This window comes from Fibrobacter sp. UWT3, from assembly GCF_900230125.1.
Lineage (GTDB): Bacteria > Fibrobacterota > Fibrobacteria > Fibrobacterales > Fibrobacteraceae > Fibrobacter.
Window position 1 is genome coordinate 413,015 of record NZ_OCSS01000002.1, and the last position, 230,686, is coordinate 643,700.

185 protein-coding genes, 1 tRNA gene and 1 pseudogene (1 of these 187 only partly in view) are annotated in these 230,686 nt (G+C 53.8%); 120 read left to right on the top strand and 67 right to left on the bottom strand.

What is annotated here, in order from left to right; genetic code table 11:
* The first annotated feature begins 97 nt into the window (after window positions 1-97).
* Both CRO08_RS09505 and CRO08_RS09510 read left to right on the top strand, forming a co-directional pair.
* A complete protein-coding gene (locus tag CRO08_RS09505; RefSeq protein WP_072811681.1) occupies window positions 98-694 on the top strand; it encodes a hypothetical protein in 597 nt (198 codons plus the stop codon).
* Between the two features lie 2 nt (window positions 695-696).
* On the top strand, window positions 697-1,512 hold the full coding sequence (locus CRO08_RS09510) for a BspA family leucine-rich repeat surface protein (RefSeq protein WP_072811683.1): 816 nt from the start codon (window positions 697-699) through the stop codon (window positions 1,510-1,512).
* A 27-nt stretch (window positions 1,513-1,539) separates the two neighbouring features.
* Here CRO08_RS09510 and CRO08_RS09515 read toward each other — a convergent pair whose 3' ends face one another.
* Together CRO08_RS09515 and sbcD are read right to left on the bottom strand one after the other, a co-directional pair.
* Window positions 1,540-4,656 carry an AAA family ATPase gene (locus tag CRO08_RS09515; protein WP_097036000.1) on the bottom strand — a complete coding sequence of 1,039 codons (3,117 nt, stop codon included), beginning with the start codon at window positions 4,654-4,656 and terminating at the stop codon, window positions 1,540-1,542.
* A 3-nt stretch (window positions 4,657-4,659) separates the two neighbouring features.
* Window positions 4,660-5,934: an exonuclease subunit SbcD gene (gene sbcD, locus CRO08_RS09520; protein ID WP_072811868.1), complete on the bottom strand. Its 1,275-nt coding sequence runs from the start codon at window positions 5,932-5,934 to the stop codon at window positions 4,660-4,662.
* 194 nt (window positions 5,935-6,128) lie between these two features.
* Between sbcD and CRO08_RS09525 the strand changes: the two genes are divergently transcribed.
* Entirely contained in the window at window positions 6,129-7,595 is a 1,467-nt protein-coding gene (locus tag CRO08_RS09525) for a glycoside hydrolase (RefSeq protein WP_255252309.1), read from the top strand.
* A gap of 27 nt (window positions 7,596-7,622) precedes the next feature.
* On the opposite strand, the gene CRO08_RS09530 is transcribed toward CRO08_RS09525, so the two are convergent.
* The gene (locus CRO08_RS09530; RefSeq protein WP_097034567.1) at window positions 7,623-8,894 is read right to left on the bottom strand and encodes an IS256 family transposase; all 1,272 of its coding nucleotides are present in this window, start codon (window positions 8,892-8,894) and stop codon (window positions 7,623-7,625) included.
* 832 nt (window positions 8,895-9,726) lie between these two features.
* On the opposite strand from CRO08_RS09530, the gene CRO08_RS09540 reads away from it, so the two are divergent.
* Both CRO08_RS09540 and CRO08_RS09545 read left to right on the top strand, forming a co-directional pair.
* Window positions 9,727-11,328, top strand: coding sequence for a hypothetical protein (locus CRO08_RS09540; RefSeq protein ID WP_097036002.1), 1,602 nt, complete (start codon window positions 9,727-9,729; stop codon window positions 11,326-11,328).
* Window positions 11,329-11,467: 139 nt separating this feature from the next.
* Window positions 11,468-12,787 carry a caspase family protein gene (locus CRO08_RS09545; protein ID WP_097036003.1) on the top strand — a complete coding sequence of 440 codons (1,320 nt, stop codon included), beginning with the start codon at window positions 11,468-11,470 and terminating at the stop codon, window positions 12,785-12,787.
* A gap of 529 nt (window positions 12,788-13,316) precedes the next feature.
* Here the strand turns inward: CRO08_RS09545 and CRO08_RS09550 are convergent.
* The gene (locus CRO08_RS09550) at window positions 13,317-13,610 is read right to left on the bottom strand and encodes a hypothetical protein (RefSeq protein WP_097036004.1); all 294 of its coding nucleotides are present in this window, start codon (window positions 13,608-13,610) and stop codon (window positions 13,317-13,319) included.
* A gap of 445 nt (window positions 13,611-14,055) precedes the next feature.
* On the opposite strand from CRO08_RS09550, the gene CRO08_RS17620 reads away from it, so the two are divergent.
* The 3 genes from CRO08_RS17620 to CRO08_RS09565 all read left to right on the top strand — a co-directional run bounded on the left by CRO08_RS17620 (window position 14,056) and on the right by CRO08_RS09565 (window position 16,671).
* The gene (locus CRO08_RS17620) at window positions 14,056-14,265 is read left to right on the top strand and encodes a P-loop NTPase fold protein (protein ID WP_097036005.1); all 210 of its coding nucleotides are present in this window, start codon (window positions 14,056-14,058) and stop codon (window positions 14,263-14,265) included.
* A 213-nt stretch (window positions 14,266-14,478) separates the two neighbouring features.
* Window positions 14,479-15,357 carry a hypothetical protein gene (locus CRO08_RS09560; protein WP_176495115.1) on the top strand — a complete coding sequence of 293 codons (879 nt, stop codon included), beginning with the start codon at window positions 14,479-14,481 and terminating at the stop codon, window positions 15,355-15,357.
* 27 nt (window positions 15,358-15,384) lie between these two features.
* Window positions 15,385-16,671 (top strand): hypothetical protein, encoded by a 1,287-nt coding sequence (locus tag CRO08_RS09565; RefSeq protein ID WP_097036007.1) that lies wholly within the window; start codon window positions 15,385-15,387, stop codon window positions 16,669-16,671.
* Window positions 16,672-16,697: 26 nt separating this feature from the next.
* Here CRO08_RS09565 and CRO08_RS09570 read toward each other — a convergent pair whose 3' ends face one another.
* From CRO08_RS09570 to CRO08_RS09595, 6 genes are all read right to left on the bottom strand, one after another.
* Entirely contained in the window at window positions 16,698-17,462 is a 765-nt protein-coding gene (locus CRO08_RS09570) for a hypothetical protein (protein WP_097036008.1), read from the bottom strand.
* Window positions 17,459-18,589, bottom strand: a complete 1,131-nt coding sequence (locus tag CRO08_RS09575) for an ATP/GTP-binding protein (protein WP_097036009.1) — start codon at window positions 18,587-18,589, stop codon at window positions 17,459-17,461. The genes CRO08_RS09570 and CRO08_RS09575 overlap by 4 nt, the downstream gene beginning before the upstream one ends.
* Before the next feature lie 127 nt (window positions 18,590-18,716).
* Window positions 18,717-19,580, bottom strand: a complete 864-nt coding sequence (locus tag CRO08_RS09580; protein WP_097036010.1) for a TIGR02391 family protein — start codon at window positions 19,578-19,580, stop codon at window positions 18,717-18,719.
* Window positions 19,581-19,623: 43 nt separating this feature from the next.
* Entirely contained in the window at window positions 19,624-20,739 is a 1,116-nt protein-coding gene (locus tag CRO08_RS09585; RefSeq protein WP_097036011.1) for a HigA family addiction module antitoxin, read from the bottom strand.
* 161 nt (window positions 20,740-20,900) lie between these two features.
* A complete protein-coding gene (locus tag CRO08_RS09590; protein WP_176495067.1) occupies window positions 20,901-21,749 on the bottom strand; it encodes an IS3 family transposase in 849 nt (282 codons plus the stop codon).
* Window positions 21,750-21,766: 17 nt separating this feature from the next.
* Window positions 21,767-22,096: a transposase gene (locus CRO08_RS09595; RefSeq protein ID WP_097034692.1), complete on the bottom strand. Its 330-nt coding sequence runs from the start codon at window positions 22,094-22,096 to the stop codon at window positions 21,767-21,769.
* 732 nt (window positions 22,097-22,828) lie between these two features.
* On the opposite strand from CRO08_RS09595, the gene CRO08_RS09600 reads away from it, so the two are divergent.
* The 7 genes from CRO08_RS09600 (at window position 22,829) to CRO08_RS09630 (ending at window position 30,992) form a co-directional block, all read left to right on the top strand.
* Window positions 22,829-23,041 (top strand): nucleotidyltransferase domain-containing protein, encoded by a 213-nt coding sequence (locus tag CRO08_RS09600; RefSeq protein WP_097036012.1) that lies wholly within the window; start codon window positions 22,829-22,831, stop codon window positions 23,039-23,041.
* Between the two features lie 183 nt (window positions 23,042-23,224).
* Entirely contained in the window at window positions 23,225-23,434 is a 210-nt protein-coding gene (locus tag CRO08_RS09605; RefSeq protein ID WP_072807588.1) for a hypothetical protein, read from the top strand.
* 141 nt (window positions 23,435-23,575) lie between these two features.
* Window positions 23,576-26,539: a preprotein translocase subunit SecA gene (gene secA / locus CRO08_RS09610; RefSeq protein ID WP_097036013.1), complete on the top strand. Its 2,964-nt coding sequence runs from the start codon at window positions 23,576-23,578 to the stop codon at window positions 26,537-26,539.
* A gap of 4 nt (window positions 26,540-26,543) precedes the next feature.
* The gene (tmk, locus tag CRO08_RS09615) at window positions 26,544-27,173 is read left to right on the top strand and encodes a dTMP kinase (protein ID WP_097036014.1); all 630 of its coding nucleotides are present in this window, start codon (window positions 26,544-26,546) and stop codon (window positions 27,171-27,173) included.
* A gap of 57 nt (window positions 27,174-27,230) precedes the next feature.
* The gene (locus CRO08_RS09620; protein ID WP_097036015.1) at window positions 27,231-28,397 is read left to right on the top strand and encodes a ribose-phosphate pyrophosphokinase; all 1,167 of its coding nucleotides are present in this window, start codon (window positions 27,231-27,233) and stop codon (window positions 28,395-28,397) included.
* A 48-nt stretch (window positions 28,398-28,445) separates the two neighbouring features.
* Entirely contained in the window at window positions 28,446-30,008 is a 1,563-nt protein-coding gene (locus CRO08_RS09625) for a phosphomannomutase (protein ID WP_097036016.1), read from the top strand.
* Between the two features lie 36 nt (window positions 30,009-30,044).
* Window positions 30,045-30,992, top strand: coding sequence for a PorV/PorQ family protein (locus CRO08_RS09630; RefSeq protein ID WP_097036017.1), 948 nt, complete (start codon window positions 30,045-30,047; stop codon window positions 30,990-30,992).
* Window positions 30,993-31,007: 15 nt separating this feature from the next.
* Here the strand turns inward: CRO08_RS09630 and CRO08_RS09635 are convergent, their stop codons facing one another.
* Window positions 31,008-31,961 carry a sigma 54-interacting transcriptional regulator gene (locus CRO08_RS09635; RefSeq protein ID WP_097036018.1) on the bottom strand — a complete coding sequence of 318 codons (954 nt, stop codon included), beginning with the start codon at window positions 31,959-31,961 and terminating at the stop codon, window positions 31,008-31,010.
* 263 nt (window positions 31,962-32,224) lie between these two features.
* Between CRO08_RS09635 and CRO08_RS09640 the strand changes: the two genes are divergently transcribed.
* The 3 genes from CRO08_RS09640 (at window position 32,225) to CRO08_RS09645 (ending at window position 34,714) form a co-directional block, all read left to right on the top strand.
* On the top strand, window positions 32,225-33,547 hold the full coding sequence (locus CRO08_RS09640) for an aspartate kinase (protein ID WP_097036019.1): 1,323 nt from the start codon (window positions 32,225-32,227) through the stop codon (window positions 33,545-33,547).
* Between the two features lie 115 nt (window positions 33,548-33,662).
* Window positions 33,663-33,914, top strand: a complete 252-nt coding sequence (locus CRO08_RS16560) for a hypothetical protein (protein WP_101956418.1) — start codon at window positions 33,663-33,665, stop codon at window positions 33,912-33,914.
* 8 nt (window positions 33,915-33,922) lie between these two features.
* On the top strand, window positions 33,923-34,714 hold the full coding sequence (locus tag CRO08_RS09645) for a hypothetical protein (RefSeq protein ID WP_097036020.1): 792 nt from the start codon (window positions 33,923-33,925) through the stop codon (window positions 34,712-34,714).
* A 1-nt stretch (window position 34,715) separates the two neighbouring features.
* Here CRO08_RS09645 and CRO08_RS09650 read toward each other — a convergent pair whose 3' ends face one another.
* The 3 genes from CRO08_RS09650 to CRO08_RS09660 form a co-directional block, all read right to left on the bottom strand.
* Window positions 34,716-35,618 carry a glycoside hydrolase family 11 protein gene (locus CRO08_RS09650; protein WP_097036021.1) on the bottom strand — a complete coding sequence of 301 codons (903 nt, stop codon included), beginning with the start codon at window positions 35,616-35,618 and terminating at the stop codon, window positions 34,716-34,718.
* Between the two features lie 36 nt (window positions 35,619-35,654).
* Entirely contained in the window at window positions 35,655-36,842 is a 1,188-nt protein-coding gene (locus CRO08_RS09655) for a DUF4434 domain-containing protein (RefSeq protein ID WP_097036022.1), read from the bottom strand.
* A gap of 68 nt (window positions 36,843-36,910) precedes the next feature.
* The gene (locus CRO08_RS09660) at window positions 36,911-38,659 is read right to left on the bottom strand and encodes a 1-deoxy-D-xylulose-5-phosphate synthase (RefSeq protein ID WP_097036023.1); all 1,749 of its coding nucleotides are present in this window, start codon (window positions 38,657-38,659) and stop codon (window positions 36,911-36,913) included.
* 143 nt (window positions 38,660-38,802) lie between these two features.
* Here CRO08_RS09660 and CRO08_RS09665 point away from each other — a divergent pair, with 143 nt between their 5' ends.
* Both CRO08_RS09665 and CRO08_RS09670 read left to right on the top strand, forming a co-directional pair.
* Window positions 38,803-39,738, top strand: coding sequence for a hypothetical protein (locus CRO08_RS09665; RefSeq protein ID WP_097036024.1), 936 nt, complete (start codon window positions 38,803-38,805; stop codon window positions 39,736-39,738).
* A gap of 1 nt (window position 39,739) precedes the next feature.
* Window positions 39,740-40,339 (top strand): fibrobacter succinogenes major paralogous domain-containing protein, encoded by a 600-nt coding sequence (locus tag CRO08_RS09670; RefSeq protein WP_097036025.1) that lies wholly within the window; start codon window positions 39,740-39,742, stop codon window positions 40,337-40,339.
* Here the strand turns inward: CRO08_RS09670 and CRO08_RS09675 are convergent, their stop codons facing one another.
* The 3 genes from CRO08_RS09675 to dnaN form a co-directional block, all read right to left on the bottom strand.
* Entirely contained in the window at window positions 40,340-41,137 is a 798-nt protein-coding gene (locus CRO08_RS09675) for a hypothetical protein (protein ID WP_141398313.1), read from the bottom strand.
* 88 nt (window positions 41,138-41,225) lie between these two features.
* Window positions 41,226-42,596, bottom strand: coding sequence for an anaerobic C4-dicarboxylate transporter (locus CRO08_RS09680; RefSeq protein ID WP_097036027.1), 1,371 nt, complete (start codon window positions 42,594-42,596; stop codon window positions 41,226-41,228).
* A 152-nt stretch (window positions 42,597-42,748) separates the two neighbouring features.
* A complete protein-coding gene (dnaN, locus tag CRO08_RS09685; protein WP_097036028.1) occupies window positions 42,749-43,870 on the bottom strand; it encodes a DNA polymerase III subunit beta in 1,122 nt (373 codons plus the stop codon).
* Window positions 43,871-44,092: 222 nt separating this feature from the next.
* Between dnaN and CRO08_RS09690 the strand changes: the two genes are divergently transcribed.
* The 4 genes from CRO08_RS09690 (at window position 44,093) to CRO08_RS17360 (ending at window position 49,540) form a co-directional block, all read left to right on the top strand.
* Window positions 44,093-44,359: a hypothetical protein gene (locus CRO08_RS09690; protein ID WP_073116393.1), complete on the top strand. Its 267-nt coding sequence runs from the start codon at window positions 44,093-44,095 to the stop codon at window positions 44,357-44,359.
* A 3-nt stretch (window positions 44,360-44,362) separates the two neighbouring features.
* On the top strand, window positions 44,363-45,193 hold the full coding sequence (locus CRO08_RS09695; RefSeq protein WP_097036029.1) for a M23 family metallopeptidase: 831 nt from the start codon (window positions 44,363-44,365) through the stop codon (window positions 45,191-45,193).
* A 13-nt stretch (window positions 45,194-45,206) separates the two neighbouring features.
* Window positions 45,207-46,199, top strand: a complete 993-nt coding sequence (locus tag CRO08_RS09700) for a haloacid dehalogenase-like hydrolase (protein WP_097036030.1) — start codon at window positions 45,207-45,209, stop codon at window positions 46,197-46,199.
* 263 nt (window positions 46,200-46,462) lie between these two features.
* Window positions 46,463-49,540: an Rne/Rng family ribonuclease gene (locus CRO08_RS17360; RefSeq protein ID WP_255252310.1), complete on the top strand. Its 3,078-nt coding sequence runs from the start codon at window positions 46,463-46,465 to the stop codon at window positions 49,538-49,540.
* A gap of 102 nt (window positions 49,541-49,642) precedes the next feature.
* On the opposite strand, the gene CRO08_RS09710 is transcribed toward CRO08_RS17360, so the two are convergent.
* The 3 genes from CRO08_RS09710 to CRO08_RS17365 all read right to left on the bottom strand — a co-directional run bounded on the left by CRO08_RS09710 (window position 49,643) and on the right by CRO08_RS17365 (window position 57,317).
* Window positions 49,643-53,422: a fibro-slime domain-containing protein gene (locus tag CRO08_RS09710; protein ID WP_141398314.1), complete on the bottom strand. Its 3,780-nt coding sequence runs from the start codon at window positions 53,420-53,422 to the stop codon at window positions 49,643-49,645.
* A 194-nt stretch (window positions 53,423-53,616) separates the two neighbouring features.
* Window positions 53,617-56,799 (bottom strand): fibro-slime domain-containing protein, encoded by a 3,183-nt coding sequence (locus CRO08_RS09715; RefSeq protein ID WP_255252311.1) that lies wholly within the window; start codon window positions 56,797-56,799, stop codon window positions 53,617-53,619.
* Between the two features lie 14 nt (window positions 56,800-56,813).
* Window positions 56,814-57,317, bottom strand: a complete 504-nt coding sequence (locus CRO08_RS17365; protein WP_255252312.1) for a hypothetical protein — start codon at window positions 57,315-57,317, stop codon at window positions 56,814-56,816.
* A 256-nt stretch (window positions 57,318-57,573) separates the two neighbouring features.
* Here CRO08_RS17365 and pta point away from each other — a divergent pair, with 256 nt between their 5' ends.
* Window positions 57,574-58,962, top strand: a complete 1,389-nt coding sequence (gene pta / locus CRO08_RS09720) for a phosphate acetyltransferase (RefSeq protein ID WP_097036032.1) — start codon at window positions 57,574-57,576, stop codon at window positions 58,960-58,962.
* Window positions 58,963-59,104: 142 nt separating this feature from the next.
* On the opposite strand, the gene CRO08_RS09725 is transcribed toward pta, so the two are convergent.
* Genes CRO08_RS09725 through CRO08_RS09745 form a run of 6 tightly spaced genes read right to left on the bottom strand, consistent with a single transcriptional unit; the run spans window position 59,105 to window position 64,969 of the window.
* Complete coding sequence (locus tag CRO08_RS09725) at window positions 59,105-59,866, bottom strand: lipopolysaccharide assembly protein LapB (RefSeq protein WP_097036033.1); 762 nt, start codon at window positions 59,864-59,866, stop codon at window positions 59,105-59,107.
* Window positions 59,867-60,010 (bottom strand): hypothetical protein, encoded by a 144-nt coding sequence (locus CRO08_RS17020; protein ID WP_175547237.1) that lies wholly within the window; start codon window positions 60,008-60,010, stop codon window positions 59,867-59,869.
* Between the two features lie 34 nt (window positions 60,011-60,044).
* Window positions 60,045-61,382: an ATP-dependent 6-phosphofructokinase gene (locus tag CRO08_RS09730; protein WP_097036034.1), complete on the bottom strand. Its 1,338-nt coding sequence runs from the start codon at window positions 61,380-61,382 to the stop codon at window positions 60,045-60,047.
* 39 nt (window positions 61,383-61,421) lie between these two features.
* The gene (locus CRO08_RS09735) at window positions 61,422-63,299 is read right to left on the bottom strand and encodes a cell wall metabolism sensor histidine kinase WalK (protein ID WP_097036035.1); all 1,878 of its coding nucleotides are present in this window, start codon (window positions 63,297-63,299) and stop codon (window positions 61,422-61,424) included.
* Complete coding sequence (locus tag CRO08_RS09740; RefSeq protein ID WP_072807612.1) at window positions 63,281-64,009, bottom strand: response regulator transcription factor; 729 nt, start codon at window positions 64,007-64,009, stop codon at window positions 63,281-63,283. Before CRO08_RS09740 ends, CRO08_RS09735 begins: the two co-directional genes overlap by 19 nt.
* A 36-nt stretch (window positions 64,010-64,045) precedes the next feature.
* On the bottom strand, window positions 64,046-64,969 hold the full coding sequence (locus CRO08_RS09745; RefSeq protein WP_097036036.1) for a hypothetical protein: 924 nt from the start codon (window positions 64,967-64,969) through the stop codon (window positions 64,046-64,048).
* Between the two features lie 249 nt (window positions 64,970-65,218).
* Between CRO08_RS09745 and CRO08_RS09750 the strand changes: the two genes are divergently transcribed.
* On the top strand, window positions 65,219-66,190 hold the full coding sequence (locus CRO08_RS09750) for a DUF6175 family protein (RefSeq protein ID WP_097036037.1): 972 nt from the start codon (window positions 65,219-65,221) through the stop codon (window positions 66,188-66,190).
* Between the two features lies 1 nt (window position 66,191).
* Window positions 66,192-67,391, top strand: a complete 1,200-nt coding sequence (locus tag CRO08_RS09755; protein ID WP_097036038.1) for a hypothetical protein — start codon at window positions 66,192-66,194, stop codon at window positions 67,389-67,391.
* Window positions 67,392-67,667: 276 nt separating this feature from the next.
* Here the strand turns inward: CRO08_RS09755 and CRO08_RS09760 are convergent, their stop codons facing one another.
* Window positions 67,668-68,114 (bottom strand): PEGA domain-containing protein, encoded by a 447-nt coding sequence (locus CRO08_RS09760; RefSeq protein ID WP_255252313.1) that lies wholly within the window; start codon window positions 68,112-68,114, stop codon window positions 67,668-67,670.
* Window positions 68,115-68,327: 213 nt separating this feature from the next.
* Between CRO08_RS09760 and CRO08_RS09765 the strand changes: the two genes are divergently transcribed.
* A complete protein-coding gene (locus CRO08_RS09765; RefSeq protein WP_097036039.1) occupies window positions 68,328-70,043 on the top strand; it encodes an ABC-ATPase domain-containing protein in 1,716 nt (571 codons plus the stop codon).
* A gap of 57 nt (window positions 70,044-70,100) precedes the next feature.
* Here CRO08_RS09765 and CRO08_RS09770 read toward each other — a convergent pair whose 3' ends face one another.
* The gene (locus CRO08_RS09770; protein ID WP_097036040.1) at window positions 70,101-71,621 is read right to left on the bottom strand and encodes an esterase; all 1,521 of its coding nucleotides are present in this window, start codon (window positions 71,619-71,621) and stop codon (window positions 70,101-70,103) included.
* Window positions 71,622-71,829: 208 nt separating this feature from the next.
* Here CRO08_RS09770 and CRO08_RS09775 point away from each other — a divergent pair, with 208 nt between their 5' ends.
* Both CRO08_RS09775 and CRO08_RS09780 read left to right on the top strand, forming a co-directional pair.
* Entirely contained in the window at window positions 71,830-76,233 is a 4,404-nt protein-coding gene (locus tag CRO08_RS09775; protein WP_097036041.1) for a cadherin repeat domain-containing protein, read from the top strand.
* A gap of 62 nt (window positions 76,234-76,295) precedes the next feature.
* Window positions 76,296-78,101 carry an AAA family ATPase gene (locus tag CRO08_RS09780; RefSeq protein ID WP_097036042.1) on the top strand — a complete coding sequence of 602 codons (1,806 nt, stop codon included), beginning with the start codon at window positions 76,296-76,298 and terminating at the stop codon, window positions 78,099-78,101.
* Window positions 78,102-78,103: 2 nt separating this feature from the next.
* Here CRO08_RS09780 and rsmA read toward each other — a convergent pair whose 3' ends face one another.
* Window positions 78,104-78,886 carry a 16S rRNA (adenine(1518)-N(6)/adenine(1519)-N(6))-dimethyltransferase RsmA gene (gene rsmA / locus CRO08_RS09785; protein WP_072807955.1) on the bottom strand — a complete coding sequence of 261 codons (783 nt, stop codon included), beginning with the start codon at window positions 78,884-78,886 and terminating at the stop codon, window positions 78,104-78,106.
* A 38-nt stretch (window positions 78,887-78,924) separates the two neighbouring features.
* Here rsmA and CRO08_RS09790 point away from each other — a divergent pair, with 38 nt between their 5' ends.
* From CRO08_RS09790 to CRO08_RS09800, 3 genes are all read left to right on the top strand, one after another.
* Entirely contained in the window at window positions 78,925-79,524 is a 600-nt protein-coding gene (locus tag CRO08_RS09790; protein WP_369684801.1) for a DNA-deoxyinosine glycosylase, read from the top strand.
* A 77-nt stretch (window positions 79,525-79,601) separates the two neighbouring features.
* Window positions 79,602-80,966, top strand: a complete 1,365-nt coding sequence (gene nhaA / locus CRO08_RS09795) for a Na+/H+ antiporter NhaA (protein ID WP_097036044.1) — start codon at window positions 79,602-79,604, stop codon at window positions 80,964-80,966.
* A 69-nt stretch (window positions 80,967-81,035) separates the two neighbouring features.
* Window positions 81,036-81,371, top strand: a complete 336-nt coding sequence (locus CRO08_RS09800; protein WP_097036045.1) for a GIY-YIG nuclease family protein — start codon at window positions 81,036-81,038, stop codon at window positions 81,369-81,371.
* 115 nt (window positions 81,372-81,486) lie between these two features.
* Here the strand turns inward: CRO08_RS09800 and CRO08_RS09805 are convergent, their stop codons facing one another.
* From CRO08_RS09805 to CRO08_RS09820, 4 genes are all read right to left on the bottom strand, one after another.
* Window positions 81,487-82,944 (bottom strand): hypothetical protein, encoded by a 1,458-nt coding sequence (locus tag CRO08_RS09805; protein WP_141398315.1) that lies wholly within the window; start codon window positions 82,942-82,944, stop codon window positions 81,487-81,489.
* A gap of 117 nt (window positions 82,945-83,061) precedes the next feature.
* The gene (locus tag CRO08_RS09810; protein ID WP_097036047.1) at window positions 83,062-83,838 is read right to left on the bottom strand and encodes a sulfite exporter TauE/SafE family protein; all 777 of its coding nucleotides are present in this window, start codon (window positions 83,836-83,838) and stop codon (window positions 83,062-83,064) included.
* Window positions 83,835-85,124, bottom strand: a complete 1,290-nt coding sequence (locus tag CRO08_RS09815; RefSeq protein ID WP_141398316.1) for a hypothetical protein — start codon at window positions 85,122-85,124, stop codon at window positions 83,835-83,837. Before CRO08_RS09815 ends, CRO08_RS09810 begins: the two co-directional genes overlap by 4 nt.
* A gap of 56 nt (window positions 85,125-85,180) precedes the next feature.
* A complete protein-coding gene (locus CRO08_RS09820) occupies window positions 85,181-88,543 on the bottom strand; it encodes a transglycosylase domain-containing protein (RefSeq protein WP_176495116.1) in 3,363 nt (1,120 codons plus the stop codon).
* 163 nt (window positions 88,544-88,706) lie between these two features.
* On the opposite strand from CRO08_RS09820, the gene CRO08_RS09825 reads away from it, so the two are divergent.
* Together CRO08_RS09825 and CRO08_RS09830 are read left to right on the top strand one after the other, a co-directional pair.
* Window positions 88,707-88,795: transfer RNA gene (locus CRO08_RS09825), tRNA-Ser, on the top strand.
* Between the two features lie 137 nt (window positions 88,796-88,932).
* Window positions 88,933-89,292, top strand: a complete 360-nt coding sequence (locus tag CRO08_RS09830; protein WP_072807625.1) for a hypothetical protein — start codon at window positions 88,933-88,935, stop codon at window positions 89,290-89,292.
* Here the strand turns inward: CRO08_RS09830 and CRO08_RS09835 are convergent, their stop codons facing one another.
* A complete protein-coding gene (locus tag CRO08_RS09835; protein ID WP_097036049.1) occupies window positions 89,293-89,715 on the bottom strand; it encodes a (deoxy)nucleoside triphosphate pyrophosphohydrolase in 423 nt (140 codons plus the stop codon).
* A 170-nt stretch (window positions 89,716-89,885) separates the two neighbouring features.
* Between CRO08_RS09835 and CRO08_RS09840 the strand changes: the two genes are divergently transcribed.
* Window positions 89,886-90,431 carry a glutathione peroxidase gene (locus CRO08_RS09840; protein WP_097036050.1) on the top strand — a complete coding sequence of 182 codons (546 nt, stop codon included), beginning with the start codon at window positions 89,886-89,888 and terminating at the stop codon, window positions 90,429-90,431.
* Window positions 90,432-90,439: 8 nt separating this feature from the next.
* The gene (locus tag CRO08_RS09845) at window positions 90,440-90,871 is read left to right on the top strand and encodes a MarR family winged helix-turn-helix transcriptional regulator (protein WP_097036051.1); all 432 of its coding nucleotides are present in this window, start codon (window positions 90,440-90,442) and stop codon (window positions 90,869-90,871) included.
* A 6-nt stretch (window positions 90,872-90,877) separates the two neighbouring features.
* On the opposite strand, the gene CRO08_RS09850 is transcribed toward CRO08_RS09845, so the two are convergent.
* A complete protein-coding gene (locus CRO08_RS09850) occupies window positions 90,878-92,224 on the bottom strand; it encodes an ATP-binding protein (protein ID WP_097036052.1) in 1,347 nt (448 codons plus the stop codon).
* A gap of 362 nt (window positions 92,225-92,586) precedes the next feature.
* Here CRO08_RS09850 and CRO08_RS09855 point away from each other — a divergent pair, with 362 nt between their 5' ends.
* The 13 genes and pseudogenes from CRO08_RS09855 to CRO08_RS17160 all read left to right on the top strand — a co-directional run.
* Window positions 92,587-92,907 carry a hypothetical protein gene (locus CRO08_RS09855; RefSeq protein ID WP_097036053.1) on the top strand — a complete coding sequence of 107 codons (321 nt, stop codon included), beginning with the start codon at window positions 92,587-92,589 and terminating at the stop codon, window positions 92,905-92,907.
* Between the two features lie 751 nt (window positions 92,908-93,658).
* Window positions 93,659-93,988: a transposase gene (locus tag CRO08_RS09860; RefSeq protein ID WP_097034692.1), complete on the top strand. Its 330-nt coding sequence runs from the start codon at window positions 93,659-93,661 to the stop codon at window positions 93,986-93,988.
* A gap of 17 nt (window positions 93,989-94,005) precedes the next feature.
* Window positions 94,006-94,854, top strand: a complete 849-nt coding sequence (locus CRO08_RS09865; RefSeq protein ID WP_176495117.1) for an IS3 family transposase — start codon at window positions 94,006-94,008, stop codon at window positions 94,852-94,854.
* A 72-nt stretch (window positions 94,855-94,926) separates the two neighbouring features.
* Complete coding sequence (locus CRO08_RS09870; protein WP_097036055.1) at window positions 94,927-96,000, top strand: hypothetical protein; 1,074 nt, start codon at window positions 94,927-94,929, stop codon at window positions 95,998-96,000.
* Window positions 95,997-97,448, top strand: coding sequence for an ATP-binding protein (locus CRO08_RS09875; protein WP_097036056.1), 1,452 nt, complete (start codon window positions 95,997-95,999; stop codon window positions 97,446-97,448). Before CRO08_RS09870 ends, CRO08_RS09875 begins: the two co-directional genes overlap by 4 nt.
* Entirely contained in the window at window positions 97,445-100,309 is a 2,865-nt protein-coding gene (locus CRO08_RS09880) for a Z1 domain-containing protein (RefSeq protein ID WP_097036057.1), read from the top strand. Before CRO08_RS09875 ends, CRO08_RS09880 begins: the two co-directional genes overlap by 4 nt.
* Entirely contained in the window at window positions 100,302-101,243 is a 942-nt protein-coding gene (locus tag CRO08_RS09885; RefSeq protein ID WP_176495118.1) for a PD-(D/E)XK motif protein, read from the top strand. The genes CRO08_RS09880 and CRO08_RS09885 overlap by 8 nt, the downstream gene beginning before the upstream one ends.
* Complete coding sequence (locus tag CRO08_RS09890; RefSeq protein WP_097036059.1) at window positions 101,236-103,323, top strand: AIPR family protein; 2,088 nt, start codon at window positions 101,236-101,238, stop codon at window positions 103,321-103,323. The genes CRO08_RS09885 and CRO08_RS09890 overlap by 8 nt, the downstream gene beginning before the upstream one ends.
* A 22-nt stretch (window positions 103,324-103,345) precedes the next feature.
* Window positions 103,346-104,374, top strand: coding sequence for a DNA cytosine methyltransferase (locus tag CRO08_RS09895; protein WP_176495119.1), 1,029 nt, complete (start codon window positions 103,346-103,348; stop codon window positions 104,372-104,374).
* Window positions 104,371-104,796: a hypothetical protein gene (locus CRO08_RS09900; RefSeq protein WP_097036061.1), complete on the top strand. Its 426-nt coding sequence runs from the start codon at window positions 104,371-104,373 to the stop codon at window positions 104,794-104,796. The genes CRO08_RS09895 and CRO08_RS09900 overlap by 4 nt, the downstream gene beginning before the upstream one ends.
* Before the next feature lie 13 nt (window positions 104,797-104,809).
* Window positions 104,810-105,211: a TIR domain-containing protein gene (locus CRO08_RS09905; protein WP_097036062.1), complete on the top strand. Its 402-nt coding sequence runs from the start codon at window positions 104,810-104,812 to the stop codon at window positions 105,209-105,211.
* A 262-nt stretch (window positions 105,212-105,473) separates the two neighbouring features.
* On the top strand, window positions 105,474-105,806 hold the full coding sequence (locus CRO08_RS09910; RefSeq protein ID WP_073114134.1) for a type II toxin-antitoxin system RelB/DinJ family antitoxin: 333 nt from the start codon (window positions 105,474-105,476) through the stop codon (window positions 105,804-105,806).
* Window positions 105,807-106,052: 246 nt separating this feature from the next.
* A pseudogene (locus CRO08_RS17160) lies at window positions 106,053-106,292 on the top strand (ORF6N domain-containing protein); the annotation flags it as partial.
* A 20-nt stretch (window positions 106,293-106,312) separates the two neighbouring features.
* Here the strand turns inward: CRO08_RS17160 and CRO08_RS09920 are convergent.
* Window positions 106,313-107,704: an IS3 family transposase gene (locus CRO08_RS09920; RefSeq protein ID WP_097035733.1), complete on the bottom strand. Its 1,392-nt coding sequence runs from the start codon at window positions 107,702-107,704 to the stop codon at window positions 106,313-106,315.
* A 118-nt stretch (window positions 107,705-107,822) separates the two neighbouring features.
* On the opposite strand from CRO08_RS09920, the gene CRO08_RS09925 reads away from it, so the two are divergent.
* From CRO08_RS09925 to CRO08_RS09985, 13 genes are all read left to right on the top strand, one after another.
* Window positions 107,823-108,212 (top strand): hypothetical protein, encoded by a 390-nt coding sequence (locus CRO08_RS09925; protein WP_097036063.1) that lies wholly within the window; start codon window positions 107,823-107,825, stop codon window positions 108,210-108,212.
* Window positions 108,209-108,541 carry a hypothetical protein gene (locus CRO08_RS09930; protein ID WP_097036064.1) on the top strand — a complete coding sequence of 111 codons (333 nt, stop codon included), beginning with the start codon at window positions 108,209-108,211 and terminating at the stop codon, window positions 108,539-108,541. Before CRO08_RS09925 ends, CRO08_RS09930 begins: the two co-directional genes overlap by 4 nt.
* Before the next feature lie 96 nt (window positions 108,542-108,637).
* On the top strand, window positions 108,638-108,973 hold the full coding sequence (locus CRO08_RS09935; protein WP_097036065.1) for a hypothetical protein: 336 nt from the start codon (window positions 108,638-108,640) through the stop codon (window positions 108,971-108,973).
* Between the two features lie 67 nt (window positions 108,974-109,040).
* Complete coding sequence (locus tag CRO08_RS09940) at window positions 109,041-110,708, top strand: thiamine pyrophosphate-dependent enzyme (RefSeq protein ID WP_097036066.1); 1,668 nt, start codon at window positions 109,041-109,043, stop codon at window positions 110,706-110,708.
* A gap of 12 nt (window positions 110,709-110,720) precedes the next feature.
* A complete protein-coding gene (locus CRO08_RS09945; RefSeq protein WP_097036067.1) occupies window positions 110,721-111,194 on the top strand; it encodes a 2-oxoacid:acceptor oxidoreductase family protein in 474 nt (157 codons plus the stop codon).
* A gap of 126 nt (window positions 111,195-111,320) precedes the next feature.
* A complete protein-coding gene (gene lptC / locus CRO08_RS09950; protein ID WP_097036068.1) occupies window positions 111,321-112,301 on the top strand; it encodes an LPS export ABC transporter periplasmic protein LptC in 981 nt (326 codons plus the stop codon).
* Window positions 112,298-113,689 (top strand): hypothetical protein, encoded by a 1,392-nt coding sequence (locus CRO08_RS09955; protein ID WP_141398318.1) that lies wholly within the window; start codon window positions 112,298-112,300, stop codon window positions 113,687-113,689. Before lptC ends, CRO08_RS09955 begins: the two co-directional genes overlap by 4 nt.
* The gene (lptB, locus tag CRO08_RS09960) at window positions 113,686-114,423 is read left to right on the top strand and encodes an LPS export ABC transporter ATP-binding protein (protein ID WP_072807647.1); all 738 of its coding nucleotides are present in this window, start codon (window positions 113,686-113,688) and stop codon (window positions 114,421-114,423) included. The genes CRO08_RS09955 and lptB overlap by 4 nt, the downstream gene beginning before the upstream one ends.
* Window positions 114,424-114,431: 8 nt before the next feature.
* A complete protein-coding gene (gene rpoN, locus CRO08_RS09965; protein ID WP_097036070.1) occupies window positions 114,432-116,117 on the top strand; it encodes an RNA polymerase factor sigma-54 in 1,686 nt (561 codons plus the stop codon).
* A gap of 176 nt (window positions 116,118-116,293) precedes the next feature.
* Window positions 116,294-116,611 (top strand): ribosome-associated translation inhibitor RaiA, encoded by a 318-nt coding sequence (raiA, locus tag CRO08_RS09970; protein WP_072807649.1) that lies wholly within the window; start codon window positions 116,294-116,296, stop codon window positions 116,609-116,611.
* 3 nt (window positions 116,612-116,614) lie between these two features.
* Window positions 116,615-117,646 carry an HPr(Ser) kinase/phosphatase gene (hprK, locus tag CRO08_RS09975; RefSeq protein WP_097036071.1) on the top strand — a complete coding sequence of 344 codons (1,032 nt, stop codon included), beginning with the start codon at window positions 116,615-116,617 and terminating at the stop codon, window positions 117,644-117,646.
* Window positions 117,647-117,672: 26 nt separating this feature from the next.
* Window positions 117,673-118,590: an MlaD family protein gene (locus CRO08_RS09980; RefSeq protein ID WP_176495120.1), complete on the top strand. Its 918-nt coding sequence runs from the start codon at window positions 117,673-117,675 to the stop codon at window positions 118,588-118,590.
* Between the two features lie 80 nt (window positions 118,591-118,670).
* The gene (locus tag CRO08_RS09985; RefSeq protein WP_072807652.1) at window positions 118,671-119,144 is read left to right on the top strand and encodes a TraR/DksA C4-type zinc finger protein; all 474 of its coding nucleotides are present in this window, start codon (window positions 118,671-118,673) and stop codon (window positions 119,142-119,144) included.
* Between the two features lie 379 nt (window positions 119,145-119,523).
* Here CRO08_RS09985 and CRO08_RS09990 read toward each other — a convergent pair whose 3' ends face one another.
* A complete protein-coding gene (locus tag CRO08_RS09990) occupies window positions 119,524-120,669 on the bottom strand; it encodes a serine hydrolase (protein ID WP_097036073.1) in 1,146 nt (381 codons plus the stop codon).
* Window positions 120,670-120,803: 134 nt separating this feature from the next.
* On the opposite strand from CRO08_RS09990, the gene CRO08_RS09995 reads away from it, so the two are divergent.
* From CRO08_RS09995 to CRO08_RS10020, 6 genes are read left to right on the top strand one after another with little or no spacing between them, the layout of a single operon-like run.
* Window positions 120,804-121,232 (top strand): hypothetical protein, encoded by a 429-nt coding sequence (locus CRO08_RS09995; protein WP_097036074.1) that lies wholly within the window; start codon window positions 120,804-120,806, stop codon window positions 121,230-121,232.
* 20 nt (window positions 121,233-121,252) lie between these two features.
* Window positions 121,253-121,792: an NUDIX domain-containing protein gene (locus tag CRO08_RS10000; protein ID WP_097036075.1), complete on the top strand. Its 540-nt coding sequence runs from the start codon at window positions 121,253-121,255 to the stop codon at window positions 121,790-121,792.
* Entirely contained in the window at window positions 121,789-122,661 is an 873-nt protein-coding gene (locus CRO08_RS10005) for a patatin family protein (protein WP_255252314.1), read from the top strand. The genes CRO08_RS10000 and CRO08_RS10005 overlap by 4 nt, the downstream gene beginning before the upstream one ends.
* 55 nt (window positions 122,662-122,716) lie before the next feature.
* The gene (locus tag CRO08_RS10010; RefSeq protein ID WP_097036076.1) at window positions 122,717-122,956 is read left to right on the top strand and encodes a DUF1653 domain-containing protein; all 240 of its coding nucleotides are present in this window, start codon (window positions 122,717-122,719) and stop codon (window positions 122,954-122,956) included.
* Window positions 122,957-122,983: 27 nt separating this feature from the next.
* The gene (locus CRO08_RS10015; RefSeq protein ID WP_141398319.1) at window positions 122,984-123,451 is read left to right on the top strand and encodes a hypothetical protein; all 468 of its coding nucleotides are present in this window, start codon (window positions 122,984-122,986) and stop codon (window positions 123,449-123,451) included.
* A gap of 13 nt (window positions 123,452-123,464) precedes the next feature.
* The gene (locus CRO08_RS10020; RefSeq protein ID WP_097036078.1) at window positions 123,465-124,295 is read left to right on the top strand and encodes an FISUMP domain-containing protein; all 831 of its coding nucleotides are present in this window, start codon (window positions 123,465-123,467) and stop codon (window positions 124,293-124,295) included.
* A gap of 18 nt (window positions 124,296-124,313) precedes the next feature.
* Here the strand turns inward: CRO08_RS10020 and CRO08_RS10025 are convergent, their stop codons facing one another.
* Entirely contained in the window at window positions 124,314-125,228 is a 915-nt protein-coding gene (locus tag CRO08_RS10025) for a DMT family transporter (RefSeq protein ID WP_097036079.1), read from the bottom strand.
* Window positions 125,229-125,469: 241 nt separating this feature from the next.
* Between CRO08_RS10025 and CRO08_RS10030 the strand changes: the two genes are divergently transcribed.
* Window positions 125,470-126,747, top strand: a complete 1,278-nt coding sequence (locus tag CRO08_RS10030) for an O-acetylhomoserine aminocarboxypropyltransferase/cysteine synthase family protein (RefSeq protein ID WP_072807659.1) — start codon at window positions 125,470-125,472, stop codon at window positions 126,745-126,747.
* A 20-nt stretch (window positions 126,748-126,767) separates the two neighbouring features.
* Here CRO08_RS10030 and CRO08_RS10035 read toward each other — a convergent pair whose 3' ends face one another.
* Window positions 126,768-128,639, bottom strand: coding sequence for an LTA synthase family protein (locus tag CRO08_RS10035; protein ID WP_097036080.1), 1,872 nt, complete (start codon window positions 128,637-128,639; stop codon window positions 126,768-126,770).
* Window positions 128,640-128,715: 76 nt separating this feature from the next.
* Window positions 128,716-129,651 carry a hypothetical protein gene (locus tag CRO08_RS10040; protein ID WP_097036081.1) on the bottom strand — a complete coding sequence of 312 codons (936 nt, stop codon included), beginning with the start codon at window positions 129,649-129,651 and terminating at the stop codon, window positions 128,716-128,718.
* A 30-nt stretch (window positions 129,652-129,681) separates the two neighbouring features.
* Here CRO08_RS10040 and CRO08_RS10045 point away from each other — a divergent pair, with 30 nt between their 5' ends.
* Window positions 129,682-130,065, top strand: a complete 384-nt coding sequence (locus CRO08_RS10045; RefSeq protein ID WP_097036082.1) for a co-chaperone GroES family protein — start codon at window positions 129,682-129,684, stop codon at window positions 130,063-130,065.
* A gap of 27 nt (window positions 130,066-130,092) precedes the next feature.
* On the opposite strand, the gene CRO08_RS10050 is transcribed toward CRO08_RS10045, so the two are convergent.
* The 3 genes from CRO08_RS10050 to aroC all read right to left on the bottom strand — a co-directional run bounded on the left by CRO08_RS10050 (window position 130,093) and on the right by aroC (window position 133,669).
* Window positions 130,093-131,565 carry a hypothetical protein gene (locus CRO08_RS10050; protein WP_097036083.1) on the bottom strand — a complete coding sequence of 491 codons (1,473 nt, stop codon included), beginning with the start codon at window positions 131,563-131,565 and terminating at the stop codon, window positions 130,093-130,095.
* A gap of 97 nt (window positions 131,566-131,662) precedes the next feature.
* A complete protein-coding gene (locus CRO08_RS10055; protein WP_097036084.1) occupies window positions 131,663-132,562 on the bottom strand; it encodes a tetraacyldisaccharide 4'-kinase in 900 nt (299 codons plus the stop codon).
* 24 nt (window positions 132,563-132,586) lie between these two features.
* A complete protein-coding gene (aroC, locus tag CRO08_RS10060) occupies window positions 132,587-133,669 on the bottom strand; it encodes a chorismate synthase (RefSeq protein WP_097036085.1) in 1,083 nt (360 codons plus the stop codon).
* A gap of 106 nt (window positions 133,670-133,775) precedes the next feature.
* Between aroC and CRO08_RS10065 the strand changes: the two genes are divergently transcribed.
* The gene (locus CRO08_RS10065) at window positions 133,776-134,357 is read left to right on the top strand and encodes a hypothetical protein (protein WP_097036086.1); all 582 of its coding nucleotides are present in this window, start codon (window positions 133,776-133,778) and stop codon (window positions 134,355-134,357) included.
* Window positions 134,358-134,464: 107 nt separating this feature from the next.
* Here the strand turns inward: CRO08_RS10065 and CRO08_RS10070 are convergent, their stop codons facing one another.
* Genes CRO08_RS10070 through CRO08_RS10080 form a run of 3 tightly spaced genes read right to left on the bottom strand, consistent with a single transcriptional unit; the run spans window position 134,465 to window position 136,977 of the window.
* Window positions 134,465-134,866, bottom strand: a complete 402-nt coding sequence (locus tag CRO08_RS10070) for a Fur family transcriptional regulator (protein ID WP_097036087.1) — start codon at window positions 134,864-134,866, stop codon at window positions 134,465-134,467.
* A 21-nt stretch (window positions 134,867-134,887) separates the two neighbouring features.
* Window positions 134,888-135,544, bottom strand: a complete 657-nt coding sequence (locus CRO08_RS10075) for a TrkA family potassium uptake protein (protein ID WP_072807667.1) — start codon at window positions 135,542-135,544, stop codon at window positions 134,888-134,890.
* A 29-nt stretch (window positions 135,545-135,573) separates the two neighbouring features.
* On the bottom strand, window positions 135,574-136,977 hold the full coding sequence (locus CRO08_RS10080) for a TrkH family potassium uptake protein (protein ID WP_097036088.1): 1,404 nt from the start codon (window positions 136,975-136,977) through the stop codon (window positions 135,574-135,576).
* A 38-nt stretch (window positions 136,978-137,015) separates the two neighbouring features.
* On the opposite strand from CRO08_RS10080, the gene CRO08_RS10085 reads away from it, so the two are divergent.
* Window positions 137,016-137,927, top strand: a complete 912-nt coding sequence (locus CRO08_RS10085; RefSeq protein WP_097036089.1) for a hypothetical protein — start codon at window positions 137,016-137,018, stop codon at window positions 137,925-137,927.
* Here CRO08_RS10085 and CRO08_RS10090 read toward each other — a convergent pair.
* Window positions 137,899-139,068 carry an acyltransferase gene (locus tag CRO08_RS10090; RefSeq protein WP_097036090.1) on the bottom strand — a complete coding sequence of 390 codons (1,170 nt, stop codon included), beginning with the start codon at window positions 139,066-139,068 and terminating at the stop codon, window positions 137,899-137,901. The genes CRO08_RS10085 and CRO08_RS10090 overlap by 29 nt on opposite strands.
* A gap of 54 nt (window positions 139,069-139,122) precedes the next feature.
* Here CRO08_RS10090 and CRO08_RS10095 point away from each other — a divergent pair, with 54 nt between their 5' ends.
* Window positions 139,123-139,893 (top strand): DNA alkylation repair protein, encoded by a 771-nt coding sequence (locus CRO08_RS10095; protein WP_097036091.1) that lies wholly within the window; start codon window positions 139,123-139,125, stop codon window positions 139,891-139,893.
* 69 nt (window positions 139,894-139,962) lie between these two features.
* Here the strand turns inward: CRO08_RS10095 and CRO08_RS10100 are convergent, their stop codons facing one another.
* The gene (locus CRO08_RS10100; protein ID WP_176495121.1) at window positions 139,963-140,853 is read right to left on the bottom strand and encodes a patatin-like phospholipase family protein; all 891 of its coding nucleotides are present in this window, start codon (window positions 140,851-140,853) and stop codon (window positions 139,963-139,965) included.
* 190 nt (window positions 140,854-141,043) lie between these two features.
* Between CRO08_RS10100 and CRO08_RS10105 the strand changes: the two genes are divergently transcribed.
* The gene (locus CRO08_RS10105) at window positions 141,044-142,759 is read left to right on the top strand and encodes an MATE family efflux transporter (RefSeq protein WP_097036093.1); all 1,716 of its coding nucleotides are present in this window, start codon (window positions 141,044-141,046) and stop codon (window positions 142,757-142,759) included.
* Here the strand turns inward: CRO08_RS10105 and CRO08_RS10110 are convergent.
* Window positions 142,756-143,088 carry a multidrug efflux SMR transporter gene (locus CRO08_RS10110; protein ID WP_097036094.1) on the bottom strand — a complete coding sequence of 111 codons (333 nt, stop codon included), beginning with the start codon at window positions 143,086-143,088 and terminating at the stop codon, window positions 142,756-142,758. The two genes, CRO08_RS10105 and CRO08_RS10110, sit on opposite strands and share 4 nt — an antisense overlap.
* Window positions 143,089-143,380: 292 nt before the next feature.
* On the opposite strand from CRO08_RS10110, the gene CRO08_RS10115 reads away from it, so the two are divergent.
* Window positions 143,381-143,722 (top strand): TfoX/Sxy family protein, encoded by a 342-nt coding sequence (locus CRO08_RS10115; protein ID WP_097036095.1) that lies wholly within the window; start codon window positions 143,381-143,383, stop codon window positions 143,720-143,722.
* 236 nt (window positions 143,723-143,958) lie between these two features.
* Window positions 143,959-144,636, top strand: coding sequence for a hypothetical protein (locus CRO08_RS10120; RefSeq protein ID WP_141398320.1), 678 nt, complete (start codon window positions 143,959-143,961; stop codon window positions 144,634-144,636).
* Between the two features lie 39 nt (window positions 144,637-144,675).
* On the opposite strand, the gene CRO08_RS10125 is transcribed toward CRO08_RS10120, so the two are convergent.
* On the bottom strand, window positions 144,676-145,308 hold the full coding sequence (locus CRO08_RS10125) for a hypothetical protein (RefSeq protein ID WP_097036097.1): 633 nt from the start codon (window positions 145,306-145,308) through the stop codon (window positions 144,676-144,678).
* A 95-nt stretch (window positions 145,309-145,403) separates the two neighbouring features.
* Between CRO08_RS10125 and CRO08_RS10130 the strand changes: the two genes are divergently transcribed.
* Both CRO08_RS10130 and CRO08_RS10135 read left to right on the top strand, forming a co-directional pair.
* A complete protein-coding gene (locus CRO08_RS10130; protein WP_097036098.1) occupies window positions 145,404-146,387 on the top strand; it encodes a MoxR family ATPase in 984 nt (327 codons plus the stop codon).
* A 94-nt stretch (window positions 146,388-146,481) separates the two neighbouring features.
* Window positions 146,482-149,238, top strand: coding sequence for a TIGR02171 family protein (locus CRO08_RS10135; protein WP_097036099.1), 2,757 nt, complete (start codon window positions 146,482-146,484; stop codon window positions 149,236-149,238).
* Here CRO08_RS10135 and CRO08_RS10140 read toward each other — a convergent pair.
* Genes CRO08_RS10140 through CRO08_RS10155 form a run of 4 tightly spaced genes read right to left on the bottom strand, consistent with a single transcriptional unit; the run spans window position 149,225 to window position 152,158 of the window.
* Window positions 149,225-149,614: an RDD family protein gene (locus CRO08_RS10140; protein WP_097036100.1), complete on the bottom strand. Its 390-nt coding sequence runs from the start codon at window positions 149,612-149,614 to the stop codon at window positions 149,225-149,227. The genes CRO08_RS10135 and CRO08_RS10140 overlap by 14 nt on opposite strands.
* Before the next feature lie 39 nt (window positions 149,615-149,653).
* Entirely contained in the window at window positions 149,654-150,940 is a 1,287-nt protein-coding gene (locus CRO08_RS10145; protein WP_141398321.1) for a hypothetical protein, read from the bottom strand.
* Window positions 150,941-150,958: 18 nt separating this feature from the next.
* The gene (locus CRO08_RS10150; RefSeq protein ID WP_141398322.1) at window positions 150,959-151,411 is read right to left on the bottom strand and encodes a hypothetical protein; all 453 of its coding nucleotides are present in this window, start codon (window positions 151,409-151,411) and stop codon (window positions 150,959-150,961) included.
* Window positions 151,412-151,438: 27 nt separating this feature from the next.
* Window positions 151,439-152,158 carry a hypothetical protein gene (locus CRO08_RS10155; protein ID WP_141398323.1) on the bottom strand — a complete coding sequence of 240 codons (720 nt, stop codon included), beginning with the start codon at window positions 152,156-152,158 and terminating at the stop codon, window positions 151,439-151,441.
* A 564-nt stretch (window positions 152,159-152,722) separates the two neighbouring features.
* On the opposite strand from CRO08_RS10155, the gene CRO08_RS16565 reads away from it, so the two are divergent.
* On the top strand, window positions 152,723-152,866 hold the full coding sequence (locus tag CRO08_RS16565) for a hypothetical protein (protein WP_255252315.1): 144 nt from the start codon (window positions 152,723-152,725) through the stop codon (window positions 152,864-152,866).
* A gap of 108 nt (window positions 152,867-152,974) precedes the next feature.
* On the opposite strand, the gene CRO08_RS10160 is transcribed toward CRO08_RS16565, so the two are convergent.
* The 4 genes from CRO08_RS10160 to CRO08_RS10175 form a co-directional block, all read right to left on the bottom strand.
* Window positions 152,975-154,618 carry an SGNH/GDSL hydrolase family protein gene (locus tag CRO08_RS10160; RefSeq protein WP_255252316.1) on the bottom strand — a complete coding sequence of 548 codons (1,644 nt, stop codon included), beginning with the start codon at window positions 154,616-154,618 and terminating at the stop codon, window positions 152,975-152,977.
* A 93-nt stretch (window positions 154,619-154,711) separates the two neighbouring features.
* Window positions 154,712-156,598 (bottom strand): GDSL-type esterase/lipase family protein, encoded by a 1,887-nt coding sequence (locus CRO08_RS10165; protein WP_097036104.1) that lies wholly within the window; start codon window positions 156,596-156,598, stop codon window positions 154,712-154,714.
* A 9-nt stretch (window positions 156,599-156,607) separates the two neighbouring features.
* A complete protein-coding gene (locus tag CRO08_RS10170) occupies window positions 156,608-158,332 on the bottom strand; it encodes a GDSL-type esterase/lipase family protein (RefSeq protein WP_255252317.1) in 1,725 nt (574 codons plus the stop codon).
* A gap of 194 nt (window positions 158,333-158,526) precedes the next feature.
* A complete protein-coding gene (locus CRO08_RS10175; protein ID WP_097036106.1) occupies window positions 158,527-161,118 on the bottom strand; it encodes a carbohydrate-binding protein in 2,592 nt (863 codons plus the stop codon).
* 299 nt (window positions 161,119-161,417) lie between these two features.
* On the opposite strand from CRO08_RS10175, the gene CRO08_RS10180 reads away from it, so the two are divergent.
* From CRO08_RS10180 to CRO08_RS10200, 5 genes are all read left to right on the top strand, one after another.
* The gene (locus tag CRO08_RS10180) at window positions 161,418-162,275 is read left to right on the top strand and encodes a TIGR02147 family protein (RefSeq protein WP_097036107.1); all 858 of its coding nucleotides are present in this window, start codon (window positions 161,418-161,420) and stop codon (window positions 162,273-162,275) included.
* Window positions 162,276-162,289: 14 nt separating this feature from the next.
* Window positions 162,290-163,639: a LamG-like jellyroll fold domain-containing protein gene (locus CRO08_RS10185; protein WP_097036108.1), complete on the top strand. Its 1,350-nt coding sequence runs from the start codon at window positions 162,290-162,292 to the stop codon at window positions 163,637-163,639.
* A gap of 187 nt (window positions 163,640-163,826) precedes the next feature.
* Complete coding sequence (locus CRO08_RS10190; RefSeq protein ID WP_255252318.1) at window positions 163,827-165,926, top strand: family 43 glycosylhydrolase; 2,100 nt, start codon at window positions 163,827-163,829, stop codon at window positions 165,924-165,926.
* A gap of 21 nt (window positions 165,927-165,947) precedes the next feature.
* Window positions 165,948-167,531 (top strand): glycoside hydrolase family 43 protein, encoded by a 1,584-nt coding sequence (locus tag CRO08_RS10195; protein WP_097036110.1) that lies wholly within the window; start codon window positions 165,948-165,950, stop codon window positions 167,529-167,531.
* A gap of 83 nt (window positions 167,532-167,614) precedes the next feature.
* On the top strand, window positions 167,615-169,225 hold the full coding sequence (locus CRO08_RS10200; protein ID WP_255252319.1) for a family 43 glycosylhydrolase: 1,611 nt from the start codon (window positions 167,615-167,617) through the stop codon (window positions 169,223-169,225).
* A gap of 282 nt (window positions 169,226-169,507) precedes the next feature.
* On the opposite strand, the gene CRO08_RS10205 is transcribed toward CRO08_RS10200, so the two are convergent.
* The 4 genes from CRO08_RS10205 to CRO08_RS10225 all read right to left on the bottom strand — a co-directional run bounded on the left by CRO08_RS10205 (window position 169,508) and on the right by CRO08_RS10225 (window position 174,858).
* Window positions 169,508-170,878, bottom strand: a complete 1,371-nt coding sequence (locus CRO08_RS10205) for an LlaJI family restriction endonuclease (protein ID WP_088657727.1) — start codon at window positions 170,876-170,878, stop codon at window positions 169,508-169,510.
* A 6-nt stretch (window positions 170,879-170,884) separates the two neighbouring features.
* The gene (locus tag CRO08_RS10210) at window positions 170,885-172,339 is read right to left on the bottom strand and encodes an AAA family ATPase (RefSeq protein ID WP_176495122.1); all 1,455 of its coding nucleotides are present in this window, start codon (window positions 172,337-172,339) and stop codon (window positions 170,885-170,887) included.
* Window positions 172,336-173,343, bottom strand: coding sequence for a DNA cytosine methyltransferase (locus CRO08_RS10215; protein ID WP_088657726.1), 1,008 nt, complete (start codon window positions 173,341-173,343; stop codon window positions 172,336-172,338). The genes CRO08_RS10210 and CRO08_RS10215 overlap by 4 nt, the downstream gene beginning before the upstream one ends.
* A gap of 699 nt (window positions 173,344-174,042) precedes the next feature.
* Entirely contained in the window at window positions 174,043-174,858 is an 816-nt protein-coding gene (locus CRO08_RS10225; protein ID WP_088657724.1) for an Rpn family recombination-promoting nuclease/putative transposase, read from the bottom strand.
* Between the two features lie 359 nt (window positions 174,859-175,217).
* Here CRO08_RS10225 and CRO08_RS10230 point away from each other — a divergent pair, with 359 nt between their 5' ends.
* The 17 genes from CRO08_RS10230 to CRO08_RS10315 all read left to right on the top strand — a co-directional run bounded on the left by CRO08_RS10230 (window position 175,218) and on the right by CRO08_RS10315 (window position 202,268).
* Window positions 175,218-177,047 carry a glycosyl hydrolase 53 family protein gene (locus tag CRO08_RS10230; protein WP_097036114.1) on the top strand — a complete coding sequence of 610 codons (1,830 nt, stop codon included), beginning with the start codon at window positions 175,218-175,220 and terminating at the stop codon, window positions 177,045-177,047.
* Between the two features lie 16 nt (window positions 177,048-177,063).
* On the top strand, window positions 177,064-178,722 hold the full coding sequence (locus CRO08_RS10235; protein ID WP_255252320.1) for a right-handed parallel beta-helix repeat-containing protein: 1,659 nt from the start codon (window positions 177,064-177,066) through the stop codon (window positions 178,720-178,722).
* Between the two features lie 12 nt (window positions 178,723-178,734).
* On the top strand, window positions 178,735-180,978 hold the full coding sequence (locus CRO08_RS10240; protein WP_176495123.1) for a family 43 glycosylhydrolase: 2,244 nt from the start codon (window positions 178,735-178,737) through the stop codon (window positions 180,976-180,978).
* 97 nt (window positions 180,979-181,075) lie between these two features.
* A complete protein-coding gene (locus tag CRO08_RS10245; RefSeq protein ID WP_097036330.1) occupies window positions 181,076-182,851 on the top strand; it encodes an Ig-like domain-containing protein in 1,776 nt (591 codons plus the stop codon).
* Window positions 182,852-183,073: 222 nt separating this feature from the next.
* A complete protein-coding gene (locus CRO08_RS10255) occupies window positions 183,074-184,378 on the top strand; it encodes an adenylosuccinate synthase (RefSeq protein ID WP_073114188.1) in 1,305 nt (434 codons plus the stop codon).
* A gap of 21 nt (window positions 184,379-184,399) precedes the next feature.
* Entirely contained in the window at window positions 184,400-185,113 is a 714-nt protein-coding gene (locus CRO08_RS10260) for a Crp/Fnr family transcriptional regulator (protein WP_255252321.1), read from the top strand.
* A gap of 52 nt (window positions 185,114-185,165) precedes the next feature.
* On the top strand, window positions 185,166-185,939 hold the full coding sequence (locus CRO08_RS10265) for a PASTA domain-containing protein (protein ID WP_097036116.1): 774 nt from the start codon (window positions 185,166-185,168) through the stop codon (window positions 185,937-185,939).
* 3 nt (window positions 185,940-185,942) lie between these two features.
* Entirely contained in the window at window positions 185,943-187,895 is a 1,953-nt protein-coding gene (locus CRO08_RS10270; protein WP_097036117.1) for a hypothetical protein, read from the top strand.
* Window positions 187,896-187,906: 11 nt separating this feature from the next.
* Window positions 187,907-188,755 carry a hypothetical protein gene (locus CRO08_RS10275; protein WP_141398324.1) on the top strand — a complete coding sequence of 283 codons (849 nt, stop codon included), beginning with the start codon at window positions 187,907-187,909 and terminating at the stop codon, window positions 188,753-188,755.
* A gap of 33 nt (window positions 188,756-188,788) precedes the next feature.
* The gene (locus tag CRO08_RS10280; protein ID WP_097036119.1) at window positions 188,789-192,244 is read left to right on the top strand and encodes a hypothetical protein; all 3,456 of its coding nucleotides are present in this window, start codon (window positions 188,789-188,791) and stop codon (window positions 192,242-192,244) included.
* Window positions 192,241-193,152 carry a formylglycine-generating enzyme family protein gene (locus CRO08_RS10285; RefSeq protein WP_097036120.1) on the top strand — a complete coding sequence of 304 codons (912 nt, stop codon included), beginning with the start codon at window positions 192,241-192,243 and terminating at the stop codon, window positions 193,150-193,152. The genes CRO08_RS10280 and CRO08_RS10285 overlap by 4 nt, the downstream gene beginning before the upstream one ends.
* A 19-nt stretch (window positions 193,153-193,171) precedes the next feature.
* Window positions 193,172-193,618 (top strand): copper resistance protein NlpE N-terminal domain-containing protein, encoded by a 447-nt coding sequence (locus CRO08_RS10290; RefSeq protein WP_072807740.1) that lies wholly within the window; start codon window positions 193,172-193,174, stop codon window positions 193,616-193,618.
* Window positions 193,615-194,385 (top strand): LytTR family DNA-binding domain-containing protein, encoded by a 771-nt coding sequence (locus CRO08_RS10295; protein WP_097036121.1) that lies wholly within the window; start codon window positions 193,615-193,617, stop codon window positions 194,383-194,385. The genes CRO08_RS10290 and CRO08_RS10295 overlap by 4 nt, the downstream gene beginning before the upstream one ends.
* A gap of 6 nt (window positions 194,386-194,391) precedes the next feature.
* A complete protein-coding gene (gene lepB, locus CRO08_RS10300; RefSeq protein WP_097036122.1) occupies window positions 194,392-195,783 on the top strand; it encodes a signal peptidase I in 1,392 nt (463 codons plus the stop codon).
* Between the two features lie 10 nt (window positions 195,784-195,793).
* Window positions 195,794-197,578 (top strand): Ig-like domain-containing domain, encoded by a 1,785-nt coding sequence (locus CRO08_RS10305; protein ID WP_097036123.1) that lies wholly within the window; start codon window positions 195,794-195,796, stop codon window positions 197,576-197,578.
* 15 nt (window positions 197,579-197,593) lie between these two features.
* On the top strand, window positions 197,594-200,314 hold the full coding sequence (locus CRO08_RS10310) for a helicase C-terminal domain-containing protein (RefSeq protein WP_255252322.1): 2,721 nt from the start codon (window positions 197,594-197,596) through the stop codon (window positions 200,312-200,314).
* A 70-nt stretch (window positions 200,315-200,384) separates the two neighbouring features.
* Complete coding sequence (locus CRO08_RS10315; protein ID WP_255252323.1) at window positions 200,385-202,268, top strand: hypothetical protein; 1,884 nt, start codon at window positions 200,385-200,387, stop codon at window positions 202,266-202,268.
* Between the two features lie 212 nt (window positions 202,269-202,480).
* Here CRO08_RS10315 and CRO08_RS10320 read toward each other — a convergent pair whose 3' ends face one another.
* Window positions 202,481-203,086: a cytochrome c gene (locus tag CRO08_RS10320; protein WP_097036124.1), complete on the bottom strand. Its 606-nt coding sequence runs from the start codon at window positions 203,084-203,086 to the stop codon at window positions 202,481-202,483.
* 109 nt (window positions 203,087-203,195) lie between these two features.
* Between CRO08_RS10320 and CRO08_RS10325 the strand changes: the two genes are divergently transcribed.
* From CRO08_RS10325 to CRO08_RS10375, 11 genes are all read left to right on the top strand, one after another.
* The gene (locus CRO08_RS10325) at window positions 203,196-204,260 is read left to right on the top strand and encodes an SGNH/GDSL hydrolase family protein (RefSeq protein ID WP_097036125.1); all 1,065 of its coding nucleotides are present in this window, start codon (window positions 203,196-203,198) and stop codon (window positions 204,258-204,260) included.
* Between the two features lie 66 nt (window positions 204,261-204,326).
* Window positions 204,327-205,658, top strand: a complete 1,332-nt coding sequence (locus tag CRO08_RS10330) for a GGDEF domain-containing protein (protein ID WP_097036126.1) — start codon at window positions 204,327-204,329, stop codon at window positions 205,656-205,658.
* A 3-nt stretch (window positions 205,659-205,661) separates the two neighbouring features.
* Window positions 205,662-206,039 (top strand): hypothetical protein, encoded by a 378-nt coding sequence (locus tag CRO08_RS10335; RefSeq protein WP_097036127.1) that lies wholly within the window; start codon window positions 205,662-205,664, stop codon window positions 206,037-206,039.
* A gap of 102 nt (window positions 206,040-206,141) precedes the next feature.
* On the top strand, window positions 206,142-206,978 hold the full coding sequence (locus CRO08_RS10340) for a TIGR02147 family protein (protein ID WP_097036128.1): 837 nt from the start codon (window positions 206,142-206,144) through the stop codon (window positions 206,976-206,978).
* Entirely contained in the window at window positions 206,975-208,621 is a 1,647-nt protein-coding gene (locus tag CRO08_RS10345) for a carboxypeptidase-like regulatory domain-containing protein (RefSeq protein ID WP_097036129.1), read from the top strand. The genes CRO08_RS10340 and CRO08_RS10345 overlap by 4 nt, the downstream gene beginning before the upstream one ends.
* 166 nt (window positions 208,622-208,787) lie before the next feature.
* Window positions 208,788-209,726: a hypothetical protein gene (locus CRO08_RS10350; protein WP_097036130.1), complete on the top strand. Its 939-nt coding sequence runs from the start codon at window positions 208,788-208,790 to the stop codon at window positions 209,724-209,726.
* A 117-nt stretch (window positions 209,727-209,843) separates the two neighbouring features.
* Window positions 209,844-210,731 (top strand): polyprenyl synthetase family protein, encoded by an 888-nt coding sequence (locus tag CRO08_RS10355; protein ID WP_073114200.1) that lies wholly within the window; start codon window positions 209,844-209,846, stop codon window positions 210,729-210,731.
* The gene (gene dxs, locus CRO08_RS10360; protein WP_097036131.1) at window positions 210,731-212,599 is read left to right on the top strand and encodes a 1-deoxy-D-xylulose-5-phosphate synthase; all 1,869 of its coding nucleotides are present in this window, start codon (window positions 210,731-210,733) and stop codon (window positions 212,597-212,599) included. The genes CRO08_RS10355 and dxs overlap by 1 nt, the downstream gene beginning before the upstream one ends.
* Window positions 212,596-213,864, top strand: a complete 1,269-nt coding sequence (locus CRO08_RS10365) for an RNA methyltransferase (protein ID WP_097036132.1) — start codon at window positions 212,596-212,598, stop codon at window positions 213,862-213,864. Before dxs ends, CRO08_RS10365 begins: the two co-directional genes overlap by 4 nt.
* Window positions 213,864-214,760 carry an orotidine-5'-phosphate decarboxylase gene (gene pyrF, locus CRO08_RS10370; RefSeq protein ID WP_072807754.1) on the top strand — a complete coding sequence of 299 codons (897 nt, stop codon included), beginning with the start codon at window positions 213,864-213,866 and terminating at the stop codon, window positions 214,758-214,760. The genes CRO08_RS10365 and pyrF overlap by 1 nt, the downstream gene beginning before the upstream one ends.
* Before the next feature lie 86 nt (window positions 214,761-214,846).
* Window positions 214,847-215,722 carry a hypothetical protein gene (locus CRO08_RS10375; RefSeq protein WP_097036133.1) on the top strand — a complete coding sequence of 292 codons (876 nt, stop codon included), beginning with the start codon at window positions 214,847-214,849 and terminating at the stop codon, window positions 215,720-215,722.
* 3 nt (window positions 215,723-215,725) lie between these two features.
* Here the strand turns inward: CRO08_RS10375 and CRO08_RS10380 are convergent, their stop codons facing one another.
* The 3 genes from CRO08_RS10380 to CRO08_RS10390 all read right to left on the bottom strand — a co-directional run bounded on the left by CRO08_RS10380 (window position 215,726) and on the right by CRO08_RS10390 (window position 220,496).
* Window positions 215,726-218,569, bottom strand: a complete 2,844-nt coding sequence (locus CRO08_RS10380) for a T9SS type A sorting domain-containing protein (protein WP_097036134.1) — start codon at window positions 218,567-218,569, stop codon at window positions 215,726-215,728.
* A gap of 155 nt (window positions 218,570-218,724) precedes the next feature.
* Window positions 218,725-219,495, bottom strand: a complete 771-nt coding sequence (locus CRO08_RS10385) for a hypothetical protein (protein WP_141398325.1) — start codon at window positions 219,493-219,495, stop codon at window positions 218,725-218,727.
* The gene (locus CRO08_RS10390; RefSeq protein ID WP_097036136.1) at window positions 219,489-220,496 is read right to left on the bottom strand and encodes an MlaD family protein; all 1,008 of its coding nucleotides are present in this window, start codon (window positions 220,494-220,496) and stop codon (window positions 219,489-219,491) included. Before CRO08_RS10390 ends, CRO08_RS10385 begins: the two co-directional genes overlap by 7 nt.
* 81 nt (window positions 220,497-220,577) lie before the next feature.
* Here CRO08_RS10390 and CRO08_RS10395 point away from each other — a divergent pair, with 81 nt between their 5' ends.
* The 7 genes from CRO08_RS10395 (at window position 220,578) to CRO08_RS10425 (ending at window position 229,806) form a co-directional block, all read left to right on the top strand.
* Window positions 220,578-221,843: a M18 family aminopeptidase gene (locus CRO08_RS10395; RefSeq protein WP_097036137.1), complete on the top strand. Its 1,266-nt coding sequence runs from the start codon at window positions 220,578-220,580 to the stop codon at window positions 221,841-221,843.
* A 38-nt stretch (window positions 221,844-221,881) separates the two neighbouring features.
* Window positions 221,882-223,675: an NPCBM/NEW2 domain-containing protein gene (locus CRO08_RS10400; RefSeq protein ID WP_255252324.1), complete on the top strand. Its 1,794-nt coding sequence runs from the start codon at window positions 221,882-221,884 to the stop codon at window positions 223,673-223,675.
* A 1-nt stretch (window position 223,676) separates the two neighbouring features.
* Window positions 223,677-225,215, top strand: coding sequence for a glycosyltransferase family 39 protein (locus CRO08_RS10405; RefSeq protein ID WP_097036138.1), 1,539 nt, complete (start codon window positions 223,677-223,679; stop codon window positions 225,213-225,215).
* Between the two features lie 15 nt (window positions 225,216-225,230).
* Window positions 225,231-227,009: a PA14 domain-containing protein gene (locus tag CRO08_RS10410; protein ID WP_097036139.1), complete on the top strand. Its 1,779-nt coding sequence runs from the start codon at window positions 225,231-225,233 to the stop codon at window positions 227,007-227,009.
* 120 nt (window positions 227,010-227,129) lie between these two features.
* Window positions 227,130-227,855: a tetratricopeptide repeat protein gene (locus tag CRO08_RS10415; protein WP_255252325.1), complete on the top strand. Its 726-nt coding sequence runs from the start codon at window positions 227,130-227,132 to the stop codon at window positions 227,853-227,855.
* Entirely contained in the window at window positions 227,855-228,625 is a 771-nt protein-coding gene (locus tag CRO08_RS17025) for a hypothetical protein (protein ID WP_176495124.1), read from the top strand. Before CRO08_RS10415 ends, CRO08_RS17025 begins: the two co-directional genes overlap by 1 nt.
* A gap of 68 nt (window positions 228,626-228,693) precedes the next feature.
* Window positions 228,694-229,806: a hypothetical protein gene (locus CRO08_RS10425; RefSeq protein WP_176495125.1), complete on the top strand. Its 1,113-nt coding sequence runs from the start codon at window positions 228,694-228,696 to the stop codon at window positions 229,804-229,806.
* A gap of 1 nt (window position 229,807) precedes the next feature.
* On the opposite strand, the gene CRO08_RS10430 is transcribed toward CRO08_RS10425, so the two are convergent.
* Window positions 229,808-230,686, bottom strand: partial view of a YgiQ family radical SAM protein gene (locus tag CRO08_RS10430; protein ID WP_097036141.1) — the 3' end only. It continues 1,365 nt past the right edge of the window; only the last 879 of its 2,244 coding nucleotides appear in the window; the start codon falls outside the window, past its right edge — the gene reads right to left on this strand; the stop codon is at window positions 229,808-229,810.

A 230,686-nucleotide genomic window follows, 5' to 3' on the forward strand; every position in this document is an offset into this window, starting at 1 on the left:
TCTCTACTTTTTTATTCAAATATTTTTCACTTCAGTCAGCATTTGTCGCATACGGTGTGTATATTATAACCGTAAAAATGCAACAAGGAGCGACGTTATGCATAGCGATGGAATATTCTTCTGGTCTGAGGATGTGCAGGCCACGTGTTCCGAATGCGGGAAGGAATCAACGTTCAACGTGGATTTCGAGGACGCTTCGGGGGATGAACGCCTGAACTTCTTCAAAATTCGCACTTCGATTGCGGCAGAGGAAACCTGCCCGCATTGCGGGAACATCATTCAGTTCGACATCAGGTACTGGCAGCGGGAATTCTACGGCAAAAAGCCTGACGGCAGGCAGTTCTGCCGCGGCATTACCTTGTGGAAGACGGACTATACCGCGGGGGGATCCACAGACGCTCCGTTCAGGGAGTTTGAGGCGACGGCGGTAGACCACCTGGAAGAACTGCGGTTGAACTTCGCGGATGCCTTTGAACTCATCGACAACTTGCGCAAGGTCACCCAGGACGACGGCTTCGTTTCTGTCAGGAATGCCCTGAAGGAGAAGGAGGCGGTTTACGCGAAGATGCGCAAGGCGACAAAGGCCGATAAGGCCGCTCGCGACCAGTTCGAAATCGAGGCCATTGATTCGGTAATCCCCGAACTCAAGCGGCTCATTGACGCACACGAAGACGTTTTGAAAAAGTGTAGGTGATTATGGAAGACTACTATGTTGCGACAAGCAAAGAAGACCTGATGGAACTTCGGGATTTGCTGAAGAGGCTTATTAGAGAAGAGAAAACGAAGCCGAAATCAAGAAGCCAGGACCTGTTTGGAAGTTTTGATGATAACGAGTTCGAACTTTATGATGTTCAGAGAGACTTGAGAAAATATATTGATACCGTTGTAGCGAAGGACCGTCAACACCTTGAGCAGTTGATTGCGGAGACTATCGAGAAAGAAGGCCCCGAATGCGATCTGAATTTCATAGATGTGTCTAACATAACGGACATGAGTGGACTGTTTATGGATTCCGAATTTAGCGGGGATATCTGCCTATGGGATGTCTCGCATGTAACGAATATGAACAGTATGTTCCGCAATTCCAAGTTCATTAGCGGTATATACAAGTGGGATGTCTCTAATGTGGAAGACATGGGCGAAATGTTTGCGGAATCGCCATTTGATGGCTACATTGGCGCTTGGAAACCAACTAAAGTAAAGAACATGCGGCGGATGTTCTATAAGTCCTCATTTAACGGAGGTGTTTATGGCTGGCATGTTAATAATGTGGAGAATATGGAAGAGATGTTCGCCGAGTCGCGCTTTTTTGGTGACGTCAGCCATTGGGAAGTTTCTGACGAGTGCAACATAAATGGCATTTTTAGCGGCACGCGGCTAGAAGCGGTGTGGAATACGGATTCCGAGCAAAACGAGTTTATCCGGAACCTAGCTGAAAAGGTGAAAAAATGGCTGGACAAGGTCTATCGGGAACGGGCCGAGCGGTTCATACAAGAATGCCCGCTTTTATAAGCGGGCATCTTTGTTGTGTGAGGTGTGCTATGCAACTCGCGTGACGCCGGGGCCGGTTATCGTGCTGTGGCCCTTCTGGCTGGTACTGCGTTCCAGCATGATTTTCTGGCTGATGCTGTTCACCACCGATTCCACGTGGGTGATGATTCCGAGCATCTTTCCTTCGCGCTGCTGGCAGCGGAGGCAGTTCATGACGTCTTCTAGGGTCGCGTCGTCCAGGGTGCCGAAACCCTCGTCCATGAAGAGCGATTCCACGCGCACGTTGCGGCTTGCGAAGTCGGCAATCCCGAGGGCGAGCGAGAGGCTCACCAGGAACTTTTCGCCTCCGGAGAGGTTCGAGATACGGCGGTCGTTGCCGAATTCAGAATCGGCCACCTTGAAACCGAGGTTCCCTTCGGCGACAAGCCTGAAGCGGTCCTTGACAATCGCCAGGTGCTTGTTGGCAAGCTTCAGGAGCGACTTGAAGGTAAGCCCCTGCACGAAGGTGGCGAAGTCGCTGCCGTCCATTACACCGAACCATTCGCCCATCGCCTCCCAGCGAGAAAGTTCCGCCTTCTTCGCGTCGAGATCCTTCTGCAGAATCTGCAACTGGGCGACGTTTTCTGTATAGGCTTTCACGCGGGCGCGTGCCGCACCCGATGAGCCTTGCAGTTCGCCGAGTTCCTTTTCGACGGCGGCCTTCCCATCGGTAAGGGCCTGCAGGGGCGTCTCGTCGGAGCGTTCCGCCTTCAGTTTTTCGAGGGCCTCGGTTGCCGCCTGCTTCTTGCCGGTTGCGGTAGCGATGGCGCCGTCGATACGCTTCTTTTCGTTCTGCAACTTCGTGAATTCGGCTTCTTGCAGCAATGCGGCCTGGAAGGCGGCTTCGTCGGCGAAACCCTTCGCGGCGATTGCGTTCACGAATTTTTCGCTTGCGGTCTTGATATCGCCCGCGGTCTTTTCGAGGGAACCCTTGAGCGCCGTGATTTGCGTATTGAGTTCATTGTGCCTGTTTTCGATATTGCGGAACGCCTTGTCGGCAGCGTCGTACTTGTTGGCGGCTGCGGTCTTGCTGGCAGTCGCTTCCTTCGCGACGGCTTCCACGTCCTTGTCGCCGAACTTCTCGCTGCGGGAACTGCGGAGTTCATCCAGCTTGCGGGAGACATCATTGAGGTTTGCGGTTTCCTTTTCGAGATGGTCCTGTTCATGCTGGACCTTCTTGCCGTACAGTTCCACGTTGTTGCGGGCGATGGCAAGATCATTCGAAAGTTTATCAAACTTGGTCTTGTTTGCGGTGAACTGCTGCAGGCGCAATTTCAGGTCGGCAAGGGTGCTGTCCGCGTTTGCAAGGTCAAATTCAGCCCAGGGCTTCCAGAGTTCCGCCACCTTTTCGCTCGCCTCGTTTTTCTGGCTGTTCAGCGATTCGATGTTTTCGCTTGCCGCATTCCCGGCGGTCAACGCGCGGCTCTTGGCATTTTCGTACTGCCCGAGTTTCGCATCTGCGTCCTGCAACTTCGTGTTCAGTTCGCGAATCTTTTCGGCGGTGCTTGTCACGCTGGATTCATCGGCGACCGTTCCGTTCGAGTGTCCGCAGGCGGGATGTTCCGTAGAGCCGCAGACCGGGCACGCCTTGCCCTCTTCCAGGTGGTTCTGGATGACGTTGGCGAGCGCGAGCACGTCGTTCCGGAAAAGTTCGTTCTGCTGCTCGAGAAGTTCCTGCTTGAGCGCGTTTGCGTCATTGAGATCTTCTTCTGCCTTTTTCAAGTCATCTGCGAACGCCTTTTTCGCCTTCTCTTCGTCGGCGATTTTCTTGTCGAACCCGCGGATGCTTGCGACAAGCGTTTCGCTCTGCGGGATAATTCCTGCAAGTTCCGCGTCCTTCGCGTTCGCTTCCTGGGTCTGTGCGAGGGATTCGACCTGCGGTTCGAGCGACTTGATGGTATCCTGTGCCTTTTTCAGTTCCGCTTCTGCCTCGGAGAGAGACTGTGCGGCGGTGGCCTTGCGGTTTTCGGCTTCGGCCTTCACGCTTGTCGCGTTTTTCAAGTCCTGGTCGAGCTTGCGGATTTCGTTCCAGAGCGCTTCGTTTTCGGCGATAAACTGCTCGGTGGCCGTCTTCTCCTTTTCGGCGATGGCCTTGTTATCGCCCGCGGATTTTAGGTCGCTTGCCACCTGCGGGAGCTGCTTCTGGAAATTTTCGAGTTTCGCCTTGTCGTCTGCCTCGTGCTTGCGGAATCCCTGCAGTTCCGTATGCAGCGTCGCGCATTCGCGGGCCTTCTCGGCATCTGCGAGCCGCTTCTCGTTGCCGGCGAATTCGCTCTTGTCCTTGTTCGCTTTTGCAAGTTCGGTTTCTGCGCTTTCCAGGCTGCGGGTGCTTTCGTTCATCGAGTTGCGCCAGGCGATACGGGCTTCGAGATTCTTCTTCTTGTCCGTGAGGGCCTTTTCCTTGTTCGCGACTTCTGCAAGCAGGGCTTTGTCCTTCTCGATGTCCTCGGCCTTGGGCATGGTGTTGTTCAACGCATCGAATGCCGCCTGCGAAGTCTCCTTTGCCGCTTTCGCCTCGCGCCTGTGGTCACCCACCTTCTTTCCGATGCGGCGGTACTTTTCGGTGCCGTTCAGTTTTTCGAGGATGTCGGCGCGTTCCTTCTCTTCGCTGGTGAGGAACTTGCTGAATTCGCCCTGCGCGAGCATGATGGAACGGCAGAACTGCGAGTAGTCCAGCTGGATGATTTCGGCATTCGCCCTGGCCAGTTCGCTGTTCCTGCCGGTATTGCCCGCAAAGATCGGGTCTTGCGGATTCTCGATGCGCCAGATTTTGCCCTGCGCGTTTTGCAGGTTGCCATCGGCCTTGTCGCGGGCGCGGCGCTGGTTCCATTCCGATACATAGGTGCCCTTGCGGCAGCGGTACGTGACGCGGGCGAAACAGGTGCCCTTGTCCGATGTCATGACGGCGTTACCGTCGTTGCCGTTGTAGATTACTCCCTGGCGCGGGGTGGCGCCGTAGAGGGCGAGCGTGATGGCGTCAAGAATGCTCGTCTTGCCCATGCCCGTCTTTCCGCTGATGACGAAAAGGCTATGGTCCAGTTCGCTGTAGGAGGGGTCGGTAAAGTCGATGCACCACTTGCCGGCGAGACTGTTGATATTTTCGAATTCGACTTTCAGAATCTTCATGTATTAGGCCTCCTCGCTGCCGGTTTCGTTGTTGACTTCTTCGACTACCTGCCTGAAAAGCGGGAGGTAATCATCGAGGGTCTTCTGGATGCATTCGTCCATTTCGGGCGCACCCATCCTGCTCATTACGAGACGCTTGAAAACTTCCTCGTCGGTAAGGACGTCTACCGATTCGAGCGTATCGTCCGAGAAGGCGTCCGCCGCAAGGGTGTCGGCGCGTTTCACCTTCTTGCTCACGACCTCGAACGGGGCGCCTTCCAGCACGGATTCGAGCGCCTCGTTGATGCTCACGCCCGGAGCGTAGTCGTACACGACTTCCACCTTCAGGGGCTTTTCTGCGGGCGCATTTTTCAGCTGGTTCAGCTGCATGACGATATCCGCGACAGAGCCCGATACGCGCAGGAACTTGAAGTATTGCGGGGTCTCGATTTTCTGCACGTTGGGCGCTTCGCCCTTCTGCAGGTCGATTGCCAGGATATGGTGCGGGATGCTTGCCTCGTCAAACCCGAGCACGAACGGCGAGCCCGAGTACCGCACCTTCGGGTTGCGCGCCACCATGGTGGTGTAGTGGATATGCCCGAGGGCCACGTAGTCGAGGCCTTCCGGGAAAACGGAGACGGGGATAGTCCCGAGGTTACCGACGATATCGCGCATGCCGTGTTCCTTCGCGTCCCTGCCCTCGTCGTTTTCGGGGCGGCCTTCCAGCCTGGAGGCGTACAGGTGGCCCGTTGCCACGATGGGGATGTCGCGGCCGGCGCGCAATTTTTCGGCGGCCTCGTAAACGGCGCTGTAGAGCCCGCTGTATGTACTCTGGGCGAAATCCACCGCGTCTTCGGGCTTGAAACGGCGCAGTTCCGTTTCGCGTACATACGGGACTGCGGCGCTGATGCCCACGACGTTCCCGCTGGCATCCGTCAGTTCCTTCACGAGTTCTTCTACGGGGCGTTCCCCGAGGGAACCCACCATCTGGATATTGAGGGCTTCGAGCAGGTCGCGCGGGGCGTCGAGCAGTGCGCCCGAGTCGTGGTTCCCGCCGATGAGGACGATGTTCTTGCAGTTTGTTTCGAGCAGGGAGGCGAGGAACCGGAAATATTGCCTGCGCGCCTCGATGGGCGGGTTGGTGGTATCGAAGATGTCGCCTGCGATTACGAGGCACTGCGCCCCGAGTTCCACGATGCGTTCCCTGAGCCAGGCGAGGAACTGCTCGGTTTCTTTTTGGCGGTCGATGTCGTGCATCGAGTTGCCCAAATGCCAGTCGGCGGTGTGTATGAACTTCATGTTCTTCCTTTCCGGCACGGAGCCGGAGTTCTTTATCGCTTCAAATATAGTATCGCCAGAATGGCATAAAATGTCAAATAGGACTTGAAAAAAAATTTCCCCCGAAAAAGTCCACATTTGACAATCCCCAGTTGTTAGGGTATATTTATAATCAGGCCATGTAAAATAACATGGCGCAAGAAAGGGATTGGTTTATGAAAAAAAGGAATTTTGGAGTATCCGGTGCGGCTCTGGCGATGGCGGCGTTTGTCGCGGGCCTCGCGGGTATCGTTTCTCCCGCACATGCACAAACTAAGGTCGTTGTCGACCCTGGCAAAAAATACCAGGTTTTCGAGGGCTGGGGCACGAGTCTCTGCTGGTGGGCCGTAAAGGCGGGCGCCTGGAGCGAGGCTAACCGCAGCAAGCTTTTGGGTGCGATTGCCGACCCCGATACGGGCTTGGGCTATACGATTTTCCGCTACAATATCGGTGGCGGCGACCAGCCGGGCCATAATCACCTCACGAAGGGCGACGGCGGCGCGAACGTTCCTGGCTACAAGCCTACCGAAAAGGGAAGCTACGACTGGACGGCGGACCCTTACCAGCGCACGATTGCGATTGAACTTTCCAAGCGCGTGAAAAGCCCGATATTCGAGGCGTTCAGCAATTCGCCCCCGTGGTGGATGACCAAGAGCGGCTGCGTCTCGGGCTCTAGCGACGGCAGCGACAACCTCAAGGAAGACTATTTCGACGACTTCGCGGACTACCTCTCCGAAGTGGCGCTGCACTTCAAGAAGGAATGGGGAATCACGTTCCGCACGGTGGAACCGTTCAACGAGCCGAGTGCCGGCTGGTGGAAGGCGAACGGCGGTCAGGAAGGTTGCGGCTTCAAGAACAACCAGACGAAGATGATTGTGGAACTCGGCAAGGCGCTTCAGAAGAAGGGCCTGTTCCCCGAGACTTCGGTGAGTGCTGCCGACGAGACGAACATCGGCGATGCCCTGAACCAGTTCAACAAGTACAGCGGCGAAGCGCTTTCTTACATGTTCCAGGTGAACACGCACAGCTATTCCGGCGGCGATAACCGCGCCAAACTTTTCAATGCGGCGTTCGCGAAAGACAAGAAGGTGTGGCAGTCCGAGACGGGCCCGCTTCACAAGAGCGGCGACGAGAACATTGCGCTCTGGATGGCGGGCGTGATTCTTGCAGACCTGCGCGACATGAAGGCGAGCGCCTGGGTGGATTGGCAGATTGGCGACCCGGCCGAGAACTGGCGTAGCCTCGCGCTGAACCACAGCAAGCAGACTTTCAGCCCGAATGCACGTTACTACATGCACGCCGCATTCAGCCGTTACATTCGTCCGGGTTCGCGCATTATCGATAGCGACAACGGCAACACGCTCGCGGCGCTCTCGCCCGAGGGAGCGCTGGTGCTTATCGTGCGCAATAGCGGTTCTAGCGACGTGAAGTACAGCTTCGACCTGGGCGAGTTCGTGAAGATTGGCACGAGCGCGAAGGTGGTGCGATTTGAATTGCCGGGCAGCCTCACCAAGCAATCCGATATCGTGGTTTCGGGCAAGGCGCTTTCGATGACCGCGAAGTCCAACACGATTACCACGATGGTGATCGAAGGCGCCGAAGGTGGCGCATGCAAGCCGGGAATTTGTCCCTTTTTTAGTTGAAAATCCAGGTCTCCAACTGGTGTAAATCTAGGCTATTAGCGCTTCATTGTCAAGTAATTTCATGCTCTTTTCCCGAAGTTTTTCGACAAGTTCGGGGATTTCCGCATAGCCGTCCAACCGTCTCCAGTTCTTTTCGCGGTGGAGGACCTCAGCGGCCATCCAGCGTTTGAACATTCCAATGTCCCTGTAGCGCTTCACGTTCTTCTCGATGGCGTCGAGACCGTTGAAGGTGGACTCGATTATGTTGGTCGTTATGAGCGACTTGCGCAGGAGCGCGGGGATGCCCAGCCGGTGGACCGTAAGCAGCCTCTCGCCGCCCTCGGAAAGCGATTTGGCGGCACTCGTGTTTATGCCTTCGAGCCACTCGTGGACCTTGAGAAGTTCCCTTCTCGCGTCCTCGTAGCCCACCATCCCGATGGCGTTGTTGTAGCGCCTGTCGAACTCGGCCCGGTACATCTCGGGCAGATGGGACTCGACGTTGCGCCTCTTGTGGATCACGCAGCGCTGGTGCTTGAGGTCCTTGCCGAAGCGGTCCTTGAGGGCGCGGTTGAGGCCCGTCCCGCCGTCGGTCACGAAGATGATGTCGGGGTGCAGGGCGAGGCCCCTGCTCTCCATGTCGGAAAGGAACGAACGGCACATTTCGGTGTTTTCCGAACTGCCCTGCCAGAGGCCAAGCACGCGCTTGTAGCCTTCCGCGTCAACGCCTATGGCGGCCATCACGACCTCGCCGCAGCGATGCATTGCGTCCATGAAGACGGCAACCGCCTCGAAGTCCTCCAGCCTGCGCTCGTTCAGTTCCTTCAGTTTCCTTGTGCATGCGGCAACGACCTTGCGCGACACCGACGACTTGCTTACGCCGAACGCCTCCCCGGCAGTCGAGAACACATCCTCGTAACGCCTCCCGGACAGGCCTGAGAGGCATGCGTGCAGCAGGTGCTCGGAGAACGCGTCGGGGTCTTTCAGACGGGCGTAGATACGCGATTTGACCTCGCCGTTTTCGTCCCTGAGCCTGGGTACGCGCACCTTCGCCTTGCCACCCGCGATGTACACGGAACCACCCTGGCTGGACCACTTCTTGAAGCCCTTCCTGGGGTGGTATGCTGCACCGCCGAGCTGTTCCCTTTCGGCCAGGAGTATCGCCTCCACGAGCCTTGCGCCCATCTCCCTCGACAGCGCGTCAAGGCAGCTTTTCCCCTGTTCGGCAAGGTCGGCCAGAACCACCCCGACACTGGTCGAAATGTCGATTTCTTCGCGGCGGACGATTGACAGTTTGGGGGTTCTTTTTGTACTTTTCATCATGGTGGTTATCCTCTTGCTTGGTGTTTTTTTGCTGAACCAAATTTACAAGTTGGAGACCACCTTTTTCTTTTTGGTTGCAGAAATTTCAACTAACTTTGGGGCATCTTCCCTGGAATTATTTTTGTAAGTGATATTGTCATTTATGTATATTCTATCCTTCAATTTGAAAGATTTAGTGAGTGGGAGAAATTTTTTCTCTTTTATGGATTGATATTTGTTCTTCTATATGACTGGTTCCTATGGGGAAATAAAAAATTTTCTTGGTTGCAAATAATCAAATTCACGCTAGCATCTCTAAGCTCAAATTACCTTGCTGTTGAAATACAATCGTTCTTTTTGCTGAGTTTGGACCTATTTCACTCAAGTATTTTTCGAAAAGGGAAAAAAGGAGATAAAATTGCTACGAGCATTGTGATGTTTTTGTTCAGCTTCTTTGTTTTATTTCGTTTTTATTCGAGAGGACTGACCAACAGCCTGATTTTGATAAGTGAAAACATTCTTTTTCTGTTTCCGTTACTTGTCATGCGCGCCTGCAATGAAAAGTCGTTCTTTAAAGGAATTCCAACTAGTAAATGGCAATTATTCTGCCAAAACAAATATGAAATTCCAATATCGTTGATATCTTGGTGGATTCCATTTTGCTTAGCGTATCTACTTTTATTTAATTTACCTTTTCTTTGTAAAGCTTTACTTTGGATAACCACACTTTTCTGTTTTGCTTATGATTTTTCAAAAATAAAAAAAGAAAATGAAACCACAGTTCTTAACTACATTTTAGAAAAAGTATATAAATTCGGGATGATAATCCTGTTACTACATACAAAGGAGTATTATGGATAATTTCATTTTTCTTATTACTTTTTTTTCTCCGCTTTTCATCTTTAATTTCACATCATTGTTTATTTTAGCTCAAGAAAATTTTCACAAATTTAATTCGATTAAATTATTGAGAATGGTTCTCTCGCCATTGGTGATACTATTCTGCATTATTGTTCCTGCAGGAATCATTTTGTTGACAATTACAAATGTAATACCTGAAACGGGTAAAAATTTTTATTCAGCTTGCGGTATCGTCTATGGAATAGCAACATCTATTTATCTACTGCAACGCTTAAAAAAAATGTTGGACCCTATATACGCCGCAAAAAGAATCATTTCAGAAATTAAAGAGAATGATTTCTTTTCTTACAAAAAAAGCTTGATTCCAAAGGGGCAAAGTAATTTTGATGATCTATTAAGATTGTGTTGCGGCGTTGTTGAGAGAAATGATGAGTTTGAATCAGCAATTGTTTTTGAATTCATATTTGATTGGTTTTACCAGCATATTGACCAGATAAAGCCCTGTTCTAAAGTTTATTGGGATCAAAAAAGTGATAAATTCAATGGATTTTTCTTAAGTATTTGCGAAAAAATAAATCAAAAAGATAATTCGGTCATAAAAATCAATTATGTTAATGCGATATACAAGAGTTTTTTAACGAATATAGATTATCATGATTTTGACAAAAATCTCTTTCAATTAAATTCTTTAAAGATATTAGCAGGTGTATTGATTGAAAGAGGACTCAGTCAAGATAACGCCGTCGCAACCAACATATTTCACGCTATAATAGACCCTTCTAAAAATATTCTCAATAAGATTCAAGTTTCTCCCTATGAAGGATTTTATGTTGAAAAATCCGATGATTATAAAGGATTTAAGGAAACCATTTTAGATAGCGTCTTATACCTTTACGATACAGCTATAAAATATGAAAATATTGATTTCATAAGTCACACCTTTATTGCTTGGCGCTTATTTAATTATCGTGATGATTCTAATAAATTTATTACTTGGAATAGCAATTACCTTCAATGCTATTTTGATATTTCGTCAATTTACCAAAAGGTTTTCAAACTCAAAAATTATGACAAAAAGAGTGTTCAATTTGTGTTGCAAGAATATCGACACTTGCTTTATTCTATGAAGTATCAAGATGCTAGCAGAACCGTAATAAAGCATTTATTCAATGCTTGTATGAAAGATTTAGCGAGAATATTCATCGATTTAATTGAGAACACAAATGTCTTAAAATCTGATGATTTTATTCTTTATTATGATGTGTTTTTGGAAAAAGATATTTTTGACGATTATCAAGCGGAAACATACCTAAATCATTTCTCTATTCTATTAGAAAAAATCTTTGCTAAACCCAAAGAAAGCGGTTGTGAATATGACCGAACTACCTACGAATTGTGGGGGCGAATAGAACAGATTTTAGAGATATTGAATAATTCGAATAAACCTTATACTACTTTTTGGAAAGAATTTTATGATAATCTTCGGGAAAAATATCCGAACTCCTATAAAGATTATCAAAGTCACGCCAAAGCCTTTAACGAAGGTATAAAACAATTCAAAAAAGCAATGTCTGAGGAAATATTTAAACCTTAAAGCGGAGTTATTTTGGAAATAGTCGTACAATAAATTCTTTATACAAACTTCACGCCAACCTAAAATTCGTTTTTGATTCCTTCCCTTTTTTTAATATAATTTAGAGTAAATTTGTAAATAATCATAAGGAACTTCTTAAATGATAAGAAAAGCAATTCTCGTATATCCCAAAGACAATGGATTCCTAAGCCCGCTAAAAGGCCCTAAAAACGACATCAATAATTGGAAGGAATATCTAAATTCCCCATTAGGAGGATTCTGGAGTGATTCGGAAATAGAAATATTAAACATATCAAATTCTGCAGAATTGCATCATTATTTAGCTGAAGAAATTAAAGAAGAATGTGAATATATATTTTTCGCCTTTTCAGGTCATGGTGGATTTGATACAACTATAGATGATACAATGTCTCCTAAGGGAGATTTTATCTATTGTAGTTCATATTCAGCGATGTATTTAAGTGAAATAAAGAAATTGTTAGAAGATGTTACGAAAAAAGCATTGATATTTGTTGATTGTTGTCGATCGGAAGTAACAAATGCTCCCCAATATAATGATTACTCAACTATACAAGGGTATGCACAATTCACGCCTTATCAACAGCAACAGAAAAAACTAGCACTTTCAGAATCGGTTCAACGAAAGCAAATTCCTTTAAAAGAGTTAAAAATTTTTTTAGAAGGATCTTTGCATAAGGGGCTTTTACTTGAATCGAAGAAAATTAATCCTGCAGATGCCAAGAAAAAATGGTGGAACAATATGCCTCATGCGAATGGGATGAGCATTATCCATTCTTGTTCGCGAGGTGAATTTGCTTATGAATGTGAAATAGAGGGTAAGGTAGTTGGTCTTTTTTCTTATCTATACATCAACACATCAAGTGGGCTTGTGATTAGAGATTTGTTAACTTTTGACGATGCTTTCGAAGTGTCCAAGAACAAACCTAATGATTTTTTGCAATCAAGTAGTCGCCCAGAAAGACAAAATCCTCAAAGTTACAATAATGGCCTAAATATTCCATTTGCTGTTTATCCTCAAAAAATGGAAACTTTTTTAGAATATATAGATGAAGTATATTTCAAAAAATTGGAAAGAAAAATTTATGCATATGACAACACAAAGGCATTATTTGAAAACTTTGAAATGATTCCGGGAACAAATCAGTCATATGTTATTCATAAAATGGATACACTATCTAATACGATAAAACATGCTCATGTTTATGCAAAACCCAAAGGTAAGGGCGGCCAACTTTATTCTATTCGCATAGATGGTAAAGGACATGATGGTTCATCAGGATATAAAATGCCTAGGAAGCATCAAGAACATTTTAGAAAATTAGGTTTTACAATACCAGAAAAGGGAATTTTAGAATGTAGATTGCATGAACTGGATATTGAGAATTATTCGCTAGAAATAATGGTAAATGACTCTTGTCTTGAGGCTCTTTTTGGATAGCCTGCGCAGCCAAAACATTTGTCTTTAGTGTGGGGCCAAAAATCATGGAAAAAACTGTTTGCCAAATAAGAAATGCTTCAGCAATCCATTACTTTTTTTACGATAAGGTCTCTTTCCGTGCAATTTTTTGGCATCTATGCTTAAGCGAACTCAGTTTATTTCAGTAGTTCCGCGAGGATTCTTGCCTGAACATTAGAATTCATTTCGATGTTCATTGTGCCATCGCGCATAAAATGGTATTTATCTTGGAGTTGACCAAGCCATAGCCAGTCATTTTGTCATGTTGCGTGGAATTTCCAGGCGACGTCTCTTGCGAAGCCAAGATCATCGGTTTCACAATGTTGCAATACCGTAAAATATGTTTTGCCTCTTTAATAAATTTAAGTATAGTTTTCTGTTAATGGACCGAGCCCTATTCTACAATTTCGTGGTATCACAATCGGCCCACTACCCAGCTATATAGTTCATAAAATTATGTGTATTTAAGGGGGGGATGAAAAAGCCCTGCTACAGCAGGGCTTTGGAAAAACTAGTCTTTATCTTTTCGGCTTCGAATGACCTTCCATTCGTCAATAGTTCCGCCGAATATTCGCCGAGGTTCTAATCCGGCTAATTTGAGGTCTTCCCATATTTCATCCACTTTTGTCGTCCCTGCTTCTGAATCAGGAATGAGGCCAATGTAAGTTGATTCTGGTAGCCGAATTCCTTTATTGGGAGATAATTTAGAGAAACCATGAATTGCGAGAATATCCTCTCTTTCGTCTGTTGTTGAGGACTCAGAATCGGAATCTATTGAAATGACCATCCATACATTATTTGTCATAAATACTCCTTTTTTATTTGGAACCTTGTAAAAAAATGTCTTTTTCTTGATGAAAAATCAACAGGATTTTTTTGCGTGAGGCAAATCACATTAAAGGCGCGTTATGTTGTTTTAAATACGGAATGAATACACTCTGAATACGTTTCGAATACTCGTCGGCATCAAATGCGAGGAAGAGCATGAATTGCGTTGGCGGAAAACGAAGTGCTGAATAAATAGATCTTTTTTGTCTGGCTATCTTTTCTACTTGATTTTACAAGGCTCTTTGCTTATATTACAAATGTGGCTCGCGAATCTACATGATGGTTGGCGAAGGTGCGAAAAAATGTATTCCCAATAGAGTTCTATAACGAAAAATTTTTATTGGTTGCTTTTGGAAAAATGCAAAAAATGGAAAAGGTAGATAAATGAAGAAAACAGAAAAAAAGATTCGTTGGAAAAAAGAATGGTTCGTTATATTGAAGACGAAGAGATTAATCTTCAGAATAAGGACTATCTAAATACGAAAGTATATGCGGATTCGCTGAAAAAGACGATAGATTCACTGTCTGGTGATAAATCATACACAGTGGGATTGTTTGGTGGATGGGGAACGGGAAAATCCTCTGTAAGCTTCCCCATAATTGTCAGCTACCCATTTTTAGGACTGGTTTAAAGTATACAAAATCATCCATCATTTTTTAGTGAATTTGGCAAATCCATCCAAACGCCATCTCAAAATTTATCTTTCTCTCCAAAGGATTACATCCATCCAAGATTTTTTCTAGGAAATCTTTTTTTGCTAGGGATAATACCCGTTTATCAATTTATTATCAGAACCGAGAATTTATTCTTGTATGGAAAAAAATATGATAATTTATTTTCTTTTATGAAAAAATTTTCGAAAACAAACTATATTTATATGACATTAGAAAAGGGAATTATTATGTCTCAAAGCGAAATAGATTATTTTGAAAAAGGTCTATATGAACCAATAAAGGGTTTGAGTCGTCCTGAAGATGCGGAAAAAATTTTATCGGATAAAAGAAGTTATCGATCTTTTTGTCCACACTGTGGAGATATGTCTGTATGGGTTCCTAAAGGGAGGAGGGATTTTGAATCTCCTTTTGTACAAATGGATCCTTCTTCTAGAATGAAAAATTATTTTGGTGGATATATAAATTTTGGAAAAGCGTTTGAATGTTCTTTATGTCATCATGAACTAGTATTTTATTTTAAATATGAAGATAATAAAATACTTAAAGTTGGCTCATATCCTTCATATAAAGACATTGTTCGCGGTAAATTGATGAAAGAAATTGCAATTCCAAGTAGCAAAATTCCTAGAGAACTGTCAACAGCTTTAGGCCTAAGGGCGCAGGGTGTGTTGATTGGTGCGTATGCATATTTACGTCGTATTTATGAAACTTTAATTGAAAAAGCTGCTCAGGAAGCAATAAAAAATAATGAATTTACATATGAGGATTATAAAAAAGAACATTTAGTCGAACGAATAAAAAAGCTTAAAAAGCATCTTCCGGAATGCATGCAAAACAATCCCATTGCATATGGTATATTAAGTAAAGGCATTCATGAATTATCTGAAGAGGATTGCGAATCAGCCTTTGATCTTCTATATGAATTGATAAAGAATATACTTGAAGAAACAGAGCGTAAGCGTGTAAAAGAAATACGAGAAAAAGCACTTAGCGCCGGATTGCAAAAATGTGCACAGAGGTTTAATTCTTCAATCAATCAAACAACATAGCTATAAGGATGTATTAAGGGAGATAGTATGTTAATAGGAAAATTTGACACCGAATTGATAAAAAATAGCTCTATACGTGATTACTTTGAAGAAGTTCTTGCAAACTACATGAGTGGACATAATCGTTCTGCAATAGTTCTTCTTTATTCTACCGTTATTACTGATGTTATGCAAAAATTAAAGGAATTATCCGAAGATTTTGGCGATGCTAAAGCTACTGCAATTTTAACGAAAGTTCACACCAAACAGGCAACCAACCCATCCGACCCCTCATGGGAAAACGATGTAATCGAAGATATATTAAAACAAGGTGTTGTAACCACAGCTGTTGCTGGTAAAATAGATTATTTGCAAAAACAACGTCACTTATGTGCTCATCCTGTTTTAAACGTTGATTATGAACTCGAAAAACCTTCTAATGAAACCGTTATAGATTTCATTTCGTATATGTATGAAAATCTTTTGACAAGACCGGCGCCATTTTTAGGAAATGTGGTGGATAAAATGACGGATGCCTTGGCAAAATATAATACAAGTTTTAGTAGCAATTCAAGAGCTGTTGAACAAGAAATTATCGATTCTTATCTAAAAAGATGTGAAAAAAAAGATTTTGAAAGAATTTACAAGGCTTATTGGAAATTTGTTTTTCAAGATAGTTCTAATCAAACATTAATCGATTATAAGGAACTAAACTACTTTACAATAAGAGTTTTAACAAAAAATTCTCATCATTTTTGTATTGATGTTTTCAGAAATGGGCATATTTTCAGCACAACATCAACTTCTGACGAAACGATGTTTAGATTAACATCTTTTTTTGAAGAATTCTACGATTTATATCAGTATATACCGGGCACATGGAAAGGTATTGTTGACGCTTTTCTTGACAGGAGCCCAAATAGTCGTTTGTTGTGCTGGTATAAAACATCTCCAGTGGAGCATATAGAGTATTTAATGTCAAATCCTTTTATCTCATATTCAAGTTTGATTACAAAGGAGTCGTATGATAAATTCTATTTATTTTATAATCAAATGGGTTTATCTTCAAAGACATATGAATTCTTTATAAAACATTTAAGTAAAGCGGCATCCTTTGAGTCTGCATATGCAATCTTTTGTAAGGCGGTAATGCCTCATTTGTCTTCTTTTGGACAACTCCAGTATACTCTTTTGTTAGATGTAATGAACGACAATGATCAAGTTTATCATAAATCAAATTATAATAGAGACAATATGATAAATAGCGTTTGTTCAGAGTATGAGAGGAAATTTGGACAAAAGCTTATACTAACTTCGTATGCAAATTTACAATAAGTTATTTCGAGGGAAAAAAGTTTTGTCTAATTAAACAATCTTATTACCCGCTCCACTCCCAAATATTCCAGCAAGAAGAACGGGAATGCACTTAGAGTTGCGACAACGCCTTCATTCTTTATCAAAACTTGTTGGTGCTGTAAAATGGTTGGCTGCTGCATTTGTTCGAGCGATAAGGTCCTAGTTGGCAATTTCATTAGCCACTTGGCTTTTTCGTAATTTGCCTTGCTAATAATTAGCCAGTTTTCGCGACAGTTGGCTCTACAGATGGTCTTTGTGTCGCGATTCAAATCATCTGCGAAATGTTTGAACCCGTCATTGACACATTTGTCGATACTAAATAATTTACGGTCATCAGACATCAGCCCATTCTCAACGTCGCAAATGTTGATGGCTTCGGCCATCGGATAACTCAAGAACAACTTGCCATTTTCAGTTTCGTTGTCAAAGAATTGAATAAGTTCGTTCAACTGTTCGCATGACTTTTCAATCGGTTGTTTATGGATATCCAGGTCAAAGAACAGGTATACCTGCGAGATGTCTTCACGATTCGTATTTTGCAAGGTGTCATCATCGGTATAAAGTTCTTTCAGAACCTCGATTACATCTGAGAAGCCGTCATCTTCTTTGAGTTTGTGGTATAATCCGTAAATGTGCGACGAGTAGACGTATTCTACCAAGTCCTTTGACAGGTCGGCTAATTCCTCGGGAAACGCTCTTTGCAAACGGGCAAGAGTGTTTTCTTCGGGCTTTTCGCCTTCCAATACAACGAGGACTTTGGCGGAACTCAATCGAAAGCTCCCGCGCGGAACATCTTTGGAATGTTCAAGGCTTGGCGCAGTTCCTTTTCAGTCCTGGACGAAAGCGGTCCCATTACATAAGAATCCGAATTCTTGTATTCCGGCAACATCTTGAACGCACAGTCTGGGCGAATCAAATCGTTTGTCAGCAAAGTAGAATCATGCGTAGTCAACAGAACCTGGCTTTGGACGTCCCGCAACATTTCCACGACTTTCGCAGCAGTTTTCTCGTGATAGAAAGCGTTGAATTCATCAAGGTAAACAAAGCTGGGCGTGGTCGATGCATTCCCTTGCATTTGCATGTACCAGAAAAAGAAGAATACGAGTGCTTGAGTTCCTGTAGAAGCATTCTCCCAGAAATCTATAATGTGGTTACCGCCAAAATCGAAGAACAACTTTTCCTGCCCATATATTTTTAGGCTTTTCAACTTGCAGTCAACATCAACAGAATTAAGAAAATCTTCAAGTTCCTTGAGTTTTCCTTTCCGTATAATTTCAACATCAACTTGCGTGCTGCCGACTGAAAAACCCTGGTAATAGTTTTGCCGAAGGTGCGAGAACATGAGCATTCGATCAACAAAGTCAAAGAATTCCTTGACGACCTTGTTTGTCGGATTGTCCGCAAGAACTGCATTCGCCCGGATAAAGCGCATGGCAGAAATCTTTATGTCAAGTTTGTTTCCATTAAGGGTTTCAGCCCCTTGTAAATCCGTATGAAAATCATTCCAACTGCGAGATACAACCTGGACATCATCTATAAAGAATTTTTCTTCCAAAATATCTTCATAAGAAGGCTTGCTATATTCGTATCGAACACGGGATGAACCAAAAACGAGCTCATATACAAATTCGGCATTATTCTCTAAATGCATTGCATTTGTATAGGACATGTACAACATTGGATTTCGCTGCTTGTCCGTCAAATTTTGCACTATATCAAAAATCGCCTTACCAAGATTAGATTTTCCAATGCTGTTCGGGCCATAAATCAAACCTGTCTTGACGATTCCGTCTTTGACGCAGGCCTCGGAATAAGCGTATTGCTTGGTTTGAGACAGGTCAATCGTGAACTTTTTCTCGAAGTTCTTAAAATTTTTTACGGAGAATTTCGCTAGCATTCGTAAAACCTACCTTAAATCGCTATAAATATACCTAAATATTTAAATAAAAACAATACTTGCCGTAAAATTTTTACGTTGCAATGACTAATCTGCCGATTTTCCCCCAAAAAAGGCATTTTTCTACTCAAGCCCCTTGTTTCTCGGCCCTCTTATTGAGAAATTTGGTAATCTTGAACAAGTAGTTCAATAAAATAAGCTCAAACAAGGCGTCTTCGTTATTCACATATTCATTATGAGCTCTTTCGTTGCGGAAGCCTTCGAAGCATGCTTTGAATAAGTCGTAGCGAGCCTTGCAAATTCCATTTGATGGATTATCATGCCAAATATTATTGTTTGCCTTTTCTGGGCTAAGGAACATTTCAAAAATTCTTGTCCCAAAGCTGTTCGTTTTGAACTTTTCTTGTAGATGTTGTTCCAGGCGTTTGTAGCCGTTTGACAGAGTCTCATCAGGATTTAACTTAAACTTTTCTAATAGGTCTGAAATTGCGGGATCAATAATTGAATACGGAATAATTTCTTTAAATAAGTTGAAAATCCCTTTTACATCGTCGTATTTAAACGGCAAGGCGTCTAAATAATCATAACATGCGGTTGGTTCTTTTGATCTATATTGATCTAGCCCTTGAATATCTGCTTGGGTGACTTGACCGTAATTGACTTTTTTGAGCCAATCTTCGTTTACGTTGAACTCTCGTATTTGGATATTGAAGAACTGCGCTAAACGAAATACTTTAGCAAGACCCTTTGGCCCCTCTCCAGGATATCCTGACGTAAAACCACTGCGAATAAAAGCGAGTCTATCGCTTTCGCCAAAAGTTAGCATAAGCGCGTGATAGTGATTACATGACAAAATGGACATTAAAGTGATAGAATCATTGCTGTTTAAATATCGTATAAAAGCGTCGATGCATGATTGCGTTGTTTGTGGCGAACCGGCATATTCAAAGTATGGTGCATTTTGCCCTATGGGATCGTTGTTAAAGAACATGTGTGTCCCTTTTCAAAAAAAGGTCAAATTCGAGGATTAATTTTTATCCCACCTTACACATTGCAGGTATTCTTTCCACGACTTTTTCTCTGTACTTGGTGAACTGACGCCATTCTATAAGTTTGTTATGCTGCAGAATGCCAAGCGCGACTGGTACAGAGATGCCAACATTTTCACTAAGTTCATTTAAACGTGCTGCGGTTAAATATTTCCCATACTTTTCGCCGTAACAGAGCACATCGTCTGTGCGTAGCATTTCATTTGCATTTGTGTCAGCTTCTTTTTCCCGTTGGCTTTTCGCATCAGAATCAAGGTTGTCGAGGACTGGCTTGCTTAAAATGTCATAATGCAAAAGAACATGACTTATTTCGTGAGCCAAGACAAACCAAAAATTGTCAACTCTGTCGTACCGCCCTGTATAAACTATAACAGGGTTCTCTCTTACAATAAATGTCGCACCATCAAGGTATGTTTTGCTCAAATGGCTTTGTACAAAGAATGCGACACCGCATTCCTTCAGCTTTTTAATGATTTCAATTTCACCATTTTCTTTTGCTGTATATTGATAAAACTTTTTTGATAAAGTGTCTAGCTTTTCTTTGTTATAAGGTTTTAGTTTGGTGAATTTTTTTGCGTGTAATTTTGCATATTCATACCAGGTTCTACAATACCATTGGCTGTATTGATAATCGTATTTTGTTTGGCGTGCTGCAAATTTCATTCCTTGGTTATATTCTTCTTCGGGAATGCGCTCTACGCCAAAAAGTCGAAAACATTCTTTCTTTATGCCTTCTTCCGTAGAAACATCATTGGCGAACCAACCCTTTTTCTTAATTTCGGTAACGGGCATATACTTGCGCAAGGTCGCTTTCAGTCCTGTTAAACGTTCTTTTTCCAAGTTGGAATCTTGACGTTTGCGCAGTTGATACTTTGCATCGAGATTCAACCACATTTCCGCCGATGTGGAAAATGCCTTCCCTAAAAGAACTGCCGTTTCAGGGGTTATGCCTTGCTTGTTATTGATAATCTGGTTGATTGTTTTTTCGGTTAGTCCCGTAATATCGGAGAGATCGCTCTGCTGCCATCCAAGTTCTTCCATAGCGTCGCGGATAATGTCACCGGGACCCGGGTTGAAAAAAGGTTTCAGTTCTTCGGCCATTTTCTTAGTCTCCGTAATGTTTTGAAAGTTCCACAAGATTTACTACATCAACGCTAACTGGATTTGTAGTTTTTTTAATAGTGGGTTCATGAACAACCATATTCATTACCGGTTAAGTTAAATATATCCTTTTTTCTTGTTAAGTGGTATACCCTTGTGGTCTAGGCAGCCTGTTTTGACAGCCTATATTCAACCGGAGTCATGTATCCCAGCGAACTATGGAGCCGTTTCCGGTTGTAGAACAGCTCGATATACCTGAAAGCGGCCTCCCGCACGTCTTCGATGTCCTTGAAGTCACGCCTGTAGGCCATCTCCTTCTTGAAGCTTGCGAAGAAGCTTTCCATGCAGGCGTTGTCGTAGGGGCAGCCCGGTGCGCTCATCGAGGGCGTTATCCCGTTCTCCGAGAGCATCGTGCGGTAACCCATGCTACTGTACTGCACGCCGCGGTCGGAATGGAAGATTAGTCCGTCGTGATGGCCGCGTTGCATGATGGCATTGGACAACGCGCGCTTGACAAGTTCCGTGTCGATGTTCTTGCTCACGGCATAACCCACCGCCTCCTTGTTGCATAGGTCAAGTACCACGGCAAGGTACACCCAGCCAAGCGTAGTCTTGACGTAGGTGATGTCGCCGGCCCAGACGGCGTTCAGACTGTCGGGATCGAACTTCCGCTGCACCAGGTTCTCGCTGTACATGGAGTCACATTTGCCCTTGCGGTAGGGTTTCCATTTCTTGAGCGTGACCGGATAGAGACCGTTCTCGCGCATGATGCGGCGCAGTTTCCACACCTTTACCTCGTCACCCTTGTCATGGAGTGCCGCCTGCATCTTCGGGCAACCGTACACGCGGTGGTTTTCTTCGAAGGTGTCGCGGACCTTCTGGACAAGCCGTTCTTCGCGGGCCTTCTTCTCGGCACGTTTTTCCTGCTGGCGCGACCACTGGTAGTAGGAACACTGCGGTATTCCTAGGGCTCTGCACATCTTCCTGACTGAGTATTTCTTGCGGTTCACGTGTATCGCCTCGCATTTCAGTCGTGTGGTCGCATAAAGATGTGCAGGGATTTTTTTAGGATCTCTACCGTCTCCTTCTCGTCCGCAAGCTCCTTTTCACGCTTCTTCAGGAGTTTTTCCAGTTCCCTGTTCTTGGCGGCGAGTTCCTCGACGGACACCTTGCGGATTCGCCGTTCCTCGCGGTAGCTCGGCAGGTTGTGTTCCTTGCGGTACTCGTTTACCCACCGACCGACTGTATTGGGCCCGATTCCGAGTTCCTTGGCTATTTGGTTTGCTGACTTTTCGCCTTTCAGGACCAGCTTGATGACCTGTTCCCTTGTCTCGGAGCTATAGTTGATTTTTGCCATTGTTTTACCTTTTGGGGGTTGCGCAATGAATATAGTAGCTTATGCTACCCTCTTATTAAACTCCTGCATGGTCCAAAAGTCAGAATTTATGGAATCCTATAGATAGTGTGATTGGTTCCGAAGATACTCCTTATGGATATTTAACTTATGAAAATGTTCCACATAACCGATATTCTCTTGCGTCAAATGGGGAACATCTCTTTGTGGCAGGAGATTCGCCATCTGTACCATATGTTTATATGGGTGACTATGGCCCCCCTATGGAAGTGAATATAAAGGTTGGCGAGAGATTTATGGCAATTTTTGTGCCAATATGATTTGCCTAGCTCATGGATCGTCTTATGGTATGGTTACTGTAGGGGATACTCTATATGTGGCAAACAAGGAGGCTCTTTTGAAATTCCCTCTAAAAGATTTAGACGAAACTATTTCGGACCAAGAATCATATCCGTCGGTTAAGTAAAAAATGTTTAATAAGGCTTTGTCAAGCAAAGGATGGAAAACAATTGTGAAAATGATAATTGTAAATGCTATAATTTTTTTTGTGTTGAAACCAAATTGTTGATACAATTCCGAGTACTTTTTTTACACCGGATCCTATTGAATTGTTCGAAAAAGCGACAACATGTGAAGAACAGATTGCTAATCTAAGATATTTCTATGAATTGTGTAAGGATTGGAACGAGCAACACATGTGATATATTAAATATTGGACCGATAAGGGCCATCAAAATGGCTAAAAATGCTTTACTGCATTACAACCGGGAACGGAGCGATATTGACTTGGCTGTTTTCGGTGGCGGCGTGGATCGCTTCGAAGAGTTGCTTGAAGAGCAGGCGGATACGCTTCTGTCGTTTGATGTTGTGAACCTGAACGAGGTCGTTTCGGACAAGTTGAAGGCTGCCATTGCTCGAGAGGGGAGGCTGCTGTATGCAAAAGTTTGAGAACTTCGTTAACTGCTTTTAGGCCTCCCTACGTACAAATTTCTTTACTTTGTGCGTGCTGTAAGCATTTTGAAAGAAACGAATAGGGTTTTTGTCGCAATGCCCTAGCGAGATGTATCTATATTTGGCCCCGGTTTTGGATGTTTGTCTGTTGTTGATTGGAGACAAAGGAAAGGGGTTGAAATGACCTTGTTTGGAGATAGTGAACTCTTGGTTCTTGTAATCAAGTTCGTGTGCGTTGTGGGTGTTTCGGTCGTGCTGTTCGCATACGCCTGCTGGAGGCTCTACCGCCATGAGGCACACTTCGTGCCGGTGCGCAAGAAGGAAAAGTGGGAAATCGCGTTCGAGAACTGGCTTCGCGAACACGGGAACCACGAACTCAACAGGTTCTAGCGCCTGAACCCTCAAAAACGTTTGTTTTGGGCCACCTGCCGCGTACGGGGGCTTTTTGTGTGGGCGTTTTTTCCTAAATTTGCAGACGTAAAATTTAATCGGTGGCCGCGGGTACGCTTTCGGCCGTTATAAAGGAACGTTATGAGCATAGTAGATACTGTCCTCCACAAGGTTTTCGGAACTCCGCACGAACGCAAGGTGAAGCAGCTCCGCCCTGTAATCGAGAAGATTCATGCGGCAAGGCTTGCCCTCGAGGCCCTGGACGATGCGGCCCTTGCCGCGAAGAGCGCGGAATTCCGCGAGAAACTCAAGAACGGCGGCACTCTCGAGGATATCAAGGTCGATGCCTTTGCGGTGTGCCAGGAAGCCTGTGACCGCAGGCTCGGTATCTTCAACATCTTCAAGCCGGAATATGGCTTCGACTTCAGCCGCCTCGGCCCCGAACTGCAGGATGCGGTGAACGACGCGAAGGCGGAACTCGACAGCGGGAAGAACGAATGGGAAGTCTACCTGCCTGCCGCCCTCTACGCGAAGGTGCGCGAGCTCTACCCTGAATCGGTAAAGCCGTTCCGCATGATGCCCTTCGACGTGCAGATGATCGGTGGCCTCGTGCTCCACGAGGGCGCGATTGCCGAAATGGCGACGGGTGAAGGTAAGACCCTCGCTGCCGCCCTCCCGGTGTACCTGAACGGCCTCGGCGGCCACGGTGTGCATGTGGTGACGGTGAACGACTACCTCGCAGGCCGTGACGCGAAGCAGATGGGCCTCGTGTACAAGTTCCTCGGGCTTACGGTGGGCCTTATCGTGAACGGGCTCGACCCGGAAACGCGCCGCACGAGTTACAACAGCGACGTGACCTACGGTACCAACAACGAGTTCGGCTTCGACTACCTGCGCGACAACATGGCGGTCGACCCCTCGCAGCTGGTGCAGCGCGAGCTCAACTTCTGCATCGTGGACGAAGTGGACTCCATCTTGATTGACGAGGCGCGTACCCCGCTTATCATCAGCGGCCCTGCCGAGGATGCGACCGACAAGTACTCGAAGGCGAACGAGATTGCCCAGAAGCTCGTGAAGAACAAGGATTTCGGCGTGGACGAGAAGGACAAGTACATCATGCTCACCGAGAAGGGCGTGAACCACGTGGAAAGCCTCCTCCAGATTACGAACCTCTACGGCGAGCACGCCGACTGGGTGCACTACATTGACCAGGCACTCCGCGCATGGCACCTGTACGAGAAGGACGTGGACTACATCGTGCGCGATGGCGAAATCGTCATCGTGGACGAGAACACGGGCCGCCTCATGGAAGGCCGCCGTTACAGCAACGGCATGCACCAGGCCATCGAGGCGAAGGAAGGCGTGCAGATCCGTCGCGAGAACCAGACGCTTGCGACCATCACGTTCCAGAACTACTTCCGCATGTACAAGAAGCTCTCGGGCATGACGGGTACCGCCGAAACCGAAGCTACGGAATTCATCAAGATTTACAACATGAACACGTGGGTGATTCCCACGAACAAGCCCTGCATCCGCCAGGACCTGCAGGACATGGTGTACAAGAGCGAGGACGCGAAGTGGCGCGCCATCGTGGCAGAGATCAAGGAACGCCACGGCAAGGGCCAGCCGCTCCTCGTGGGTACGGCGTCCATCGAAAAGTCCGAGCACCTGCACGGCCTTTTGGAGAAGGAAGGCATTCCGCACGAAGTGCTGAACGCGAAGAACCATGGACGCGAAGCGGAAATCATCCAGTATGCCGGCCACAAGGACAAGGTGACGATTGCGACCAACATGGCTGGCCGCGGTACCGACATCGCGCTTGGTCCGGGAGTCACGGAACTGGGTGGCCTGCATGTGCTTGGCACGGAACGCCACGAGTCCCGCCGTATCGACAACCAGTTGCGCGGCCGTTCGGGCCGTCAGGGTGACCCGGGTTCGAGCCAGTACTTCTTGAGCCTCGATGACAACCTGATGCGCATCTTCGGTGGCGACAGCGTGAAGAACCTGATGACCCGCTTTGGCGTGGGCGAGGACGAGGTGATTACCCACCCGATCGTGAGCCGCTCCATCCGTGGTGCACAGCGCCGCGTGGAAGGCCAGAGCTTCGATATCCGTAAGCACTTGCTCGACTACGATAACGTGATGAACGAGCAGCGCAAGGTGATTTACGGGCTCCGCCGCCGTATTCTGAACGGCGAGGACATCAGCCAGGAAATCATGGACCGCATCGAGGACGCGTGCGATATCAAGGTTTCTAACTACATCGTGGCGAAGAGTTACCCCGAGGACTGGAACCTCGAGGGGCTGCATACCGACCTGCAGCGCACGCTCGGCATGGAATACCACCTCACGCTCGACGAGGCGATGCACAAGACTCCGGAACAGGTGCTCGACGAGATTATCGGGCTCTGCAAGGCGCGCTACGAGAAGCTCGGCAAGATTATCCCGGAAGCCGACTTCCACAACATCGAGCGCCGCTTCCTGCTCATGACGATTGACCAGGTGTGGAAGGAACATTTGTATGCGATGGACCAGCTGAAGGATGCCATCCGCTTCCACGGTTACGCGCAGAAGGACCCGCTGATGGTCTACAAGAACGAGGGCTTCAAGCTGTTCGAGGGCTGCCTCGAGAAGATTGCGACCCTCACGGCGCTGCGCATCTTGAACATCCGCATTACGCTCCCGAACGGCATGACCGTGTCGCCGGACCAGCTGCAGCTCAAGAGCCAGGAACAGATTGATGCCGAGAAGAAGGCCGCCGAAGCCGCGCAGGCACAGGGCGGCTCGCCAACCGATAAGGCTGCTGAGCCTGCCGAAGCGGAGCAGCTGAGTGCAGAAGGCGCGAAGGCCGCGGGTCTCGCCGGCCAGGCCGCTACTTCCGAAAGCAACGCCATCTCGGAAGAACAGCAGGGCGCCCAGCCGATGCCGCAGTCCGCCTTGCCGGGCACGCGCCCGACGGTGCGCCGTACCTACACGAACCCCGCCGTGCTCGCCGCCGCAAGGAAGCGCGCCCAGCAGCAGGGCCCGAAGCTCGGGCGTAACGACCCGTGCTGGTGCGGTTCTGGCCTCAAGTACAAGAAGTGCCACGGCAAGGACGTGGAGTAATACGGTGCAGACCGCGAAGCGTTTCTTTAGTCTGGAAGGCATCGACGGGTCGGGAAAGACGACCCAGATTGACATGCTTATCGCCGCCCTCACGAAGGAAGGCTATTCCGTCGTGAAGTTGCGCGAACCTGGCGGCGCGAAGATTTCGGAACGTATCCGCGAGATACTGCTCGACCCTGCGTTCAAGGGCGTGATGGGCGACAAGACCGAACTCCTCCTGTACAACGCCGCCCGCGCGCAGGTGATTCACGAGATTATCCAGCCGGCACTCGATGCGGGCAAGGTCGTGATTGCCGACCGCTTTGCGTGGAGCACGTATGCCTACCAGGGATACGCCCGCGGGCTCGGTGCAGGCATGGTGCAGCAGCTTACGGAACTGACCTGCGGGGGGTGCTTCCCGGAACTTACGGTAGTGCTCGATATCGACGTGCAGCGCGGCCGCGCACGCACCGCGAAGCGGGGCGAGGCACCCGATCGCCTCGAGCAGGAGAAGGCCGACTTTTTCGAACGGGTGCGCCAGGGCTACCTGGCCGCGGCTCGCGAATACCCGGACTGTGTTGCCGCAATCGATGCGGACCGCACTCCCGACGAAGTCTTTGCGGATTTGTTCGCGCTTGTGAAGGCGAGGCTCTGATTAAAAAACTATATTTGCGCTACCCAAAAGGTTCAACTTTAACATCAAGGCGCATTTATGTCAGATCGTTTTATCGTGACCGGCAACTTCACCGATGACCCGTTCGCCATCGACATGGCCCAGTACATCGGCCTCCGTGAAGACATCTCCGACGTGGTCTCCCTGAAGACCTTCGCCAACTCCGAATTCTGCCCCCGCTACGGGCTCGACGTGGACGATATGGAACATATCGGCCGTCGCCTCGAGGGCAAGATCGTGTTGATTTGCTCGGTCTCGAACCACGAACGCAGCCGTAACGACTACGCCATGCGCAACTGCATTCTGGCCCGCGCCGCGAAGGACAACGGTGCCGAGCAGGTGGTGCTCGTGGAACCCGACCTGTTCTACAGCGCACAGGACCGCGGCCCGCACCGCATTGGCCCTCTCGAGAAGGACCGCCCGGACATCGATTTGAAGAAGTTCGACGGCCAGGCCTTCACGAGCCTCCTCTACGCCGAACTTTTGAAGAAGTCCGGTGTGGATGCCGTGGTGACGGTGCACAACCACAGCGTCAAGGTGCAGAACCTCTTCAGCGAAATTTTCGAAGGTCATTTCCACAACCTCATCCCGACCGACGTCTACGCACACTACATCAAGAACAGCAACTTCGTGCAGACGGGCAAGGACGGCAACAACCTGGTGATCGTCTCCCCGGACAAGGGCGCACGCCCGTTCATGAACGCCGTCTACGAGGCGCTTGACCTGCCGGAATGCAAGCGCGTGGTGATGGACAAGGTCCGTACCGGCGAACGTGAAATCAGCATGACCTTCAACCCGGAACTCTCCGACATCAGCATCGAGGAAATCCAGGGCAAGGACGTGATCGTGTTCGACGACATGGTGCGTACGGGTACGACCATCGTGCAGTGCTGCGAGCACATCAAGAAGGGCAACCCGAACCGCGTGTGCTTCGGCGTGACGCACTTCCACACGAGCCCCGAGGCCCGCGAGAAGCTCAACAGCCCGGCCATCGACGAAATCCTCACGACCTCCACCCTCCCGGACATCATGAACCGCGACTGCCAGGGCCGCCTGCGCAAGAAGCTCACCGTGATGAAGCTCGGCAAGTGGATTGCCCGCCACGTGATGCAGATGTACGGACTCGACGACGGACGCTTCGAGAAGGACTTCTACAAGATCGACATGAGCTCGAAGAACCCGCGTTGGCCGCCCGTATTTTTCTAGTTTGTTCGCGTCCCGCTAGGCGGGGCGCTTTTTTAAATTGAGGTTTCCATGACCGTTTCGATGCAAGATGTGATGAAACAGTCCGGCGTGGCGTTCGGTACGAGCGGTGCGCGCGGCCTGGTAACTGCCATGACCGACCGCGTGTGCTACGTGTACGCGCGTTCGTTTATCAAGTACTGCGAACAGAGCTACAAGTGCGAGCATACGATTGCGATTGCGGGCGACTTGCGCCCGAGTACGGAACGCATTCTGAAGGCGCTCGTGAAGGCGGGCGAGGACAGCGCGTGGAAGGTCGTGTACTGCGGCCGCATCCCGAGTCCGGCGATTGCGCTGTACGGCATCGACAAGGCGCTCCCGACCATCATGGTCACGGGCAGCCACATCCCCGCAGACCGTAACGGCATCAAGTTCAACCACCCGCAGGGCGAGATTTCCAAGAAGGACGAGCAGGGAATCGTTTCGCAGTCTGTCGACTTTGATGAGGCGATTTTTGATGCAAGCGGCATGCTGAAGAATGCCCCGGAACTCCCCGCCGTGGAGATGAAAGCGGAAGAGAACTACCTGAAGCGCTACCCCGCGTTCTTTGGCAGCAGGGCTCTCTCGGGCCTCACCATCGGCGTGTACCAGCATTCCGCCGTGGGCCGCGACATCGTGGTGAAGGTGCTCGAAAGCCTGGGTGCCACCGTGAAGCCCTTTGCAAGGAGCGAGACGTTTATCCCGGTCGATACGGAAGCTATCCGCAAGGAAGACGAAGACCTTGCCCGCGACTTCGCGCATAAGGACTTTGTGGATGCGATTTTCAGTACGGACGGTGACTCCGACCGCCCGCTTTTGGCAGACGATACCGGCATGTGGCTGCGTGGCGACGTGCTGGGCATCCTCGCTGCCCAGGCGCTTGGCGTCAAGCGCATTGCAACTCCGGTGAGTTGCAACACGTCGCTCGAGAAGTCCGGCTCCTTCGAGAAGATTTGCCGCACCCGCATCGGGAGCCCGTACGTGATTGCCGGCATGGAAAGCCTTGTGGACGCCGCGGACAAGGGCGCGTCCGTCGCCGGTTACGAGGCGAATGGCGGGTTCTTGCTGCAGACCGACCTCACGCGTGAATTTGTCGATACCGATGGCCGCGGCGGCGAGACGCGTGCAACCCGCACGCTGCCCGCACTCCCGACCCGCGATGCGCTCCTCCCGATGATTGCCGTGATGGTGCGCGTGCGCGAGGAACGCATGTGCGTCGTCGACCTGCTCAAGCGCCTCCCCAAGCGCTTCACGCTCAGCGACCGCCTCAAGGAATTCCCGACTGCGACCTCGAAGGCCAAACTTGCCGAAATCCGCGAGCAGAAACTCGGCGAAAAGCTTTTCGGCGCGCTGACCGCGAAGCCGAGCCGCTTCAAGCCCAAGGACGGTTCCGCCCCGGCGCAGTTCCAGGGCAAGATTGTCGCAATCGACGAGACCGATGGCTACCGCATGGAATTCGATTCCGGCGACATTGTGCACCTTCGCCCGAGCGGCAACGCTCCCGAGTTCCGCTGCTACGTGGAAACCGAGGACAAGGTGCGCTCCGCCGAGCTTCTCGAAGCCTGCATGAAAATCATGGAAGGCTGGCGCGGTTAAGACCTGCGCAACTATTTTTTGTATCTTATAACTTGTATGTTGAAGAAACTGCTGATTATCCTCCTGCTCCCGTGCGTGGCCGCCTTTGCGGCCAGCGGTCGCTACTGGAATACCGGGCTTGGCGGGGTGACCATGCAGTTCCTTTCGATGCAGGTATCGCCCCGCAGCGCCGCCCTCTCGGGTGCTGGCGTCGCCGATGCAAGCCGCATCTCCGAAGTGACGCGCAACCCTCTGGCACTCACGGGTCTGCGCGAATCCGAATTCGGGCTTAACCAGATAATTTTCGGTGATGCGGGTGCAGACAACTTTGTCTCTGTTTATTACGGGTTGCCGCTTTTTGAATCGTTCGCCCTCTCCTTCGGGCTCGAGTACCTCGGGTACGATGACCTGGAGGGCCGCGACGAGGAAGGCATGCTTACCGGGGATTACGGTGCGTATGCGTGGGCATTGCAGGCTGGCGCCGGCAATTACGGCAAGGCCTTTGGCTGGTCGCTTTCTGCACGTTTTGCCTACCAGGCGATTGACGACGAGTCGACCCTCGCCATTCTGGGCGATGCGGGTGTTGTTTACCGCATGCTCAAGTACCTCTCGTTCGGTGCCACCATCACGAACTTCGGCTACGTGACTGACAGCGAGTACAGCGGCGAGCACGAGGCCGCCCCGATGGCACTGCAGGCGGGCATTACGGGCATCGTTCCCGTGAGTAGCCTCCTCGGGCTCGAGAGCCTCTGGGAAGTTCACGTTTCTGCCGACGCCTACCGCCGCGCCGACATGGACGACCCCGAATGGCGCTTCGGCATGGAAGTCGCCTACCAGGAATTCCTGCTGCTCCGTGCGGGTTATGCGGCACGCCCGCATACCGAGGACGGCTTCAGCGCGGGCCTCGGGTTCACCTTCGGGCGAATCGTCTTTGACTACGGCTACTCGCCGCGCCCCGCGCTTGGCGATGGCAACCACTATCTCGGCCTGGGCGTAAGGTTCTAGCCCTTATTCTAGCCCTTATTCTAGCGCCTCCGCCATGCTCCCCGCGTGCTTGCGCACCTGGTAGCAGAGGCTCCCCCTGCTTATTCCTAGCTTGCTCGATGCCATGCTCTTGTTCCATTCGCACGAGTCGAGCACGTTCTTGATGACTTCCCACTTGGGGGCGGCCGCGCGCCGCTTGGCCCAGAGTGCGTTTTGCTCGCCCTTCTGCCTTGATTCTTCCTCGTGTACCGATGCCATCGCGAATTCCTCGCACAGGAGTTCCTCGAGCCTTACCCCGTGCGATTCCAGCAGGGCGTAGCGCTGCAGCACGTTTTTCAGCTGCCTCACGTTGCCGGGCCACTTGAACTGCCTGAGGGCGGTAATCTCGCCAATGGTGAGCCTTGTCTTGGGGACCTCGAAATGCGTGCGTCTCGCATGCTCGCATATCCTGTACCACAGGTCGCGTGCGAGCTCCTCGAAGTCGTCGCGCGAGCGCAGGGGAGGGATGACTATCGGGAATACGTTCAGCCTGAAGAACAGGTCTTCGCGGAAACGCTTTTCGAGCACCTCCTTCTTGAGGTTCCTGTTTGTAGCGCAGATGAGCCGGAAGTCGACGTGGATGCAGTGCGAGCCGCCTACGGGCAGTACCGTGCGTTCCTGCAGAATGCGCAGTAGCTTGCTCTGGGCGTCGAGCGGGAGTTCGCCTATCTCGTCGAGGAACAGCGTGCCCCCGTGTGCCGACCGCACGATACCCTTCTGGTCGGCGTATGCCCCGGTGTAGGCGCCCTTCACGGAGCCCTCGAGCGTGCTTTCGATGAGGTTCTGCGCGAGCGCCCCGCAGTTCAGCGCGATAAACGGGCCGTTCCTCCGCGGGCTCTGCTCGTGTATGTAGCGTGCCGCGACTTCCTTGCCTGCGCCCGATTCCCCCTGGATGAGCACGGGTACGGAGGAGTTCGCCGCGATTTTCATGAGTTCCTTAGGTTGTTTCATGGTGGTCTCCTAACCATAAAACGATTTCGCGGGGATTTTGAGCCAAGCCCTCCCTGTTTTTTTACATTCGCGTATCAATTTTTACAAAACCTTGCCGTGACGCTCGCCTTTTGCTACATTTGCCCCCGCGCGGCGGTAAAATGCCGTCGCAGACATAGACAAATAAACCAAGTGGCTGGCCAGATGGGTAGGCTTGGGCACGACGGTCGCGAGGAAAGTGACTGCGCTCGAAGCCGAGAGGTTTGGTGGCCCGAAAGGAAAAAATGAGTCAAAGAATCGTATGCAAGTTCGGCGGCAGCTCTGTCGCCGATGCAGGCCAGTTCAAGAAGATCAAGGCCATCGTTGAATCCGACAAGAACCGCAAGGTCATCGTCGTTTCCGCCCCCGGTAAGAGGAATCCCAAAGAGACGAAGCTTACCGACCTCCTCTACAGCACCTACGACCTCGCCTCCAAGGGCCTCGACTTCTCGACCCCGTGGAACCTGATCCGTCAGCGCTATGACGAAATCTGCAAGGACCTGGGTCTCGAAGACAAGCTGACCGAAGACCTCGACAGCCTCGAGGACAAGCTCAAGAACGAACCCGAATCCGTGAGCACGGACTTCCTGGTGAGCCGTGGCGAATTCCTGTGCGCACGCCTCATGGCCAAGTACCTGGGCGCAAACTTCGTGGATACCTTCCCGCTGATTACCTTCGACGACAAGTACCGCATTGTCCCGAAGACCTACGAAGACATCGCGAAGACGCTTTCCGACGAGAACCAGCTTTACGTGCTGCCGGGCTTCTACGGTGCAAACCTCCGTGGCGAAGTCAAGACCTTCAGCCGTGGCGGCTCCGACATCACGGGCGCTATCCTTGCTAACGGCATCGATGCCGCCAAGTACGAGAACTGGACCGACGTCTCGGGCATGCTCATGGCAGACCCGCGCATCGTCGAAAATCCGCTGCCCATCGAATACGTGAGCTACCGCGAAATCCGCGAACTCGCCTACTCCGGCGCCAGCGTGCTCCACGACGAATCTATCGCCCCGTGCCGCGCGAAGAAGATTCCTATCAACATCCGCAACACGAACCGCCCGCAGGATCCGGGTACCATCATCGGCCCCACTCCGGAAGAAGCGAAGCTCCCGATTACGGGTGTCGCCGGCCGCAAGGGATTCTCGATGATCTACATCGAAAAGTCCATGATGAACAAGGAAGTCGGTTTCGGCCGCCGCGTGCTCGCCGTGCTCGAAAGCGAAGGCCTCTCCTACGAACTGTGCCCGAGCGCCATCGACTCCATGAGCATCGTGGTGGACTCCAAGGCCCTCGACGCCGTGCAGGACGTGGTTCTCGAAGACATCACGCAGCAGATGCGCCCCGACCGTATCAAGGTGTTCCCGGGCATCTCGCTCATCGCGACTGTCGGTCACGGCATGACGAACAAGATCGGTGTGGCCGCGAAGCTGTTTACCGCTCTCGCCGAGAACAAGGTGAACGTCCGCATCATCGACCAGGGTTCTTCGCAGATCAACATCATCACCGGTGTTGACGAAGCCGATACCGAGAAGGCCATCAAGGCCATCTACGGCGCATTCGTGAAGTAACACCTCCGGTGTCATCCTGAGTGGCGAAGCCACGAAGGATCTCAAACCCGAATATAAACTGCGACCCGGAATTATCCGGGCCGTTTTTATATATATTACATCCAGAGGTAATCTTATGTCACATTGTCGTTTTTGCGGTTCATCCAGTCACGGGAGCGGCTGCTCCTACAGCCCCACCGGCAAGCATGTCCATATTGCGGACTCTTCGAGTTGCATCTACTGTGGCTCGTCCAGTTACGGTTCGTGCAGTTACAGTCCCACCGGCAGGCACAAGCACGGTCATGGTAACGACAAGTGTGCCTATTGCGGCTCGACTAGTTATGGCTCCGGCTGTAGTTATAGCCCGACAGGGAAACACGAGCATTAGGACTTGTGATGAACCTTGCCTTGCTTAGAGTCTTCGGCATCCTGATTGCCGTGCACGAGTTAAACAGACTCGTGAGGCTCTTGTTGCAGGTTACTATGGTGGGGTTTGAAGAGGGCGAGTCCTTTACGGATATTGCTCCGATGATTCTCGCAAGTGTCGCCATTATTCTCGTGGGGATAATCGTGTTCGCAAAAAAGAGCGCGAGACTCCTGAGGGTCTTTTCCGCAATCATGATAATAGTGAATATTGTTGGCGCTATAAATTTTGCGCGTGTGTATTTGGGCCTTCAATATTCGCCGGGTGTCGGGTTCCTGCTGCAAAGGCTGGCCGACCACTTTATAAACATGTTTATGGTAGTCTATTTCGTTTCGTTGTTTATGGGGAACATGAAGACTCCAGAAGGGAGCCGTGTGAACTTGAGCCTGCTCCGGTTCTGCGCCGTAGTTTTTTTGGTAGACGGGTTTGGCTTTTTGGTGCATATCGGGTACGACCATTCCGTGCCTGTCGTAATCATGACTGCGGCTTCGATTGCGGCGGGCATTGTTGCCCTTGCCAAGAATAACACGCTGGTCCTGAAGGCCTTTGCGGTATGTTCAATTCTCTGGCTCCTGTGTACTCACATTGAATTTGTCCGTACAAACATGTTTGGCGCGTATCACGTTGCCAATGCTGTCGTGGGCATAGTTTTCAGTGCGCACCTTGTGGTGTGCATTGCCACGTTCTTTATAGATGTAGAAGAAAGCAAGTTCTACCTCCAGAAACTGAAGGCGCTTTTCTTCAAGTGGAAGAATCTTGCCTGATTTACCGCTTCTTCACGGTCCTGACGGCAGGGCTTATTTTCTTTTCGCCGGTGCCGAGGTAGCGGCCCTGCATGTCAAACACGCGTGCGTCGCCCTTTAGGAGCGTAAGGCTTGCACGCCTTGAAATAGCCGTCGTTTCTTCGGGGTTGTCTGGCGTTGTGCCGGCACTGTCCGCCGTTTCGGTGATGTTGAAGTAGTCAATTTGAAAATAGTTGATGGAACTCTGCCCCTTATACCCTTCCACAAGCGCCATGACATCGGTTATCTTGCCCACCTTCAGGCCGAGCTCTTCCCACTTCTTGAAGTGGGCGGTAATGTCGACGTGCCCGCTATCGCGCTTGGTGCGTCGGATGCTGAAATACTGCTTGAACGAGGAGTCGCCCTGGACGCCCATGTGACTGTTGGCGGTGTTCTGCCAGATGTCGTAGGTGTCGCCATCGACGGTGAATTCGCCGAGCCTGGTTCCGAAAGTGGATGTGTCGGCTGTATCTTTGATTATCCAGTAGTCTATGATATAGAATTCGGTTTTCGGCTCGGTGGTATTGCCTTGGATGCCAACCAGAAAATAGGGGGTGCCGAAGCCGCCGCCTTTTGTGCGAAACTTGTAGTCCGCAGAAAAATTGCCATGCTGGTCGAAGGTCTTTGGCTCGTCGAACTTGGGACCAAAGCGCACGATAGCGTCCGCGACCTTGGAGTAAACTAAGTAGCCGCCATCATCGTAGCACTCCAAATAAGCATTGTAGCCATCGCGCCAGACTTCGTAACTGTAGTTTGTACCGTCTATCGTGCCGGAGGCGTAGTTTTCGCCCTCCGCGGGCCATGCGTTAGGACACCTTTCCGCATAGATAGTCGTAGCCAAGCCCATGGTGAGGGCGATTCCTAAACCCACTAGATTCTTCTTCATGTTGTTAATATAAGTTTTTTTTTGGCCCGGTGGGCGTTAATTCTGCTTAACCTTCGCGCCGTTCGCCTTGAAATACTGTGAATTCTCGTTCAGGGAACGGCTGTTCTGTAAACGCCCGTTCAGGAACAATTCGCGTTTTTGCGTTTTTTCGTTGCGGGCATTGAAGTCGCGGCGGTTTTCGCGGGGTGTTTCGAAGATGCGGGTCGGTGGCTCCGCGCTGGATTCGAGTTTCCACTTCTCGAAGGAATCGAGGCCCGCGTTCCCGAGCACGGCCAAGTCATAGCCGATGACCTTCAAAGCCCCCGCGGCGTATGCGGTATCGAGTTGAGCCGAGATTCTTGCGCTGTCGGCAAGCGCGTGCGAGTCGTCGGTGCGGAACAGTTCCATGTCCACCCAGAATTCAATCCCGTATTGATTGCAGGCCTGTGCCACCGCGCGTTCGTAGTTGCCCACGGTCGCGGTTTCGGCATGAACTTTGCCCGCATCGCTTGCGCCTACGCCGTCCTGTACGGCGATTACGTCGGGCTTGAATCCTGTGGCAAAAAGTTTCTCGAAAAACGATTGCAACTTTTCGGGCGTTTCCAGATTCTGGTTGTAGAATGGGGCCGCCATCACCTTCCAGCCCCTAGCCTGTGCGGCTTCGGTGACCGGCTTCAAGAAGTGTTCCGTGAGCATTTCCGGAGTCGCGTCATCGCGCAGGCCGTCCCAGTAGTAGCGCGCAATCTCTTGCGGGATGTACACGCCCGCGACTACGGTCTCGCTCCCGTACAGCGCGTAAATTTCTTCAAGCACTTTCAGGTTGCGTGCAGACAAAGTATCAAGCTGCTCGGCGGTCGGTGGCGTGTACCAGTTGTCGCCATTGTAGTAGAGCCCGAGCCAGACCCTGGTCCCGGTGGCCTTCGCCGCCTCGATGCTTTTGGGGAAAAGTTCATTGTTCTTGTACTGCGTGTTCTGCAGAAAGTCCAGTTGCGAGGGGTAGTACAAGTGCGTCGCCTCGACCGCGGCGTACTGCAACACGACTTCGTCCATCCCGAGCGCGTGCAGGCGCTGGTGCATGTGCGTGATGGAATCTTGCGGGTAGTAGGCTGTGGACCAGCCCGCGTCGAAAATACCCGCGAACCCCGCCGCATGAACTGCGCCGGCAAACGGCCCCGCTACAAGCGAAAACGCTCCGCACAAGAGCGCGGGAAGCATGAGTCGGAATATGTGCTGCGAGATGGACATACCCGAAATATATACTTATTTCGGGCGAAAGGCACGATTCTCGTATCGGTGACGTTATTTCGGTGACGTTATTTGAGCGCTGCCTTCACGTCTTCCACAATCTGCTTGGGCGTGAGGCGGTTCCTTTCCATGAGTTCGCCGTAAGGCACCTTATCGTAGAATTCCTTCTTGAGCCCTTTCACGAGCACCTTCATGTCGCGGGTGCCGTAGAAGCGGGCGATTTTTTCGCCGAAGCCTCCGTCGACCACGCCGTTTTCGAGCGTCACGACAACCTGGTGGTCAGCGCATAGTCCTTCGAGCACATCGCTGTCGATACCTGTCGCAAAACGCGGGTTGACAATCGTTGCGTCGATTCCCGACTTCGCAAGTTCTGCTGCGGTTTCTTCAGCGAGCGCGTAGTAGCTGCCGAGGCCGATCAGGGCCACCTTGCTTCCGCGCTTGTCAACCTTGAATGTGTTGAGCTTGGAGTAATCAGTGTCGAATTTTACGCTGCGGTGCGCAACCCCGTTCGGGATGCGGATGGCCATCGGGTGTTCTGTTTGGTCGATTGCGTAATCCATCATGGCTATTGCCTCTTCCACGCAGGTGGGGCAGAGGTACACCAGGTTCGGGATGTTGCTCATCATCGGGATGTCGAAAATGCAGAGGTGCGTAGTGTCGTTCATGCCGTCCGCACCCGACATGGTCACGAGAATCGTCGCCGGATTGTTGTTCGCGCACAAATCCTGCGAAAGCTGGTCGTAGGTGCGCTGGATGAACGTGCCGTGTGTGCTGTAGATAGGCTTTGCGCCGCCCTTCGCGAGTCCGGATGCGAGTGCGACGGCGTGCTCTTCGGCGATGCCCACGTCAATGAACTGCTTGCCCGCTTCCTTGCGGCGGTCGGCAAAGAACCCGATGCCCGCAGGCACGGCAGAATGGATTACGACGACTTTCGGGTCCGCCTTGATTTTCTTCATCAAGTAGTCGCCGAGGATTGCGCCGTAAGATTCGCCGCTACCCCAGTTCACGACGCCGGTGGGAATGTCAAACGGTGCGGCCCAGTGGAAACCTTCCTTCGCGTTTTCGGCGAAGCTGTAGCCCTTGCCCTTGAGCGTGTGGATGTGCACAACCACGGGCTTTGTGGAATCCTTCACCTGCTTGAATGCTGCGATGAGCGATTCGATATCGTTACCCTGTTCTACATACAGGTAGTCAAAGCCGAGGCTCTTGAAGTAATTGTTTTCGCTCTTGCCCTGCGTAGCGCGGAGTTCCGCGAGGCTCCCGTAAAGCCCGCCGTGATTTTCGGCGATGGACATCTCGTTGTCGTTCACCACCACGATAAAGTTCGTCGCGTATTCGCCCGCATTGTCGAGACCTTCAAACGCCTCGCCTCCGCTCAGGGAACCGTCACCGATTACCGCAATCACGTTGCCCTTCTCGCCCTTGATGTCGCGGGCGGTTGCAAGCCCGAGCGCAAGGCTTACGGAAGTCGAGGTGTGGCCAATCATGAACTGGTCGTGTTCGCTTTCGCAGGGTTCGGTGTAGCCGGTGACGCTCCAGTACTTTTCCGGATTCAGGAACGCTTCGGCGCGGCCAGTGAGAATCTTGTGGGTGTAACTCTGGTGGCTTACATCGTAGACAATCTTGTCCTTGGGCGATTCAAAAACGTAATGCAGCGCGATGGTCGGCTCCACGAATCCGAGGTTCGGCGCCAAGTGTCCGCCGCATTTTGAAATCTTGTTCAAAAGTGCCGTGCGGATTTCGGCCGCGAGCACCTTGAGGCTTTCCGCGTCCATCTTCTTCACATCTGCAGGGGATGCAATCTTTTCTATCAGCATAGGGTACCGCCTATAAAATATTTCAACTAAAATATACAACTTGCTGTGCGTTTTATAAGCCTCAAAAACGCATTTTCTGGTTCGCGCAGGAAACAGGCTCCATCCACATTGACGCGATTTGCAAAAAGAAGTATTTTCAGGGCATGAAGTTGCGCCTTCTTCTCGTACCCTTCTTTGCGATGCTCCTGCTGTGCTGTGCCGGCAGCGAGCCCGCTACGGTCAAGAAAGGAGAAACTACGCAGCCGCCCCCGAAGGGCCCGCCAGATTCCGTGTTGGTTATTGCAAGTTTCGAGAACCTGTTGCACGTCATCCCGAATTATTCAAGGCCCCAGTCGTCAGATAAGGACAGGTTTATCCGCGAAGCGGTCACGACCATGTGCAAGGGCGGTGACTTTATCGAGTATTCCATGGAGGGTAGCGGGTTTGGCAAGACGGAATTCTCCGTAAGGCTAGAGCGTATTGCGCGCGATTCGACGTGGTTTGTGCAGCGCACGATAGGCTACTGGAAGGATTACATGAAAATGGGTGCAGACCCCTACAATCATGCCATGCGGTGGCAAAAGATGGTGGTGGATTCCGTTGCGGATACGGCGATGTTCCTGAAAATGATTGACAAGATGGAATCGTTCATGCCCGAGACGACGAAGGTGGAAAAACCCGATTACGTTCTGGTGGATTCGAATATAGAACACCTGTTCTATAAGAAGGATGGAAGATGCAGGAGCGAGAGTGTCATGGGCGGCTACTTCTTTGATTCTCCGAGGATGTACGCACTTTTTAAGGAAATGGCAAAGTGGACCCGTGACGACTACTTTACGATCGAGTTTGTGCCGGATAGCAACCTGGTGCGTTCGAACGTAAAACTGCCCGAGCCCGTAGAATGTGAGGTGCTTTACTCTCCGGAGCCCGGCAGGTATGAACGTGTTGAAGGACTTGATAAGCCGATTCAGTTGAAGCCCGGCGAGCAGAGAACACCATTCGATTTTTCGAAACTGATAAAGGGCAGCATGATGCTGTGTGGCGAGGATGCCGGTATGATCAGGAATATCTGGCAACTGGATGAATTCGTGAAGGAGTAGCATGCGTCGCTTTTTATTCCTGCTTTGCATTCTCGTGTCGGCGCTGTTTATTGCCTGCTCCGAGTCGTTTACCGACCCGCGCGACGGCCGGAGTTATGACATTGTGAAAATCGGGGAACGGACCTGGTTTGCGGAGAACCTGAATTTCGTGACCGAGGGGAGCGTGTGCCCCGAGGGCGATACCCGCAACTGCGATAAGTATGGGCGGCTATACACTTGGGACGATGCGCGAGTGGCTTGCCCCGAAGGCTGGCAGCTCCCGGACAGCGCGGACTTTGCATTGCTTATTACGGAGGCGGGCGGCGCGGATTTTGCGAGCGGCATGGCAGTCGCGGGAGAAAAACTCAAGTCCACCAGCGGGTGGTTCAAGAAGGGGAACGGTACCGACGCGCTTGGCTTTAACGCGCTCCCCGCGGGCTATCGCGGTGAAAAATACGACGGCATCGGCGGCTACGCCTACTTCTGGAGCGCGACAGTTACGCCCGACGATCTCGCATATTACCTCTTCCTTGATTTCAGCAGCAAGGCGGCAAGCATGAATGCCTTCCCCAAGGGCGACTATCGCTCGGTACGCTGCGTCAAGGCCGCACCATCTTTATAATTATAGATAGAAGCTTACGCCGCCGGTATAGCCGCCGGTGGCTCCCCCGTCGGTATCTATGTCGGTGAATATTCCCCCTGCGGAGATTTCTATCAGGTCGGTGAGCCTGTAGCCTACGGTGAAGTAGTGGCTTGTGATAGTGGGGACGCTCAGGGCCTTGCCGTTGATTTCGGGATTGGGCGTATAGAAGCTCACGCTGTAGTTGACAAAGAACTTGTCGATGTAGAAGCCGGCATATGCGCCTGCAAAGAAACTGGTGTAGATTTGTGAATCATTTTCACGGATCGTTTTGTAGTTGTCGTCGTCAGAGACAACTTCGCCGGAATATTGCAGGTCGCTAAATTGGTTGTAAATACCGAGGAATGCCCCGAACTCGATGTGCGAAAAGTTGCACCCGAGCAAGATGTGGTTGATGAACCCGTCTTTGTAGCCCGCGCCTAGACCGAACACAGAATAATTAGCCTTGTATAGGAATTCGAATTTTCCGGCGAAATCGAGACCTCCCATCTTGTAGGCTGCGTCGCTGGATTCGAGATCGTCTCCATCGAAGAGTTCTTCTAGGCTTTTATTCCAGTGTATGTCTTCGGAGATGTTCACTTTTTCTTCATAGTTGTAATTGACCTTCCCGGTGAAACGCCAGACGCTGGAGTTCTGCTTCTGGTTCGTGTTTGCACCATGGACTTCCGGCGCCTCGGATACGGTCATACGGAACTTGTGGAGCTGCGTGGTAACGCAACCCGTGGTAAGCAGGGCTGTCAATGCGTAAATGACTAGTGCTGTTGTTCGTGCGAATTTCATGCGCATAAGGTAAGAAATTGCCCCTGCACGGTCAATAATGCAGGCTAATCTTTACGATAGGCGGCAAATTGCACGGATAAAGCGGGCTCTAGTAGAACAGCTTCACGAGCAGTGTACCCACGATGGTCGAGACGATGACGCTCACGAGGCCAGGCCGCATAAAGCTATGGTTCAGCAGGTACTTGCCGATGACGGTTGTGCCCGAGCGGTCGAAGTTCACGGTCGCAATGTCCGAGGGGTAGTTCGGGATAAAGAAATACCCGTACACGCTCGGTAACACGCCCAGGAGCACAGGGCCTTCGATGCCGAGGCTATAGGCGAGCGGGAGCATGGCGACCACCACCGCGCCCTGCGAGTTGATGAGCACGCTCACCGCGAAGAACGCGAACGCGATGGCCCACGGGTAATGCTGCACGATGTCCTTGAGGCCGCCCTGCATCACGTCCATGTAGTTCGCGAAGTAGGTATCGGCGAGCCAGGCGATTCCGTAAATGGCGACGACGGCGACCATGCCGCTCTGCCACACGGCGCCCGCCACGGCCTTCTTGGGACTCGCCTTGCAGCAGATAATCATGAACGCCGCGGCCGTTATCATCACAATTTGGATGATGATGTTCATGGCGAGCGGCTTCATTTGCGCCACGCCGTCAATTACTTTACCTGTAGGGAACTTGGGGCGAATGTCGTGGCCCGCAATCTGCATAATGGAGAAGAATACGATGACGGCGAGAGCACCGAGGAAAATGAACACGGCGCGCTTCGCTTCCTTGGAGACTTCCTTGTCGAGCACGGAAGCGGTATTCCCGTACATGTATTCCTTCATCTGCGGGTCCTTGAGGCGCGCCTGGAATGCCGGGTCCTTGTCGAGGTCGAGCCCGCGCTTGTATGAGACGGCTGCCGCGGCCATGAGGCCGCAAAGGCACGCGGGAATCGTAATCGCGATGACCTGCAGGTTGTTGATGTTGAACCCGTTCGCGTTCGAGATAATCACGAACGATGCGACCGCTGCTGCAATCGGCGAGCAGGTAATGCCGACCTGCGATGCAATCGAGGCCACGCCGCAGGGGCGTTCCGGGCGGATTCCCTTCTTGAGCGAGATGTCGCAGATAATCGGCATGAGGGTGTAAACCACGTGGCCGGTACCCACGAGAACCGTGAGGAAGAACGTGCAGAGCGGGGCGAGAATCGTGATGTGGTTCGGGTGCTTGCGCAGGAGCCTCTCCGCAATCTGGATTAGCCAATCCATGCCGCCCGATGCCTGCAATATGCCCGCGCAGGTCACCGCCGCGATAATGATGTAGATAACGTCGGTAGGCGGCTTGCCCGGCTGTAGGCCGAAGCCGAGTACGAGGATGGCAAGGCCGATGCCCGAAATAGCGCCGAGAGCAAGGCTCCCGTAACGGGAACCCACGTAGAGGGCGAGGAGCACAATCAAGAGCTGGATAATCATCAATGTCATGGTTTTAAAATAATCTTTTTTCCCGGAAAAGGGTTTGGCTTTTTGATAATTCTCCGTAAAATTACGCCGGCAGTGTTGCCGCCGGTGAAAAAAAGACCCCGCCGGGCGGAGTCTTTTAATTTGTTTGTAACGCGTAGCTCAAAGCGCGATTATTAGTCGTCGTTCAGGTGCGTCGGCATCAGGAGGAAGCTGAACCCGAGATTGTCGCCTACCGGTTCAATGATGCAGGCGCCGATGGGGTTGTTCATCTTCATGATGGTCTCTTCGCTCTTGCACATGCTGAAGATTTCGGAGAGGTAGCGGCCATCGAACCCGATGCTGAAGTTGCCTTCGCCGTTGTGCGTCACTGCGAGTGCTTCGCGGGAATCGCCACCGACATCCGGGTCGCTTGCGCTGAGTTCCATGTTGTTGTCGTCGATCTGCAGGCGCACCTTGTGGGTACGCACGTTCGCCATGGCAATCACGCTGCGCATCTTGTTCTGGAATTCAACCGTGTTCATCTGCACGGTGCGTTCGAAGTTCTGCGGAATCACCGCACGGTAGTTGGGGTACGGTCCTTCGAAGAGCTTCGAGATAACCTGGGTGGAACCGGTGTTGAAGAGGATGTGCGTTGCAGACGTACGGACCTCGACTGTGGCATCGGGCTTCACCATGTGGAGGATAAGCTGGAGGGCCTTCTTCGGGATGATGGCGCCGTTCGTGAGGTTCGCGCCTTCCTGTTCGATGGAGGCACGGCCCAGACGGTGACCGTCGGTCGCAATCATGGAAATCACGCCGTCCTTGGCTTCAAGATAGACGCCGTTCAGGTTGAGGCGGATAGTGTCGGTCGAGCAGGCGAAGGTCGTCTTTTCGGCGAGGAAAGCGAGTTCGCTTGCGGCAAAGTTGAGGGATTCGCCTTCGGAGACTTCGGGGAACGGCGGGAAGTCGCTTGCGTCGATACCGCTGATGGAGGCCTTGCCCTTCGCGCTCCACTGGATGGTGGCGAGGTAATCCTGCACGTCGAAGGTGACATTCGTGATGCTCGGGTCGACGAGGCTCTTCACGAGGTCAAGCAGCTTGCGCGCGTTGATGACCACGGAACCGTCGCGTTCACCCTGGACTTCGACCTTGACCCTGATACCGAGGTTCAGGTCGGTCGCGCTCACTTCGAGGAAGTTGCCTTCCAGGCGCAGAGCGAAGTTGTTGAGAATCTGGATGGTGGACTTGTTGGGGACTGCGTTGATGGCTGCCTGCAGTACATCCAGGAAAGCGTTCTTTTCGATCACGAACTTCATTGTTTAGGCACCTCTCTGAATAAGCATCGTACCCACGAAGAATACGACCGCAATAATTCCGATAATTACGATAACCCCTTTATTCAGGGCGTTCTTTTTGTTTGGCGTAAAATTTTTGACGTTTTGCTTAGCGCGTCTGCGTTCGCTTCGGCTCATGTTATGTCTCCATTGTTTTTTACAATGAAAAACTACTATTTTTTAAGGCCGAGCGAGGTAAGATTTATGAACGGAACGGCTCTAAACAAGATAAAAAGCAAGGCGCTGGGGGTTGCCGGCACCGCACTGAGCAGGGTTGAACTGGCAACGGAAGAAGGTAGGCTCAAAACCAAGTTCCAGTCCCTCGGTCAAAAGCTCTACAAGGCGGTCCAGGGCGACCTTCTTTCTACCATCAAGGACGACCCGTCGGTGGTGGAACTCATCGGCGATATTGAGGAGACCAAGCGCCGTATCGAAGACCTCGAGGCAAAGATTGCCGGAGGGGGCCGCTAGCCCGTGCGCAAGCTCGAAGTCCATGTGTTTACGGAACGGACGTCCGGCAGCAAGAACTTCCGGTTGTCGTTCTGGCGCATACTCCTTGTGCCGGTGGCCATACTGCTCGCGGCAGTCGGGTTTATCCTGTTCTCCCCGACGCAGATTATAGACAACTTAACAACAGACGATATCGTTTCGGTTTACCGCCAGAACAAGGCCATCAAGGAAGAAATCAAGGGTATCCGCGAGACGGTGGACGAATCTATCCTCAAGGCGGAGGAAACGAAACTCCTGCGCGACAGCACCATGAAACTGAGCGGGCTCGGGTTTACGCTGGACGATGCCCTTGGCGAGGAATCGGTGCCGTTCTCTTCCAGGAAGAGCCTGCGCGAGATCGAGGGCAGTTTCAAGAGGCTATTGAAGGGCATCGAGGCCGATTCGGCGCTGGCGGCGCGCTTCCCCGTGATTCACCCGCTCAAGAACGGGCATGCGATAAGGAACCGGTTCGAGATGATCCGCGACCCGTTTACCGAGATTGAACTGCCGCACCGCGGAATCGACTACGTGGCCGACGTGGGTGACACGGTGTACGCGACAGGCGCGGGCGTGGTGATGGAGGTGCGTTCGCATCGCGGGTTCGGGCTTTCGATGAAGATTAGCCACCTGCCGAGAGTCCGCACGTTCTACGCGCACCTGGGGCATGCCCTGGTACACGAGGGCGACGTGGTGCGCCGTGGCGACCCGATTGCGACCGTCAACGAGAGCGGGCGAGAATCCGGCGTGGGCCTGCATTATGAGATTCGCGTGGATGGCGTGCCCGTAAATCCGGAAGACTACTTTATTACTAAATAGCGGAGGTGCCGCCATGAAACAGGCGCCGTTTGAACAGAATATCATCGCGATGGTGTGGGACTGCGACAAGACCCTCATCAGTTCGTACATGCAGGAACCTCTGTTTCGCCACTTCGGCGTGGACGGTAAAACGTTCTGGGCCGAGGTGAATGCGCTCAAGGAACGTTACGGCGCGCAGGGCATTTCGGTGAATTCCGATACAAGCTACCTGAACCATATCCTTACCTACGTGAAGGCGGGGCTCTTCAAGGGGCTTTCGAACAAGCTGTTGCGCGAGTTCGGCAAGGAACTCGTGTTTTACCCGGGCCTCCCGCAGTTCTTTGGCGAAATCAAGAAACTTGTCGAGGAAGACCCGAAGTACAAGGCGTTCGATATCCGGCTGGAACATTACGTTGTTAGTACCGGGTTTGCGGAGACGATTCGCGGGAGTTCCATCGCGCCCTACGTGGAGGGCATTTTTGGTTGCGAGTTTATCGAGAACCCGTTGCAGCCCGGTTTTCTGGATGCAGCGGGGGACCTGAAATCGGGTGCGTCTGCCGCGGAACTCGGCCTGGTTCCGGACCGCGAGATTTCGCAGGTCGCCAGCGCGCTCGACAACACGAGCAAGACCCGCTACCTTTTCGAGATAAACAAGGGGAGCAACAAGTATCCCGATTCCATCGACGTGAATTCCACGATTGCCCGCGAGAGCAGGCGCGTGCCCTTCGAGAACATGGTCTACATTGCGGACGGCCCGAGTGACGTGCCCGCGTTCAGCATATTGAACTACAACGGCGGTTCTACCTTTGCGGTGTACCCGAAGGGCGACGTGAAGGCCTTCCGCCAGGTGGAGGCTCTCCGGCATGCCCAACGCGTGCAGATGTTCGGCGAGGCGGACTACGTGACGGGTAGCCAGTCGTGGCTGTGGCTGACCGAGAAGGCCCGTGCCATCGCCGACCAGATTGTGGAAAGGAAGCAGGCCGCCATCCGCAACAGCGCCGGCGCGCCGCCCGCTCACTTGACGTGAGCCGGCGTTTTTACGAGATCCGTTCGCGCCGAATTCATATAAGGCCCCTCCGGTCAGCGCTCACTTTCGCCTACGCGACCGATTGATATCGGTCGCTCTGGCTCACGTGCTCACTTGACTTAAATATCATTTAAATATCTTTTATTATATTTATGTTACCTTTTACGGCGTTCCGGACCCGGATTGCCGTTTTGGGCGTTTTTCTATAAAGTTTTACCATACTTTTAGGATTGTTAATGACGTATAAGTGCAAACGTGGAATTTTGATTAGTAAGACCCCTTACGAGACGCGCTATGCCATCATGGAAGATGGCGAACTGGCGGAACTCGTGGTCGAGGGGAGCTCTTCGAATCAGGTCCAGGGTAATATTTATAAGGGTGTCGTACAGAAGGTCGTTCCTGCGGCCGGGCTTGCCTATGTAGATGTAGGGCTCGGCCAGGACGGTGTCTTGCGGCAAGAGGATGTCTTTGACGCGAAGGCCGCGCTCGAACGCAGGTTCGATGACGACGATTCGGATGCCTACGGGCAGTCCGCCATAACCGATGTGCTCCACGAGGGTGACGAGATTATGGTGCAGGTCTCGAAGGAAGCCGCGGGCGGCAAGGGCGTGGGGCTCACCATGCGCGTGACGTTCGCGGGTAGCCTGTTGGTCTGCATGCCGGGCACGAACTTCATTGGCGTGTCGAAGCGTGAACGTGACATTGCCCGTCGCCGCGAGGTGAAGGGGATGATCAACCGCCTCAAGGCCGGCGACGTGGGTTACATCGTGCGTACCTCGGGCATGGAAGCGACGGAGGAAGCCCTCCAGCAGCAGATGCAGGAACTCGAGGCCCTCTGGAACCGCACCAAGGAAAACTATGCGGGTGCCACCGTCGGTACCTGCGTGTACGAGCAGTCCAATTCCGCGGGCCGCGCTATCGGCGAATACTTCAACGGCAACACCGACTACGTGTACGTGGACAACCGCGACGAGTACTTCTCGCTGCGTGACTACCTGCGCAGCGCCGCTCCCGAGATGCTCGACAAGGTGAAACTCTGGAGCTCTAGCGAGAGCCTCTTTGAATATTTCAAGATTGAGAACGATTACGCCCGTTCCCTGCAGCGCCAGGTACCGCTCCCGCGTGGCGGAAACCTCGTGATCGAGCAGACCGAGGCGCTCATGTCCATCGACGTGAACACGGGACCCAAGGTGCACGGCAAGGACCAGGGCAAGATTATCCTCGAAACAAACATCGACGCCTGCCGCGAGATCGCGAAGCAGCTTAGACTCAGGGATGTGGACGGCTTTGTCATTGTGGACTTCATCGACATGGAGACTGACAACGACCGCGAGATTATCTACCAGGAATTCGTGAAGGCCGCCCGTCGCGACAAGGCAATCGTGAAGCCTTCCCCGATTACTCAGTTCGGGCTCATGGAAATCCGCCGTGAACGTGTGCGCGAAGATTCTTACAAGAGCAAGTTCTGCCCGGTGTGCCGTGGCGGTGGCCGCATTGCCACGCTCGAGTCGGCCCTCGGGACAATCGACCGCTGGATGGCGCGTGCCCACTCGAAGGGCGGCCTCAAGCAGGTGACGCTCGTGCTCAGCGCCCCGATGGTGGAGGTGCTGGTGCGTGACCGCGCCCGCATGCTGCACTACCTGGAATACAAGCACGACATGAAGGTCGAACTCATCGAGGACGACCGCGCCCACGTGAACCAGTTCTGGATGTTCAACGACCAGAAGGAAGACATCACCGAGCTCTACGACTTCGTGGAGTCCGATGCGCCCGCGAAGCCTACGCGCCCCAAGCGCGGCAACGTGCGCGGTCGCAACAAGGTGAAGCGCGAAATCCTCATCAGCAAGACTCCCTACGAGAAGCGTATTGCCATCATGGAAGACGGCGAGCTTGCCGAACTCGTGGTGGAAAGCGTTTCCTCGACCCGCGTGCTCGGGAATATATACAAGGGCGTGGTGCAGAAGGTATTGCCCGCGCTCAAGGCCGCGTTTATCGATATCGGCATGGAGAAGGCCGGGTTCCTGCACCAGGACGATGCCATGGACCGTAGCGAACTCCTGCGCCGCGAATACGGTGACGACGATGACGAAGATGGCCCGTCCAAGGAAATCTCCATCGACGAGATTCTGAAGGAAGGCCAGGAAATCATGGTGCAGGTGGTGAAGGAACCCATCAGCACGAAGGGCGCACGCCTCACGACTCACCTGAGCTTTGCGGGGCGTTTCCTCGTGTGCATGCCGGGGACCAACTTCATCGGCGTTTCGAAGCGTGAACGCGACCCGGCCAAACGCCGCGAGTTCAAGAAGGTGGTGCGCCGCCTCAAGGCCCGCGACGTGGGCTACATCGTGCGTACCAACGGCCTCAACGAATCCGAATTCGAAATCCAGAAGCAGATGCGCGAGCTCGAGAGCAAGTGGGAACAGACCAAGTTCAACTTCGCGAACCAGCCCGCCGAAACCTGCATCTACGAGGAATCCGATTCCATCGAGCAGACCGTGCGCGAATACTTCGGCGAGAACACCGACTACGTGTATATCGACAACCGCGAGGAATACCTCGCGCTGCGCGACTACCTCAAGGTGCTTTCTCCGGACAAGCTCGACAAGGTGAAGCTCTGGGACAAGAACGAGAGCCTTTTCGAACACTTCAAGATAGAGAACGACTACGCGCGTTCCCTGCAGCGTCGCATTCCGCTCTACAACGGGGCGAACCTCGTGATCGAGCAGACGGAAGCGCTCGTTTCCATCGACGTGAACCTCGGGCGTGCCCGCGGCAAGGACAGGAACAAGCTCGCCCTCGAGACGAACTTGGACGCCTGCCGCGAAATCGCGAAGCAGTTGCGCATGCGCGATGTGGGCGGCCTCATCATCATCAAGTTCATCGAGATGGGCGCGGATTCCGACCGCGATGCCGTGTACCAGGAATTCCGCAAGGCTATCCGCCGCGACAAGGCGCCGATTAGCCCTGCGCAGATTAGCCAGTTCGGCATCATGGAAGTTACCCGCAAGCGCGTGCGCGTGAACCTCATGACCGAGAAGACGGAAATCTGCCCGGTATGCCGTGGCGGTGGCCGCATCGCGACGCTCGAATCTACGATGGGCGAAATCGACCGCTGGATGGCACGTGCCCGCAACAAGGGCAAACTCCGCGAAATCAACCTGGTGGTAAGCACCATGATGGTCGACGCGCTGTGTGCAGATTCCCTGCGCCTCTACCGTTACCTGGAAGCGAAGCACGGGCTCAAGATAAACCTCGTCGAGGATACCTGCGCCCACGTGAACCAGTTCTGGATGCTCGACCGCAGCAACGAGGACATCACCGAACTCTACGGAACGGTATAGCGTAACGCGCCCGGCTTGCCGGGCACGCTCGTTTATCGAAGTTCGTTTATAACAAGAAACCCGCGGATTTTTCCGCGGGTTTCTTGTTGCAGAAAGAGAGAGCTAGTTCTTTTTCTTCTGGTCGTTTCCGTTCAGGACGTCGCCCAGGTTGATGGCGTTCTTGCCACCGCGACGCACGCCCCACAGCAGGTCGCGCGTGATGTTCGAGGCGGTCCTGCGGCCAACCATCACCTTCACGTGCAGGCGGGCGATATAGGCGCCCGTACCCACGAGGCGTCCGTCGTCGGCGCGCATGTTCCACGCGAGGAACAGGTTGCCCGGGTTGGCAAGGCAGCCCGCGTCACCGTAGACTTCCTTGTCGGAGCAGAGGATGGTTCCCGAACTGCCGCCCACGTAGTTGCCCAGGTGCGTGTAGTAGTGCGTCTCGTACTTGAGCTTCACGTCGTCGGGCTTTGCGAGCGAGAGCGTGCCGTCGCGGAACTGCTCGATGTTGCTTGCGGTAATCGTGCCGTTCTTGATGGCGTCAATCACTTCTTCGCTCACGCCGGCCTTCTTGAGTTCCTTCTCGGAGATGTTGCCGTCGACGATATCCTGGAACAGTGCCCCGACGTCCATGTCGGCCGCGGTCTTGATGTTCATGATGGAATCACGGCTCGCCTCGATACCGCGCTGCACGTATTCCTCGAACAGGTCGAGGTCTTCGTCACTCAGTTTGCTCTTGTAGTTGTCGGCGGTAATCGTGCCTTCGGTAAACCCGTTGACGGCCTCTTCGCTGAACCCGCCTACCGCGCTTGCCGTGATGCCTGCGATAAGCTGGGCCACGGATTCCTCTTCGGTAATCTCGAGCACGGTGTACGTGGTGTCGTCTTCGCCGCTGTTGAGCAGCGTGGATATAAGCGCGTCGAGGCTCGCGATGTCTTCGGCGGTCTGCGTCTGGATGAGTTCAGCCACGTCGAAGCCAATCAGGTGACCCTGCACTCCCTTCTCGTCAGAGACCTGCTTCGCGTCGGCATCCTTGTTGGTGATGAGGATGGGCTGCGTCGTTGTCGGGTCCTGCACAATCGGGTTGTCGGGCGAGAGCGGCAGCACGTCGGCGCCGGTAATCTGCATGTCCTGCTGGCCCGTGATGCGTACCATCGGCGTGTACTTGTGCGGCTTGTTGCTGCTCATGTCTTCGCCGAGGTTTACCGTGGAGCCTCCCTGCGGTACAAAGCCTATGGAGTCGCCCACGGAGGGTATCACAGCGTCGTAGGTGCTTACGCTGAACAGCAGAACCATCTTGCTCTGCGAAGAAGAGTTGCTTGCGCCTATGGGCTTTTCCGGATCGACGACGGCACCGGCGCGTACGCAGTGGTACCGGAACATGTCCTTGAAGTGTTCCATCGATTGGCTGGTAATCGCCTCGCTGAAGGTGAGTTCCAGTTCGTGCCCTTGCTTGGTGATGCTCTTTACCGCCTGCGTCACGATCGGGTTTACCTTGTCCGTAAGCGGGTCGGCCGCAATGTGGAAGTGGTAGCCCTTGTTGTTCTCGGTGTAGGTAAACCAGGTGTCGATGCTGCCCGTGTAAACGTCTTCCTTGCCGCCGGTGAATATCAGGCTGCTGAAACCGCACGGCTTGTAGGGCTCGCAGGCGCCTTCGGTTGCAATCGCGAGTTCAGTCTTGTTCCCGTGGATGTGGAAGTTCGCTTCCGTCTGCACCGGGAATCCTTCGCCGAACGCGAACTTCAGGGAGTCTAGGTGGTTCTTGCCGCCCAGTTCCTTGTTGAACGTGATGTGCAGGCTGTCGCCGCGTCCGTCGCCGTTACGGTCGTAGATTTCGGCGCTGGAGATTCTCGGGATGGGCGGTTCCTGGAACACGAGGTTCGTCCATACTGCGGCAGAGGCCGCGGCTCCCTTCGCCTGTAGCGTCGCGCCCGATACGGGAGCGTTCGCGATAACGTAGAAGGTCGCCTTGCCCGTGGAGTCGAGCACCACCTTGTTTATGGGCTTGCCAGTCTCGTCGACGGTCTTCAGGTTCAGGTCAGAGGAATTGAGGTTCACGTTCTGGTTATAGAGCGTGACCGTCGCCCAGTCCTCGAGGAACATCACCTGTACCTTGTACATCTCGTACGCCCACTTGCCAATCTGGAGCGTGTCGCCCGAGACCTGTGCGCCGAGCGGCTTCCATTCTTCTGTCGCGTAGACGAGCGTCGGGATCTTGTACGGCGGGATGGTAATCCACACGCCGGTCTTCTGCGTCGGGTCGGTCTTCAGGGTGATTTCCAGGTAGTAGTGGCCCGGAGCAAGCCCGTTGTTCTCGACAATCCTTGCGGAGTCGATGCTGAACTTCGCCCAGCTCTCGTCGATGTTGATGCCTTCGAACCACATGCCTACGGAGTCAAGCAATACGCCCGCTTCGCCGAGGTTGCCGCCGGTGAGGCGGAAGTTCGAGGGACCTTCGGTGGTATCGACCTGGCCGCCTTCGTTCGCGTCAAAGTCGCAGCTGAGCGCGTCGCCCTTGGTAATCTGCCAGATGTCGTAGTTCTTGGGGTTCCATGCCTTGCCCATCGCGGCCGCGTTGAGCGAGTCGTTTGTGAGGAATATGCTTGCATCGGTGTGCAGGTCCATGGACGTGCGCATCATGAAGTTGGAGGAACTGGTGTGGCGTTCCACGTAGAAGATGTGGAAGGGGTATTCCTTGCCTTCGACAAGGCCGAGCGTATCGAGGTCCACGGAACCGACGACTTCGCTGTGCTGCCCGCCGAGGTCCACCACCAGGCGGTTGTTGATGAACACCCACACGTCGTCATCGCCCTTGAATTCGAACTTCTGGCCGCGCACGTATTCGAACTTGGCCTGGAACTTCATCGTGAAGCCGAAGTTGTGCTTCTTGTTCCCTGACTTGCTGTTCAGCTGGTCAAAGAAGATGTTCTTTACGGTCTTGGCGTCGTCGAGGTATTCGAGGTCATCGAGCAGGAAGAAGCCACCTTCCGGGCTGCTGCCGTTCTTCTGGCCGTACCAGTAACCTTCCTTGTCAAGTTCAAGGTCGACGTCGCGGCATGCGGAGTTGGTATATTGCTTGCCGCTTGCATCCTGGCCGATTACGATGGGCAGGAACCAGTAGTCGAGGTGGTCGCTAAGCAGGCAGTCTTCCGGGAAGGTCGGCGAGCGTACGGGGACTCCGTTCGGGCCGAGCGTCTCGCTCACCATGCCAGACATATAGCTGGTGCCCTTGCTGTCCTTCGCGTTGTTCTTGTAGTTGTTGTAAGATCCGCTGCAGCCGCCGCTACCGAAGTCGTTGCTGATCAGGTAGAGGGTGTTGCCGAAGTACTGGTCCTTGGCGCCGTTTGCGTAGGGCTTGTTCGAGGAAGCGGAGCATTCGATGCCGTCACAGCCATCGCCGTGCAGCCAGTCGAACATCATCACCTGGATGGTGCGGACCGGGCACTGCCCGAGCACGCCCGGGTACTGCGCAAACATTTCGGGTGCGTCGTTCTTGAAGCTCTGAATCCAGAGCGTATCGCTCAGGGCGGCGATGCTGTCGAGCACGATTTCGCCGCCTACGGGGATGCCGCCCGCGGCGACTTCCTCGTTGCCCTCGGCGCCCACGTAGGTGTTGCCGATGGTCTGCTTGAACCTTACGGTGAAGTTTGTCGCGGGTACGTTCTTGACCTTCGTCTCGAACCAGCCGCAGTAGTTCTTCACCGCCGACATGATGGTTTCGGTGCCGTTGTAGATGAACACGGCATTGGTATTCGTCCAGTTCGGCATGAACCGGATGATTTTAGTTGAACTTGTGGTGGCGACCGGCTGGTCGGGTTCGCCGCCGGGCGCACTCTGTGATGCAGCGCACACTGCCAAGACTAGGGTCAACAGCAGTACATGAGTAATTGACTTACACACAATCTCGCTCCTTTAACATCCCTGTATAAAACGCGATAACTCTTCTATATAAATATGCCTTATTGTAAGCAAAAAAGCAACTATATAATTATTTACAACACAAGAACATACGCGAAAAGGGGCGTTTTTCGCGTATTGAATGTTAAAGGAATTTTACAATAGGGTATAAAGGTTCCGAAAAACCCTTTGATGCCCTACTTTTTCTTTTTCTCGTTCAGGATGTCGCCGAGGTTGATACCGTTCGTACTTCCGCGGCGCACACCCCACATCAGGTCGCGCGTGATGTTCGATACTGTCCTGTGGCCCACCATCACCTTCACGTGCAGGCGGGCGATGTAGGCGCCCGTACCCACGAGGCGCCCGTCGTCGGCGCGCATGTTCCACGCGAGGAACAGGTTGCCCGGGTTGGCAAGGCAGCCCGCGTCGCCGTAGACTTCCTTGTCGGAGCAGAGAATGGTTCCGGAAGAACCGCCTACGTAGATGCCGAGGTGCGTGTAGTAGTGCGTCTCGTACTTGAGCTTCACATCGTCGGGTTTCGCGAGAGAGAGCGTGCCGTCGCGGAACTGGTCGATGTTGCTTGCGGTAATCGTGCCGTTCTTGATTGCCTCGATGACCTCTTCGCTCACGCCGTTCTTCTTGAGTTCCTTCGCGGAGATGTTCCCGTCGATGATATCCTGGAAGAGCGCGCCCACGTCCATGTCGGCGGCGGTCTTGATGTTCACGATGGTATCGCGGCTCGCCTCGATACCGCGCTGCACGTATTCCTCGAACAGTTCGAGGTCTTCGTCACTCAGTTTCTTCTTGTAGTTGTTCGCGGTGATGCTCGAGTCCATGAACCCGGTGATGGCCTCGTCGGTGAACCCGCTGATGGCGCTCGCCTTGATGGCCTCGATGAGCTGCGCGATGGATTCCTCCTCGGTAATCTCGAGCACGGTGTACGTGGTGTCGTCTTCGCCGCCGTTCAGGAGCGTGGAGATGAGCGCATCGAGGCTCGCGATGTCTTCGGCGGTCTGCGTCGAGATGAGCTCGGCGACGTCGAAGCCTATCAGGTGGCCCTGCACGCCGAGGGAATCGGACACGTGCTTCGCGTCGGCATCCTTGTTGGTGATGAGCTTCGGCTGCGTGGTGTTCTCTTCGTCCTGCACAATCTCGTTATTCGGGTCGAGCGGCAGCACGTCGGTGCCGGTAATCTGCATGTCCTGCTGGCCCGAGATGCGCACCATCGGCGTGTACCTGTGGGGCTTGTTGCCGCTCATGTCCTCGGCGAGGCTCGTGGTGGAACCTCCCTGCGGTACAAAGCCTACGGAGTCGCCCACGGAGGGGATTACCGCATCGTAGGTGCTCATGGTGAACAGCAGGGTCATGGAACTGTTCGAAGAACCGTTGTCTGCGCCTACGGGCTTTTCGGGGTCGACCTTCTCGCCGCCGCGCACGCACGAATAGCGGAACATGTCCTTGAAGTACTGCTTCGTGTCTTCGGTAATCGCCTCGCTGAAGGTGAGGGTGAGCTCGTGCCCGCTCTTGGTGATGCTCTTTACCGCCTGGGTAACAATCGGGTTTACTTTATCCGTAAGCGAGTCCGCCGCAATGTGGAAGTGGTACCCCTTGTTGTTCTCGGTGTAGGTGAACCAGGTGTCGATGCTGCCCGTGTACAGGTCTTCCTTGCCGCCGGTGAATATCAGGCTGCTGAAACCGCAGAGCTTGTAGGGCTCGCAGGTGCCGCTCGAGACAATCGTAAGTTCGGTGTTGTTGCCGGAAACCTTCCAGTTTTCCTTTGTCTGTACCGGGAAACCTTCGCCGAACGCGAACTTCAGGGAATCGAGGGTGTTCTTGCCGCCCAGTTCCTTGTTGAACTTTATGTGCAGGCTGTCGCCGCGCCCGTCGCCGTTACGGTCGTAGAATTCCGCGCTGGAGATTCTCGGGATGGGCGGTTCCTGGAACACGAGGTCGGTCCAGACGGCAGCGGAAGATGCGGCGCCCTTCGCCTGCAGCATCGCTCCCGTAACGGGCGCGTTCGCGATAACGTAGAACGTGGCGCGGCCCGTGGAGTCGAGCACCACCTTGCTGATTGCCTTGCCGGTCTCGTCGACCGTCTTCATGTTCGGGTCGCTAGAGGAGAGGTTTATGTTCTGGTTGTAGATGGATACCTGCGCCCAGTCTTCCTCGAACATCACCTGCACCTTGTACATCTCGTACGCCCACTGGCCAATCTGGAGCGTGTCGCCCGAGACCTGCGACGTGAGCGACTTCCACTGCTCGGTAGCGAACACCAGCGTGGGCACCTTGTACGGCGGGATGGTAATCCACACGCCGGTCTTCTGTTCGGGGTTGTTCTTGAGCGAGACCTCGAGGTAGTAGTGGCCCGGGGCAAGCCCGTTGTTCTCTACGATGCGTGCGGAGTCGATGCTGAACTGGTACCAGTTGTCCTCGATGGTGATGCCTTCGAACCATGTTCCTGCGGTATCGAGCATTACGCCCGCTTCGCCGAGGTTGCCGCCGGTGAGCCTGTAGTTGGACGGGCCTTCTACCGTGTCGACGTCTGCAAGTTCGTTCGCGGAGAAGTCACAGCTGAGGGCGTCCTTCTTCACAATCTGCCACACGTCGTAGTTCTTGATGGCGGGCGTGGAGCGCAGGTCGGTGAGGAATATGCTCGCCTCGGTGCGCAGGTCTATGGAGGTGCGCATCATGAAGTTCGACTGCGTCTGCTTGCGTTCGGCGTAGAAGATATGGAACGGGTAGGTTTCGCCCTCGGTAAGCCCGAGCGTGTCGAGGTCCACCGCGCCCGATGCCTTCGTGTGCTGCCCGCCGATATCGACCACCAGGCGGTTGTTGATGAACACCCACACGTCGTCGTCGCCGTTGAACTCGAAGTACTGTCCGGGCACGTATTCGAACTTCGCCTGGATCTTCATGGTGAAGCCGAAGTTGTGGTAGCCCTTGTTGCCGCTTAGGGAGTCGTAGTTCACGTTCTCGACAGTGCCTTCCTCGTCGAGCCAGCGGAAGTCGTCGAGGAAGAACAGCCCGCCTTCGGGGCTGCCGTCGTCACGCTGGCCGAGCCAGAATCCGTCGTCGGTCAGTTCGAGTTCCAGGTCGCGGCAGGTGGCGTTCGTGTACTTCTTGCCGCTCGCGTCGGTGTTGATGACATCGGGCAAGAACCAGTAGTCGAGATGTGTCGCGTTCGTGCAGCTGGAGGGGAGTTCCTGTACGCGCACGGGTACGCCGTTGCTGCCGAGTACGGGTTCGACCATCCCCTTGGTGAGCGTGCAGCCGTCTGCGCCGAAGTCCTCGTTGGTGCCTTCGCCGCGCCTTGGGACCCCGCGCGCCTCGTAGCCGTTGCGTCCGCCCCTTTCGGAACCGTCGTACCAGTCGAACATCATTACCGAGAGTGTCTTTACCGGGCAGTCGCCCAGGCGGTTCGGGTATGCGGAAAACTGGTCCGGGGGCCGGAGGGGTTGCCGATAATCCACAGCGTGTCGTTGAGTGCCGCGATGCTGTCGAGGTTGATGGGTTCGCCTACGGGGTTGAGCCCGCGTGCTACGTGCTCGGGGCCTTCCGCGGTCACGTAGGTGTTGCCGATGGTCTGCTTGAACATGACCTCGAAGCCGGTGGCGGGTGCGTTCTTGACCCTGGCTTCGAACCAGCCGCAGTAGTTCTTGACCGCGGTCATGGTGGTTTCGGTGCCCTTGTAGTTCAAGATGGCGTTGGTGTTCGTCCAGTTCGGCATGAACCGGATAACGACGTTAGAACCGCCTGCAGCTTCTCCGCCGGCAGGTTCCTGTTCTGTAGGTGTTTCCCTGTTGTTGTCTCTGCCGTTCCCGTTCCCGGGCTGTGACATAGCGCACATCGAGGCGATGAGTGTCAACAACATGACACGGGTGATAGCCTTATACCACACAATAAACGCTCCTTAATAAACATCCCAATCAGTGGGGCGATACTATAAATATCGCTTATTTTGGGTAAAAATGCAACAGGAGGCAGGGTTTCAATTTAAAATAAGCGTGCAAAAAACGTGCATAAATCATACTTGTTGTGTAAATAAAAGTTTACCGCAAGGCAAAGGGTGCCGTTTTTGGGTCTGGCTCCGGTTTTTCCCGCGGTTAAAACCTACTTTTTATACGTTCAACAAACAGTTTTTTTGGAGATAATTTATGAACCGTGTATATCTGGTTGCTTCTGCCAACATGGAAGCGAAGGTCAAGGAAGTCGTCGACGGCGTTGCCGCTGCCGGCCTCAAGTCTGTATGCTACAAGCCGTGCGTGAACGGTGCCGAGGCTGCTGCCGAACTCAAGGCGCACAACTCCGCCGTGCTCATGGAAAAGATTGCCGCTGACTTCCTCAAGCAGGATTTCGATTCCGTGGATGCCGTCGTGGTGGAAGGTGCTACGGGTATGAGTGAAGCCGTTGCCCAGAAGTTCAACGACACCCTCGCGACCGCGCTCGATGCGAAGATCTATTCCGATAGCGAAGATGCCGACCTGTTCTGCTCGTGCCGCCTGCTGCATTGCCCCAAGTGCCTCGCGAAGGACCTCGCCGCAGAACCTGCCGAACGCAAGACGAGCCAGGCGATGTTCCGTGCGGGCCTGCTCCTCAAGGCATCCAAGGCGAAGAAGCGCATTGTGCTCCCCGAAGGTTGCGAACCGCGTACCGTGCAGGCAGCGAAGCTCGTAATCGACCGTGGTATCGCGGTTCCCGTGCTCGTGGGCAAGAAGGAAGAAATCCTGAAGGTCGCGAAGGAACAGGGCGTGCAGCTCCCGGCTGACATCGAAATTATCGAACCCAGTGCTGAACTCGCCGAAAAGTACGTTCCGACGCTCGTGGAACTCCGCAAGTCGAAGGGCATGACCGAAGACCAGGCCCGTGCGGCTCTTGCGGATAACGTAATGCTCGGCACCATGATGCTCAAGATGGGCGAAGTCGACGGCCTCGTTTCCGGTGCCATCCACTCTACCGCAGATACACTGCGCCCTGCCCTGCAGGTGATCAAGTGCGCCCCGGGCGTGAAGTCCGTGAGCTCCGTGTTCTTCATGTGCATGCCTGGCAAGACTTACATCTACGGCGACTGCGCCATCAACCTGAACCCGACCGCCGAGGAACTTGCAGGGATTGCCATGCAGTGCGACGACACCGCTAAGGCCTTTGGCCTTCCCAGCCGTGTCGCGATGCTCAGCTACAGCACCATGAACAGCGGCAAGGGCCCCGATGCAGACCTCGTGCGCGAAGCGACCAAGATTGTGAAGGAAGCCCGTCCCGAGATGCTCGTGGATGGCCCGCTGCAGTACGATGCCGCGACCGTGCCGAGCGTTGGCTCCCTCAAGGCCCCGGGCAGCACCGTCGCCGGCAAGGCGACCGTGTTCGTGTTCCCGAGCCTCTCTGCGGGTAACATTGGCTACAAGGCCGTGCAGCGTAGCGCGCAGGGCACCATCGCCATCGGCCCCATGCTCCAGGGTCTCGCGAAGCCGGTGAACGACCTCAGCCGTGGCGCCCTCGTCGAAGACATCGTGTACACGATTGCACTCACCGCCGTCCAGGCAGGTTAAGGTCTCGTCACACCGAAGCCTTGCGTAGCAAGGCAAGTGTGTCTATTGGCATATATCCAAAAAAATCGCCTGCTATTTCGCAGCCGATTTTTTTTTGGATGCCCTTGTCAAGCAAAGCTTGCCTGCGGCATGACGTTTCATATTATTTCTTGTCTAACTTCGCGTTGATTTTCTTCTTCAGTTCTTTCAACTGCCAGCGCCCGCGCTTGTCTTCCATAAAGTAGCTTGTACGTATTCCGCGGGAAAGTCCGCGCTCTATCAGGTCGAGCGCGTCGGCGTATCGCTTCTGCTCGAACCGCAGTTCGGCAAGGAAGAAGTAGTTGTACAGGTCCTTCGGGTCCTGCTGCAGGGCCATGTTCAGGTACTTGTCGGCGAGGTCCTTGTCGGGCCACGTGAGAATCAGGGGCACGTAGGGCAAAAGCTGGTGGGCGCGACCGAGCACTTGCCAGTCCTCGGTCTTCGTGGCCACGTCGCGCACGATTGTCGCAATCCCGTCCTTTACCGCCTGCAGGGGGTTCTTGTCGGCACCCCACATCGATACCGCGGTCGCGTAGATATGCGCGATGTCCTTGTTCTTCGGGAACTTCGCATAGGCCGCCTCGCTGATGTTTTTCAGGGAGTCGAGTTTCTGCGAGCGCTTCTTTTTGTCGAAGGGTACAAAACGGAAAGAAAAGTACAGGCTCTTTATGTAGCCCTCGGTCGCCGCCTCGGCAACAGATGCGTCGTCCATCGCCTTCCTGTAGGCATCAATCATGAGTTTCGCATTGTGTGCATCCGCCTTGTCGCCCTTTGCCTGCTCGGCGCGTGCCGCATAGCACGAATCCGCAAAGCGCAGGTCGTCGTTTGCGAAAACCGTGAACGTACAGAGCAGTACGGCAAGTGCTATTTTGGATGCAATACGCATTTAGGTCTGCCAGTTCCTCAGAAACTTGTTGACGTGCGCAATCCTGTTCTTTTCTTCGTCGGTGCCGTGGAATGTCTTGAACAGCAGGTTACGGTATTCCATCATGGCGGTGCGAATCAGAATCTTGTCTTCTTTCTTGAGCATAGTGCGGTAATAATACAAAATTTTAAATGTTACTTTATTTGTTGCCTTTGCCCTTGCCTGCAAAGTAATCCTGCTGGCGGGTGGCCCCGAGCACGGCGTGCCACAGCGTGCCGTTCGGGTCAATCTTCTTCCTTTCGTTCACGGCGTACTCTATGGGTACGTGGCTGAACTGCTCGTTCATGCTGCCCACTACCATGTCGGTCTTGCCTGCCATGCCGGCGTGAACCGCGCTTTCTGCCAGCTGGAAGCAGAAGATGGCGTCGGTTCCCTTCGCGGGGATGCTCCGCACCATGTAGCTCGGGTCGAAGTACTTGATGTTCACTTCCTTGCCGACCTTGTCGAAGTGTTCCTTGATCTTGCGCGTCAGGAATTCGCCGATGTCGTTCTTCAGGATGTTCCCGCTCGCGTCGCGGCGTTCTTCCTGGTCCTTGAACAGTTCCTGCCCGGCGCCTTCGGCGACGGCGATAACCGCGTGTGTCTTGCCACTGCTGTAGCGGCTCTCGAGAGCCTTGAACAGGCCTTCCAGCGTGAAGGGGACCTCGGGCACGAGGCAGAAGTTCACGACCGTAGTCGCGAGCGCTGCGTATGCGGCAATGAAGCCCGAGTCGCGGCCCATGAGCTTCACTAACCCGAGCCCGTTGAATGCGCCGTTCGCCTCGTTGTGCGCGCTCGTAATCACGTCGGTCGCGCTGAGGACCGCGGTCTCGAAACCGAACGTGCGGTCGATGAGGTTCAGGTCGTTGTCGATAGTCTTCGGGATGCCGATAATCGAGATGGGCTGCCTGCGCTTCTTGACTTCTTCGGCAATCGCGTGTGCGCCGCGGAGGGTGCCGTCGCCGCCGATGCAGAACAGCACGTTGATGTTGAGGCGCATCAGGGTATCCACCATCACCATCGGGTCCTGCATGCCGCGCGAACTCCCGAGAATCGTGCCGCCGTCTTCCTGGATGGAATCGACCACGTCGGGGTTGAGCGTGATGGGCGAGTAGCCGTATGCGGGGTTGAGTCCGCGGTAGCCGTAGGGGATGCCAAAAATATTGCGGACGCCGTAATCGAACCAGAGCACCTGTACGAGGCCCTTGATCACGTTGTTGAGGCCGGGGCAGAGCCCGCCGCAGGTCACCACGCCGGCGCGTGTCCAGGCGGGGTCGTGGAAAATGGTTTCGCGCGGGCCGGCCGCCTCGAGCGACGGGACCTCGATACCCTTGTCTATGAATTCGTGTATGCGCTTGATGTCGGTGGTGAGGCTAATGCGGTCGTCTTCCGAGACGAACTTGATTCCCTTCATGGGGGATTTCAGCGTGCCCTTGCCGACGGTTTCAATAGAAAGGTCAAAATCTTTCGGATTGGCGAGAATATCTTCCTGGGTCATAATGCCCCTAAAATACTAAAAATCCGGAGCCCGCGCCCGCTAGACCATCGGCGGGAAATGGATTTTCGTGCGCAAACCGGGATTCGCGTTCTCTATCTCGATTTTCATGTTCGAGAGCGCGCAGAGCTTCTTCACCATCGAGAGCCCGATGCCGGTGCCCTTCGTGGTGCGGGTCATCTCGTTTTCTACGCGGTAGAATTCCTGGAACACCTTCTTCATCTCGGAGGGCGGAATGCCCGGGCCGTAGTCGCGCACGGCGAGGTACACGTGGTCGCCTTCCGTCTTCATCTCGATGATAATCATCTTGTAGTCGGCGTTCTTCGAGAACTTGAGCGAGTTGTCCACGAGGTTCGTGAGAATCTGCATCACGGCGTCGCGGTCCATCATCAACTGCACGCGGTCAATATCCGAGTCGCACGACACGGTGAGCGAAAAACCGTGGTCCTCGATGTTCTTGGTGTACATGGTCACGAAGTCGTCGAGCACGGCCTTCGGCCAGTCCTTCCTGATGTTTGCCACCCAGCGGTTGCCGTCGATTTTCGAGAGGTCGAGCACGTTCTGGATAAGCCTCGTGAGGCGGTCGCTCTCGCTTGCAATCTGGTCAAAGCTGCGCTTACGCTTGGCGTCGTCCATCTTCTGATAACTTGTCTGTAATATCTCGGCGCGCATCTTGATGGTGGTGAGCGGTGTCTTGAGTTCGTGGCTCACCGCCGATATAAAGTCCTGTCGCTTCTGGGCCAGGTTGAGCTGGCTTTGCGTAAGCCGGTAGATAGAGATGAGGCCGCCCCCCAGAAGCAGGAACATGATTCCGCCTATCAAGATCAGCAGCTGCCCGTTGCTGATAATCTGGCCGTTGCCGCCTGCCTCCTGCACCGACTTGTCGACGTAGACGCTCATGGTGATGGCGTTCAGCGGTTCGGCGAGGTTTTCCTCGAACACCTTCACGGCGAAGCGGGTGTCGATACCGAACGATACGAGGTCTCCCTTGTACGTAAACTTCAGGGCGAGGTGGTTGTCTTCGTTCGCGTAGTCACCCACCTCGAGATCCACGATGCTCCTCAGGTATTCGCGAAGGTCTACCACGAACCCCTGCACAAAATTCTCCTCGCCGCGCAGCACGTTCCTGTAGAACACGATGTACTGGCGGTTCAGTTCCGCCTGGAACGATTCGATGGCGATGTCCATCGTGCCCACGTACGGGAATATCCTGTACAGGCCCGAGGTGTCCATCTTGGCCGATTCCACGTTGAACGCGAACTGTTCCTGCTCGGAGGTGCGCTCCACGCGCATGCGCTTCTTGCGGTTCTTACTCTTGGAAAGGTCCACCTCGTTGGCGAGCTGGTCAAGCGCGTTGGAACTTTCGCCTGCAATCTTGGAGGTATCCTGCGTGGCGGCCGTCCCCTTGTTCTTGATGCCCATGTCGCGCACGATGAACTTGAGCCTGTTCTGGAACGACTCGCGGATTTCCTTGTTCTCGAGCTGCACCTGCCCGAGCGCGCCCGCCGGCAGGTAGGGGGTACTGAACACGCCGTCGGGGTCTATCTGGAAATGGCCCACGAGCCCGGCGTACTGGCTGCAGTAGTCCAGCTTGCTGGAATCGCTATTGCATGATGTTACCGGGAAATTGAGCGCGAGGTCCGAGTAGGTGGGCTGCTCGCCTGCAGAAATGGTCTTCGCGACCTTGATGAACCTGTACTCCATGAAGGAGCGCTTGTTCTCTATCGCGAGGTCGTCCTTGATGCGGTTGTTCGCCATCTTCAGGACCTGCGTTGCGTGCATGGCCCATTCCGCCTTCGACTCGTCCTGCATGTGCAGGTACGAATCGTAAAGCAGCCCCGCCACCGGGAGTGCAATCACGGCGAAGATGGCTGAATAGATGAGAACGAGACGTTTCTTTATTAAGCGGTTTTTGAGCATTCAGGTGTAGAACGCATCTGGTAGCCTTCGCCACGGAACGTGACCAAGAGCTTCGGATGGGAAGGATCGTCCTCGATTTTCTTGCGGAGCTTGGTGATGTGGATGTCGACGGTGCGGGTATCCACGGATTCGGCGTTCTCGTAGCCCCAGACTTCACGGAGCAGTTCGGAGCGCGGGACCGCATGGTCACGGTTGTTCCACAGGTATTCGAGGATTTCGATTTCCTTGCGGGTGAATGCGAGTTCTTCCTTGCCGCGCGTGCCTGCGTATTCGCGGAAGTTCACGCGGAGGTTGCCTGCCACGAGCTTGCCTTCGTTTTCCATGGACTGGCGGCTGCGGCGGAGTACGGCCTCGATGCGTGCGAGCAGCATCGGGGTGGAGAACGGCTTCGGGATGTAGTCGTCGGCACCGAACTTGAGGCCGTTGATGATGTCTTCGTCGGTGTTCTTTGCAGAGAGAATGATAATGGGGAGGCTTCTGTCCTTTTCGCGAATCTTGTCGCAGACCTCGAAGCCGTTCATGCCCGGGAGCATCACGTCGAGGAGCACCAGGCCGTACTGTCCGGTGAGGGCCTCGGTAAGGCCGCTTTCGCCATCGGCGACATGCTTTACGTGGTAGCCGTTGAGCTCGCAGAGGTCTACGAGGCTTTCTGCAATTGCAATTTCGTCTTCAACAATAAGAATGCTAGTGTTGCTAGTATTGTTAGCCATTTTTGTTTCCCTTAAACTCCTATGGGGGTATTTAGTTTAAATTGCGAGACCGACGCCGATTTCAGCAGCCATGCGCCCCGGTTCGATTTCTTCCGGGAAGTCGCCGCCGAAGTAGTACTTGAAGTTCGCGTATGCGGCAATCGGGATAATCGGAAGCTTTGCACGCAGGCCAACGAGAATGTGGCCGCCGATGCTGGTCTTGAGGCCTTCCTCGAGGGCGGCGTCCTGGATGTTTTCGACGAGGGCGTCGGTAAGGCGCTGTGCCATTGCGTTCTGGTCGGGCAGGGCAATGGAATTGGGGTCGAGCGCCGCTGCCGGGTTGCTCATCACGCCGTCAATCGCGTTCTGCATTTCGGCCTCGAGTTCGGCCTTCACCACGTTGTAGGTACCGCCCACGACCTTCGAGGTGAAGGGCTGGTTCAGGATGAAGGTGTTCATGTAGTAGGTAAGGCCGCCGCCGATGTAGGGGCGGATAATGGGAATGAACGTGATGGGGTAGGTAATGGAGAGGTCGCCGTTCATCTGCACGAACTTCGGGTTCGCCTTGCCGAACGGGGTGCCGCCGAGTTCCACCTCGAGGTCAATCTGCTGGTAGGCGCTCAGGTCGGCTGCCGCAGCACCCGCGAGAACTGCGGTCGGGTCCTTGATGACGAACAGCGATGCGTCGTAGGAGCCGAACTGGATGTTGAAGGTCGCTTCGATGTCGATGATGGGGAGGACATCCACCCACACCTTGAAACCGAAACCGTGCATCATCTCGTCGAATCCGCCGTGCCACAGCTTGACTTTGCCCGCGTCGGTGACGTTGACGCTGACGCTGTTGCCGAACCTGTCGGGGGTTTCGGCAAAACCGGTCATCTTGCTGCCGAAATTGGGGGTGTAGTGCGCGCCGATACCGATGATGGCGAACGACTGCGAGGCGAGCAGGGCACCTGCTGCGAGTAGGATTTTAGCGTTCATAAATGCTCCTAGGAAAACTTCTAGACTTGAAACTAGATAAAAATTTTCAAAATGGGGCGCCCCCTGGGGCGAAAAAGTGCCAAAATCCGCTTTTTTGTGATGTTCCGGCGCATTTTATCGGTATTTATGGCTTATTTATCAAGACTATGTAAACAAAATTGTATATACCCGCGAAAAAAAGTATATATTATGTAAGTTTTAAGGGGGTCCCTTGGGATTCCCGGCGACTTTCTTTCCAAGAGGAGAAATATGCGCAAACTGATAACACTGATTGCCCTTATAGGACTCATGGCGAGCCTTTCCTTTGCGGCAGACGATGCCGCCACCCGCCGCCGTTCCGCAAAGGCGTTCAACGAACTTGATGCCGACGAGGCAAGGCCCGCGAAGAGGCCCGCCTACGAGAAGCAGGCCCCTGCCAGGCAGGCGCCCGCTCCCAGACAGCAGTCTATAGCTATGGGCAACCAGGCGTTGCCCACGATTATCGTTGTCCCCGCCCAGAAGGCGAAGGGCATGAGCGACCTCCAGGCGTTCCAAAGCAACCCGAACAACCGTATGGCCATCGAGGCCATCAACGGCTACCTGACCCAGCGCCAGTACGAGGTGAAGTCGCTTGCCGGCGAGGAGACCCTCGGCGAGGTCATCCAGATGCAGCAGGATATCGCCGAGACGGAAGAAGACCTTTCGTACCTCGCGAGCCTCGCCCTGAGTGCCGATATCTACATCAAGTTCTCCGCCTCCATCGAAGGCGGTATCGTGCTTATCGAGCTGAGCGCCTACGAGGCGGCGACTGCGCGCCTGCTGGGTAGCCAGACGAGCCAGGCTGCCGCAAACGGGCAGAGCAAGGGCGCCATCGCGCAGGCGGTATTCGATGCCGCGAACCGTGCCATGCCGGGTCTCGAGAAGAAAATCAAGGGCTACTGGGAAGTGGACCGCAAGAACGGCGTTCAGTACAAGGTAATAATGAAGTTGCAGGGCGACTTTGACGAGCAGCGCGTGGAAGATATCCAGGACGACGTGAACATGCTCGCGAAGAAGGCGTTCAAGCGCGTGAACACGAACGTGCAGACGGCAAAGACTATCGACATGACCGTGTTTGCCGACATGGACAAGTTCGCCGACTCGCAGGAAGTCTACAGCTACATCCGTCGCGGACTCAAGGGTTCCGTGACCGTGCGCAAGATAAACATTACCAAGAAACTGATTCTGATCGAACTCAAGTAATATGAACATCAAGAAGTTTGCCTTTTTGCTGCTTTCCCTTTCTGTAGCCGCTTTTGCGGGCAAGGTAATCACGTACACCGCCTCCTCGGAGGTTTCGCAGGAACAGGCGAACAACACGGCCATCGCGGGTGTCGCCAAGCAGGTTTCCTCGACGGTCGTGACCGACGACAGGCTCCGTACCGAGGATGTTTCCGCGGGCGGGAAGGAAAAGATTTCGCAGACCTACACCTCGAACAAGAACGTGAAGACGAATGTCGACCTCAAGTGGGTGAAGGTGCAGCCGCTCCCGAAGGACGGCAAGAAGTTCCGCGCCACGGCGACGCTCGACGTGGACGAGATGACGAACAACATCCGCCTGCAGATGGCTAACGCGAAGGAGAAGATTGCGAAGTACGAGGCCGACGGCCGTGCCGCGCTGGAAGCATCGCGTTACGACGAGGCTATCCGCATGCTCACTGCTGCAGAGGCGCTCATTGAGCCTTACAGTGCGCTGAAGAGCGAACTTGCGCAGGTGTTTACCCTGAACGAGTCGTTCAACCTGAAGCATAACCTTCCGGGCCTGCGTGCCGATATCGCGTCTAAGCTCGGTAACCTGCAGGTAAAGACCGCGCCCGAAAAGCTCGTGCTCGAGAAGGACGTGATAGAGAACCTCACGGTGACGGTTACCGACGCGAAGGGCGCAGTGACGGACTTCCCGCTCAAGGCGGTGCAGGACGGCAAGAAGCTGGATTCCCGCCGCACGCAGGATAACGGAGCCGCCGTGTTTACCATCCCGAACGTGAACTTTGGCGCAGGCACGCTCGCCATATCGTTCGTGCCCGACTTCCCGAAAGAGATCCTGAAGGCGGCGCGACTCGAGAAGGGTTTCGTGATACCCTACGAAGTGAAGCAGGCCTCGTGCAATGTGCGGTTTGACTGCACGGGTAGCCCCGAGGGCTGCAAGGCGCTTGCCGACCAGATGGCGAAGCAGGGGGTGCTCGTGGGCAAGAACGCGAAGGACCCGGTTATCAAGGCCGAGGTGAAGGCGACGCCCAAGGGCTCGCTCAACCAGCTGCTTTCCTTTGACGTGGCGGTGTCTGTTTCCGGTGACAAGGTAAGTTTTACCAAGTCATCGAAGGGCGTGGGCAAGACCGAGGCCGTGGCGGTGACGAAGGCCGTCGGCAAGCTCAAGGTCAAGGAATTCGACAAGGTTTGCAAATAGAGACTAGGGAGGGTTCTGCGTTCATACGAAGTATGAACGGGAGTGCAAACTAGTTTTGCACGACTTTTTCTTGTGTCCGCCCTCCCTAAAACCCTCCTAACACTCAATAACCCGCTTCGTCCAGGCAGTGCCATTCGGGCAGGTGGGTTATTTTCGTGGGCGCCTAGCGGTGCGGATGCAAATGGGCGGGTAAGGCCTGCTTTCAAATAATTTTTCTTGTGTAAAAAATAAAGGGCGCCGGAAGGCGTCCTTTAATTGTAATGCCTGAGCGGGCGATTACTTCTTTTTCTTCTTGCTGCCGCTGGTGGCGTCGAGCTCGATCTTGACGGTTTCTTCACCCTTCACGGTCACGAGCATTTCGGCGGACTTGCGGTTGGAGCATTCTGCGCGAACCAGGTGGTCGCCGGCATCCAGGTTGTGGATGGTGAGCGCTGCACCATCGGTCTTGTCGGAGTTTTCACCGTCGACGTAGATGATGCACTTGCCCGGCTTGGTGGTCACTTCGATGTTGCCCTTCGGGATCTTGGTACCGTAGTCGAAGGTGTTGCGCTTGTCGTTGCCCGGCCACACGTTCACGCGCTGGTTCACCAGTTCGTAGCCCTGGTCGATGACGATAAGCGTCTGGCGGCCCGACTTGACCTGCATGTTCTCGATGGGGCTCTTGCCCAGGAGTTCATTGCCCAGGTACACGTCGCTGTTGGGCGGGTTGGTAATGATGGTCACGGTTGCGGCCTTACCGCGCGGGGTGGATCTTCGTCGGCGACAGCCGAAGTAACAAGGAACGCCACCATAAGGGCGAAAATGTAGAGCTTTTTCATTTGCTTACTCCTATTTGCGTTTTACCCTAAAATATAAAGATTTCCTTGAAGTGGCTCGCATTTTATAATATTTTGTAGGTAAAATTCTTTTAAACGAGCCTTTCGGGCCTGATTTTATATGAAAGCACTGTACCAGAAGATACGTTCCCTCGACGGGAAACCCTACGGGACCTACAAGAACCTCGCCACGCGGGAATGGGATTTCGGCGATTTTGTGCTGGAATTCATCCACGTGCAGGGCGACCCGTATGCGCCGGCATCGCGCGTGCTGCTGCGTGCGAAACTCGCGACGCTCGGGTATGCGCCGGAGTGGGGCTCGGATTTCGAGCACCGGCTTGCGCTGAGCGATTTCTTGTACCGGAGGCTCGGACGTATGGTACAGGAACGCTACTCGGGTAAGGATGCCGCCGTGGTGTTCGACACGGCGGGACCCGAAATGCTGGTGCGGAACAGCCTGTGGATAGACAACGGCGAGATCCGCGCGTGCCTGCAGGTGAGGCTCCCGGGCGAGGGCCGCAAGATCCAGGCGGAACTCGCCGCAGAAATCCTCACGATGGTCATGCCCGACCTGGTAGCGGCGGGGCTTTACTACACGCAGGGCGACGAACCCGCGATGCAGCGACATTACCGCGTGCTTGCCGAACGCAGGGAAATCCTTGCGCAGCTGGACGGGCGCGGGCTCTGCGCGTTTGTGCCCGACGGGGCTGTGCTTCCGCGGGCATCGGGCCTGAGCGAATTGCCGCTTGAAGGGGCGGTGCCGTTTGCAGCGCCTGCGGAACTTGCGGTGACGTTGGATGCCTGCGGGCGCGAAATCCGCGGGATGGGTATCCCGAAGGGGATTACGGTAATTACCGGCGGTGCGTTCCACGGGAAGTCCACGCTGCTGCAGGCGCTTGTACGTGCGGTGTACCCGCATGTTCCGGGCGACGGGCGCGAGGGTATAGTCGTGGACGATACTGCTCTCCGTGTGGGCGTGGAGGACGGGCGCAGCGTACGCGGGACCGACCTCTCGATGTTCGTTCGCGACCTGCCCGGTGGTATAAGCACGAAGGATTTCAGCACGCTCTCGGCTTCGGGTTCCACGAGCGAGGCGGCGAACCTGCTCGAGGCGATGGAAGCGGGAGCGCGCATGTTCCTTATCGACGAGGATTCCTCGGCGGTGAACTTCCTGATTCGCGACGTGCGCGTGCGCAAGCTGCTGGGCGACGAGCGCGAACCGCTAATCCCGCTGACCGACCGCATTCGTTCTCTCGCTTCTGCGGGTATGAACTTTATCCTTGTCGCCGGTGCCTGCGGGGACTATCTCGACCTTGCAGACAACATAATCGTGATGGCGAACTATAGGGCGGAATGCGCGATGGTTCGACAAGCTCACCAACCGGAACGTCAATCTGGTATAAACGAGCTGGCTAAGGCCACTGAGCTTGCCGAAGTGCCACAATCGCGCCCCTTCGCCGCCTACATGCAGCCCCTGCAGAAACATGTGCGGCCTGCCTCTGCGGTGGAGCGCCAGGTGAAGGTGAAACTCGCCGGCGATTCGCTTTTGCAGATTGGTTTCCTTGTGGCCGATACCTCGCGCCTCGTGACGCTTGTAGATAGGCAGCATCGGCTTGGTGCAGGGTTCATGCTGCTCAATATGCTCCAGAACGCGGCGAGCAATACCGCGGAGGGTTCTGCCCCCGCAAGTGATTCCGTTGCGGGTGTGGCGCAGAAACTCTGCGATGTGGTATGCAACGTGGGGTTCCGCAACCTGCCGCAGGGCATGAGCCGCGAAATGAGCCTGCCCCGCGCCGTCGATATCGCCTGCGTGGCTTTCCGGCTTAACGGAAAATAAAAAAAGGCCTGCCGTGTTACCGGCGGACCCTAGGGTAGTTTATGGAGGTGTAAAACTCTAGAACTGCTCGAAGAACTCGTGTACCGCTTCGGGAACCCAGGTCTGTTCCCAGTTCCAGCCGACGCCCATGTTGCCGGTGTCGTGCGCGGTCCACTGGTGGTCACCCGGCCAGGTGCACCACTTGACGGGGAAGCGTTCGTCTACGTCCTTGAAGTCGTAGCACACGTGCCCTGTATTGCCACTGATTTCCTTGGGCTTCTCGGAACTTGCGTCGGTGAAGTCGCCGTTCGCGTCGGCCTTGCCGTTACGCTTGAGGATGCGCGGAAGGGCGCTGTTCTTTGCACGGTCGTAATTGCAACGGCCATCGTTTACGCCATGTACGTTCATCCAGGCGATGGGCTGTTCCTTCATGTTGTTGCCTTCGGGCAGCCAGATGTTGTAGTCGGCGACGGCGTATGTCGCGGCGGCACGCACGCGGCTCTGCATATCTTGCATAAGCGAGTAGCTGAACATGGCGCCGAAGCTGAAGCCTGTAATGAACACGCGGCTCGTGTCGATGCAGTAGTTCTCCTCGAGGGTGGTGAGCGTCTGCGCGAAGAAGTCGTGGTCGCCCTGACCCTTGGTCCACAGGCCGCCAACCGCATCGAGAGAAACGAAGATGTAGTCGCCGTTCTTGTCGAGCACTTGCTGGCCGTAGTATGGAGTGGGGTGGTCGTAGTCGGCCTTGTGGTGCACGAAGTCCTCGCCATTGCTGCCGTAGCAGTGCAGTGCAAAGAGCACCTTGTGCGGCTTCTTGTTGTCGTAGTTCTTGGGCAGGGTAATAAAGTATTTGCGGGTATCGCTTCCGACCCGAATCTCGAACTGGTCGCCGTTTTCGACGCTCTGGACTTTCCTTAAACTGGAATTGATGCCGCAGCCCTTGCTCGGGGTGGGTTCGTTCCCCAGCGCATAGCCGAACTTGAACTGCGGTGCCACTGCCTTGAGTTTCACGTCGAGCGTGGTGTCGAGCGTGCCGAGCGGTACCGTGAGCGTGTCGAAGCCCTCTGCCACGAAGCGGATTGCCTCGCCCTGCGCGACCTCCTTCAGGAGTGCGCTTGCATGTGCGCTGAAGGTGTTGCTGTAGCTGCCCTCGGTAGAGAACTTGAAATTCTGCCTTGCGTTACCTACGGTTACCTGCGCGAAGTAGGTGCCGTGCGCCTTGATGGCCCTGTTCAGGTCGAACATGCCGGAGCCCTGCAGGGTCTTGCCGAAAACCTGGTTCCCCAGCGAGTTGAATATCTGCACGTGGACGGGCGCGCTGGTGCTCTGCGAGTAAGAGAGCACGCCGTTGTTGATGCTCACGTACCCGACGGAATTCCTGACGGCATGGAAGCCGATGGTTTCGTCCTCGAAGAGGGTGAATTTGCCCTGGTTGTCGGTGGTGGTCGCCTTGCCCTCTTTGAGGAGGCTTACCGAGACGCCCTCGAGCGCCTTGCCCTGCTCGTCGGAAACGCTGCCCGACACGGTGTAGGCGGAAGCGAGCCCGCAAAAAGCGAGAATGCTCGCCGTCGCAAGAAAACTGCGCGTGATAATACTCATTTGTACTCCTTTTTTGCCCTAATCCACCTACGGAGCACACCCTGACATTAAGTAATCTAATGTGGTATAGGAAAAATGTTCCCCGCCGTTCCTCGATGCTTATGGATGAATTGTCTATAGAAGGGGTAATTGCGGACAAACGTTTACTTTTTTTTTATTATATTTTTTTACGTACGGGGTGCTTCGAGCATTTATTAGGAGAAAAACAATGAAACAGTGTAAATTGTCGTTTGCACTAGGGACGCTGGTCCTGTGTCTTGGGGGCGTGGCGGAACTTTTCGCCTCGGAAATTACGCCGTTCTATTTCGGTGCGAGTCCTGACGCGTTGACGGATAAGGAGCAGAACGACGAATGGCAAAGGCTTATCAAGTACAAACTATGGGGGACGGGGATAAGTGGGGATGCCTATGGCGTCGCCTTCATTGGGCAGGACGTGCAGATTACTGATTCGGTCGGGCATTCGGGGAGCGCGACTGCCGGACTTGAAATGCGCAACATCAAGCACAGTATCGGTGGCCCGCTCGCCTTTGCAGGGAATTTCCAAAATGGGGATGGCCAGGACAATATCACGACCGGCCCTTCGTACTTCGGCGGAAATTTTAACATAGGCAATAACGCCGTTAACAGCGATAACGTGGAACTTCACGGGAACTTCTGCGTGCGTGGGGACAAGTCTACCATGACCAAGGGCTTGGCCAAGGGCGGGGGAAAGCTTGACTGCGCCGCAAGTGATATCCCGGCACTTGATAGCACACTGGATGTGCCGCGCGTAGACCATTCCACGATTACCTATGACCTGGAAGTCGATTCGTACACGTTCAGCGACAAGACCAACTACATCGACATTCCTTCAGGTTCCGGCCAGTTCTACAATATCCATGTGAAAGGGGACATGTTGCTGGACAACAATAACGACAACCTGTTCATTCGCATGTCGGGGAATCGTTATGTGAGAATCTTTATCGACGGGAATCTTACGGTTACATCTACGTTGCACAACATTGTCATCTTGAACGTGATGGAGGGTTCCTGGAACGAGACGACAAAGCAGTGGGAAGGCGGTACCCTGGACACCACGCTGAACAAGAACTACGGCGGCAACCTTCTCTTCTATACGCCGAACGACATCGCATTCCCGGCAGAGAACTGCACTATTCAGGGGACGTATATTTCGGGTGGCACGATCAGTTTCCAGCAGCATTACAACTTTGCGGGGCAGCTCCTGGCAAAGAAGGTTTCCATCAATGCGGAATTCAAGGCGGGCGACTTCCGTTACGTGCCGTTCAAACCTCCTGTAATCAACATGGCGGTGGGTTCCATGGCCTACGAAGATAACGAGGCCCGCGGCGATACGGTGAAACTCGTGCTTTCAAAGGAACCGCCGACCCGCGTGACGTTCGACTACTGTTTTTCCCTGAAGCCCGCGAGCGAATGCAACGGCTTCATGGATGACCCTGCCTGTAGTTTTGCTAACGTGAACGACGTTCTGGAATCTACGCTGAGCAGCATCCCGCTTTGCGGCAGGGACACTGCCCATGCGGCGTTCCCGCAGTTCTCGACGGATTTGGAAACGCCCATTGTTTTCCACGCGAAGGACGACATGCTCGAGGAAGCGGACGAGATCGTCTTGGTGAAGATTTTCAACATCTCTGCTGCCGTGACTCCGAGCGGCGATCGCAATGCAGATTCGAGTTACTCAATGATCTACCCCATTGTGGATAACGACAAGCGGCCCGTATCGAAAGATACTTCCGTTACCGTCATGATGAACGAGACCTTGCCGATAACTGCTTTCCCGGCGTACGAGAATGACGGCGTGACCGTACTCGACAAGTACGGCGTGATTATCAAGACGCTCCCTGCCTCGGGCACGCTCAAGTACAACGGCGCTCCCGTAGCGGCTGGAGACTTCATCAAGTTCCCCGGTAGCCTGAACTACACTCCGGCGCATGACGAGTACGGCTCGCCCTATACGACATTTGAATTTATGGTGGCGAACATCCATAACCCGGACATCAGCGATTCCGCAAGAACGATGACGATAAACGTGGTGCGGTTCCAGTACACCATCAACGAGAACGCGTCGGTCGATACGCTCGTCGGGATTATAGATGAGCTGCGCATTAGCGACATCGAGAGCTGCGCTATCGTTTCGGGCGATACGGGTGCCACCTTCAGGTTCGATACTACGCGCATATACGTCAACGGGGTTCTCGATTTCGAGACTCAGTCCTCCTACGTGTTCTTTGTGAAGTGCGCAAACAGCACGTCCGAAGATTCGACCGCGGTGGAAATCCTGATTGTCGACGAGAACGATCCGCCTTCCGTGACGGATACGGTGATGCAGGTCTCCGAAAACATGCCCGTGGGGGCGACCGTCGGTACGATGCTCTACTACGACCAGGACGGCGAAAATTCCGGATTCTGCGAGAACAGCTTTAGCCTCGTGGGCGGCGATTCGAGCTTGTTCAAGATTGATGCGCAGACGGGCGTGATTACGACGCGCGAGGTGTTTGACTACGAGGCGCTCCCGGACAGCCAGAAATATTACGTGGTAAAGGTCCAGATTGCGGATACCGACGGCAACAAGAGCGTGGCCGAAGTGAAAATCAACATCGTGAACGTGATGGAGACCTCCGTGATTGTCGTGACCCACGCGGAATCGGGCAACGGCAACTATAACGAGTCGAACCCGAAGGAACCGATTAAGATAAACGACAAGACGCTTACGCTCTCGTGGACGGGCGATGCCATTCCCCAGCCGGATACGACCCTCACAGACTTGCACGAGGGCTACAACGTGGTGACGCTCACCTATTACGACAAGACGAAGGACATGCCCGCCGTGAAGGAGGTGACGATATTCGTTTGTACGAAGACTCCCGAGGTGCAGGTTTCTACGACGGTCGAAAAGATGCCCGATGCGAATATCTATACCATCGCGGAAGAACCCGCTGAGGGCGATACCGCGTTCTACGTGAACAAGAAGCAGAACGATATCTCCGTCAAGGTCAAGGAACCGGTTCTCGATTCCACGTACACGGATTCTACCTGCAAGTACACGGAACGCGAAATCATCGTTTCTGCAGTTATGTTCGAGACGCTGAACGTACCGCAGGCGACGTTCAAGACGGTCGAAAAGATTGCTTCGGAAAAGCCCGTGCTGAACGATATGCCCGCTGGCAGCGTGAAGCAGGCGCCCTTCAACGACAGCCTCGTGCTCGTGAGCTACAGGGAGGCTATCGGGAACGATACCGTGACCGTCTCTTACGTGACGAACGCGAAGGGCGACGTGGTGAACGGGCAGATAAAGGTTTCGTTCACGACGAAGATTGACGGGAAGGCTGTCGAGATTTCGTATGTGGCGGATGCCTTCACCGGCGCGCCCGTGGAATCGGAAACGGGTGCGGTCTATACGGTAAGCTACCGCTATACCGACAGGAACGGTGAATCGGTCACGGTGGGCTATGCGCTGGATTCCAAGGGCAAGACCATCGAGGACAAGGACGGCAACGTGGGCTACGAGGTGACCTACACGTACGAGAATGCGTTCGGCAATGTATCTAGCCAGTCCATCTATATCGTGGTCGACGTGATTCCCCCGAAGGTGGAAATCCTTTCGCCGGAAAACAACGCGATATTCTATGCCAACTACGTGGACGTGAAATGGACTGTTGACAGGAACGACGGCAACGGCCCCGTGGTGATGGACACGCTTACCGAGCAGGGGCTCGTGAAGGGTGGCAATGCGATTGTGCGCTTCTACCGCGACAAGGCGGGCAACGTGGCGAGCGATACGGTGAAGGTCATCATGAAGAACTCGAAGGACCTGGATATTTCCGTGGTCACCCCGGTGACAATCGTGACCCGCGAGAAGACCGAGGAATACTATGCCAGCAACGAACCGAAGGAAGGGCAGACCTTCGCGGTGACCATCTACAATTCGAAGGCGGACAAGGAAATCGAGACGCTCCGTGGCGGCGATTTCAAGACGGAGGAAGGGAGCGGCGATGAACCGTACCCGGGACTCGAGGGGCACCTTGGCCCGACGCTCGCCATCGACACGAAGCTCTCCACGATTCGCCCCACGCTTGGCCTCGCCACGCTCGATGACCTTGTCGGGAAGGACGGCCTTGTAAACTACGATGGTATCGATTCCGAGAACGGCGACAAGCACACCGTCGAGGAATACGTGCGTGAACATTGCACTGCGAAATTCCAGGAATCCCTCGGGAGCGACATCTCGAAGGCGAGCCTGTACCACACGACGATGAAGGTGAAAATCTGGGTGTACACGACGCTCGGGAATTTTGTGGACTACTTCTCGTTCGAGCAGGATCTCGACAAGCCCGAATACACGAACGATGCGGGCGTGATGACGCTTTACTTCGAGCAGAAACCGGACAAGGACGGCTACGTGAGAACGGCGGACGGACGCCAGTACGCGACCGGCGCATACCTGTACAAGACCGATGTCTCGGTCAGGTCCGAACTGCAGTGCGATACGCCGCCCGTGGAAAGGGACAAGGAATCCAACAGGAAGGGTTACGTGCGCAAGGTGCGCGACGACCTGCTGAAGCCCTTCGGCTACAAGAGGCCGAACCGCAAGTAATTTTCTGTTGTCCGCATGCCTGGCGCTCTTTTCCGGATATTATTTTATAGATTTGGAAAGGTATGCCGAGAAGAAAGATAAACCAGACAATGCTTACGTGCATCACCATCGTCATGATGTTGGTGATGCTTTTTGGGTCTTTTGGGATAATCAAGCTCACTACTATTCTCGGCCCATCTTCGTACTTCCTCTTTATTTTGCTTTTCCTGATCGTAGCGGTTATCGGATTCCATATATGGACCCGCTACCGCTCTACCGAGACCGCGCAGCAGGTTGCCGACCTCATGAAGGAGGTAATGACCTCCCCGCTGGAAAAGTCTCTCGCGGGCGATTCGCAGTATGCCGTCGCCTTAAGGCCCGATGGCAAGATAGACCCGAAGCTCACGAAGTACATGACAAAACTTGCACCAACGGTGAATGCCATCTCGAACTTTTTCAAGGATTTCATTTACTACGACGGCGTTGCCGAGAAATTGCGCCAGCATTTTGAACTGGGCGAAGGCACGGATACCTTCCAGGAACTTTCGACCATATTCCTCTCGGATGTCAACTACCTCTCGGAAAAGCTCGGGCACGAGATGAGCCTGGACGATTACGAGTCGTGCGGATTTGTAGCCCTGCTGTTGCGCCTGCGTACGAACGCCCCTGCCACTACGGACTGGAACCGCCTTGTACTGCAGTCGTTTGTCGACAGGGAAATAGAGATGGGCCCGCTGGTCCATAACCTCGAGAAGAACCACGCGCAGTTGGAATCTACGGGAGAACTCTTCCTGTTCTCCGCAATTTTTGGCGGGTATTCGCCCGATGCGGTCCGCAAGTACATGCGCCTGATGTACGATTACTCCGCGGCGCTCGCGAACATCGATGGCACCCTCACGCCCGAAGAGGTGCAGTGGCTGCAGTACCTGGAACGCTATATCGGCAACAACCGCTCGGCGGCGCGTCGCCCGGGATTCGTGAAGTGCTCCACGCGCGTAGTGAACTACAAGGATACCCCGCTGAAGGATGCCGTAAAGCGGAATTTCCGCATACAGAAAGAGGAACACGTCCCGTCTGGCGAGGCGGTGAAGCAGCTCGATTCCCTCATCGGGCTTTCGACGGTAAAGAAGGAAGTCGTCACGTTCTACAACTTTATCCGCGTGCAGAATGAACGCAAGAAGAAGGGGCTTTCCGTGCCCCCGACATCGTACCATTTCGTGTTTTCAGGAAACCCCGGTACCGGCAAGACGACGATTGCGCGCATCATGGCCGAAATTTTCAAGGACCTTGGCGTGCTCCGGAAGGGCCACCTGGTAGAGGCGACCCGTGCGGACCTGGTTGCGGGTTACATGGGGCAGACCGCCATCAAGACGAACAAGGTAATCGACGAGGCGCTGGACGGCGTATTGTTTATCGACGAGGCCTACACGCTTGCGCGCAGTGCGGAAAACGACTACGGGCAGGAAGCGATTGACACGCTCCTCAAGCGCATGGAAGATGACCGCGAAAGGCTGGTGGTGATTATTGCCGGCTACACCGAAGAAATCAAGCGCTTCGTAAATTCTAACCCGGGTCTTTCTTCGCGGTTCAACAGGTACATAGACTTCCCCGACTACACTGAAGACGAGCTTGCGCAAATTTTCAGATCGTTCCTCAACAAATACGACTACAAGATGGGCACGGCCGCCGCTGCAGCCATGAAGCGCTGCATTGCAGAAGCGGTGAGCCGGAAGGATAGCAGGTTCGGTAACGGTCGCTACGTGCGCAACCTGTTCGAGAAGGTCATCGAGAAGCAGGCGAACCGCTTGGCGGCATCGCCCGACCTGGGCAGTGTTGACGTGAGCAGCCTTACCGCAACTGACTTTGAGCAGGCCACGGCTGAAAAATAAGGTTATTCCCCGACGATGACCTTGTAGAATTCCAGGAACTGCGCGGGGGAAAGTTCCTCGGCGCGTACCGTAGTGGGGTAGTCCAAAAGCTCGATGGCTTCCTGGATTTTCTTCTTGTCGTAGGCGCGGCCGAACGAGTTTGCGAGTGTCTTCCTCTTTTGCGTGAAGGCGGCGCGTACGAACTCGAAATAGCCCTCGGGAGCGGCAAGCGGGCATTCCTTGGGTGTGAGGAGCATCGTGGCGCTGTCTACGTTCGGGCGGGGCGTGAAGTGCTCGGGCCCGATCTTGCGCAATATCTGCGTGTCGGCGAACGCGGACACGAGTACGGAGAGGCTCCCGTAGTTACTGCTGCAGGGGGCGGCGCAGATGCGTTCGGCGACTTCCAGCTGGACCATTCCCATGAATCCCTTCGTGAGATGCAGCCTGGGCATGAGCCCCGCGATAATCGCGGTGGACACGTTGTAGGGCAGGTTCCCGGTAACCCACGGTTTTTCGTGCGCGTCGAGGAATGCCTGCAGGTCGAACTTGAGGAAGTCGCAGTTTACGATATGGAAGTTCTCGCGGCCCTGGAATTTCTGTTGCAGAAATTCCACGCACTGCTCGTCGATTTCGACGGCAGTGAGTTGCACGGCGCGGTCGAGCAGGTGTTCCGTGAGGGCGCCGTGCCCAGGGCCGATCTCGAGCACTGCCTCTCCGGCATTTGCAGGCAAGTCGCCCGCAATCATCTGTGCGGTAGGTACATCCAGAAAGTTCTGGCCAAACTTGCGGCGGCGTGCTCTGTCCATGCAGGGAAAGATAGAAAATTTCGTATTTTTACCCGCAGTTGCTTATGACCACCGGAACAGAAAATACAACGAACCGCGCGCATCTTGCTGCCGGCAAACCGCCTGCCGGCAAGAAGCCGACCGCTGGTAAAAAACCGCCCGCCGGCAAAAACGTGCGCGCCCGCGTGACGCACGAGTTCCCCGCAGTTTACGACCGGGATTCGCGCGTACTCCTGCTGGGCTCGATACCATCTCCCAAGTCGCGGGAGGTGGGCTTCTACTACGGGCATCCGCAGAACCGTTTCTGGAAGGTGCTCGCTGCAGTCCTCGGCGAAAAAATTCCCGAGACCATCCCGCAAAAGAAGGCCATGCTCAAGAGGCACCACATCGCCCTCTGGGACGTGCTCGAAAGCTGTACCATCGTGGGGGCGAGCGACACGAGCATCGAGGATGCCGTCCCGAACAAGATAGCCGCGCTGGTGGCAAGGTCGAAGGTGACCCGCATATTCTGTACGGGCGCCACTGCGCACAAACTATACCAGAAGTACTGTGCCGCCGATGTAGGCATCGATGCGGTCAAACTCCCCTCCACGTCGCCCGCGAACTGCGCCATATCGCTCGAGAGGCTCGTGGAAGCCTACCGCGCAATACTCGGCTAGGCCCGTTTATCGTAAAATTTTGCAGTTTTTCGCTTTTCCGTCAAAGATTTTTTCAAAATAATCTATATTGTTTTTGTATGTCAGCAAAAGTTACTAGCAGCGACAAGATTGAAGATCTGTTCCCGGAAACCCCTGTCCGGAAAATCATTACCCCTGTTGAACGCCTGATGAAGGTGGAAACGACGGGCGGCATCGTGCTCATTATCATGACGCTTGCCGCTCTTGTCTGGGCGAACCTGAGCCCCGAAACGTATCACCACTTTTGGCACCTGCCGTTCTCCATGACGATTGGCGGCTGGACTGGCGCTGGCGACCTGCACTGGTTTATCAACGATGCCCTGATGACGATATTCTTCTTCAATATCGGTCTCGAAGTCAAGGGCGAAATGACATACGGCGAACTGCACGACCCGAAGGCGGCGAGCCTGCCGATTATCGCGGCTGCGGGCGGTATGCTTTTCCCTGCACTTATTTACTTGCTCCTTTGCCCGCATGGCGAACATAGCGCCGCCCACGGATGGGGCGTGCCGACTGCTACCGATATCGCCTTCGTGGTGGGCTGCATGGCCATTCTCGGGAAGAAGGTGCCGCATGCCCTGCGCGTGATGATTCTGACCCTTGCCATTGCCGACGATATCGGCGCCATTCTCGTGATTGCGATTGGATACCCGAGCGGCGACGGCATCAACTTTGTGGCCCTCGGGACGGGCTTTGCACTGCTGGTGCTTATCAACGTGCTGTTCCGCATTGGCGTGCGTAACCTGCTGCACGGCGTGATTGGCGTTGCGGTGTGGGCGTTCTTTGTGAAGAGCGGCGTGCACCCGACCATCGCGGGCGTGCTGCTTGGCCTCTCGGTGCCGGCGAAGCCCGTGCTCGCGAAGGGCAGGCTTGCCCACTTTGCGGGTAGCCTGGGCGGCGCACTTTCGGGCGAGGCGAAGGACAGGAACGAACAGTACGAGGTGTTCCAGCAGCTCAAGCGCGGTGCGCGCGAGAGTATCTCGATGCAGGAACGTTTCTTCAAGCCGCTGGTGCCCTGGGTGAACTTCTTCATTATGCCGCTGTTCGCGCTCAGCAATGCGGGTGTCGAAATCAAGCTCGGCGGTGTCGAGATTCCGGTGATGGGTGCCGTGGCAATCGCCCTCATTCTGGGCAAGCCTATCGGCATATTCCTGTTCAGTTTGCTCTCGGTCAAGATCGGCATTTCCAAGAAGCCGAGCTACCCCTGGAAGGTCCTTTGGGGTGGCGGCATGCTTGCGGGTATCGGGTTTACGATGGCGTTGTTTGTCGCGGGCCTTGCCTTCGACGTGGGCGACCGCCAGGACTCCGCGAAACTCGGCATATTGCTCGGAAGCTTCTGTGCTGCAATCCTCGGTACGATATATATGAACATCGTTTCGAAGCCGCATGACGCTCCCGAAGAGCCGAAGAACGAAGCGACCTAGGCTCTGCCAGCTAAGCTCTGCCAACTGCCGACTAAGTTCTGCCAACTAAAATCTGCCGACTGCCATAAAATGCCCCACTTCGTTTACATGCTTCGCTGTGCGGGTAACCGCATATACACGGGCTATGCCGTAGATGTCGAGGCGCGTTTTGAACAGCACAAATCCGGAAAGGGGGCGAAGTTCACCAAGGCGTTCCCGCCGGAGTGCATACTGCGCAAGTTCGAACTGCCCTCGTACGAGCAGGCTCTAAGGCTCGAGGCGCGTATCAAGAAGCTAGCCCGCGGGCAGAAGGAACTGCTTGCCGGCGGTGACGATGCGATTGCGACGGAACTGCTTGCGGGTTTGAACGAAACCCTCGAGGAAAAGTCTGCGCGTGAAAGACGTGAAAGGAAAGAGAAGCGCTAGGGCTTTCAAATCAGCGTCTCCAGATACGGGCGAATTTTATTCTCGACATTTAGCCATGCCCGTAATATATCTCCGGCATAGAAAAATAGGATTAACCTGAAAGCTCTATGCTATTTTATAACCATGTGGATTCAGGAGAAGAGATAAATTCTGGATGTTCTTTTGCGTATTGTTGATATATTTGGAAAAGTTGCTCTTGTTCTTTTGTCCAAATAGATTTTTTCCAAAATGGATTACCCTTTTTCCCAACATAATGACGATAATGTTGATAATCGTAAAAAAGAAGCAAATATATATCCCCATTTTCCTCTTTATGAATATAAAAGACATTGCCCATTAGCACGCTTAAAGAATCCTCGGTTTCGTTTTCGGGAATAATAAAAATATCTTTTATTTGAAGTTCATCTAGTTCAAAAGAATCGTCTTTGGGTTTGCCGTATGCGAGAACTCTTGCAGATCCAACATGCTCCCAGTCCCATTTTGTTCGTTGAGAAACTAGGTTTTCGGATGTCGGCCATATATATTCAAAAGAATATGAATCTTTATGTTTAAGAAAGATATTTTCTCTAATGCAATTATTGTAATCACCTGCAACTGAAATTGCATTTTCGGGAAGACTGAAAAAATCATTTGTAATAATAAGTGGTGTTGAATTATCTGTTGTGTAATTTCTGTCAAGGCAAGAATTTCTTTTATGCCATTTTAATCTATCCATATCGATTTTCTCAAAAATTTTTTCAATCATCACTAGGAAATTTAAGTATGATTTTCTTTTTGGAAAGGAATTAAATGTAGTGAAAAAGGAATGAAAATATTCATATAACTTAATGTTTTTCTCTTTGTTAATCTTTAAAACTTCAACGAAAGGCCTTTCTTGGATATACCTATAGTTATCGCCTGAGGGAGAAAAATTTTGGTTGATTAGCGCCCGCAATTTTTTGTCATTTTTATCCAGATATGTTTGATAAAGATTAGACTTTATTTTTTCTTTTTCTAAATCTTTTGTTAATGCTTCTATCTTTTCTTTCAGTTCTAGATTCGAATAGTATCTGCCATAAATAAGGAGCGAAAGAGTATCATATAGTACAAGCGTAGATAAAGGGATAACTATTGTTAAAAAACGAAGAAATTTGACTAAATATGCTATGGCATTATCAGAATTATTAACAAAATAATTAGTGACTTCATTAATATATCCGTTAATTATAATTATCATTGGGAAAAATAAACAAAAGGGAATGATTAAAAAATTTCTTATCGGAATGAAAAGCGCTTCTTTGTTTTTCTTCCAAACTTCATCTATTTTATCGAAGCCCAAAATGCATAACACAAAGGCTATTTGATAAATCGCTCCTATCAAGATAACCCATGTTGTATCTATTGCATGATAATAAAAAGGATTCATGAAATCTTCAAAGAAATGATTTGATTTCAATTTAAATGATAATAATAAGACAATGACGCAAATCCAAAAAGGCATTAAACAAATAAAAAATGCTGGAATGCATAAATTATATCTAGCATTTTTTGATCTAAACAATTTGTCTAGACCTCTTTCTAAAATTTTCTTCATTTATCGACTCCTCAATATTCTTTTTCGTGTAAATACAGTTTTAGTTGTATATACATGCTGTGAGTTATCAAAAGTTATCTTTTTGTTGTGAATTTGGCAAATTATACTGCGGGCGAATCACTTCATAACCAAATCAGCAATCAGGTACACGGCCATCGCGACGCTACAGGCGCTGATAAAGTGCTGGACAAACTTGTTGCCCTTTTTCCTCTGCGTAAAGCTCCCGAGGTAACCGCCGAACCATGCACCCGCGGCCATCACGAGGGCGATGGGCCAGTCGATCTTGCCCGCGATGCCGAGTGCCATGGTACTCACGATAAGGAACACGTTGGTGAGCGCGTTCTTGAGCGCATTCACGTGGACGGCGTCCATGCCGGTGTAGCGCGTAAGCCCGAATATCTGCACGAACCCGACACCCACCTGTACGATGCAGCCGTAGATGGCGATGCCGAAGAACCCGAGCGCACCCTTCCACGTGAGTTTTTCGGGGGGTGTCGCGGGAGGCTTGCCGAGGATGTCCTTGCGGAGGTTGCTCATGACCACCACGGCGCAGATGACGACCGCGAGTATCGCCTGGAACGCCTTGTCGCCGATGTGCACGAGGAAGCATGCTCCCACGAGCGCGCCCAGGAAGGTGGGTATCACGAGCTGCATGAAGATTTTCTTGTTCAGGTAGCCGTGCTTCATCAGGTTGTATGCGCTGCTGCAGTTCCCGATGATGAGCCCGATGCGGTTGGTGCCGTTCGCGACGGTCGCAGGCATCCCGAGGAAAATCATGATGGGGAGGCTCAGCGTGGAACCGCCGCCCGCGATGCTGTTGATGAGGCTGACTACTGCCCCCAGCACAAAGAATGCGGGGTACTGCGCGTATTGCCACACTTCGGAGTCAATCATTTCGCGAGTTCCTTCTCGAGGAAGCTCTTGTTGTCTACGACCTTCTGCTTCTGCGTGTATTCGGGGTATTCCGCGAGGCACTTGTCAAGCGGTGCGATGGCGTCCTGGAGCAACTTCTTTTTCTTTGTGGCATCCTTCTGCTTCTGCGCCTTCGCGAATATCTGCGATGTGGTTTTGCGCTGCGCGTTGCAGAACGTGTTGGCGAGTTCCTGGTACTTTGTGCCCGCCTCCTTGCGCAGCTTGCTCGCCTTGAGTTTGGTGAGCAGTGACTTGGCTTCGGCGTACTTGCCTGCCTTTACGAGTTCGCCGGCTTTTGCGAGGGCCTCGGCGGGGTCGTGCGATTCCCAGTACTTGGTTGCCTCCTCGTCGTTTGCGGCCATGAGGCCCGCGATGTAGTCGATAAGCGCCTGGATCTGAATTTCTTTCTCGAAATCGCGGTAGCGCATCTGCAGTTCGTTTGCCTTCTGTGCCGCCTCCTTGAACTGGGCGTGGTCATCGGCGAGCGCCTTGATGCTTGCGTATTCCTTCTTTGCCTTTGCGAGCGTGTTCTTGTAGGCGACTTGCATCTGGCCGTTCGCCCAGTTCACGAGCGAGTCGCCCGGGGCGAGCGCGATGAGGCTATCCGCAGTCTCCTTGACCATGCTGTAGGCGGCCTGCACGCGGTTCATGTTCTGGATGGTAAGCACGTAGGGCTCGAACGCCTTCGCCTTCTCGGCGCGGGTCTTGCCGAACTCGTTCAGCATGGAATCGGTCTGCGTTTCCCAGGTGTTCCAGAGCGGCTTGATGATGCGGAAACGTTGCAGGTATGCGCTCGCAGAATCGGTCAGACCCTGCGCGTAGAGGGAATCCGCGTATGCGAACACGCGGGAGACCAGCGCGGGGAAGGCAGTGTAGGGGTCTACGGGAATGTCGTTCAATACGGGAATGGGCGTATTATGGGCAACGTTGTCTGCACCGCTGCCTTTGTGCGGGCTTGTCGCGGGAATGGAATCCGGAGAGGCGAGCCTGTAGCTGTCGAGCGCGCTCGATGTAAAGACGGGCGATGCGTCAGATTGCGGAGCCACCGCCTGCTTGCCGGGCGCGGATGCGGACTTGTCGCCGGCTATGGAACTTTCACCCGCGGGCGCATTGCCCTGTGGTACGGCCTGCGTGTCGGCCGCAATTTCACCTGCACTTGCCTGCGGTGCTGCGTCGGTCGCGGGGCAGGGCGTGTTCCCTGCGCAGGCGGCGAGCGCGAAAGCCACTGCCGGCATCAGGAGGGATTTGTACAAAATTTTAATGCTCATGTTCAATCCTTACTGGATCCTTCGACTTCGTGCTGTGCACTCCGCTCAGGATGACACTACTCAGCCTCGATAGGTACGAATGCGCCACCGTCCATACCGGCGGGCAGATCCCAGTCGTCGTCCTTCGGCATGGCGGCCTTCGGTTCTGCCGGCGCGCTGTTTACAACCGCATTGTTTGCAGGTGCTTCAACTGGAGTATTTTCAACCGGAGCCGGCGTTTCCACGGGTGCCTCGACCGGAGCGGCCGTTGCAGGCGCTGCCTGCGGTGCGCTTGCCTGTTCTGCGGTCGGCTGGGCAGCCTCTGCACTTGCGTTCTGCACGGCGCCCGCATCCGGACCCGCTTCTGCAGGGGCGCCTGCACCGTTATTCTCTGCGGGGGCGGGCATCGTACCCGGCATCGGCATGCTCGTCATAATCCCGGTGGTCGCGATGGCCTCGGCCGCCTTCTCCTGGATTTGCGGCGGTACGTATCCCGGTACCTCTATGTAGGGGAGCGGCCTGCCCTGCGATGCGTCGGCGATGTAGAATCCGGTGACGGGATCCACGCTAATCTGCCCGCGCTCGTTTGCCAGGTGCAGCGGGACTTCGCCTGCGGCGAGCATCGAGATGTCGAAGAAGTCAATCATGTTCGGCGTCCCGAGGATTTCGATTTCTTCTTTAGCGAAGGCGGCCCATTGCGGCAGGCCACCCGAGGCGCCCGCGATGCGGGTCTTGCCCGACTTGAGCGGCTTGTTGTTGTCAAAGCCCACGTAGCTGCCGATTGCCACTACGGTATCGAGCGCCACGGCCTCCTTCTCGGTAACGTACACCGGGAGTGCGCCCATGAACGCCACGTTCCTGTAGTCGTTCGTGGTACCTGTCTTGCCGAGGGCGGGGTAACGGAGCGAGGTTCCCTTGTCGGGGCTCGTTACCGTGAGGGCGCCCACCTGGCTACGTGCCGTACCGTTCGTAAACACGGAGCGCAGCATGGCGCCCATCTGCGATGTCACGAGCGAATCGAGAATCACCTTCGATTCCACGGAGTTCCTGAATATCGTCTGCCCGTCCTTCTTGATTTCCTTGATAAAGCACGGTTCGTTCCAGTCGCCGTCCTTGCACTTGTAAACCTTGCCCGTGAGTATGGACTGGTATGCCGTGCTGATTTCGGCAAGGGTAATCTCGTTCACGCCGAGCGGCATGCTGAACACCTTCTGCAACTTCTGGTTGATGCCGATTTCATGTGCGAAGCGTGCGTATTCCGCCATGGAAAGGGAGCGTCGGAAATCCGGCCAGTAGCGCAGGTGTTCCGCATCCAGGTAGTCCACCTCGGAATTCACGGGCTGCATCTTTACGGTAATGCGCTTCAGGTCGCCGAGGGTAAAGTTCCTGAACAGCTTTACGGAATCGAGCGGCGGGAGTGCTTCGGAGAGGTCCGGGTCGAGTTCCTGCACCTCGCGCTTGCGGAGTATCTCGGAGTAGTCCTTGAAGTTGTGCGCGATGAACGCCTTTATCTTGTCGTCTTTCTTCGCCTGCTTTATGGCCACGTCGTTGTAGGTGCCGTAGCGCAGGTCAAGCACGTCGATGGCGCGGTCGAATTTTTCTTCGGCCTCGTATTCCGCGGCGAGCGCGTACTGGGCGCGCGTGAACTCGATTTCGCGCTTCACGTCTTCTTTAAGCGTGAGCCCGAACTTGTCGCGCAGCCTCGCGAAGTATGCCTTGGTATCTTCGTCGCTCAGGCGGGCGTAGCCGTTTTCCTGCGCCACGGAATTGAACTCGTCCTGGTTCAGCTTGTCGAGCAGGTGGTCCAAAAGCCAGATGCTCGCGATGTTCTCGGAACGCGTTGCCGACCACGCGATGGTCACCAGGTCGCCCTTGTTCTTGTGGTCGGGGCGCGGGTAGTAGAACTGGTTCACGTACTGGAACACGTTGTAGTCGTTCTCGAGCATGCTCAGGTAGTTCCAGTTGTGCTTGAGCGCGAGCGCGTAGAGGATTGGCTTCCAGCTACTGCCGAGCTGGCGGAGCGCCTTGAAACTGCGGTCGAAGTCCGTGTTGTGGAAACCGCCCTGGCTTGCCACGACCTTGCCGTTCTTGATGGCGATAAGGCCGCCCTGCAGTACGGGCTCGGTCTCTATCTTGCAGGGCACGAACCCGTTCACCTTGGTCTCGTCGGTGACGCTCACCAAGAGGATTGCGCCCTTCTTGATCTGGTTGCCGAGTACTGCGGCCGGGTCCTTGCCGACCTGCTTGCCGAATTCCTTGAGGGATTCCGTACCCACCTCGCCCTTGAGCTGCCCAAAGTTCAGGCGCAGCGCCTTGAGGCCGCCCTTGTCGTCGTAGAGTACCGTGTCGATTGCGCCGTACAGGTAGTCGCCCTTGCGTGCGCTCACTGCTTTGTTCGCGTACTGCGCCTTGGGGAGCATGAACCCGCCCAGTTGCATCTGCAGGTTGCTGATGTTGGTCTGGAGTGCGCGCTTTGCGGCATCCTGGCTCTTCGCGTCGAGGGTAGAAACGATTTCGAGCTGCGCCTTGCGCCAGTCGCCGATATCCTTCTCCTCGAAGAGTTTCTGGTAAAAGTCGCTCGAGAGCTTTTCGTCGATGCGTTCGAGGGTGGTGGAGACGCTGAAGCGGAAGTTCCCGTGCTTGAAGCGCAGCGGCTGTGCCAGCGCCTCGTCCATCTGTTCCTGGTCGATGTACTTTTCTTCGACCATGCGGCCCAGCACGTAGCGCAGGCGGTCCTCGCCGCGCTTTATTGCCCTTTCGCGGCGTTCTTCGGTGCGCTGGATAAACGGGTCGTAGTTGAACGGGCCCTTCACGGAGCCCGCGATAAACGCGCATTCCGCGAGCGAGAGGTCCTTGAGTTCCTTGTCGAAGAAGTACTGCGCGGCAATGGCCACGCCCTTGCCCGTACCGGAAACGTGGAACTGGTTCAGGTAGAACTCGAGGATGTCTTCCTTGCTAAAATGCGTCTCGAGCCTGAGCGCGTTGATGAGTTCCTTCCACTTGGCCTTGATGCTCCTTTCTTCGCGGCCGAGCACGTTCTTTGCGGTTTGCTGCGTGAGGGTGGAGCCGCCCTGGCGCATGTGCCCGCTCTTGATGTTTGCGACCATCGCGCGTATGAACCCCTGCAGGCTGAACCCGTTGTGGTTCCAGTAGCCGGCGTCTTCGGCGGCGATAAGCGCGTTCACGATATCCTTGGGAATGTCGCCGTAGGGCACGTAAATGCGGTGGTTCGCGTCGAAGAATGCGCCCAGGAGCTCGTTGCCGTCGTTGTAGTACACGCGGGTCTCGCCCGAAAGCACCTGCAGTATGGAATCACGGTTGAACTGGTTGTCGGGGTCCCTCTCCGGGAGAATCCTGAACACGAAGATGTACGCCGGAATGCAGCAAATGAGCCCGACCAGCGCGAATGCAGCGGTAATCTTGAACAGCTTTCCTATCATGGAACCAGATTTCCTAGTTTTCCTTTTTCTTTTTGCCATAAAATCGCCAAAAAGACCCTGCGTGGTAGCGCAGCGCCCTTTATTATATAGGGAATTTAGCATTTTTTGTAAGGTACCCCTTGAAAAATGGCGAAAAATTAAGTAAAATTAGTGTCCCCAAGATGGGAAGATGGCCGAGTTGGCCGAAGGCGCGTCCCTGCTAAGGACGTATAGGACTTAATCCTATCGCGAGTTCGAATCTCGCTCTTCCCGCTGCAAAGGTCCCCCGGAGCAATCCGGGGGATTTTTGTTTTTTGAGGCTTTTTTCATTTTTTATGCTTGACTTTTTGGAAAATTTTATAGATTTCAAGCATAATCGGTTTAAAGACAATCTGTTCCAAGGAGTTTTTATGAAGACTAGCAGTTTCCTTACGGGCCTTGCTCTCGGTGTCGCGGCGGCTTTTGCCCTCAACAAGAAGTTCCCCGGCAAGTTCTGCTCTTGCAGTTGCGGCGACGATTCCGACAACCCCGCCGTGAAGGATGCCGAGGAGACCGCCGAAAAGCTCCGCAGTTCCACCGATAGCCTGCTTGCGCAGCTCAGCAAGAGCAACGAGCAGAAGCACGAGTCCGAGGCGAAGGTGAAGGACCTCGAGGACAAGCTCTCGGACAAGGAAACCGAGATCGAGAACCTGAAGAACATCATCGACGCGAACAACGCCCAGACCAAGAAACTCGAGGAGGAACTCGAGCAGGTCAAGGCCGGCAAGTAGCTAGCCTTTTACCAGGGCCTTCACGACCTCGATATCGGCAGGCAGCCAGTCGACGCTGTGCAGTTCCGCGCGGTTGAGCCAGCGGGCCGCCTCGTGTTCCAGCAGTTCTGGCGTTTTTCCGCCCGCGATTGCACAGTAAAAGCAGTGCATGGTCAGGTGGAAGGCCGGGTAGTCGTAGTCGACTGTACATATAAACTCGCCAACGCTCACGTCGATGGCGAGTTCTTCTTTTAGTTCGCGAATCAGGGCCTGCTGCGGGGTTTCGCCGGGTTCCACCTTGCCGCCCGGGAATTCCCAGCCGTCCTTGTAGTCGCCGTACCCGCGTTGCGTGGCAAAAAACCGAACGCCTGGCGTGCGAGGCGCAGCCGGATTCCCGAAAGGATCCGCACAAATGATGCCTGCCACGACTTCTATGCGTTTCATGGGCGTAAAAATAGAAAAATCGCAAGAAAAAACAATTTTTTTGCTTAAACCTATTGACTTTCGGCAATAAATTTTATAAAATTTAATTGTATACAATCAAATACGACCAAACAAAATGAAATGAAATGCGGTGCGACCAAGCGCCGACACCTAAAAAACGGAGGCTCATCATGGCAACCATCTACGATTTTACCCTCACCGACGGCAAGGGCAACAAGGTCCCGCTCGCAAACTTCAAGGGCAAGGTGATGCTCATCGTGAACACCGCGACCGGCTGCGGCTTCACCCCGCATTACAAGCCTATCGAACAGATGTATTCCGACTTCCACGACAAGGGCTTCGAAGTCATCGACATTCCCTGCAACCAGTTCAAGGGCCAGACCCCCGGCACCGACGACGAAATCCACGAATTCTGCACGCTCAACTACGGCACCGAATTCCCGCAAATGAAAAAGTCCGACGTGAACGGCCCCGACGAACTGCCGCTCTACACCTACCTGAAATCGCAGAAAGGTTTCGAAGGCTTCGGCTTTGGCGCGAAGGCCGCTGCCATGGCGCTCTTGCTCAAGACCATCGACAAGGACTACAAGAAAAACCCTGACATCAAGTGGAACTTCACCAAGTTCGTCGTGGACCGCGAAGGCAACGTGGTCGCGCGCTTCGAACCCACCGCCGACATGGACGATGTGCGCGCCTGCGTAGAGAAGTTGCTCTAGGAGATGCCGTGAACTGCCCCCAGTTAAAACTCGAAAACCAGCTGTGCTTTCCGCTGTATGCCGCGTCCAAGGAGATCACGCGCCGCTACGCCCCGTACCTGGAACCGCTCGACCTCACGTACACGCAGTATATAGTGATGCTCGTGCTGTGGGAAGAAAAGAAGTGCAACGTCTCGGAACTCGGCAAAAAACTGTTTCTCGATTCCGGCACGCTCACCCCGCTTTTGAAAAAGCTCGAGGCCAAGGGCTACATCCAGCGCACCCGCGAACAGAGCGACGAGCGCTGCCTTTCCGTAAGCCTCACCGCCGAAGGCGAATCGCTCAAGCGCAAGGCCGCAAGCGTCCCCAAGTCCATGGCCGGCTGTGTGAACCTCTCCGATGCCGAAGCCAAGACGCTTTACACCCTGCTGTATAAAGTGCTGGAAGGGTTTGGGGGGTAATCATAATCAAAACTCAAGCTTGTCTAGAACAATCTGTTCTGAATCTTGCTGCAAGAACATGACCATGTAGGTGGGCAGATATGTCACCTTCCCTTTTTGGGAGACGTTGCAGCTTGCAAAGACGAAGCCTTCCTGCATTTGGTATTCGGAATTCGCAAGACAGTTGTTCATGGCGGAATGAATTGTGTAATCCTTGCCGCTCTTCACTTCGATAGGCAATGCGCGGTTGTTGTATTCGATTACAAAATCAAGCTCGCCCAGGCGGTTTGAATTGTAGTAGTAAAGCCGGAATCCTTTTGAATAGAGTTCCTGCGCAATGGCGTTCTCGTAGATTCCGCCCGCATTCAGGTTCTGATTTTTTGTCAGCAGCATGGACTTCGTATTCATTCCGTATTCCGAAGTGAGCATGCCGACATCCGCAAAATAAAGCTTAAACAAACTGCTTTTTTCGTTCAACTTTAATGGAATTCTCGGCTCGGTGCTGTTGAAAACAGAAAGTGCGACGCCAGCGTTTTTTAACCAGAGAAACGTGCTTTGTACACGTTCAAAATGAAGCCCTTTTTTCAGGTCCGTCACAATGTACCGGCGGTTCTGTTTCAGAAGTTCCGCAGGAATCAGTTCGTAAGCGTTTGTCAATAACAGGCGCTTGTCTTCTGTTTCGTATTGGGTAAAGTCGAGCTTGTACTGACTCAGGATGTCGCGATGGATCCGCATGACATCGTTCAGGTTGCTGTTGTCCGCAAAGTTGCTCACGGCCTCCGGCATGCCGCCCACGATAAGGTAGCGCGTGAACAGGTCCAGCATTTTCTGGTTTACCGCGTCCATGACAGGCGTCCGGTTTTCGAAGGACGAGCGCAAACTAGAAATGATGTTGTCATCGATGTTCGTGATTTGCAGGAATTCTTCGAAATCCAGCGGGAACATTTCCACTGTAGTCATGTAGCCCACAGGCGCAGAATCGAGATTTGTCAGCTCCACTCCAAGGAGCGACCCGCTCAAGACATACCGGAAACTCCCTTCTTCTACAAGGAACTTGATTTTGGTAATCATCTCCTTGTATTTCTGGACTTCGTCAATGAAGATGATGGTCTTGCCTTTTTCCAGTTTCTGCGTGCTAAGAGCCGAAAAACCCAGGACAAGATCGTCAACGGTTTGCGCTGCGGCAAGAACATCTATCGCGGCAGGGGTCTCTATGAGGTTCATCTCAAAGAAATCCGCGTGTTCTGCTGTCAGTACGCGCCTGATGGCGTGGGTTTTCCCCACCTGGCGGGCACCTTTTACGAGCAAGGCCTTCTTTTGGCTATTTTTGAGCCATTCCCGAATGAGTTTTTCGCTCTTGCGCTTCAAGTCCATCAAAAACCTCGTTTTTGGCCTGTTTTTTACCATTTTGTCAAAAATACAATAAAAATATATAACTTTTTGTCAAAAATACAAGTGTTTTTTAACAGATTTTGTCAAAATGGAACGTGGTGCAAACAACACGCAAAAAATGCGCGTTGTTTAGTTGTCGCAAATTTTGCGACAACTGGTTGATTTTTCGTGGGATTTTCCGAGTAAAACTCGGAAATGGGATGCTCTTGCGGTGCTGTTGGCGGGGGTTTTCCTCGCACGGACACTGTCAAGAGATTTCTTGAAAATTAATTGTGGCGAATTCACCGTAATTAAAAAGTCATTTTCTGTCACGCGCATTATCTATCTTTTGGGGCGGAGGCACTATGGAAAACGACACGTTCGGCGGCGCGATACTCGCATGGGTCAAGAGCGCAAAGGCGTTCCTGAAAGTCCAGGCGGGCACCGGCGACAACCTGCTCGAAGAAGACATCCGGGAAGGGTTCACCGACTATTGCCTATGGTCCACGTTCTGGCCGGAAAGCATCGACACCGACGGCGAGCTCGACATGGAATGCCTGGATAGCGGCATGGTCCTGTTCAGGGAAAACTGCACCCCCGGAGAGGCGCTGGAATCGAGCTACCGGCAAGCCTTCGGCACCGCCTTCGACAACGACGACTGCATCGTCATCCTGAGCGAAACGTAGTGGAGTCGAAGGATCCAGTTGGGGGAAGAGTCCCCCTGCCTGCAGCCGCTTTGTCCGCGGGTTCCGCAGACTGTCATCCCCGCGACTTTGTCTCGTCATCCCCGCGCAGGCGGGGATCTCCTTTCCAATCCGCGTCCAAACCGTCTTCCGGACACCCCCTCGCCTAGGAGCTCCGCCCCTAAAACCCGGGAAATGCGTCGTCACAAGGCTCTTTTGTGGACGGAGCAACCTATTTTGCACATATTTATGTAATTTTAAAGAAAATAGAGTTTAGCTCTTGTTCCTCAAATGAAATAGGGAAATTTCACTTACACGAGGACAAGGCGAGGCTCACGCAGCCATGCCGTTTTTACGGCGTGGTTCGATGTGCTATACCTACAGCAATGTAGGTCTGTGGTGCATTGCCCTTTATGTCGCCTATGGCGGTGCTTTTCTCGTTTTGAGAAAAGATTTTGGGGCGTGGGTTGCTCGCGTTTATCGTGTAAAGGCATTCCCTAGCCTCATTTGAGTAAACGCAGCGACCTGCGTCCTTTTCTATTTGCAGAAATAGCGTAATCAACTGCCTGTGCAAGAGCGACTGATGAGGTCCGATTGAGTGCGCACAATTCATATTTGTTGAAAAGCCCCTGCAATTCTATGTGGGCGTGTTTCTCCTTTTTGGAAAAAAGGGGGATAGTGGACCATGCAGGAGTTTAATAAGAGGGTAGCATAAGCTACTATATTCATTGCGCAACCCCCAAAAGGTAAAACAATGGCAAAAATCAACTATAGCTCCGAGACAAGGGAACAGGTCATCAAGCTGGTCCTGAAAGGCGAAAAGTCAGCAAACCAAATAGCCAAGGAACTCGGAATCGGGCCCAATACAGTCGGTCGGTGGGTAAACGAGTACCGCAAGGAACACAACCTGCCGAGCTACCGCGAGGAACGGCGAATCCGCAAGGTGTCCGTCGAGGAACTCGCCGCCAAGAACAGGGAACTGGAAAAACTCCTGAAGAAGCGTGAAAAGGAGCTTGCGGACGAGAAGGAGACGGTAGAGATCCTAAAAAAATCCCTGCACATCTTTATGCGACCACACGACTGAAATGCGAGGCGATACACGTGAACCGCAAGAAATACTCAGTCAGGAAGATGTGCAGAGCCCTAGGAATACCGCAGTGTTCCTACTACCAGTGGTCGCGCCAGCAGGAAAAACGTGCCGAGAAGAAGGCCCGCGAAGAACGGCTTGTCCAGAAGGTCCGCGACACCTTCGAAGAAAACCACCGCGTGTACGGTTGCCCGAAGATGCTGGCGGCACTCCAAGACAAGGGTGTCGAGGTAAAGGTGTGGAAACTGCGCCGCATCATGCGCGAGAACGGGCTCTATCCGGTCACGCTCAAGAAATGGAAACCCTACCGCAAGGGCAAATGTGACTCCATGTACAGCGAGAACCTGGTGCAGCGGAAGTTCGATCCCGACAGTCTGAACGCCGTCTGGGCCGGCGACATCACCTACGTCAAGACTACGCTTGGCTGGGTGTACCTTGCCGTGGTACTTGACCTATGCAACAAGGAGGCGGTGGGTTATGCCGTGAGCAAGAACATCGACACGGAACTTGTCAAGCGCGCGTTGTCCAATGCCATCATGCAACGCGGCCATCACGACGGACTAATCTTCCATTCCGACCGTGGCGTGCAGTACAGCAGCATGGGCTACCGCACGATGCTCTCGGAGAATGGGATAACGCCCTCGATGAGCGCCCCGGGCTGCCCCTACGACAACGCCTGCATGGAAAGCTTCTTCGCAAGCTTCAAGAAGGAGATGGCCTACAGGCGAGACTTCAAGGACATCGAAGACGTGCGGGAGGCCGTTTTCAGGTACATCGAGCTGTTCTACAACCGGAAACGGCTCCATAGTTCGCTCGGTTACATGACACCGGTGGAATATAGGCTGTCAAAACAGGCTGCCTAGACCACAAGGGTATACCACTTAACAAGAAAAAAGGATATATTTTAACTTAACCGGTAATGAATATGGTTGTTCATGAACCCACTATTAAAAAAACTACAAATCCATAGTATGAAATATCGCATTCCCATAGAGATTAAATCCCTTTTCTTCAATATCAAGAATGATAATGAAAGGGGGCATACAGCAACAGTTTCTTCGATACTGAAACAAAATGGCTCTGTTCATGAAGAAGTCGCTCAAATAGAGACGATCCCCGAAAACATCCGTGCTTCATCTAGAGTTGGTGTCATAAATCATCTTACCAAAAATTCAAGGGCCGAAGCAAATATCAATAAGATTTGCTGCTTTGACAAAATCTCTGTAAATGGATTACCTGTAAAAACTGATTTTTCATTCTGCATTTATGTTAGGGAAGAAACTGCGATTACAAATGTTCATTGCGGAAGAAAAAAGATTCATTATCCTCCATCGCTAGCGTATTCTGATGAAAACGTAAATATTGATAATCGAATGGTCTTGCGGTCCATATCGACTATGCTAGGCAATTATGCTTTTGTTGTAGAAGCCTTTGAATATGATTGCGACTCAGGCAACCTCAATTTTGACGCAATAATTGTTGGACCTAGAGAAATTCCGTATTCAAAAGTCTTTGTCAATAGAAAGGGAGTTGGATCGAAATTTACATCAGCATTTAATGAAGATTACGATGATTACGACACGGAAATCATTGCTTTGCGTCAAAAACTGGGATATAACAATGTTAGCCCAGAAAACTTTAGGGAAATAATGGATGACCAGAAATGCGAAGCCTATAAGGATATTGTCGAATACTTGAAAAAACAGGGAATAACCGCATGTAGAAATTTAAATCAGGAATATCCCTATTCGATTTACGATTTCGAATACAAAGTAAACGATGTCAAGTATTTTGGAATTATTAGGCATTCTTCGACATTATTGAAGAAATTTGTTTTGTCGTCTCAGCAGCTTCAGTTTATGAATCATTTTAGTAATGTTGCAGCGATTTTTCTAGAAACGGATTCTTTGGGACGTAAAGAAATTCATGTGTATAAGAATGCTCAAGTAATCGACATGCGAAAGCAGATTCGATCGTTGTCTCTTGATGCATCTGAGGTTTGCGTATGAGTAAACAAATAAAGCGTCCTATTCCTGCCAAAGCGTTAATTACAGGCATTCGAGCAATCGGTTATAGTTTCTCAACTGCCGTTGCGGACATCATTGACAATAGCATAACTGCAGATGCTAAAAAGATTTTTGTTGAAAGTGATCCTCTTGCAGACGAACCTTATTTTTGCATTTTGGATGATGGCAAAGGTATGGATGACGATGGTCTGGACAATGCTTTGTTGCTTGGTTCCGACCGCACGGATAAACGAGATTCAGAAAAAGAATTAGGACGTTTCGGCCTTGGATTGAAATCGGCCTCTTTATCTCAATGTAGAAGAGTGACTGTTGCGACAAAACAGAGAAAAACGCAACGAATTATTGCAATGTGTTTGGACTTAGATGTCATTGAACGAGATGACGAGTATAAACTGGCTATTTTAAATTCAGATGAAATAAATTCTTTGCCCTGCATAAAACAATTAGAAGCATTTAAATCGGGAACATTAGTTATCTGGAATGGTTTTGATCGAATTGAGAAAAAAGGGTTTGAAAAAAACTTTCGACAGCTTGTTGCTGATGCAAAGAAACATATTGAATTGGTTTTCCATAGATTCTACAATGCTTTGGAAATATATTTCGATGGCTTACGAATAGAAAGGAGGGATCCTTTTCTCCTTTCTGCACATGGTCGACAACCTGGCAAAACAAATGTAGTTTCGTACAATGGGAAAAAAATAGAGATTGTCGCTCACACATTGCCTTATGCAAATTCACTGACATCAGAAGAACGTAAACTATTGGGAAATCCTAAAAGCATCTATGATGACCAAGGGTTCTACATATATCGAAATAAACGTTTGATATCTTGGGGCGGATGGATGCGAATGAACCCCAAGAGTGAATTAAATAAACTTGCTAGGGTGCAAATAGATTTTCCCTCCACATTAGATTCTGTGTGGACGCTTGATGTGAAAAAATCGTCGGCGAAAATACCAGATAGCCTTAAGGATGTAATCTTCTCCTCTATTGCTGAAGCGACTATAAAAAGTAAAAAAGCTACGACATTTCCTGGTGTAAAAGAACGAAGAGGTGACGTGCCACTATGGGAAAGAATTGAAGCGAGAGATGGAATCGTTCGTTATCAAATAAATAGAAATAATCCGGCAATTATCCAATTGCAAGAAAACCTTGGAAAAAATGAAAGTAATCTGTTAGATATTGTTTTGTCTCAATTGGAATCGTTTATTCCGAAAATGAGAATTTACAACGATTTAGCAGATAGCAAGGATATTCAGAATAACCCAAGCGATATTGAACTGGAAACAGTTGTTGATCAAGTAAAATTGATTCTCTCTTTGGCGAATGAATCTGCGATTGGAGAACTTTTTGAAAATCTCTTTTTAGCAGAACAATATCAGAAATTTTATGATCAAAAAGAAATGATAAAAAAGAAGGTGTTTCAATGAAAAAGTTTGTTGAGTCGGTCATGCCTATCGTAAAAAAAGTTGTAGATATGCTTTGCATATCTCTAGGAAACGCAAAAAAACAGCATAGCGAATTAGTTGAATTTGCGCAGCAGATGCTTAAAATAACACATGCGTCTGATTGGGAGCGCTTTAAGCCTGAAGAACGAAAAGAGATTGTTGACGCAATTGTAAGTGAGTATGAAATATTCATTGGAATAAAGGTTTATGATCCTGATATTGTTGAAAAAAGAAAAGAATCTGAATACTGGCTTTATAAAGCCAAAAGCAATCCTGAACAGAGGCATGACCATTTTGATCATTACAAACAATATTTGATGAATGAAGGTTTCTCTTTAAAAATTGTTCAAAACATAGAATCTACATGTGAAAAAATTCTCGCTCGTAGTGCGAATCCTAAAACAACTGCGAATTTGGATCAGAAAAAAGGACTTGTAATAGGAGATGTCCAATCGGGAAAAACTGCTAATTATCTTGGTCTTATCAATATGGCCTATGACTATGGCTATAAAATTGTTGTATTGCTGGCGGGAACAACAAATTCTCTAAGGGTACAAACACAGAAAAGAACCGATTATGGGGCAATTGGCGCGGTGAGCAATAGTATTGGCGGTGCAAAAACGGAATATGTTGGTGTCGGGGAAATTTCAAACCAATATTATGTCATCCCTTTGACTGACCAAACACATGATTTTGGAAAAATAATTCAAGAAACGAGTCATAGTGGTATAAACGATTTAAAGAAGCCTGTCATTCTAGTTGTAAAAAAGAATAAGGGAATTTTAGATGCTGTTGGGAAAAAGTTGCAGAGTACCCTTGACGAAATGGCAAAAAGAGTGAATGGTAGTTTTGATTCCAATAGTATCCTGATTATTGATGATGAAGCTGATAATGCGTCCATTAATACAAGAAAAGATCCGAATCGCCCGACGGTAATCAATAGATGTATTCGTGAAATTTTCAATAATTTTCCTATTGCAACCTATGTAGGTTTTACTGCAACGCCTTTTGCAAACATTTTCATTAATCCAAATGACGACTCTTTGGAAAAGAAAGATTTATTCCCGTCTGATTTTATTGTTCAGTTGCATACTCCGAGTAATTACTTTGGAGGAAGAAAGATCTTCCCCAAGAACGATGACGATATTCCGAGTTGTATTCGATTGATTGATGAAACGGAGGAAAATTTCTTCCCTGTTATACATAGTAGGGATGCGAGATTCGATGTGATGGCGGAATCGTTGAAACATGCCATACACTGCTTTTTGATTAATAATGTTATTCGAACCATTCGAGGCCAAAAAACAAAACATCGTTCGATGATGATAAATATTACGCGATATAACGATGTCCAACAAAGAATTCTCTGGAAGGTGCAGGATTATATCGAAGAGATAACAAATGCTATAGAACAATCTGCTTGTAAAACGGAAAAAGAGTTTACCGCAAATGAAGAGTTACGCAAGATACATGATTTGTTTTTAAAGGATGAATTTTACAGAACAATTCGAAATGGTTCTGCTGACTACGAAAAGGTGACTTGGAAAAAAATACAAAGTGGGTTACTGAATGAAATAAAGCAGATGCAAATTGTTGTAATAAACTCTCGTAATGGCAATGCAAATAAGTTTGATAAAAATGGGCAATCAAAAAGATTTGATTATGACGATTACAAAAATGACGGTGCAAGAGTTATTGCAATTGGCGGTCTTGTTCTTTCGCGTGGATTAACTCTTGAAGGCTTAATGGTCAGTTATTATAGTCGAAATGCTGCGGCTTACGACACCTTGCTCCAAATGTGTCGCTGGTTTGGCTATCGCCCTAAATATGAAGATTTGTGTCGAATCTATATGACGCAAACAAATATGGCAAATTTTAGCGCTGTGTTAGATGCGGTCGAAGATTTAAAAGAACAATTTAAAGAGATGGAACGGCAGGGAAAGAAGCCAGAAGATTTTGGATTGATGGTTAGAGAAAGTCCAGATACTCTAGAAACGACTTTGCTAATAACCAGTCGTAACAAAATGAGAAATTCCGAAGATGTCATTGTGCAATTGAATTATGGCGGTGTTGCCGCAGATACTTCAAAATTGGATTTGCGAAGTGAGATAAATGAGATTAACAAAAAGGCGGTTGTTGATTTTTTAAGCAAGATAGAAATAAACGAAAAGATTGATGAAAAAATAGGGAAAAAGAATGTTGAAAAAAATTATGTTGCCGAATTTATAAGCAAGTTGAAAATTCCGTATGTTAACAAGAAGTTTGATGTAGATGGATTGTCTAGATATATCGCCGAATCGAAGGTTTTCGCAGAATGGGATGTCGTTGTTGCAAATGGTGACTCTAATGCGGAATTTGAATTTGAAAATTTAAGAACTCCAGCAGTTTGCCGTCAATTCCATTTTGATAACCAGAATTTCAGAATTGGCAGAAACAACAACAGAGTGATGGAGCCTAGTATTTTCAAATTCGGATTGACGCCAGAACAGCTACAGGTGATAGAAAAGAAACATCAGGAAGAAAAAGGCGATACGGAACTTATTGTAAAAGAGCTCCTTTGTGAAGAAAGAGAACGCCCATTATTGGTCATTTATCCGATAGATTTAAAAACAAATTATGATAAAGATAAAAATAATGAAGGAATAGAAAAACAAATTGATCCTCAAAAGGAAGAAAAAAAAGCTGCTTTGAACGGAAACCTACTTTTTGCGTTTGCAGTCGGATTTCCGAAGAAAGAAAGTTCTGAAAGATTGGTTTATAGGGCAAATATGCAAAAGATTAAGGAATTGACGGATGACATCGAAATAGATGATGATGATGAAGGAGAGGATGACAATGATTAGCACGCTTCAATTACTTGCTGAATTAAAAGAACAAAAAAATGGAGAACAAAAGAAATTTAATGTAAATTCTCCGCTTGCAGTCTATTTTGGGTATAACAATAGCGGTCAGTTAAGATTGTCATTCCTTTCGACAACAAAACCGCCAAAGTTGGAGCCAACTAAATATATAAACATAGTGCAAGGACCTGATAAAACAGGATCTTTTTGGCTATGTTTTGATGTGCTATTGCCAGATCAAGAAAACGTGTTTGCGGCTTTTTGCGAGAATATTGTGAGTTCTATTTCATATACAGTAACGGAAGAACAGGCTTATTTAGCTATTCGCAGACAATATGCAAAATGGAAAGCCTTGTTTAGAAATTCTTCTGGAGTAATATTTTCAAAGGAATATATTCAAGGTTTTTTCGGTGAACTATTCTTCTTATCTCGATTTATGATTGGAAAATATGGTGTTGAAAGGGCTATAAAGTCATGGTCGGGAGTTGATGGCACAAGCAAAGATTTTTCAATAGATGCAAATTGGTATGAATTAAAGACTATCGGCGCAAAATCACCAGTTGTTCAGATTTCATCAATTTCACAGCTTGATTCAGATAATGAAGGATTTTTGGTGATAAATAAAGTAGAAACTATGTCTGATGAATATGATGGTGCTGATTGCTGTATAAAATCACTTTTTAACTCTATTTCAGATCAGATTAAAGACGAAGAATTGGAAACGATTTTTGGAGAGAAAATGGCATCTACTAACATTTTCTCTAATGACAAGGCTGTGAATATGAAATTTGCAGTACAATCGACGACATTCTATAAGGTGGATGATGACTTTCCTAGGTTAACTAGAAAGAATGTTGGATTCTCGGAAATAAATGATGTTCAGTATTCTTTATCTGTCGAATCGTTAAAGAAATATGAGGTGAATTTAAATGATTAGTCTAGAAGACTTTAGGGCAGAATTTATCAATGATATCAGTGCGAGTGCCGCTAGTGACCCGCAGCACCCATATCCTCTTGATGTCTTTATCGAGGAGTCAATTGAAGTCTTAAGAGATGCTTATTCGTTAATTACTGAAATGGAACCGCATTTTTGGGATTTTTCAGAAGGTACGAAAAAATATAAGAACATGCATATAAATGCAGGTTTTCTTGACATCCCATCGAATACGTTAAATTTGATGTTTGCCGACTATAATCCGGGCGATATTGAAAGTATTACGAATGAGTTTTTAAATAATAAGTCGAAATTGCTTATAAATTTCTTCGAAAATAGTCTGAAGGATTTCTTTTTTGATGCGGAAAAATCTAATGAAACCGTTCAATTCGCCAACGATATTCACAATCAAGCGGATTCAATAAGCAGACTACATTTATTCATTGTAAGCACCAATAAGCTGAGTAAAGCCGTAAAGAAATTAAAGCTTTCTGACTACACATTTAATAATAGAACTTACACTATTGATTTAGATGTCCTTGATATAGAAGGAATTTATAAATCGAAACTAGCGAGTTTCAAGAAAGATGAACTCGTTATTAATTGTGAAGACTATGGCTGCAAGGGTATTCCATGCATAAAGGCGGATGTGGAAACTGATTTATACGATTCCTATTTGGCGATTGTCCCGGGAAAATTCCTCTCCGAAATATACAAAGCTCATAGTTCTGAATTATTGGAATCAAATGTTCGTTCTTTTTTGAAATTGAATGGTGGTGTAAATAAAGGCATTCGTAGCACTATTTTAAATGATAAGTCGAAATTTTTTACTTACAATAATGGAATTTCGACAACGGCCAAGGAAATTTCGCTACAAACCAAGAATGAAACGCAATATATAACGTCATTTAAGGATTTGCAAATTATCAATGGCGGCCAAACTACAGCGACGTTAGCGGCAACAAGTATAAAAGATAATGCAGACTTGTCGGGAATATTTGTCCAAATGAAACTGACCGTTATTCAAAATGCGGATCCCGATTTAATTCGGAACATCGCGACATATGCAAACAGCCAGAATAAGGTTAAAACGGCTGACTTAAATTCTAGTCATCCCTTCTATATCAAGATAGAGGATTTCTCAAGAAAAATTTATGCACCCAAAGCTGTTGGGCAACTTGTTCAGCAATTATGGTTCTTTGAACGTGCTCGCGGACAATATGATCAACCGATGATGCAAATGACAACAAAAAAACAACGAGATGAATACAAAGCAAAGAATCCAAAAGAAAAAAGGTTTACTCTTACAGATCTCGCTAAATATTGCAATGCCGCAGATGCACTGCCTCATTATGTTTCTTGGGGCGGCGAAGTTAACGCAGCACATTTCCATAATAGAATGCTGAAACAGTGGGAAAAGGATTCCGCATATTTTAATGAATACTATTACAAGACGCTTATAGGTAAGAAAATCCTATTCGCCTTTATTGAAAAGGTTATTTCAAATCAGCAATGGTATCAAGAAAGAAAAGCGTACCGTCCACAATTGGTGGCCTATACATTTTCAAAGCTTGTGGAATGTGCTAATGATTTGAATCTGCGGATTGATTATGGCGATATATGGGCAAAACAGGATGTTCCTCCTCAATTTGAAAAAGATGTTGCCTTGATTGGAAAGATTGTTTTCAAATGCATTTATGCGACACAAGGCAATATTGGCACCTATTGCAAACAAGAGGCCTGCTGGAAAATTGTAAAGTCAAAAGATTATACAATTTCAGATAGTCTCAAGAAAATTCTCGTAACTCCACAAGATATAAAAGTCAGCGAAACATCAAGTAAAAAGGAACAGAGATTTGCTGATTCTGTTCGAAGCGAAGTGGACATTTTCAACAAAGGGCCTAAATATTGGGCGTCGTTGCTGGAACGTGGATTACAACAACGTGTTGTTAGTGCACAGGATAAAAAAAATCTTGAAATCGTTGTCAAGTACTGCAAAATGGAGTATGCCGAACTTTCAAAGTTCCAATTGAAATATGCACTTGAAACGATAAAGAAACTAAAAGATAATGGGATTGAATAGAAACTTTACGAAGGGACTTGTTATGAAGAAATTGAAGGTTTTCGAAGGCTTTGCTGGATATGGTGGTGCATCATTTGCTTTAAAGCGAATGAAAGAATCTTATTCCGACTTTGATTATGATATTATTGGCTACTCTGAAATTGATTTACACGCGTCGGAATTGTATGATGCAAACCATAAGGATTCAAAGGGAAAATCTATAAAGAATTGGGGGGATATATCAAAAATTAATCCTAAAGACTTGCCTAATTTTGATTTGTTTACTGGGGGCTTCCCTTGCCAACCTTTTTCTTCGGCTGGAATGCAAAAAGGGACTGAGGATCCCTATGGACGAGGAGCGATGCTTGGCCATATTATCCGTATCTGCAAAATAAAGAAGCCTAAATATATTCTTTTGGAAAATGTCAAAGGTTTCACCGCAAGCAAGTTTAAATCGGTTCACGACCAGTTGATAAAGGATCTTATTAAAATGGGATATGGTACAACTGAACAAAATACTTTGGCTCAGGTTGTACTGAACTCCAAAGATTATGGAATTCCCCAAAATAGAGAAAGGTTATGGATGTTCGCGAAATTGGGTGGTATTCCTCAAAACTTTAACTTGGAGCCTCCCAAAGTAAAAAACGAACACAAAATGGCTGATTTTCTTGATTATAGGCCTTCAAAGGAATTGTATTTGTCAGATGCTCAGATTGAGCATCTTAAGGAGAAACACAAGGTGGATTCGTTTATTGTTGATACACCATTATGTTTTGATGTCTATAATAAAAAAATTAAGTTAGATGGCTATAGCATTACTATAACACAGCCAGAGCACAATAGTCTTCGAGTAATTGAAGTTCCCAAAGAAGATGGAAAAGAGATTGTGCGCAAAATGTCTGTGCATGAACAGTTTCGATTGATGGGTTTCCATATTTCTCGTGATAAGAAAAAAAGTGAAATTGATTTTGCTGGGCAATCCTATTGTCAGTTGTCAAAAAGAGCGGGAAATGGTTGGGATGTGAATCTTGTAGAAATTCTCATGAAACATATTTGGGAACAGCTGCTATGAGTGAAATCGATAAACAATTGGCTTTGGCTCAATGGCAAACTTGTGTTGAAATGGCGAATGCGGTAAGCCAAAGACGAGATGCAACAAATAATCTTTTTGTTACACTTCATTTAGCAGTTGTTGGCGTGCTTATGGCTGTTTCTTCTTTTTCTGCTTTTGAGGTGTCAGTTATCTGTCTTTTGGGTATGGTTTTTTGTGTTACATGGATTTGCATTATAAATAATTTTAGAATATTGAATTCCCAAAAATTTCAGGTGATTACGGAGATGGAAAAAAAACTTCCGATTCAGCCAATGACAATTGAGTGGGAGGGTATTAAAAAGACCCGATATAAGTTGGGATCCTGTTTAGAACTAGTCTTACCTGTTGCGTTTGAATTTGCTTATGCAGTTTTTATGGTGGAACATCTTGTTTCAACTTAGGAGTACTTTGAGAATGCGAATGTATAACTTGTTTATAAGCCATTCATGGAATTATACGGATGCATACGATCGATTGGTAGGTTTGTTAGATTCTAGGCCTTATTTTACATATAAAAATTACTCTGTTCCAGAAGACAATCCAATCAATGATGTATTCTCCGATGCTTTGTTGGAGGCTGCGATAAAACGAAAGATGCAACTCTGTAGTTGTGTTATTATTCTTGCAGGAGTATACGCCACATATAGCAAATGGATTAATAAAGAAATTAGGCTTGCTCAGGAATTAGGAAAACCAATTATTGCTATTGAACCTTGGGGTGCTGAAAGAACATCTCAGGTTGTAAAAGAAGCTGCTGATGAAATTGTAGGATGGAATGTAGAATCTGTCATCGCAGCCATAAGAAGTTTCTCATGACGGCGTTGTTGCGTTAGGGATAGTGACCCCTTGGGGACAAGACTCGCGTAGCGAGGCTTGGTTCTAGGAGGCGAGCGGCAAGCGAAAGTGCAGGCGATTGCCCCTAGAATATAGCCCGACCCGGCCCTTCGGCAGGCTCAGGGACCTGGGCCGGGGAACGCCCAGATAGACGCCCATTGCGTGCGAAATGAAGTAATTTCTAACACAAACGGTTGCATTTTGGTTTGTTTTTATTTATTTTTAGTAAAAAAGAGGTGAGTGTATGGCTCAGACGACCTTTAGCATCAGGATGGACAGCGACCTTAAAAAGGACTTCGACAAGCTGTGCGAGGATTTTGGGATGTCAATGAGTACCGCCATAAATGTCTTTGCGCGGGCAGTCGTGCGCGAGCGCCGCATACCGTTCGATGTCGCCTCGGCCGATGCTCCGGCGTATGCCGCAGACAGGCGTGTGTTCTATAACGCGAACCCGGTTGCGAGTCGCATGCTCCGGACCATGCAGCAACTTTCCGCCGATGCCGAGAAGGCCGGCTCCGCAGGCATGACGCTCGACGAAATAAACGCCGAGATCGCCGCAGCCAGGAGCGGGAAGTAACGCGCGGGTGTTGACTTCCTGCTGGCCTCTTTGTATATTTAACCCTGTATTACGACAATCCCTGCGACAGTCGGCATAGGCCTTGCGGCCCGTACGTGCATCCGCGGTGGGGTTCATCAACCTTCTTGTTGATGTTGTTGGATAAAAGCATCCCGAAACATAACAAACCCTAATTGCGCCTGCAGTGCAGATGCAATTAAAACCGTTTTTAACGTTCGCTCATGCCGAGCGGGCTAGAGGATTATTATGGCAAGAAAAACTAAAAATACCGAAATTGTTGCGGCCAGTCCACTTGTCGCAACAGGTGTAGAGAAAATGATTTTGGTCATCCGCGATAAGCAGGTTTTGCTAGACCGCGATTTGGCGACACTCTATGGGGTCGCGACGAAAGTGCTGAACCAGGCTGTCAAGCGAAACGCCGAAAGATTCCCTGAAAGGTACTGTTTCCAGTTAAGACCCCAGGAGTACATGTTTTTGAGGTCACAATCGGGGATGCGGACAATAATTTAGACAGATTGTTTGTCCAAATATAGTTTCCGGTAATCCGCTGGGCTCATTCCGTTGAGCCCGACCTTTATCCGTTTCGTGCAAAACCATTCCAGATATTTTTCAAGCTCGGCCTTGAACTCTTCCTTGTCGACTTTTCTCCAATTTCTGCTGTAGAAGAACTCGTTCTTGAGTATACCGAAAAAGCCCTCGCAGGCGGCATTGTCGGGAGTGTAGCCCTTCCTTGACATGGAGCGAGTCAAGCCGTACTTCTTCATCCTCTCGATCCATCCAGGCCATCTGTAATGGCTCCCTCGGTCTGTATGGATAATCGGGGCTTCGCCCTCGTGGAGTGTCGCGACGGCCTTGTCCAGCATCTCGTCGACAAGGGTCGCATTAGGGGACTCCCCGATTGTCCAGCACACTGGTGCCCCGTCGAAGCAGTCGATAATCGGTGATAGGTACACTTTGCCGTCGTGTAGAGGAAATTCCGTTATGTCCGTCAGCCATTTTTGATTGGGTGCATCGGCGTGAAAATTGCGATTGAGAATATTGGGAACGGCGGGTGTGATCTCGCCTTTATACGAACTATATTTCAGTTTTTTGGGTTTGTAGACGATGAGGTTGCCGAGTTTCATTGCGCGTCTGACAACCTTCTCGGAAACTTTCTTTCCGGTTTTTGAAAGTTCGCTGTGGATTCTTCTGTAGCCGTAAGTTTTGTTGGACTCGTCGAATATTGGGACAAGTTCTTTTAGCAACTGAAGGTCCTTATTGTTCCGGTCATTCAGGTGTTTTACGTTGTAGTAATAGACGCTTCGGGACATTCCCAATGCAAGTAGGATATCCCTTAATTTGTAGCGGTTGCGTAAGGCGTTGACAAGCTGTGTTTTTTCCCTGTTGCGAAGGGCAGACAAGTCAACGCCTGGGTCTTTTTTTATTATGTTCAGCGTCTCCTTCAATATGTCAACTTCTAGCTGGAGACTTCGGATTTTCTCGTTCAGCGCCTTCGCGTCTTCGGAAGAAAGATCCTTTTCCTTCTCCGGTTTCCGCTTCGTTGGTCTTGGTTTGTTCTGCAGTCCCATAAGTCCGTATTTTTTATAGTCCTGATACCAATAATAGATACTTGCGTACGTATATCCAATATCTTTGGCGACAGAAATCATAGGTTCGCCCATTTCGTAGCATCTGCGGATGGCCTCTAGCTTAACATTGAAAGGAGCGTGTGGCGGATGTTCTGGAGTGTTTATAATCCTATGGTGTTTTCTTTCCTGATGCGGTTGGCCTTCCTTTTTTATCCACTTGTACAACTGTTTTGTCGATGGATATCCGAGTTTTCGAACGACCTTTGTTGCCGACTTTAAATCATGAAATGTTTCCAAAGCCTTGGCGATTTGATCTTCGGTAAAATGCATGATGCGTCCTCTAGTTGTGTCCAACTATTCGTCCGCATCCCCATCTGTGACCTCAAAAAAGGAAACTAGGGGAGGACGTCAGTATCTGCCCTATGTATTTACGGAACAAGGAATTGCTATGCTTTCTGCAGTCCTTCGAAGTGAAACTGCCGTTCGAGTGAGCATTGCAATTATGGATGCTTTTGTCGCAATGCGTCGCTATATGCTTGAAAATGGCGATGTTTCCAGCCGTCTTGTGCGTGTGGAAGGCAAGGAAATTGAGCAAGATCGTCGGCTTCTTGAACATGACCATAAAATAGACTCGCTTTTCGAGGCCATGGACCGCAGGGAATCCGACTTAAAAAAAGTCATGGAAAACATCATCGACCCGAGTACCTATAGGCACTTCCTGATTCTGAACGGTCAGAAATTGGAGGCGGACGTCGCTTACGCGCAGATTTACGGCATGGCGAAGAAATCGGTGCTGATTGTAGATAACTATGAACCAAATAAAGGAGAATTACTGTGAAGAAAAAAGCAGAGAACGAGAAAGAACTTGAGTTGCCTAAGGAACTCTTGGAATCAATAGCTGGGCTTAATGAACTTATGAGCCAGCATCAGGATCAAGCCGCCGCAATGATGTACAGATTGATGTTCCGCCATGAACGGAATCTCCATGTACTAGACCACTATTCAGATGTTGTACTTGGAGGCGTTTCTGGCATGGGTAGCGAGTTCGCGAAAGAGGATTACAGGAATTTCTTGCAATACCTGTCGTATGTTATTCCTAGCGAATATGCTCCGCATAAGGAAATGTACGAAGAAGAGCTCAGAATCGCCGAAGATGATGATGAGTGAACAGCGTGTATTACAATTTGTATTGTAATGTGTATTGACAAGTGTATATACATTTTCTACAATAGGGAGGGTGCGTAATAACTGTAAGGAGAGCTCATGAAGACGAAGTGCAAAAAGCGCGAGAAGATTAAGCTGCCCAAGGGGTTCAAGCTGGTTGACGATTTCTTGTCTAAAGAGGAGATTGAAGCGCTTGAAAACGACACCTCGATGAGAGATCCGATGGTTATCACCGGCGGTCATGAGTCGGAGACGCTGGAGGAATCCATTGCACGCATCAGCCGCGCCATTGCCGAGGCCAAGGAAGAAAAGAAGATGTATTCCATAAGGCTCAAGGTCAAGACGGTGGAATCGATCAAACGCAAGGCCGCCGCCGTGGGCATCCCCTACCAGACTTACGTGAACGTGGTGCTCGACAACGCTGCTTCCGCCTAATTTTTCTATATTTCCGTGCGTTTAAGGCCGTGCCTTAAGAACCATTTGACACAAGAAAAGGAACGCTATGCCAGCTTTTGATCCGAATGCGAAAAAGATGCTGATTTCGGGAAACGAGGCCATCTCGCTTTCCATGCGCCACTGCAACGTGCAGTTTGCCGCAGGCTACCCGGGAACCCCCTCTACCGAAATCCTCGAGGACTATTCTGAACTCGGCGGGTATGCCCAGTGGGCCCCGAACGAGAAGGTCGCCGCCGAAGTGGCCCTGGGTGCAGCCTTTGGCCATGCCCGCAGCGTGGTCACCATGAAGATGGTGGGCCTCAACGTGGCAAGCGACGTGCTCTACACCGCGACCTACACGGGCGTGGATGGCGGCATGGTTTGGATCGTTGCCGACGACCCGGGCCAGGGCAGTTCCCAGAACGAACAGGATACCCGCAACCACGCGAAGGCGTCCGTTTGCCCGATGTTCGAGCCCAGCAACTCGCAGGAAGCCTACGACTTCTTCCGCATCGCCATGCAGACCAGCGAAAAGTTCAAGATTCCGGTAATCCTCCGCATGACGACCCGCGTGGACCACTCCAAGTCCATCGTCGTCCCGAAGGAAGAACTCCCGGCGATGGTGCCGAACTTCGAACGCAACATCGCCCAGCACGTGATGGTGCCCGGCTTCAGTAAGCCCGCGGGCCGCAAGCTCCGCGCCAAGATGGACGAGATGGAAGCCTGGAACGTGGCCGAAGGCCCGAACAAGGTGGAAATGCGCAGCGCCGACATGGGCATTATCACGAGCGGCATCAGATACCACCATGTGCGTGAAGCCGCCCCGGAAGCAAGCATCCTCAAGCTCGGTATGACGTACCCGCTGCCGATGCAGCTCATCAAGGATTTCGCGAAGAAGTTTGAAGGCAAGCGCCTGCTCGTGATCGAAGAGAACGACCCGTGGCTCGCCGAGAACATCAAGGCCGCGGGCATCCAGTGCGAAAGCAAGTACGACCCGATTTTCCGCTTCGGCGAACTTGACGTGAACCGCGTGCGCCGCATTATCGCTGGCGACAAGAATCCGGACCCGGTTCCGGTGAAGGGCAAGCCGCCTATGCTCTGCCCGGGCTGCCCGCACCGCAGCTCCTTCGCGGTTCTCAAGGAACTCGACTGCATCGTCTCCGGCGACATCGGTTGCTACACGCTCGCCGCTCTCCCGCCTATCAGCGCGATGGACTACATGATTGACATGGGTGCCGCTATCGGCATGGGTATTGGCCTGCGCAACGTGCTCCCGCGCGAACAGGCCAAGAAGGTCGTCTCCGTGATTGGCGACTCCACCTTCGTGCACAGTGGCATCACCGGCCTCGTGGAAGCGGGCTACAACCGCCCCGACACCGGCCATGTGGTCGTCATCCTCGACAACAGCATCACCGCCATGACGGGCCAGCAGGAACACCCGGGTACGGGTCGCCATCTGGACCACAGCCCGGCCTACAAGCTGGACTACGGCGCCATCGCGAAGACTGCCGGTTTCGACAACGTGTACGAAGTGAACCAGGTCAAGGAACCCGAGAAGTTCAAGGAACTCGTGAAGGAAGCTCTCGAGAAGGACGAGCTCACGCTCATCGTGGCGAAGAGCCCCTGCATTCTTGCCCTCAAGAGCATCCTCGCCTGGGACAAGGCCAACAAGGAAAAGGCGGAAAAGGCTCTCGCCGAGTCCGAAGCCGCCGCCAAGAAGAACGGCAACTTTTAAGGAGAAGTTTTTATGAGCGTAGTTAACGTGAAATTTGCCGGCCTCGGTGGCACAGGCGTTATCAAGGCGAGCGACGTGATGGCGGAACTCGTGTTCGAACAGGGTTACGACGTGAAGAAGGCCGAAGTGCACGGCATGAGCCAGCGCGGCGGTTCCATCGCAAGCGACGTCCGCTTCGCGAAGGGCGAAGAGGTGCAGTCCCCGATGATCCCGACGGGCGAAGCCGACTACCTGGTGGTATTCGACGAGACGCAGGTCGTGGTGAACGAAGCCTTCCTCAAGCAGGGCGGCGTGCTCCTCACTCCGGCTGACATCGACGTCTCTAAACTCGAAAACGTGAAGGCCCTGAACGTCGCGATGCTCGGCAAGCTGAGCAAGCACTTCGACTTCACTGTCGAACAGTGGACTGTCGCTTTGAACAAGCTCTTCGCCGAAAAGTTCCACGAAGGGAACAAGAAAGCGTTCATGCTTGGCCGCGAAGGGTAATGGTGTCATCCTGAGCGAAGTCGAAGGATCTAAAGACATTTTACACATTGTCGCCCCGGACTCGTTCCGGGGTTGTTTTTTGGAATTAGCCCGTTTTTGACCCCTAAATATTTGTAATTTGTAATCATGGCACGGTTTTTGCAGTATATACTGCGCGCGCTGAAAAGTGCGCTGTACCGCGGTTCTCGGTGTATGCCCGGACCGCGTTATGCCGTTGTGCCTGTGGCGCTGTGCGTGGCCCTGTTCATGGGCTGCGAAGAAATCGAAGAAGAAAAGCCGTGGATCCACGTGGACCGTCCGCAGATGCTGTTCACCGACACGACGCTTTTGGACTGCTACGACAAGGACGTTCTCTCGTGGAAATTGAAGACCGCGTATCTGGAACGCTGGTCCGACAAGGAGGTGGTGTTCATGCGTCCGGTGCTCGTAGATATCTACGATTCCGTGGGCGAACGCGTTGCCTTCTTGCGTGCGGACTCGGGCCGCATGGATATGCATTTTACCTACGTGTATGCCTACGGGCACGTGTACGCGCTGACCCCGAAGGGGGCGTCGGTGCGTGCGGATTCGCTTTTGTGGAACAAGCGCGACAACATGGTGCGTACCGACAGCTACGTGCGCGTGGTTTCCGAAGATGGCGACGTGCTGCAGGGCAAGGGATTCGAGAGCGACGCGCGTATGGACAACTGGCGCATTCTCTCGAACGTGACGGGTATATTCCAGGATGCGGCGAAGCGCATGAAGGAAGAGGACAAGAAGCAGGCGGAAGAACTCGAGAAGAAGCCCGATTCTACGGCGGCGCCTGCCGTGGCGCACCCGCCTCCGGTCGCTAAAACTGCGCCGGCTAAAACTGCGCCGGCTAAAACTGCGCCGCCACAGCCCGCGAAAGTCGCTCCGGCTAGTGCACCGCCGGTAAGGACTGCGCCTAATGCCGCGCCTCCCGCAGATTCCGCGCATTCCGGCAAGAAGGGTCGCTTCAAGTCGATTGCACGCCGGGGTGTTTCCGAGAGAATTACGGAAGATGCTGCCGCGATGCCTGCACCTCAAGAAGAACCTGCCGCAGACCCGAATGGGGGAACGCGCCCGCGGGCAAAGAGGCGCGAATGATGCAGGCGTTTGGACAACGTTGTCTTGAACTGCGGGGGCGTCGCTACCCGCGGGCCTGCCTGCGGGTTTTCGCCATCCTGCTTGCACTTGCATTGCTCCTCCCGGTAGGTGCGTTCGCGCAGTCGTCCCCGCTTATCATGAAGCATGCGGATAACCTTTCCGTCGCGCGCAAGCGGGGTTCCCTGTTGCTGGAGGGCCGCGTGTTCTTTGTGCACGATAGCGTGCAGTTCCGCACCCAGCGCGCCACCTGGAACAAGGATGCGGAAGTTGTGAACTGCGACGGCGGTTTTTTGTTCACGCACCCCTCGGGCTTTATCCAGGCGAAGAGCGGCATGTACCGCAAAAAGCAGAGCCTTGCCACCGCGATGGGCGATGTAGTCGCGGGTGACTCCGCAAGCTCGTACAGGTTTACGGGTGACTTTTTGGAATACGACCGCGAGAACGAAATCCTCACGATGCCGCAGAAGCCCAAGCTGTACCAGTACGAAAAACGCAAGGACGGCGGTACGGACACGCTCACCATCGGGGCGAACAAGATTATCTACAATAAGAAGGCCTCCTTTGCCGAGGCGTACAAGAACGTGAAGGTGACGCAGAGCGACATGGTGGTCACTTGCGATACGGGCTATTTTGACCGCGCGAACAGCTGGCTTTCGCTGAAGGGCAACCCTACGTTCGACATGAAGAACTACCACCTCACGGGCGATTCCATCTACCTCACGATTGACGAGAACAAGAAGACCCTCACCTCGGCGCTCGTGATAAGGAACGCGCACGGCATCTCGAAGGAAGACCCGAAGAAGAACGCTCCCGGCAACGTGACGGAAGCGTTCGGCGATACGCTGTTCTGCGAGTTCAAGGACAACAAGATTGAGCGCCTGTACGTGAACCTGAACGCGAAGGGATTCTTTTACGAGACGGACCTGCCCGACTACAGGAACCTGATGGACGGAAACCGCCTCGACATGTATTTCAAGAAGGGCAAGATGGACCACGCCGTCGTTTCGGGCAAGGCGCAGAGCACCTACTTCTACGTGAAGAAGGACCGCACGGTCTCGGGCAAGAACGAGGCGGCGGGCGATACCATCAACATCGTGTTCGACCCGCTCAAGAATGCGGTAAAGACGCTCAGGCTGCTTGGCCGCAGTACCATCGCGAGCGGGCGCTACGTGGACCTCGAAAAGGAACAGCGCGAGAAGGCCGCGAAGGAAAAGGCACTCAGGGATTCGCTTGCGGCTGCCGGCGTCTCCGATACGACCGGCTTGACAAAATTGCGTGGTGGCAACGATAAGAAGGAGCGCCGCAAGCCGAGTGCGATCAGGCCCTCGATGAACAAGATGATAAAACGCGCGAAGGAAACCAAAAGGAAGGAGGAAGAATCTCCATGAAAAGCTTGGTAAGTACAATCCGTACGGACAAACTCCGCAAGGTCTACGGCGGTCGCCAGGTGGTGAGCGACGTGTCTATCAGCGTTTCGCAGGGCGAAATCGTCGGGCTTCTCGGGCCCAACGGTGCCGGCAAGACAACTTCCTTTTACATGATTGTGGGCATGGTGCGCCCCGATTCGGGCCACATATTCCTCGACGATATCGAGATGACGGACAAGCCCATGTACAAGCGCGCCCGCCTCGGGGTGGGCTACCTCCCGCAGGAGGCTTCCATTTTCCGCAAGCTTTCCGTTGAAGACAACATAATGGCTATTCTTGAGACGCAGGGCCTCAAGCGCCGCGAGCGCAAGATGCGCCTGGAACAGCTGCTCGAGGAATTCAAGATTACGCATATCCGCAAGACGAAATCCATGAGCTGCTCGGGTGGCGAACGCCGCCGCCTCGAGATTGCGCGTGCGCTCGCGAGCGACCCCTCGTTCCTTTTGCTTGACGAACCTTTCGCGGGTATCGACCCGATTGCCGTTGCCGACATCCAGTCCATCATTTCGGGGCTCAAGGACCGCGGCATGGGCATCCTCATTACCGACCATAACGTGCGCGAGACGCTTTCCATTACCGACCGTGCCTACATTATGTACAAGAGCCAGGTGCTGACCGAGGGTTCGTCCGAATACTTGGCGAACGACCCGGAAGCGCGCCGTATATACCTGGGCGACAGTTTCCGCCTGGACTAGGAGTTTTGATGAACTTAGGCATGCAAATAGGACAGTCCCAGCGACTCGAGCAGAACATCTCGCCACAGATGTTGCAGGCGGCTGCTATTCTGCAGAAGACTTCGCAGGAACTGGATATCGCCATCAACGAGGAACTTTCGGCAAATCCGCTCCTTGAAATGGACGATGAGGTGCCCGAGGATACGGGTGCCGAAGAGAGTGCGGACGATTCGGGCGACGACGGTGAAATTCGCGAGATGGATTTTGAGAGCGGAACGCTTGAGGATACCGCCGACCACGATTACGACATTTCGGACAACGTTATCGATACCGACATGGAGCGCCGCCTGACTGACGGGTCCTATGACGAGGACGCTCCGTTCAAGGATTTAAACGCGCCTTCCAAGGATGCCTCGGACGAGTGGGACCGCCCGCAGAAGGACCGCGACAAGAGCCTGCAGGATAACCTCCGCGACCAGTTGCGCGACTGGAACGGCAATTCGCTATTGGTGGAGCAACTCAAGGACGAGGGCTGCTCCGAGGAACACTTCCGCACGCTGGTGCAGTACCTTATCGATAGCCTCGACGAGGACGGTTTTTTGCAGGGTGCGCCCGACGAAGTGATGATGAAGATGGCCGCCGATAGGGGCGAGGACAAGTTTATTGTGGAGATGGAACGCGTAATCCGCGACGAGATTCCGCTGGAAAGCGCGAGCATGCCCGTGGCGGAGGCTTTCCACGTGCTGCAGGGGTTCACTCCCCGCGGTATCGGAGCCCGCGGGATGCAGGAATCCTTCATTATCCAGGCGCAGTACATTGAGGGCTTCCCGGAACTCACTCTCCGTATACTAAAAGAACATTTCGACGACCTGATGGAACTGCGCTACCCGAAGATTGCGAAGGCGCTCTCCGTCCCGGTCGATGACGTGCAGAAGGCCGTCCGGTATATTTCGAAGCTTACGCCGCACCCGGGCAGGCTCATCTCCAACGCGCCCACGCAGATAAAGCAGGTGGACCTGCGCGTGGAACGCAAGGGTGGCAGGTTCGAGGTGGAATGCACGCAGGATTCCTGGAAGAAGGTCAAGCGCCTTCACGTAAACAAGCTGTATGCCGACATGCTCACCGACGGTTCCAAGCTCGACAAGGAAACGCGCGAGTACATCCAGAACAACAAGCGCAAGGCGGAAGAGTTTATCAGTGCGGCAAACAACAGGTTCTCTACCATGGAACTCGTGATGAGGGCCATCGTGAAGCGGCAGCCTGCATTCTTCAAGAACGGCCCCGCATTTTTAAAGCCGATGGTGCTGCAAGATATCGCGAGCGAGGTGAAGCGCGACCTTTCGACGATTAGCCGCGTGACTAACGGCAAGTACGTGGAGACCCCCTTCGGGATATTCGAGCTCAAGGACTTCTTTACCTCGGGCGTGCGCCAGCAGGGCAAGCGCGCGGGCGTGCAGCCTGCCGCCGAGGATGCTCCGCTGGGCCCGGCCGTGAACGCCGGGGAAGAGGGTGACGAGGATGTCGTCGGCTCGGCCCGGATCCTCGAGGCCATCAAGGACCTGGTGGACGGCGAGAACAAGAAAAAGCCCCTCTCGGACCAGGCCATCGCCGACGCCCTGGCTGCCCAGGGCATCCAGGTGGCGCGCCGCACGGTGGCAAAATACCGCGAGGAACGCCTCAAGATACTCCCCGCCCGCCAGCGAAAGCTGCTCTAAAAAGCCGTTTTGGGGCAAATTTCGCCATTTTGGGGCCCTTATATTCCAATTCGGATTAATTATTCGTAAAAAAACTTTCATTTACTTGTTTTTTTCGGAAAAAAAGATGTATATACTCTAGATGCGAGGCGAACGGCCTTGCAAAAAATGCCATCTTTACTTACGGAGGTATCAATATGGATATTCAGTTTTCTGCTCGTCACTTCAACGCATCTGCAGGTCTCCAGGACCGTATTCAGGAAGAAATGGACAAGTTGGCCAAGTTCTACCCTAACATCACGAATGCTTCCGTAATCCTTGACCACGAAGTCGAACACCAGCGCCACTGCGAAATCACCGTGAACATTACCGGTTCCGTGGTCGTGGGCTCTGCCGACGAAGACAACATGGGCAAGGCGGTAGACGTGGCGCTCGAACGCGTGAAGGTCCAGCTGAAGAAGGCGAACGACAAGCAGAACGACCACCGCGCACAACCCGTTTCCAACCTGACGTAAGCCGTGTCTGAATCCAGGTTGAAAGACATCAAGATCCTGCACCGGGAAAAACTCTCGGTGCGGGACTTTTTTGCACATTTCGGAAAGGACCTGCAGCTCGCGCTCCATTCCCCGGAAGGCGACCTCGACACGAACATCGCCGAAAGCGGCATCCACCGCCCCGGTCTTGCGATGGCGGGCTACACGAAGGTCTACAGCTCCAAGCAGATCCAGGTGGTGGGCCATACGGAATGGAACTACCTCGAAAGCCTCGGGCCCGAGGGCCGCAAGAAGGTGTTCGAGAACCTCTCCGTTTTCCGTGCCCCGATGTGGGTGGTGACCCACGCGCAGATGCCGCATGCCGAACTCAAGGAGATGTGCTCCAAGCTGCATATCCCGCTGTTCTCCACCACGCTGCATACCTACGAGTTCAACAAGGTTGCCCAGAGGATTCTCGAGGAATTCTTTGCGCCGCACTCCATTATCCACGGGAGCCTCGTGGACGTGTACGGCATCGGCATGCTCTTTATTGGCGATAGCAACGTGGGCAAGTCGGAATGCGTGCTCGAACTCGTGGAAAGCGGGCACCGCATGGTTGCAGACGACGTTGTACACATCAGTCACGTGGGGAACGCGATTATCGGGCGCCCCGACCCGCTGATACGCCACCACATGGAAATCCGCGGCGTGGGCATTCTCGATATCCGCTCCATGTTCGGCATCCACGCCATCCGCAAGGTGAAGAAAATCGAGGTGATCGTTGAACTCCAGCCGTGGCAGCGCGACGTGCGGTACGAACGCACGGGCCTCAACGAGCAGGAGGAGGTCGTGATGGGGGTCCATATCCCGAAGATTGTGCTCCCCGTGGCGCCGGGCAAGAACCTTACCGTGATTTCCGAGGTTATCGCGATGAATTCGCTCATGAAGATGAACGGCCAGGACGTGGCCCGCGACTTCAACGAGGACCTGATGAAGAAAATCAAGGCGAAAGCGAAGGGCGAGTACACCGATGGCCTGCAAGAAATGGACATCGAACACTGGTCGCTCTACGAATAACCTTATAAATGCTATCTTTCCCGCCGATGAACCAGCTCCTGAAGACAATCAAGGCAAACCTGTTCCCCTTTATCGTGTTCATGATATTGGTGTTGGCGTGTGTTTTTGGATGGTACTTCTACCACCCCTCGAGCCCGTACCACGCGCGCTACAGCTTTGTGGTGAGCTACCAGGAAGTTGGAACGCTCTCGCCGGGTAACCGCGTGGTGGTTCGCGGTATCGCGAAGGGCCAGATCCTGAAGGTGGAACTGACCGACGATGCCGTGTTCGTGAAGGTGGAAGTGCTTGCCGATGCGAAGATTTCCAGGCATTCCGAGTTCAGGCTCATCAACGCGGGCCTTATGGGCGAACGCGAAATGAACATCTTGACTGCGGATGACAATGACTGGATTGCAGACGGCGATACCGTGCTGGGCGCCTATGACGACGGCATTGCGGGTGTCGGGATGGTGTTCTTGAACGCGATTGCCGACCTCGACACGATGAGGCAGATGGTGGTCGCCCTGAAGGATTCCCTTACGATCGGTACGTCGGGCAAGAAGATGGAACGAATCGTGAAGAAGGGCAAGAACCTGGTGCGTGCGGGAGAGAACCTGGTTACGGAGACGCGCAACGACGCGCAGGCGGTGCTCGACAAGGCCGAATCCACGCTCCAGAAGGTCCGCGGCGTGATTGACGATGCTGCCTCCAAGGGGGCGGTATCTGTCGAGAAGGGTTCTGCCATGCTTGCCCACGTAGATAGCGTGCTGGCCCAGGTGAAGGCCACCAAGGAAGAACTTGATGCGGTCGCCGCGAAAGTGGACAAGACCGACAATACGGCCGGGCTGGTCGTTACAGGCAAGGGAAAGTTGGTTCGGGAACTTGACCGGATTTCGCTTGACATAGACAAGTTGATTTCCGATATAAAAAAGAGCGGATTGAAACTAAATGTGGATATTTTTTAAAAAAAATTGTACCACTTTGTAAAAAAAAAGATATTTTCCGCATATAATGTGTATAACCGACTCTACGAAAGGAGCGTGCCATGAGTGAAAAGAAACCCGCTAAAATGAGTGATGCCGACCTGAAGTTCTTCGAGGAGATGCTCATCGAGAAACGTCGCCAGCTGGTGACGGCTCAGAGCGATTCTGAAAGGGCAAGTTCGTTCCAGGGCCAGAAGAACCAGGCGGGCGACGGTAGCGATTCCGACAGCGCCGACTCCGCGACGGACTACAACACGCTCGAGACCACGTTCTCGCTCGCGGCCCGCGAAGGCAAGTACCTTGTGTACTTGGAAGAGGCGTTGAAGCGCATTCACGACGGTACGTTCGGCGTGTGCAAGGTCTGCAAGAAGCTTATCCCGAAGGCCCGCCTCATGGCAGTGCCGACTGCCACCAAGTGCGTGAACTGCAAGGAAGAGACGAAGAAGAAGGAACAGGAAAACAACCGTATGGAAATGGCCCGACTCTTCGCCGAAGCGCAGCGCAAGGAAATGCAGAAGAGGGCCGCTGGAAGGTAGTTGCTGGCCGATTGCGCGGAAAAAAATGCGCGGCTTATGAATGTCATCCCCGGCTCCGGCCGGGGATCTTTTTGTTTATAGCGGTTTTTTGGAAAAAAGCAGACCAAATGGGTGGAAGGCGCACGTTTAGTCTGCTGTTTTATAGTTTATATGTAAACGAATGCCCCGAAAATGGTGGTTGTGGGGGCAAAAAGGGGCTGAAAATGGCGGATACCCCTCTTTTGAGGCTCAAAATCGTTTAATTTGTTTGAAAAATGACAGACTAAATGTTGTGTTTGGGGGTATTTGGTCTGCCAAAACCGCAAAAAGGCGCTTTTGAAAATCACAATTTGACTGCGGACTTTTCGCTGGTCTTAAACTGCGTCTAGGATTGCTTTTATTAAACTGCGCCGAAAAACGCGTCGGCAAGCGATGCGCGGAAGGCGTGGATGCGGTCGGCGTTTGCCTCGCGGTGCGGGTACGTGAAGTCGCTGAGAAGCACGACTGCGGCGCCGGCGATGGGGTCGGCGACGATGCTCGCCCCGGTGAACCCGGTTTTCCCGAACGCATGGGGCGACACGCGCGACCCCATGAACTTGCCCTGGGCAAGTTCCCAGCCGAGGGCTGTGCAGGCGCCGTTCGCAGCACCTGCCGGCGAATCTCCCGCAGTAGAATCTCCCGAAGTAGAATTGCCTGCCGGCAAAAACTGTGCGGCACCTTCCCGAATAAACGCGTTCTCGCTGACCATCTTCAATATGTCCGCGGGTGCAACGCGGATTTCGCTCCCGTTCGCGCCGGCTGCAATCCCGTCGTTCATGACCATCTTCACGAACTTGAGCAGGTCGGGCACGCAGCTGAACATGCCGGCGCTCCCTACCGGGAAAAGCTTGCGCAATACCCACGCGCTCTCGTCGTGAATCTCCCCGCAAATCTCGCGCCCGCGGAACTCGCATATTTCCGTCGGGGCAATTTCTTTGCGAGGTATCGCATTCCACTCGCGGGTCAGCGGGTCCCAGCCGCTGCGCGTCATGCCGAGCGGCTCGAAGAACCGCTCGCGGCCCTGCTGTTGCAGGTCCTTGCCCGTAAGTCGCTGCAGTATAATCCCGAGCAGCACGCTGGCCGGGTTCCCGTAGTTGAAATCCGCTCCGGGCGCCTTTGCGAACTTGTATGTAAATAGGGCATTCAGGATACCTTCGGGCGGGAGCGTGCGCAATGTCTTCATGGGCACGCGGTAATCCAGGCTGTGCGTAAGCAGGTGGAAAACGCGGATGTCTTCGCGGTAGTTTGTCTGCAATTCGGGAATGTAGTTGATTACCCGATCGTCAAGGTGCAACTTGCCCTCCAGAATGTAGCAGAGGGCGAGTGTCGACGTGGGGCAGACCTTCGTGAGGCTCGCGATGTCGAAAACCGTATCTGCGGGCGTATTGAGCGCGACCGTGCGCGTGGTGCCGTCGGGCAGAATGAATCCCGCGACCGCCTTGTGGAACACCCCGGCGGATTCCCCCTGCGAAAGGAGCCTTTCGATATTGCTTTCGTTGAATGCCATGGCTTGAATTATAGCAAACCTGTGAAAGACCCTGATACTATTTTGCCCGACAGACTACTTTTTGGGGCGATTAGCGGCGTTCTTTCTGTTCCTTGAAAGATTATATTATTAAAATAAGGCTCTGCGAGTTTATTATGAAAAAGTCTATTGCGAAATATTTTGTTCTGTTTGTCCTTTTAGCGGCGGTGCTTGACCTCACCGGCTGCGCCATATTGCTGAACGTTAAGAAAGACACCCAGGACATCATCATCGTAGCGGAAGATGGCGGGGTATACGATTTTTATGTGGATAACAGTATCGTTTGCCGTAATACCGATAGGTGTGTCTATGTCCATAGCAAGGGAACCCCCTGCCAGCATACCTTCGACCTCAAGAGAGGGGATGATATTTACGGCACCTTGTTTTACGGCTATTGGGAAGAAAAGTCGACTTTAGCCAAGATGATGTCCGTATCCAAGCGTGAAGACAACGCATGCCCCGAAGAATGGGAAGGGGAAGCGATACACGTAATCGTGGAAATAGACCCCGATATCGATGGTCGCGAGGATTCTGCTGCTAGATAGTTTTTATTATCTTGTCTTTTATGCAAGAAGAGCAAATTGACATCCTGAACGCCGACGGCACCCCTGCGGGTTATTCCTGCGGGCGCACGCGCGTGCATGCGGAAGGCCTGTGGCACCGCACGGTACATATCTGGGCATTCAACCGCGAAGGGAAAATTCTTTTCCAGTTGCGGGCCCGCGTGAAGGAAAATAACCCCGGCCTCTTGGACACGAGCTGCGCGGGGCATATCTCTGCGGGCGATACCAGCGTGAACGCCGCCGTGCGCGAACTGCGCGAAGAACTTGGCGTGCGAAAAAGTTCGCGCGACCTCGAATATCTATTCGAGGCGACACACGAGAGTGTGCTCAACGGCGGCAGCTACCTCGATAACGAATACTACGACGTTTACAAGACGACCCTCACGGACGAGGAGGCAAAATCGCTTGTGCCGCAACCCGGTGAAGTCGACGATTTTGTCTGGATGACGCGCGATGAATTTTTCGCGAAGCGCAAGCTGCACCCCGAAAAGTTCGTGAATCACCCGAAAGATTACCAGTGGCTTATGGAGAACGCGAAATGACGATGTACAAGAATGCGGCCCTCGTGCTTGAAGGCGGCGGAATGCGCGGCGCCTACCTGTCGGGAGTGCTCGACGTAATGCACGATAACGGCCTCAAGTTCGGCGGCTATGCCGGGACGTCCGCGGGTGCCACGCACCTGTGCAGCTACCTCTCGGAACAGCGCGAAAGAAACAGGCGTATCGATGTCGTCCATTCGGCAAGCAAGCGCTACATGGGCTGGGGGAATCTCATCCGCACCGGCGAATTCTTTGAGGTCGATTACTGCTACAGGCAGATTCCCTACGTTATAGACCCGTTCGATTTCGAGAAGTTCCGCGAGAATGCGGCCGAGTCCGATTTCTATGCGGCGACATCGAACCTGGAAACGGGCGAGGCGGCCTACCTGCTGACCCGCGACCTCGACACGCCCGAAGGCATGGACAGGATCCGTGCGTCGGCATCGCTCCCGCTGATGAGCCACATCGTGGAAGTCGACGGTATGAAGCTCTTGGATGGCGGTGTCGCCGACAGCATTCCGTTCGAAATCATGGCGAAGAAGGGCTTTGAAAAGCAGGTCGTCATCGTGACGCAGCCCGAGGGCTACGTGAAGAAACCGAACTCGCTTGTTCCTTTGTTCAAAATCATCTACCGCAAGTACCCGAAGTTTATCGAGGCGGTAAGGACGCGCCACATACGCTATAACGAGTGCCTGAAAACGCTCGATGAATGGTGCAATCGCGGGACTGCGTTCCGTATCCGCCCGAGCGAAAGTTTCGATATCTCGCGCCTCGAAAAGGACAAGTCCAAGCTCGCGCGCCTCTACGATTTGGGCGTGAAAGACGCGACCGCCCTCATGCCGAGGCTGTTGAATTTCTTAGAGAGTAAATGACGTGTCATTCTGAGCGGAGTGAAACGGAGTCGAAGAATCTAGTCGAGAAGAACCTATGTCTAAAGCAATTCCCGGTCGCAGGTACCGCCATTACAAGAAAGATACGATGATCTATACGGTCATTACTGCTGATGCCCTTGACTGCGAAACGGTTGAACCCGTCGTGGTGTACCGCAGCGAGTACGAGACTCCCGACCACCCGAAGGGAACGCTCTGGGTGCGCTCCCGTAAGGATTTCGAGAGCCGCGTCATGCTCCCCGATGGCGTCGAGATGGACCGCTTTACGGAAATTTGATTGCCTCCGATTTGAGAAATGTATAGTTTGAAGAAGGAAATTTTTTTCATCTTGTTATTCTGCCTGTTTGCCCATGCAGAACAGTCGGATTTGTATTCGTTCTATTACAAGGGTGAACGGATAGAAGTTTGCCAAAAGGGATGTCAGGTAAAATACGAAAAAAGGTACGATGGTGTAGTTCTTCGCCATGAAGGGACTTCCGTGTATTTGATAGGCGATGACCATGCGGTTGCAAGGTTCCTGTATGATTCCGGTTTCCGACTGGAAAAAATGTTTGAAAATAATGAGTTCGTAGACGGTTCGATGGTGAAGACGAAGAATTATACATATAAACTAAATAGACTGACTGCGACAAATTCTGATTATAACATATACCTTCGACATGGCTTCTTTTTTGGTGATATATCTCCAGATTTTATGGAAGAATTGAAAAAGGACGATAAAAAAATTATTTTCACGATAGCCCCAAGAAAGGCTATCAGGACTGTAAAATAAGAAGGAGAAACAAATGGATTTCAAAAAGTTTTCCGCTGCCTCCGCGGCACTTGCATTCGGGATTGCGCTTGTCGCGTGCGATTCCGATTCGTCTTCCGGCCCGCAAAACGAACCCGCCTCTTCGAATGCGTATGACCGCGACAGCGATGGCCCTACTAGTTATGGCGAAATTATTTTGGTCTCAAGTTCCAGCGTCACACCGAAGGACGTCGTTCTGAGTAGTAGCGAAAAATCGAGCAGCAGCGAGACAAGCGCGTCCAGTTCATCTAGCGCAGCCGTCTCGAACGTGGAATACGGCACGTTTACCGATTCCCGCGACAGCAAGAACTACAAGACCGTGAAAATCGGCAACCTCACCTGGATGGCCGAGAACCTGAACTTTGACAACAGTGCTACTGCCACGGGTTCCATCGATTCTAGCTTCTGCTATGACGGCATTCCGGCGAACTGCACGAAGTATGGCCGCCTCTACCAGGAATACGCCGCGACGGCTGTGTGCCCCGAAGGCTGGCGCCTCCCCACTGCGGATGACTGGCGCGACCTGACCACTACGGCGAAGAGCGAATTCGGTGACGACAACGGCTCCCTGCGCGCCGTGGGCGAGTGGGAAAATACGATTTTTGGAGACAACGTAACGGCCACAAACGCAAGCGGGTTCTCCGCTATCCCGGCAGGTTACCGCGCCAAGACCGGCGAATGCGACGGCGAGGGCACCAAGGCCTATTTCTGGGGCGAAGACAACATGAATCACTACGCCTGGATACTCTCGAACCAGTACGACATGGAGAAGGAATCCATACAGCGCGGGTACTTCGCCTACGCCGTGCGTTGCGTCAAGGACTAGTAAATCTGGAACCGCGGACTAGGAACCGCGTTTCATCTCGGCCATGACCATGCCCGCGACAATCGCTACCGCACCCGCGATGGCGACAGGCGTGATGCGCTCGCCCAAGGCGATGACCGCCGTGATGATGGTGACGAGCGGGATGGCGTAGATGTAGTTGCTCGCGAGCACTGTGCCGAGCTGCTTCAGCACCTTGTTCCATGCGAGGTAGCCGAGCAGCGACGAGAAAACCGTGAGGCAGACGAAGTTGAACAATACGACCGGCTCCGCGAAGTTCTGCCACGGGATATCGAGCGTTTTGTGGATATCGCCACCCGCCTCGAAGAATAGCGCGGGTAGCGACATGAGCGCCCCGTAAAAGAACATCTTGCGGGTTATGAACAAAGTAGAATACACGCCGTTGAGCCTGCGCACCACAAGCGAGTAGACCGCCCACATGACGGACGAGGTGAACGCGAGCATGTCGCCTACGGGCGAAAGCTTCAGGATGAACTTGCCGTTCAGCACCACGAGCACCATCCCGACAAACGTAATCAGGCACCCGACAACCTGCCGCTTGCCGAGGCGCTCCGCCTTGTACAGGATGCCCCCGAAAATCATGGTGAGCAGCGGGTTCGTGCACACGATAAGCGAGACGTTGCTGCTGGGCGAAAGCGAGAGCGCCGTGTTCTCGGCCCAGAAGTAGAGCGTACAGCCTGTGATACCGCAGACGAACAGGATGATTTCGTGCTTCCAGTTTTGGCAGCGGAATTGCTTGTGGGATGCAGCGAGAAGGATAAGGTAGGTGACCGCGAACCGCAACGTAAAAATCTGCACCGCGCTGAATCCGTGGTTCAGCAGCACCTTCGTGCTCACGAAACTCGTGCCCCAGAACGCAATCGTCGCGATGGCGAGGATATGCCAGAGGGCTATGTTGTTGCGTGAGGGTGTCATCGATGCCAAAGATAGAAAAAGGGATGCTTAGCCGTCGGTCGATTTTAAATTTATGCAAATATTTGCATAAATGCATTGACAAGGTATAGTCTTTTTCTATATTTGCCTATCGAACGGATAGGAATGTTTTGCGATTGTGGCGACGGCCTTTGGCGAATTATCTTTCGTCTTTCGTCTATCGTCTTTCGTCTAACATACCTCACTATCTATATTTTAAGGCTATAACAAACAAGAGGCAAAAATGTCTAAGATCGAAACTTTGTGCGTACAGGGCGGCTGGCAGCCGAAAAACGGCGAACCGCGCGTCCTCCCCATCTACCAGAGCACCACTTTCAAGTACGAGTCCAGCAACGCGATGGCCGACCTGTTCGACCTAAAGGCCAGCGGCTACTTCTACACGCGCCTGCAGAACCCGACCAACGATGCTGTGGCATCCAAGATTGCGGCCATGGAAGGCGGTGTCGCTGCGATGCTCACGAGTTCCGGTCAGGCGGCGAACTTCTTTGCCGTGTTCAACATCTGCGAGGCGGGCGACCACTTCATCAGCACCAGCGCCATCTACGGCGGTACGAGCAACCTCTTCAGCGTTACCATGAAGAAGCTCGGCATCGAATGCACGTTCGTGGACCAGGATGCCAGCGACGAGGAAATCGAGAAGGCCTTCCGCCCGAACACCAAGTGCTTCTTCGGCGAGACGGTGGCAAACCCCGCCGGCAAGATTCTGGACCTCAAGCGCTTCGCGGACATCGCCCACAAGCACGGCGTGCCGATGATTGTGGACAACACGTTCCCGACTCCGATTCTCTGCCGCCCGATCGAATTCGGCGTGGACATCGTGACGCATTCCACCACCAAGTACATGGACGGTCACGCGATGGCCGTGGGTGGCTGCATTGTGGATAGCGGAAACTTTGACTGGGAAGCTCATCACGACAAGTTCAAGGGCCTCACCGAACCGGACCCGAGCTACCACGGCCTTGCCTACACGAAGGCTTTCGGCAAGGGCGCCTTCATCACGAAGGCTACGGCCCAGCTTATGCGCGACCTCGGCAGCATCCAGGCTCCGCAGAACGCGTTCCTCCTGAACGTTGGCCTTGAAACGCTTCACCTGCGCATGCCGCGCCACTGCGAGAACGCTCTCGCCTGCGCGAAGTTCCTGCAGAACCACCCGAAGGTGGCCTGGGTCGATTACGCGGGCCTCGAGGGCAACAAGTACCACGAACTTGCGAAGAAGCAGTTCAAGGGCGGGCTCCCGTGCGGCGTGCTCACGTTCGGTATCAAGGGTGGCCGCGAAAAGAGCATCCAGTTCATGGACAACCTCAAGATGATTTGCATCGTGACCCACGTGGCCGACGCCCGCAGCTGCGTGCTGCACCCGGCAAGCCACACGCACCGCCAGCTCAGCGACGAACAGTTGATCGAAGCAGGCGTCGCTCCGGACCTGATCCGCTTCAGCGTGGGTATCGAGAATGTCGAAGACATTATCGCCGACCTTACGCAGGCACTTGATAAAGTGTAATTCAAACGGCGCATAAGCGCCTAGAAGAACACTTTGTTCCGCTTGTTGTCGAAGATGGAATTGTGCTGCAGGAATCTATATTCTTGCAGCATTTCTTTTTCTTTGCCGCTGGCGTAGTTGTAGTTGAGGAACTTGTGGTGTTCTGTGGAATAGAATCCCCAGGAGTTCATGGCGGGGATTTGCTGCTGCATGTCGTTCAGGAACCTGTTGTAGGCGGGCAGCCCAATGCCTGCGACTTTGTACACATAGTTGCCCAGGTAGTTGAGGCTTGTCAGGGGTACGTCTACGGATTTTGATTCGTAGTTTGTCCACACGAAGAAGGGTACTTTGTACAACTTTTGACGGTCCTTCAGGGTTGCGAAATTTTTACCGTAGAGGTCTATGTAGAAATGTTTGTTTAGCCCCGGGAAGTGGTCGCCATAGAATACAATGACGACTTTCTCTTTAACTTGTTCAAAATAGTGCAGCAGGTATTTTAGCGCCTTGTCGGATTCGCGGATGAGGCCTGTGTAGAGTTCTGCGTCGGGGTATCCTGGGTATTGCTTTAGCGAGACCTGGAGCTTTTGGCTTTTCCCGTCGGGAATATAGCCGCTGTGGTTCTGCATGGTGACGCCGTAAAGGAACAACGGCTTTTTCTTGTGCTTGAATTTGTCGATGATGTATTCGAACATCTCCTGGTCGCTCACGTAGCCGCGGAGCATTTTCTTTTGCGGGTAATCTTCCAGGAAGGTGGTAGTTTCGAAACCGAGAAGCGGCCAGATGGTTTCTCTGGACCAGCCCTGCCTATGGAACGGGTGCGTGGCGATGGTCTCGTAGCCGAGCCCCCTGAGGTAGGTGGCCATGGAGTAGGCGGGCGCCTTTATGTACATCTGATAGACGGATATGCCGTGGTTGAAGAACGCCATGGAATTGCCCGTCAGGAATTCGTATTCGGAGTTGGCCGTGCCGCCGCCATAGACGGACGAAAGCGCGAGCCCTTTGACGGTGTTCTTGTGGAGCGTCTTGTAGAAAAGCGTGTCGCCGAATTCCGGGTTCAATGTGCTGATGTCGGCATAGGCTTCGTCCATGATGACGATGATGGAGGGGCGCTCCGCAGTGGAGTCGGCGCGTGTAGAGTCGGCGGAAATTGTGCTAGCGGGAACTGTGCTGGCGGCAGAGTCGGTGGGATGTGCGGCGTAGCGCTCGGCGATTTTTTCTGTTATCTCGTAGGAATACCCTTCCGGAACCTGCTTGAGGGTGGTGACAATCTGCGCGAAGAAGTTGACCAGGAACCCGTTGTGGGTCGAGCCCATCTTTTCCCAGCTCATCACGTAGACGGAGGGGAGCCTCGCGATGGAAATGCCTGCCGCCGCCACACACAAGATGGCAGAAACAATGCGTACAAGCTTTCGCTTGTTGAATTGTGCGGGCTTGAGGCAGAAGCCCATGTGCAAAATAAGCAGGTACGAGAACAGCCCGCAGGTGGGGTTGAATGTCCAGCCGAAATTGTAGTTGCCAGCGACGTTTTTTGCAATCCCGATGGCCAAGAAATCCATAGGGGTGAACTCGTTCCCGCGGAATTTGAAAATGTAGTAGTTCGCAAGGGAAAGGAGCAAAAATGGAATGATGCCTACAGCAAATGAAAGTCTCGGCTTTAGCGTGATGGCCAGCAGGAGCAGCGGGAATGTAGCAAGCATCAGGAGTTCTGCTATAAAGTTCCTCCAGTGCGCAATAATGACGAGCCCGATGTGCGTGTCGGCAAAACTCTGCGAGACCTGGGTAGAAAGGAAGCAGGCTATGAAAAACCAGATGAAGGTGTAGGTAGTGTTCTTTTGCGGGGTCGTTTCAAATTTTTTGCAGCCGATGAGGGCAAAGGCGATGCCGAAGGGGATGCCTGCCACGATATAGCCCATCGCCGTGAAGGTCAAAAAAGCGATTGTGCCTAGTGCGATTCCGATGTTGCGGTGTGTAAGGTAGGCGCGGAGCAATTTATTTTATCCCGTTTGCCTTGTAGTACGGCACGTCGTTCAGCACTTCCTTGACCCACCCGCTCTTGAGCGGGCTCTTGCGCCATTCAACGCCGACCCCTTGCATGTCGCGTTCCGGGTAGAACGTGGCGATGGCGTCCTCGTTATTTTGTACGGAATCAAGCGCGGCGCGGAGCCTCTTTGCCCCGAGGTAAATCTGTGCTAGCCCTTCGCCGGAATCGAGCGCGAGCAGGCCCCTGCGGCGGTTCGCGCTCTCGTAATTGAAGTCGAAATCGGAAATGTGACGCATGAGCGACATGAGTACGGCGGGGTCCACCTTCTCGCGGATGCTTGCCTCCATGGCAGGTAGCGCGCAGAGTTGCTCGTTGTTCCACTGCGTTCCCTTGTACGTAATTGTCAGCTGGTGGCTTTCGCCGATGCTCTGCATGCCCATCGTGTAGCGGGGCCCGAGTTTCTTCTTTACGCCCTTGAGGATGTTTATGGTGCGGTTCCTGAACTGTTTGTAGCCATCGAACGATAGCGTGAGCGTGTCGTCGAGCCGCACGAGCCTTGCGGTGGTGGGCTTCTTGACCACGTCCTTGTAGACGGCGACGAGGGCGGGCATCATGTAGGCGAGTTCGGGTTGCGCCTGGTCGAGGTTGCAGGCAGTATCGATGGTGATGGCGCCCTGGTCGCGCATGCCGATGATGATTCCGCGGGAGTAGTCCGTAAACAGCGTGTCGGTCTCGAGCGCAGGCGCCTCTTCGCCGGAGCGCTGGTACACGAATGCGAGCGCGATGGCGAGGATGCACAAGGGCGGTATCGCGACGGCGATGCGGACCTTGTTGCTGCGCCAGAGAACGCGGAACATGCGCATACCTTTCTGTGTGCGCAAGAAGAGCAGCACGATGCATGCGGCTATGGTAAGCCAGAGGATTATGAGCGCTATAAATACCACACGTGTAATATAAATTCTATTTTTGTGCCTATGATGGATTCTTTGAAAAATGTTGTCGTAAATGGCGACCGCGTATTGATAAAGCCTCTCGAAGCGTCGAACCGTACGGGCAGCGGGCTGTACCTGCCGCCGAGTGTAAAGGACCACGATGCCGTGCATGCGGGGCTCGTGATGCGCGTTGGCCCGGGTTACCCGATTCCTGCAAACCGCGACCCGGATTCCATCTTTACCGGCGAGAACAACGAGCAGGTGAACTACGTGCCCCTGCAGGTGCACGAGGGCGACGAGGCCCTGTACCTGCATGCAAGCGGTACCGAGATAGAGATAAACGGCGAGAAGTACGTTATCGTGGGGCAGAACGCGATTCTGCTCGTGCTCCGTAACGAGATTCCCGACAGTATCGACAACCTCTAGTTTTCAGCATTCAGGTTTGTAGAAAACCTATGCGCCCTTGCTCACAAGCAGCTCGTGCGCTTCCTTGATTTTCGTGATAATGCCGGAGGTGGATTCGAAGATGTCCTTGATCTGGTTCAGGATCTCGTCGAACAGCTTCTGGTTGCAGAACAGTTCGTTCCTGTGTTTTTTCAGGTCGCGGTAGACGTCGCGCAGGCGGATGAGGTTCTTCGATTCCTTTTCCATCGTCTCGTTGATTTCCTTTCGGATTTCCTCGATTTCTGCCTTCTTCTGGGCGATGATATCGGGGTCGTTTTCCTTGAGGATGTACGTCGGGAGCGTCGCGTAGTCTTCGAACTTGCCGCCCTTGAAGGTCACGTTGTTGTTGGACCTTACGGCATTGGTGCGCAGCCCGATTCCCTTCACCGAGGAATCGATGGCGATGCTGCAGTTCGTGGTGCCGTGGAAGTTGCAGCGCACGCGGGTCTCGACCTTGCGCAGTTCGTTATAGGGGTTGAAGTCCTCTTCGGTTTCGATATAGCGGACGGGCACGTACAGCGGGGTGGATTCGCCGGCGATAGTTACCTTGTACGAAACGCAGGTTTCGCCCGCGAATTCGCGGGTGTCGTACGTGTTGTTGCTGGTGAACAGGTTGCGCTTGATGCGCTTCATCAGGTTTTCGGTATCGTATTGTTCGCCGAGAATCTCGGGGATATCCTTCAGGAGGATTTCTACCGCGATGTTCTTGAAACCTTCCATGATCACGTTGTTGGTAATCGTGCGACCCCAAATGTTCGTGCCCAGGAAGAACGTGTCCATGAGGCTCGTTTCGGTGCGCTCGTTGAAGAATGCGGATGCCTTCGCTATCTTGCTCAGCACGAGCCATTTTTTGACGGATACGTAGATGTTGTTCTTGTCGCAGAGTTCCGCAAGCTTGCCGATCATGGTGAGGGAGTCCTGCGAGAATACGACCTTCTGGATATCCTGCCCCCACTTGCCGAATTCATCCTGGGTGATGGTGAGGTCGGGATTGATGTTTGTCTCTGTCACGTCGTTCTGTGCGGTCAGCAGCTGGCACAGGCTTTGCGGGGAAATGCTGTCGGGCAACGATACGGTAAGGGCGAGCTTGTCGATGATGTCGCCGCGGGTAAGGGCTACCTCGGGGCGTATGTCGCCGGAAACGATGAGCGGGATGCGGTCGCGGTCCTGCAGCGCAATCTGTACCCAGTTCCTGATGTTCTCGTTGCTCGGGTCGTAGCTCTTGAACACGATGATGTCGTAGGCGTTTAATTTGGAGGGGACTTCTTGCTGGCGGCGGCCTACCTTGAGTGCCTTGGCGTCCTTGAAGGCGGCGATTAGCCTGTTGAGGACAATTCCCTTGCCCGAGCCGGAACGGCCGTAGATGTAGAACGGTTCGCCGATAATCATGGTGAGGAATGCGAGCTGGATGCAGTACTCGCGTTCCGGAATCCCTACGGAAAGCTGTTCCATCAGTTCGGTAATGCGCTGTTTCAAAGCCATTTTCAATCCCTTTTAGTCATTATGTTGATGCGGGGCCGGTGGCCGCGGCAATCTGCCAAATAATATAAAAATAAGATTCCTGTAGAATGTGCCCGGCTTAGGCGCCGAGCCCGCAACATGCCCTAATGGCCTCCGCCGCGGGGGCGGAAACCTCGATTTCCTGGTAGGCGACAAACACGTTCGGGTGCAGGCGCCACTTTTCGGGGAGCCGCGCGAAGTCCTTTTCCGTCATCACGAGCGATGCCCCCTGGGCCAGGAACTTCATGATAGTTTGTTCAAAACGGCGGTCGTGGTCGGGGCGGGCGATGAAACCCGCGGGTTCAATGCCATAGGAGGCGAGGTCTTGCCGGAAACGCTCCGGGTCGCCTATGCCGCAGATGGCGATAGGGCCCGCGGGGCAGGGCTCGTTGCCCGCGTTGGCGATGAGCCCGATACGGAACCGGATGTCGCCTTGCCCGAGGGTGACTGCGGGCTCTTCGTGGTCGCGGGGGAGGCTGCGGTTCTTGCCGGCGGGCACGAGGTCCGCAATCCGCTGCGGGGTGCCTGCGCGGTCTAGCCGGATGGTGATGGCGCCCGCGAGCCGCGAGTCCTCGAACCCGTCGTCGCAGATGATGAAGTCGTAATCGCGGTCGATCTCGTGAGCGGTACGGTACCGGTTGGGGGTCGCGATTACATGTACTTGCGGCATGCTTGCGAATTTCTGCCGGAGCATTGCGGCCTCGTCTTGCGCGCGGGCGTGGCACAGGATGGCGATCCGGGGCGCGGCGCCGTTCTTGCCTGCGGCGCCTTCTTTGCCCGCGGCGCCGTTCTCGGAAATAAACTGCGCGAGCCATGCGACAAACGGGGTCTTGCCCGCGCCGCCCGCAAGGAAGCTCCCGACGACAATCAGGCGCGCATGCCCGAGGGGGCTGCCCTGCCGTAGGCAAAAGCGGTGATGCACTTTGTACGCAATGTAGTAGATGCCCGCAAGGGCGAGGAGTATCAGGCGGAAAAGCATGGGCGCTGCCCTCCTGTCCCTTGATTACAGGCAGTTGTGCTTCTGCTGCAGGTACAGGTCTGCAAGCACAAGCGCGGCCATGCTCTCGACAATTACGGGAGCGCGGACGGCGACGCAAGGGTCGTGCCGGCCCTTTGCGGCGAGTTCGCCGTTTTCGCCATCCCTGCTGGCCGTCTTCTGCGACTGCGAAATCGTCGCCGTCGGCTTGAACGCGAGCCTGCATTCGATATCGGCGCCGTTGCTGATTCCGCCCACGCAGCCGCCCGCATTGTTCGTGCGTGTGCGGAACTTGCCGTCTTCAGAGTAAATCTCGTCGTTGTGCTCACTGCCGCGCATTCTCGTTCCGGCAAAGCCGCTTCCGATCTCGAAACCCTTGCATGCCGGGATGCTGAGCATCGCCTGCGCAAGCAGTGCGTCGAGCCTGTCGAACACGGGTTCGCCGAGCGTCGCGGGTACGTTCCTCACGAGCAGTTTCACCGTGCCGCCTACGCTGTCCCCGTCCTTCTTCGCGGCGAGGATTTCCTGTTCCATCTTCTCGCTGAACGCTTCTACCGGGCAGCGTACCGGGGATGCCTCTATCTTTTCGCGCGTGAGCGTGCCGGTATCGAATTTGCCGCATTCAATCGTGCCTACGGAATCCACCCAGGCGAGGAACTCCGTGCCTGCCACCTGGGCCAAAAACTTCTGGGCCACCGCTCCCGCACATACGCGACCGATGGTCTCGCGTGCGGAACTGCGTCCGCCCCCGCGGTAGTCGCGGAACCCGTACTTGAGGTCGTAGCAGAGGTCTGCGTGCCCCGGCCTGTACCACTTGGCGATTTCGGAATAGTCTCCGCTTCTCTGGTCCTCGTTGAACACCGCGAAAGATATCGGGGTGCCGGTCGTCTTGCCCTCGAAGACACCGCTCAGGATGCGGACCTGGTCCTTCTCGTCGCGGGCGGTGGTCAGCTTGCCCTGTCCGGGTCGCCTGCGGTCCAGGAACGCCTGGATGTCGGCTTCGCAAAGGGGGAGGCCTGCGGGGCAGCCGTCCAGGACGGCACCGACTGCCTGTCCGTGGGATTCGCCCCATGTGGTAACGGAAAAAATTTTGCCAAAAGTGCTAGACATGCCCCAAAATATAGATAATACGCAAAAAAAACATTTTTGGTCACATTTGGACTCACTACGGGCTCAAAGTTTATTATCTTTTACATAGGTTTTAGGAGATATCCTAGTGTCTAAGTTTGGAAACATATTGCTGTTGCTGGTCCTCGCACTTTCCATGGAAGTGTTCGCCCAGCGCAATAACGAATTGGAGTTCGCAGGGATTCCGTTCGGTGCTTCCCGTGAAACTGTCATCGAAGAAGTCATGAAGATGGGCTACGAGCCCTACGGCCAGATGGGTGCCGGTGAACGCGTCGTGCTTCCTATGTTCAGGTTCGGGGAACTGCCGGTCCAGGTGTCCTTCATTTTTAACGGCAGCGACAAGTTCTACGCCTTCGAAATCCGTACCGGCAAGGTGGAAGAATCCCGCAAGTTCAAGGCTATCGAGGCCGCCGAATACATGTCGGACCAGTTTACGCTCAAGTACGGCAAGCCCGCCCAGGCGCCTACGGTCAACGAGACGAACCTGGTCGAGGGCCGCAACAACTACCAGGAGTGGTACGGCGTCAAGCTGCTGAACGCCTTCACCGCAGTCATCAAGAAGGGCGGCAAGTACTTCGTGCTCGGCTATGTGGAACACCGCACGCTCATGAAGGAATCTGCCGGCGGCAAGCCGAAGAAGGAAAAGGCTTCCGCAGCCCCGGTGTTCTAGCCCGGACCTCCACCCTAAGTCTAAGATACAAAACAAGTTAGGCTTCCTTTCCGGAAGCCTGTTTTCGTTTTATACAAAGTAAAAGAAGTGTCGCTCGGGCCTTGAATTTACTTGTTGCAGGCGGCGCACTTCCCGTACAGGTACAGCGAGACGGCGTTCAGGGAGGATCCCTTGGGGAGCATCTTCTCGCAGTTCTCGGGAATGGTGAAGATGTCGCTCACCGCACCGCACTTTTCGCACTTGAAGTGCGTGTGCGGCTTGATTTCGCCGTCGTATCTCAGGTAACCTTCCCCGAAATCGAGCGAGAGGATGAGCCCGTGCTTCGCGAAGAGTTCGAGCGTGTTGTACACGGTGGTGCGCGAGAGTCCGGGATTTTCGGGCAGCAGCGCCTTGTAGATGGTGTCGACCGAGGGGTGGCTGTGTACGCTCTTGATGTAGTCGAGGATTTGCACCCGCTGTGCCGACGGGCGAATCCTGTGTTCCTGTAAGGTGACTGCCGAAGAACTCACTGCCTGCTCCCCTGCGGTGGCCTAGCTCTTGAACTTGTCCACCGCCTCGTTCGGGCCGATGAGGAAGAGCACGTCGTCCTCTTGCAGCACGATGTCGGCGAGGTTACCGATCTTGGGGGTCGGTTCCTGCGGGTCGCGGATGGCGATGACCTGCACGCCGTACTTGTGGGTGATGTTCAGGTCCTTGAGCGTCTTCCCGATGAAGTCCTTGGGGCATACCACCTCGACGATGCTGAAGCCTTCCATGAACGGGAGGAAGTCGAGCATGTTCGGGCGGTTCAGGCGCTCGGCAAGCGCGATGGCACTGTCGCGTTCCGGGTGGAAGATGTCGGAGACGCCGAGCTTCTCGAGGATGCTCGAGTGTGCGGCGCTACTCGACTTCGCGATGATGTGCTTCACGCCGAGTTCTTTCAGGTTCAGTACGGTAAGCAGGCTCGCCTCGAGGTTCTCGCCGATACAGACGATAACGCAGTCCGCCTTCTGGAGCGGGATGCTCGCGAGTTGCTTTTTGCGGGTAGAGTCGGCGACCATCGCCTGAGATACGATGCTCGAGATGTCCTGCACCTTCTCGGGGTGGTTGTCGACCACGAGCACGTCGTGCCCGAGGCTCGTCAGGTGACGCGCCAAAAAGATAGCCGAGTTTCCGAGGCCGATGATGATGTACTGTTTAGATGCCATGGGCTATAATGTAGTAAAGGTTGGGCCGATTAGCCCACCATGATGTCTTCTTCGGCGTACCAGGTGGTGTTCTGCACCCTGCCCGCGACCGCGGAAATCAGGAAAAGCGGACCCATACGGCCGATAAACATCACGCAGCAGATTACAATCTGGCCCACGGTGGAAAGTTCGCCGGTAAGCCCCATCGAGAGCCCGCAGGTGCTGTAGGCGCTGATGACCTCGAAGAGAATCTTGAGGAAGGGGGAGCCGTTCTCGTTGAACCCGGTACCCGCCGGGATTTCGGTAATGAGGAGAACCATCGTCGCGAGCGCGATGACCACGATTGCCACCACGAAGATTCGCACGGCCTTGTCGACCGTGGTTTCGGGAATGGTGCGGTTCATGACCTGGGTCTTTTCTCGCCCGAGCAGGCGGTTGAACCCGAGCAGCCCGATGACCGCCGCCGTGGTGACCTTGATGCCGCCACCGCAGCTTCCGGGGTTTGCCCCGATGAACATGATGATGGCGAAGAAGAACAGCGAGGAGGCGCACAGTGCCGGGGTGTCTACGGTGTTGAGGCCCGCAGTACGGCTCGTGAAGGCCATGAAGAACGTCGTCTGGAGCTTGTCGAAGAAGCTTAGGCCGTCGAGCGTGTTGCCCCATTCGGTAATCATGAAGGCGACGATGCTTACCCCGATGATGACGAACGTGCAGAATGCGGCGACGCGGGTATGGAGCGATATCTTGCGGAACTTGCGCTCCTTGAAGTCGAAGGCGTACTGCAGTTCGGTGATGGCGAGGAACCCGAAGGCGCCGGCCAGCGCGAGTATGCAGGTGGTGATGTTCATGACCGGGTTCAGCTGGAACTGCACGAGCGAGTCGGGGAACAGCGTGAACCCGACGTTACAGAACGAACTGACTGCCTGGAACAGCGAGCAGAAGATGCGGTCGGAGAGTTCCATGTCGCCAAACTGCGTAAAGTAGAGCACGCCGCCGATGGCTTCCAGTATGAACGTGAAGGGGAGGACGGCCATGAGAATGCGCTTGGCATCGACGTTGCCCTCCTGCGTGAAGTCGGCGAGCAGCACGGACTGGTGGTTAAAGCCCGGATGCATGCCTGCAAGCAATATGAGCACGGTAGATACGGTCATGATACCGAGGCCGCCCAGCTGCATGAGGACGATGAGCACCCAGTTGCCGAATGTCGAGAAGGTGCTGCTGATGTCGATGACGGAAAGGCCGGTCACGCACACTGCGGATGTGGCCGTGAAGAGCGCCTGGAGGAAGTCAATGGGTTCGCGTGTCGAGACCGGCAGGCGCAGGAGTACCGCGCCCACGGTTATGAGCATCAGGTAACCGAGAACCACCAGGGTAATCGGGTTGGCCTGCCTCTTCGGCTTGAAGACGTTCTCGGACGTCGTATCGGCGAATGCTTGATACTTGGAACGAAGCATGGTGCGAAATTTAGCAATTTTCTAGATTTGGGCGCGTTATGAAGAACCTGCGTGCCATTTTGATGCCTGTAGCGATAATTCTCGGGATTCTGATTCCGCAGGCGCACGTGCTTTCGCCCATGATGCCGTTTTTGATCGGCACCATGATGTTCCTGACCTTCGTGACGAAAATTCCCCCGCAGACGCACGGCTATACCTTCAAGATTGAAATCCGGGCGCTCGTGGTGAGCCTCCTGCTGGTTGCCGCCCTTGCCGGAATCGTGAAACTGTTCGACCTCCCGCGCGAGGTGCTGCTCGGTGGAGCCATCATCGCGCTCTGCCCGCCTGCAAATGCCGCCCCCGCGATGGCCAAGATGCTCGGCGGTTCGGCGTCGCTCGCCCTCAAGATATTCCTGAGCGGAAACCTCATCGCGTGCTTCTCCATCCCGATTGTTTTCGGGTACCTTACCGGCGCCGATGCGAGCCTGAGCGAAATCTCGATGAAGATTTTCAACACCATCCAGCCCATCATCAGTATCCCGCTGGCGTTCGCGCTCGGGCTCCGCGCCTTTTACCCGGAACTCGCCGACCGTGCGGCAAAGTTCCAGAAATACACGATGTTCGTGTGGACTTTCTCGGTATTCGTAATCCTTGCGAAGGCAAGTTACGACATACGCGAGATGGGATTCTGGGACCTGTGGAATAGCGGCAAGCTCCCGATGATGGCGGGGATTTCGCTCCTGCTCTGCATACTGCTTTATGCCCTCGGGTGGTATGTCGAAAGGAACCGCCGCCCGATTGAAAGCGCGCAGAGCATGGGGCAGAAGAACACGACTCTCGTCATCTGGATATCCACGCTGTATGCGGGCCCCGTTGTGGCGCTTGCCCCCACGTGCTACGTGGTGTGGCAGAACCTGGTGCTCAGTTATTTGAGCGCGAGAATCAAGCCGAAGGATTCGAAGGCGGAATAGCGCCAGAAGGGCCGGCGTGGATGCCGGTTTTTTTCTTCCGGTCGAAAATCCATGCGACCGGTTTTTCTACGGCAAACCTGAAAATGAGCGCGGTAACAAAGGAAATCGCGAGCACGATGAGTGCGTAGGAGAAGTAGTAGCCTGCGACATCCTTAAGCGTTGTCTCGTTTGTGAATTTTGCGATGAGTTCGAATTGCCAGGTCTTGGTTTCCTTGATTATCAGGTGGTGGAAAAGGTAGATGCCGAATGTGCAGGACCCGATAAAGTTTATGATGCGGGCAGGAATCCCGTTGTTCTTGATGAATGTGCCGAGCGTGTAGATTGTAAGGAAAAGCCCCGTCGTGGTCACGAAACAGAGTGAACACTGGAGCCAGCGGAATCGGTTCTGGACATACCCGTATTCGGCGTGCATGTATTTCTGCAGCAGGATCTTCACGGCAATTCCGAGGATATACAATCCGAGGCCGACAAGGATGAGCTTCACTTTCCGGTTATCGAACCTGCGCACGAACAGGGAGAGTTCGTACCCGATAATCAGGAAGATGGTGCAGTAGCCCCAGAGGTACTTGTCTATGTCGAGCAAGTTCATCTTGAAAAAGTACTGGACGTCGGTGATTACGGCACACCCGATGGCGATACCGAGCAAGGTGCGCCTCATCTTGTTCTTTTGGGGAGTGTCCTGGCAAACGAAGGCGAGCAGCGGGAAGAAGAATATGAATGACATGTAGGTACAGATGTACCAAAGGTGGTCACCGGGATTTAACTTGAAGACAAAATTGCCAAGATAGGCCCAGTCGGCAGTTAGGATGGAGCCTTGCGGTCCGGTAAAATAGCGGTAGAGGATGTTGATGAGTATATAGATAATGGTGGGGATGTAGATTCGCGAAAGGAACGTTTTTGCCTTGTGCGGGAATGCCGGGACGATGTCGCTGTCCGAGTGAATCCGGTGGAAGAAAAAGAAGCCTGTCACCAGGAGGAAGAGCGGGACATCGTCGGCGATAATGGTCGAGAAGAAAAGCCGCCCTGTTACAATGGAATTGCCGTCGTTGATGACGACCTGGATGTGCGCCATGATGACAAGCAGGCATGCGATGATCCTTACAAGTTCAATGGAGTGGTTCTTGCTCTTTGATTCTGACATTCGAAACCCCTTTCGTTATGTGGAAAAGATAGATAATTTATCTAATTTTCTGCTATGACCCATACCGAACTTGTCAAACGCCTCCTTGCCGAACAGGACCTCAAGTACCGCGACTTTCACGCGTCGCTCCTGCCGAATATCGACAAGAAGACGATTATCGGCGTGCGCGTGCCCACGATGCGGAAGATTGCGAAGGAGTTCGCGGCGGCTGGTTCCGCGGCTGCAAAATCCGTGCCGGCCGATGTCGCGCGCTTCCTAGACAAGCTCCCGCACAAGTATTTCGAAGAGAACCAGGTACACCTCCTTGTGGTCGAGCGCATCAAGGATGCGGACGAGTGCCTGCGCCGTACCGAGCAGTTTTTGCCGTACATAGACAACTGGGCGGTTTGCGACGGCAAGTCCCCGAAGGCCTTGCTCAAGGACGAGGCTCGTTTTTTGGCCCGCATCAAGGCGTGGCTCAAGTCGCGCGAGCCTTACACGGTGCGTTTCGGCGTGAACATGCTCATGAACTTTTTCCTGGACGAACGTTTTGACAAGAAGCACCTGGAAATGGTCGCCGCGATAGACGAGAACCTGTTCAACGATTCCGATACCGGTGCCGCGCAAACCTCGATAAATGCCGCGCGCCCCACCGACCGCTACTATGTGCAGATGGTAATCGCCTGGTACTTCGCGACCGCGCTCGCCAAGCAGTGGAACGCGACCTTCCCCTATATTAAGAACCGCAGGCTTTCGCCCTGGATTCACGCGAAGACTATCCAGAAGGCCTGCGAGAGCTACCGCATTACCGACGAGCAGAAAAAGATACTGCGCGCCCTGAAGTAGTTTCGGGCAAAAGAAATTTGGGACAGCCGAGGGGCTGCCCCAAATTGTGTGTTGAGGTGTAAGTTCTTGTTATTTTTCCGGCGTTTCGGTAATGAACTTGACAACGTCCTTGCCGACTTCGTCGTAGTACTTGTCCCAGATGTCCGAAACTTCGTCGATAATCTTCATGTTGTCCATCTCGTACGGCCTCGTTACCTTGGGCGCGAGACGCATCACGTTGTCCTTGCCGAGGTTCGCCTTGGCCATGAACTTGCCGGAGTTGCCCGTGCGTGCCACCCATTCGTCGAGAATGTACTTGCCCCAGCCGATGATGCTCTTGTCCGTGAGTTCTGCAGGCGGATGGTCCATTCCCGTGTTGAACGAGATGATGCGCAGGTTGTCCTTGTAGGCCTTGTACCTGACCAGTGCGGATTCGAGAACCATGACGGGGTCGTTCGCCCACATGCCGCCATCGCAGTAGATTTCGGTATTGCCCTTCCATTCGCGGCTCACGGTGTTGAAGTACGTGGGCGCAGAACAGCTCGAAAGCACGGCGAACCACTGCGGCGTATCGCCGTCGTCCTTGCCCCATACCTTTTCCACGCTCTTGCCGTTCAGGAACGTTGCCGGAATGTAGACGGGCTTCTTGAATTCGTACATGTGCTTCTTGAAGTTTTCCTGGAGCATCTTCTTCAGGTACGTATTGTCGTAGCGGTAGTAGCTCTTCGACAATATGCGGGTCGAACTGACCTTCTTGAAAATCTTGGGAAGGTTATCCTTGTACAGGTTGTAGAGCGTTTCTGCGGTCATCCCGTTTGCAAGGCCGGTGGCTACGATGGAACCGGTAGACGTGCCCGCAAAGGCGTCGCCGACGCTTGCAAGAGTCTTCTTTTTACCGAGATCCGCTTCGAGGCGGCGCATAAACTGGAGAGGCCCGATTCCGAGCGCCCCGCCGCCGGTGATAGAGATGCCGAGTTTCATTCTATTACTCCTGTTGTAGATAACGTTGTTCTTTGAATGACGTATAAAATAATTATTTTTGTGTGATTGAAACATCGTTTCTTGGTAAAAGATTTTCTACATTTTGGATACTTTTTGGGGGTAGAAGGCGAGGTCGTTCCGGTTTTAGGCTTGGGTCGAGTGGTCCGGAATATCTATATTTTCTACTGAAATGCGTATCAAGGAATCATTTAGCGGTCGCCGGTTCAGGTCGATGCTCTTTACGGCATCGGTATCCGTCTGTGCTGAATTCGTGAACGTTTTCATCGACAAGGTGGTCGCGGCGCAGTTCCTGGGCGATACCGCACTTGCTGCAATCTCGTTCTTTACCCCGCTATTCTCGTTCATATTCTTCATGAGCGCCGTCGTGATGGTGGGGAGCCTCGTATGCTATTCCATCGAACTGGGGCGCATGAACAAGGAGAAGGCTGACCGCTTTTTTGGCCAGAGCCTTATTCTCTCGTTTATTGTCGGCGTGTTCATGGTCGTGCTGTTTTCTGCAGGCAAGGGAATCATGTTCGGCGTCATGGAGGTTGAACCCGAACTGCTCAACTACGTGAACGAGTTCTACGGCTGGTTCCTGGGGCTCGCCTTCATTATCCCGCTGAACAATACCTTGCAGGAGATGGTCTACGTGGACGGCGACACGGGAACCTGCAAGGCCTCGTATGCCGCGCTCCTGCTCGGCAACCTCGTTCTTTCGTGTATATTCTGCCGGTTCATGGGAATGTCAGGGATTGCCCTCGGTACGCTCCTGTCGGTGATGCTCAGCATCATAGTACTTTGTACGCACTTTGCCCGCAAGAACAATTCGCTCCGTTTCGTGTGGTACTTCAACATGCGCGATTCCATGTCGGTAATCCGGTTCAGCATCGCGGAAGCGTGCGAGTTCTTTTTCTTTGCGCTGTTTGCTGGTCTCATGAACCTTTACTTTGTTGCAAATTTCAGCAGTGACCGCATTACGGTGCTTTCGGTTATTTACGAAATCGTGGAACTGAGCGTCGTGTTTAACGGCATATGGATGGCGGCGGAACCGCTCATAAACATCTATCGTGGCGAAGATAATGACCGTGGCGTGCTCCAGGTGATGCGCTTTGTGAACTGGACGGTGCTCAAGGAGAGCCTGCTTGCGACCGCGATTCTCCTGTTTTTTGCCCCGCTGCTCACGCACGTGTTCCATATCCGTTCCGAGGAGCTCGCCGGTGAAATGGCGTTTGCGATACGCGCGTGTGCCGTAGGCCTATGCCCGCTAGCTCTGGTGAAAATCTACGCGGCGTTCCACGTACACGAAAAGCCTGTGCTCTCCTTCATATTCATTCTCTTCGTGATGTTCCTGAGCCCTGTCGTATGCGTGATGGGTGCGGGTGCGCTGTGGGGCGGCGAATACGTGTGGCTGGGCTTTGGTGCGGCTCCCTTCTTGGCGATGGGGCTATGCGCGGGCGTACAGGTGCTGATTTATGGCAGGGCGCGATTCCCGCTGTTGCTCGAACACCTCACGGTTGCGGATTACTGGCACATGCACGATATGCTCCTGACACCGGAAAACCTGATTGCCTACCGCGACAGCGTGGGTGAACTGCTCAAGCGCAAGTCGGTGAACGAGATGAGTGTCGTGAAGGCGATGCTGTTGCTCGAGGAGATGGGCATGAGCGTTTATGAACGTAATGCCGGCCGCCGCGTGTTTGTCGAATTTGCCGTGCTCTTGCGCGAAAGGGACTTTGTGCTTGTTATCAAGGACGACGGCAAGATTATGGACCTTACCGATTTGGAACAGTCGGTGACGGGCCTGCGCGCCTACCTGGTGAACATGTTCATGACTGTCCAGCGCGAAAAGCAGTACCTGCTTACGTCAAACTACAACCGGCACGTTTTCCGGTTTGAACGTTAGTGGATATCCATTTTCGAAAATAGATTCAGCACGGCAACGCCTGAAATAATCAGGACGAGCCCGATGATGGCGCCCAAATCCGGCATCTGCTTGAAAAAGTAGATGCCGCTTATTGTAATGAGGGCGATGCCGAGCGCCGACCAGGTGGCGTACGCGATGCCGATGGGGATGGTGCGCAGGCAGAGGCTCAACAGGTAGAGCGACGCCACGTAGCAGACGAGCGAGGCGATGGACGGGACTAGCTTGGTAAACTGTTCCGACATCTTGAGGAGGGTGGTGCCGGCCGCTTCTGCGACAATGGCGAGGATGAGGAATACGTAGTTGAGCATAGGGAGAATATACAAATTAATAGTACGGCTTACGATCGACGATGTTTTTGGTGCTTGCGCGAGAGGCTTACATACTGAGTGTTTGTTTTGCGTTGATTAGTATGTAATTTTTCCCGAAAAAAGTCATTTTTTGGGGTTTTTAGGGAAGAAAAGTTGTCTGAAATAGGGAAAATGCTCTCAGAAAGGGTGCTTTGCGGATTTTTTTACATACTTGAGTGCGAAATTAGAGCTTTTAGTATGTAAGGGTGCGCGGCAAAAGCTTTTTGACCGTGCCTTATTTATATTTAAAACCATGCCGAGTTCAGAGAAGTTTCGTGACCATGTTTTGGAGCAGTTCAATGGAAAGCTGCTTGAAGGCGGATTCCGCGTGACCACCCGCAAGATGATGGGCGAATACATCCTCTATGCTGACGGGAAAATTTTCGGCGGGATTTACGATGACCGCCTGCTGGTGAAGCCTGTGCCCGCGGCGCTTAAGCTGTTGCCGAACGCGAAAAAGCAGTTGCCCTACGAAGGAGCGAAGCCCATGCTCCGCGTGACTGACGAACAGATTGCCGATAGCAAGTTTTTGGCGAAGCTCCTGGATGCGATGCTGCCGGAACTCCCCGCCGCAAAGCCATCAAAGAAGAAGTGATGTCATTCTGGAGGCTCGAAGAGCCGATAGAATGTCATTCCCGCCGCTTTACTAGTCATCCCCGTCGCTTTACTTGTCATCCCCGCGAAGGCGGGGATCTATAATCCCGACGAACGCACTGAATTCGCAGATAACCAACGCCCTTTTTCAGGCGCGATAATATATCTTCATGAATATGGGGGTTAGGTATGTTCTCGCCGAAACACAATTTGCGGATTGTTCTGGCATGCGTGTGCATGCTCGTTTTTCCGGCATGGGCGGGTTCTTCAAAATCATATAGCGAAGACGAAAAGCCTACCGTGCTGGAGGTGATTTTGGGCCTTGCTGATTGGGCGACTTCTTGCGACAAGGACGATACGGAATGCCAGCGGAGAAAGGCGGCAGACGAGAAAGGTGCAGGCGAGAAAAGAGAGCGCGAACTCAAGGAATCCAGGAAAAAGTGGAACGAGAAAAACCGGAACTACAAGGACAAATATTTGGGATTGTCCTTGACTGCGCCTTTCGTCGCTGAAGATAGGGAGGTCATGTTTGGCCTGGAACTTACTGTGGGCCTGGTTTTTCGGTTTGGCGAGTTTTACGCAATGATGGGCGGGGGAGCGAATGCGTCGATGTCCTTCCTCAATGGGGAATTATTCTACAGGCCGCCAATCGACATGAACGGCATCTGGAAAATTGCGCCCGAAGTCGGCATGGGCGTGACATCTTATTGGCCGTTCGATAGCGACGATTATGTTGAACCGTTGTTCCACTATTCGCTGGGAGTCCGTTACGAGCATACCCTGCAAAGCCGCAAGAATATCATTGAAGACGAGGACGTGCTGATTAACGGGGTGAGCGCCGGTTGCGCCGTCTGGATGAACTACGCCGATTTTGCCGGCGTCAAGTGCGACGTCCGATTAGGGCTGTATTTGTAGGGACTATATTCTCGTCGCCGGGAAATCTCTTTTATGCTTTTACGAAAAGCAGTTCTTAACGCATGCTTCGAGGATTGCGGCGAAGGCGAGCAGGGTTATGCCGTACTTGGGGCGGAGTCTCTTGATTATGGGGAAGAACGCGTTGATGATGTACAAAGTAGATGCGACTAGGTAGCCTAGCGCGATGATGTATGCAGGCTGGCCCAGGCCGGAATAGAACAGGCCGTCGTATTCCCCGCGGGTGAAAGTTTCTAGGGAAAAGAAGAAAAGGAACGATGCGATGCTTAGGGCAATCTTGAAGTTCCTGAGCCAGAATTCTTCGGGAGGGAGGTTCGCTGACGGATCCTTGTCTTTCCAGATGTGCTTATTGAAAAAGGGGATGCATGTCGAATACCAGATGAAAATCCCGATTGCGGGGAGGAACTTGGCAAATTCGAAAATGAGCCATAGTTCAAGGTTCTTGGTAATGGAAGGGTCGCTAGCGATGGTGAACAGTAAACCGTCTTCAAGGCGGCCGCGTGGTCCGCGAAGTAAAACGAGAACGTAAATTGCGAATACGATTCCGAAGAGTATCAGGAACTGCTTAAATCCCTTTTTGTCGGGCAGGGGCTGCGGCTGCTTGAGGATTTTTTCCTCGTAAATTTTGAGATCTTTTTCGGTAAAATGTGCCATATTTTGCAATAAATGTAACTTAAAAGGGGAGAATTTGCTTTTTTCGGGGCAATTTTTGTATTTTAATGTCCGTAAAAATCATAGAGGTTAACTAAATGGATATTCAGGAACTTTCGGAAAAGGTTAGACAGCAGAGTGCTTTTTGCATGAATTTGCTGCGCGAAGTGGAAGGGACGGTGATTGGCCAGAAGGCTCTGGTCGAAAGCATTCTGACGGGTATCTTGGCCGACGGTCACGTGCTGCTGGAAGGCCTGCCGGGCCTTGCCAAGACGACTGCGGTGAAGGCTTTTGCCGATGCCGTGTCGCTAGATTTCAAGCGCATCCAGTTCACTCCCGACCTGTTGCCGGCCGACTTGCTGGGTACCACGATTTACAACGCGAAGGAAGCGAAGTTCGAGACCCGCAAGGGCCCGCTCTTTACGAACCTGGTGCTCGCCGACGAAATCAACCGTGCTCCTTCGAAGGTGCAGAGCGCCCTCCTTGAAGCGATGCAGGAACGCCACATCACCATCGGTGACGAGACGTTCAAGCTGGACGAGCCGTTCCTGGTGCTTGCCACGCAGAACCCGATTGAGCAGGAAGGTACGTACCCGCTGCCCGAAGCCCAGGTGGACCGTTTCTTGCTGAAGGTGAAGGTCAGCTACCCGAACAAGGCTGACGAAATGAAGATTCTGGACGCTGTTGCCGGTGCGGGGCTCCGTCAGCCGCAGGCTGTCGCCACGAAAGAAGATATCCTCGTCGCCCGCCAGCTGGTGAAGCAGGTGTACGTGGACGAACGCGTGCGCGAATACATCGTGAACCTGGTGCTTGCGACCCGCGATCCGGGCAGCATCAAGCGTAGCGACCTGGTGGGCTTTGTGGAAGTGGGCGCCTCTCCGCGTGCATCCATCGGCCTTGCCCAGGCTGCTAAGGCTCATGCGTTCATCCAGGGCCGCGCCTACGTGACGCCCGAAGACGTGAAGGCCGTCGCCATGGAAGTGCTCCGCCACCGCATAATCCTCAGTTACGAGGCTGAAGCGGAAGAAGTCTCTGCCGAGACTGTGGTGCAGAAGATTCTGGATTCTGTCGAGGTTCCGTAAACTTCGCGGTCATCTTTGGCCCATTAAACCCGCGCAGAAATCATTTGAAAAAAGAACGTCTCTTATCGGGGCGTTCTTTTTCTATTTTAAAAACATGAAATCTCGGCTGCCCCTATTGTTTACGCTGAATAGCGCCATTCTCGCTTTGGCGCTTTTGGGGGCGTGCTCGAATTCCCAGATGGAATGTGTGGAGGATCCCGGCGAAAATGCGGGCATCCTGGCAGTTGACTCGGTCAAGGTGCCTGTGATATCGGTCGATTCCCTTAGGCCGGGAATGATGCGTGTCGCGCCTAACGGGGTGTATGTCCTGTTGGGCGATGGCCGGATGCGGGTAAAATTGGATTATGATTATTCGCTTGGAATTCACGAAGTGACGTGTGGAGAATTTGATGCTGTCGCTAGGGAAGAAGATTGGTATTTCGTTTTGGATTGTGCGCAAGACGACTTGCCAGTGACTAATGTGACATATTATGATGCAGTGCTTTTTGCAAATGCCTACAGTAAATCGCTTGGTTATGATACAGTTTATACCTATCACCGGCAATTATTTAACTCGAGTTCACATTTCGTGAATCTGGAGGGCCTTGCGGTTCGTACGGATGTGGATGGTTTCCGCTTGCCAACGGAGGCAGAATGGGTGATGGCTGCATCGCTGTCGTGGAATCCTTGGCGGTATAGTTGGAATTCGTCGAATTCGAATTACGAGATTCATGCGCCTTGCGCTTTCCCGGATTCGCTAGGCTTTTGTGACCTGGCAGGAAACGTGCTTGAACTGACAAATGACTGGGCTGGCGATATTGTTGATGCTACTATCGCGAGCAGCATGGGAGCGCTAGCGGGGAACACCTTGCTTGAGAAGGTGGTAAAGGGAGGTTCTGTGTATCAGTCGGCGAACGACATGGACTTAGGTGGCAGGAAGGATGTCTATCCGGTGCAGGCTTCGGCTTTTTCGTCGTATATGGGCTTTCGTCTTGCTTTTGGAAAAATTCCGCATGCCACTTGGCTGGATGCTGGTGGTGATGTCGCTTTGAATCCTGTGACATTGAAAACATTTTCTTCGGATATTCGTCAAAAAATGGGAACCGTCCATTCGAAACTTGCGTTTAGGAACGATAAGTCGGGTAATTTGGCGTATGTGGATTTTTATGGAGGAATGCCTGGTGTTGTTGAGATTCCTGATAGTGTGCCTGTTTATCACCCGGAAATTTCTCCAGATGGCAATAAGGTCGCTTTTTGTACGGGGATGGAAGGTGTCGGTGGCCCATCTTCGGTATATGTGAGGAGCCTGAATGCGGCCGGTCGGCTTGTCAAACTTGACGTGGAGAATGCGGCAATTCCTCGTTGGTATGTAAGTGAATATGGAGATACCTCTATCGTTTATGTTGATAATGCCGGTGACAATAGCAATGACGCTGATTTTTTTGCGAGTGGAACATGGATGGTTCCTTTTTCAAATGAGCAGTTCGGGAAACCGGAGAAAATTTTGGTGGGTGCCTATCACGGGGGTGTGTCACTGGCTGACCGCTATGCTGTTTCAGGTGCGCGCCGCCTTCGTGTGCATAGAAATGGTAAGGATGAAATCTGGTATGGTGGTGCGCAGGCGTGTAATGCATCGCTTTCGAAGGATGGAAATAATCAAACGCTTTTTCTTGATTTTGGCGGTGATGTGGGAAGGGCGTTTGCTAACGAGAAGTATGGTGTACACGAACGGCTGCTAGTTGTTGATAGTACCGGAAAGTTGATACATGCAATTCCAGCACCGAAAGGATATTCGTTTGACCATCCGGAATGGGTCGATCGTGATAATTGGGTGGTGACTGCGCTAGTTAATGCAAAAGGTGAACACGTAAAACTTGTACTAGTGAATGTTCTTGATTCTAGTGTGGTGGATTTGGTTGAAGGCGAGGAGTTATGGCATCCAAATTTATGGGTGATGTCGGAAGTTCCTTTCGGTGATGGCTATTTTGACTTGGACAGTGCCGGCATGTATTGGGACCCTATTTATCAGGGTGGCTTAAGAACTGTAGGGCTGAAAATGCGGATGTTCTGGGATATGCATGATTCCTTGGAGGTGATTGCTGTAGGTAGTTCTCGCACGGAAAGTGGATTTGATCCCGCATATATTTCGAAACAGGCGCTTAATTTTGGATATCCAGGCGGAGATATATGGGCTGGTCTCTATTTGATGGAAAACTATTTCGTGCCGCATACAAGGAATTTGAAATATTTAATATTCGAAATATCGTATGATTTGATGAATCAGTCATTGAATGCCAGAAATCAAACTGCATTAGGGCAAGCATCGGGATACTTTTATGATAAGAACCATAACTTCTGGAAGGATGGAGTGCCAGAAAACTTTGTGCGGGTTGTTGATGCGAATGTCCCATATACGAGCGAAGATTCGTTGCTCTATGTTAGTACGCGCGGATTGCTTAAGAAGGAATCACATGGTTGGGGGGATGAACCTATAATTGATCGGGACTCGATTATGCGAGAGGGTGAGTACCGACGTTTTATGAAAAGTATTGACAGCTTGACTGCTTTTATTGATAGTACGCAGGACAAAGGGTTTAAAATAGTTGGGTTGATTTTCCCGCAATCTCCAGAATATGCTAATACGGGAAGTTATGGACGGCATGGAGTTAGTAGAAGCCTTGCGATGAAAGTAGCTGCGTATTTTGATTCGTTAGCGAATGTGTATCCTCATTTCGTCTTGATGGACGAGAATAAATTCGGAGCACATGACTACACGGATGCAATGACGAACGATTGCGACCATCTGAGTGTTGCTGGCGCGAAACAATTGTCTGTCCGATTAGATTCGCTGCTAAATGTTATTTCGCGATGACATCTGTCTTGGCGATTCTGTCGCCAATGCGTTTTCTCGTGATGATGAACGCGAATATCTCGATCCAGTTCAATAGCCAGGGAATGTTGCGCAGGATCCTTCTGCCTGCAGAAACTGGCGCCTTTGTCTCGGCATCGACAACCTTCAATCTCATTATCATTTTCCCGATGCTGCCGCTGCTTGGCAGGTCGCGGAAGATAAGGTAGAGCATGGCGATCATGCTTGAGATAAGCGCCCTTGACATAAGTTCGGCAGGATCTTTGGGAGCGTTGCCCTGCATGGTCGGCTGGATAATCAGGAAGAAGAACGGGATGTTGTTTATTAGGGCCGCTATGACAAAGTCGATGATGGTTGCGCCGAGTCTTTTGGAGTCCATGTTGTTTCCTTTTTTGTACTTGAAATTTAGTTTTCTTTTTTAGTTCCCGCCGGTTTCATCCCAGCTCCAACTAGAGGCATTCTTCAGTCCGTTGAAGTTGACGCTGCTTGTCACCTTTTCATTGTCCCATTTCTGCCAGAGGTGAATGACCTTGCCTTCCTTTGTCGAGATGACATATTCCCTTGCCGTGCTGCTCTTGTCGGATGTCTCGTACATTTCGATGTTGGTAATGGTGATGGGAATGCTCTTGCTTGTTTCCGTTGTTTCGACATTGGATGCGGCGTAGCCGGTGCCACCGATTGCCATCTTCGTAATCTTGGGCTCTTCCCAGTCGAAGGTCAACTCAACTTTTTTCCTGTCCTTGATGCCGATGAGCGCGAGAACGTCGGAATCTACCCGAATCATGAGCGTTTCCCATTCCTGTGGAGCCTTCTTTACGTACTTTGCGGCGCTTGCCTTGTCCATCTTCTTGTAGATGAGCCCGCAGTCGCCCTTGCTCTTGCTGAATTCCTCAATGGCGTTCCGGAACTTGACTGCCGTTTCTTCGATTTGCTTGTATTCTGCATCGGCCGTCTGTGCGCTCTTCTGTGCTTCGTCTGCAACCGCGCGCTGTTGCGATTCCCACTGGGCTTGCTGTATCGCGTAGCTGGGCTGCTTTCTCATTGTCTGAGCCATTATTTCGGCGTCTTCGTCGGTCATGCTGGGGTCGCTTGCGCGCATCTGCGTGACAATGCTTTCTGCGTAGTCTTTAGGTATGCCGTTGGAATTTCCGGCGTTGATTGCGGAAGCATTTGTGGAGGGCGAGCCACCTGCTTGTGCGGCGCCCGCAGTTGTGTTAGTTGCAGTTGCATTGCTTGCAGGATCGTCTATCCCGTTCATCGCGGCGATGACTGCCTTTTCGTTTGCCTTCACGACCTTGCAGTCTTTCTGGTTGGTGTTCTGCTTTAGTTCGGCGAACGGGTCAACTCCCATCTGCTTGAGTGTCGCCATCGTGTTCGCATCGATGTTCGTTTCGGCTATGACAAGCGATGCGCACTGGTTTATCATTGCAAGTTTGTTCAGGCGGTTCGGTGCCGCGATACCGTACTTCTGCAGGATAGTTTCGGCCTTCGCCTTGTCCTGCTTGCTTGTGGTTGCGATGTCGTCGCGCGAGAAGCCCGCTTCGTCGAGGGAGATGCCTGCATCGCTGAACTCGTTCTGAATTTGCTTGTAGTTCTTGGCCCAACTCTTTACGTCGGTATCGGTGATGCCTGCGGATTTTGCGTTCTGCGCGAATGCGGCAGATACCATGGCGCAAGTTGTGGCTAGGATAAGCAACTTTTTCATGTTACCTCGCTTTTCGGATTACTTCTTTTTGCGGAGTTTCAAGCAATCTTTTTGGATTTTATGGGCGTGTTTCTTGAAATCCTTTATCTTTTTCCAAAGGGCCGTTTTGGGGACGAGAATGGTATATGCTGGTCCGGAGCTTAGGTTGTCTGACATCACTGCAGTGGAATCCTCGATTCCGCAATAGTCAAAGAGCCAGAATTTTTCGCCGATATCGTGAGCGGACGTAATGGAGATGGCGTCGTCGTAGCAGCAATGCTCGTCATTGATTACGCAAAAGCATCCGCAAAGGTCTGCTATTTCCGGGATGACAAATTCGCCTTTGCTCCAACGGGCGTACAGGGAATCGTCAATCGCCTGGTTTTCCTTTTGCAGGGAAGGCTCCGACGATATGTCGCACTTTTGCCCGTGAAAATGCAGTGCTGGCTCTGCGTATATGTAGCATGCCAGAAAGAGGATTGTTTTCGGCACCGATTTCATCTCAAGAAGAATAATAGTTTAATTCTGTTGGCGGTGGGCGTCCTGTTTGAAAATCGTCTTGATGTATGCCTGCACCTGCTTGACGGAGAGAGGGGTGTTGCCGCTTTCGAAGGTGGCGATGAAGTTCTTGCCGAGGATGTAGCCGGTGGCGGCGTATCGGGAGATTTTCTGCACGGCGTTTTCGGTGTAGTCAGTGTCGCCCATCAGGCCGAAGTGCTCCCAGATGATTTCCTTGCGGGTGCGAACGTCGAGGCAGGTGAAGTCCGGGTAGAGCGTGCCCCAGCCCTTAATGCTTGCGGGGAATTCGTAGCGGTATGGGATGCCCGCGCGGTCGAGGGCGTCCGCGATGATGATCTCGGATTTTGAGCGGACGCGCACGCCCGTGCTCGTGAAGAATTCGGGTGCGTTGATTTCGAAAGGCTTGCCGGTGTAGGGGAGGTGCCGCCATCGGGCAATGAAATCCTCGTCGGGTTCGCGGACGGGCGTCACAAGGGGGCGGCGGCCGGGGTGTAGCCCCGTGAACGCGGTGTCGATTTCTTCGGGATGGTAATTCTCCGTCAGGTTGTTGAGTGCGATGATTTGCCTGCCGATGATGCTTGCAACAGCCGCGTTGTAATCGCGTTGCGCGATTGCCGCCGCCCTGCGTCGTTCCTTGCGGGGGAGGTATTTTCCGTTAGAGTTGCTGCCCTTGTCTACGAGATAGTATTGCGACCGGTCATGGTTGGTTATGACTCGCAATCTTCCTGTGGGTTGCTTTCCCTTGGGGAGTTTAGCCTTCAGTGCGATCAGTTGCTGAATCCGCTCGTTGGCGATTTGAATGAGTTGGTCTGCCATTTCCGTTCCTTTTTTCTGTGAAACAAAAAAGCGCTGATACGCCGTTTTAACGGACAATATCAACGCTTATGTGTCCCAAATATACAAAGTGTGTGCCAAAAAAACGAGTTGATGCTTTAGGCGGCAGTTGGATAGCATTTTTTTTGACTTTTGAACGTCTGTTTTTGCGGGGGCTTACATACCAAAGACGTAAATAGTGGTGGTTGGTATGTAAAAAAGGTTGCGAAAGAGCGAAAAGTGTCCCAAATGGGGTCGCGGGTGACGAAAATAGGGTGATTTTTGCTTAGTTTGTCTGTGTTTTGGCTGTTTTTTACATACTAAAACATTGCTTCGGGAAAATTGGTATGTTGGGTCTGTGAATGCCGATTACGGATTGCATACTAATTGAACTTTTTTGGTGTTTTAGTATGTAAATAGATGCGTTTTTCCCGCTCCTAGACGGCTGCTCCGAGGCTTGCGGGCGTTATTTTGCAGCCTATAGGCGGTTTTCCGCGGGCCGTCGCGATGGAAGTGCTCCGCCACCGCATTATCCTGAACTACGAGGCCGAAGCGGAAGAAGTCTCTGCCGAAACCGTTGTGCAGAAGATTCTGGATTCTGTTGAGGTTCCGTAAACTTCGTGGTCATCTTTGGTGCATTAAACCCGCGCAGTCATTCTCAAAAGTCTAAAATCCCCGACCAATCGGCCGGGGATTTTTTGGAGGTGTGTTGTTGCGAGAGAGTTATCGCCTTACGGCTTTGAAAAAACCGAGAGTCCTGTTGCCTTGCGTAACCTTGACGAGGTATGCGCCTTGCCGCAGGGATATGTGAAGCTCGTTCCCCTGCACGGCGCGGAATTCCGCGATACGGTGGCCCTGCATGTCGAAGATGCTTATGTCGTGTGCGCCGCCGTCGATGCCTTCGAGACGGAGCGTGCTACCGTCGATTCGCCCGCTGATGGCGTTGCTTTGCATCATGGATTCGGCTGCGGTGATGCCCTCGGTTCCTTCCGCACTGGACGATTCCGGTCCGGCGATTTCTGCGCTTGAAGAAGAATCCGTTTCTTCGGAACTGCTGGACTCCGGCTCCACCTGAATCAGGCCGCCATCGGTGATGGGCGTCTTTGCCCGTGTGAGGACGTCGAGCGGGTCGGGCTTGCTGGAATCGAACGCTTCATGATCGTCGCGCAGGTGCTTGGCGAGTTCGGGCACCTTCGCCTTGATTTCTTCGATATTCGCGCGGGCGAGTTCGTAGGCGCCGTATTCGCAGAAGTGCGTCTTGTCGCTCGCGGTGTACATGTACATTTTTTCCTTGTTGCCTCCGAGCGCCTTGCCGAGCGTGATGCTGTGCTGGTTCAGGTCGAGCACGGTGACTCCGAGTTTTTTGCCGAGGGCGCGCATACGTTCGGGAAGCCCGCCCACGGCTGTTTTCGGGTCGGTTTCGTTCTGCCTTGCGGTGGATGTCACGAACAGCGGAGTGGCCCCCTTCGCCTTGATTTCGTTTGCGTACTTGGTGAGGGTGGTTTCGTAGTTGTTCACGTCGTTTTGGTTCTTTTGGTCGTTATGCGCGAACTGCACGGTCACGAAGTCGCCCTTCTTGACCTCGGAGAGGATCTTTGCGAGGCGCTTCATGCTGTAGAACCCGCTGGCGGTAAGGCCCGATTCGGCGTAGTTCGCGATGGCAAGGCTGGATTTGAAAAATCCCGGGGCCATCTGGCCCCAGCCCGCCCACGGTGCCATAATCTGGTCGACCACGGTGGAGTTTCCGCAGAGCCAGAGCGTGGTCACGTTGTCGTTACGCTTGATTTCGATTCCTGCGACGGCGGGCGCCTTGCCGCTGATGACGAAGGTGAGCTTCTTGTCCCAGGTGCGGTAATCCTTTTCGCGGTCCTTGATGCTCATGGTCACCGAGCCGTCCATGCTTTTTGTTTCCATGCGCCTGAGCGAAACGGTCTGCCTGCTGAACACGCCGCCGGCGAGGGTGACGCGATCGAGCATGAGCTTGCGGTTTTCGGCCCATACGGTGGTTTCGCTTTCGTTCTCGCCGTCACCGAGAATGAACGTCACCTCGTAATTGCCTTGCGGGAGAGCTACCGAGAAAACCATGTCGCCCTTCGCCGTCAGGAAATCCGTGGTGAGGTCGTCGTCCCACAGACGGTCTACCGAAGAAACCGTCCCGCTTTCGAAACCGAAACCCTGCGAGTCGCTGTACTTGGTGTTGGCCTTGACCTGCGTGTAGCCCGCGGCAACCGGGCCCTCGCCGAAGTCGAACTTGTAGTTTTCGGCGGCGTCTGCCGTAGAGAATGCGGCCAGAAGCGCTGCGACAGTCACCATCGTGGCGGTTTTGACAAGGGTGTCGTAGCCCTTGATTTCAGTTTTGTAATCCATAATAACATCCCTTTTACACGCGTTTGTGTTTGTACTACAAAATGTACTATAAAATTTTTAAAAAAGCAAGAAAAATTTCAATTTTTTTTTAAATTATTCCCTCGAAACCGCAAAATGCGCCAAAATGGCGATTTTCCCGTCGAGTTCTACGCGCAGGTAGTAGCGACCGGCCGAAAGTCGGGCGCCTCCTTGCAGGAGTGCTGTGCTGCCGGCCGAAACCATGCGGGTCGCGTCAACAACAGTCTTGCCGAGCGCATTCATGATTTGTATGTGTGCCAAGCCGCCGGCGGAACGGAAGGTGAGGTTCCGGGGGTCGAAAGCCGTTTGGTTCTTTTGCATGGTGGCGGCGATGGCGGTGCCCGTTTCGGAATCCTGCGTGCCGCTAGAGTCCCTGAGTACTTCGGCGACGGGACAACCGACCCGGTGTACGGCCTCGTTGGTAAAGGACACCATGTCAACGTTGGGGCCTCCGTTATTTGTTGTGGAATAGAGGACCATGTCAAAATCTACGGCGTCGAGCCAAACGTCGTCCACGTAGGCGGTGTCCCAGATATCCCAGCCGCCGGTAGGGGGCAGCTTTATATCGTAGGTGACGGCGTCGATCTTGATTTTCATGTCGCGGTTTTCGGTTCCGTCAAAAGCGTAGCGCACCATAACCCGTGCGTTGGTGGCTGACCTGTCGGAAGTGAGCTTGTACGTAGCTGTGCTGGAAATGTCGTTGGTCAAGTTGAAGAATCCCTTGCCTACGTAGCCTTCGTGGTTCGTGTCGGTGGTGCCGTCTCCCTTGTCCGGGTTTGCCATGTCGATGGGTGAAGGCCAAGCCTTGATTCCCTTGAGGTTGGAACATTCTACGACGGCAGAACTGGATTGCGGAATTTCGGAACTGGAAGATTCGGGCGCTACAGAACTGGAACTTTCGTTTTCTGTGGCTGAATTGGCGACACAGGCGGAGCCGCCCTTGAACATGGCGGTGTAGGTCGTGTTGTGATTAGGCGTCTTGAAACCGTAGTAGAGCTTGTTGGACGAAATCTTCTTGCAGTTTTCGTCTGCCCAGTATTCGAAAGTCTCGCCACTTGCGGGGGCCACCCGAAGGGTCATGGGGGAACCTCCCGGGAAACTCTGGTCCTGCGTGATAGCGCCCTTTGTCGCGATGTTCGCCTTTACGGTCACCTTGTAGCGGGGGCGCAACGCCGAAACGAGCTTTGTGAGTTCTGCCTTTGATTCGGGCGAAAGGAAGGTGTCGTTTACGCCCCTTTCCAGTTCTTCTGCAATCATGGTGCCGTGGCCCATGGAGCCCATTTCCTGGAAGTGCGTATTCCCGTCATTACTGCCGTTAGGGTAGTTGGGGTAAAGTCCTGCGTCCAGTTGCATGTAAAGGAATTTCTTGACATACGAATCCATCATTCCCTTGTATGTATTGTTGTAGGTATTGTAGGATTTCATGTTCAAGTCTACGAAGGGAATCTTGTAATCCTTCGCAAGCTTTAACATCATGCCGCGGGAATCGTAGTTGTTGCTTCCGGTAGAAAATACGTTGCGCGACCCGCTCATGGTGACGGTAGAAACCAGCACCGGGGTTGCCCCGCGCTTTTGCGCCGTCGTGATGTACTGCTTCATGTAATACGGGAAGGAATCCTGGGGCACGTAGCGTTCCGGCTTGTTTGCGGTGCGGTCGTTATGCCCGAACTGCACGAACACGAAATCCCCTTTCTGGATGTTGGGCTCGAGGCTTTTTAGGCGGCCATCCACAATGAAACTCTTGGAACTGCGCCCGCCAATGGCCACGTTGTTTACCTTCACGCGGGAGGCGTCGAAGAAGTTGTTCAGTACCTGGCCCCAGCCTTTTTGCGGGTATGCGGAATCCTTGTAGTTGCAGACCGTAGAGTCCCCGATGACATGGATGGTGAAGGATGTGGTGTCGCTCACGGCAAGGCTTGCAAACAGGCCCGCCACGATGGCGTATTTGAAAAGACTCTTCATGCGGGCTCCTTATTTTATGTTTGCCCAGGTGGCGCTAAATTTGTGTTTCCCGTTGCGGACGACAATGCGGTAGATTCCGCTTGCCTGGACGATGTCGGACAGGTCTATGTTGTTGCTGCCGGAGAGCTTGCGGGCGACCAGACGGCCCGACATGTCGAAAACATCTATCCTCGTGTTTTCGTTTTTCGAGACAGAAAGAATGTTGCCTTTCAGGGATGTTGTCTCGACTTCGGGAACGATTCGTTCCACGCCGTCGACGCTGAACCCGAATGCGTCTATGTTCGGCCCTCCGTTTTCGGTCATGGAAATGAACTTGAGGATTCCTTCGCCATTGATGAGGTCTAGATCCACGTAGGCGGTATCCCAGGTGTCCCAATCTGCCGTGGGCTTGAACTTCACGATATAATCGTGGTCGAGGTACACGTTCAGCGAGCGCTCTTCGGTGCCGGCAAAGGAATAGCGGATTCCCATAGTCACGTAGCCTGCAGAGGGAAACTTCATCTTGTATTCGGCGGTAGAATTCAGCGCGTTTTCGAAATTGAAGAAACCGTTGCCTGTATAGCCTTCGTGGTTTGCCTCGGTGGCGCCGTTTCCCGTATCGGGATTGGCGGCGTCGATAAAGTTCTTGATGTCTAGGCTTATATGCTTTTCTTCTTCTTGGACGGTGTCTTTCGCGGTAGTGTCTACGGAGTAAGTCACGTCGGAAAGCTTTTTCGGCGTCCCTGTCGGGAAACTTGTCAAAGCCTTGCCGTCGCCGGTATATTTTTCTGCGGTGCCGCCTTCATAAACTGCGGTGTATTGCGTGCTGGCAGAACCCATGACGAAGGTGTATATCTTGTCTGATTTTACCGTGGTATTCGCGTTCCCGCTTACCTTTTTGCCGTTGCCGTCATACCAGCCGAGAAATTTCTTGCCGGATTTCGGGGTGGTCTTGAGCGTTACCGTCATGCCCTTGGGGTAATAGGAGCTGATTGTCGTTGCCTGGTCGGAACCTGCGGGGCTGACTTTAACGTCTACCTTGTACATGGGCGCCAGGTAGTCGGCAAGCTTTTTCACTTGTGTGTCCGGGTGTACGCGCAACTGTTCGGTAATGATGCGCCCGAAAGCGATGGCTCCGTTCTGCTGGAAATGAAGGTTGTCATTGTTCCCGTTCGCGTAGTTGCTGTATTCGCCCTTGTCGAGCACCACGTTCAGGTAATGGTGGGCGTAGAACTGGCCTACGGAAAGCAGGTAGTTGCGGCTCAGGGTGTCCATGTCGATGATGGGCGTGTTGAGCTTCTTCGAAAGTTCGCGTGCGATAATCGGGTAATTGTGGTAGGATTCGTAAATGGAATCCTGTTTGTTACCACGGAAATCGCTGCGGCGTACCGGATTCACTATGATGGGGTAGGCCCCCTTGGCCTTCGCCTCGTTGATCATCTTGGTCATGTAGGTGCGGTAACCGGCTTCGGAACTGTAGTTGCGGTCGTTGATGCCGAACTTGATGAATACGTAGTCGCCTTTTTGGAGGGCGTTCTTGACCGGGGTCCATTTCCCGCCGTTGTAGTAAGTTTCTGCGGCGGTACCGCCTGCACCGTAGTTCTTGACGGTCGCGAGCCCGGAATCGAAGAAGTATCCAAAATTCTGGCCGATGCCCTGTTTGGGGTAATAGCCTGCATTCCAGTCCTGCATGGTGGAATCGCCGCACATGTAGATGGTTACTTTCGCCCATACGGCTGCCGGGGCCAAGACCATGGAGAGTGCCACTAGGCCTTGCCAAATTTTTGAATAAAATCCGTTCATTTTAAACCAATCCCTTTTTTGTGAAATCCGATAATAGTCAAAAAGACGCCTTGCGCCCTCTTGAAAAAAAGGCGAAAAACGTGAGAGTTTAGTGAGCTTCCGCGACACGTATGAACGTGCCGCGGAAGCGAGTCGTTTAGGGAACTTTATTTCTTAAAAATGCCCTTGGAGATGTACTTGCCGTCGATTTTTACGCGCACAAGGTAATTGCCCTTCGGGAGCGGTTCCTGCGAGAGGTCCACAGCGGGCTCACCCGCGGCGACAAACTTCGCGATGGTCCCTACGATGCGGCCACCCATGTTGTAAATCTCGATTTCGGCATATCCGCCACGGGCAAGCTTCTGCACGCCTGTCGCAAGGGCGGTCGTTCCTTCCGCAGAGGCGAGCGTCACACCCGGCACCCCGAAGTAGAAACCGTCCACGTTCGGGCCGCCGTTCTCCGTGGTGGAGGAGAGCTTGATCGTGTTTTCTCCCTTCACGATGTTCACGGGAACCTGGACTTCTTGCCAGGTGGTCCAGCTGCCGGTAGAAGGCAGGCTTACGCTGACCGCTTCGCCACCGTTTACGGAGAGGTTCATGTCGCGGGCATCGTTCCCGCCGTTTGCGAACACGATGGAAATGGTCGTCTTCGCGTCTTCCTTCGCGGTCACTTTCCAGGTGGCAAAACTCGTCGCATCGTTGTCGAAGTTGTAGTAGCCCTTCTCTTTCCAGCCTTCGTTCGTGTCTTCGGAGGTACCTTTACCTTCTGCCGGGGCGGATGCATCCACGAACGATTCCTTCGTCATGTCGTGCTTGATTTCAGGAACTTCGGGAGTGACAGGGTCGACGATCACCGGGTCAACAACCGCGGGGGCAGCGCCGTCACCTGCGAGGTAAATGGAGGGCTGCTTCAGGTTCTTCACCGCGTCGGGCAGGTAGTAGCCCAGGTGCGGCGGCTGGTTGTATGCCACGTTCTGCCAGGCAATGCTCACGCGGTAGTGCGGGTCGTGCATCAGGGTGTACACGCGATAATCCGTCTTGACCGGAGTGCTGAAAATCGTAATCATGGAAGCGTCGCTGCCGGAGCGCAGAACAAGTTCTTCGCGCCAGTCCCCGAACAGGTCGGCCACGAGGCCCGGGTTCTTCTTTGTTCCGTTGTTCGTGGTGGACTTGTTCACGTTGCCGTAGGTGAAGTAGCGGTTCGCCTTCTTGTCCTTGGTGCTCCACTTGTCTATTGCACCGTCAAGCAGTTCGTCTTGCAGGTCGCCATCGAAATAGATGCGGAAGTTCACCGAGGGCTTGCTGCCCGAAATCTTCTGGCCCTTCACGTTCTTCACTCCGTCGCCCGCGCTGCTCCACATCTCGAATCCGCGATGGTCCGCGTCGATGTCTGCGGCGAGGCCTCGGCCGTTATCTACGCCCGGGTTCGGCTGCTTGGTGCCCCAGATGATCTTGCCGTCGGGGCCGCGGAAGTCGTCGGTGTAGGTGGCGGACTTTTCTTCGTGAACATCCCACGATTCAAGGCCCGGGCGGTCGGGATCCATGTCCGAAAGGTGGAGCGCGTCGCCGTGGCCGAGCCCCGTGCGGTAAAGGAGCGTGCCGTCGGACTTGAGGGCCGCGGAACCGTACACGATTTCGTCCTTGCCGTCGCCGTTGATGTCGCCCACGGAAAGGTTGTGGTTGCCTTGGCCGTGGATTCCCTGGCCTCTCGTTTCGGACTTGTGGTACCAGCGCTGCTTGAGCTGCTTGCCGTCAAAGTCGTAGGCCACCACGTAGGCGTTGGTGTAGTAACCGCGGCACATGATAAGGCTCGGGTGTACACCGTCGAGGTAGGCGATGGCCGCGAGCATGCGTTCGCTGCGGTTGCCGTAGGTATCTCCCCAGTTCTTGGTGACGTTACGACCCGGCACGTAGTCGATGGTCGTGATGGCCGCACCGGTTTTACCGTTGAACACGGTCAGGAACTCGTTCCCGCTCATGATGGTACCGGTCTTTGTGCGGTAATCCTTGCTCTTGTCGCCGATGACCTTGCCCGTACCGTCGACCGTGCCGTCGCTAGTTTTCATGGCAACTTCGGCGATGCCGTCGCCGTCCAGGTCGTAGACCATGAACTGCGTGTAGTGGGCGCCCGCGCGGATGTTCTTGCCCAGGTCGATGCGCCACAGCTTTTTGCCGTTCATCTTGTAGCCGTCGATGTACACGTTGCCCGTGTAGCCGCTCTGCGAGTTGTCCTTCTGGTTGCTCGGATCCCACTTTACGACAAGCTCGAGTTCGCCGTCGCCGTCCAGGTCGCCCACGCTCATGTCGTTCGAGGTGTAACTGCAGCTGGAACCGTCGGGCATCTTGAGGTCGCCCGGGCGGTCAAGCTTGAGGGTCGCGTACGGGATGTTCTTGCCGTCGGAATTGGCCGACTTGTCGAACACGAACGAGAGCCCGGCCTGCGCGCCTTCCTTGCCGTCCGAGACCGCGGCGACCGTATACTTGGAGGTCGCCTTGCCCGAAGCGTCGAGGTAGTTTGTCGCGCCGTTCCCTGCGATGGTCGCAATCTTTGTCCCGTCACGGTAGAGGTTGAATTCGGTATTCGGGGCGTCGCTCCCGAGCAGGCGCCAGCTGACCAGCATGCCTTTTCCGACGTTCGCGGCCACGAGACCGCGGCTCAGGTTTTCCATTTGCCGGGGCGCCGCGAATGCTTGGGCAGTCACCCCGAGAGATAGCGCCGCGCAGAGCGCAAGCGCCTTTTTCCTATTTCCACACACCATATTTTCCTCCCTAGAAGGGGTTGCGGTACAAATCGTACCGAAAATTAATATAATCCAAATTTTTATTAAAAGTCTACATTTTCTCAATAATTTACCTAATTTTACAAAGGTAAATTGCTTTTATTTGCTATAAAATGTCCACATTTGCAAAAAATTGCCGAAAAATGTCCCGTTTTCGCCATTTTTTGCGCCTGTTTCGAATGTCAACACCCCGAGGCGGGGCTTGAACGCGTCCCGTACTGGGAAAATTTTTAACTTTTACTATACCATGTACTACATTTTTATGTATATTTAATATCATGAATACCTTCGTAAACATTTTCGAGTTTACCAAGTTCCGCAAGTTCCTGGCCGAATACCAGGAGCGCCGTCAGGCGGCGGAGCCATCGTTTTCGCGTACCGAGTTCTGCAACTTGCTGGGGCTCCCGAATACCCGCAGCTATTTCAACGACGTGGTGCAGGGCAAGCGTGTGACCGACAACATGCGCGAGCGTTTTATAAACGTTATCGGGCTCAAGGGAAACGAGGCGAAGTATTTCGAGGCGATGGTCGATTTCGACCAGGGAAAGACTGCCCAGGTGCGCGAGGCGGCGTTCGATGCCATGATGCGCCTGAACAAGAACCCGCAGGCGATTGTGGACCCGGACAGTTACGAGTTCTTTGGCAACTGGTATAATAGTACTGTCTACGCGATTCTCGAGGTGATGGATGTGGGCGACGACGTGTCGGAACTTGCGGCGAAGATTTTCCCGCCCGTGTCCGAGAAGCGCCTGAAGGCAAGCCTTGAACTCATGCAGAAGATGTCGCTCGTGCGCAAGGACGAACGCGGGTTTTGGAAACCGACGAAGGATAGTCTTGCCACGGTGCAGCAGAGCAAGAGCCAGATGGTGCTCCAGTTCCAGAAGCAGTGCCTGGAACTCTCGAAGCAGGCACTGGAATCCGAAGGGAGCGAATCCCGCGACATGACCACGTTCACGTTCGCGGTGTCGAAATCCGCGCAGGCGAAGGTCGAGAAGGCTGCTGAAAAATTTAAGGCGCAGGTGCGCCAGATCGTGATGGCCGATAACGAGACGCCGACCGTCGTGGAGCATGTGAACCTACACGTGTTCAGCAATATCCGCGAAAACAATAAACCGTCCGGTGCGGGCGAGGCGTAGGGAGGGAGGTGTTTATGGGATGCTTTAGGAATATCTTTGATGCGGGGCGATTCGCGTTCGCTTTTGTCGCAGTGTGCGTACTCGCCTTCTTTGCGGCCTGCAGCAATACGTCTTCTACGGATTCTGCGGGGATTTTGATTGAGACGAATACCGGTAACAAGGGGCTTGCACGGATTCTTGTTTCTACCGAAAATCTGGATGTTGTCGCGGGCGATACAGTCGTGGTGTTCAAGGCGAGTGCCGATACCGTAGGCGATACTTTGTATGTAGATACGGTGGACTACAGGCATGTGGCGACCTCGATCGAGTGCGCGTCGGGCGTGATGTCGCTCGATAGCCTGCCCGTGGGCGATTACGAATCCGTTTCGGTGCACCCTCTGGAAGGTGACGTGCGTTCCGTGGCGGTATCCTGGAACGTTGAGGAAAATTCCACGAATATCGACCGTGCGCTGGATGCGGAATTCAAGGGCGCTGTCGCGCTCGTGCTTCCTGAGGGTTTTGTGGATTTGGCCTCGTCGGATGAAGTGTTTGAGGATATGCCTTTCGCGGTCCGGCTCCCGGATGTGAAGAATCCCTGCCTGCTGGATGCTGACGGCAACATGGTGCGTCTCAGCCGCGCCGAACTTGCGGATGTCCCCACGGCAAAGGCTTCTGATTCCGCTGTCTATTGGGGCGTGATGCCGCAGGTCGCCTTCGACGAGAATGGCGCGATTTCCCTTGACATCGTAGAATCGTGCCAGTCCAGTGACCGGATTGACCTCGCGCTTGCGCGCCATGTGGAACATTTTGACTCGTTCGAACCTTCCGAGGCGGCGCTCGCTACCGGCAACGAGCTTGCGTCCGTGCTTGGCAATTCCCGCTGGGTGGATTCTACCGACAAATGGTTCTACATTCCCGATTTCAAGCCATTCTCCGAAGACGGCTACTACATGGGGCTCTCCATCTGGTTCAATGTCGATTCCATGCAGGTGGGCGAGTACGCACAAATTATTTCTGCCAAGAAGGACAGCACGGGGTTCACGTTGCAGAAGCGCGGAGCATCGGGTGCGGTGAACCTCAGGCTTGATACGCGCACGGGCGTTTACAATACGGTCGTGGGTCGCGCGAACGGGGTGCTCGACGGAACCTGGCACAACTACTCGTTCAAAATTCACGGCGATAGCGTGACTACGTTCATTGACGGAACGCTGCTGGAATCCAGGCAGTTCGATGCGGGCGAGGGCTTTGCGGCTGCATTCAACCCCGCAATCGGCTATGGCGGTATCCGCGGCGGTATCGACGAGGTGTTCTTCTTCGACGGCACGCAGTCCAACAACTGGATGCGGCTCTTCTACGCCCTGCAATATGCGGTTATAAAGGAATAAATGGGTGTTTAAGGCGCCTTTTGGGGTGTATTTTTGCGAAATGTGGACTTTTTTTAGGTAAAGTGTTGTAAAAATTACATCATTTAGTTTGAAATTGCGTAAAAACTATTGACTTTTAATAAAATTAGACGTATATTTAAAGTAGTAAACCTTATAGTAAAAAAGGGAGATAAATATGTTTGGTGTGATGGGATTGAATTCTCGCGGAGTGGTGTCCGCGGCAATTTTCACGCTCGCTTTTGCGGGCCAAGGTGCGTTCGCTCAGTCGTGGTATGCAACTGACGTGCGTCAAGGGGGCCATGACCCTTCCATGTACAGGGACGAGAATGGCTACATCCTTATGTCCACGAATAACAACCTGGCAATGTGGACCTCGACGGACATGGTCAAGTGGAGTTCGAAGGGCCAGATTTTCAGGGATAGCCCGCAGTGGCTCAAGAATGCCGTGGGCGGCAAGACCGACGGCATCTGGGCTCCGGACCTGTTCCATTTCAATAACCAGTACGGCGTGTTCTACTGCGGCTCCGTTTTTGGCCAGCGCACGTCTGCCATCGGTGTCACGACGAACGCGAACCTGAACTTCTCGGATCCGGCGAAGGGATGGACGGACCAGGGCGAGGTGACGCGCACCACGAACAGCAACAACTACAACGCGATTGATGCCGATGTGGTGGTAACTCCCGATGGTCAGTACTGGATGACGTACGGTTCGTGGAATGCGGGCGGTATCCGCTTGATCAAGCTGGACCCCAAGACGGGCAAGCAGGCGAGCGACGACAAGAACAACTACCAGATCGCGACACGCGGCGGTACGGGTATCGAAGGCCCGAGCCTCATCGAGCACGGCGGCCAGTATTTCTTGTTCACGGCCTGGGACGTGTGCTGCAAGCAGGGTAACGAAATCGAACAGACCACTTACAAGACGGCCATGGGCCGCGCCGACAAGGTGAACGGAACCTACAAGGACCGCAGCGGCAAGGAACTCAACAAGGGCGGCGGAACCATCCTGATGCAGCGTTACAGCCGTTATGTGGGCCCGGGCGGTGGCGAGGCCTTCAAGGACCTGAACCGCATCCGCTTTGTGCATCATTACTACGACCTGACCGGCGACAAGTACAACCACATCCACATTCGCGACCTGGTGTTTACCGACGACAACTGGCCCGAAATGGGGCAGCCCTTCCTCGGGCGCTACCTGAGTGCCGAGGCGGAACACGGCATTATGACACGCGGTGCGACGGATGACCTGACCTTCAATTACACGAAGGAAGCCTCGAACGGCGAATACGTGGGCTACATCAATACGAAGGGTTCCAAGATTCGCTTGCCGATGAACATTATGCAGGCGGGCGACTACATTATGCGTTACCGCTACGCGAACGGCGGCGATAATGATGCTACGCATAAAGTAACGGTGAATGGAAAGGCGCAGACGGTAAAGCTCCCGAAGACGGGTGCCTGGGGCAGTTTCCCCGAAAAGTCCGTGGCGATGATTCCGGCGACGCTCAAGCGCGGTGGCAACTTTATCGAGGTGGAGCCCGACCAGAATTTTGCGGAACTTGACCGCATCGACTTCTTGCGCGTGATTCGCGATACCATTCCGGGCAACGGCTTCGATAACGGCATCAAGGTGCGCCTCACGAACGATGACAAACTTGCCGTCAAGAACGGCGGTTACGCCATCTTCGAAAACGTGGTGACGGATTCCATCAGGAGCACCGAAGTCAAGGTTGAACTGCAGCAGTGCAGCGGCGGAACGCTCAGCATTCGCGAAGGTTCTGCTTCGGGTACGGAACTTTCCAAGTGCACTGTTCCTTCGAGCTGCGCAAACGGCGCCTGGACCGAAGTGAACTGCTCTGCCACCAAGAAGCTTTCGGGCGTCAAGGACTTCTACCTCACGGGTAGCGGCATGAGCGGCGAAGTGCTGGTCGGCAACATCCGCTTCGGCAAGATTGCCGAACCGCCGGTATCTAGTTCTAGCGTGAATCCGCCGGCATCTAGTTTTAGCGCGGCTCCGATGGAATCTAGCTCCAGCGTGACTCCGCCGGAAAGTTCCAGCAGCGGAACGACTGCGATTGCGCAGGCGAAATCTTTGAAAGCCAATTACAAAATGACGACGAATGCTGCTGGCTATACCTTCCATTTTGATCGTCCCGGTAATTACGAAATCATCGTGATGAACCCGCTGGGTCAGCTGATGGCTCGAAAGACGGTGCGCATGGAATCTGAAGTGTCACTGCAGGGACTGCCAAAAGGAAAGTACATCTTCAAGGTGATGAATCGCTAACAGAAAAAGGGATGTTTGGGTATGTTTAAACGTGCTTTATCTATGCTGATGGGGGTAGCGGCTGTTGCGATGGCTGCAAACCCGCTCACTACAAAATTCTACTCTGCCGATGCCGCGGCGCTCGTGCACAACGATAGCCTGTTCATTTTTGCTGGCCACGACGAGCAGGGCGCTCAGGGGAATAACAACAAGTTCTTCTTGATGAATGACTGGCACGTGCTGGTGACCGACGACATGGAAAACTACCATGACTACGGTGCGGTACTTTCGTGGCGGACCTTCGAGTGGGCGAGCGGCAACGCCTTCGCGGGCCATTGCGAATACCGTAACGGCAAGTTCTACTGGTACGTGGCGGTGCATCATGCGACTGTCGTGCGTGATGAAGGCTTCGCGATTGGCGTCGCGGTGGCGGATCATCCCTCGGGCCCGTGGAAAGATGCTATTGGCAAGGCGCTCGTGACCGACAACACCACGAACGATGTCGCGCTGAATATCGACCCCGCAATTTTCTACGATGGGAACGACATCTGGATGTATTGGGGCTCGTGGAACGCGGGTCGTCGCGTGAAACTCAAGGAAAACATGATTGAGCTCGCGAGTACGCCCGAAGACATCAAGATCAAGGACTTTTTCGAGGCTCCCTGGATGCACAAGTACCGCGGCAACTACTACTTCAGTTACGCCTCGGGTTACCCTTCTACGACAAACTATTCTATGGCCACGAGCCTGAATGGCCCGTGGACGCAGAAGGGCGTGCTGAACGACAAGCTCGACAATTCTGAGACGAACCACCAGGCGATTTTCAAGTATCTCGGGCACTGGTATTTTATGTATCACGGCGCGAACGCTCCGGGCGGCTGGACCTACCGCCGCTCCGTGAATATCGATTACCTGTACTATGACGAGAATGCGAATATCCAGAAAATCAAGCGCACTACCACGGGTGTAGACAAGGTAAACAACGCACTTGTAGAGAATGGAACGTATCGCTTGACCGTTTCGCACAGCAACCTGTCATTTGTCGAAGAGAACGGAATCGTGGTGCAGCGCCCCGAAAGCGAAAAGGATGCGAACCAGTTCTGGACCGTGGAACGCAGCGCGAAAAATGCCCGCCATTACACGCTCAAGAATTACGGCACTGGCCGCTACTATTGCCCGCCCAAGACGCTGCTCGATACCGTCAAGACATCGGCGACTGCCTGCGAAATCCGCATCGAGAACGCCTCTGCCGCGAAGGGCTACTACCTGTATGGCGATTACGACAGCGACTTTGTGGGCGACGTGCTGAATGTCTCGAAGGACGCAGGCATGCCTGTGATTACCTGGGTGCGTACCGGTGCCGACAACCAGAAGGTGAAACTCGCGAAGGCGACCCCGCCGACTGTTGCACCGGAATCGTCTTCTAGCGTCGTGGAATCTTCCAGCTCCGTTGTTGCCGAAAATTCTTCGAGTTCCGAGGTCGTGCCCGAAAGTTCTAGCAGCGGAACTACCGCGATTGCTCCGCGCGCAACACGCCAGGGAGTGCAAGTGCCTGCTCGCAAGGGTTACCGTGACCTCAAGGGCCGCAGTTTTGACAGGCAGATTCCGTATCGGGTGATGTTCTAGCGGAATTAACTTATTCTAAAAACAGGAGTGTTTGGATGTATGGATTGGGAAACGCCCTTCGGGGTGGTTTTATAGGTGCCGGGTTGTCGCTTGCTGTTGGTGCATTTGCCGCAAGCAATCCCGTTGTCACGAACATGTTCACGGCAGACCCCGCAGGGCTCGTTTACAACGATACCATGTATATCTTCACGGGGCATGACGAGGCGCCCGCCGGTCACGAAGGTTACATAATGAACGACTGGCACATATTCTCTTCGGGAGATATGGATACCTGGGTGGATCGCGGGGCCGCGCTTTCTATCAAGTCGTTCAAGTGGGCACGCGGCAGTGCCTGGGCGAGCCAGACTATCGAACGTAACGGCAAGTTCTACTGGTATGTGACCGTGCACGATGGCAGGGACTTTGCGGTTGGCGTCGCGATTGCGGACCATCCGGCCGGCCCGTACAAGGATGCCATCGGCAAGGCGCTTATTACAAGCGACATGACTCCGGCGAATAGCGGCGTGAATTACGATATCGACCCGACCGTCTTTATCGATGACGACGGACAGGCCTATATTTATTGGGGCAACGGCGCCGTGATGGGCTACAGGCTCAAGGAAAACATGGTCGAACTGCAAGGCGGCATGTTCAACGTGACGCCGCCCAGTTTTACCGAGGCGCCATACGTTCATAAAAGGAACGGCTACTACTTCTTGACGTATGCCTACGGCTGGGAAGAACGCATTGGCCAGGCGACCATGAAAAGCCCGACAGGGCCCGTATCCAATTCCAAGGTTATTGTCGGTTACAACAAGAATTCCAATACGAGCCATCAGGCGTTCGTCGAATTCCATAACCAGTGGTATTACATATACCATACGGGCGCGATTGGCGGCAGTTTTCGCCGTGCATTGTGTGTGGACTACGCCTACTACGAAAACGACTCGACCATCGCGAACATCACCATGACCGATACGGGTGTAAAGAAGGTTGACCATGCGCCGATCAGGGATGGCGTTTACCGCATCAAGGCGCGGCACAGCGGCCTGAGTCTCGAAGATGCGGCTTCCGCAGTAATCCAGATGGATTCCGAAGAAAGCGAATCGCAGCTGTGGGCGCTCAGAAGAATCGACGGTTACACCTACACGCTCAGGAACCTCGAGACGGGAAAGTACCTTTCGTTCGGAAAGGGGAACCTGCTGGATACCGCAAGGACCGTCAATGCCGAAAACAGGATTATCATCGAGAACTTTAACGTGGATGACGGTTACCGCCTGTACGCGGATACCGCAAGTGAATACCTGGGCGATGTCCTGAACATCTCTACGGAGGCGGGAATGCCGCTTGTCGTGTGGAAACAGACCGGAACGCAGAATCAGTCGTTCAAGTTTGAATACATGGGCGACGAATCTGCATATAGTTCTTCCAGCGTAGAGGTCGCGCCCGAAAGTTCCAGCTCCGAGGACGTGTCGAGCAGTTCCGCAGAAATTACGTCGCTAGTCGCAGCGCCTGGGAATCTCGGTGCGCGGGTTGTCGGCGTTTCTCGCGCGGATGGTTTGCGGTTCTCGCAGGCTGCGGATTACGCCCTGATGAACCTGCACGGCATGGTGGTTGCCCGCGGGCACGCCGCGCAAGTTTCGGTGAGTGATTTTGCTCCCGGCGCATACGTGGTATGGCTCGGCGGCCGCATCCAGAAAATCGAGCTGAGGTAAAGCATGTTCAGTCGTGAAAATTTTGCCATCGTCAAGCAGATTGCGGTGCTCAGCCTGCTCGCCATCGCGCTAGGGCTTGTTTACGGGTGAGTGCTGCTCTCGGATGTTGCCTCAATTTCGTAAAAGCGCCGCTCGCCGGCATTCCTGATGCGCATGAGAACCTGATAATGATTTCAACTTAGCGTGAAATTTGGGGGATTGGAGATTTGACAATCACTGATTGTCAAATTGAAAACACAGAGAAAATCTTACATAACGAGACGCGTGCATTGGATTTCAAAATCACAATGCTGTCAACCCCGTGAGTTCTCTTTGCGCGGAAGGATTATTTGCGTAGTTCCGCATGACAGATTTCATGTCAAGGAGAATGCAGCGGATTTTGTGATAAGGTCGGTTTTCGTCCTTCATGTTTTTCCAGTCACCATAGATGTAACCGACGCGTTTCATTTGGAAGGTCGCTGAGCTTGCCGAAGCGCCTTCCGCATCCGCACAGTACGGCATAATGAATGCATTGTAAATGCTTAAAGTGTCATCCTGAGCGAAGTGTAACGAAGTCGAAGGATCTCCCAACATCTTTTCCACATATTCCGCGTAAGCCATCTGTTTACACACGGATTCGGCCCCCGGCAAATGCGAATTGAAACCAGTCAAGCCATATTTGTAGTACTTGGAATCAAGGATATACACTCTCTCCCCCATAACCATAATCGTATCAGGCCGGAGTGTGGAACGTTTCGAGTCGTTCAGGACTATTTCTTCTTCAGATTCATCAAGTTTTTCATCGCGGCATCCGTCATTCCATCTCAAATGCGGATTAAATTTATCCTTGGCAACTCCCTGCGGCAACCTTCCGAAAATCTTATCCACCATCGCTTCCCACACGGGAGCGAACTTCTTTACCCCAAAATAGAATCCGTTTGCAATCTTTCCGTCTTCAGTTTTATGCCCGGCAAGATACTCCACAATTCGTGCCAAATCAGCAAGCAAGCGTAAATCACGGTCGTTAAACGTTTTCGCAAGTTTAGAATGAATTGCGTTACAGAACAGGTCATAATCAAAATCCAAATGCGGCTCTTCGGACGGTTCTATGCCGAATAAAAATCCGAGTTTCACAAGAGCGTCATGAACGCAGAACTTATGGACCTGCGTAATGAGCGTATCTTCGTTATAACTGACTTTACGGGCGATAAAATCCAGGTACACAAGATTCTGGGCATCTTCGGTAATGGCAGGTTGCACGGCCTTGATTGTCCGTCCCCAATTGATTTTCCCGTTCGCCCCTTTCTTATACAGGATTTCTTTTTCATCAAGGTAGCCGAAATCAAGAAAATTCCGGATAACATTCAAGTACGAAACCATCGGAAATTCAGATTCGCCATGTTCCTCCGCGAATGTGGAAATGGACGAATCCTGATGAATCTGTTCCTGTAGCAAAGGGTCAGAAAGTACCGTAAAAAGATTGACGACACATTCCCGTAATTCTTCTTCGGGGAGCTCACGCAAGGCCGAGTCATCCTTGAAATATCCCAAAGGAAAGATGATGCTTGTTTCCAGTGCACCATCTTCCTTTGATTTTTCACAGCGAATGCCGACGAACTCGGTCTCCGAATTCGCTTTGGATTCGCAGAAACATATTTCGTTCAACTTTTGCATCAAGGATTATAACGTTGGCGATGCTACAAATGCGACAAGATTCTCCTTGTCCTTGAAAACGTCAAAGCGTTCTTTCCCTTCAGGAGGATTTTCAAAGAAGTTAATCAGCTTTTCTAGGGTATCAATCCCTTCGGCAAATACTTGCGGACGCTTGAACTTGAAAACGTCATCCCACAAGAACTTTAAAACCTTTTCGGCAAAGACCTTGTCGTCGATAATGCCGCCCACGTTGCTCACGAACCAGACTCCAAGCCGCTTGTCTTCGGTACTGGAAAGTCCTTTCAGGGTTGCCGTAATTTTGGCATTGATCCATCCCCAGAATTGCCCCCATTTAATACCGGTATCGTCAATTTCGGCATTGTACTGAGCATTGACGGCAGACTGAGTGAGGTCGAATTCGTTGCGGACTAGTTCCATGTCGAAACGGCGCTGGAAAGCGTTATCCAACGTGAACACATTCTGGTCGCTGGTGTTCATCGTCGCCAAGATGGAAAGGTTAGGCGGCAAGCGGATAGCCGTATTTGAATCAAAGCGAATATTCCCAATCTGGATGCTATTTTCATTTCCCCGAATATAGGCGTTGACATCATCGTTCTGGACAAAATACTGGCTCCAGCCTTCTGTAAACGTGTTTACAGCAGCATTTGCTGGGTCGTTGCCGAGAGAGTCTGTTTCGCCAGCCTTGAGCCTATCCAACAACTGGAAGGTATCGCCGAAAATGGCGGCCGCATTACCGCGGTTGATTTCTTCGATAACCAGATAAAATTGTTCATTAGGGTTGAGATACGCCCGCTTGATAATTTGCGTAAACGGCCCAGGAGTAAATTCATAGGTGACATGGCCGTTGACTTTCGGCAAGATTTGCCCGATGAACTCGGCGTTGGTGTATTCTGGGTGGAACACGACACGAACCTTGTTCTTCTCAGGAACGTTCTTCAGTTGCTCCCTGATTTTATTGCTCTTGCCGCAGCCAGGAACACCGTAGTAGATGATTTGGGAAGGGGTGAAATTAGGTAAACTAGAGCCAAGGCCATTATCTGTCCCTGAATCATCTTTTTTCACATCATTGATGGTTGTGTCAACAACCTCTTGAATACTGTCGAAAAAATTTTTTAACGTTATTGCGTCGTAAATCTTTCTGGGATTATTTGGGGAATTTCCTTGATAAACTTCCCATAATTCGCTTTCACGATTTTGATGAACTAATACATATTGATCAGCTCGTAACTGTGTAACTCCTGAAAAAGTTTGATTTGACAAAGGTTTGCCATTTAAAGAATCTAAAAGCAGTAAAAATTGATTGCGTAAAATTCCGCTATTCAATCTGTTTCGGCTTGAGCCAATATATTCATTGGAATCAAATGCTTTCGCTGTATTGATGATGGTCTCATCATTTTTTTGTTTTTGATTAAATCCATATTGACTAAATAATCTATCTGCATCGTATTTTCCAAACATCATGCACCCCACTTTTTGAGATTCTCTTTTTTCTGCGGTTCAGGGGAACTTGCACCCAACGGGAATCCCATCAAGTATTCAGCATTCTTTGGAGCCGGTTTTCCAAAAACCTCTTTGAAATTTCTACAACCTTGATGTTTCATCATTGATGGGGCTGAGTAGTTTGCCATCGTAGTTGGCGTATGAACTAACCCCATCTCTTCACCATAGGTTTTCCTTATCCAAGTTTTCTGTTTTTCAAAAACCTGGGATATTTCTTTTTCCGAAACATCTTCTGTATACGTTCCATTTTCAATGTGGCGATTTACCAAAATCCTAAATGCACTTGCGGCAACAAAAGGCGATTGAGCGTTTCCGACTCCTTTCAGTTGTTCTCGGCGGTCCGCAATAGGAACATCTACACCAAGGTCATCAGGATTCTTACTCCAGTAAGAACCTTTAAATTTGGGAAGGCTAATGATGTGGTCTTTTATCTTTTCAAAAACTTTCTGATTCTTGACCGCCAACAACCAGAAACGGTTACGCTGATGATCGGCTCCAAGATTTGAACAGCTCAAGCGGCAAAACTGAACTTTGTATCCAATAGACTCCAAATCTTCCTTTGCTTTTGAAATAGCACGTAATACAACATTTTCACCGAAAACAACCGGAGCGTCAGATTCTTTGGTGAAGCGCAACATTTCATCCCAAAGGTTTTTCTCTGCGATATTTTTACCATGGGCCGCAGTACTGAAAGCCTGACAGGGAAACCCTCCGCACAGGACATCAAATTTTCCTTTAAATTCTTTGCCATTTAATGCGCGAAGATCTCCGTAAATTTCAAACGGATTCATCCATCCGTCTTTTTGACGTTGTTTCAAAACCTTCTGACAAAAATCACTGATTTCAACACCTGCACAACATTCGTGGCCTAATAGTTCACCTCCATAAATACCACCACCAATTCCAGCAAAGAGATGAAATTCTTGGATTTTGGCTTCGGTTGTTGCGGCTTTTTTCTGTGCCATTTTTTCGCTCCATTTTGAAAGTGAACGAGTTCACTCTCGCGGGAGCGGTTCTGGCCGATTCGTTTGGCCGGGGTGCAGGCAAAAAGAACGGCGGGGAGCCGACTCACTCCTCGCCTAAAAGCGCGACATTTTCAAAAGAATACAATACACCCGCAAAATCCCGAGCGGATACAATACGCCCAAGGTACACTACGCCCATGCAATCCACGGGCGATGGCGAGTCATTGCCTTATTCCTTGTGTATGAAAGTGTCGAAGTTTCAGTTAGAGGACAAGAGCAAAACTCAGCGAGTCCACCCCCGTTCCGCACCTGTCCAGTCTTTTTCGAAAATAAAAAAGGCGTGGAGTTGAATGCATTTACCTACCTGAGGCCTTCGACTGCCCTACACAAATAAACGCAAACAACTCACGCCCCAAAATGGCCGTTTGCCTACAGGCAGATTTATCAAATATGCATGTACCAAAACGATGCGGCAGGCTTGCGCCGGTCGCAGACGTGAGCGTCCGTCTTATTCCCTGTGTATGAAAGTGTCGAAGTTTCAGATAGAGAACAAGAGAAAACTCTATTTGCCTTGAAATATAGATTTTTGGAATGGCAAAAGATGACACTTGCCGTTTTTGTTCCAAAAAAGCGACCTAAAACCGTGAAAACCGGCCCCTGCGGACCGGCTTTGGGCTTATTTTCTTGAAAAGGGCTTACTTAAAGAAGCCCGTGTTCCTTGAGAATCTTCTCGTACTTGTCGGCACGAGACTTTTCTTCGTCAGCACGAGTTTCCGCCTCGTCAGCACGGGATTCAGCCTCGCTGGCGCGCTTTTCGGCTGCTTTAGTGCGCTGGCGCTCATCGTACACCAAGTCATCCAATTCCTGTTGCCAAGTCATATAGCGCTTCCTCGTTTCGTTGTCCGACAGATACCATTGCCGCTGAAGTTCGATGTTCTTTGTTCCCTTGGATGTTGCCTTGTTGGTCGCAAAGTATTCAAGATACTCCTTGACCGACTGCTCGGCGACATCCCTGTACTTATTGAATATATAAAAATTTTTGTAACAGAGGTCACCCAGTTCGTGTTCGGGATGCCCTTTTTCCAGATTCTTGAACGTGTAGACGGCACGACCCTGCTTGAAAATATCGTCGGGGCAGATGAAGATGATGTACTGTTCCTTGAGGTTACGGTAGGATTCGCCCTTGTTCAGGGCTTCTGAATCGCACAGTGCCTGGTAGTAGCGGGCACGCTTCGGAAGCTCGTGGGTGTCCTCAATCTGCATCTCGATGTCGAAGGTGCGCGTAATCTCGCCATCGGGGCCCTGTTCCTTTACGAACACGTCGTAGCGGACGCCCTTGTTGAAGGGGCTTGTTTCGGTGGATTTCTCCGGCTCCGGTTCCTGCAGGTCAAAAATCTTGATTCCGAGAATGGCTTCCAGGAAAGGCTTCGCGATATGCTTATGGCTGAATACCAGCGCGAACATGAAGCGGTTCGTGATGGGCAGTTCCTCGAACGGAACGTGGTTTGGATCCATAATGCTCCTTTACGCGGTATGCGCCGCGCGGTTTAAAAACAAAAAAGAGCCGTTCCTACATCATATAAAATAATACGATATAGAAAACGGCTCTTTTGTGAGCTTGGCCAGCTATTTACTGGTCGTGTAGAATATAGCAAACGATTCTGTAGAAAAGTAATGTTTCAACAAAAAAACGTCTATTATTGCGATTTTATAACTGAATGGTTGTAAAACCCTCGTTTTCCGCCCAAAATCGCCAATTTTAAAATTTTTCAAAAAATATAGTACGCTTTGTAGTAAAAAGAGTTATATTTATAGAAAATTGTAGTACAATTTATAGTACAACAAAATATTAACTAAAATCAAAGGAGTGACGGATGTTTGGATTGGGAAAAATCATCAGGAAAACGGCGCTGGTTCTGGGTGCCGTGGCGGTTGCGGCGCTTGCGCGCCCGTATATCGTGGGTGTCGATGTCTCGTGGGTGCTCGAAGATGAGTCGTTAGGGGCAAAGTACTACGATAACGGCAAGCAGCAGGATCTCTTTGATATCCTGCAGAATCATGGAATCAACTTTATCCGCGTGCGCACCTTCGTGAATTCGTGCATCGGCTACGCCAAGGAGAGTTACTCCGGTGCAAATTCCAACGTGTGCTGGTGCGACCTGGAACATACCATTGCGCTCGCCAAGCGCATCAAGGCGCACAACATGGGATTCTTCCTGGATTTCCACATGAGCGACACGTGGGCATCCATCGGCCACCAGAATGTTCCGGCCTCGTGGGCGGGCAAGAGCAATGCCGAGATGGGCAAGCTCGCCTATAACCACGTGAAGACGACCATGGATGCGCTCATGAAGGCGGGGCTGCGCCCCGACATGGTGCAGGTGGGTAATGAAATCAACTCGAGGGTGGCGGGCGTTTCGCTGAGCAAGACGGCGGACTTCGCGAACATCATCAATTCGGGCGTGCGTGCGGTGCGCGAGACGGATCCTTCCATCAAGATTGTGATGCAGCATGGACAGCCGCGTCCCGAGAAGGGCTTCGCGGATTGGTACAACAAGATTCACGCGAACATCGACTACGATGCCATTTGCGGTTCCACCTACGGCACCACGAACAACGGGCAGGATTGGCGCGATATGTTCGGCTTGGTGGTCAAGAACAAGAAGGCGGTGCTGAGCTGCGAATATACGGGCGAACGCACGGCCCTCGTGAACTCGGTGTTCTATGAATTTGGTGACCTGGGCTGGGGAACCTTCGTGTGGGAGCCGACCCGCTACAGCAACAAGCCGATGTTTGATCGCGACGGCCAGAAATATACGGCGAATGCGCGCCTTAGGGAACTGCGCGATATCGCGAAAAAATACAACGCGACGCTCCCGGACTGGGTGCAGAACGGCAAGGCCGTAAAGAAGTACAACGTGAAGACGACGGTCGCTTACGGCGGTTCGATTGCGCAGAGCATCGAGGGTAGTGAAATTGCGGAAGGGAGCAAGGTGACCTTTACGGCCGTTCCGCAGGAGGGCTGGGAATTCGTGGCGTGGACCGGCGACAATACGGGTAACGGCAAGGAATACACGGTGGCAAGTCTCGGCAAGGATGTGAACCTGGGCGCGACCTTCAAGTTCGTGGGCAAGGATTCGCTCAAGTACGAAGCGGAAAACGGCGTGTTCAACAAGACGGTTCTTGAATCGACGCACGAGGGCTTTTCGGGCAAGGGCTACGCGAATCTCGATAACGAGGTGGGGTCTTCGGTGACGCTTTCCGTGGTTGCTGCCGACGAGGGTGATAAGGACGTGAAGATTGTCTTTGCGAACGGCTCTACGGCAAATCGCCCGGTAAGTGTTGCGGTGAATGGCAAGGTGCAGGTGGAATCGGTGGACTTCGAATCGACGGGTGCCTGGGAATCGTGGGATTCGAGCACGGTGACGCTCAGGTTGCCTGCGGGTGCAAGCGCCATCACCATCGCATCGCTCACGAAGGATGGCGGCCCGAATATCGACCGCATCGAGTTCGTGGATAAAAACGCGGTGGTCCCTGTCAATCCTGGCGACTCGGCGGTGGGCGACAGCGGCACGACGGTGCTCCAGCGGATTCCTGTGCGCAGCAATACGCTCCGTAACGGTGGCCGGAACTTCCTGGTGAACGGACGTTCTGCGGGTGCATTGAAGAACCGCGCGTCAAGAATCAGGGTATATACAAAGTAACAGGACGAGGCGAGGTATGAAAATGAAGCGCGTGTTGTGTGCGGCCGTGATTGCCCTGGCTGCAGCGGAAACTTTCGGGGCAACCTACTACGTGGCCCCCGCTGGCAAGAATACGAACAAGGGAACGAAGGATAGCCCGTTTGCGACCCTCAACAAGGCGAATTCCGTGGTGAACGCGGGCGATACCGTGTGGATTCGCGGCGGAACCTACTTGCATACGGATACGTCGTATGTGAAAAACGACAACATGTTCGCGGGCATTCACCTGACCAAGAGCGGTTCAAGCGACAACAAGCGCATCCATTACCTCGCATACCCGGGCGAAAAGCCGGTCATCGACTTCAGCAAGATGCCGATTGCCAACGGTTCGAACAACGTAAGGTACACTTCGGGTATCCTCATTCAGGCGCAGTACTTGCACCTGAAGGGGCTCGAAGTCAAGAACGTTCCTATGAAGGGCGAATCGAATGTGGGCGTGTACGTGTCCCGCAGTAAGCATATCTTCTTGGAACTGATCGATAGTCACCACAACGGCGGCTCGGGATTCTTCGTGAACGAGAAGGGCTCGGGAAGCGGCGGCGGACATTTGTTCTTGAACTGCGACAGTCACGACAACTATGACCCCAACGGGCGTCAGGGAGACGGCCAGAATGCCGACGGCTTTGGCGTGCACTACCAGCAGGGTGGCGATACGACGAAGTTCATCGGTTGCCGTGCCTGGTGGAACAGCGACGACGGCTGGGATTTTATTAGCCAGGAATTCCCGGTAGTCATCGAGAACAGCTGGGCGATGGGCCACGGCTACAGCAACTACGGGACCGGCAAGCCGAAGGATGGCAACGGCAACGGTTTCAAGGCGGGGAGCAGCAAGACGGGTATCCGCCACACCATCCGCAACTGCGTCGCCTGGAAAAACAAGGCGTCGGGCTTTTACGCAAACCACAGCAGCGGCGGTAACGACTGGTTCAACAATACGGCCTATATGAACGGCACTGCGTTCAACATGTGGGCGAGTACCTGGGATGCAAACGACAACCGCACCGACGGTGTCGTGCTCAAGGGCAGCAAGGCTCACGTGATGAAGAACAACATCGCCTTCCCGAACAAGACGGCCTACATTGGCGGCGAATATGCGGCAGGCGAATACAATACCTGGAACCTGAACGTCACCCCGAAGGAATCGGATTTCGTGAGTGTCTCGGACCCGAGCATGACTGTGACAGGCAGGGAACTCGGGCCTCTCGGTGGTGCTTTCGGCCCGCGCCAGGCTGACGGTAGCCTTCCGGATATCGACTTCCTGAAGCTCGCAAAGAACAGCCAGATGATTGACAAGGGCGTGAATGTGGGGCTCAAGTATGAGGGCAAGGCTCCGGATTTGGGTGCGTACGAATACGGCTATGTGTCGCCGGTCGTGGTTCCGGTTGATACCACGCCGAAGGATACCGCTGTAACGCCGATTGTCGTTCCGGTCGATACGTCGGTTGCGCCGGTCGATTCGACTGCGGATTCTACGGATGTTTCTGCGGGCGATTCGACGACGTTTGTGTGCCCGCTTCCGCAACGCAGGCCGAACATGCAGCTGCCGGGACGCCTGTTCTACGTGAACGGTCGCTCGGTGAATGCGCTGCGTGCAGGTGACCGCAAGGCAACGAGAATCAGGACTTATTCAAAATAACGGGGGTGGTTTATGAAAAAGATGAATTTATTCAAGACGGTGCTGGCCGGGGGATTGCTTGTCGCATCCCTTGCCGGTACGGCTACGGCGCAGACTATCGTAAATGACCGTTTCTGGAAAGATACGGACGGCAACTTTATCTATTCGCAGGGCGGTGGCGTGCTCCAGGTGGGCGATACGTTCTACTGGTACGGAGTCAAGTACAACGGCGCCGTTACATACGCGGCGAACCCCACCAAGAAAAACGACGATACCGGATTTGCGGGCGTCACCTGCTATTCCTCGAAGGATTTGGTCAACTGGAAATTCGAGGGAATCGTGCTTAAGCCGAGCGAAGCGGGCGGTGGATGGTTCGGGCGCATTGGCGTCGTGTACAACGCTAAGAGCAAGAAGTATGTGCTCGCGGGCCAGGGCGCAAGCCCGAGCTGGGAATTCGGCGAGTATTTTGCTACCAGCGATTCCCCTACGGGGCCGTTCAAGTTTGCACGCGTGCAGCCCGAAAGCGAGATGACGTTCTTCGTGAACAACAATACCGGTGACCAGACGCTTTTCCAGGATGATGACGGCAAGGCGTACGTGATTGCGTCCAATGTGAAGGGGCGTACTAACTTGTATGTAGCACCGCTCCGGGAATCGGATTTTTTGGCAATTGACGGTTCTAGGACGGTGAATATCCACAAGAGTCGCGTGGGTGGCCGCGAAGGGAACGCCATGTTCAAGCAGAACGGCGTTTACTACTTCTGCTCTTCTGATTTGCACGGCTGGAACACTTCGCAGACATATTGCATGTCGGCGACAAACATCCTGGGCCCCTACAGCGAAGAGTTCGTACTTGAAGGAACGCAGCACGACTTTAGTCACGTGACGCAGACCGGGTTCTTTGTCATGGTGAAGGGCTCGAAGGGTTCGTTTGTGGTGAACGCGGGTGACCGCTGGAGTGATTTCGCGGGGAATGGCCTCGGTTACAACCAGTGGCTGCCTATTTCTTTCGAGACGGGCAAGCCCGTGTTCCATTCCCTGAGCGAGTGGAACATCAACGTGAAGGAAGGCACGTGGAGCGTGGGCGCGGGTAACAACTATTGCCTGAATCCGACATTCGAGGCGGATCGCGTGAGCCAGACGACCTTGACGGGCTGGAAACTGGACAAGGCCGATGCCAACAATATCAACTCCACATCCAAGAAACGCACGGGGCGCTGGGGTCTCTACCTGACGGACAGCAAGTCGCTCACGCAGACATTGACGGTGCCGAACGGGAAGTATACCCTGAGCGCCTACGTGCAGAGCAGCGGCGGGCAGAGTTCTGCGAAGATGTTCGCGAAGGATTTCGGCAGCAGCGAGCAGAATGTGTCTATCGCCGCGGCAGCAGGCAACTGGACGAAGAAGGCTGTGGAAAACATCACCGTGACGAACGGGAAGATAACCATCGGGTTTAGCACCGCGGGTTCTTCTAGCCAGTGGATTGCCGTCGACGATATCGAACTCATCAAGTCGGGCAAGAGCTACAAGGTGGCGCTCGATGCCGGAATTGGCGGGACCATCGCCCAGAACGTGGCCGGTTCCGAAATCGCGGAAGGTGCCGACGTGACCTTCACCGCCACGCCCTTTGATGGCTGGGAATTTGCGGGCTGGAGCGGAGATGCAAGCGGGCTCGTCAAGGAATACACGGTGGCAAGTCTCGGCAAGGATGTGAACCTGGGCGCGACCTTCAAGTTCGTGGGCAAGGATTCACTCAAGTATGAGGCGGAAAATACCATATACAAGCAGACGCTTTTCGAGGACAAGCACGAAGGCTTTTCGGGCAAGGGCTACGCGAACCTGGACAATGCGGTAGGCTCTTCGATTACGTTTGCACTTTGCCTGCCTGAAGGCGATGAACGCAATGTCAAGCTGACTTATGCAAATGGCGGGAGTGCCAACCGCCCCGTAAGCATTTTGGTAAACGGCAAAGTTCTAGTAGAAAGGCTGGACCTGGAGCCGACGGGCGGATGGACCACATGGAACGATGCGGAATTGACGCTCAAGATTCCTGCCGGCGTAAACACCCTGGAAATTGCCTCGCTCACGGAAGACGGTGCCCCGAATATCGACAAGATTGAGTTCGTGCGGGCAGACTCCGGTACGACCGTACTGCGCAAGATTGCCCCTGCAGAGGTATCCAAGACCCGCGCGGGCAAGCGGTTCTACGTGAACGGCCGTGCGGTAAACGCCCTGCGTGCAGGTGGCCACAAAGCCGTAGTCCGTAGACAACGTTAATGCTCATTTTCAGTCCCGTTCCATCATTTTTAAGTATATATTTATGTACGGCAGTTTCCGGTGGTTCGGAATCCTGCCTAGAAAAGGTATGGGAAATATGGGCTTTGGTTTGCATAAGGGACTGCCGATTTCGGCGCTTTGCCTAACAGTGTTTGGTTTTATCGGGGCAGGTGCCGAGCCGCTGGCTTTCCCGGAGGCGCTCGGTTTTGGCGCGCAGGTTACGGGTGGCCGTGGCGGCAGCGTTTACCACGTGACGAACCTGAACGACGACGGCGCGGGTTCCTTCCGCGATGCGGTGAGCCAGGGCAACCGCATTGTGGTTTTTGATGTGGGTGGCATCATCAACATCAAGACGGCTGTTTCTATCAAGAGTAACATTACCATCGCGGGGCAGACGGCCCCGGGCGAGGGAATCGCCATTCACGGCGGCAAGCTCAGTACCGGCAAGCAGAATAACATCATCATCCGCTACCTGCGAATCCGTCCGGGTGAAAATACCGCGTCCGAGAAGGACGATGCGCTCAACCTTTACGATGCGAAGAACGTAATCGTGGACCACTGCTCGGTGGAACTTGCACCGTGGAACAACTTCGGCGGTTCTTCGGACAACGCAAGCTACCGTGTGACGGGCGTAACGGTGCAGAACTCGCTGATTGCAAACCCCATCGGGCAGCAGTTTGGTGCGCACATCGAATCGGTGGATGGCACTTGGGCTTGGTACTACAACGCCTTCGTAAACACGCACAACCGAAACCCGCTCGACAAGATTAACGACGTGTTCGTGAACAACATCCTCTACAACTTCGAGGCGGGCTACACGACGCATACGAGCACGCACTTCAATCACGATATAGTGAACAATTACTTTGTCTATGGCCCGAAGGGGAGTAACCCGTGGTTCCAGGTAGACAAGAACCAGAGCATCTACGCGAGCGGCAACATGATCGACACGGACCGCGACGGAAAACTGAACGGCGGGCCTTCAAGCATTTACTACTACCAGGGCGTGGGCGAGGAACTTGCGAAACCCTGGAGCGAACTTACGACATCGGGCCCGATGCTAAGTGCGGCAAGCGCTTGGCGCTACGTGACGTCGCAGAGCGGCGTGCTCCCGTACGATGACATCGATTCGCTGGTGTGGTACCAGGTGGGGACACTTGGAACGGCCGGTGCGCTCGTGAAGAGCGTGGGCGCGATGGGGCTCAAGACCAATAACGGCTGGGGCGAGGTGATTGCGGGGAAGGCCGCGACCGATTCCGACAAGGACGGCATGCCGGATTACTTCGAAGAAGCGATGGGTTATGACAAGTCTAAAGATGACGCGATGACCAAGGAAAGCGATGGCTACGTGCGTATCGAGAAGTATATCAACTGGCTGGGCGCCATGCATGCGACGGCTGCGGGCGGGAAGTCCCTCGATTTTGACCTGCGCACGATTACGCGCGGGTTCAAGGATGTATCGCCGACCTACAGCGTCTCTGCTGCAGAAAACGGAAGTGTGGAACTTGCGGGTGACGGCTATACGGCAAGGTTTGCGCCCAAGGCGAATTTCAGCGGGCTTGCCTCGTTCAAGTACACCGTGAAGGGCAACGACAATACCGAATATACGGGCCGCGTTGAGGTGCTTGTGGAAAAATCCGCGGGCACGGATACTTCGACTGTGCAGCCGCAGGACACGACTGCGCGCGATACCTCCGCGACCGACACGACGTCCATTGTCGCGGGTGATTCTACGGCGACGGATTCGACAACCGTGATTCGGGACCTTCGTCGTGCACGCCCTGCCGAAATGCGCGGGACTGTGCATAAAAATTACCGCGACCTGAAGGGCCGCCGCTTCGATAGGCAAATCCCCTACAGGGTTTTGTTCTAGATATTCGCTTTTTCTGCCAGATTTGGCGCACGCTGGGCAAAAATCACGCTTTTTTGCGTTGCTGGCGGATTGCCCGGTCCGCGATAACGGCCACTTTTTTATCTTTTGGGCGAAAAAGGGCGCAGGGAAATCCCCCGCGTTGCAATTTCGCGTTTTAAACAAGCAATCGACCCGCGGGCAGCCCGCCAAGGCTTTGCTCCGGGTCACAAAAACGAAGGATATATGGCAAATCGTGTTGTAATCGGATCCCAGTGGGGCGATGAAGGTAAGGCGAAGGTTGTTGATTTCTTGACGCTCGATGCGGATATCATCGTGCGCTTCCAGGGCGGCGCGAATGCGGGCCACACCGTCGAGGTGGGCGACCAGAAGTTCGTGTTCCACCTGATTCCCTCGGGCATCATGCACCAGGACAAGATTTGCGTCATCGGTAACGGTGTCGTGCTCGACCCCATCCAGACGCTCGCCGAGATTGCCGACCTCCACACGAAGGGAATCAACCCGGAAGGCCGCCTGTTCATTGCGAACAATGCCCACGTGGTGCTCCCGTACCACTCCACGCTCGACAAGGCGAAGGAAAAGAAGGCGGGCAAGGCTGCCATCGGCACGACGGGCCGCGGCATTGGCCCCTGCTACAGCGACAAGGTGAACCGCATCGGCGTCCGCGTGGGTGACCTTATGGACGAACGCGAACTGCGCCCCCGCGTCGAGGCGATGGCGAAGGTCCACAACGAAGAATTTACCGTGATGTACGACGTCCCGGCGATCGACCCCGAAGTGGTCATCAAGGACTACCTCGAACTCGGCCAGAAGATCAAGCCGTTCGTGACCGACGTGAGCGAGATGCTCTACAAGGCCGTGAAGGCCGGCAAGCGCCTCGTGTTCGAGGGCGCCCAGGGCACCATCCTCGACGTGGACCAGGGTACCTACCCGTTCGTGACCTCCAGCAATACGGTCGCGGGCTACGCGAGCTGCGGCGCGGGCGTCGGACCTACGGCCCTGGACGAAGTCTGGGGCGTGGTGAAGGCGTACACGACCCGCGTGGGCAACGGCCCCTTCCCGACGGAACTTCTGGACGAGACGGGCGACACGCTCCGCAAGATCGGTAACGAATATGGCGCCACCACGGGCCGCAACCGCCGTTGCGGCTGGTTCGACGCCCCGGTCGTCCGCAAGGCTGCCGTGGTGAACGGCCTCACGCACCTCGCCATCACCAAGCTCGACGTGCTCGACACCTTCGACACGGTGAAAATCTGCACCCACTACGAATGCGACGGCGAAAAGCTCGACTTTATCCCGAACCAGCTCTCGAAGGTGGGCCGCTGCACTCCGGTGTACGAGGAAATGCCCGGCTGGAAGTGCGATACGACCAAGTGCCGCAGTTACGACGAGCTTCCGGAAAACGCAAAAAAATATTTGCAGAAAATGGCTGAACTTGTTGACGTAAAAATTGGTATGATATCTATTGGCGCTAAGCGCGACCAGAGTATCGTAATCGATAAGGGCCTCGCGAAGGGGTTGGGTCTGTAACTAGAAACAGGAGAATCGCACATGGTGGACTCTACAATTCTTGGACTGCTGAAGGGCGTTGAACTCTTCTCGGAATTGAGCGAAGAACAGATCGGGATGCTTGCCAATCTGGTGGTGTCCCAGAACTTCAACCGCGATGAGACGGTTGTGCTTGAGGGCGACGATTCGGTGCAGGCCCTGTACCTCATCGCGTCGGGCTCGGTGCAGGTCTACATGACCGGCGTCGATGGTCGCGAAACGATCCTCAGCTTCCTTGAACGCGGTGACTTCTTCGGCGAAATGTCGCTCATCGACGGCGAACCGAGGTCTGCCTCGGTGCGCACCGTGACCGACGCGCAGATGCTCATCATCCATCGTGAATCCTTCCTGCAGCTTATCCGCCAGTCTCCCGAGATTGCGATGGGCCTCCTGAGCGAACTCAGCAAGCGCCTCCGCAAGGCGAACCGCCAGATCGGGTCGCTCTCCACGATGTCCGTGAGCGGGCGCGTGGCCGGCACCCTCCTCAACCTCATGGAAGAACGCGGCGTGCGCATCCACACCGACAACGGCAACATGGTGACGGTCATCCACAACCGCCCGACCCAGCAGCAGCTGGCCGACATGTCGGGTACTACCCGCGAGACCGTGAGCCGCATCTGCTCCCTGTTGGTGAAGACGAACGCGATTGCCATGACCGGCAAGGATATCGTCATCTTCGACGAAAGCGCCTTGCAGGAAAAGGCTACGAAGGGCTAGTGGTTGGCGGCGCGTTGCGGCCGCCTATTGACCTGTGACTAATGACCGCTGTATGAATAAACTAAAATCCATTATAAACAAGTTGTTGACCTGGTTCAAGACGTCGCCTATCGTGAAGGCGGTAATAGTCTGGATTGTGGGCCTGGTCGTGCTCGCCTTTGTTGTCGACAAGATTGCGCTGCCTATATTCTCCGGGCATTTCGCAAAGACGGGCATAGTGCCGAACCTGGAAGGGCTTGAGGCCTCTACAGTGGAAAAGACGCTCGATTCCGCCGGATTCAAGTACGAATGGCTCGAGGAGGGCCGCTACAGCGCACAGGTGCCTGCGGGCATGGTGCTCGTGCAGATGCCTGCCGCGGGCCGTACCGCAAAGCTCGGCCGCACGGTAAAGCTCACCAGGAGCCTCGGCGTGCGCGAGGTGGAAATCCCTGACCTGCGCGGCAAGAGCCAGAAGCAGGCCGAAATCTCGCTTACCCGTGCCGGCCTCGTGCAGGGCGAAATCGTGAAGGGCGCCCATGCGAGTATCCCCCGCGGGGTAGTTATCCGCACGGAACCGATGGCGGGTAACAAGGTCCGTATGGGCGATACGGTGAAGGTCGTTATTTCTGCGGGTGTAACCACCGGCAAGGTGATGCTTCCTTCGTTCGAAGGCGAAATAATGGATAACGTTTACCCGAAACTCGAAAAGCTCGGGTTCCGCGTGGGCAAGATCAAGCGCGTGAAGGGCGAAAACGGCGAGATGTCGGGCACGGTTCTCGAGACCGCTCCGAAGGAAGGTGACTACCTGAAGCCCGACACGAAAATCGATTTCGTCATTGTGGACTAAACTATGAATTTTTTTGCCAAGCTGCTTGCCGTACTTGCTTGTACTGCGTTCGCCCTTGTGGCGTGCAGCTCGGCTCCCGTGAAAAAAACGGATAGTGCCGCTCCGGCGACTCCGGCGGTCGCGGCGCCTGCTGCGGATGCCCCGCAGGAATACATGGGAAATCTCGATACGGCACATGCCGCGTTTATCGCCGCGATGGACATGGAACTCCGCGGGCTTGACCGCGAGTCCGATTCGCTGTGGATTCTTGCGTGGCAGTACGACCCCCAGAACCGCTATCTTGCCTTCAAGGTGGCTCAGAAACTGCTTACACACGGCGCGGATTCGCTTGCGGTCGGCATTGCGGTAAAGGCGAATTCCCTGAAGGGGAAGGTGACTGCATCGCAGCTCGAGACGATGGCGCGTGTGTACCTGGTGGCAGGCGTTGCCGATTCCGCCCGCAAGTACTTTGTGGCCGCCCTCGATTCCTCGAAGAATCAGGACATGAAACTCCTCTATGACTACAGTCTCTTCTTGGAGGCGGTGCAGGACAAGGAGGAATTGGTACGCGTGTACGACCGGCTGCTCCCGCAGGCGAACTACATCCAGTCGCTTTTCAACAGGCAGGTGAAACTCCTTGCCGAACTGGGGAGGGATTCCGCTGTCGTGGAACTCTTCATGAATGCGTACGACGCTACGGGCGACAGGGAATACCTGGCGAAGGGCGTGCATGCGCTGGTGCTGCAGAAACGTTTTGTCGAGGCGCGCGCGATTGCCGATACCATTACGGGTTCGACCGAATCCGATGCGATGATGATCGAGCTTGCTCTCCTCACTTTTGTCGATGGCCCGCGCGACCCCGTGCTCAAGTTCCTCAAGAAGAAGTATTATAACGATGGCGTTCGCGTGCCGGAACTCATTTACCACCTCGGGCTCAACGAGTACATGCTGGGCGAGACTGACAGCGCGAAGGTCCATTTGGACAGTGTCCACCTGAAGCTGGGGCGCGACCCTTCTTACGGGGCGCAGGCTTGCAGGACCCTTTCGGCAATCGCTTTTAGTCGTGGGCAGAACAAGGAAGGCGTGCGTTATGCGGAACAGGCGGATTCCCTGCTGCAGGGCGAAGGGAAGGTGTTCCTTGCGCTTGCTCTAGGGACGGCGAAGGAATACGACAAGGCGTACGCGCTGCTGGATTCGATGCTCGGCGTGTGGAGCAAGTGGACCCCGCTCGAGGCGGTCGTGGATTCCGCGCAACTGAACAAGCTGATGGCCGCCGCGAAGGTAAAGTACCGCAGGTTCCAGCGTGCCTATGCCGACGTGCTTATGTTGCAGGCCCGCGATCTCGAAGGCAAGACCGTGTTTACGGATTTCTTCAAAAATCTCACTGCGGGCAAGCCGAAGGAAACCCTGAAGGATTCCCTGAACCGTGCCGCTGCACGCGAGGCGCGCACGAAGGCGCATCTCTTCTGGGAAAGTATTCTGGCCGAGGAACCCGACGATGCCGCGCTCCGCTTTACGATGGCCCGCAACCTCGAACGTCTCGGCCGCATAGACGAGATGTTTGCGATGTTCGAAGCGATTCTCAAGTCGCCTCAGCTGCAAAAGCTTGACTACCCCGAGGTGGCAAACTACTACGGCTATACGCTCATTAACTTGAACCGCAACAAGGCCGAGGTGGAATACGGCTATTCGCTCGTACTCAAGGCTCTCGACTCGATAAAGGGCGACAAGCCCGATGCGATTATAGATTCCAAGGCCTGGGGGCTCTACCGCTTGGGCCGTTTTCAGGAAGCGCTCGAGGTGATTTTGCAGGTCAATCCCGAAAAGTTCAAGGACGATGACGAGTACTTGGAACATTTGGCCGCGATACAGGCGGCCGTCGGCAAGAAGACCGAGGCGGCGGAAACATACCGCAGGCTTTTGAAACTCAGGCCCAGACACCCGGCGGCGCTCGAATTCCTGAAGGGCAAGAAGTAATATTCATGCGTTTGTTTGTCTTAAATCGCACTGCTTTCGTGAACCGCATTGCGCTTGCTGTGCTTTGTGCTGTGACCGTGTGGCTTGCGGGGTGTGCGTCGTCGAAACCCGCAGTGGAACCGGCTGCGGCGAAGTGCGTGGCCGGCGCAACAGATGCCGGCGCAACAGATGGCGCGGCAAGTGCGGCAAATGCAGGTGTGGCGTGTGCGCCCGAAGCGCCGAAGCCTGATAGCCTCCGCGCGAAGATGGCGATTACCCTCGTGGACCAGAACGGCAAGGAACAGAACCTGGACGCGGTACTGTTCTCGGTACCCGGGAAGCGCTACCGCATGGAACTTACGGGCCCGATGGGGATAGGCGTCGCCTCGCTCCTGTGGCAGGAGGAAGGCTGGACCATGACCTTCCCGACGGAGAAACTCTACATGAAGGGCGCGGGCTACATGGTGGGGCTATTCGGTGAACCCTCTATCCCGACGGTGAACATTCACCAGGTGGCCTCGCTATTCAAGGGAACGCTCCTGCCCGAGGGCTACGAGGAGGTTGAACCGCCTGGCGACTCCACGCGGGTGGAGGGCGTTACCTATGCCCGCGAGAAGACGGGACGCTCGTTTACGTTCGCGAAGGAAGGCCCGCACGTGGCGTGGCTCTCGCGTATGGGCGGCGACGGCAAGCCTGAAACCATCCGCTATTTTGACTTCAGGGAGTTCGAGGGCGTGGAGATGCCCGAAAGAATCGTGTTCGAGCGCGGCGGCGCGAAGTATCTCGAAATCCGCGTGAAGAAGGTGGCCCGCGGGAAATCGTTTAGCCCCGGGACCTGGCGCCTTACCGTTCCTAGAAGTTACAAGGCCGTCGGGGAATAACTTTTCAGGCCCTATTTTTTGTAAATTGTAACCATGAAGTTTAATGCGACCCTATTTGCATTGTTTTTGGGTGTACTCGCTTTTGCGCCGAACTCGTTCGCCGTAGATACTCTTGAAGTGTTTGCGCTGCGTATCCAGTTCCAGGAAGAGAAGAACGACAACTCGCTTACGACGGGCACGGGCGTTTTCGATTCCGACAAGAAGGAGAAGGACGCCTACAGCCTCGACCCTCCGGGCCGCAGGGGTACGGCATCGTACTGGCTCAAGCATTTTGAATTTGCGAACAACTACTTCAATGCGGTGAGCGGCGGGAACCTGGTGGTGAAGGCCCGCGTGTTCCCTGACCCCTCCACGGGTTCTACCGTCTATACGCTGGCCAAGCCGATTATCGACTACAACCGCACGAGCAAGAAGAAGGGCGAAAAGACCGCCGAGTACGACGAGGCCCGCAGTCGCGACTACCTCACGTTCATTTACGACGCCATTGCCGCTGCCGCCGCGGATTCCTCGGAGGCGGGGCCGTTCCGCATTCCGGTTTCGGACAACCCGAACGTGAAGCGAGCCTACATGATTATACATGCGGGCGCAAGCCGCCTGGTGGATGGCGGGAGCATGGGCACGAAGGGTGCGGACACTCCGGGCGACTTTATGGACATCTACATTGCCGGCGACGACTGGCAATACCTGCTGGCTGATTCCGCGAAGAGCAAGGCCGCAGAACCCGTAATCGGGCTTACGAGCGTCGGCGATACCGCGACGATGGGCATCCGCATTCCGGGCGGGAAGGTCGATACGCTTCGTTCGGTGATGGTGCTGAGCGAGACCGCCTCGCAGGATGGCCTCAACTGGGGCGTGAACGGAATCCTGGTGAACCAGCTTGCGCGCGAGATCGGGCTCCCGAACACATACGACGTGGTGAAGGGAATCAGCCGCCTCGGCTATTACGACGTGATGGACTTTGCGGGTTACAACGCGGGCAACGGATTCATGCCCTCGGTGCCTGCCGCGTGGGAACGCGCCTACATGGGCTGGTCGCAGGTAAAGGAAGTTCGCCCTGTTGCGGGTAAGCCCGTGACGGTGGATATCTCTGCCGCGGGTACGGGCAAGGGTACTGAAATCGTGAAGGTCCCGCTCTCTGCTAGCGAGTACCTGCTTATTGAAAATCGCCAGCGCAGCTGGAGCGATGACGGTACGGTGAACGTGATTCTCGGGACGACGGACGACGATACCGATACCACCTGGCGCACGGTGCCGGTGGATAGCCTGAACCTCGTGTTCGAGGACAGCGTGTGCGTGAAGGACAAGGACGGCGCCTGCGTGGATGGCAAGTTCGCCGTAAACAAGAAGAAGGCGAAGGGCCTTATCGTTGGCCTGAGCAGTTACGATGCGGGGCTGCCGGCGAGCGGCATCGTGGTGTGGCGCGTGAACGACTGGTACCTGCGCGAGACCTTGCAGTACGGCATCGCGAATTTCTGGGGCGGCGACACCCTGCGCGACCACCAGTTCGGAATCGCGATGGTGGAATCCGACGGCGTTCTCTCTATCGGGAAGACGTTCAAGAACGCGCTTGGCGAGGATACGTACGACTACGGAAGCGGTACGGACCTGTTGCCGCACCTGCGCTACGCCGAAAAGAAAAAGTTCGATACGGTGAAGGCGATCGGACCCGCGGGCTACGCGAATACGATGACCACCATGGGTGGCTATACCGGCGTGAAGATTACGGTGAACGTGCCGAAGGATGCCCGCGAGGAAAAGACCGCGAACGCCTTCATGGGCGACAGCGTGGTGAACTTTGCCGCACAGACCATTAGCGTGACGATAAGCATCGACGACGGGAGCATCGAGGGCGGCAAGTTCCCGCGCGAGATTGGCCTGAATTCGGCGGTGCGCGGCGCGGTGTTCGTGGATGACCCTGAAAATGAGGGCGAGAAGATTCTCGTGGTGGGTGCGGAAGACGGAACGCTGCAGGCGTTCAGTGCGCTGGGCGATACGCTGTTCGTGGCCGATACCGCGATTGTGCAGAAGTCGCTTGCCCATAATGGCGCCGAGCGCGAAGTGCCGCTGTACCGCGTGGGCGCAAGCTACGGTCCGCTCGTGGGCATGGCGAGCGACGGCAAGGATGTTTATAGCTTGCATAAGGAATACTTCGTGAGGACATCCTTCAAGGGTGGGCTCCCGGCCGTCGATGCACAAAGGATGACGGGTGCGGTTGCCGGCCCGGTTATTGTGGATGACCGCATCTGGGTACTTCATGAAGGCGCTGTCGATCATGCGGTGCTGTCGGACGGAGAACTCAAATGGCAAGACGCCGCCCCTGCTTGGAAGGAACCTGGATTTGTTCCGGAAGACATGGCATATTGCCCGCACAAGGAAGGCGTAGAATTCCTTGTGGTTGCCGGTTCGGGTGGAGAAATCCTCCGTGTTGCAATACCCTCGGGCATGGCGATGAGCAGGTCCGAAATCGTCTCGAAGCAGAAGGGAGAAGCCTTCCGTGTTGCTTGTGCGGACATTGATAGGGATGGTGAGAATGAACCTGTAATTGTGGGTAGCCGCGGGACCGTAGCCGCCTTCAAGATGGAAGACAGAATCAAAACTCTCTGGACAAAAAGCTACAAGCGCGGCGCCGGTGGCACAAGTGGCCTGAGGGACGAGACTTCCGGTATTGCGCTGGGTGATATCAACGGCGACGGCTACCCCGAAATCGTGTTCCTAGGTGATAACCTGGTGTATGCGCTCGACCGTTCGGGCCTCCCGGTTCCCGGATTCCCGGTGAAGATATCCCGCGGTACGCCGGTTACGGGATTCATGAGCGACCCGCTCCTTGTGGATGTTACCGGCGACGACGTTCCCGAGATTCTTGTCCCGAGCAGCGACGGCCTCGTGTACGCCTATACGGGCAAGGGCACGGAAGTGAAGGACCAGTTCCCGCTGGCCGCAGGAAGCTTTGAATACCAGGATACGCTTGGGACAATCTACCCGATGAGTATCTTCGTCGCGGACGCCGTTCCGGGCAAAAAATCTTCGGGTCCCGAACTTTACGCACTGCACCGCAACAGCCTCTCCGCTTTCCGCCTGCGCAAGGCGAACGGGGCGGCTGCGGAATCGCCTGCGGCATGGGCTCTCCCCGCGGGTGGCAACGAGCGCACGGGTTATTTTGATGCCAGCAGGCTCGGCAACGTGGAGAAGGAATCCGAGAAGGACGAGATAAGCGAGTTCTTCGTATTCCCGAACCCGGTACGCGGAGGTGTCGCGAAGGCGCGTTTCGAGATTGGCGCGCAGGCTAAGGACGCTACCCTCGAGTTCTACGACATCACGGGCCTTTGCGTGTTCAAGCAGAAGATGGAAGAACCTGCGCAGGGCCGCAACCAGTTCGAAAATCTTGACCTGAAGAAACTCGGTTCCGCCGTCTATACGGTGAAACTCAAGGTGAAGTTCAAGAGCGGGAAGACGAAGCAGAAACTCTACCGCGTGGGCGTGATTAAATGACCTGCGAAAGTGCATACAAACTAACGCTTGCAAGCGTGGCTATTTCGCTTCTTCTCACGTTCTCCGCCTGCACGGCAAGCGGAGAACCCGAAGAGATTGCCCCGACGGCCCCGAACTCCGATTCGGGAACGGCGAGTTCTTCTTCTGGCACTGAGTCTTCCAGTAGCGAATCCGGGAAAGGCGCGGAACGCGATTCTTCTATCTACAATCTTCTGCGTTGGGTTGAATTCCAGGGCGGGAAGGCGAAGGTCAATTCTGTCGAGTTCTCTTTCAGTGCGTATTCCGTTTCGGCGACGGAAGTGACTCAGGCGGCATATGCGGAGGCGATGGGCGGCACGCCTGACCAGCCAAAGGATGCCCCCGAGAACCCCGTAGTGAATGTTTCCTGGTTCGATGCGGTGCTCTTTTGCAATGAACTTTCCAAGAGCATGGGGCTCGATACGGCCTACGTCTATTCTTCCGTAGGTGACAAGAACTACCTGCAGGATCTTGAAATCGATTACGGGGTGGAATCGTTCCGCCTTGCCACAGAAATCGAGTGGGAAATCGCTGCGCATGGCGGTACGAACACGATGTTCTACTGGGGTACGGACAAGGCGTCGGACTACGTGTATTACGGACAAACTTCTGGCCCCACGAGGGTAGGTAGCTATCCGCCGAATCCTTACGGCCTGTACGACATGGCGGGTAACGTCGCCGAATGGGTAAACGACTGGTACGGCACATTCCCGACGAAGGCCATGGACAATTACACGGGTGCCACTTCGGGTACGGCCCGCGTGGTGCGCGGTGGCGGCTGGAGCGACCCCATCAAGGACTGCGCTCCGGATGTCCGCGAAAAGAAGGACCCGCTCTATACGGCTCCGACGCTTGGGTTCCGCGTGGTTTATTCCCGCGGACTGCTCTAATTTTGTTAGATTATAGCCCATGAAAAGGATTGTGCTTGCGACCCTTTGTATGGGTCTATTTTTGGCTGGTTGTTCCAAGGAAGAACCGGCTCCGCTCCCCGAATTGCCGAAGGTGGAAATTCCAGAGACTCTCGTGGGACTCTATTCGGGCAGGCTCCCCTGCGAAAACTGCAAGGCCCGCGGCGTTCGCATGGAACTCGCCGAAGACAGCACGCTGCTCTTTGTGCAGACTCTCATGACTGATACGGTGAAGGTTGATTCGCTCAGGGGCAAGTACTCGTTTGGCGACGGCAAGGTATCCGTGGTGCTCGATGACGGGCTTCGTCTGAACTTTGCGGTCGACAAGTATGGTGCGCTCTCGATGCTTACCGGTGCCGGTACAGTCTACCTCGACGAGAACGGCATGAAGGCCGACCTTATAAAGATTATTACTGCACCCAAGAAAAAGGAAGGAGAAGTAAAATGAAGGCAAGGACGCTGATTGTTGACGACGAACCGCTCGCCCGCGTGCGCATGCGTTCGCTTTTGGAAAAGTATTCCGAGGATCTCGAGATTATTGACGAGGCGGGCTCGGGTGCCCAGGCGATTTCGAAGATAAACGAGCTCACTCCGGACGTGGTGTTTCTCGATATCCAGATGCCCGACATGGATGCCTTCGAGGTGCTGAAGAACGTGGACGAGGACGTGATGCCGCTCATCGTGTTCACTACCGCGTACGAGAACTTTGCACTGCGTGCCTATGAGGAAAATACGGTGGATTACCTGCTGAAGCCGGTAGACCCCGAGCGCCTCGAGGCGACGATGGAAAAGTTGCGCAAGCGCCTGCCCGATATCGAGGCGACGAACCAGATGCCCGCGGATTTCTCGTGGGAAAAGTTCCGCTCCCTCATGGCGATGGGCGACCAGTACCTGCAGCGCATCCAGATGAAGATCGGTGACCGTATCTTGCTCGTGAACGTGGACGAGATTATTCGCTTCCACAGCGAGGAGAAGTACACGACCGTCTATACGCCGACGAACCAGTACATCATAGACACTCCGCTCGTGGATCTCGAGAAGAAGCTCGACCCGCGCCAGTTCGTGCGTGTGCACCGTGCACATCTCGTGGCCATCGACTACATCGCCGAAATCCGCAAGTCGGACATGAGCCGCCTGAATGTGGTGCTGCGCGACAAGGACCGCACCCAGATTCTGGTGAGCCGCAACTTCGTGAAGTCCGTACGCAATCTCTAGTGAATTATGGAACAGAATCAGAATAAGTTCTCGATAAAGAAATTCCTGAAGTCGCTCGCGCGCGAGATAATCGTGCCTATCGTGCTTGCGCTCGTGGTAATCCAGTACGTGATTCAGGCATTCCAGATCCCGAGCGGGTCCATGGAAGACACCTTGCATACCGGCGACTTTCTGCTGGGACTCAAGTTCACCTACGGTTCCCCGATTCCGTTTACCAACAAGCACTTTCCCGGGTATGCCGAACCCAAGCCCGGCGACGTGGTGATATTCCGTTACCCGGGGGAGCCGGAATACCCCGACAACAATCCCGCGCGCTACACGCACCTGTTCAACGCGCTGATGTTCGGGAACTTCTACTGGGACCACGAGCCCGAGGCGGGGCAGCCGCACCTGGTACACTTCGCGGACGGCCCGAAGGACTACATCAAACGTTGCGTCGCCGTGCATGGCGATACGGTTGCCGTGCACGAGGGCAGGCTCTACATCAACGGGGTCAAGCAGGATACGATTCCCGGACGCGGCAAGTGGACCGAGACGTACCGCAGCAAGTCCCCGCGTGACGAGCGTGAGACCTTCGTGATTCCGAGTGTGGGTGACGAGTTCGTGCTGGATTCGCTCCCGCTCGAGAAACTCTGGTGGATGCGTTCCATAATCCTACAGGAAAATCCGGATAGCCACGTGGAACTGGAACTGACGCTGTTGAAGGACGGCGTGGAGGACAACAACTTCGAGTTTACCGACTTCAAGGTGCCGGTGGAAAACGACCGCGGCATGCTCTTGAATGCGATGTTCACGCGCAACAGGACCGTAATCCAGCACAGGCTTACGCAGGGCGATACGGTGAGCGGCGCGATGAGTTTCTCGTACTTCCGCGAACTTGCACGCATCGGCTTTTTGCCGCTGTTCGACCCGCACGCGAAAGGCGGGTTTACGCGCCAGGTGAGCTATGTGGGGCTGGAAGGCTCGATACTGCGTGACCTCGAGGGCAATGTCGCGATGTACAGTTCCCCTGCGGTTGTTGTTGCGGATTCCGCTGTGGCACAGGACAGCGCCGGCAGGGATACGCTTGCTTCTGACAGCGTGTTTGCGGAACCGAATACGCTTCCGCGTCTCGAGATTCGCCGCAAGCTCACGATTGACGGGAAGGAGATTGACCGCTATACGGTGAAGACTCCGCTGTTCTTTATGATGGGCGACAACCGCGACAATTCCGCCGATAGCCGTTACTGGGGCTTTGTGAACCTGAGGAATATCCGCGCGAAGGCTTCCGTCATCTACTTCTCCTTCGAGAACGACGACCAGGCATTCAGCCTGGGGAATCCGTTCACCTGGTGGCGCATTCCCTTCCGTATCCGCTGGTCCCGCATTGGCAAGGTAATCCCGCTTATCGAGCGTTAAGGAATACCCGATGAAGAAGAGCCGCCCCGCATACGTCTACGCCCTTGCACTGGTGCTTGCATGCATCGGCTTCTGGGCGTGCGCGACGCAGGTGGCGCCGGGCGGCGGGCCCGAAGACAAGTTGCCTCCCCGCATTGCGGCGGTGTACCCGGCCCCGAATACGACGAACCATCCCGAAGAACTCTACGTGAAGCTGGAATTCGACGAGTGGGTGAACGCGTCCATCCCGCGCAGCGCCGTATCGATTTCTCCGCCTATCGAGGGAAAGATGAAGTTCGAGGTGAGCGGGAAGACGGTGGTGCTCACTTCACGTGCCACGCTCGATACGGGAACTACGTATACGGTTACGTTCGCGAGCGGCATCAAGGACCTGCACGGCAACGCACTTGCAAAACCCTTCAACGTGGTGTTTTCTACGGGCAACCATATCGACTCGCTTACGCTATCGGGGCGCGTGCTCGTGAACGATTCCATGACGCGCAAGAAGACTTACCCGAGCATAGGGCTGTTTCTGATGGGCGCGGAACGCGAGGGCCGCAGGTACCTGGAAAAGTACCGCGATACGGCGACGAAGGTGCTCGATACGCTCCCGCTGCTCACGAAGGAGCCCCCGCTGTTCATGACGCGCGCGGATAGCGTGGGCAGCTTTACGCTTACGGGGCTCAAGCCGGGCCGTTACCGCGTGGTGGCGTTCGTGGATGTGAACGGTAACCAGAAAATCGAGCCCGCGCAGGAACTCGCGGGCGTGTGGGTGAAGGACCTCGAACTGACCGAGGAAACGAAGGATACGATCTGGGTGGCGCTTGCCGACCAGGATACGTCCCTCCTGGAACTGGAATCGGTGAGCCAGCCTTTTGCGCATGTGCTCGAGGCGAACTTCTCGAGGCCGGTGTTCTTTGATTCCGCGTTCTCCGATACTGCGAACTGCACGCTGACTTACCCCGACGGCAGCACGGTGCACCCGAGGTACGTGTATATGGGGGCCTCGAGCAACAAGCCGCAGTTCTATTTTGATTCTATCCCCGCTCCCGAGCTTACGTACAAGTTTGCCTGTAAGTACGCGAAGGATTCCCTTTCCCGTATGCTCGATACCCTGCGTGACGAGGTGGAATGGAACTGGGTGGAAAAGGCGAGCGATACGCTTGACCCTGCAATCTCGAAGACCCAGCTGTATTCGATGACAAAGTCCGCCTTCCCGGGCGATACGCTCGTGGTGGCCTACAACAAGCCGCTCGATTCGCTCAAGGAAACGTTCCATGTGGCGATAAACAAGGATACGGTGAAGGTCGACATGAAGCGCCTCGATGCCATCCGGTTCATGGCGGTGCCTGCCGAGCCCTGGCCGACCGATGCCGCGGTGGATTTCTTGATGGGTTACATGGACACGACGCTCGCAAAGGCGGATAGCAACGGCGTGCGCGATACGGTTATAGAACTCAAGTACAAGAAGTTGGTGCGCTTTGAAACCGTTCCGAAGATCAAGCTTGCGTCGCTCAAGGGTACGCTCAAGAATGCGAACCCGGGCGTGACGGTGCGACTCGCCTCTGTCGATACCAAGAAGTATTTCTACACGAAGTGCGACCACGGTGGAAAATTCGCGTTCGACAACCTGATGGAAGGCAAGTATTTTATTGACTACTACTATGCGGAAGAGGGCAGGCTTACGCCCGATGGCGGCTCCCTTTCCCCGTTCCGTTACGGAAAGCCCTGGCGTGCGCCTACCGATACGGTGCATGTGGCGAACGGCGAGAACGATATTGCAAAACTTTTGCCGGACATGCCGGCGCTTCCCTGATTTTGTGAGGCTTAGATGATGGAAAAGATTCCTGCGTTTGTTGCGGTTGACCTGGAAACCACCGGTCTTGAATTCGAGAAGGACGAAATTATCGAGGTGGCGCTTGTCCGCTTCGAGAACGGCGCTCCTGTCGAGAACGTGGATTACCTGGTGCGCCCTTCGTCTGCAAAACTGCGCCCGTTCATCGAGAGCCTCACGGGAATATCGAACGCGGATGTCGCGGGTGCCGAGGAATTTGCGGGCATCGCCGGAAAGGTTTCCGCCTTCATTGGCGACATGCCGCTCGTGGCGCACAACGCGGCGTTCGATTCCCGTTTTTTGAAGAGTGCGATGGAAAAGGTGGGTATCCCGCTGGATAATCCCGTGTGGGATTCGCTTACTTTGTCCAGAATTGCCTACCAGGATGTTCCCAACCACAGGCTCGATACGCTCACGCAGGTGCTGAACATCGAGCGCAGCCGCGCCCACCGGGCGCTCCCCGATGCGGATGCGTGCGGCAAGCTGTTCGTGATGGCGTACGAGAAAATTCGCGCTCTCGACCCGTGGCTCGTGGGCGCCCTTACCCGCATTGCGGCGCACACCGACTGGGAAAAACTTTTCGGTACGGCTCCCGAGGGTGAACTTGCCGAACCCGCACTTGCATTGCGCGCAGGTGATGCCCCCGCGGGTGCTGTCGTCGCCTCGAAGGCCCCGCGCGTGGACGCCTTCTTCAAGGAGGGCGGGCTCCTCTCGAAGACGGTGGAAAACTTCAAGGCCCGCCCCAACCAGCAGGAATTCGCCTCGTGCGTGGAACGTAACCTGTACAAGGGCGGCATCTGCGTGCTCGAGGCGCCGACGGGTTCGGGCAAGTCGCTTGCATACCTTGTGGCGGCGGCGAACAAGGCTGTCGCGGGTGAACGCGTGGTGCTGAGCACCGCGACGCATGCCCTGCAGGAACAGCTCATCGGGCACGATATCCCGCAGATTGCCCCGCTGTACGATGGCAAGCTGAAGGCGTGCGTGCTCAAGGGCCGCGACAACTACCTGTGCGTGCGCAAGCTGATGGAAATTTTGAACGCCCCCTCGACGCTCCTTTCGGCGGAAGAACGCGACTCCTTCATGGCGCTCCTCCCGTGGGCGGTAACTACCGGGAAGGGCGATATCGGGGAATGCAACTCGTTCAGCTGTGCGCGCAATCGCATGCTGTGGTCCAAGCTTGCGAGCACGGCCGCGTCGTGCCTGGGCGAAAAGTGCAAGTACCATGCGGTATGCCCCGCCCTCAGGGCGAAGCGCGAGGCGGTGGCCTCGAACCTGCTGCTGGTGAACCACTCGCTGTTCCTTGCCGACCTCGCTCTCGATTTTGCGCTGCTCCCCGCGTACGAGCACGTGGTATTCGACGAGGCGCACCGCCTGCCCGAACTCAGTAACCAGAGCTTTGGCCGTCACGTGTCGTTTTTCCGGTTCAGGAACGTGGCGAAGACGCTTGTGCCCCCGAAAGGCGTGCCCGGCGGGCTCCTTGCCGAAATCGAGAAGCGCATCCCTGCCGAGAACGATGCGGCGCATGCCGAATGCACGCAACTCGCCGCCGATATCGGCGAAGCCGAAAAGGCGCTCCACCGCTTCTTCATGAAGATTGGCAAGAAACTTTCGAAGCAGAAGGTGGGGAAGGGCGAACTTATCTACAGGAACGGAATCGCGGCGGATTTCGAGGCCGACCCGAAGAACGTGCTCGACCAGTTCGAACTCGCGAAGTCCCGCGCGAATTCCCTCGCGGAAATGCTTGCGGGTGTCGCCGGCCTGGATGGCCTCCTGAGGGATTTCTCGGGCCGTATGGAAGAACTCTCGCGGTTCGCTTCCGATTTCGAGTTCCTCGTGAAGGCGGGCCGCGATGGCTGGGTGTTCTACATGGAAGAACCCTTCAACCCGCACACCATCAAGATTCACGCCGTACCGCTCCGTTCTGGCGATATCTGGAAAGAGAAATTCTACCCGTGGGTAAAGTCCGCGACGTTTACCTCGGCGACGCTTGCCGTGCAGGGTGACCTCTCGTACTACGCCGGGCGCATGGGCATGTCGGAACTCGAGACGAAGCGCCCGTTCCTCAAGGCGTTCGGCGAGGTGTTCGCAAGCGACGAACGCCGCACCGTGCAGGTGGCGCGCTACCTGCCGAAGCCCTCGACTCCCGAATTCGGCGACGCGCTGAACGATACGCTCATGCAGGTGCTCCCCGATGTGGAAGAGAACACGATGGTGCTGTTCACGAGCATCTCCGCGATGATGAAGGCGCAGGCGGCTCTCGCTCCCGTGTTTGCCGCGAAGGGCAAGCTCTTGCTGTGCCAGCATGTGGACGGCGCGCTCGACGGCCTCATTGCGATGTTCCGCAAGTCGCGCGGCGCGTGCCTTCTCGGGTGCCAGAGCCTGTGGGAAGGCGTCGACTTCCCGGGCGATGCGCTCAAGTTGCTTGTGGTGACGAAACTCCCGTTCCCGAACCCCTCCGACCCGCTGGTGGCGGGCATCTCCGCTGACCTGAAGGCGAAGGGTGAGAACGTGTTCAAGAGCTACTACATACCCGAGGCGTACATGGAACTGCGTCAGGGACTGGGCAGGCTCCTGCGCACGGAAAATGATAGTGGCAAGGTGCTCATTCTCGACAACCGCGTGGTGACCGAGGCGTACGGCAAGACGTTCGCGCGCATCTGGAACATGAAGCATGTTACTGCGAACAGTGTCGACGACGTGAAGAAGTTTGTTTCTTGACACTTCTCCCGCGTTCGTTTAGACACCCCGGATAAAATTTTTCTAAATTTGCATCCCCATTGAAGGATGCATGATGTTTGATTTGAAGAGCTTTTTTGACGGCATGTCGAAGCCGCTGCTTCGCGATGTCCACGCTAGGGCCTACGGCAAGAAGGGCCTGTTGAATAATGCACTTATCCAGTCTGAAGTCCTGACCTATTTTTCGGATAGGGACCGTGTTGCCAAACTTTTTGCGCACATGGAACCGTGGCAGAAACGCTGCCTGAATCTCGTGTATCACAGTGCCTCGCGCGGGCTCACCTACAACGAGCTCCGCCTTACCGTGCCCGTGGCGAAGAACAAGGAACTCCGCACGTTCCTCTTGCAGATGTGCCGCGAGTTCCTGCTGTGGAGGTCGCAGGCCTCGGGCGTTGCCGTGTACCACGGCTTTACTGATTTTGCGCACAGTTTCGAGATTGAACCGCAGGGCGCTCCCGAATCTTCGAAGCCCTACCAGGAATACGGTAGCCTGCTGGCATGGCATATCTGCCTCGTGCTTTCGCTTGCCAAGCGCGGCGAACTGCGCGTGAACACGAACGGCACGCTGAACCGCCGCAGCTACCAGATGTGCATCGACGCTTTTACCGCCTCGGGGAAGGTTTCCGCGAAGGCGAGCGAGAACGAGCTCACCCTCATTTTCAGTTTCCTCACGCAGAGGGAATGGCTCGAACAGGAAAATTCGTTCCTGTACCCATCGGAGGCCGCATACGAGTTCCTGCGCACGAGCGGTTTCCGCCTGCACCAGTACGTGCTTACGTGGTGGCTCGAGGTGCGTTTCCGTAACGATGCACTCCACCTGAAGCGCCTGCTGCGCTGCGTTGCCGAACCGCGCTGCGTGTGCGATGCGGCATACCTGTTCTGGGTCATGGATCCTTCCTGCCGCATTCTCGAGTCGAACAGGCACCTCGCCTGGGAATACCTCCCGCGCCCCATGCGCGAACTCTGGCTCATCGGTCTCCTGAAGTTCCAGTTCGAGTCGGGCAAGGTGTCCGCGATTGCCGTGAGCGAAGTCGGCAGGGAATGGATGGCAAACTCGGTGCTCCCGCAGAACGAAGGGCAGGTGTCGATGCTCCCGAACTTCGACCTGGTGGTCAGCGCCTCCATGTCGCCGCAGTTGCTGTTTACGGTGGCATGCCTCGCGAAGGTCAAGAACGACGAGGCCTTCCTCTGCTTCAACTTCGAGAAGGAAACCTACATCGCGGGCCTCAAGAGCGACATTCCCGAATCGGACATGGAACAGCTTATCGCCTGGATCAAGCCGCCCGAGAACGTGCTTTCTACCTTCCGCGAGTGGAATGCCTCCTTCTACGGGGCGAAGGTGCGCACAGTGCGCCTCCTCAAGATAGACGACCTCAAGATATTGGGCGAGCTCACGCGCTTCCCGCAGTTCATGGAATGCGTCGAGGAGTATATCCCGGGTTACGGGTTCGTGCTCGACCAGAAGAAGGAACCCGCCGCGCTCAATATCCTGGAAAGTTTCGGGTACTGCCCGTTTGCCGACCGCTCCGCGAAGAAGCGCGACCGCGCCCCGACCGACGAGTGGCGCAAGGAATTCGCGATTGCGTGGCCCGCCGAGGGCAACGTGGACTACGAGCTCAAGGACGACGTGGACGAGGCGACGGTGCAGTCGGCCCTCGATTCCACGAAGTACGGCTCCGTTTACCAGAAGCTCGATTCGTTCGACCTGGTGAAAGTGTTACGTTATGCGAAACTCACGGGCACCTACCTCGCGGCGAAGGTCAAGGACCCCGCAAAGCGTGCCGACAAGGTTCGCGAGCTGGTGTTCACCGTGCATGCGCTGCACCTCGCGAAGGCCCCCCTCAACGTGGAAATCCAGGAGAAGGGCGCCGAGGCGGGCATGCCGCTGCAGCTTTCGTTTATCCAAGAAATCAAGGTGATGCAGAAAATCGCCTAATGAGACCGTTCGCGCCTTGCTTAAGTATTAAATTACTCCGGCAGGCGCTCACTTTCGCAACCGCCCTCGGTTAACACCCGAGGGCTATGTTGCTCACGGGAGACCGTTCGCGCCTTGATCAAGTATTAAATTACTCCGGCAGGCGCTCACTTTCGCAACCGCCCTCGGTTAACACCCGAGGGCTATGTTGCTCACGGGAGACCATTTGCGCTTTAGGGGAGTGTCTGCGCGTAGCCCGCGATGTCCTTCATCTCGTCGAGCGTAATCTCGTCGTAGTAGGCTTCCATGTTGCGGTCTTCGTCGCCGAAGTTCATCTGGTACCAGAACGTGGGCATGTCCTCGCGTGCGCGCTGCCCTATGTAGATAGGCCTGCCGGAGGGGTTCACGTTTACTCGCATGCCGTCTTCGCCGTGGCAGGGCCTGCAGTTCTGGTAAAAGAGTTTTGCGCCGCGCTTGAGGTTCGCTCCCTTTATCTTGCCGTTCTTGTCGAGCAGCTTGTACACGAGGTAGGCCATGCGCTTGTCCTCGCGGGTGAGCGTGTCTCCCGGCGACCCAGGCTCCGGCGCGTCTTTAGCCGGCGAGGCATCCGTGACTTGCGACTTCATCTGCGCGGCATCTTTAGTAGCATCTTTATCCGGCGCATTTACCACTGGCGCAGCATCTTTAGCGGCGTCTTGTGCCTGCGACTTTGCCGGCGTGGCGTCTTGCGTAGAACGCGCGACCTGCGCGACTCCCGGGGTATCCCCGGCAGTAACCGCAGCCGCCCCGTAGAGGGCGGCGAGTAACCCCGCGATAAACGTCACCTTGCGCATCTGCATGCTGAGAATATAAAAAACACGCGGTCCGCGCAGTTTGTATCCTTGCAAAGTGCGGTTCGTAAACCCGTGAGCCTGCTTACCCGTAAAAGAACTTTCTACTTTATCCCGTATGAATACAAATATGTTCTTGTCGGTCGCCTTCGTGCTCGCCGCCACCGTATATGGAGGTGCTTCCATGCCCATCGATAAAGAGTCCCTCGCCCTGAACGGCCGCTGGTCCGTGCAGGATACTTGCCTGTGTGCAAGCGCCCCCGCCGTGTCGGTTGCCTTCAAGGCTGTCACGGGCGAGGTCACGTTCGACATAGAGGGCGAGGCGCGCTTCCTTTTCGAGATAGATGGCAAGCCGCAAAAGTATGTCACGGTTACCGACCGCAAGAAGCAGAAGTTTTCCACCCCGAAGGACAGCAAGCCGCATACCTACCGCCTTGTCAAGGTGAGCGAGTCCAACCCGGGCAAGTTCTGCATTCACGGTATCGACCTCGGGAAGAAGGGCTCCTTTGCCGAGAAGCCGAAGGCGTCTAGCCGCCGCATCGAGTTTATCGGGGATTCCTTCACGGTCGGGTACGGCGTGGAAGGCAAGGGTCCGGAAGACGGCACTCCCTTCGAGAAGACGAACGCTTCGAAGAGCTATGCTTTTATCCTGTCCGAAAGCCTCAGGGCGGATTACCACGTGAATGCCGTGAGCGGTCGCGGGCTCGTGCGCAACTACGCGAACATCGTCCCGGAATGGACGCTTGAAACTTTGTACGACTACACGATGATGGGCGTGCCCGAGCAGGACGCGAATACCGAGCGCTGGGATTTCGACAGGTTCCATCCGCAGGTCGTGGTCGTGTTCGTGGGTATAAACGACTTCCAGGGCGAGCCCCCGTATGCGGACGTGGGCAAGTTCAAGCAGGCGTACGTGAAACTCCTGGATAGGCTCCGTGCGCTCCACCCCGGCGTGAAGTTCCTGCTCGTCGCGACGAAGACGTGGCCGAACGATGACCTGGGCGGCGTGGTCGAGGGCATCTACAATGACCAGGTTGCGGCGGGGAAGACCGACATTCTGTATAAGTTTGTTTACACTGAGAACACCGCCCTGCACGGGCATCCGAGCGAGAACTCGCAGAAGGAACTCGCGAACACGCTGCGCCCCCTCGTTGCACGCCTGGGTGGGTGGCTTTCTCGCTAAAGTCTGTGCATTTTTTCACATAATATTTTATCTTTATTCCTAAGGGTTATAGGAAGGAAGAAATTTATGTCCAGGATTATGGAAAAGATATACGCTCTCTTCAGGATGAATATCCTGATCTTCGTGTTGCTGGCGGCAACGGTTATAGCCCTTTTTGCCTACCAGAACGGTCTCGACGATATCGTGTTCCTGAACCTTTCCGACTATCCCTACGTGATAGCCGAGACGGACAGTGCCGACGGTGGCTCCTCGGCGGTGGCGATTTCGCGCACGGATTCCTCCATCATCGTGGACTACGAACTGAAGGAAGGCTATGCCTACCCGTATGCGGGCGTGAAGATTCTGCTTGGCGACGGCAAGACCAAGGGCCGCGACTTCTCCAAGTTCGATAGCATCTTCGTGTGGGTCAAGCCCCGCGGCGAAGGAACGGTGCGTATCTACTTCCGCGGCTACGATGCGGATTTTTACCGAGAAGGCGACGAGGGCTCGCTCAAGTTCAACGAAGTCGAGTTCTTCCCGCTCGAGGAAACCTACCCGGCTGTGTTCGTGCCGCAGGAATTCCGCGTGGCCTCCTGGTGGGTGGCCCAGAACGAGATTAACGTGCACAAGGCGCGCGTAGACCTCTCGAACATCCCGCTCATTGAGATCCAGACGGGCACGAATGCTCCGCTTGGTTACGGCACGCTCGAAATCCGCGGGTTCTGCTTCAAGGGCAAGAAGATTTCGAAGGTGGACCTCGTGACCATCCTCGTGGCGCTCTGGTTCGTGACCTTCCTCATCATCCTCGTCATCCGCTTCTTCGACTACAACCGCGAACGCGCGGCCAACCGCAAGAAGCAGGAAGAACTCGAGAAGTACTTGGCCGCCCTCGAGATCGAGAAGAGCGAGTACGAGAAGTCCAGCCGTACCGACCCGCTCACGGGTTGCCTCAACCGCGCCGGCTTCGGTAGCGTGCTCTTGCGCGAACAGGAAAACCTGACCAAGAATGGCAGTCCGGTCTCGTTCGTGCTCCTGGACATCGACCATTTCAAGGAAGTGAACGACACTTACGGCCACAACGTGGGTGACGAGGTGCTCGTGAACCTCACCAAGCTTATCCAGGGCAAGATCCGCAACAGCGACAGCCTGGTGCGCTGGGGTGGCGAAGAATTCGTTATCCTGTGCGGCGAGACGCCCATCCAGAATGCGCAGTTCCTGGCCGAGAAGCTCCGCGTGGCTATCGAGAACACGCAGCTCATTACCCAGCAGCGCATCACCTGCTCGTTCGGCATTTCCGAGATGATTGCGGGCGAAGACCCGAAGCGCCTGTTCGAACGTGCGGACAAGGCCCTGTACGCCTCGAAGGAAGGCGGCCGCAACCGCGTGACGAGTGCGACCTACCGGCGCCAGACCCGCTAGCCTATGCCCCGCATAGCGACATTCCCGTTAGTCCTTGCGCTTGCCGCCCTGCTGCTCGCTTCGTGCGCGCACAAGGAGCCGGAGGTGGATTTCAAGCCCATCCAGCTCAACTGGCATGCCCTTTCGGAGGCCGCGGAGGCCCACCCCGAGAAGGATGCCTGCGTGATATCCGTCACATCGCTCCTGATGCGCGAGAAGGCCGTCCGGGAGTCGAAGTTCGAGTCCCTCGACTACGATGTCGTGTTCGATATCAAGGGCGAAAACCTCGAATTTAAGGGAATTTGCGCGAATTCCGGGGCGGAAGGTGCCACCGAGTGCAGGTTTACTGCCGTTTGCTCCGGTGCCGAAAAAGTCGTTGTAAATTTTCACAACGGAGACTAGTCGCGGCTACTACCTTTCGGGCCGCGATAGTTTTATTTTTAAGGTATTGGCAGACATTGCCTTACCTATTGTATTGTGGGATGTAACGACAAGGATAATTCTGTGAAACCGATTTTCGAATATACAGACTACCGTGAATGGATCCGCGACGCGTTTGATGACTTCAAACAGCGCAAGACCGTTATATCCTGGCGCTACATGGCAATGAAGCTCGGGGCCGACCCGGGCAACCTCCTCCGCGTATCGCAGGGGAAGATCCACCTGACACTCTCGCTCGTGAAGCCGATGGCCGAGTTCTTCGAGCTCGACGAGAAGGAGACTGCCTACTGGACGGAACTCGTGTGTTTTGGGCGCGCGAAGACCGATGCGGAGGCCTTGAACCATTACGAGAAGATGCAGATTCTGAAGGGAATTCCCCTGAAGAGGCTCGCGAAGAAGGAGCTCGAGTTCTACCGTCACTGGTACTGCAATTCTATCCGCTCGATTATCGGCATTTGCCGGTTCAAGGACGACTACGAGGGGCTTGCGGAGTGCTGTACGCCCCCGATTACGGTGGAAGAGGCAAAGAGCGCCGTAAAACTTTTGTATGATTTAAACATGATCTCGAAGGATAGGGACGGCTACTGGAAGGTGAACGACACCTTCGTGAGCACCGGTGGAAACTGGCGCTCCGAGGCCGTGCGTACGTTCCAGAAGGAAACTATCCGCCTCGCGGGCGAATCGCTCGAGCGCCACACGCCGCCGCTGCGCGACATCAGCACGGTGACCATGACGTTCAACATGGACGATATTGCGCTCATCCGCGAAAAGATCAAGGAATTCCGTAGCGAACTGTTGCGCCTGTCGCAGGAAGGCGATGGCGACGATACGGTGTTCCAGCTGAATGTGCAGTTGTTCCCGATAGGGTTTGCGAAGAAATTGCAGGAGAAGGAAAAATGAAAAAGTTGCTTCTTCTAGTACCGGTTGCGCTTGCTACCTGGTTCTGCTCTTCTGCAACTGACGATATTGCGAAGGGCCCTGGCAGCGAGACCACTAACGGACTTGCGCTCGTTGACGGCAAGCCCGCATCCTACGCGTCTGTCGCATTGCGTAAGGTGGACTTCAAGGCGGCCCAGGCCGTGGAAGAAAATGCGCTTGTCGTGGCCGATGCGTATGCCGACGAGAATGGCCTGTTTGACGTGAAGGTTCCGGCCGATGGCAAGTACCGCCTGACCGTGGTTCACGATGGTGTCGCGTTCTCGAAGATTGTTTCCCGTAGCGACTTCGGCGAAAATGGCGCCGTGAACGATACCGTGAACCTGGTGGCGACAGCCCTGATGGCGGGTGTCGTGGACGTGCCCGAAGGCAGTTCCAACGTGTGGGTTGGCGTGCACGGTACCGACGTGCTCGTGAAGAGCGATTCCAATGGCTGGTTCGCGCTCCCGTCGCTCCCGGCGAACGATTCTCTGCGTCTGTATTTCGTGGACGGCGACTACAAGGAATCCCTGGGCGAAGAATCCCTGTACTTGAAGCCCCGCGAATCCGTGCTGAAGGACTACCGCGCCCCGAACCCTGACGAAGGGAAAATCGTGGTGCTCCAGAAGAATGGTTCCCCTGCCGCATACGCGACGGTCGCCCTCCGTGCTGCCGACGCGAAGGCCGAGAAGTTTGCAGTCCAGAATGCGATGGTGGATTCCGATGTCCGCACCGATGCGAACGGCAGGTTTACCATGGAATGGCCCGAGAAGGGGGAATACCGCCTGACGGTCGTTTCTGACGGGTTTGCGTTCTCGAAGGTGTTCGATGCGGAAGACCTGCCGAATCTCGATACCATATGGATTTCGGCGACCGCGTCTGTTTCGAGTAAAGTAACGCTCCGCACGGTGGATGAGTTCCTCTGGGTGGGTGTCTACGGGCTCGATGTGCTTGTGAAGACGAACGATGTGGGCGCCTACGTGCTCCCGAGCGTGCCCGCGGGCGATTCGCTCCCGATATACTTCGTGACTGCCGATAGCCTGAACAGCCTCTATGCGGAATGGAACACCGTGGCGGAATCCAACAGCACGCAGTTCCTGAACCCGGTGAAGGTCCTGCAGGATTTCGAGAATGGTGGCGAAGGCTGGTACCTGAATACGGATAGCCTCAAGAAGGGTACCGAAATCAAGCCTGCGAACAGCGTGAAGGAAGGAATCGTGTACGATTCGACTCGCAAGTCGAAGGTGTTCCACGGCACGTACAAGCTCGCCAACGACGATTACGCTTGGGCGCTTGTGGGTACCGCGTTTGAGCACAACATGAAGTTCTCCGAAATCGATTCCGTGGTGTTCTACGCGAAGGGTAACGGCAACATAAGGCTTTCGCTCGAGAACTACATCGACCCGAGCAAGAACCTGAAGGCCGCCACCGAATGGATTCCGCTTTCCAAGGACTGGAAGCGCATCAGCGTGAACCCGGCGGAACTCTGCGTGGGTGCCGCGACGACGGAATCTTGCTTCACTTCGTGGAGCGGAGTCAAGAGCTGGGTCAAGCAGTTCCACATCTTTGTGCAGGACGGCTCCGAGTTCTACATTGACGACGTGATTCTCTACGGCGCACTGTTCTAACCCCGCGTTTGTCGTCGCGCTTCTGTCACCCTGGAGTGCCCGCAGGGCACGATAGGGTCCATCCAGATTAGCATTGTCCCCAGTATGCCTGGGGATCTTTTTTATAACCATTCCAGACCCTTCATTGTCGTGACGGCCATTTAATTTGTATATATTTTAGTACGCTATGTTTAGGAAGATTTTTCTAGTCCTTGTCCTTTTCCAGATGTCCTTTGCGATGGACCCTTCTATTGTGAAGGTCCTTGGGTGTCTCACGAAAAAGCGGATGGGTGTCATTTCCGTCGAAAAAATAGACGGAAAAATCTATGACAAGAAAGAGACCGGTAAGGAATCGGATGTGATAGGCCCTGCTGCTTTTGACCCTGGAGTGTCTATCCTTGAATACAAACAAGACTGCTTGTTTCTGGAAAGGGATTATCTGAAAGGTGTAAAACACTCTCAAAGAAAGGGATTGCTGGGGGCGAAAAAAAATAGCACTCGTGATTCCATAATCGTCCTTAAAAAGAATAAGGCCATTTGGTCGTGTCCCCTGGAAGGGAAGAAAGTTGAAGACATTAGTGTTTTAGACCAAAGTAAGTTAGTGGTTGGCTGTTCTGACGATTTTGGCGAGCGCGATTTTATTGATACCCTCTGGCTATTGGATGATAAGTGCCGGTGGACTCTTTTTGAGCCTAACGCAAAAATGAATCCTGAAGGCTTTGTTGACGATTGTACCGTGTTTCCCGATAAATTCGGGGCCAGTTCACGCTTTCTGTCGTATTACATAGGCAACCGAGATCCATATACGGTTGTTTTCGATTCGTCATGGAATAGACATTGGGGTACGTCCCTTTCATTTTGGGTAAACGCATCGGTGCGGGACGTTGGCTGCGGTTACCACTACGACTATGACTACTTCAATAATACGGATGATACGGATCCGTACAGGTGGGTCGTCAAATGCGCTAGATGGACCGGAAATAATTTTGTGGAGTTTACGTTGCCGTATGAGGTGCGTGACAAGCATGAACGCCATCCGGTTCTGGGGCTCCTGTTCCCGTGCGGCGACGGGATATGTGTGCAGGATCGTGAGACCAAGAAAATAGAGGTCTTAGTGGATGAGTAGGGTGCTCTTGTTTTAGCTTTGCTTAAACGGCTCATGGCGTGCAAAAATTGGTGATTTTATTGATATTTAGCCACTGCCGCCATTGTTTGTAAACGCGAATTTAAGTATCTTTGGGCTATGGAAAATCTTGAAAAGGAATCTGCCGTCGCGCAGGAATATCTCGCACGCGTTGCGAAAGAAGCGGAAGCGAAGTTTGATGAGCATCTTCCGCCCGAAAATGAGACTCCGTGCCGTTTGCACGAGGCTATGCGCTATTCGATGTTTGCTGGCGGCAAGCGCCTGCGCCCCGCCCTGGTCAAGGCGACCTTTGACATGTTCGGTGGCAAGGGCGACAAGGTGTGGCTCGCGACATCTGCACTCGAGATGCTCCACACGTTCAGTCTTATCCACGACGACCTCCCTTGCATTGATAACGACGATTACCGCCGTGGCAAGCTTACGAACCACAAGAAGTTTGGCGAATCGACTGCCGTGATGGCGGGCGATGCCCTCTGCGTACTCGCCTTTGAACTGATGGGCCGTGCGGGCGATGCCCGTGCAATCGAGGTGCTTGCCCACCTGCTGGGTACCTACGGCATGATCGGTGGCGAGATGACCGATATCGAGTGCGAGGGCAAGACGGTTGACCTCGAGACGGTCGACTACATCCACTACCACAAGACGGCGGCCCTCATCGAGGCGGCTCTCCAGGTGGGCGCGATGCTCGCCGGTGCCGACGACAAGTCGATTACCGCCATCCGCAATTACGGGCGTTCCATCGGGCTTGCGTTCCAGATTGTGGACGACATCCTGGATATTGTCTCCACGACGGAGGAACTGGGCAAGGACGCCGGTTCCGATATCGAGAAGGGCAAGGCGACTTACCCCTCCATCGTCGGGCTCGAGAAATCCCGCGAACGCGCCCACGAACTCTACGAGGAATCGCTCAAGGCGCTTGAAGGCCTCGAGGGCGATACCTCCATACTCCGCTCTATTGCGGCATTCATCATTACCCGGGTCAAGTAATGGAACTTAAGGACGTAAAGTCTCCCCAGGACATTAAGCACTGTTCCGTCGAGGAACTGAACTGCCTTGCGAAGCAGGTGCGCGATACGATTATCGGGCAGGTTTCCAAGCACGGCGGTCACCTGGCTTCGAGCCTGGGGGTGGTGGAACTCACGCTTGCGCTGCACTACGTGTTCAACGCTCCCGAAGACAAGATTGTCTGGGACGTGGGTCACCAGGCGTACGTGCACAAGCTATTGACGGGCCGTTACGACCGGTTCGAGACGCTCCGCCAGCAGGGCGGCATCTCGGGCTTTTTGAAGCGTAACGAGAGCGAGTACGACTGCTTTGGCGCGGGTCATGCGACTACGTCTATTTCGGCAGCTCTCGGCTTTGCCGTAGCGCGCAACCATTTCAACCGCAAGAACAACGTGGTGGCTGTCATCGGTGACGGTTCCATGACCGGCGGTATGGCCTACGAGGCCCTGAACAACGCGGGCATCTCGAAGCAGAACATGACGATCATCCTGAACGACAACAGGATGAGCATCGCCCCGAACGTGGGCGGGTTCAGCAAGTACCTGAACCGCGTGATATCGGACCCGGTCTACAACAAGATGCGTTCCGACCTGGACCGCCTGATGAAGCGCCTGCCGGGCGTGCTCGGTAGCCGGTTCCGTGACCTGTTCTTGCAGGTGGAATCTGCCGCGAAGAATGCGGTGAAGCCGGGCGCCTTCTTCGAGGACCTGGGCATCCGCTACTTCGGCCCCATCGACGGTCACGACATCAACGAGCTTATCATGATTCTCGAGCGCGTGAAGTCGCAGCCCGGCCCGTGCATTGTGCACGTGCTTACCGAGAAGGGCCGCGGTCTCGATGCCGCCGAGAAGAACCCGACCAAGTTCCACGGTACGGGGCCGTTCGACCCCGAGAGCGGACTTCCGCTTTCTCCGGGCAGCCCGACCCCCTCGCTCACGAGCGTGTTCGGCAAGACGCTCCTGGAACTTGCGAAGAAGGACAACCGCATCATGGGCATTACTGCCGCGATGCCTACGGGCTGCGGCATGGACATTGTCGCGAAGGAACTGCCCGACCGCGTGATAGACGTGGGCATTGCGGAAGAGCATGCGGTGACGTTTGCCGCGGGCCTTGCCTGCGATGGCGTCGTGCCCGTGGTCGCAATCTACTCGAGCTTCATGCAGCGCGCCTACGACCAGATTATGCACGATATCGCGCTCCAGAACCTGCATGTGGTGCTGGTGCTCGACCGCGCTGGCCTTGTGGGTGCCGACGGCCCTACGCACCATGGTGCATACGACCTTTCGTTCCTGCGCACCGTGCCCGGGCTTACGCTCATGGCGCCCAGTAACGAGAACGAACTTAGGGATATGATAACTGCCTCCATCGACATGGAAGGCCCTGTCGCTATCCGCTATCCCCGCGGGACGGCTCTTGCCGAAACGCTCAATCCCCCTGCAGGCCCCTTCGACGCGAAACTCCCGAAGGTGCTCGAACAGGGTAAGGATATCCTGCTCCTCGGGGCAGGCTTCATGACAAACGAACTCAAGAAGACTGCGAAGGTCCTTAAAGAAAACGGCTACAATCCCACGCTTGTGGATGCACGAATCATAAAGCCGCTCGATACGGAAACCTACCGCAGCCTGTTCGAAACCCACAAGGTCATTGTCACTCTGGAAGACAATACCCTTATCGGCGGATATGGTTCCGCCGTGATGGAACTCATGGCCGATCTCGGAATTACGGACAAGAAGTTGTTCCGCTTCGGGCTGCCGGACCGTTTTGTGGAACAGGGCGAAATCCAGAACCTGTACAAACTCTTGAAAATAGACGGTGAATCCGTCGCCAAGCAATTGATGGAAAGACTATGAGCGAAGAAAACAAGCGCACAGTGAGATCGACTCTTACCCGCAAGTTCGGGGTGAGCGAGAAGAAGGACGAACGCCGCCCGCGCAAGGACGACGGTGAAGGCAAGAAGTTCGGTGACCGTCCTACCTTTGGTGGCCGTAGCGATGGTGAACGCGCCGGGTTCCGTTCGGACCGCCCGCGTGGCCTGCGTGAAGATGGCAGCAAGCGCGAGGAATTTGGCAGGCGTGGCGAAGGCGATGGACGTTTCGACCGTGAACGCCGCCCGCGCCGCTTTGGCGACCGCCCCTTCGGCCGTCGCGAAGGTGGACGTTTCGGGGACCGTTTTGGCAAGCGTGGCGACCGCCCGTTCCGCAGTTTTGACGGTGCGGAGAACGCTCCGGTTTACCGCCAGCGCCCCGAACAGAAGGAGACCGTTGTTGACGAGAATATCGACGAGGCCGCACTCGAAGCCCGCGCCGCCCAGGCAGAAACAGCTCCGGAAAGCGCCGGCAACCCGCCCTGGTTCCGCAAGCTCCTCGCCATCACGACCGAGAAGGGCCGTGAACGCGAAGGCCGATTCCTGGGCGAAGGCGTGCACGTTGTAGACGAACTTGTCACCAAGCACAGGGAAATCGTCATTGCCATCTACGTGGCCGAGGACTTCGAGAACGAAGCCCTCATCGAGAAGATTAACGATGCCGACATTACCATCCACGTGCTGGAAGCCGACAAGATGAAGCAGATTTCCTCCACGGTCACGACGCAGGGAATCATTGCGCATTGCCGCATAGCGAACACGAAGCCCGTTTACGAGGCGAGCCGCAGCGTGATTACGCTTGTCGACGCCGTGCAGGATCCGGGCAACCTCGGTACGCTCTTCCGCACGAGCCTCGGGTTCGGTTCCAACGGCATGGTGCTTGGCCGCGGTACGGTGAGCCCGTTCAACCCGAAGGTGGTGCGCGGTTCCTCGGGAACGTTCCTGCGCGTGCCCTTCGAGTTCGATATCGACCTCATCGACCATATCAACTTCCTGCGCAGCAAGGGCTACACGATTATCGCGACCGACCTGCACGCAAAGCAGACGCTCCGCGACATTCCCGCACGCAAGCTCCGCAAGATGGCATTCCTCGTGGGTAACGAGGGCGCGGGCACCAACCCGTACTTCATCGAGATTGCCGACGAGACGGTGAAGATCCCGATGAGCAGCGAGCTCGAATCCCTCAACGTTTCCGTGGCTCACGGCATCCTCAGTTACGAGGCCGCCCAGATCCAGGAGGAACTCAAGTAATGGCGAATTTCCATACACGTCTCGAGCAGCGTATTGCGCAGTGCGGCAACCCGGTGTGCCTCGGCATGGACCCGGTGCTCAAGCTTATCGACCCGTGCTGCCCGCAGGGTAGTGCCGAAGAGAAAATCAAGCGCTTCTATTCCGAAATTCTGGAAGAGGCGCTCCGGCGTGGCGTTACGCCCGCGGTGGTGAAGCCGAACAGCGCTTACTACGAATGCGTGAGCGTGCAGGCGATGCTTGTGCTGCAGCAGTTGATTGCCGACTACAGGAGTGCGGGCATTCCCGTGGTTCTCGACGCGAAGCGCGGCGATATCGGCAAGTCGAGTGCGGCATACGCGAACGCGGCCTACGATGTGTATGGTGCAGACGCGGTTACGGTTTCGCCCTGGATGGGGTCCGATTCCGTTGGCCCGTTCATCCGCGAGAATTCCGAGAACGGCGCGTACGTGCTGCTCCGTACGAGCAACAAGGGAGCGCACGATTTCCAGGACATGACCGTTGTCCGTAGCGATGACCCGCGCGACAATGCGCAGGCGTTCTACTCCGTTGCCGACAAGATTATGGAATGGGACGGCAGTCTCGGTTACCTGGGTGCGGTCGTGGGTGCGACTCACCCCGAGGAACTCGAGCAGATTACCGCCTACACGGTCGCGAAGAAGCACGAAATCCCGTTCCTGATTCCGGGCGTGTCTATCCCCGGTGTCCCCGGTGGGCAGGGTGGCGATGCGAAGACGGTACTTACCGCAATCGCGAACGGTGGCGGCAAGCGCAAGTTCCACGTGCTCAACAGTTCCAGCGGTCTCAACTTTGCATGGCAGCGTAGCGGCAAGCCCGAAAACTTCGCGGTCGACTGCATCGATGCGCTCGAAAAACTCGCCGAGGCCTGCAATTTTTAGAATGTGTAATGTGGAATGAGGGATGTGTAATGATTGATTTTCCATTTCACGCTTCACATTTCACATTGTTTAATCTCTGAGTATTTATGCGGTTCCTTGTTCCCATAGTTCTTGCGGTTGCGCTTATCGCGGTGGCCTTCAATTTTGCGAAGCCGCTCCCCGATAAGTTTACCGAGGATTCCTTCTTGCCGAAGGCGTCTTCGGTGAAGTATCTCGCGGCCGGGAATGATGCCTCCTTTGCGGGGCTCCTGTGGATCAAGGGACTCACCTCGTTGGGCGAGAGCTTCCTTTCGGGCAAGGAGTACAACCACCTGAGCCATGTGGCGAACCTCTGCACCGAACTCGATAGCCTGTTCTACACGCCTTATTACTTTGTCGGTAGCATTACCCCGATAGATACGCAGGACACTACGGACTTTATCGTGATGCGCCGTGCCCTCAGGAATTTCCCGGACCACTGGCGCCTTGCCGTTGGTTTTGCGCTCCGCCTGTCGAAGGGGCCGTACCCCGACCCGCATGCCGCTGCCGACGTGATGCGTCCGTACTTCGACAGTCCCGATACGACGATCCCGCAGCACATTCGCCTGATGTACCGCACGTTCGAGCTTGACGCCGAACAGACGGAGACTGCGCTCGAGATGATCATGAACGACGTGATGCAGCCCCGCTTCAAGAAGTTCCGCGAAAGCTTCTACAACAAGACGTTCCGCGTGCTGGGCTACAGGGGCATTGGTTCCAAGGCGGGTTCCGATTCTACGGTGTACAACGACGTGAAGAACACCATCGATGCTTTTGCCGATGGCAAGGTTCACCCGCGCTATGCATTCGCGCACCTGCTCTCGCTGAAGAAGGTCGAGAAGAAGGAAGAGGAAACTGCCGCAGTAGAACCCGCCGAAGAAAATGCAAAAGAAAAACCCGTGGACGGTGCCACGGGTAATGCAGCGGAAACTCCCGCCAATTAATTCTTATCGTGTTATTGCTATGCGGGTGCTGAACAGCATCTTGCCGTTGCTTGTCGCCTTCACGTAGTACGTGCCCTTCGATTTCGCGAGGCTCCTTACGGGTACGCTGCCCGACTTTGCGAAGGTGTTGTCGTACACGTTTTTCCCGCGCATGTCGAATACGGTCAGGCGCATGCTTGCGTTGTCCAGCACGAATTCCAGGTTGCCGTTCCTGTAGTTCACGCTCCCGAATCCTTCGGGTTTTGCCTTCCGGGCAATCGCCGTCGTTCCGCCGGATTCGCTCGAGCCCATGTTCCAGTCGCTCGGGACGCGTGCCGCGATTCCCCTGCCCGCCGTGCTCATGTAGACGACTCCGTAGGTATTCATGTCGCCCATCACGAACTCGCCGTTCGCGAGCCCGCCGTATTCGTGCCCGTCGTCGTTCACGCGGGTCCATGTCTTGCCTGCATCGTCGCTCCCGAATACGCCTACGGTTTCACCCACCTTGCCGAACGCATAAATCGCGGGGTAGCCGCCTGCAGTCTTAGGCTTCCCGTAGCCTACGGCCTCGCAGTAGCCTATGCCCTCTGCGGGTGTCCAGCTCTTGCCGCCGTCGGTGGAGTGGAGCAGCTTGCCTGTCACGGGGTCGCCGGTCTCGTTCCTTTCGGCGATAGGGAGCCAGAGGTCGCCTTCGTATCCCGGGATGGCGCGGAACTTCTTGTCGTTGCTCTTGCCGGGTTCGCTCACCTTCGTGAAAGTGCCGCCCTTGTCTTCGCTCCTGAAGAATTCTCCCGTTGTTCGGTTGTATGCATAGAACACGCTTGCGTTTTCGGGGTCGCCCACGACGAATGACGCGTTGTCGATTCCCGATACGGTTTCCCATCCGGAATTTACCTGGCGGTAAACGGTGGTGGTTCCGTTACCCGGTACCCAGACGATGGTGCTCCCGTCGGTAGAAATTGCGACCGTGCCTTCCTTGTAGTTCTTGTCGAGGCTCCCGTAGGTGGCTACGCTCCAGGTGCGCCCGGAATCCTTCGAGACCTGCACCGGGTCGATGGGCACGTCGTTGTACTGCCCTTCGTAGGCGCGGGTGGCGCTCACCTTCACGAGCGTTCCCGATTTCGGGGCGTAGGCGAGTGCCCACGTGGAACCGAGGGAGGTGTTGGTGCCCGAGACGGAGGTGAGGTGCCTGTGGGTGGGGAACTTCGAGATGTCCTCGTGCCTGAATCCGTCATAGTCGGCGATGACGGAAACTAGCGGGCCTCCGGGAATGCTTACCACCTCGTAGGGGACGGTCTCCTCGATGCCGTGTGCGTTGAAGTGCCATACCTGGCCCTGGACCGCCTCGTCGCTCGAATAGTAGTAGTTTGTCGTGGAATCGAACGTTCCCGCAGGTATCACTTCGTAGTCGTCCATGTTGTCGCAGCGGAAGATGCCGTTGCCGGAACTCACGAATACGCGCTTGGGGTTGAACGGGTCGATTGCCGCGCTGCCCGACCAGTGGATGGAACCTCCCTGCATCCAGCCGATTCCGTTCTCGTCCATCTGCTTGACGGTGGGGTAGTAGCCGCCTTCCATCCAGTAGTACTTGAAGCTTGCGACCCATGTCTTGCCGCCGTCCGTGGTGCGGAAGATGTTGGAACCCCACTGGTCGCTCCACTTGCCGTCTTCTCCGTCGGTGGCGATGTACCAGAACTGCGGGCCGCGGTAGCCTTCCGTGGTGACGACCATCTCGTTCGGGTCTTCCGGATTGATGGATATGCCGCCGTAGGGTGCAATGTAGGTGTAGTTTTCCATGTCGGCGTAGTCGGCGTTGTCGTATTCCGACGCGCCCGTGTTGCCGTCGTCGATGTAGTCTTCCGGCGATACGTCGGTCCAGGTGAGCGTCGCGATATCGCACTGCAGTACCGCACCGCGGCCGAACCCATCGTATATCATACCCCAGCCTTCGTCCCAGCCCATGGAATGCGGGCCCGCGCCGTCGGCGAACGTGACGGTGAGCGTGCCGCCGTCCTTCGAGACTACCGCGCGCTGCGGCATCAGGCGGACCTTCGCGCCACCCGCGGTTGTGCGGAGCGCGTCGGGAATCGGGAGCGGTTTCCATGTCTTGCCCGCGTCGGTCGAGGTGAACACGTTCTCGAACGTGGATTTTGCCGTGCTCCCTTCGCGCAGGAATCCGGCGTAGAGCGTGCTGGAACTGCCCGGCGCGAACTGCACGAAGCTGAACCCGGAGCCGTTCCAGGTGGTGTCGCTCCCGGCGGCCGCGGTCCAGGAATCTACGTGGCTCCAGGTGGAACCATTGTCGCTTGATTTCCAGAGCCCGGACCTTCTCGAGCCGTAGAACATGATGTCGGTATTGTTCGGGTCGATGGCGAGCGCTTCGCCGTTCCCGCGGCCCATGCCGTTGCCGTGAACGCCGAAATCCATCACCACGCCGCCCTTCGCGCCCGTGGAATCCCAGGTGTAGTGCACTTCCCAGCTCTTGCCGTAGTCCGTAGAACGCAGGAGGGCGCTGCGGGCGTTGCTGAAGTAGCTCGTGCCCGCCATCATGTACACCTTGCCTTCGTCCTTCGGGTCAACCGCGATGGCCTCGATCCCGAGCAGGCCGAGTTCGCTCACGTCGACCCAGTCCATCATGGATTCCCAGCGCTTGGTTTCCTCGTTCCAGCGGTATGCGCCGCCCACGTCGGTGCGCGCGTAGAACACGTTCTTTTCGACGGGCGAGGCGATAACGGCGCTTACGAACCCGCCGCCGCCCATGCTCACGTTGCTCCAGCTGAAATCGCCCTCGCCGGTCGCTGCGTGGACGGCGAGAAATGCACCCGCGATGGCGAGAAATGCGCCTGCAGGCCTGAAAAAGTTACCCATAATCACCTCACATAAACGGGACGGAATGCCCCGTAGTGAGGAATATATATTATGTCTCCTGGAACCGTATCGCCCGCGCGCGCCTGCACGAAAAAGCCGTTGTGCAGTTTTCTACGATACTAAACACCCCGAAATAAACATCCCGAGGGTCGCAATCATTCCCCGCAGCGCTTCGCGTTGTTCGGGAGCCCCATCAGTTCGAACGCGTTCTTGCAACGGAGCTTCAGGTCGGCCGCTTCGTCTGCCGGAGTGCTCTTGAGCTGCGAACGGAGATAGAGGATTGTCGCCGTCATGTACGGCACGTTACCTTGTATGGACTTCTTCTCGGCTTCACGGTAAAGCGAATCCGCTTCGCCCCTGCCCGAGACGTCTGCCATGCGGGCTGCGGTATAGGCATAAAAACCGCCCTTCTTGTCCGAGCGTTTCCCGACCATCTTCAGCGATTCGTCGGCGTCGTCAGACCTGCGGGATGCCGCCTGTGCAATGGCACATTCAGAAAAGAATGCCGCCTGCAGGGGCTTGTCGGCCTTCTTAATGGAATCGGCATCCGCCGAGGCGCACATCTTGGCGGTCTCGTCGAACTTTTCCTGCGCGTTTGCAAGCGCGGCCTTGCCCTGGAGGAGCATCAGGTTGGTGTTCTTGTCGAGAATTTCCTCGCGGACCTGTGCGAGCAGCGAGTCGGCGAACGCGAAGTCCAGGCTCATTGTGCGTATCTGGGCCATCGCCATGAGCACGCGTGCCTCGGAACGCAGGTCCGATTCCTTGCGGCTTGCAAGCAGCGCGCGTTCCAGCTGGCCGTAACTCTTCGCAATCTTGCCCGCGTCGAGCGAACGCTGGGCGCGGTACGAAAGCACACCCGATTCCGATGCGCTTGCGATGGTTGCGAGCGAGAGAAGTACCGCCATGCCGAACTTGCGCATTACCATAGCGTCTCCACCATGAAGGGCACGGAATCCTTGCTAGGCATGGACCTGCGGATAATCCACATGTTCGAGATGCCGGTCATCAGGTCGTCGGCGTTCTGCAAAGTCTGTTCGGTCGATTCCATGAAGTCCGAAAGTCCGGTGGTCACCTGGCCCACTTCCTTCAGGAGTCCGTCGACCTTGCCCATTGTCCCGTCGATCTTGCCCATCATGCCTTCCACGTTGCCCATCAGGTTGTCGACCTTGCCGGGCAGCGGCTTGAGTTCGGTCATCATGCCGGATACATCGTCCGTGATGCCGTCGACCTTGTGCAACAGGCCGGGCACATTGCTGTGGAGCGTGTCAAGAAGACTCGATGTCTTGAACAGGGCGTTCTTGCCGGCGAGGGTAATGTCGTTGAGCCGGTGTAGTTGTGTGTTCAGGTTGTCGTACAGTGCGCGCGACCCGAACAGGGCGCCTACTGTCGTTCCCGTATCCATCGCCATGGCGACAAGCGTGTCGGCTGCGTCGATAAGCAGGTTCACGCGCCCGAGCAGCTCGTTGGCCGTTTCAAGCACGGTCTCGATATCTTGTGCCCTTCCCGGAGGCAGGAAGTCGCCGTCCTCGAGGATGCGGCCCACGCCCTTGCGGGCTTCGATGGTCACCACGCGGGCCGAAATCAGGTTCTGGTCGCGGATGGCGTAAACTGTCGCGCTGTCGGTAATCCAGCTCTGGAACTGCTTGCGGAGGGTAAACTCCATGTACACGCCGTTGTCCTTGATTTCCATGTCTGAAATCTGGCCGACGTCGACACCGCTAATCTGGACGCGGGTACCGGGCCTGAGGCCGAGCGCCTTTTCAAAAGTGCTGTGCAGGTGGTATTCCTCCACGCCGATCATGCCGCTCGTGAACAGCTTGGTGTAGAGGACTAGTGCAAAAACCATGATAGCGACCGTAAAGAATACGCCTACCAGGAGGCCGGAAACCTCCATCCAGTTGATTTGCTTTACGGGTTTGAATTTCATGTCGATAAATATATAAATATTCGTTTACTGTGTATACGGTAAAATTTTTGTTTTGTATTTTGAGGAAAAAAAGAGGATTTTATGGATTTTTTTGAATTCCTGGACAATTCGGTCACCCCTTCGCATACGGTCGCGGGTCTGGTTTCCGCCTTTCGGGCGGCCGGGTTCCGCCTCTACGAACCCATGATGCCGGCAAGGATTGAACCCGGCAAGGGCTACTGCATTGTGCGGGATTCGTCGCTAGTTGCGGTCCGGACCCCCAGGAACGCGAACGGGTTTTCCGGATTCCGCATCGCGCTTGCCCATACGGATTTCCCGACCCTGAAGATTACTCCCTATCCCGACCGGGTTTCCTGTGGCGTGCAGACGCTCCACCCCGAAATATACGGCAGCCCGATTTTCACGAGCTGGCTGGACCGCGACCTGGGATACGCGGGCGTTCTCGCCTATGCGGAAGGCGGCGAGGTGCGACTCAAGACTTTTCGTGGCGACAAGCTGTTCCGCATACCGCAGTTGGCAGTCCACCTGAACCGCGGCGTGAACCAGGACGGCCTGAAGGTCAATCCCCAGACGGACCTTGATGCCCTGTGGAGCGTGGTTACGGGCGAAAAGTTCGAGGACACTCTGCGGGCGGAAATCCCGGAAGGCGCGAAGTTGCTCGACTTTGACGTGCAGCTGTTCGATGCGCAGAAGGCGGCCCGTGGCGGGTTCCACGACGAGTGGATTTATTCGGGAAGGCTCGACAACCTCTCGAGCTGCCACGCGATTGCCGAGGCGTTTATCGCTTCGGAACCGCTCGAAAACGACTTTGCCGTTGCCTGCTTCTTCAATAACGAGGAAGTCGGTTCCACGACCCGCGAAGGTGCAGGCGGGAACTTCCTGAAGAGCGTGCTGAGCGAGTTTCTGCAGTCGTCTTTCCGTGATGCGGACAAGGTCCCGAACTTTGATGCTGCCTTGGCGTCTAGCCTTGCGCTTTCTATCGACATGGCGCATGCGGTGCACCCGAACTTCCCACAGAAGCACGAACAGAACCATGCCCCGATTCTGGGTGGCGGAATCGTATTGAAGACAAATTCGCAAATGCGATACGCGAGCGACGTGGAAAGTTCTGCGCGCCTCAGGCTCCTGTGCGAACGCGCGGGAGTGGCGCTCCAGACCTTCGTGATGCGGAACGACATGCCGTGCGGTTCGACGGTGGGCCCCGCCGTTTCGGCGAGCCTCGGAATCCCGACGGTCGATATCGGCGAACCCATGCTCAGCATGCACAGCATCCGCGAGATGACTGCGGCGAAGGACCATGCCGATATGATCAGTCTTCTGAAGGAGTTCTACCGCGAAAAAGCTTGAAGCCTTCCTGATTATATTACATTTACTCCAAGGAGTTGATGTACGTATTTATGAAGGGTTTCATTAAATTTTTAAGGTCTATCGAGGTTCCGCAGGCGAGGTGGAACCGGGCTACGCTGGCCTTCTTGATATGGGGAAGCCTTTGCCTTTTGGCAAACCTGTTCTGCACGAACGCGAACGCCTTTGGCGGCGATCAGGGCTACTGGGCGGACTGGGTCAAGAAACTTGCCGAAGGCGGTTTCGAGAAGTTCAACGGCAACTATCCGCCGCTCTACGTTTTTTGGCTGTGGGTCGTGTCGAAGGTCTACGTGCTTTTCGATATCCCTATCGACAAGACGTTCATGCTCAAGTTCCTGTGCCTGTGGCCGGTATACTTTGCGCACCTTGCCCTTGTGGATATAGCAAGCAGGCTTGTCTCGAAAATAAAGCTTGAACCCGCGAAGGCGAATCTCGTGCTGGCGTTCGTGGCGCTCAACCCGGCGCTGTTGCTCGACGGCCCCATCTGGGGGCAGGTCGACATGTTCCCGTGCATATTCGGCATTGCCGCGCTCTACTGCGTCAATTTCAGGAGCAAGATGAAGTATGCGGCTCTGTTCTTTGCGCTTGCGCTCCTCGCGAAGTTCCAGATGATTCTCTTGCTGCCTATCTTCGGTGGCATATTCATCCGCAAGTACAAGATTTCTTGGCGCGGGCTCCCGGCGATGGCGGTTGCAATCGTGCTCGTGCTGTTGCCGTTCTTCATTGCGGGCAACCTTTCGGGCATGCTCTCGCGCGCATACGTGAACACCACGAGCCAGTACCCGTATGCGACATACAATGCGGCGAACCTCTGGATGCTTACGGTAGGGAACCTGAGCGCCGATGCTACGCCGTTCTTCAACCTGCCCAAGGAGGGAATCTGGTCCCTGCTTTCGCCGGCGTGGATTGGCAAGATTCTGTTCGTGATTGTCTCGCTTTATATTCTCAAGTGCTCGCTGTTCGCGCGGAACCTGCGCACGACTTTCAAGCTTGCGACTTTCAGCTCGTTCGCTTTCTTCTTGCTGTTGCCCGGCATGCATGAACGCTACCTGATATACGCGATTCCGTTTGCGTGCATGTGGCTCGTGCTCGACCTGCGCAAGTCCTGGTTCTGGGTGGCCTGCATTACGCTCCTTTGCGCGATGAACATCGAGATGGTCAACGGGCTCAAGGGTGGCGATCTCTGGCCCTGGATTTCTGCGTTCGGCGTGATTGTCTTTGCCGCCGCCTCGGTGCACGCGCTGTTCCCGAAGTTCTTCCCGCTGCTCGCGTATGCGATAAGCCGGCTGTCGCTCCCGCGGTTTACGCCCTACGTGGTTCTCGGGCTCATCCTTGTCGTGGAACTTTCCTGCGAGGTGCGCGAATCCCGGCCCATCGAGGTGGAACTCCTGCCGAACCAGATGTATCTCACCGACCTGAAGATAGACCGCTACACGCAGGAATACGGCTCTCCCCGCATCAACCGAAGCGTGGAAGGCAAGACCCTGATGGTGAAGAACCGCCAGTTTGAACACGGTATCGGCTCGCACGCATCGTCCAGCTTGCACTTCACGTTGCCCGCAAATGCGGAATATCTGGATTTCTATGTGGGCGTGGACGATGAAGTGTCCGGCGGCGGCTCGGTAAGGTTTATCGTGAAGTCCGACGAGGGCGAACTCTGGTCCAGCGGGCTTGTTCGCGGGAACAACGCCCCGGTGCCGGGCCGTGCGAAGGTTGCGGGCCTCGACCACATCGTGCTCGTTATCGATGCGGATGGCGACAACGCCTACGATCACGCGGATTGGCTCAGCCTGATTTTGACATTGAAGAAGTAGCATGGTTCGCGTCGACAAGATTCGCATCGGTTTCTGGCTAATCCTTGCCCTCGGCGTCTTCGCGCGGGTATTCCTGTTCGGCGACGTTCCGGGCGATATCAACCAGGACGAGGCCTTTGCGGGCTACAACGCCTTCACGCTCATGCACAGCGCGGCGGATTCCTACGGGTACCGCCTGCCGGTGTACCTCACGGCGTGGGGCTCCGGCATGAACGCACTCGAATCGTACCTGATGATTCCCTTTGTCGCTATCTTCGGGCTCAAGGTGTGGGTGATTCGCCTCCCGATGCTCGTCGTGGGCGTACTCTCGCTTGTCGCCGTCTACCACCTGGTAAGGCGCTTTTCTTCGGAGAGGCTTGCGCTGGCCGCCATGTTCCTTGTGGCGATTTCGCCCTGGCACATCATGCTTTCGCGCTGGGCGCTGGAATCGAATCTCGCCCCCGGGTTTGTACTGTTCGGGATTCTCTTCTTCGTGAAGGGGCTCGAGAAGCCCAAGTTGCTGGTGGCATCGGCGCTGAGCTTCGGGCTTTCGCTCTATGCGTACGCGACGGTATGGTCGGTGGTGCCGTTTATCGTTATTGCGTGTGTGGCCTACGCGCTCTGGGCACGCTCGCTCCGGCATACGCGCTACGTGTGGATTTCGCTCGGCGTGCTGGTGGCGCTTGCCTGCCCGCTGGTGCTTTTCCTGCTCGTGAACAAGGGCGTGATTCCTGAAATTAAACTGCCCTTCCTCAGCATCCCGAAGCTCGTGTACTTCCGCGACAGCGAGATTTCCTTTGCCCATATTCCGCGCAATCTTGCAAACCTGGCGAACATTCTCGTAAAGCAGAATGATTACCTCCCGTGGAATTCCTTCGGGCGTCACGGGCTCTACTACCCGGCGACGCTCGCGTTCTTCCTCGTGGGCTTTTGCGTGTTTGTCTGGAATGCTATCCAGGACATTCGCAGGCGCAGGCTCGGGCTTTCTACGTTTGTGCTGGTGTGGCTTTTTGCGGGTCTTGCCATCGGGGCGCTCATCCAGGTGAACGTGAACCGCGTGAATCTCCTCTTTTTGCCGCTCCTTATCGTTTCGGCGTTCGGGATTGTTTTTGCGTTTGAGCGTATCCACGTGCGTGCACTTGTGGTTCCGCTGTTCGCCTACCTCATTTGCTTCGCCACCTTCGAGAAGGAATACTTTACCACCTACCGCGACCGTATCGGAAACTACTTCTGCGAGGGCATCGAAGATGCGATGAACCTTGCACTCTCGAAATCGGCCGGCAAGAGTGTTGTCGTGGACCCGGACGTGAGTTACCCGCGAATCCTTTTTTACGGGAAGGTCCCGCTTGATTCGTACCTCTCGACGGTCAAGTACACGAATTTCCCGAGTGCGTTCCTGTACGTGCGCTCGTTTGACAAGTATATCTTTACCGACAGGATAATTCCCGAGCATAGGCAGGATTTTGTTTACCTGCTCGAAAACAGCGGGGCGCGCATGAAGACCCTGCAGGATTTGGGCTACAACGTGGAATGCTTCGGGAAGTATGTCGTGGGTTACTAAAAAAAGGAGGATAAAATGAATGGGTTACGGATTCGCTTGATTTGCCTGCTGGTAGGGTTCTTCCTGTCGGTTTGCTGCAATGCGGGTGTCATGATTGTCGTCGAGGAAAAACTTTACGAGGATTCGCAGGTGAAGGATGCTGTCGCGCTCTACGCGAAGGATATCGGGAATGCGCGGGGCGTGAATGTCGCGATAAAGACTTTCGCTTCGCCGAAGAACGGCGGGACTGCGGAGGCGCTCAAGGAGCTCCTGGTGAAAAACCGCGAGGGCTTGCGGGGCGCGATATTCGTGGGCGACCTGCCGCGTGCCCTGTTCGAGTTCCCGCAGTGGAATAACGACGGTTTCAGGTACCAGCGCTGGGCCTCGGATTTCTATTTCATGGATATGGACGGCGTGTGGCTCGATACGGCATCGGGCTGGTTCGGCATGACCGATGGCAAGATTACGGAAAGGATTGTTGATAGCCCGGTTTTCAGTATTGGTTCGAATTCCCCTGTTCCGGGCGTTGTGCCTGCGGATAGTTTTTCCGTGCGGTACGAAGGTTTTATCAAGTCGCCTAATACGGGACTCTGCTCGCTTGAGGTATATAGCGATAACGGACGCAGGATGTTCATTGGCGATACGCTAGTGGTTGACGCCTGGCTTCCGGATTGGAAACCCTATTACGGTGTGGTAAATCTGGTCAAGGATAGTTTGTATGCGTTCAAGTTGGAGTACGAGGAAGAATACGGCAGTGCCTATATGAGCCTGTACTGGAAATGGGAAGGTGGCTCATGGGAAAAGATTCCCGATAACGTCTGGTATCATGGTAATCCGGTGGAACCCGGACTGCATGCGACATACTACGGCAACATCGGCCTGAAGGATTCTGTCGAGCATCCGGGTGAACCTACGGGCTGGAAAAGCGGTGCCGGCAACGGCGTTTACGATGCGCATTATTCTGCCAGGCGTGATTCCGTTTCGGATTCGCTTGAAATCTGGGTGTCGCGCATAGACCCCAACACGGCAGGCCTGCTCGGTAGCCCGAAAGATTTGTTGCTGAAGTGGTTCGATAAGGTGCACGCCAGTTACGGGAAGAAGACGTTCTCGAACAAGGCGGCGTATTTCATGGTGCCGGGAACGGACCTGACGGTGGAATCCAACTACAAGTTTGTCCGCGGGCTGTCTGCACTCTACGGTGAAAGCGCTGTGGATATCATCGAGTCGGATTCGCTCAGGTATGTGCAGAGCATCGCGCAGGATTACGACTGGTCTATCTATGTGGGCCATAGCAACCATCTGGGGCTGGGCCTCGGGTTCAATGCGCGCGATGTGCGCTACCCGATGGATGTGGGCCCGAGAATCTTCCACTTCGCGTCGTGCGGCCCCCTGCTTGCCTATGACGATGTCTATGGCAATACGTACAGCGTTTCTGTCGCGTCTGCACACCTGTTCGGAACGCGCGGCGGCGGCCTCGTGAGTGTCGGTTCCACCAAGACGAGTGGCGATAACCAGCTGGACGACCTGATGTACGAATATGCTGCCGAAGGGGTGTGGATTGGCGAGGCGTTCCGTCGCTGGCTCAATGAACGTATCAAGCGCAACAGGTACTGGCCGCGCGAAAACATATACGACTGGTTCTATGGCGAATCGATGGTTGGCGACCCGATGCAGGTTTTCGGGACGCAGTCGACGGTGGCGTTCCCTCACAATAAGGTGTGGCGTGCTCCGCTCAAGAAGCAACGCTCCTACGACGCGTCAGGAAGGCTTGTCCAGGGTCGGTTCCCCGAATACAAGGTGCGGTTCTTCCGCTAACGATGCGAACCACCCTCCGGGGTGGTTTTTGCATGCCCAGTTTTGTATATTATAGTCGATTCCGGGGCGACCGCAGGGAGCGATAGAATCTATAGAAGAGATTAGTATATGCGTTTATTTGTGTTGTTTGTATGCTTGCTGTCGGTAGCGCTTTTTGCGCGGCCAATAAACGACGGCAATAAACTTTTCAAGAACGGCGACTATGCCGGCGCCCTTGAAAAATATATGAAGGCCCGCGAGGCCGAACCGGCGAACCCGCTTTTGTTCTACAATATCGGAACATGCCAGTACAGGCTCGGCAATTACGAAGAGGCCAAGAAGGAACTTGAGAGCGCCATGCGCATGCCGGATAAAAAGATGGCCGCGAAGGCTGCCTACAACCTCGCGAACACGCACTTCCGCATGGGCGAGAAGGCTGCCGAGGGTAGCGAACGCATTGCGGCCTGGCGCGAATCCGTCGCCTATTTGAAGAAAGCCATCGACCTCGACAACAATTTCGAGAACGCGAAGAAGAACGTGGAAATTGTCCAGCGCAAGCTGAAGGAAGAACTCGACAAGCAGAAAGAGAACAAGGACCAGAATCAGGACCAGAACAACGACCAGAAACAGCCGCCGCTTTCCGAGAAGGCGAAGGAAGTCCTGGCGCGCGCTCTCCAGCTTTGCAAGGATGGCAAGTACGCCGAGGCGAAGGAAATGCTCGAGAACTTGATTGCTGAGGATGAGACTGCGGGCCAGTTGAGCGGCCACGTGCAGCGCATCGACGACGTCATCGAAATCAAGGCCGGCCGCAAGCCCAAGGCGAAGATTGACGCCAGCAACACCGACAACGACCTGGAGGTGATCTGATGCGTTTGATTAGACGAAAGACGAAAGACGAAAGACGAAAGAATGTTTATGGTAAGGTCACTGAGCTTGCCGAAGTGACCGTTGGTAAGTCTTTGCTTGCTCTTTTAACGGTTTTGCTATTGTCCGCAGCAGCATTTGCCGCCCCGAAGTCGGCGAGCGCCTACTATAGCGATGCCGCCTTCCAGTATATCGAGAACCGCTTGCCCAGCGCAGAGATTACCTGCAACGAGGGCCTGCAATACTATCCGAACGACCAGAAGTTGCAAATGCTCCTTGACCGCATCAAGGAAGCCAAGGACGAGCAGAAGAACGAGAACAAGAAGAACGACAAGAACCAGGACAACAATCAGGACCAGAATCAGGATCAGAACCAAGATCAGAATCAGGATCAGAACCAAGATCAGAATCAGGATCAGAATAAGGATCAGCAGAACCAGGACCAGAACGGCGATGGCAATTCCAGCGGGTCCGAGAGTTCTTCGAGCCAGGGCGATGACCAGAACCAGGGCCAGAATGGCGGCGGCCAGTCCAGCAGCAGTCAGGGTGAAAGTTCCGACAGCAATGGCGGGCAACAGCCTGAGCCGCAACAGCCCGAAGAAAATTCCAGCGATAGCAATGGTGGCGAAGACGAGCAGGAACAGCCCGTGCAGATGGGCGAGATGACTCCCGAAGAGGCGGCGCAGCTCCTGAAGGACTTTGACGAGCAGAACGGCGAACGCAAACCCTGGAAACCTATCCGCGGGCAGGCTAGACCGGCGAAGGATTGGTAAGGTCAACCGAAATCAACCTCAGTATGTCATCCCCGACCTGGTCGGGGATCTTTTTTATATTGTTCTGTATGAGATTCCGTTCACTTGTTTTTTTATGTGCGCTTTTGACTGCGTTCCTCGTCGCCTGCGGTGACGATTCCTCATCGGCGAGTGCCGCCGATACTCCCTCGAGCGAAAGTTCGCTGGTGTCGAGTTCTGCTGAAAAGGAATCTAGCTCAAGTTCCGCTGTGGTCCAGTCCTCAAGTTCCGAGGATGTTTCTCTGGCGACTTCCTCGTCTGCTACTACCGAAGTTCCCGCGTCTAGCGATACTCCGGAATCCAGTTCCGGTGATGTTTCCAGTTCCGGCGTTTTGCCCGAATCGAGCAGCGTGGAGGGCGTTTCCAGTTCCAGCATCACGCCCGAATCGAGCAGTGAATCTGCGCCGGTTTCTTCCGCCGAAGACGAAGGTGACGGCAAGTGTAGCGATTGCGACAGCTTTACTGCGGCAGACCCCGAACTTACAGAGAACGGCGGCAAGGGTTCCGTGACTACCTACGGGAGCATCACGGCAAAAGAAACGAGCCTGGGTGGCGCCTGCAACTACGGACAAACTAATATCCAGTATTACGCGGCGATTCACGTGAATGTTTCTCCAGGCGATGACAAGGGCCCGTGGGATGGTGGCGCGGCCTGCGGCGGCTGTGTGCATGTGAAGGCGCGGACGCCCGAAGGCTGGAAAGAGGTGACCGTGCGCATTACGGACCGCTGCCCTGACGCAAACTGTGGTGTAGACTTGGGTGGTGCCCCTGCGGCCGATATCATGGGCAATCGCGTGGGCCGCTACTACGGTGAATGGGAATTCGTGAGCTGCGAAGGCGTCGACGGCGTGTGGGGCGATTCAACGTCCATCTGGGTCAAGGAAGGCGCGAGCGAATTCTGGAGCATTATCCAGGTGCGCAACCCGAAGGACATGGTCAAGGGTATCGCCATTTACGGTATAGATACCCGCGACTTCTACGAGCTCGAGATGGTCGTGGGTACCGAGAACTTCTGGACGGTACCGAAGAACGTTCTGCAGACCGACAACCGCTACCGTGTGGTGGTGAAGTACCGCACCGGAAAGGACGACGAGTGGAAAATAAAGGGCTCCGACCTCGCTGTTCCCGAGGCCAACCTGTACCTATACGAACATAGGGAATAGTCTATCGCCCGCGACGGCGTGAACTGAATTGTACGGGGGAGTCGTTTCGCCTCTTGTCTCCGGAGGGGCGGTTGTTTCCTCCGTTTCCGCGCGGGTTGTTGCCACGGTTCCTGCCAAAGTCGCGATTATCGCGGTTGCTGTGGAATTCGCGGCGGCCTTCTTCGCGATGCTCGTTTCGATTTTCGCGACGTTCTTCGCGGCGCATCTCGTTGCCCGAAAAAACCTTGCCCGCGTTTCCACTGCTCGCGTTCCCGAACTGCGCGGCGCGCCTTTCCCTGCGGGCGGAATTTTCCCAGCGGCCCTTCTCGCCTGACTTTTTCGGCACGATTGTGGTGGAGCGCGCTTCCCGCTTTTGCAGTTCGCGTTCGCGGTATTCCGCATTGCTTTCGCGTTCCTTGCTCGGGAAAAACTCTTTGCCTTCTGCCTTCGCGCTGCGGCTCAAGAGCAGTCGCCCGATTTTCCCGAGTTTCAAGCGTTCCAGCGTCGCGCGGATTTGCGGGCGGTTCTCCGGAATGTACCAGAAGAAGAACTGCCTCTGGCTCTTCTTCTGCTCGGGTGTCTTTGCTACGTAAAGCGGTTTTCCGTCGGGCGTCATCTCGGAATAGAACATCTCGGTCGCGATTGTCATCGGCGTGGGGGTAAAGTCCTGCACCTGTTCCAGCTGGAATCCGAGCTGCTTTGTCTCGAGGGCGAGTTCCGCCATGTCGGCCTCGGTACATCCGGGGTGACTGCTGATAAAGTAAGGTATAATCTGCTGGCGCTTGTCGATGCGCTTGCATTCGTCGTCGAAGAATTCCTTGAACTTGTGGAACAGCGTAAAGCTCGGCTTGCGCATGAGCTTGAGCACTTCGTCGCTCGTGTGTTCCGGCGCCACCTTCAG

Coding starts and splice junctions, on each gene's coding strand:
- CRO08_RS09545 (WP_097036003.1), top strand. CDS start 11,468: ATGATAAGAAAAGCAATTCTCGTATATCCCAAAGACAATGGATTCCTA.
- CRO08_RS10105 (WP_097036093.1), top strand. CDS start 141,044: ATGCGTATCAAGGAATCATTTAGCGGTCGCCGGTTCAGGTCGATGCTC.
- CRO08_RS10325 (WP_097036125.1), top strand. CDS start 203,196: ATGAATACAAATATGTTCTTGTCGGTCGCCTTCGTGCTCGCCGCCACC.
- CRO08_RS09550 (WP_097036004.1), bottom strand. CDS start 13,610: ATGACAAATAATGTATGGATGGTCATTTCAATAGATTCCGATTCTGAG.
- CRO08_RS09850 (WP_097036052.1), bottom strand. CDS start 92,224: ATGGACTTGAAGCGCAAGAGCGAAAAACTCATTCGGGAATGGCTCAAA.
- CRO08_RS10255 (WP_073114188.1), top strand. CDS start 183,074: ATGGCAAATCGTGTTGTAATCGGATCCCAGTGGGGCGATGAAGGTAAG.
- CRO08_RS09990 (WP_097036073.1), bottom strand. CDS start 120,669: ATGGCATTCAACGAAAGCAATATCGAAAGGCTCCTTTCGCAGGGGGAA.
- CRO08_RS09645 (WP_097036020.1), top strand. CDS start 33,923: ATGAACCTTGCCTTGCTTAGAGTCTTCGGCATCCTGATTGCCGTGCAC.
- CRO08_RS10185 (WP_097036108.1), top strand. CDS start 162,290: ATGGGATGCTTTAGGAATATCTTTGATGCGGGGCGATTCGCGTTCGCT.
- CRO08_RS10305 (WP_097036123.1), top strand. CDS start 195,794: ATGAAGAAGAGCCGCCCCGCATACGTCTACGCCCTTGCACTGGTGCTT.
- CRO08_RS09745 (WP_097036036.1), bottom strand. CDS start 64,969: ATGAACGCTAAAATCCTACTCGCAGCAGGTGCCCTGCTCGCCTCGCAG.
- CRO08_RS09580 (WP_097036010.1), bottom strand. CDS start 19,580: ATGTTCTTTAACAACGATCCCATAGGGCAAAATGCACCATACTTTGAA.
- CRO08_RS09800 (WP_097036045.1), top strand. CDS start 81,036: ATGCCCCACTTCGTTTACATGCTTCGCTGTGCGGGTAACCGCATATAC.
- CRO08_RS09620 (WP_097036015.1), top strand. CDS start 27,231: ATGTCAGATCGTTTTATCGTGACCGGCAACTTCACCGATGACCCGTTC.
- CRO08_RS10280 (WP_097036119.1), top strand. CDS start 188,789: ATGAAGTTTAATGCGACCCTATTTGCATTGTTTTTGGGTGTACTCGCT.
- CRO08_RS10330 (WP_097036126.1), top strand. CDS start 204,327: ATGTCCAGGATTATGGAAAAGATATACGCTCTCTTCAGGATGAATATC.
- sbcD (WP_072811868.1), bottom strand. CDS start 5,934: ATGAAGTTCATACACACCGCCGACTGGCATTTGGGCAACTCGATGCAC.
- CRO08_RS09700 (WP_097036030.1), top strand. CDS start 45,207: ATGAAACAGGCGCCGTTTGAACAGAATATCATCGCGATGGTGTGGGAC.
- dnaN (WP_097036028.1), bottom strand. CDS start 43,870: ATGAAGTTCGTGATCGAAAAGAACGCTTTCCTGGATGTACTGCAGGCA.
- CRO08_RS10075 (WP_072807667.1), bottom strand. CDS start 135,544: ATGGCATCTAAACAGTACATCATCATCGGCCTCGGAAACTCGGCTATC.
- CRO08_RS09815 (WP_141398316.1), bottom strand. CDS start 85,124: ATGAGCATTAAAATTTTGTACAAATCCCTCCTGATGCCGGCAGTGGCT.
- CRO08_RS09505 (WP_072811681.1), top strand. CDS start 98: ATGCATAGCGATGGAATATTCTTCTGGTCTGAGGATGTGCAGGCCACG.
- CRO08_RS10115 (WP_097036095.1), top strand. CDS start 143,381: ATGCCGAGTTCAGAGAAGTTTCGTGACCATGTTTTGGAGCAGTTCAAT.
- CRO08_RS09820 (WP_176495116.1), bottom strand. CDS start 88,543: ATGATAGGAAAGCTGTTCAAGATTACCGCTGCATTCGCGCTGGTCGGG.
- CRO08_RS10225 (WP_088657724.1), bottom strand. CDS start 174,858: ATGGATCCAAACCACGTTCCGTTCGAGGAACTGCCCATCACGAACCGC.
- lptB (WP_072807647.1), top strand. CDS start 113,686: ATGAAAAGCTTGGTAAGTACAATCCGTACGGACAAACTCCGCAAGGTC.
- CRO08_RS17020 (WP_175547237.1), bottom strand. CDS start 60,010: ATGCTCAAGAAAGAAGACAAGATTCTGATTCGCACCGCCATGATGGAA.
- lptC (WP_097036068.1), top strand. CDS start 111,321: ATGGCACGGTTTTTGCAGTATATACTGCGCGCGCTGAAAAGTGCGCTG.
- CRO08_RS10400 (WP_255252324.1), top strand. CDS start 221,882: ATGTACGTATTTATGAAGGGTTTCATTAAATTTTTAAGGTCTATCGAG.
- CRO08_RS10315 (WP_255252323.1), top strand. CDS start 200,385: ATGATGTTTGATTTGAAGAGCTTTTTTGACGGCATGTCGAAGCCGCTG.
- CRO08_RS09670 (WP_097036025.1), top strand. CDS start 39,740: ATGCGTCGCTTTTTATTCCTGCTTTGCATTCTCGTGTCGGCGCTGTTT.
- CRO08_RS10295 (WP_097036121.1), top strand. CDS start 193,615: ATGAAGGCAAGGACGCTGATTGTTGACGACGAACCGCTCGCCCGCGTG.
- CRO08_RS09955 (WP_141398318.1), top strand. CDS start 112,298: ATGATGCAGGCGTTTGGACAACGTTGTCTTGAACTGCGGGGGCGTCGC.
- CRO08_RS16560 (WP_101956418.1), top strand. CDS start 33,663: ATGTCACATTGTCGTTTTTGCGGTTCATCCAGTCACGGGAGCGGCTGC.
- CRO08_RS10405 (WP_097036138.1), top strand. CDS start 223,677: ATGGTTCGCGTCGACAAGATTCGCATCGGTTTCTGGCTAATCCTTGCC.
- CRO08_RS10350 (WP_097036130.1), top strand. CDS start 208,788: ATGTTTAGGAAGATTTTTCTAGTCCTTGTCCTTTTCCAGATGTCCTTT.
- CRO08_RS09905 (WP_097036062.1), top strand. CDS start 104,810: ATGCGAATGTATAACTTGTTTATAAGCCATTCATGGAATTATACGGAT.
- CRO08_RS10100 (WP_176495121.1), bottom strand. CDS start 140,853: ATGAAACTCGGCATCTCTATCACCGGCGGCGGGGCGCTCGGAATCGGG.
- CRO08_RS10145 (WP_141398321.1), bottom strand. CDS start 150,940: ATGAAAAAGTTGCTTATCCTAGCCACAACTTGCGCCATGGTATCTGCC.
- raiA (WP_072807649.1), top strand. CDS start 116,294: ATGGATATTCAGTTTTCTGCTCGTCACTTCAACGCATCTGCAGGTCTC.
- CRO08_RS09575 (WP_097036009.1), bottom strand. CDS start 18,589: ATGCTAGCGAAATTCTCCGTAAAAAATTTTAAGAACTTCGAGAAAAAG.
- CRO08_RS10050 (WP_097036083.1), bottom strand. CDS start 131,565: ATGGCTTTGAAACAGCGCATTACCGAACTGATGGAACAGCTTTCCGTA.
- CRO08_RS10385 (WP_141398325.1), bottom strand. CDS start 219,495: ATGGTAATGCGCAAGTTCGGCATGGCGGTACTTCTCTCGCTCGCAACC.
- CRO08_RS09560 (WP_176495115.1), top strand. CDS start 14,479: ATGAAAAAATTTTCGAAAACAAACTATATTTATATGACATTAGAAAAG.
- CRO08_RS10355 (WP_073114200.1), top strand. CDS start 209,844: ATGGAAAATCTTGAAAAGGAATCTGCCGTCGCGCAGGAATATCTCGCA.
- CRO08_RS09810 (WP_097036047.1), bottom strand. CDS start 83,838: ATGATTGACTCCGAAGTGTGGCAATACGCGCAGTACCCCGCATTCTTT.
- CRO08_RS09870 (WP_097036055.1), top strand. CDS start 94,927: ATGAACCCACTATTAAAAAAACTACAAATCCATAGTATGAAATATCGC.
- CRO08_RS17620 (WP_097036005.1), top strand. CDS start 14,056: ATGGTTCGTTATATTGAAGACGAAGAGATTAATCTTCAGAATAAGGAC.
- CRO08_RS10395 (WP_097036137.1), top strand. CDS start 220,578: ATGGATTTTTTTGAATTCCTGGACAATTCGGTCACCCCTTCGCATACG.
- secA (WP_097036013.1), top strand. CDS start 23,576: ATGAGCATAGTAGATACTGTCCTCCACAAGGTTTTCGGAACTCCGCAC.
- CRO08_RS10310 (WP_255252322.1), top strand. CDS start 197,594: ATGATGGAAAAGATTCCTGCGTTTGTTGCGGTTGACCTGGAAACCACC.
- CRO08_RS09655 (WP_097036022.1), bottom strand. CDS start 36,842: ATGTCCATCTCGCAGCACATATTCCGACTCATGCTTCCCGCGCTCTTG.
- CRO08_RS10215 (WP_088657726.1), bottom strand. CDS start 173,343: ATGGCACAGAAAAAAGCCGCAACAACCGAAGCCAAAATCCAAGAATTT.
- CRO08_RS10345 (WP_097036129.1), top strand. CDS start 206,975: ATGAAAAAGTTGCTTCTTCTAGTACCGGTTGCGCTTGCTACCTGGTTC.
- CRO08_RS10205 (WP_088657727.1), bottom strand. CDS start 170,878: ATGCAAAAGTTGAACGAAATATGTTTCTGCGAATCCAAAGCGAATTCG.
- CRO08_RS09985 (WP_072807652.1), top strand. CDS start 118,671: ATGAGTGAAAAGAAACCCGCTAAAATGAGTGATGCCGACCTGAAGTTC.
- CRO08_RS09855 (WP_097036053.1), top strand. CDS start 92,587: ATGGAAAACGACACGTTCGGCGGCGCGATACTCGCATGGGTCAAGAGC.
- CRO08_RS10160 (WP_255252316.1), bottom strand. CDS start 154,618: ATGGATTACAAAACTGAAATCAAGGGCTACGACACCCTTGTCAAAACC.
- CRO08_RS10425 (WP_176495125.1), top strand. CDS start 228,694: ATGAGATTCCGTTCACTTGTTTTTTTATGTGCGCTTTTGACTGCGTTC.
- CRO08_RS10270 (WP_097036117.1), top strand. CDS start 185,943: ATGAATTTTTTTGCCAAGCTGCTTGCCGTACTTGCTTGTACTGCGTTC.
- CRO08_RS10380 (WP_097036134.1), bottom strand. CDS start 218,569: ATGGGTAACTTTTTCAGGCCTGCAGGCGCATTTCTCGCCATCGCGGGT.
- CRO08_RS09945 (WP_097036067.1), top strand. CDS start 110,721: ATGAGCGTAGTTAACGTGAAATTTGCCGGCCTCGGTGGCACAGGCGTT.
- CRO08_RS09715 (WP_255252311.1), bottom strand. CDS start 56,799: ATGATGTTCGACTGGTACGACGGTTCCGAAAGGGGCGGACGCAACGGC.
- CRO08_RS10210 (WP_176495122.1), bottom strand. CDS start 172,339: ATGATGTTTGGAAAATACGATGCAGATAGATTATTTAGTCAATATGGA.
- CRO08_RS09770 (WP_097036040.1), bottom strand. CDS start 71,621: ATGAGTATTATCACGCGCAGTTTTCTTGCGACGGCGAGCATTCTCGCT.
- CRO08_RS09605 (WP_072807588.1), top strand. CDS start 23,225: ATGACCTTGTTTGGAGATAGTGAACTCTTGGTTCTTGTAATCAAGTTC.
- CRO08_RS10175 (WP_097036106.1), bottom strand. CDS start 161,118: ATGGTGTGTGGAAATAGGAAAAAGGCGCTTGCGCTCTGCGCGGCGCTA.
- CRO08_RS09510 (WP_072811683.1), top strand. CDS start 697: ATGGAAGACTACTATGTTGCGACAAGCAAAGAAGACCTGATGGAACTT.
- CRO08_RS09585 (WP_097036011.1), bottom strand. CDS start 20,739: ATGGCCGAAGAACTGAAACCTTTTTTCAACCCGGGTCCCGGTGACATT.
- CRO08_RS10285 (WP_097036120.1), top strand. CDS start 192,241: ATGACCTGCGAAAGTGCATACAAACTAACGCTTGCAAGCGTGGCTATT.
- CRO08_RS09920 (WP_097035733.1), bottom strand. CDS start 107,704: ATGCATTTTACCGAAGATCAAATCGCCAAGGCTTTGGAAACATTTCAT.
- CRO08_RS09630 (WP_097036017.1), top strand. CDS start 30,045: ATGTTGAAGAAACTGCTGATTATCCTCCTGCTCCCGTGCGTGGCCGCC.
- CRO08_RS10290 (WP_072807740.1), top strand. CDS start 193,172: ATGAAAAGGATTGTGCTTGCGACCCTTTGTATGGGTCTATTTTTGGCT.
- CRO08_RS09750 (WP_097036037.1), top strand. CDS start 65,219: ATGCGCAAACTGATAACACTGATTGCCCTTATAGGACTCATGGCGAGC.
- CRO08_RS09595 (WP_097034692.1), bottom strand. CDS start 22,096: ATGGCAAAAATCAACTATAGCTCCGAGACAAGGGAACAGGTCATCAAG.
- CRO08_RS09540 (WP_097036002.1), top strand. CDS start 9,727: ATGGATAATTTCATTTTTCTTATTACTTTTTTTTCTCCGCTTTTCATC.
- CRO08_RS10025 (WP_097036079.1), bottom strand. CDS start 125,228: ATGACACCCTCACGCAACAACATAGCCCTCTGGCATATCCTCGCCATC.
- CRO08_RS09730 (WP_097036034.1), bottom strand. CDS start 61,382: ATGACCCAGGAAGATATTCTCGCCAATCCGAAAGATTTTGACCTTTCT.
- CRO08_RS10035 (WP_097036080.1), bottom strand. CDS start 128,639: ATGGGCTATATCGTGGCAGGCATCCCCTTCGGCATCGCCTTTGCCCTC.
- CRO08_RS10140 (WP_097036100.1), bottom strand. CDS start 149,614: ATGGACTCCAAAAGACTCGGCGCAACCATCATCGACTTTGTCATAGCG.
- CRO08_RS10410 (WP_097036139.1), top strand. CDS start 225,231: ATGAATGGGTTACGGATTCGCTTGATTTGCCTGCTGGTAGGGTTCTTC.
- CRO08_RS09935 (WP_097036065.1), top strand. CDS start 108,638: ATGAAGACGAAGTGCAAAAAGCGCGAGAAGATTAAGCTGCCCAAGGGG.
- CRO08_RS10245 (WP_097036330.1), top strand. CDS start 181,076: ATGGGCTTTGGTTTGCATAAGGGACTGCCGATTTCGGCGCTTTGCCTA.
- CRO08_RS09840 (WP_097036050.1), top strand. CDS start 89,886: ATGGCAACCATCTACGATTTTACCCTCACCGACGGCAAGGGCAACAAG.
- CRO08_RS09885 (WP_176495118.1), top strand. CDS start 100,302: ATGATTAGCACGCTTCAATTACTTGCTGAATTAAAAGAACAAAAAAAT.
- CRO08_RS09650 (WP_097036021.1), bottom strand. CDS start 35,618: ATGAAGAAGAATCTAGTGGGTTTAGGAATCGCCCTCACCATGGGCTTG.
- CRO08_RS10365 (WP_097036132.1), top strand. CDS start 212,596: ATGAGCGAAGAAAACAAGCGCACAGTGAGATCGACTCTTACCCGCAAG.
- CRO08_RS09805 (WP_141398315.1), bottom strand. CDS start 82,944: ATGAAGAAAATTTTAGAAAGAGGTCTAGACAAATTGTTTAGATCAAAA.
- CRO08_RS10125 (WP_097036097.1), bottom strand. CDS start 145,308: ATGGCACATTTTACCGAAAAAGATCTCAAAATTTACGAGGAAAAAATC.
- CRO08_RS09835 (WP_097036049.1), bottom strand. CDS start 89,715: ATGAAACGCATAGAAGTCGTGGCAGGCATCATTTGTGCGGATCCTTTC.
- pta (WP_097036032.1), top strand. CDS start 57,574: ATGAACCGTGTATATCTGGTTGCTTCTGCCAACATGGAAGCGAAGGTC.
- CRO08_RS09660 (WP_097036023.1), bottom strand. CDS start 38,659: ATGCTGATAGAAAAGATTGCATCCCCTGCAGATGTGAAGAAGATGGAC.
- CRO08_RS09740 (WP_072807612.1), bottom strand. CDS start 64,009: ATGGCTAACAATACTAGCAACACTAGCATTCTTATTGTTGAAGACGAA.
- CRO08_RS09735 (WP_097036035.1), bottom strand. CDS start 63,299: ATGCTCAAAAACCGCTTAATAAAGAAACGTCTCGTTCTCATCTATTCA.
- CRO08_RS09525 (WP_255252309.1), top strand. CDS start 6,129: ATGAAAAAAAGGAATTTTGGAGTATCCGGTGCGGCTCTGGCGATGGCG.
- CRO08_RS10165 (WP_097036104.1), bottom strand. CDS start 156,598: ATGAAGAGTCTTTTCAAATACGCCATCGTGGCGGGCCTGTTTGCAAGC.
- CRO08_RS10260 (WP_255252321.1), top strand. CDS start 184,400: ATGGTGGACTCTACAATTCTTGGACTGCTGAAGGGCGTTGAACTCTTC.
- CRO08_RS10085 (WP_097036089.1), top strand. CDS start 137,016: ATGAAGAACCTGCGTGCCATTTTGATGCCTGTAGCGATAATTCTCGGG.
- CRO08_RS10265 (WP_097036116.1), top strand. CDS start 185,166: ATGAATAAACTAAAATCCATTATAAACAAGTTGTTGACCTGGTTCAAG.
- CRO08_RS10195 (WP_097036110.1), top strand. CDS start 165,948: ATGTTTAAACGTGCTTTATCTATGCTGATGGGGGTAGCGGCTGTTGCG.
- rpoN (WP_097036070.1), top strand. CDS start 114,432: ATGAACTTAGGCATGCAAATAGGACAGTCCCAGCGACTCGAGCAGAAC.
- CRO08_RS09675 (WP_141398313.1), bottom strand. CDS start 41,137: ATGAAATTCGCACGAACAACAGCACTAGTCATTTACGCATTGACAGCC.
- CRO08_RS10045 (WP_097036082.1), top strand. CDS start 129,682: ATGATGGATTCTTTGAAAAATGTTGTCGTAAATGGCGACCGCGTATTG.
- CRO08_RS09940 (WP_097036066.1), top strand. CDS start 109,041: ATGCCAGCTTTTGATCCGAATGCGAAAAAGATGCTGATTTCGGGAAAC.
- CRO08_RS10135 (WP_097036099.1), top strand. CDS start 146,482: ATGAAATCTCGGCTGCCCCTATTGTTTACGCTGAATAGCGCCATTCTC.
- CRO08_RS10240 (WP_176495123.1), top strand. CDS start 178,735: ATGAAAAAGATGAATTTATTCAAGACGGTGCTGGCCGGGGGATTGCTT.
- dxs (WP_097036131.1), top strand. CDS start 210,731: ATGGAACTTAAGGACGTAAAGTCTCCCCAGGACATTAAGCACTGTTCC.
- CRO08_RS10090 (WP_097036090.1), bottom strand. CDS start 139,068: ATGTCAGAATCAAAGAGCAAGAACCACTCCATTGAACTTGTAAGGATC.
- nhaA (WP_097036044.1), top strand. CDS start 79,602: ATGTCAGCAAAAGTTACTAGCAGCGACAAGATTGAAGATCTGTTCCCG.
- CRO08_RS10010 (WP_097036076.1), top strand. CDS start 122,717: ATGTCTAAAGCAATTCCCGGTCGCAGGTACCGCCATTACAAGAAAGAT.
- CRO08_RS10335 (WP_097036127.1), top strand. CDS start 205,662: ATGCCCCGCATAGCGACATTCCCGTTAGTCCTTGCGCTTGCCGCCCTG.
- CRO08_RS09895 (WP_176495119.1), top strand. CDS start 103,346: ATGAAGAAATTGAAGGTTTTCGAAGGCTTTGCTGGATATGGTGGTGCA.
- CRO08_RS09625 (WP_097036016.1), top strand. CDS start 28,446: ATGACCGTTTCGATGCAAGATGTGATGAAACAGTCCGGCGTGGCGTTC.
- CRO08_RS10375 (WP_097036133.1), top strand. CDS start 214,847: ATGCGGTTCCTTGTTCCCATAGTTCTTGCGGTTGCGCTTATCGCGGTG.
- CRO08_RS10110 (WP_097036094.1), bottom strand. CDS start 143,088: ATGCTCAACTACGTATTCCTCATCCTCGCCATTGTCGCAGAAGCGGCC.
- CRO08_RS10055 (WP_097036084.1), bottom strand. CDS start 132,562: ATGCTTTTCCGCCTGATACTCCTCGCCCTTGCGGGCATCTACTACATT.
- CRO08_RS09600 (WP_097036012.1), top strand. CDS start 22,829: ATGGCTAAAAATGCTTTACTGCATTACAACCGGGAACGGAGCGATATT.
- CRO08_RS09565 (WP_097036007.1), top strand. CDS start 15,385: ATGTTAATAGGAAAATTTGACACCGAATTGATAAAAAATAGCTCTATA.
- CRO08_RS09690 (WP_073116393.1), top strand. CDS start 44,093: ATGAACGGAACGGCTCTAAACAAGATAAAAAGCAAGGCGCTGGGGGTT.
- CRO08_RS09775 (WP_097036041.1), top strand. CDS start 71,830: ATGAAACAGTGTAAATTGTCGTTTGCACTAGGGACGCTGGTCCTGTGT.
- CRO08_RS09765 (WP_097036039.1), top strand. CDS start 68,328: ATGAAAGCACTGTACCAGAAGATACGTTCCCTCGACGGGAAACCCTAC.
- CRO08_RS10005 (WP_255252314.1), top strand. CDS start 121,789: ATGACGATGTACAAGAATGCGGCCCTCGTGCTTGAAGGCGGCGGAATG.
- CRO08_RS10080 (WP_097036088.1), bottom strand. CDS start 136,977: ATGCTTCGTTCCAAGTATCAAGCATTCGCCGATACGACGTCCGAGAAC.
- CRO08_RS10020 (WP_097036078.1), top strand. CDS start 123,465: ATGGATTTCAAAAAGTTTTCCGCTGCCTCCGCGGCACTTGCATTCGGG.
- CRO08_RS09880 (WP_097036057.1), top strand. CDS start 97,445: ATGAAAAAGTTTGTTGAGTCGGTCATGCCTATCGTAAAAAAAGTTGTA.
- CRO08_RS09725 (WP_097036033.1), bottom strand. CDS start 59,866: ATGCGTATTGCATCCAAAATAGCACTTGCCGTACTGCTCTGTACGTTC.
- CRO08_RS09995 (WP_097036074.1), top strand. CDS start 120,804: ATGAAAAAGTCTATTGCGAAATATTTTGTTCTGTTTGTCCTTTTAGCG.
- CRO08_RS09635 (WP_097036018.1), bottom strand. CDS start 31,961: ATGAAACAACCTAAGGAACTCATGAAAATCGCGGCGAACTCCTCCGTA.
- CRO08_RS09980 (WP_176495120.1), top strand. CDS start 117,673: ATGAACCAGCTCCTGAAGACAATCAAGGCAAACCTGTTCCCCTTTATC.
- CRO08_RS10120 (WP_141398320.1), top strand. CDS start 143,959: ATGCTCGTTTTTCCGGCATGGGCGGGTTCTTCAAAATCATATAGCGAA.
- CRO08_RS09860 (WP_097034692.1), top strand. CDS start 93,659: ATGGCAAAAATCAACTATAGCTCCGAGACAAGGGAACAGGTCATCAAG.
- CRO08_RS09640 (WP_097036019.1), top strand. CDS start 32,225: ATGAGTCAAAGAATCGTATGCAAGTTCGGCGGCAGCTCTGTCGCCGAT.
- CRO08_RS09530 (WP_097034567.1), bottom strand. CDS start 8,894: ATGATGAAAAGTACAAAAAGAACCCCCAAACTGTCAATCGTCCGCCGC.
- CRO08_RS09890 (WP_097036059.1), top strand. CDS start 101,236: ATGATTAGTCTAGAAGACTTTAGGGCAGAATTTATCAATGATATCAGT.
- lepB (WP_097036122.1), top strand. CDS start 194,392: ATGGAACAGAATCAGAATAAGTTCTCGATAAAGAAATTCCTGAAGTCG.
- CRO08_RS10180 (WP_097036107.1), top strand. CDS start 161,418: ATGAATACCTTCGTAAACATTTTCGAGTTTACCAAGTTCCGCAAGTTC.
- CRO08_RS10095 (WP_097036091.1), top strand. CDS start 139,123: ATGACCCATACCGAACTTGTCAAACGCCTCCTTGCCGAACAGGACCTC.
- CRO08_RS10390 (WP_097036136.1), bottom strand. CDS start 220,496: ATGAAATTCAAACCCGTAAAGCAAATCAACTGGATGGAGGTTTCCGGC.
- CRO08_RS09680 (WP_097036027.1), bottom strand. CDS start 42,596: ATGACATTGATGATTATCCAGCTCTTGATTGTGCTCCTCGCCCTCTAC.
- CRO08_RS10320 (WP_097036124.1), bottom strand. CDS start 203,086: ATGCAGATGCGCAAGGTGACGTTTATCGCGGGGTTACTCGCCGCCCTC.
- CRO08_RS10030 (WP_072807659.1), top strand. CDS start 125,470: ATGTCTAAGATCGAAACTTTGTGCGTACAGGGCGGCTGGCAGCCGAAA.
- CRO08_RS09910 (WP_073114134.1), top strand. CDS start 105,474: ATGGCTCAGACGACCTTTAGCATCAGGATGGACAGCGACCTTAAAAAG.
- CRO08_RS10190 (WP_255252318.1), top strand. CDS start 163,827: ATGGGATTGAATTCTCGCGGAGTGGTGTCCGCGGCAATTTTCACGCTC.
- CRO08_RS10235 (WP_255252320.1), top strand. CDS start 177,064: ATGAAAATGAAGCGCGTGTTGTGTGCGGCCGTGATTGCCCTGGCTGCA.
- CRO08_RS09755 (WP_097036038.1), top strand. CDS start 66,192: ATGAACATCAAGAAGTTTGCCTTTTTGCTGCTTTCCCTTTCTGTAGCC.
- CRO08_RS10170 (WP_255252317.1), bottom strand. CDS start 158,332: ATGGTCTTGGCCCCGGCAGCCGTATGGGCGAAAGTAACCATCTACATG.
- CRO08_RS09665 (WP_097036024.1), top strand. CDS start 38,803: ATGAAGTTGCGCCTTCTTCTCGTACCCTTCTTTGCGATGCTCCTGCTG.
- CRO08_RS10130 (WP_097036098.1), top strand. CDS start 145,404: ATGGATATTCAGGAACTTTCGGAAAAGGTTAGACAGCAGAGTGCTTTT.
- CRO08_RS10000 (WP_097036075.1), top strand. CDS start 121,253: ATGCAAGAAGAGCAAATTGACATCCTGAACGCCGACGGCACCCCTGCG.
- CRO08_RS10230 (WP_097036114.1), top strand. CDS start 175,218: ATGTTTGGATTGGGAAAAATCATCAGGAAAACGGCGCTGGTTCTGGGT.
- CRO08_RS09780 (WP_097036042.1), top strand. CDS start 76,296: ATGCCGAGAAGAAAGATAAACCAGACAATGCTTACGTGCATCACCATC.
- CRO08_RS09515 (WP_097036000.1), bottom strand. CDS start 4,656: ATGAAGATTCTGAAAGTCGAATTCGAAAATATCAACAGTCTCGCCGGC.
- CRO08_RS09830 (WP_072807625.1), top strand. CDS start 88,933: ATGAAGACTAGCAGTTTCCTTACGGGCCTTGCTCTCGGTGTCGCGGCG.
- rsmA (WP_072807955.1), bottom strand. CDS start 78,886: ATGGACAGAGCACGCCGCCGCAAGTTTGGCCAGAACTTTCTGGATGTA.
- aroC (WP_097036085.1), bottom strand. CDS start 133,669: ATGTCTAGCACTTTTGGCAAAATTTTTTCCGTTACCACATGGGGCGAA.
- pyrF (WP_072807754.1), top strand. CDS start 213,864: ATGGCGAATTTCCATACACGTCTCGAGCAGCGTATTGCGCAGTGCGGC.
- CRO08_RS09925 (WP_097036063.1), top strand. CDS start 107,823: ATGCTTTCTGCAGTCCTTCGAAGTGAAACTGCCGTTCGAGTGAGCATT.
- CRO08_RS09900 (WP_097036061.1), top strand. CDS start 104,371: ATGAGTGAAATCGATAAACAATTGGCTTTGGCTCAATGGCAAACTTGT.
- CRO08_RS09875 (WP_097036056.1), top strand. CDS start 95,997: ATGAGTAAACAAATAAAGCGTCCTATTCCTGCCAAAGCGTTAATTACA.
- CRO08_RS17025 (WP_176495124.1), top strand. CDS start 227,855: ATGCGTTTGATTAGACGAAAGACGAAAGACGAAAGACGAAAGAATGTT.